The organism is uncultured Mobiluncus sp. (assembly GCF_947087965.1).
GTDB lineage: Bacteria > Actinomycetota > Actinomycetes > Actinomycetales > Actinomycetaceae > Mobiluncus.
On sequence record NZ_CAMUES010000006.1, the window covers coordinates 1 to 164471 of the forward strand.

Consider the following 164471-nt stretch of genomic DNA (forward strand, 5'->3'; position numbering starts at 1 on the left):
ATCTGGACCGAGCCCGGAAGAACGCCGGGCTCGGGCAATCTGGACTGCTATCGCCCAGCCAGGAGAGCCCGTCGTAGGCCAGGTCATCGGGCATTTCGGGGTTATGGAAGCCTTGGAACGGGTGAAATTTTTGGCGGGCAGGCTGCCGGAAATCGATGACATGATGATTCGCACCGTGTTTCAACCCGTGAAACTTCCGGCATCAGTGGCGCAAATTGAGGGCTGGGCTTTGCGGCAGCGGGAACTCAACTTAGAGATGGAATATCAGCTGCTGAGCCGAGACGGCGGGACGCTGGTGGTGCCCGGTGACGCGGCTTGGCCGACGATGGCAGACGACCTGGGAATGGTGGCGCCGTTGGCGCTGTGGGTGCGGGGCAATCCGCGGGCTTTGCAGGCGCTGGCGTCAGAGGGGGCAGTAGCCCTGGTGGGGGCGCGCTGTGCGACCCACTACGGAACGGATATAGCCCAGGAAATCGCTTATGAACTGGGGGAGCGTGGTATCTGGGTCGTCAGTGGTGGAGCCTATGGGATCGACGCGGCCGCTCATCAAGGGGCGCTTGCCTCACGAGGCAAAACTATCAGTGTCCAGGCTGGTGGGTTGGGCGAGCTGTACCCGGCCATGAATGCGCGGCTGTTTTCCCAGATTCAGAAAACCGGGGCGATTGTCAGTGAAACCCCGCCCTCGCAGCGTCCCGCTAAACACCTGTTTTTGACCAGGAACCGCATCATTTCGGCTCTGTCCCAAGTTGTAGTAGTCGTTGAAGCCGGTGAGCGTTCCGGGGCGATGTCTACCGCCAATCATGGCGCAGAGCAGGGACGTCAGGTCGCCGCGATGCCCGGACCGGTCACCTCCACCGCTTCGGCAGGATGCCATCGACTGATTCGTGAAGGCGCTGCCCTGGTGACGAACGCGGAGGAAATCATGGAACTCATGTTTCCGCTGAACGCTCAGGAGCAAAAGGTGTTCGGTGCCGGGGTGGCCGCAAACAAAGCCGGTGCCGGAGCGGCAGCGTCTGCACCCCAGCGCAACTCTGCCGGACAAATCCCGGCGCCCTCGCTCTTTGCCGGATTGACCAGTGACGGCGTGAAAGTCATTGATTCCCTGTCGAAAACGGCGTGGAAATCCCTGGAGCAGGTCGCTCGTGCTGCTGGTTTGGGCACTCGCACGGTGCAAAGTGAGCTGGGGTTGATGGAGCTGGACGGCAAAGTTGAAACCCGCAACGGACGGTATCGCCTGGGGACGACAGCTATGGCCAGATAGAATCATGGGGTGAGTGAAAATCATCCAGCCGCGGACTTCGCCTCAGAAATCACCGCTGATTTTGGGCAATGGCTGAGCGTAAACCGGGGGCTTTCTCCGCAAACCGTGAGGGCCTATCTCACGGATTTGCGGGAGTTGATGACTTTCCTGGTCGACTCCGATTCCGAGGATGACCCCCGAGTGTCGCGGCTGCGTGCGGATTTGGCTAATCCTGCCCGGATTCGGGCGTGGCTTGGTTCGATGAGCCGCGCGGGGATGAGCCGCGCTACTCTGGCTCGCCGAGTCGCGTCCTTCCGCACTTTTGCATCATGGGCGCAGGTCCGCGGCATTGTCCGGGGCGATGCGGGGGAAAATTTGCGGGCAACGCGGCCGGATAATGCCCTGCCCACGGTTCTGTCGGCCGCGGATGCGGCGCACCTCTTGGAAACGGCTCGAGCCGCCGCTTATCGGGAAGACTCCGCTACCCCCGATTCGGTCAAACTGCGAGACTGGGCCGCATTGGAGCTACTTTATGCTACCGGCATTCGGGTCAGTGAGTTGACCGGGCTGGAACTAGCCAACATCAACAAAAGCCAGCGCACTATCCGGGTGACGGGAAAAGGCGACAAACAGCGGGTCGTCCCCTACGGCATTCCCGCGGGTCTGGCGCTGGAAGAGTACCTGGAAAAGGGCCGCCCCGCCCTGGTGAATCCAGAAAAACCGGCGCTGAACCGGGTATTTCTGGGAGCAAAAGGTGGGGCGTTGGATACGCGGATAGTCCGCGGCATGCTGCATCGCCTGACCGTGCAGGCGGGAGTACCGGACTTGGGACCACACGGGCTGCGTCACACCGCCGCTACCCACCTGTTGGACGGCGGCGCGGATTTGCGCAGCGTCCAGGAAATCCTGGGACACGCCAGCCTGGCCACAACCCAGCGCTATACGCACCTGTCGATGGATAAGCTCCGTGCGGTGTATTTGCAGGCGCATCCGCGGGCCTAAAGTCCCAATTTAAAAAAATCCCCAAAGATTTTCTAAAATATTGAAAAATCATGCCTTTGAGCTGGATGTATAGTTCCTGGGAATGTCTTGACAAAACTGGGAAAAAGCTGGATTGATTCTATGAATTTCCTACGATAACTCATACAATGTTTTATGGACTGTAGAGTATGGTGCCTCGAAAGGAGCGTCATGGTCGGGAAACTGCGGATTTTACAAGCATCGCTGGTGATGCTGTGCTCTGCTGCGGTCTTGACGGGATGCGGTACTGCGGTTGGTGCTTCTGGCACTGAGAGAACCGCCCGGGAAATGATGACCGCGGATATTCCTCTGGTCGAACCCGCCGCCCCTGAAACGACCCAAGACCCGATTCCCGGAGCACCGGCGCCGCGCTATACTGCGGCCACCGAAGGTAAACCTTCCCCCGCTGACCTACAGACCATTCCCGCTGATCAGTTGATGAAAGTGGCACCGTTTGACAAGCCGAAGTTTTTCCACGAGTTTTCCGTGGACGGCGCGGCCACAGTGGTGAAGTACTTTACCTACTCCATGTACTACAGCTTTGTGGCGAGCGATACCCATTTCGCCAACCAGGTTTACACCAATGCCTGCACGAAGTGCCAGGAGATGGCCCAGTGGTCCAATGCCTTCACAAAGAAGTACTCCCACGTGGAAACCGGGGTGCCGCGCACGGAAATCCTCGATGTTTCTGTCGGAAAGACCAAACAGAACCAGTCGGTTTTTTGGGTCGTGGCTCGCAATGAAGAACCCCCGATTATCGCTCGCTCCGAGAATGGCGAGACTCTGAAATACGATGCTCCTTCGAACACCGTATCCCAGTACCGGGTGGAGTACGTTCACGGCAGCAACCTGATTACCGGCATCTATAAAGCCCCGGCTCAATATTCATCGTCCCCCGCTGATAAGTAAGCGCTCGGCTTCGCTGGTTGTCGGCAACCCGTCTAGTGAACCGGGAACAGGCGAATCCTTCCCCCTAACAGACGCAAGGGGTCTACATAACCGTCCGGGCCGTCCTTGACCCCGAAATGCAGGCAGTCCCCACCGGAACAGTGTCCACCCAGCGCTGTCCCGATAGCTTGGCCCCGAGTCACGTCATCCCCGACCGCGACCGAAGGTTCTACCGGTTCGTAGGTGTAGCGCCGTCCGGTGGTGTCCTCGAGGGAAATCACCGGACGACCCGCTAAGTTACCGGCATAGAGCACCGTCGCGTCAGTCGCGGCAAAAACGGTTTGACCGGGGCTCACCCTGAGGTCGATACCGCGGTGTCCGGCCAGCCATTTTTGGGCCGGTGGGTCGAATTTGCGGGGAACTGCCGTCGGGTGACCTGTAGGCCAGTACAGGAAGTCGCGCAGACCTGACGTTTTTCCTGGTGAAAGGGCTGTTGGGGTCGCTGAACTGGCAACGGCGGGTAAGCCTCGGTCGGCGGTGATGCCGGCGGCTGGTGAAGCGGACACCCCGGTCAGGCTCAAGGTCAGGCAACAGCAAAGCGTGATGATAACTTTTCTCATGACTGCAGTGTGTCGCGAAAGGGAACACCCACACCAGAGAATAATTTTTTCCCTGTGGAAAACCCCTATTTGGCCCTGCTTGTGGATAAACCACAAAACCGCACCAGGTCGCGCCGAATTGGCTTTTTCAGAGGAAGTTTTGGTAAAGTTAACCCTTGCAGCTGCCCATGCAGCTGACTTCGCGTGTTCGCAATCGCGGCGCTGCCGGTTTTTCGTCAGCTTAGCCGTGATGAGCGCAATCCTCCAGGTCCCTGCGGGGTGGGGAAAGCGAGCGAACACCAGGCATTAACCGAAATTGGACGTAGACGTCCCCGGAGAGCTACGCGCGCCGGGGTAGCTGTGTCCCATAACTGAAAGAAGGACGCCACATGGCAGTCGTTACCATGCGCCAGCTTTTGGAAAGCGGCGTACATTTCGGGCATCAGACCCGTCGCTGGAACCCCAAGATGAAGCGGTTTATTTTGACCGACCGTTCCGGCATCTACATCCTCGACTTGCAGCAAACCATCGCTGACATCGATATTGCTTACGAATTCGTTAAGGAAACCGTGGCCCACGGTGGCACCATGCTGTTCGTTGGCACCAAGAAACAGGCTCAGGAGTCTATTCAGGAACAGGCCACCCGCGTGGGGATGCCTTACGTGAACGAACGTTGGCTGGGTGGCATGCTGACCAACTTCTCTACGGTACACAAGCGTTTGCAGCGTTTGAAGGAACTGGAACAGTATGACTTTGAGGACACTTCCGCTTCGGGGTTGACGAAGAAGGAACTGTTGATGATGCGCCGTGAAAAGGACAAGCTGGCCAAGACCTTGGGCGGCATCCGCGACATGGCAAAGACCCCTTCGGCTATCTGGGTCGTTGACACCAAGAAAGAACACCTGGCCATTGCCGAAGCCCAAAAGCTCGGGATTCCGGTCGTGGCCATCCTGGACACGAACTGCGACCCTGACGAAGTCGATTACGGCATTCCCGGCAACGACGACGCGATTCGCGCGGTCGATTTGCTGACCAAGGTAATCGCTGACGCTTGCGCGGAGGGCCTGGTGGCTCGCTCCAAGAAGCAACTGGGCGAGAACCCGGAAAGCGCCGAACCGATGGCTGAGTGGGAACGGGAACTGCTGGCCGGCGATAACGCGAACACGCCGGCGGAGGAAAAGCCTGCTGAACCCGCCGCCGAGGGCGAGAAAGCCGACGAAAAGGCCGAGTAATCGGCTGCACTGGAGCGGGAAACAATAGGTTCCGCGCTCTGCCCTAAAAAGATTCGGGAATATGAGATTCCCGGTGCATGAAACTTGCTCTGAAACTGGAGGAAAAATTGGCTAAATACAGTATGCAAGACCTGAAGGATCTGCGCGAAGAAACCGGCGCGGGTCTGGCTGACGTTAAGAAAGCCCTGGAAGAAGCGAACGGCGACCGCGAGGAAGCCTTGAAGATTATTCGGGTCAAGGGCCTGAAGTCCCTTTCGAAGCGGGAAGGCCGCTCCGCGGGCGCCGGCTTGATTGCCGCGAAAGTTACCGACACCAAGGCTGGCCAGCGCGGCACCATGGTTGAGGTCAACGCGGAAACCGACTTCGTGGTCAAGACCGACAAATTCATCGCGATGGCGGACAAGATTCTGGACGCCGCCGCTTTATCCGGTGCGGCTAACGTAGAGGAACTTTTGGCTGCCAAGTCTGCTGACGGCACCGTCAAGGATACCTTGGACGCGGTCGCGGCAATCATCGGCGAGAAACTGGAAGTCGGCAACGTGCGTCAGGTCGAGGGCGAAGCCGTCGATGTCTACCTGCATCGTTCTTCCCAGGACCTGCCTCCGACCGTTGGCGTGCTGGTGGCTACCGACAAGGCGGGTGCCGAAGTTGCTCACGATGTCGCGATGCACATCGCGGCCTACAGCCCGGAGTACCTCAGCTGCGAGGATGTTCCTGCCGAGGAAGTCGAAAAGGAACGCGCCACGCTGACCGAAACCACCAAGGCTGAAGGCAAGCCGGAAGCTGCTGTCGCCAAGATTGTGGAAGGCCGGATGAAGGGCTTTTACAAGGACTGCGTGCTGCTCGAACAGCCCTTTGCCAAGGATCCCAAGACCACGGTCGGCAAGATTGTGGAAGCCTCCAAGGGCAAGGTCACCGCTTTTGCGCGTTTGCAGGCTGGCGAGTAAACCCGGAAAGGGTTTAGCAACCATTTGAACTAAGCAAATGCCCCAGGGTCGATGAAGGCTTTGGGGCATTTGCGTATAATGTCTAAGGATGTAGGTCTTTCAAGGGAGAAGATAAATGAGCGACGACGGCTCAGTAGCCACCGGTAAACGCCGGGTTTTGATGAAACTGTCCGGTGAAGTCTTTGGCGGCGGTCAAGTGGGGCTCGACCCCGATGTGGTTTCCGATATTGCTCAGCAGGTCGCCGCGGCGGTGACGCAGGGAGTACAGGTTGCCATCGTGGTTGGCGGCGGGAACTTCTTTCGCGGTGCGGAGCTGAGCCAGCGTGGCTTGGACCGCGCTCGGGCAGACTATATGGGGATGTTGGGTACCGTCATGAACGCCCTGGCCCTGCAGGATTTCTTGGAACAGGCCGGAGTACGCACCCGGGTACAGTCCGCCATCACGATGACCCAGGTCGCCGAGCCGTATGTGCCCTTGCGAGCCATTCGTCACCTCGAAAAAGGGCGTGTGGTCGTGTTCGGGGCGGGTGCAGGGATGCCGTACTTCTCGACCGACACCGTTAGCGCACAGCGCGCCCTAGAAACTCACTGCCAGGAACTGCTGGTGGGCAAGAACGGGGTGGACGGGGTGTACACCGACGATCCGCGCCAGAACCCTCAGGCTGTAAAACTCGATGAGGTCAGCTATGAGAAAGCGCTGCACGATGGGCTGAAAGTCGTGGATGCGGCCGCTTTCTCCTTGTGTTCGGAAAACAAGCTGAAGATGCGCGTATTCGGCATGACCCAGCCGGGCAACGTCACCAGAGCGTTGCTGGGCGAAAACATCGGTACCGTGCTGTACAACGAAAAGTGATTGAAACGAAGAAAACCCACCGGGGAACCTGTGGAGAAAGCTAAGGAACAAAGGAGAAACCCTTGATTGAAGACACCCTCAAATCCGCCAAGAGCATGATGGCAAAAGCCTTGAGCGCCACCCAAGATGAATTCGCCGCCATCCGTACCGGTCGAGCCAACACCGCCATGTTTGACGGCATTATGGTCGACTACTATGGCGCCCCGACCCCGCTAAAGCAGCTCGCTTCCTTTAACATTCCCGAAGCGCGCACCGTCATCGTCCAGCCTTTTGACAAGTCCGCTTCACAAGACATCATTCGCGCTATTGCGGAAGCCGACTTGGGCGTGAACCCCACTGACGACGGCAAAACGATACGCATCGTCCTGCCCGCCCTGACGGAGGAACGCCGCAAGGAATACGTTAAGATGGCGAAAACCAAAGCCGAGGAGGGCCGCCAATCCGTGCGTTCGCTGCGCCGCAAAGCCAAGGACGAATTCGAAACCATGCTAAAGAACAAGGAACTCGGCGAGGACGAAATCAAACGCGGTGAAAAGGAACTCGATTCCATTACGAAGAAGTTCACCGATGAGATTGACCAGCTGCTGGCTGCCAAAGAATCAGAGTTGATGACTATCTAGGCCTTGCCAGCCCGTTATTACCCGTTTATTACCTGGGTTTTAGAGCATGGTTGATACTGAAGATTTCCAGCAGCCGCAATCTGTTGAGCCTGCGGCATCTCCGGCGACTGAGGACACCGGAGTGCATCCGGTGACCCGGCCCAGCCGCAGGGAAAACCGCGCCGCACAGCAGCGCCGGAGACCGCGCTTGGGCATGCCTTCCGCGAAATCCGCGAAAAAGGAGCCTAAACCCGGGCAATCCGCGCCCGACAAACCTCAGAAGGCCGGCCGCAACCTGGTAGCGGCCACCGGGGTCGGGGCGGGACTGCTGGCGGCGTATGGACTGACCCTATTCCTGGTGAAGCCCCTGTTCGCGGCCTTGTGCGTGGTGACGATTGTGGCTTGCCTCATCGAGTTTCGCCACGCCATCCGGTTTACGGATCGGCATTTGGGCATGCCGATTGTCGTCATCGGGGGAATCGGGATTTTCATCTGTGCTTGGCAGGTCGGATTGGAGGCCATGCTGACCGCAACTTTCCTGACGGTGGCGGCCGCCCTGTTGTGGCAGTTGGCGGGTCCTTACCGCGGTGAAGATGCGCTCAAGAACGTGACTGTCAGCACTCTGACCGTGGCTTATATTCCGTTCTTGGGGTCTTTCCTGGCTTTGTTGGCGGTGGAGTGCGGAGCCCCCGCCACCGCGGTTTTCGTTTTATCCGTCACGTTGGGTTCGGATACCGGGGGCTATTTCTGCGGGCGATTCCTGGGACGCCACCACATGACACCGTCCATTTCCCCGCGCAAGACCTGGGAAGGGTTTGCAGGTTCGGTCCTGTTTGCTGTTATCGTGTCCGTGGCAGGCACGTTCTGGATTGGGATTCCGTGGTTTTACGGGATTATTTTGGGTGTTTTCATGGCGGTAGTGGGGACTCTGGGCGATTTGAGCGAATCGTTGTTGAAACGGGAACTCGGCATTAAAGATATGGGTCACCTGTTGCCGGGGCACGGCGGGCTGCTGGATCGGATGGATTCTATCCTGATGACAGCGCCGGTGGCCTATATCGTGTTGAAGTTCGCTATCTTTTCCCAACAAGCCCCGGTGATGTCCTAGACCCCGCTCGGGAAGTTCCGGGAAAACCGTTAAACTTAAACCTATGGAGAGACAGGTTCTGCCCCACGAACAACCGCCGTTGGGGGCCACACACGCGGAGGCTACGGCAGAACTCAACTTTCGAGCGCAGGCTCGCGGCAAACCGCCGCAGCATTTCGCCGACTTCGACCCGCAGCAGCGCCGTGAGGCGGTAGCCGCGGCGGGAATGCGCCCGTTTCGGGCTGACCAGGTGGCGCGCCACTATTTTGGGCGCTTCGAAGCCGAGCCCTCCCAGATGACAGACCTGGGCCAGACCGACCAGGAACGGGCTCGCGGTCTGCTGCCTGAGCTGATTACCCCGGTCGTGACCCAAGTTGCTGATAAGGGCTGGACTCGCAAAACTCTGTGGCGGCTATTCGATGGCGCCCAAGTGGAATCCGTCCTGATGCGCTACCCGAAACGCGTCACCTTGTGCGTATCCTCACAGGTCGGCTGCGGGATGGGCTGCCCGTTTTGCGCGACCGGCCAGCTTGGCTTGACCCGAAATCTCTCGGCGGCGGAAATCTTGGAACAGGTCCGGCTCGCCGCTAAGGCCGCCCAAGACGGGGAACTCGGCAGTCCGGCGCGGCTGTCTAACCTGGTGTTTATGGGGATGGGTGAGCCGCTGGCCAACTACAAGTCCCTGCTGCACACGATTCGAACCCTCACCGCCGAAGTCCCGCAAGGTTTTGGGATTTCGGCCCGCAACCTGGTCGTTTCCACCGTCGGGCTGGTGCCGGGAATTCGCAAGCTGACTCAGGAAGGGCTGCCGGTCACTCTGGCCGTGTCCCTGCACGCACCTGACGACGAATTGCGCAACGAACTGATACCCATGAACCGGCGCTACCAGGTCGACGAACTGTTGGACACCGCTTATGCGTATTTCCAAGCGACCGGGCGGCGTGTTTCTATCGAATACGCCCTGATTAGAGACATGAACGACCATCCGTGGCGAGCCCGGCTGTTAGCGGATAAACTCAATGAACGGGGTAAAACTTGGGCGCATGTGAACCCGATTCCGCTCAATCCCACGCCGGGGAGTATCTGGGATGCGTCCCTGCCGCGTGTCATGGACGAATTCATAGAGATTTTGCGGCAAGCTGGAATCAGCACTACGTTGCGGGATACGCGCGGCTCGGATATTGACGGGGCCTGCGGGCAGCTTGCGGCGAAAGCGAAACAGCCTCCCGCGGCTTAGAGGAAACTCAGGAAGCGTGCGGAAAACTGTTGAGAGTACAGAGAAACAAGGAAAGGGCCGGGACGTGAGCGACACGACGTTTCGCACCGCTAAACTCCTGGGCAAGGGCTACGACCGCAACCAGGTCGACAAGTTCTTGGCCAAGGCACGTTCGGCATACGAAGGCAACGGTGGACCAGCAAATTTCGGGGCGGCGCAGGTGCGGGCCCAGGGATTCAACGTGGTGCGCGGGGGATATAACTTTGTGGAAGTCGACGCGGCGATGGATCGGCTGGAATCGGCTTTTGTGGCGCGGGCGCGGGCTGACCATATCGCGGTGAACGGGCAAAAGGCCTGGATGTCGCTGGTGGCGGAACAGGCCACGACTCTCTATCCGCGGCTGTTGCGTCCGGCAGGAAAACGATTTGCCCACCCCCAAGGGCGCCAGCGCGGCTACCGGATTGAGGACGTGGACGCGCTGCTGGACCGATTAGTGGCGTATTTTGACGAAAACAAGCCTCTGACCAGCAAAGAGATTCGTGACACGGTGTTTGCCGAGGCAAAGGGAGCCCGAGCCTACCTGGAAGGCCCGGTGGACGCATACCTGGCTCGCGCGGTCGAAGTGCTGCTAGCAGTCGAGTGATTGTCCCTTTCACAAGGGAGTTGGGGCGGCTTTCTCCATCCCCTGGTGGGGGTTGTTGGTCGCTGTAAATGAGCGAAACCTAAACTTGCCGTTAGAATGAACGGGTGCAAGATATTGTAATTTTGGGTTCTACCGGCTCGATTGGAACCCAGGCTTTGGACATCGTTCGCGCCCATCCCGGACACTTCCGGGTGCAGGGCTTGGCTGCCTCCGGGCGGCATCTGGATGTGTTGGCGCGTCAAGCCGTTGAATTTGAAGTCCCCATGGTGGCCGTGGCGAACAGCTCCGTGGCGGAGCTGGACGAGGCAATCCGCGAGGCAGAGATACACTTGGGCCAACCGCGAGCCAGCCATAACCTGTTGACCGGTCCGGCCGGAGTCGAGGCGGCTGCCGGATTTGTGCCCCAGGGCATAGTTTTGAACGCCATCGCGGGGATTTCCGGCCTGCACGCGACACTGCGGGCGTTAGACTCCGGGGCGCGCCTGGCCCTGGCAAACAAAGAATCCCTGGTCATTGGCGGCTCCTTGGTGCGGGACGCTTTGCGGTGGCCGGGCCAAATCGTGCCGGTTGACTCCGAACACAGCGCTATTTGGCAGGCGTTGCGCTCGGGCAAACACGAACGCGGCTTGTGCTCTCCGACCGTCACCGGCTACAGCGAGGTGGAACGCCTCATTCTGACCGCTAGCGGTGGTCCGTTCCGTTCGAAAACCCGCGCGGAACAGGAAAACGTTACGGTAGAACAAGCCTTGAACCACCCGACTTGGGACATGGGTCCGCTGGTGACCGTCAACTCAGCCACCATGTTTAACAAGGGGCTGGAAGTCATCGAGGCTTCGCTGCTGTTCGACATTGAACCGAAAGACATCGACGTCGTGGTGCACCCCGGATCGATTGTGCATTCCATGGTGCAGTTCCGGGACGGCGCGACCCTGCTCCAGGCCTCCCCGCCCGATATGCGCATTCCGATTGCCCTGGGACTGTCCGCCCCCAACCGGCTGCGCGAGGTAGCCCCCGCTTGTGACTGGAGCAGTGCCGCAACCTGGCAGTTCGAGCCGCTCAACGAGTCAATCTTCCCGGCGGTCAGCCTGGCTCGGCACGCCATTTCCGCCTCCGACACCCACCCCGCGGTCCTGGCCAGCGCGGACGAAATCGCCGTCAACGCCTTCTTGGACGGCCGTCTGCCCTTCCTGGGTATCTATGACGTGGTGCAACAGGTCGTCAGCGAACACCACGGGGTGTCCAACCCGGACCTGTCCGTGCTGGAAGGCATCCTGGAATGGGCCAAACAGCGAGCCGCCGAGCTCATCGAGAACCGCTAAACGCCGCACCGGAACCGCCCTGTCATGGATTATTTCACTGGAATCATTGCCCTCGTGCTGGGTTTGCTGGTGTCGATTGCCCTGCACGAGCTGGGCCACCTGATACCTGCAAAACGCTTCGACATCCTCTGTACCCAGTATTTCATTGGGTTCGGACCAAAGATATTTTCGCGCCAAATCGGGGAAACCGAAGTCGGAATGAAGTGGGTGCTGCTGGGCGGCTACGTGAGAATGGTCGGCATGTACGCTCCGGGGCATCCGGGGCGGCGCACGAAAAACCGCAAAGGCGAACTGACCGCGGCCGAGGAGGCCCGGATTGCCTCGAACGAAGAGATTCCGCCCGGCCAGGAACACCGGGCGTTTTACGCTAAACCCATTTGGCAGCGCCTCATAGTGATGGTCAGCGGCACTTTGGTGAATCTGGCCTTGAGCTTCCTGTGCGTGCTGGTGGCGTTGAGCGCGATTGGTTACGAGTTGCCGACCCGTGAAGTCGCCACGGTCTCGCCGGACTCTCCCGCGGCCGCGGCGGGGGTGACACCTGGCGATGTTATCACCGCCTGGAACGGTAAAGCCGTTGCGACCTGGGACGAAGTCATCAGCCAAGTGGCGGTGAGCCCTGCTGGGAAACCTGCCTCTCTTACGGTTCGGCGTGACGGCAATACCCAGACTATCCAGGTGACCCCGCAAACTATGGAAGGGGGGAAACGCTCGGTTATCGGCGTTATTGCCGTCACCGAACGCCACCACGCCAGCCTGGGGGAAGTCGCCAAATATGAATGGGAAATCGGGAAAGGCACCGCGAAAATCCTGCTGGCCCTGCCCGTGAAACTGTGGCAAACCACCATCGGGTTGTTCCAGCCGGATCAGCCGCGGGACCCGAACTCGGTGATGGGAATCGTGGGAATGGGGCAGGTCGCGGGTTCTATCGCTGCCAGTGATTCTGTCGGCTACGGTATCCTGGAAAAGTTGCGGTCTTTCCTGCTGTTGTTCGGCTCGTTGAACATGACCCTGTTCATGTTCAACCTGATTCCGCTGATGCCCCTCGATGGCGGGCAAGCCGCGGGCGCGATTTATGAGGGCATCCGCAAGCGGGTGCGCCGCGCGCGGGGCCTCGACGACGGTGGGCCGGTCGATTTGGCGGCAATGTTGCCGGTGACAGCCACGGTGGTTATCGCTTTCATCGCCATGACGGTGCTGCTGATTGTGGCCGATATTTTGAAGCCGGTACTGTGAACATGAAACCGGGGGACACCATGCCGGCTGAAAATCGACCTTCTGAATCGGGGAACCGACCTTCTGAATCGGAGGCACAACGCGTTGAACCGGAAAACCAACCCCTGAATCGGCGGATTTTGTCGCTCGCCGTGCCTTCCCTGGGGTCGCTGCTGGCTGAACCGCTCATGGTGATAGCGGATTCTGCCATGATTGGGCACGTGGGAACGACCGAGCTGGCCGGCTTAACCGTCGGTTCGTCGGTCAACGTGTTCTTGGTGGGGATTTGTATTTTCCTGGTCTACACCACGACCGCAGTGGCCTCACGCCAGTTGGGTGCGGGGGACCGGCACGGTGCGGTCAAGACCGGGGTGGACGGAGCTTGGCTGGGGCTGCTGGTGGGAGTGGTGCTGGCAGTAGTCCTGTGGGTCGGGGCGCTGCCGATTGTTTCGCTATTTGGGGCCTCCGCGGCGGTTAATGTCCAAGGAGCGGCGTATCTGCGGGCGGCGGCACCCTCGATGTTGGGAATGATGCTGGTACTGGCGGGAACCGGGGCCATGCGCGGGGTGTTGGACGCCAAGACTCCACTGGTGATTTCGGTCACCGGAGCCATCGCGAACGTGGCTTTCAACGCCGCGTTTATCTATGGTTTCAACCTGGGAGTCACCGGGGCGGGCATCGGCACTTCCATCGCCGGTATCGGCATGGGGGCGGCATTTGCGCTGAAAATTATGGCCGGAGCTCGGCGCGCCAAAGTCGCGCTGTATCCCGAGTTCCGAGCGATTTTCGCGGCTCTGGCCGGGGGCGTGCCCCTAATGATTCGCACCCTCACCATGCAGATTGTCATCCTCGGCACCCTGTGGGTGGCGGCCTCCCAAGGAGAAGTCGCCATTGCCGGGCGTCAGATTGCGGCCAACACCTGGACTCTCGGGGCAAACCTGCACGATTCTCTGGCTATCGCGGTGCAGGCACTCATTGGTTTCGAGTTGGGGCGAGCTGACCGCCAGGCGGTGCGCGACCTGATTCGCCGAGTGACACTGTGGGGACTGGGGCTGGGAGTCGTGCTGGGATTGAGCATCGCGGTACTGGCTTCGCTGTGGCCGCGGATATTTTCCAGCGACCCCGAAGTGCTGGCTGCGGCTGCTTTGGCACTGCTGGTGTCGGCGTTCTTTCAACCGCTGGCCGGGGTGGTGTTCGTGTTTGACGGGGTCTTGATTGGTGCCAACGACACGTGGTATTTGGCTCTGGCGGGCCTGATTAACCTAGGTGTTTATATCCCGGCTCTGGTGCTGGTGTGGCGTTTCGCGCCTGGCGGAATCCTGGGACTGGCCTGGCTGTGGGGGTGTTATTGCGGGGTGTTTTTCCTGGCGCGCCTGGCCACGTTGAGCTGGCGTATCCGCCAAGACCGGTGGATGAAACTTGATTTTGCAAAAACAGGTGAAATCCGGTAATTTAGAACTTCGGTGCTTCTTGCGGTTCGTGAGGGCACAGTTGGACGAAAGACATTCAGAAAAGCGAGTTTCGACGTGGTATATGCAATCGTTAAGGCCGGCGGTCGACAGGAGAAAGTCTCTGTCGGTGAAGAGCTGCTGGTGGAAAAGGTAGACAAGGCAGTGGGAGAGACGATTGAGCTGCCTGCGATTCTGTTGGTGGACGGCGCCAAGGTAACGTCCCAGGCTGCTGACGTGGCAAAGGTTAAGGTCAGCGCGGAGGTACTGGGCGCGGCCAAGGGTCCCAAGATTTCCATTGTCAAGTACAAGAACAAGACTGGTTATCGGAAGCGTCAAGGTCACCGTCAGCCGCTGACCCGCATTAAGATAACTTCCATTAAGTAAGGGGTGTAACAATGGCACATAAGAAAGGTCTCGGTTCTTCCCACAACGGTCGTGATTCGAACGCGCAACGCCTGGGCGTCAAGCGTTTCGGCGGTCAGCTGGTTAACGCTGGTGAAATTTTGGTACGCCAGCGCGGCACCCACTACCACCCCGGCTTTAACGTGGGCATCGGCAAGGACGATACTCTGTTCGCACTTAAGACCGGCGAAGTAGAGTTCGGTCGTCATCGCGATCGCCGTATCGTGAGCATTAAGGAAGTCGCCAACGCCTAAATGTTGGCAGTGACTACTTTCGTGAGGGGGCTCGTTCGAGCCCTCTTGCTGTTTAACGTAACGATGGCTCTGTGAGGGAGCTAGGGGAGGCAGTAGCTCAAATGGTCAGCTTCGTGGATTATGTGAAAATTTTTGCCCAAGCCGGGGCTGGCGGCAACGGCTGCGCCTCCATTCGCCGCGAAAAATACAAGCCGTTAGCGGGCCCGGACGGCGGGGCTGGCGGCCACGGCGGGTCGGTCATTCTGCGCGTCAACCCGCAAGAAACGACCCTGTTGCCCTTCCATCATCGCCCGCACGTGAAAGCGGAGAGCGGTCAAGCGGGGATGGGCGACTATCGCGATGGACGTCGCGGTGAGGATCTGTTCCTCGATGTTCCTCAAGGTACGGTCGTCACCAGTGAGGATGGCGAGTTTCTGGCGGACTTAGACGCCCCGGATGCCCAGTTGGTCATCGCGCGCGGCGGGGTGGGAGGCATGGGCAACTACGGCCTGGCCTCCGCGAAACGCAAGGCACCGGGCTTTGCCCTGTTGGGAGAACCTGGTGAAGAACGTACCGTCATTCTGGAACTGAAGTCGATGGCTGACGTGGCGCTGGTGGGATACCCTTCGGCGGGCAAATCTTCGCTGATAGCGGCCATGAGCGCGGCGCGCCCCAAGATTGCCGACTACCCTTTCACGACCCTGGTGCCGAACCTGGCGGTGGTGGATAATCCGGTGGCGCGCTACACCGTGGCGGACGTGCCCGGATTGATTCCCGGTGCTGCCTCGGGCAAAGGTCTGGGGCTGGATTTCTTGCGTCATATCGAACGTTGCTGCGTGATTGCCCACGTGGTGGACTTGGCGGCGTGGGATCCGGAACGTGAACCGCTGGCCGACATTAAGACTTTGGAACGTGAACTCGCTCACTACGCGAAATCCCTGGACCGCTACCGTCCCGGGAGGGACTTCTTGCCACCCCTGATGGAACGCCAACGCGCCATTATTCTCAACAAAATCGATGTCCCGGACGGGCGAGACATGGCCGCCCTGATGGAAACCGAGATTGCGAAACTCGGCTGGCCGGTCTTTACAGTTTCCGCGACTACTCACGAAGGGTTGAAAGAACTCGCTTTTGGGCTGGCCGAAATGGTCCAAGAATACCGTTCCCAACTGCCCGAGGACGACAGCGAGCGACCCGTGTTGCGCCCGCAGCCGAAATCAGCGCGCCCCGCCAAGACCTACACCATTGAGACGACCACGATTGAGGGCGAGCCGGGATTCTCTATCCGTGGCGAACAGGTGGAGCGCTGGGTGAAACAGACTGACTTCACTAACGATGAAGCGGTCGGTTACCTGGCCGACCGCCTGGCAAACGTGGGAGTTGAGGACGACCTGCTGAAAGCCGGGGCTCACGCGGGGGATACCGTCGTGATTGGCGACCCCGAAACGGGTGTTGTTTTTGACTGGGAGCCGACCCTGCAAGCCGGAGCGGAACTGCTGGGCGCGCGCGGCACGGACTCGCGACTCTACGAAAACACCCGCCGCACCAACCAGCAGCGCCGTATCGACTACCACGCCTGGATGGATGCCAAGAAACGTGCTCGGGAAGAACTGGACGCAGAGCGCGAGTCTGGCCTGTGGAATGACCCCGGGGAAACCGAATAGAACCGGGATGCGGGTCGCTGTCCGACTACAGAATTCCTTGCCATTTTCAGAAATCACTCAGGTCCGGGCGGGTATAATTTCATAAAAGGAAGTTTTGTGTGCTCATAATGGGCGGCAAAGGGATAGGAAAGGCTGTCATGGAGTCTCGCTCGCACAGATGCGTTTGGGCGTTGGATTCCGACAATTCGGCAAAGCCCTATCAGCGTCGGCGCCGTATTGGCGTGATGGGCGGCACTTTTGACCCGATTCACCACGGTCACCTGGTGGCAGCTTCGGAAGTTCAGGCGGTCTTCGGCCTTGACGAAGTTATTTTTGTGCCCACTTTCATGCAGCCGTTTAAGCTGGGACGCCCGGTCACCGAGGCTGAACACCGCTACCTGATGGCGGTTATCGCAACCGCTTCTAATCCGCGGTTTTCGGTGTCTCGCGTGGATATCGACCGAGCCAAAACGACCTATACGATTGACACTCTGACTGACCTGAAAGCCGCTTTAGGCGACGTGCAACTATTCTTTATCACCGGGGCTGACGCGATTTCTGACATTATGCGCTGGAAAGACATCGACCAGCTGTTTGAACTGGCGCACTTCGTGGGGGTAACTCGGCCAGGACATTCCTTTAATCCCGCTAACCTCCCGGCACAGCACGTCTCTCTGGTCGAGGTTCCGGCCATGGCAATCAGTTCAACTGACTGTCGGAATCGGGTAAAATCACACCAGCCGGTATGGTATTTGGTACCCGAAGGCGTTGTTCAATATATTGCTAAATACGGACTCTATACTGACGACACGCGATTGCAGTCGGATCCGCGAGAGACGTCATATGCCGTTCCCAAGGCGGCTTTGACGGCGGCCGCGGTGAATGACGCGGCTCAGCCAGAAGGTTCAGTGATGAATTTGTCGAGAGGGGGACTGTGAGCGAGGGCAAGCCGAGGCCGCGACCCGTGCCGGTACAGGCGGTCAATCTTCCGGGCTTGGGAGCTAGCGCCCCCCGGCCGGGACAAGTGTTGCCCGGTGCCGGTTCGACCGGTCCCGCTCTGCAGGTTCCCAATACTGCCCAGGCCGTGCGTGCTGTTGACAAGGACGGGGCTTTGACCGGCATGATTCCGGTAGTTGGCAAGGCTCAGGCCGTCAGTGCTGCCGGGCCGCAAGTCGCCGGTGTCCAGCGTCCCCTCGTGCGCGGCACTACTCCGGTGGTGCCCGAAAAGCCCGCAGTTCCGGTCGGGAATCGTCCCGCGGATACGGCGGTTCGCCAATTGCCGACACCGGGAACTCCGGTGCCCCCTTCCACGACGGGCATGATTCCAACCATAGCGCCGAACTCGACAGGCTCCGCGCAGATTCCCCCGCCCCGAGCGAACCCACCTGTTCCCGGTAGCGTGTCCCGGCCTCTGCCGTCTTCCCCGGCGAGTTCCGCCCCGGCAGGTTCTGCCGCGGCGAGGCCGGCGGTACCTGGAGGCAGCTCAAATCCGCCAGTTCCGGGATTTTCACGACCCGGCGGCTTGCCAAAACCGGCCCAATCGTCAGCCACGTTACCGACCTCACGACCGAATCCGCCGGTGCCGCGTCCCGGCCAGATGGAAGCCGCACCGACACGCCAGCCGACTCCACCGGAAACTACACCGGCACAGCCCGGAATGCCCGGTTCACGCCCCGCGAGCCCCGCGGCTCCCGGATTGGCGCCGGATGCCAAGGTTCCGGGAATGATGCCGGACTTCGCGGCGCGCCCGCCCCTGTCAGCTGGACGACCCGGACAACCGACACCGCCGCTTGCTCAGGCGGGAGAACCTGGACAACCGGCACAGTCGCCAACCCAGCCATTACAGTCGCCAACCCAGCCGGGACAACCCGGACAATTGCCTGGGCAGAGGCCAGGCCAAACCAGTCAACCCAATCAAATCAGCCAACCTAATCATCCGGGGCAACCGGCACAGATGCCAGGCCAACCAGGGCAACCTGGGCAATCGCCTGCCCAGCCGGGACAACCTGGGCAACCGGTCCCGGGTCAGCCCGGTCAGCAGCCTGGTCAGCCCCATCAATCACCACAACCTGGGCAAATGCTGGTCCAGACTCCGGGAGCTCCCTCAGGCGATCCCCGTATGGCAGGCCTGCCGGGACAGATTCCCGGCCAGCCCGGAATGCCGGGACGTCCGGGAATGCCTGGTCAACCCGGTCAGATGCCGGGACAACCGGGCGCTCCCTACGGAATGTGGGGACGTCCGAATCCTTACGGCCGCCCGGGGATGCCTGGCCAGCCGGGGATGCCAGGTATGCCAGGAATGCCGGGCTATGGGATGCCCGGAATGCCATATGGTCGCCCTGGAATGCCGGGTATGCCGGGTATGCCGGGTATGCCAGGTATGCCGGGTATGCCGGGCTATGGGATGCCCGGAATGCCTTACGGCCGCCCCGGAATGCCGGGAATGCCCGGCCGACCAGGAATGCCTACCTTGTGGAATCCACAAGAATCCCGCTCGTCACGCCGTGAAAGCCTGGAACAGGCCGAGGCTCGACAGCTCCAAGAGCTCAAAGAAGCCGAACAAAAGTTTCACGAGGCCGATGTTGAGGTTTTGCGTAAGCAACTCGGCGAGGACATCACCGATGAAGAACTGGAGAACATCGACTGGGAAGAGTTCGAATTCGAGGAGTCCCTCACCGAACGTTTGATTCGCAAGTCCGGGCGTTGGGGCGAAACTTTGCTGATGCTGGGTCAGGCGGCTCGCTGGGCGTTGGTCGTGCTGGTGACTGTCTTGGTCGTGGGCATGCTCATCTTCGCTCTGGACAAGAACGCCGCGGTGACGTCTGCCTCGGGAACTACGCTAGAGACGGAAGCCACGCTGAGCGCAGCTACGTCAGACCCTCCAGCCGCCACGCCAGGAGATGCTCTCCTGTCTGATTCCACGACCGAAATGGGGATTTTTTCTGTATGAGTGCTGACGCTAAGTCCATCGAACTCGCCATAGCAGCAGGTCAAGCAGCAAAATCGAAGAAGGCCACGGAGGTTATCGCCCTGGACGTTTCCGAACGCCTGGTGCTGACCGACATGTTTGTGCTGGCTACGGGCAATAACGACCGTCAGGTGCGGGCCATTGTCGACGCTGTTGACGAGGCGATGACGAAAGCTGGTTTAAAGTTGCTGCGTCGTGAGGGCCTGGAGCAGGCTCATTGGGTTTTGCTCGATTACGGGATGATTGTGGTGCATGTCCAGCAAGAGGACGACCGGCAGTTTTACGCGTTGGAACGTTTGTGGGCCGATGCGCCCCTGATTGAGGTGCCCGATCCGGAGGAACCGGCCGCTCAGACTGACAGTCCCGCTCCGTCCAGCCCCGCGCTGACGCCCGAACCCGTCTCTCCGCTGGACCTCATCGGCGAGGACTTTTCATAACGCTGGCCGGCAGGGACAACAGTAACGGGTCGACCGAACAGGAGGACAGGGCAATGACGAAAACCTTGGTGATGTGGCGGCATGGACAAACCGATTACAACAAGCAGCACCGGATTCAGGGACAGATTGACATCCCCCTCAATGAAACGGGAATAGCACAGGCCCAAGACGCCGCAGTCGGGTTGGCTCGTTTGCCCTTCACAAGGGTGGTCTCCTCACCTTTGGGCCGCGCTCTCGATACCGCCCACGCGCTGGCCGACCGGCTCGGCTTGTCTGTGGAAGTCGACGAACGTCTGATGGAACGGGCTTTTGGGGCTTGGGAAGGGCTCAACGCCACGGAAATTAAAACGGGCTGGCCCGATGATTTCACCTCGTGGCGCGATTTTGGCGACCCTGACCCAGCGACTACCAACGTGGAGCCGCGCCGCGAGGTCGGCCAGCGAGTGTCTCAGGCTTACCGCGATTGGGCTGACAAAATTGCTGATGGCGAAACGATTTTGTTTGTTTCCCACGGGTCTGCCACCTCGCAGGGAATCGTGACTTTGCTGGGACACGACCCGGCCCAGTGGCATGGGCTGCGCGGTTTGGACAACTGCCATTGGGCGGTGATTCAGTCCGAGCATCGCGAGCCTTACTGGCGGATTGATTCCTATAACGTGGGTGTGTCCGACACCGCGATTAATGGGTAGTCGTTCGGTCGGCTAGCGCATCTAGCATGTCTTGGTAGTATTCCTCGTCGAAAAAGGGTTTAAGAGCAAGGATTTCATCCAACATGTCAGCAGGAATGTCTCTTGACGAGTTCTCTACCACGGCACTTATTCCTGCATGTGCAGCGAACGTTCCATCATTGTCGATGAAACTGTTCATGTCCTCTAGTTCTTTTTTGGTAATCACATTTCTTTCATACATGTGTTGGAGGACAGCTCTTGTTTCCGCTTCGCCTTCATCCATGTGCAGCCCTCCTTTCTTCAGAAACCGGTCACCCTTATTTTACTGCGTTCCGGAAGCGTCCCAGGTTTTACGCAGCTTTGTTTAGTGGCTTTACTAGGTGTGGTTCATGCGACCGTGCCGAATCACCCTGGGAAAGACATACCGCCAGGAACCATACGAAACATCAAAAAATAGTTAGCCGGCACTGGGGAAAGGATAGCTCTCACCCACTTATGGGATAATCAGTGAAAACGCTTCCAGGGGGAGAGGACTCTTATGGAAAAGAAAAATGTGCGAACGCGTAACTGGCTGCTGTTGGCAGCAGTTGGACTGTTGCTTGCGGCTATCTGTTTTGCTGTTCTCGGTGTCACGCATGTGGTTTCGCCGGTTACCGCTATCGGAAATGTCGCCGGTTTCCTGATTACCAGCCTGGTTGTAGGGGTTCTCGCGGTGCGTAAATGAGTGATATTCCCAAAGTCGTATTCTTGCACGGGTTGGGTGAGACCTGTGAGGTGTGGGATTCCGTAGTCAAGCAGCTGGCGCAAACCGAGTGCGCAGCTCTCGAGGTTTTAAAATTAAAATCGTCGATGGCTGACTGGTCACTAGAGGGCATAAGTAACGAGATTGCTGATACGCTCACGGAACCTGTTCACTTGGTCGGGCTCTCACTAGGTGCAGTGATAGCTTTACAAATCGCCATCACTCACCCTGACAAGGTCGTTTCGTTGTTTATTTCGGCTCCACAAGCCAAGTTGCCCCAACTGTTGATGAGCCTGCAGCGCGTGCTGATGCGACTGTTGCCCGCAAAATGGGTCTGCCCACCGCAGCTGAGTAAAGCTGAGCTTTTCGGGGTGCTCGATAGCTTGAAATATTTAGACCTCACTTCGCAGCTATTAGCTTTGCGGATGCCGGTAACTGTGGTTTGCGGTAGTAAAGATAAAGCGAACATGCCGGCGTCGCGTAAAATCGCTGGGCTTATTCCTGGAGCTCGCTTCGCGGTCGTTCCGGATGTGGGGCATCAGTGGCACGTTACGCATCCTCAACTATTTGCTGAATATCTGCAGCGTGCCGGGACTGCTCAAGAACCAGCTCGACAGCACGATTCCTAAACTCCTGCGAATACTTCCTAGGCGTAAAACAATCCTTTCAACAAACTAAAAAACCTAGGAACAAAACCCGGGACGCTTCACTTTCGCGCTCAAACTATGTGAGGCACCACATCACCCTCGCGCTCAAAATACGTTAGGTATGCCGAGCCCTCGGCAGAACAGGGTCTAGTAGATTATGTGAAGAGTAGGTCTCGGGTGTTGCGTGGCGCGGTTACAGTCGCGTCAGTGCCAATGGTGACATGAGCCAGGTAGCTGTTTAGCGTGGGCTGTAGCTTAGCAAACTCGTCGGCTACATCGGAATGTACATGATGTTTCTTCAGTAAGTCGGCGGGTACCTTTTCATCAAAATCCAACAATTCCAAACCAACAACTATGCCCATCGCGTCAATGTCGAGAAGCATAGTCTCGGAGAGTTGAATGGTACGGGCTACCGGATTCGATGAAAGCCTCATGTAAGCGACACCAAGGGTCATATCAATTTCAAGTTTTACCTTATTTTCCATGATTCACCCCTCATCTTCGAAAAACGCCGTAATGACAGTATAAGGCCCCTGTTCATCAAGTGGTGGCCGTATGACAACGGATAAAACCCTCTCGTCTTCCAGAACCCCAGTGTAACGCATTCGGTCCGGTGAGTCACCAGGAGCCGAGAAATAATGATTGCTAAGCACCTGCTTGATTTCAGCTATTGTGACACCACGAGACTTCATGCGCTCGCGCGCGTGAGAAATAAAGATTAAATCGACGTCCATACTGTTCAGGACTCCAGCACTAGGTTGAACTTAAGCACGCGCGATTTCTCACCATCCACTAACACATGAATAACATAAAGTCCCTCATTCACAACGGGCAGATTGAATCTGAAAGAAAACAATACACCGGTCTTACCGTCATAATGTGCCGCATTTTTCGTAGGCAAGTCAACATCTGCAGCAGCTATAGCATGCCCTCCAGGAAGTGCAACTTCTATGCGCAGGGGTATGGTCTGAGCTTTTGCATCTGCACGAATACGGCCAGCCAGTGAAAACTCAATCTGCCGCTGCTGTTTTGGAACTCTCATCGAGGTAAAACTGGCATCCAAAGCGGTCAAGGAACCACCACGAATTGCCGCATAGCTGGCGAGGAAAGCGTAATCAAGTTCGGGTTTGCGCATAAAGCGATTATGCCACACCGTGAGAGGAAGAACAGGCAAGCAAAGACCTGCTTTCTACCGTCAACCTGAAGCAGACCCGAACTCCTACTTGTCAAGATTGGGCAGGGCTTGCAGCTGCCTGGGGCTGCTCAGCGTTGGTGTTTGTTTCGGGCATAGTTAGGCCTCCCTTTCGGAGTAGTTATTGGCCACCAGAAAAACCCCAAACCTTCGTGTCGCCTGGTGTAACAACACACCCCTCCTAAAGGGGGCTGGTTGGGTAGTCGAGGTATGCCCCGGATAAGCGGGCATAAGAAAACCGCCCTGACGCTATGTCAAGACGGTTGCTGATGAGGTTTGTTTGGTTAGACGCGCTCCTGCAACGCATCTAGCATTTCTTCATAATATCCCTCTTCAAACACTGGTTCGAGGGCGAGGATTTCGTCAAGCAGTTCTGAGGGAATGCCATTTGGGTCATTCTGTACCACAGCGCTTATGCCTGCAATTGCGCCAAGAGTCCCATCCTCATCGATGAATGAATTCATGTCCTTGAACTCTTGATCAGTAATGACCTTTTGCTGGTGCATATGCTGGAGAACCAAACGTATTTCCGCTTCGCCCTCATCCATGTCCAGCCCTCCTTTCTTCAGAAACCGGTCACCCTTATTTTACCGCGGGAATGCTGTATTCCAACGTCTTAGCTCCGCCGGAATTCGCCACGGCGATACTTGTGGTGTGTTCTACTGTTCCCAAGGGCGTTGGGGGAGAACCTCACGTAACACGGCGCGAAACGTGGGGGTTAGTAGTTGCGTGGAACCCCTGTCGTCGGATCGATATTATGGTTCAATTATCTTGGAAGGCGGTGGGGAATATGTCTGAGATGCGTTTACGACTGGAAGGCGAGCCGGGTACTATACCGGCAAGTGAAGTCGGAAAAATGCTCGAGCGTGCCAGCGATTTGGTGAAATCGGTCGAGGGGGGCGAGCGCAGCGAACCCGTGGTAACGAACTTGTGCATTGGCTCAGCTGAAGCCGTCCTAGAGATTCCTGACCTGGCGGGAACCACCATTGATTCTGGGCTGGATATGTTGGTACACGGTGGGAAGGCTCCGACCGGCTGGACGAATCGTAGTCTTAGGGCTGTGGATGACTTATCAAAACTCCGTGGAGGTAAGGGCGCGAAAACCGGGGTTATTTTTAACATCGGGGACTTGCCGGAACGGGTAATTACACCAGAGATAGGAAGGATAGCGTCGCAAGTCAAGATTGAACCTGATACTGCGCTCACCCAAGTGAACGGGGTAATTTATTCGTACACGCACCGCACACCTGATGCACCTTGCCAGATTAAGCTACGCCTTGAGGGGTCGCCGACTGTCACGGTGACTTTACCGGAATCATTGGCAAACTCTGCGCGTGGTCTTATAGAGCAGCCTGTCGAGGTTACGGGAGTTGGTGTTCGCAGCGATGACGGCATGAGCATTGTTTCCCTGGAAGCCACCTCTATTGAGCCTGATGACTACTATTGGGATGGTGAACCCATTGATGCGCGTGAACTTGTAGGGATTTGGAAGCGCGCTGCTAACGACAGCGATTCCGTTTCCTTGGTCAGGGCGATGCGCGATGCCTGGTAAATACTTAGCAGTAATCGACACCAGCATACTTGTCTCACTATTCCTCAATGAGACCGCAGACAATCACGCCAATCGAGCCGAACAAATCGTCAACGAAAACAGAGAGACACTGGTGTTACCGTCCCTTGTCGTTCTTGAAATTATTGCTAACAGCGACTTGAAACTTGCACAATCATTGGATGCTCAGGCAAGGAATGAAGCCGTGCGGGAAACTCTCCGCAAGCTCGCCAAGCTAAAACTTCGCACGGTCGACTTGACACCTAAAGTTTCAAGAATAGCCGCGAGACTGATTCCCGATTGCAATATTAAAGCCCCCGATGCAGTCGTGGTCGCAACCGCCCAAGCATTCGGAATCCCTACTGTCTATACATGGGACCAGAAACTCATTAACGCCACCTCGAAACTTGGCGAAATTACTAAGGTCACGGAACCGCCAATCATTGCCCAACCCACCTTGGGCATCTGAACATCTCTCTCATTTCGCATCAGAACCAGTAGCTGCGGGCGCGGGTCTGGGCGTTGTTGTCGGCCGTGGGTAGGCACTGAATCGCGGAACGATTCGGGGCTAAAGGAATGTGAACTGGGTTTTATGCGGGTGAAATGGGTGGTTTTTGGGGTGGTTTTTGCTTGATTTTCTGGCTCGCAAAAGGTCGTTAGCTGCGATTTTGGGTTTGTGGTGGAGCATAGGGAATTCCACGATTTTCTGCGAAAATCGTGTCACGCTCGGAATCTTCGGTTCCTCGCGCTGGCACCTGAAAACGCAGTCGCGTTTTCGGGCGGTGCCAGCCCTCTCGGGTTCGAATCCCCTATAGAGTCTTTAAATGTTTGAAAATCCGGGGACTTGCTGTCCTCGGATTTTCAAAATGTGGAGCATAGGGGATTCGAACCCCTGACCTCTTCCATGCCATGGAAGCGCGCTACCAACTGCGCCAATGCCCCGAAGTGCCTAAACAGTATATATAAACCGGGCGGTGACAGCAAATTAACGGCGTGCCTGACCTATATCGGCCGCGCAAGGGGTGTGGGTGGGGGCAAGGTGGTGTGTGGCCGGGGGCATTGCGGTAGCACGAAGGATCGCACGAGGCCGGGGGCGCGGGGTTGGGGCGCTTAGAGCATAGTCCTAGGCCCGGGAGCCCTTGGCACGCTTCCTGCTGATTCGTAGGATCAAGCCACCGGTGGCGGTAAACAATACTGCCGCGTATAGGTAGAGCAGCGAATTGGCTCCGGTCACCGTTGTATCAAAAGCGTTCAGATTGTCCTGCGGATTAGGCTGATTGGGCACGCCCGGGGAAGCCGGTGCAGACGGCGTACCAGGGGTGCCAGGCGAAGCCGGTGTGCTGGGCTGACTGGGTGTACTCGGCGAGGCCGGTGTATCGGGCTGGTTTGGCGTGCTGGGCGTAGCCGGAGAAGCCGGAGTACTTGGCGAGGTGGGGGAGGGAGTGGGTGAAACTGGGCCCGTGGGATTTCCTCCCGGGGTGCCTGGAGTTCCCGGGGTGCCTGGTGTGCCAGGTGTGCCAGGTGTCCCTGGAGTTCCCGGAGTTCCCGGTGTTCCCGGAGTCCCCGGAGTGCCGGGGTTTCCACCTGGGGCTGCGCCAGAGAATTGCGCAGTAAAGACATAAGAAGCCTCGGTGAGCGGAGTGTCAGTAAGTGGATCCTTATCCCACTTGTCGAAACTCTTTTCGGAATCCGGAGTCACATAGTGTTTATTCGGATCACGCGTTCCTGCCAACTGTTGGGGGATGGGAAGCTGCTTCGATTTAATACCGTTGAGGACATCGTAATGTAATTCTTTGATGGGGTTCCCAGCGCCGTCCTGGCCAAAGGAGCCGCCTTCATCGGCCTTGAAGGTGACTCGGACATATCCGCTGGGAGTTGCACCACCCTGTGGCACTTCGAGGACTCTGACATCCTGATAAAAGAAGGTGATTTCATCGGAACCGGTGCCGTTAATACCGATTAGCTTATTGGTGTTTTCATCTACATCGTAAAAGAGCTGTTGCTGCGGCGCGGAGGTGAGTTTCCACCCGCTAATCGGCTTGTAGTTCCGTGCATCATAATGTCTTGCCTTACTGACAACATTATCAGACGCAAGGATGCTGTATTTTTTAATAACTTCCTGTTTCGCAGCTGGGGTAGTGGCTTGTTTCCATTCAGCCTGGCCTCTGTCGTCCAAGTAGTTAACCTTGTAGTTGCGGGTCCGGAAAGGAATATAGAAATAGTGGAAGACATTGTTAGCGTAGTTGGGATTATCTACAAGGTTTCCAGTGTTGTCCATAATTTGTTTCGGCTCAACTTTGAGCATTTGGAAACCGGTGTTATCGTAATGCATACGGTTGTTGTATTCGGTGTAGAGTTTCTTAAGCTGCGAATCTTTAGTTTTCTGCAGTTCCTCATCTTGGGCCAGGAGCCAAGTCTCGCTTAGTTGAGAAGCGTATGACACCGCATAGTGGCCGGCTCGTTCTTTTAAGGGTATGATTTTAGCAGGAATATTCGGGTCGATGCAGTATTGGCTATCCAAGAAGTGGTGATACACCAGTACCTTTTCGAAATTTCTTTTCACCCAAACTGCCCGCAGATAAATGGGATCCACCACATCATTTCCAAAAGAATACAGCTCGGGGACGATATATCGCTTACGATAAGAATTATCAAAATCGTTGGTGTAGTTGCCCTGGGGGTCTTTTTTGTAGTGTAACACTTCCCATCCCAGGAAAGAATAATCGCCCCGCGTGGGTTTTTTAGGCGCTACCAGTTTTTGCCGATGCAACACGGTGAATACCTGTGGGTCACTTGGAGCAGCGCCCGGAGTAACGGTCTTCTGAGGGTAGTTAACTTTACTGGTAGGGTCGCCGGGTGTCTCCTGGATAGTTTTTTGCTCTGTCGCGAGGTATTTGGCGTCAATTGAATCTAAAGTGCCACCTGCCGGGTCAAAAGTGACCTTCCACTTATAGTCAGGTTCTTCCCACTTGGCGTAGAGGACCAGGTTGTGAGCGGGCATGGTTTCCTCGCTGTTAAAAACCATTTTCTGTCCGGCAGGGTCCAGGGCCCAGCCTTTGAATACCATATTGGGCGCGAGTCCGGCGGGTCGTTTAACTTGATAGTTTCCCTCGCTATCCTGTTCTAAAAGATCCGTTAGACCCATTTCTACCAAAGTGCGAACGTCATCCAGATTCAAATCCTGTAAAGGCTTTTTATAAAAGATATCTGTCTAATTGCTTGCATTATATTCGCTGTCAGCTTTGATGGTGGCGGGGTCATTATTGAAACGCAATTTATACTTATTACGTTTATAATAGAAACGAATATAACCATTTTCCCTGAATTCGTCGACTCCGTCAGCGTCACCCCACTCATCGGTATCATTGTAAAAGTATTTTATAAAATTCAAACTACCCTTGGTGACCTCATTTCCGTAAGGGTCTATTACCTTTTCCTTGGGGAGAGGTGTTATGTCATCCCGCTCGTCGTTCTTGTCTTGAAGCGCCTCTTCGTCCAGCCGTATCGATTGCACACGATTCTCGTAAGGGGTAAAGCCTTGGACTACCGGAGCCGGATGTGTATAGGTATAACTACCCGTATCAGCCTTGCTTCTATAAAGGTCGTAGTCTATAATTTTATTGTATTTTTCTTTCGGATCCATGCCAGCATGCCAGTTTGGATTTTCTTCGAAGCCATCCATCCAAAAATCCATGTGGTGCGGAATAGCCTGCCAGCTTGGGTCACTTGAACCCGATTGCCAGATACCAAAGGAAAGCGTCGTGAAAGTTGGTGGTGTAGCCTTCCAGTTAGCATTTATAATGACACCGGCGCCTGCGTCAATGTCACTGGTGTAGCCGCTCTTTTTGGTGTAATTATCATTGTCTAAGAACTCTTCAGCCGTTAGCCGGTAAGGAGGAGTGTCGCGGTAATCTTGGGTTGGTGTAGTGTAGTTCAGGTCCCACCCAAAACTTTGTTTGTCATCAGTAAATCCCTTGGTTTCTAAGGCGTCATTCGGCCAGTCTAACAGTCGCTGGTTAAATCGGGCCGTGAAGTGGTAGGGGTGTCCTGGCTCCCCTAGTTTTTCGCCATGTCGCCAAATTTCAGGATAGAAAGTAGAATCATTACCTCTAGCGTTGGATTTCGTAAAGTACAGGTCATAGACCTGTCGGTCGAAATAGATGTTATAGACGGTCTTGCCGGTAGCGGAAACAGGCTTTACCAGGTTTGCAGCATTTGGATCAGCGTTTTCGCTATTCGTTAAATCCTTATTGTACTTGTAGAACTTATTGAGATATAGGAAGGAATATCGACCACCGAATTTATCCCCACGCCAAATTTTAGCTAAACGATCTTTATCCAAGTCGGGGAATTCCACCCCTTCGATGGACTCTTTCTCCAGATTCGGACGGTAACCTGTGGCCTTGTTCCGGTACACGTGAGTGCCCACGAATTCATACTTTTGTAAGAGCGAAGCGTTATCAGCATGATCAGCTTTTTCCGTCCAAAATTGAATCGCATAATCAGCCTGCGGATTATCATCCCAAACCGCGGTGAACTTTATATGTTGGGCCGGCATAATTAGTTTGGCGTTTAGATCTTTGAGAGGGGCTCCGGAGCTGCCGTTAATGATTTCATTAGCCCTAAATGTAGTTTCTCTCCCATTCAAAGTGCCTTGCAAATCGACAGATGGCTTCCAGCCTTTTAACTTAGCTCCAATTTTGGTGGGGATATCAGTGCTCTTGATGGCGGGAATTTCTTGTCCATAATACAGGGTACGACTGGGCACCGCAGTCCCATCCTGGGTGTCATATGTCACAGCAAAGTAGGCGCGATTGTAACGCATTTCCACGCTGCGATTTTGCTGCGTAATTAAAACCTTCATATGTATGTCTTCGGGCACAAAACCAGCTATCTCATCATCAGGTAAGATCTCGATTTCAGGCTGGGAACCAATTGGTCCGCTTTGTTTTTTGATAATGTCGACGTTCGTTCCCGGCTTTCTACCATATTCATTAATTTTTCGTAATTCCTGAAACACGTGCTTTACCGTAACGGTTCCAGGATGGCCTTTATATATATACGGTTTTTCCGCCTGGTGAACTTTTCCATATTCATTGTCACCCGTAGTGCTCCCGGAGGTTTTGGCGGCATTCACGACACCTTGGTAGTCGATGTGGTATTGATTTATTGGCTGATTCGTACTATCAGTAGGCATACCATAGCCGGGGAAAAACGGTAGCTTGATGGTCTTATCGACTTTGCCCTGTTCTTCTGGGGTAGCGTCTGCTCCCACGGTGGCTACGTAGGGTTGGTAGTTGACGATATTTTCTGTACCTTTTGGAATCATATAGTCGCTACGCAGGGTGTAAATCTCTGGCTGCGCCGGATTCGCAATGGCATCCGCCGCGGATTTACCCGTCGGCACCTGTACCGGTTCCGCGCTCAGAGACTCCGGAGGTGTGCCGGTTTCAGCGGCACCAGCCTCCCAGGGCGGGGAAAGAATTATCGCCCCCGGTAGTACCAGTGCCAGCGCCAGTATCCAAGACACGGTTTGCTTAATGGAAATTCGCATGGGGACTCCCTACCCTCAACAGCAACATTTCGCCTGCTTTCCGGAAATCTGTGAAAACACTACCGTGTTCATTCTATCTGTCCCTACCCTGAAAAACCAGCTTACCCTAACCTTCAACTATGACACGCGCCCACAGGCAGTCCCAGGCCGCGCCCCGAATCAGCGACGCGGTTCCTCCCGCCCACCGCCGCCAAACTCAGGCCGCGTCCGGGAAAGTCACTTCGATGCGCGTGCCCTTCCCGGGGGTCGAGTTCACGGTAATCTCCGCCGAATGCAAGATAGCGGCGTGTTTGACGATAGAGAGCCCCAAACCGGTACCCCCGGTCTGTCGCGAATGGGACTTATCTACCCGATAAAAGCGTTCAAACACGCGCTCCTGATCCTCGTAAGGAATCCCGATACCCGTGTCGGTCACAATCAGCTGAGGCCTGCCCAGATGCGTACCCGCCCAAACATCCACCTCACCGCCCTCGCGATTGTACTTAATCGCGTTGTCTACCAGGTTATACACCATCTCACCCAAGAGCGGCTCCACCCCGGTCAGCGTCGTGTGCGAACCGGACAGTGTCAGCTTCACATCGAAAGACGCGGCGCGAGGCTGCAGCCGCTCCACCACCGTGCGGCACAAATCAAACAACTCGACCTCCCCCGCTTCTGCCGGCAGACCGCCCTCGTCCAGCCGGGACAGCTCCATAATGTCGCCAATCAGGTCCAGCAGGCGGGAGGACTCCTGGTGAATGCGCTCGGCAAAACCCGGAATGTCCTCGTCCTTCACCAAACCGTTACGGATAATCTCGGCATATCCCGAGATAGAGGTCAGCGGGGTCTTCAACTCGTGAGACACATTAGCGGAAAACTCGCGGCGAGAACGCGCGGCCGCTTCCTTATCCCGATTTTGATGTTCCAGACGTTGCAGCAGCGGCAAAAACTCGGGGTAAATCGGGACCGTTTTGTGGTCCTTACCGTAAGCCTGGAGCATATCGTGGGGGAGGGGAGGCTCCGCCGACTCAGAATGGTTCGGCTCGTCGTCCGGTTTCGTGTCGGTGTAGGCGCCCGAGCCGAAAACCCCTCCGCCGCCGAAAACGCTGGAGTTTCCGAACACCCCGGTGTGCCGCCCAATCTCGGGCAGCCGGTCGCGGTCATAAGGGGTGCCCGAGAGCGGGTGGTTCAGGTCAATCTGTTCCAGCGGCTCGACAATGAGGCGAGCCTGACGCCGTGCAATCAGGAAAGACAGCCCGAACACACCTAGGGCCATGCCGCCCAAAATCGGCAACCCGGACAGGGCCGTGGCATAGAACGTGCGGACGGGGCGCGCCACCCGGACGATTTTGCCCGACGGGATAGCCCGCGCGTAATAGCACATATCCTCGCTGAGAGTGTCAGAATCACGCACCACGATATCGGAGCCCAACCCGTGTGCTTTGCGTTTATTGGCAGAGACAATCTCAGGCCGGCTCGCGTGGTTGGACATCTGGGCGGCGGGTACTTCGGAATCATAGAGAACCTCGCCGTCACCGGCTACCAACGTCAGGCGAACCCCGGGGGTCTGGCGATGGAATTCGGTGAGCATCTGGATCTGAATGTCGTCGGTATGGTGTTCCAGGCTCAGCGCCAACAGGTTGCCTTCCTCGGTCAGGGCATCCAAAATGTTGGTGCGATTGACCCCATAAAAGAACACGACAGAGCCGACATAAGCAAGCACCAGAGCTAGGGCAGAAATACTTGAGATAGCCCCCAGAATCTTGCGTCGCATATAATCTCCCTTGATTCGATGGCGATTACGCTAACAGCGCCCTCATTCGGAAATCTTGTAGCCGACGCCGCGCACGGTTTCAATGTGTTTTGCGGCCGGGCCGAGTTTCTTGCGCAGCGTGCGAATATGCACATCGACCGTGCGCGTCTCGCCGTGGAAACTGTATCCCCAGATGGAATCCAGCAGTTTGTCGCGGGAAAACAAAATCCCCGGCTGGCTCATGAGTTCCTCTAACAGTTGGTACTCCTTTAGAGTCAGCTTCACCTCCCGGCCCTCAACCGCGACCGTGTGGCGGGGAAGGTTCAGGTCAATAGTGCCGATGGTGAGGATTTCCTCGTCCTCAGCAGTGGGGTCGGCAGGACGAGCCACGCGGCGCAGCACCGCCCGGACTCGTGACACCAGCTCCATCATGCCAAACGGTTTGGTGATGTAGTCGTCAGCCCCCAAGTCCAAGGACTTGACCTTGTCGAACTCGGCGCCTTTCGCTGTAACCATGATGACCGGAATGCCCTCGGTTTCAGGATTAGCCCGAATCCGGCGCAAAATCTGGATACCATCAACGCCAGGCAGCATAATGTCCAGCAAGATCATTTCCGGGAGCAGCTGCGCCATCGCTTCGCGAAATTCCCGATAATCAGCGAAGCCCCGTGCGGTAAAACCGGTGGAACCGAGGGTGTAAACGACCAAATCCCGAATGTTCAGGTCGTCCTCGACAAAATAAATCACACTTCCATTATTCCAGGGAGCGCCCGATTCAGGCGGATTTTGTGTCGAAGCTGACATCGTGTACCCCCGTAATCGAGAAATCCACCCACTCGGCGATGTTCGTGGCGTGGTCACCGATACGTTCCAGATATTTGGCAATCATGATGACGTCGATAGCTTTTTGAGCGTCCGCGGCATCAGCATGCACGATGAAATCAATCATCTCGGTGTTGACCTCAGCAAACATCCGGTCTACCGCGTCGTCCGCCGCCTGGGTGGCGGTTGCCAAAGCCAGGTCGCGGTCGACAAAAGACCGGACCGCATCGTGGACCATCTCGGCAGTTTTCGCCGCCATCTGAGGAATTTTGGGGAATCCTCGCACCAGAGACATATCCGTAGACTTCACGATTTCCGCAATATCCGCGGCCTGATCGCCGATACGTTCCATGTCGGTAATCATTTTCAGAGCGGCGGAAACCTGGCGTAAATCCCCCGCCACCGGTTGCTGTTGCAACAGCAATTTCAGGCACAGGTGCTCAATGTCTCGCTCCATCTGGTCGATGTGGGCATCAGCCCGGATCACTTCACGGGCGATTTCATCGCTGGAACTGGACAGGGCTACCATAGTCTGACTGATGGCCTGTTCACAGAGCTCTCCGGTCTGAACCAGCATTTCGTTGAGCTGCATGAGTTGTTGATCGAATCGGGATCGCATTACCTCTCTACTTTCTGTTCATAACTCAGAACTGTATTTCCCTGGCGCGTACCAGCGGGGTTCGCTGGGGCAAGCGAAAACAGTGTTAGCTGAACCGACCCGTGATGTAGTCCTCGGTGCGCTGGTCCGAAGGTACGCTGAACAGGGTTTCCGTGTCGTTGTACTCCACCAGTTCGCCCAGCAGGAAGAACGCCGTGTTGTCGGCGATGCGCGAAGCCTGCTGCATATTGTGGGTCACAATCACGATGGTGTAATCCCGAGCCAGATCCACGACCAGTTCCTCAATCTTGGAGGTAGAAATCGGGTCGAGTGCGGAGGTCGGTTCGTCCATCAAGATGACGTCCGGTTCGGTAGCCAAAGCGCGGGCGATGCACAGGCGCTGCTGCTGACCCCCGGAAAGCCCCACGGCGGACTTGTTTAAGCGATCCTTTAACTCGTCCCAAATCGCGGCTTGATGCAGGGAACGCTCCACGATTTCGCTCAGTTCCCGGTGATTGCGAATCCCGTTGATGCGCGGCCCGTAGGCGATGTTGTCAAAGACCGACTTGGGGAACGGGTTGGGCTGCTGGAACACCATGCCCACCCGCTTACGCAGGGCGATGGCGTCCATATCCTTGAAAATATCCGCGCCGTCCAGCAGTACCTGACCGGTGATGCTAACGCCCTTGACCAGGTCATTCATTCGGTTCAAGGTTTTCAGGAAGGTCGACTTGCCGCATCCGGAGGGGCCGATCAAAGCCGTGATTTTGCGGGGCTGAATGTCGATGTTGACTCCCTTGAGAGCCTCAAAATCGCCGTAATGCAGGTGCAGGTCACGCGCGGAAAACTTGGCGGTGGTGGAAATTTTGGGCGCAGTGGGGGACTCCAGGACGTTGGTTTGCGCAGTCATGAGTGATTATTCCTTTCCTTTATCAGTGTGGAAACGGTCGGTGAAGTTCGTAGCGTCAATAGTCGGTTCGGCGCGATTCACCGTGTCAGTAGCGGGGACGGGAGTGTCGGAGTTGGCCTTACGCCACTTGCCTTTGCCGCCCTTGGGGGCCTGGTCAGACAGGCCCGCCAGGCTGGCGTGAACCCGTTTCGTGATGGTGCGAGCCAAAATCGAGAACAGGAGGGCAATCAGCACCAACACCGCGGCAGAGAAGTTAGCGATGTCCACCGCGTTGGGTTCCACCGCTTCGGTACGCATGGCCCACACGTGCAGCGACAAGGTCTCGCCGGGACGCATGGGGTTGAACGCGTTGGTGGGGGAGGTGATGTCCGTGGAGGACCAGTTGATGTTGGTGGACATACCGGCGGTGTAGAGCAGGGCGGCAGCCTCTCCGAAACCGCGTTCGGCCGCCAGCACCACCCCTGTCATCAGGTGGGGGAGAGCCGCCGGGAGCTGCACCCGCACAATGGTGGTCCAGTGGGTCGCACCCAAGGCCGCCGAACCGTACTTCAGGTCCGAGGGCAGCGCCCGGAGAGCCGACTCGGTAGACGTGGTGACCAGGGGCAGATTCAGAATCGAAACCGCCAAAGCACCGGCCAGCAGGTTCCACTGTTGGCCCACCATCAGGATAAAGACCAGGTAACCGAACAGGCCGACCACGATGGAGGGTAGGGAGGACAGGGACTCGATAGAGATGCGGATGAACCCGGTCCAGCGGTTCTCTGGCGCGTATTCAGCCATGTAGATTCCGGCGGGAACGCCGAGGGCGACGGACACAATCAGGGACAAAAACACCAGGTAAACGGTGTTGAACACCTGGTTCATGATGCCGTCGCGGGTGAAACTGAGGAATATGGGGTCAAAACTCAACAGGCCGCGAATTACGATGTAGGCTGCCAGCGCCACAATCAACATCAGGAAGAAACCCCCGATAGCGCCAAAGACGCCGGTCATCAGGTTGTTGACGCTCTTGGCACGGCGAATGCGGTGTTCCATCTGGGTGGAAAGACCCGAAGCGGTAGTCGTAGCGGTACTCATTGATTCTGCTTCCTTTCCGCGCCGATGATGTGAATCACAAAAATAAAGAACATCGAGATGAGGAATAGCAGCAAAGCCATGGTCCACAATGCCGAATTATGTTCACCGCCGTTGGTGGTGTTGCCCATGTCGGCGGTAATCGCCGTGGTCAGCGAACTGGTCGGAGAGAGAATATCGGCCGGCAGGGCGCGAGTCTTGCCGATAACCATCGCCACCGCCAGAGCCTCGCCAAAAGCCCTGGCCAGACCCAGAATAATGCCGGTCAGAATGCCTTTCCGTGCTGCGGGCAGGACGATGTGGTAAATCGACTGCCAGCGGGTAGAACCCAGGCCGTAGGCGGCTTCCCGATAATCGTAAGGAACCGCGGTGATGGCATCCGCCGAAACAGTTGTGATAGTCGGAAAAATCATGACCGCCAGGACGATGCCCGCCGCCAGGACCGAATAGCCACCCAGGGGGGCGTGAAAATAGTCACGAATAAATGGCACCAGGACGGTCAAGCCAACCCAGCCGTAAACCACGGAAGGGATACCGAGGAACAGTTCCACCGCGGGACGGAACAGGCGCTCGCCCGCGCGCGGAGCGATTTCCGTGATGAATACGGCGGCTCCCACCGCGAAAGGCGTAGCGATGGCCAGACCCAGGAAACAGGTCATCAGCGAGCCCAGAATAAAGATCAGTGCGCCGACACTGCCGCGCAGAGTCAAATCCGGGCTGTCCTGCGGATTCCAGTCTGGGGAAAACAGGAATTCCTCCACGGTGTGCTGGAACGCAGTAAAGGTGAAAGAACCCTTGTACAGCAGGAACAGGCCAATAACGACCGTGAGCATGATGAGGGAAACACCCGCAATCGCAACGCAGGTACCGCCGATTTTGTTTGCCAAACGGAAACGTTTATCCGCCCCGTTCGAGTCGAGCCGCGGTCGAGCGGGGGATAAACCCGCCCCAGCCGCGGAGTTGCATGTTTGCGGGAGCGCTGAATCTGTGGAGTTGAGACGAGTAGACACATCAGGTTCAGTCATCTCAATTTCCATCGATTCAGGCTCCCGCACCGAAGAAGCCGTGGTAGCCATTAGTTCAGTTGCGCCTGAGCCTCTTTAGGCCGCGGGGTCAGGGTGAGAAGCGGTGGCTTCCGCGGACATCTTGGAGGACACACCGTAGCCCATCTGTTCCAGGTCGCCAGCGAACTTGTCGCCCATCATGTAGTCAAGGAACGCCTTGGTTACTTCATCAGGCTCACCCTTGGTGTACATGTGCTCGAAGCCCCACACCTGGTATTTGCCGTTGTAGGTATTTTCCAAGGTCGGTTCCACGCCGTCGATAGCGACGGGCTGAACTTCGTCCTTGCCAGCCAGGTAGGACAGCGCCACGTAGCCGATAGCGCCCTTGTTCTGGGTCACGGTCTGGAGCAGAGTTCCGGAGTCGTCGGTCTCGAGGGACTGGTTGGAGGCTTCCTCGGCACCACCCAGCGCCCAGGTCTTAAACAGGGCGCGAGTACCGGAGGAGGACGGGCGGGTGACCAATACAATCTTTTCGTCCGGGCCACCAACTTCCTTCCAGTTCGTGGTCTTGCCGGTAAAGATGTCGGTCAACTGGGCGGTGGTGAGGTCCGTGACCCCCAAATCCTTGTTGACCACCGGAGCCATCGTGATGGTGCAGACCTTGTGGTCGACCAAGTCGGCGGCTTGGGTCGCATCGAGCTTCTCGGAAGCGAAGACGTCAGAGTTACCGATGTTTACGGAACCAGCCGCAACCTGCTTGAGACCCTCACCGGAACCGCCGCCGTTCATCGTGACGGTCACATCGGGGTTTTCCTGCATGAAAGCATCGGCCGCGGCTTTTGCCAGGGGCAGCAGCGCGGAGGAGCCGGAACCGGTGACGGTACCGCTTAGGGTCGAGGTCGGTTCACTGGACTCGGTGTCAGTACCGGAGGCGGCCTGATCGCCACCGCCCCCACAGCCGGTCAACAAAGACATGGAAAGCAAGCCAGCGCCAAAAATCGCGCCAATACGAGAGATTTTCATGGTGTTCCTTTCATACATCGAACTTTTACTCCCAAGTCAGATAGTAAGAAAGGATTGTTAAGGCTAGCGCGGGGCCAATGTTAAGATTGTGTAAAACAATTTTACTTTACGGAAGTTGCCCTTTTCTTTTACGATTACATGGATTTTTTGTTAATCTTGGCGGGTGACTTTGGAGATAATCCGGGTCGGAGCCACCACCATGACCCGGTCGTCAGGGGACAGGATTGTTTTGGCGTGAGCGGTCTCCCAAGTGCCGGAAGCCGATTCAATCGCCACGATAGAGAATCCATCGCGGCGGCGCACATCAAGCTCACCGAGGGTTTTCCCGCAGTAGCGCGGCCCCAAACTGGTGATGACCAGGGCAAACCCGTGCCCCAGGTCGATGTAGTTCTCGAAAGATTGCGCGACCTGGTGGGCAGCGCGCAAACCCATCTCGGATTCCGGATAGAACACGCGAGTGATGCCCATCTGGTTGAGGATTTCGCCCTGTTCCGCGCTGGAGGCTTTCGCCCACACTTGGGGACAGTGCAGGGTTAGCAGGGCGGAGGCACTCAGGATGGAGGCGGCGAGATCGGCGCCAATCGTGACCACCCCGCAGGCGTACTCCTCGACAGCCAACTGGGTCAGCGCCTCCTTGTCGGTGGCGTCAGCTCGCACCGCGTGCCGCAGGAGCGCCGAAGCACGTTGCACGACTTCCGGGTTACAGTCGATACCGAGCACTTCCACGCCGCTGGCCTCCAACTCGGTCGCCATGCTCAGGCCGAAGCGTCCCAAGCCGATGACGACGGCGCTTTGCGGGTTGCCGACCGGATGGGCCGGGGAGTTTGGGGTGGAATTGTGATTAAACATATTCATTTGCTTGTCCTAACCGATAAGGGGATGGTCACGAGGAAGTTCGTAGGCTACCGGCCGTTTCCGGGTCGCGAGAGCCGCAGCCAAAGTCAGCGGCCCGACACGTCCCAGAATCATAAAAATTACGACCATGAACTGCGCCGCAACAGGCAACATGGGAGTGATTCCGGTACTCAGACCCACGGTCCCCAGGGCGGAACAGATTTCAAACAGGCACTGGTTGAGGTTGAAAGGGGTAAAGAGCGCCAGCAGGAAAGTTCCCACCGCGACCAGGCCGGAAAACAGTGAAAACACCGCCAAAGCTTGACGCTGAGCCGAACGGGCCAAGCGCCAACCCAGGATATTGATGGCGTGAGCCCCCCGGATTTCACCCCAGAGGGTTGCCATCACCACGGTCACCGTAGTGATTTTCATACCTCCCGCGGTGCCGGCCGGACCCCCACCAATCAGCATCAGCCCATCGGTGATGAGCCAGGTCTCCGGGTACTGTTGGGAAATGTCAAGGGAGTTGAAACCCGCGGTGCGTGGGGAAACGGAGGAAAACAGCCCGTTGAGGAAACGCTGCGGGACCGGCATCGCCCCTAAAGTATCGGGATTGCGCCATTCCAGAGCCGTGATGGCGACCCAGCCGAACACAATCGCCACCGCGGTTCCCAGCAGCATGATGCGGGTGGTCATGCCCCATTTCCACCAGTGCAGGCCGTTGTGGTAGAGCATCAGCCAGACGGGAAAGCCCAAGCCTCCTATCACGATGAGCGCGGCCAAACTCAACAGCAGGAAGGGGTCGGCGCTGAAACTCATCAAGGAATCTACGTAAGGGGCGAAACCGGCGTTGTTGAAAGCGGAACCCGTGAGGAAAACCCCGTGCGCCACCGCCTGCAGCGGTGAGGTGGCGTGCCCGGAAAACCACAGATAGAGGCTGTTGAAGACAGAAAACACCAGTTGCAGCAGGAACGAGGCGACCACGATCTGCCCCACGGAATGACGGACTTCACGCGGAGTCAAGCCGAACCACACTTTGGCGATGGCACGATCCTCGAAAGTGGCGCGTTTGCGCAAGGCCGAGGCGAGCAGGGTGACCATGGTCATGGTGCCGATACCGCCCAACTCAATGAGGGCAAAGATGACAGCTTGACCGAAAGCGGACCAGTAGCTGCCCGTGTCCACCACGATTAGCCCCGTCACGCTGGTGGCCGAGGCAGCGGTGAACAGCGCAATCGACAGGGGAGCACCGCCCGCTAACGCTGGCCCACAGACGGGGACACCGGCGGGGATAGTTCGGGGCGTGACGATGTCAAAAGTCATGGCAACCGCAGTGCCGCTCCGGGACACCGGAAGCATCAGCAATGCCGTTCCCACCAGGATAGTTATCAGGAATGCCGCCGAGATTTTGCGGCCGGGATTAAACTCGGAGATGCGAGCCACCGGATAAGTATAGACCCAGCGCCGCGCCACGCAACTTATTTGGGAACCGCCCCGGATTACCAGTAAGGTAAAAAGGTGATTTCCCCCGATGATTTTCAGCCCCTGATTGAGAAACTGCGCGCGTCTTTCGCGACGATTTCAGCGGTGATGGATCCCGAACTGCTGGCGCAAAAGATTGCTGACTTGACGAAACAAGCCGCCGCCCCGGACTTGTGGGACGACCAAGAAAACGCCCAGACAGTCACGCAATCGCTGTCGATGGCGCAGGCCGATTTGCAGCGTTTACGAGCGATGCAGGCGCGGATTGACGATTTGGAGGCCCTGGTCGAGCTGGGGGCGGAAGAAAGCGGGGAGGACCGCGACGCGATTCTTACCGATGCGGAACAAACCTATGAAACCTTGAAACGGGACCTGGACGCGATGGAGGTGAAAACCCTGCTGAACGGGGAATATGACGAACGTTTCGCGGTCGTCACGATTCGTTCCGGAGCGGGCGGGGTGGACGCTGCCGACTTCGCCCAGATGCTGCTGCGGATGTACCTGCGGTATTGCGAACGACACAACTATGCCACGAAGGTGCTGGATACGTCCTATGCGGAAGAAGCGGGGATTAAGTCGGTAACGTTCCAGGTCGATGCCCCTTATGCGTACGGGATGCTGTCAGTAGAAGCCGGGACGCACCGGCTGGCGCGAGTCAGCCCGTTTAATGCGGCGGGCAAACGCCAGACCTCCTTTGCGGCAGTGGAAGTCATTCCCCTGATTGAGACGACCGACCACATCGAAGTGCCCGAGAGCGACATCAAGATTGACGTGTTCCGTTCCTCCGGGCCGGGCGGCCAGTCCGTGAACACGACAGATTCGGCGGTGCGCCTGACCCACCTGCCCACCGGTATCGTCATCTCGATGCAGGACGAAAAATCCCAGATTCAAAACCGGGCCGCCGCGATGCGCGTGCTGCAGTCACGCCTGTTGATGCTGCGCCACCAGCAAGAACACGATAAGAAAAAGGAGCTGGCAGGGGACGTCAAAGCCTCCTGGGGCGACCAGATGCGCTCCTACTTCCTCTATGGCCAGCAATTGGTCAAAGACCTCAGAACCGGCTACGAATCGGGCAACCCGGACAGTGTATTTGACGGCGACCTGGACGGATTCATCGACGCGGCGATTCGCTGGCGCAAACATCAAGAAAAGCACGACCAGTAGCGGACCCACCGAGAAACAGGCCGACAGGATTCACCCCACGAACGACCTTTGGCGCGGTATTAATCGCGGATTTCCCCTGCGATTGCACTTCTGCGGGTGTCACTCCGTTTTTATCGTTTTGTTATAAATAGACTTAGAAGCGTACCTGAAACTGAACTGGGGAGCGGAAAAGGTTGATTACCTTCGACAACGTCACCAAAATTTACAAGCGGGGAGCGCGCCCGGCACTGAACCACGTGAGTCTCACGATTGACCGGGGAGAGTTCGTGTTCCTGGTCGGGACTTCCGGATCGGGAAAGTCCACGTTTCTCTCGCTGGTTCTGGGCGAAGAAAGCGCCACGGAGGGAAAGATTCTGGTCCTAGGCAAGGACCTGGGGCGATTGTCCCGGTGGAAAGTGCCGGGGTTGCGCCGCCAAGTCGGTGTGGTGTTCCAAGACTTTCGCCTGTTGGAAAACAAGAACGTCTATGACAACGTGGCGATTGCCCTGCAGGTCATCGGCAAGCCGCGCCGGGTCATTCGTCGGGTCGTCCCCGAAGTACTCCAGATGGTCGGTTTGGGCGGCAAAGACAAGCGTTTTCCCCACGAGCTCAGCGGCGGCGAGCAGCAGCGCGTGGCGATTGCCCGCGCTATGGTGAACCGCCCGCCCATTCTGCTCGCGGACGAGCCAACCGGAAACCTGGACCCCTCTACGTCCTTGGGCATTATGCGTCTGCTGGACCGGATCAACCGGGCCGGCACCACCGTGGTGATGGCGACCCACGACGAAGAAATCGTGAACCAGATGCGCAAACGCGTCATCGAACTGGACGAAGGTCGGGTCGTGCGCGACCAGGCTCGTGGCATCTACGGAGCGTCAGCCCCGAAAGGATCCGCCGACGGTACCGACCGCCCTGCTGACGGCACAAGGGCGTTAGCGAAACCGAAAGGTGTCGGGGCGGCGCGGAGAGGAGGCCGTAAATAATGCGACTAACTTTCGTATTATCCCAGGTAGGCCAGGGTTTGCGGCGCAATCTGGCGATGACGGTCGCGGTTATTATCGTGACCTGTGTCTCCCTGCTGTTTGTCGGCTCGGCGGTACTGGCGGAAATGCAGATTAATAACCTGCGCGATACCTGGTACGGCAAAATCGAGATTTCCGTGTCGATGTGTACCAAAGACGACGTGTCTCCCAACTGCAACGGTCAGGAAGCCACCGAGGCTCAGATTGCGGCAATTGACGAACAGCTAAAGTCCGAGCGGCTCAGCAAGTACATCGACGATGTGTATTTTGAAACCAAGGAAGAAGCCTTCGAGAGTTTCAAAAAGCTGGCTGGAACCGAACAGTATTATCAATATGTCCAAGCGGATATGATGCCCGCTTCGTTTAGAATCAAGCTAAAGAACCCGGAACAATACCGGGTGGTCGTTGAGGAACTGCAGGGACGTGACGGGGTCGCCCAAGTCATTGACCAAAAGCAGATTTTAGAGAAGCTGCTGACCGGGTTGCATCAGGCGACCTACCTGGCCATCGGGCTGGCCGTGGCCATGATTATTGCCGCGGTCCTGTTGATTACCACCACTATCCGACTGTCTGCGATGAGCCGGGAACGCGAAACATCCATTATGCGCCTGGTCGGAGCCTCGAACCTGTTTGTGCAGCTGCCGTTCATGGTGGAGGGCGCTATCGCGGCGACGATTGGCGCCCTAGGTTCGGTGGCGATTCTGTGGGCCAGCGTAAAGTTCCTGGTCGGATCCTGGTTGTCGGGACTTTCCGGGGTCGTCGAGCTCATTTCGACCAACGATGTGCTGCTCATTGCGCCGTTCCTGGTGTTGGCGGCCATTTTGCTGGCAATCGTGGCTTCGGCGGCCTCCCTGAACCGCTACACCAGAGTTTAGGGTTCTGTTGGCTATGTTTCGGACCGGGAAAATCGCGGCATTTCGCTAAACTTTTAAGCACGGCGTGTTGTTGGGGAAAGCTGGAAAAGGAGGTGAGCACGTGCGAAGCAAATTGACCGCCCTGGTGGGGGCGCTGGCGGCACTCGGGATTGCCTCGATGTCCACAGTTTCGCTCAGTTATGCCAACGCGGCGTTCACCCCCGCAAACGCTACGGCCGCGAGAGCGACCGCGACCGGCCTGGTGCGGGCTGATAAGAATTCGGACGAACGCAAGAAACTCGAGGCGCAACAGGCCGCCTCGAAAAAGAAACAAGCGGAACTCGCGGCCCAGCTAGAAGGGGTGAATGCGAATCTGGTCCAGCTGGCGGTAGCTCTGGAACAAACGAAAGCGGCCATTCCCGTGGCGCAAACTGAAGTCGCCAATGCCCAGGCAAAACTGGCTGATGCGCAGGCTAAACACCAACAGATTCAAAGCCGCCTGGCAATTGCGAATCGTCAGAAACAGGAACTGCGCGAACAGATTGCCCAGGGCGAGCAAACCATTGAAAAGACGCAAGTTGCCATCGGTCAGATGGCACGTATGGCTTACCGCGGGGCGATGCTGGAAACTTCGCCGCTTTCCCTGCTGCTGGATTCCCAGTCCCTAGATGAACTCACGCTGCGGGCGCAGGTGGCAGCCACGGCGACCAAGTCGCAAAATCGTGCCATTGTGGAAGCTCAAGAGGCCAACGCGGCTAACAACAATGCCCGGGCTCGCCAGGAAGCCGTGACCGTCCGCATTGGGGAACTGGAGACCCAGGCTCAGCAGGCGGTGCAAGCCGCTGATGAAGCCCGCGTCGAACAGCAACGAAAACTGGGCGAATTTCAAGAGTTGCAACAAAAACAGGTCGCCCAGCAGGGTCAACTGAACAATCAGCGGGCGGCATTTGAGAAACAGATCGCGGACGAAAAGGCCACACAGGCGGCCGCGGCGGCACGAATTGCCGCGCTCAACCAACAGCCGGACGCTATGCCGGCGCGATCCATCTCGGGGGGAATTTTTGGCGCGCCCCTCTCATCACTGACAGTGACCTCGCCTTACGGATACCGGGTTCACCCCATCACGAAAACGCGGCGGCTCCATGCCGGCACGGACTTCGGGATAGGTTGCGGAACTCCGATTTATGCCTCACAGTCCGGAACCGTGACCTTCGCCGGCTGGGAGGGGACCGGCGGCAAATCGACTTATATCAACCACGGCACCATCAACGGTTCCAAGTGGCAGACGACCTACCGCCACCAGTCCCAGTTCAAAGTTTCGGTCGGCGCTTCCGTGCAAAAGGGCCAGGTCATCGGCTTGGTCGGTTCGACCGGCGGTTCTACCGGGTGTCACCTGCACTTTGAAGTGTGGCAAAACGGGAAAACTATCAACCCGCTGGGAGTGCTGTAGGCGCGCCCCTCACGCGGGCGGCGTCACCAGAGCGGGTCGGCGAGCGGACGGCCTTGTGCAGTGTCAGTGACGAGTCCGTCACAGACTGGCGGCCACCCGGCCTTGTGAAGACCGAGGGGCGCCGCGGAAAAAGTTGGCAGGCCGCGCTTTTGCGCTAAAATTGCACTCTATGGGTAAAAAAGCTGCTAAGGGGGCGGGTCAGCCAGGGAAGTTGACCCCTTCTCAGCGTGCCAAAGCGGAGTCGGATGCCAAGAAAGTCATCGCCCGGAACAAGAAAGCCGCGCACGATTATTTCTTGGAGGACCGCTACGAGGCGGGATTGTCGCTGACCGGCACCGAGGTTAAGGCTTTGCGAATGGGACGGGCTTCGCTCTCGGAAGCCTGGGTTGAGGTCGACCGCGGGGAAGCGTGGCTGCAAGGGGCCAATATCCCGGAATATTTTTACGGATCCTGGACGAATCACGCTCCGAAACGCAAGCGCAAGCTGCTGTTGCATAAGCGCGAAATCATAAAACTGGAAGGGGCTGTGGCGGCGAAGGGCTACACGATTGTGCCGGTAGAGCTGTATTTCGTGGGCGGACGCGCGAAAGTGGAGATTGCGGTGGCAAAAGGCAAGCAAGAGTGGGATAAGCGTCAAACTATCCGCCAGCGCGAGGACGACCGTGAGGCGCAGCGGGCCTTGCGGGAGGCAAACCGGCGCTCTCGGTAATCGCTGTGGGAGGCCGGGGCTGGCGCAGCCTGGCGCAGACTGGCGTGGACGACCTGGCCGGAGCGACGCGAGCGCAGCGCCATGCCGAATCAGGTTCGGCAGGCTGGCGAGGCTCGGTAAAAGCGGTTGCGTCGCCGCTTTGTGCGGGAGCGCGAGGTTAGTCTGTCGGAGCTGACTTGAGGTACTGATGCTCGGCGCGTATGGCTTTGACCAGTTCAGCGTGGGCATTGGCGCCATATTTCGCCGTGAATTCCTGCCATTCCTGGACCGCTTGGGGATCCAAGTGCATCATGGCCTGGAGGTTGCCCGCGCTGTCGCTGGCGGTAATTGCCTCACCGTCCTCCGAGCCGGCCCATTCGCGAAACACCCGGTAGCCCTCGGCGCGGAACGCCTCTGTGTAGGCCGCGGCCGCCGCGTTGCGATCGGCACGATACGAGGCGACTTCCGTATCAGGAATCCAATAGGCATCGACCAAGGTCATGCCGTTGCGGTGGGTTTTCGTGTCTCCTGGCGCTAACTCGAAGTCATCAGGAGGCCAGGAATCGTCCTCCGGTTCGGTGCGGGCGATTTCGGCTTGAAACAGCTCCAGGGCTTCGGGGGAAAACAGGACGAAATACACGTTATCAATCGGGGTTTCTGCGTTTTTGGTCTGGTCTGGAGCTGCGGAATCGCCAGTGTGATCGGTGTCACGAGAGAGGTGGGTTCCGGCGGCCCACTCGCGCACGGCTGCCACGCCGATGCGCGCTACCTCGGCCATGTCCCAGCCGTAGACTCCGCCGGATATGGCGGGAAACGCCACGTCGTGGGCGCCCACCCGCGCGGCTTCACTCAAGGAGTTCGCAAAAGCGTTGTACAACAGCTGCGGGTCGGTTTGTCCGGCGTGACGGTTGGGCCCGACGGTGTGAATGACCCACCGCGCTTCCAGGTTGAACCCCCTGGTGGCGACCGCTTCGCCCACCGGCAGACCGTCGGGAAAACGCGTCGCACGTAGCTCGCGACAGGCCGCGAGCAGCTGGGGGCCGGCCGCTCGGTGAATCGCCCCGTCGACACCGCCGCCCCCCAATAGTGAGGAGTTCGCGGCGTTGACAATCGCGTCCACATTCATCTCGGTGAGGTCTCCGCCAATCGCGTGTATCTGCATTTTTGTTCCCTTTCGGCTAGGTTTTCAGTCTAGCGTGAAGCGAGATAAACGTCGCGAGGAGATGTGGCGGGGGCTGGCAGGTTCATTGTCGTTTTCCTTCCGGTTATTGGGTGGGTTGGAACACCATTAAGACACGCCGAAACTTTTTCGCTTACCCCACGTAGACCCCACGAAGAGGTTTTACTCGACACCTTGACGGGCGTTTTTATTGCTATTGCAATGTTTTGAGCGGTGCCCTGTGTGGGGCTTGAACCCACGACCAACGGATTATGAGTCCGCTGCTCTGACCGACTGAGCTAACAGGGCGTAAACATCCTAACAAGTTACCGAGCTCAGGTGGTATTTCTGGACGCCGCGAATTTGAACTTTCGGCGTTACTGCCGGGAAGTGTGGAAATGCCCGCGAGGGAAGGTAGCGAGCTGAGATACAGTGGAGCTCATGAGCCTGAGGAAAAGTAAAATCCCCGCGGAGCTGAAACCTCTGTTGCCCCGCGGCGGGCGCAACTGTGTACCGCTGTACTTTGCGTACCAAAACTTGTGGCTGTTCGCCGACCCCAGCGGCTTAATCAGGCGAGACAGCGAGATAACCCGCTGGGAGTGGCACGAGGTGCAGCAAATTGGGTGGGACCGCGATACCGATACTCTGAGTGTGACCTGGCCCGACCCGGGCAAAGCACCGCTACTACTAAAGAACCCGGATTCGGCCATGCTTAAGGCCTTCGGGGACTACGCGCGGATTTACCTGCAAAAGTCCCAAATCTATACCCAGTTTTCGACGCTGCCCTCCGGGACGAAAGTGCGGATTGCGGTGCGGGCCAAGGCAGACGGGAGACGCTTTTCTGAAGTCGTGGCTTTCGGGGCGCTAACGCCGGGCGACCTATCCGCACTGTCCAGCTTGGAATCTCAGGTGCGCGATATGGCGGGTTTACCGGCCTGATACCGGTAACCTCGCAGCGAGTGGACATTCGCGAAAAGGTTCTGTTAGAATCTTATCCGCAATCCCGCGTAGCTCAACGGCAGAGCGTCCGACTGTTAATCGGCAGGTTGCTGGTTCGAATCCAGCCGCGGGAGCTTTTTTGTATCCGGGGCTTCGGGGTTTTTCGAGCCGTTTTTCGCTGATTTTCTGTTGGGTCTTGGGGTCTTTTTTAGGTCGGTACGCGCCCCGCGTCCCGGGCGATTAGCCAGCCAATGGTCGATAGTGTCGGTGGACCAGCCGTTGGCTGTGACCTTTTCGCCCGTGCCTATCTCAACATCGGGCGCTGGCATATAGCCGCGCTGGGAGTACGCCTTTAGCGTATTTTCGGAAAGACCGGTGTAAGCAGCAACGCCGCGCAATGAAAGAAACATGGTGGCCCCCTTTTTTTCAGCGGAACCCCGCCCCCGCGAGGGGACGGGGCGGTTTCCTTATTCTTCCTTGCCTTTCTGTTGCATCTTCTCAAGAATGAGAATCAGCGCTAGAATGGAGTTAGGAAGGGAAACCAGGATACTGATGAGTGCAATCATCGTTATCCCCTTTCCGCTGAGCCCCGGATTGTCCCCGGGGCTTTACCTTTGTTAGAGCGGATGCCCTAACACCTCTAACTATACGCATATATAGGCGTAGCGCCAAGCGTGAGCGTGAGAAATCGGGGATTAAATCGGGGTAGGTGGTTATATAAACCAGCAACCCCGATTTAATCGCGAATTTGCAACAGGGGACGCGGCCGGTCACTCAGAAAAACCCCTCTGCGCTTTAAAATAAGGCTGTGAAAGGAATCCCGGTGCCGCCGAACGGATCAGGCCAGACCCCGCCTAAAACCAGCAAAACCAAGAAGCTGCTGGTGGGAGCTGGGATACTGTGCGCCGTAGTGGCATGCGGCAACGGGCTGGGGAGCAAAGCCAGCGATTCTGAATCTGAGCCTACTGTCTCTGCTAGCCCAACCGTTTCCACCAAGGCGCCGCGTGTCACCGCGGAACCCACCCCCACGCCTTCTGACCCTTCCCCCACGCAGACCCCAGAAATCACTGTTGAACCCAGTCCCACCGTCACGCTGGAAGCTTCCGGGGACGCCGCGACTGTGCTGGCAACCTTGCCTGTGAGAGGGCGGGCGCCGAAAACCGGGTATCGGCGCGGGGAATTCGGCCAGAGGTGGCGTGACATCGACCGGAACGGCTGCGATACCCGCAACGATATCTTGAACCGCGATTTGACCGATAAAACCTGGCGCGCGAACACACGTGGATGCGTGGTGTTGAGCGGAGTTTTGGCGGAGCCCTATTCCGGTGAAACCAGGTATTTTGATAAGTCACAAGCCTCGGCTATCCAGATTGACCACGTGGTCGCCCTGTCCGATGCGTGGCAGAAAGGCGCCCAAGCCTTGACCGCCGCGCAGCGCGAAACCCTGGCGAACGATCCGTTGAACCTGCTGGCGGTAGACGGCCGGCTCAACCAGCAAAAGTCGGATGGTGATGCGGCGACGTGGCTGCCGCCGCATAAGGGCTTCCGGTGCGCCTACGTTTCGCGCCAGATTGCGGTCAAAGCGAAGTATCGGCTGTGGGTGACTCCGGCTGAACGTGACGCGATGATACGTATCCTGAGCAATTGTCCCGGCCAGGCGCTGCCTGCCGACAGCGGGGTGGTCGTCCCCTCCGGGACCGTGCCGGAATCCGTCCCGCCAGACCAGCCGGTCCCGCCGCAGGACGCGGCTCCTCCCGCGGCGGACCCCGCGCCACAGCCCAATCAGCCGGCGAATTCCGGAGCCAGCTACGCCAACTGCCGGGAAGTCTGGGCAATCCTGGGCCGTCCCATCACTCCGCAGGATCCGGGATTCCGAGACAAATTTGACGGGGATCACGACGGGGTGGGCTGCGAATCCCGTCCCCGCTAGGGTTCGCGGTTTTTGCCGGATTACCCCTGTTTTCAGCCGAAAATCCCGGCTGCGGGTAGACTGGGGGAATGGAAAAAATGCGTGTTGACGTGTGGTTGTGGGCGGTGCGACAGGTGAAGTCGCGCTCCTTGGCAACCGCGGCGGCGCGCGCTGGGCACGTGAAAATCAACGGGGTGAGCGCGAAGGCCTCCAGCGCGGTACGAGTGGGGGATGAAGTACGGCTGCGGGTCGCGGGTTTCGACCGCGTCCTGAAGGTAAAAGCCCTGATTCCCAAGCGCGTGGGGGCGCCCGAAGCTATGAAATGTTACGAGGACGTCACCCCACAACGCTTGACGAATCCCGCTAATGCGGCCGTCATCTATCGACCTCGCGGCACCGGGCGGCCGACCAAAAAGGAACGCCGCCAGCTTGACGCCTTGCGCGGGCGGACGTCCTTTTGAAGTCAGTCACAGCGCCTTTTGAAGCCAGTCGCAGCGCCCGGCAACGCCCTGATACGCCCGATGCGGGTTTCAAGCCCGCGCGTGTTTCCCGCTGGGTTTAGCGCACCAGGGTCTTGGCCGCATCAATCGCCTGGTCAGGAACGACCGCGGTCCCGCCAACTGCCAGGATACGCAGGCCGGCACCGTGGGAGGCATAAAGGTCGCGCAGCGCCAAAGTCGTGGCTTCCGGCAAGTTCCCCCCGCTAACCAGCAGGACCACCCCGTTCTTGAGCGACCCGGCGACGGCAGCATCGGCCAGGGCCGTGCCATTGACCAGGTAGATGTGTTGAATCGGGGACTTGTTGTAGCCCAAGGTTTTCTTGGAACGGGCTTGGGCCAGCAGGCGAGCCGTCTCGAAGCGGTCCGCTCCGCCAATCCGCTTGATATTGGTCGGGTCGCTCTGAGCAGGCGTGGCTGCGGGAACCCCCGCCGAGTTCAACCAGGCTTGAATCTTTGGAATCGCGGCGCGGTATTGGGGCAGGCGCTCTTGCCAGAACGTCTGGTAGCGCTCAAACACCAGCGGAGCCAAGCCCAGCGGCCACTTTTGATAGTCATAAGTCCCGTTGATGACCGAACCGGCCATGGTCCACGACCCGGGAGTGACGCCGCGATGCAGGTAAGTGTCGAATTCCAACTTGAAAGATTCCCGCATACTGGACAGGAACGTATCATCTAGCCAGGAGTAATTGACCCCGAAGTAGTCGCCGTACTTTGTGACAACTTCCTCAAAAGTCGCCAGGTTGTGCGGCAAGGAGATGTCGGCTCCGTAGTAGCCGGACCTCGCCAGGGAGGACAGGAACTGGTCGGCGCTGTCTTTGTTGGCTTTATAGAGTTTGGCAACTGAATCGTAGTTGGAATAATTGGCATCAAACAAGAATTTCGACCAATTATCCTCAATGGTTTCGCGGGTATATTTCTCAGCTTCCGCACCAAACTTAATCCACTGCGAAGAGGCCGAAATCTTTTGAGCAATCTCTCCGTTTGGTTTGGACAGTTCCGTGTAATTTTGCAGGGTCTTTTGCCAGCGGGCGATGTTGTCCGCGGTCTTGGGGGTGTCGGCCGAGGGGACTTCCACCGGTCCAGAGTTGCCTTCAGAAGTCTTGGTGGTCGGCGGGGTCGGGGTGCCTCCCGAAACGAATTTGCTCAGCTGCTGGGTGGTGGCCACGGGTATGGCGCCCGTTCCGCCCAGCACGGTGATCTGAGTAATTCCGCCTTGTTGCAAACGTTTCAGAGTCGGGGCGGGGATGGTTCCGTCAGGTTGCACCAGCAGGATGGGGGTGTCCAAAGCCCCGGCCGCCAACGCGTCTACCATAGAGCCGCCGTTAGCGATCAATACCGAAATGTTGCGCGGATGGTGATTGAGTTCAACCCAGCGGTCATAGAGCAGAGCCGCGGTTTCGTAGCGATCCGTGCCTTGAATCTGGGCCGCTTCGACACGGTAATCGGGCGGGTAAGCAGCATTGAGTCCCGCTGGGGTGCCACCCCACAGACCGGGGCCGCCGAGATAAGCCAGCCGATGAGTATCCATCTGGCGCAGAAAGTTGACTCGGCCAAACGTATCACCACCCCAGGGGTCGCCATAGACGATACGTCCCGGCAAAGCTCCGGCGGTGATAGCATCGGGAATCCCGTTCGGTGCCGCCAAGTACACCGTGTTGGCCTCACCATAGGCGGACGCCGCCAGAGAAGTGGCCACCCGGTCGGGACCGGCCAGACGATCCTCGGGATTCGCCCCGTTGGCTGCCGGAACACCTATTCCGGCGAGGAGCGCCGCTCCGGCCAGACCACATAGGAACTTTCGCTGGGAACTAACAGTCATTTTCGCACCGCACTTTCCGTAAAATAACCTGCTTACGAGGGAATTTTACCAAGATTAGGGTCCCGAGAAGGCCGTTTTTGCGGCCAAAACTCGCGGCTTTAGCCCCTTTAGTGCGTTTTAGTCCCAGTCGCCCAGGAAATGGCTGCGTTTGGGGAACTGGGCGTGGTAGTCGTCAGCACGCCGACCCAGGAAGTATCCCGGCACGCATAGCACCAGGAACGCCACGCCGAACACAAAGCCGGGCGCGGCCTGCATACCCGCTACAACGAAAGCCACCACCGACAGCACCACACCCAGACCAGCCCCGATGGCCCACAACACTTTTGCGGACACAGAAAACGCCAGGTGAACCAGGCCCAAGGTGGCAGCCAGCACACAAGACCCGGCAATCATCAGCGTGACGGTCGCCCCGGTGGTCAGCGAGTTCGGCTGTTCATAGGCCGAGCCGGCGTAGGTCAAAAAGTACGCTGCCAGCGCGCACCCGAAAGATCCCACTACGAACGGCCACACGTCAGCGGTGGAGCGCCACAGGGATTGTTTCGATGCCGGGGCTTTTCCGGATTTGTCGCGAGGATTGTTGCCCGCACGAGATTCTCCCTCCGGTTTTGCGTTCGCGGGGGACTGATCGGGGCCGCCGGGTTTTTCTTGTTTGCCAAGGTTGTGCGAGGACATGACTCCTAGTCTAGTAAAATTGGGTAACTATGACTGATTTGAAACCTGTTGCGTGTCCACTTCCGGCGCTGCCCGCAGGTGCTCCCGGGGCGGATGTGACCTTGGAGGACGGGGCCATTCGCCGCACGATTTTGCCCGGAGGAACGCGGGTTATCACCGAGCATATGCTGGGCACCCGCGCCGCTACCGTGGCACTGTGGGTCGCGCGCGGCTCTCGTGACGAGGTCGAGGGGGCGCGGGGCTCCACACACTTCTTGGAACACCTCTTATTTAAAGGAACCCCGCGTCGCACCGCCCATCAGATAGCGATGGAATTTGACGCGGTCGGAGGCGATTCCAACGCCGCTACCGGCCGGGAATGCACCCACTACTATGCCGAAGTTTTGGGCGAGGACGTGCCCATGGCCATTGATGTTTTGATGGATATGCTGTGTGCGCCCTTGCTCAATGCCGCCGATTTTGAGATGGAACGCGGCATTATCCTCGACGAGCTGACGATGGCGCTGGATAACCCCAGCGAACAGGCTTTTGACGAGTTTACCCGCCGGGTTTTTCCGGCGCATCCGCTGGGGCGTCCCATTGGCGGCACGATTGAATCGGTAAAAGCCGACACTCTGGAGGCCATAGTGGCTCACTACCAGGCCGGATATGCCCCGGATCGCCTGGTGGTGGCGGCCGCAGGAGACATCAGTCACGACCAGGTGTGTGAACTGGTGGCGCGGGCTCTGCACCGTTCCGATTCCCCGTGGCCGCAATGGCAATCCGCGCCCGACCCGGCCCAGCCCGCCCTAGACTTCAACACCGTGGCAGCCGTTCCGCTGGGCAGCCCCGCCGACCGTTGCGGAAACAGTCTCAACGCGGCTGGTCAGGGCGCATGGAAACCCGAATCCGGGGTGTTCCAAATCGCAGGAAAGTTTGAACAAAGCCGCATCATTATTGGCGGACCAGGACCGGGGGTAGCGAATGCGAATATGCCCGTCATGAATGTGCTGAACACCGTGCTGGGCGGGGGAATGAGCTCGCGTCTGTTCCAAAATATCCGGGAAAAGCGCGGTCTGGCCTACACCACTTACGCGTTCAACTCATCGCACCGGGACGCGGGCAGTTTCGGGGTGACTGCGACCTGCAATCCGGCGAATGTGGACGAGGTAGCGGCGCTGCTGCGTGCCGAGCTGGAGGAAATCGCCACCAACCCAATCCCCGCGGACGAGCTAGCCCGAGCCAAAGGGCAACTGCGCGGAGCCACCCTGCTGAGCTTGGAGGATAACACCGTGCGCGCCAATCGCCTGGCTCATGCCGAAATCCTGCGCGGGGCCTATATCCCGCTGGCCACGAAGCTGGACCAGATGCAGGCCGTTACCGCCGCACAAGTGCGGGATTGGGCGGCTGAACTGGCGAAACGTGCCACCATCGAGGTGTGGTTGGGGCCGGGGGAATAAAACTGTCCCCGGCAGTTCCGGCCAAACCCCGCGTCCACATGGCGGACGTAGCTTCCATCATGTGAACAAAGCGCTTAAGATGACTGCATGAGTACTTTTGGGCGTTTTTCAGTAGCAATGGTGACTCCTTTCCATGCGGATGGTTCGGTGGATTACGAATCCGCCGCTCGCTTGGCGAAGCACCTGGTGGACACCGGCTGCGACGCCATCTTGGTTTCCGGCACCACGGGGGAAGCCCCCGCCACGCACTTGGACGAAAAAGCCCAGCTGCTGCACACTGTGCGTCACGCGGTAGGCCCCGACATCAAGGTCATCGCCGGGGTCAGTTCCAACGATACGGCTCACACGGTCGCGATGGTGCGCTCGGCGGCTCAGAACGGTGCCGATGGCTTGCTGGTGACCGCCCCCTACTACAATCGGCCTTCCCAAGACGGCATTGTCACTCACTTCCAGGCGGTTCACGAAGAAAGTGACCTGCCCATTCTGGTCTATGACATTCCGGGTCGCACCGGGGTACGCATCGCCCCCGAAACGATGGACCGGCTGGCCCGGCTGGAGCGCGTGCGGGGCGTTAAAGACGCTACCGGCAACGTGAGCGCGGGTATCCAGGCCATGCGGCGCACCGGACTGGAATGGTACAGCGGCGACGACGCGTTGAACTTTTTCTTTATGGCAGGCGGCGCTTCCGGGGTCATTTCAGTAGTGGGACACCTGGAGGGCAAGCGGATTTCAGCCCTGCTGGATGCCGTTGCCGCCGGCGACCTGGCCCGCGCACGGGATTTGGACGCACAGCTGGAACCCTCGAATCGCGCCATTATGGGTGCCGGTCAGGGAGCAACTTACGCGAAACAGGCCGTTTACGCCCTGGGGTTAATCGAGTCTCCACGCCCCCGCCTGCCGCTGGTCGAACCCAGCGAGACCGAAATCGCCGAGATACGCCGGGCTCTGGTGAGCCAAGGCTTGCTTTAGAAACAGCTGGCGCGGCCTGACGCCACGCCACGAAAGGGAGGATGCGGAAATGTTGAAAGTCGCGGTAATCGGGGCCAAAGGTCGCATGGGCAGCCAAGTTTGCGCTGCGGTCAGCGCCGCGCCGGATATGGAACTGGTCGCCCAACTGGACCGTGACGATGACATCACCGCTGGTTTGCGCCGTGCCCATGCCACCCACGCGGTCGACTTCACCATTCCGGCCAGCGCGGAAGCCAACGTGATGGCGGCCCTGCAAGCAGAAACGCACGTGGTGGTGGGCACGACCGGCTGGAGCGAGGACGCCTACCAGCGGGTTCGCCAAGCCGCCCAGGCCGCCGGGCGTTCCGTGCTGATTGCCCCCAATTTTGCCATTTCCGCCGTGTTGGCCATGAAGTTCGCGGCCGCGGCAGCCCCGTACTTTGAATCCGTGGAAATCCTCGAAATGCACCATCCTGACAAACTCGACGCCCCCTCCGGCACCGCCATCGCCACCGCGAAAGGCATCGCCGCGGCGCGCGAGGCTGCCGGCGCCCCCGACTTCCCGGATCACACCGAATCGGATCCGCACGGGACGCGCGGCGGAAAAATCGCGGGCGTGCCGGTCCACGCCGTGCGTTTGCGCGGCTTGTACGCCCACGAGGAGATTCTTTTCGGTAACCCAGGCGAGCAGCTGGTGGTGCGCACCGATTGCTTTGACCGCGTGTCCTTTATGCCCGGAGTGTTGCTGGGGCTGCGCAAAGTCGCCGCGTTCCCCGGACTCACTATCGGCTTGGAGCCGCTGCTGGGGCTCTAGGCGCGGCGTTCCTCTTTCCCGTTCCTATTCCCGTTTCTCTATCCCGTTCACAAGGGCCGAGCCGGATTTTTGTTCCTGCGGCGTGCGTTCCCGGGCGGGTGCGTCAGCCCGGGGGAGGGGCAAACCGCTAAGATAGGGGGGTGAGTGAAGATATTTTTCAGCTGCCACAGCCCGGCCCGGCCCAACCCGATGTCTTGCGAGTGGTGCCCTTGGGCGGCCTGGGCGAAGTCGGCCGCAACATGACCGTTTTGGAAACCGAAGGCAAAATCCTGATTGTGGATTGCGGGGTGCTGTTTCCCGAAGAGATTCAGCCCGGGGTGGACCTGATTCTGCCGGATTTCACCTATATTCAAGACCGGATGGACGACGTGGTGGGCGTGGTGCTGACCCACGGACATGAGGATCACATCGGAGCGGTGCCCTACCTGTTGAAACTGCGCGAGGATATTCCCGTCTACGGTTCGCACCTGACGATAGCGCTCGTAGAACCGAAACTTTTGGAACACCGCTTGTCAACCACGAACCTGCGGGTCAAAGCAGAGGGCGAGCGGCTCGACTTGGGACCGTTCCACCTGGAGTTTTGCGCTGTAAACCACTCGATTCCCGACGCCTTGGCGGTCATGGTGCGTACAAAAGCCGGCTCCGCGCTGATTACCGGGGACTTTAAGATGGACCAGCTGCCCCTGGATGGGCGCATTACCGACCTGCGTGCTTTCGCGCGCTGGGGGGAAGCCGGGGTCGACCTGTTCTGTGTAGACTCCACGAATGCTGAGGTCCCGGGATTTATTGCCTCCGAACGGGAAATCGGACCCGTCCTCGAGGACGTATTCCACCACGCTACCGGCCAGATTGTCGTGGCTTCGTTTGCCTCCCACGTCCACCGGGTGCAGCAGGTGTTGAACGCCGCCGCGAAGTCTAACCGCAAAGTCGCCCTGGTAGGGCGGTCTATGGAACGCAATATGACTATCGCCGCGGAGGCCGGCTACATGACCGTGCCGGACGGGGTGCTGATTGACCTCAAAGACGTCAATTCCCTGCCCCCCGAACGCCGCGTGTACATGGCTACCGGATCGCAGGGCGAACCGATGGCCGCCCTGTCGCGAATTGCCAACCGCAATCATCGGACGATTTCTATCGGCCAGGGCGACACGGTGGTGCTGGCGTCCTCCCTGATTCCCGGCAACGAAAACTCGGTGGGGCGCGTCATCAACCAGCTCATTCGTCTGGGCGCGCAGGTCGTGCACAAGGGTAATTCGAAGGTTCACGTTTCCGGTCACGCCGCCACGGGCGAGCTGCTCTATGCCTACAACATTGTGAAGCCAAAGAACGTGATGCCCATTCACGGCGAGATTCGCCACTTGGTCGCCAACGGGAAACACGCCGTGAAAACCGGGGTCGACCCGCGCCACGTCATGCTTGCCGAGGACGGGGTGTGCGTGGAAGTCAAGAACGGTGAGGCCCAGATTGTGGGCCAGGTGCCGTGTGACTTCATCTATGTGGACGGTACCTCTATCGGGGAGATTGGGGAGTCCGAACTTTATGACCGCCGCGTGCTGGCCCAAGAGGGGTTTGTGGCGGTTTACGTGGTGATGGAGATGAGTACGGGGACTATCCTCGCTGGTCCGACCGTCATCGCCCGCGGGGTGGCGGAAAACGACGACGTGTTTCGGGATATTGAGCCGGCCATTGCTGACGCGTTGAGCGCGGCGGCGGCCGACGGACAAGCCAGCGTGCGGGACATGGAGCGGGTCGCCCGCCGCACCTTGGGCCGTTGGGTGTCCAAGCGGTTGAAGCGCGCACCCATGATTGTGCCCCTAGTGCTGGAAGCTGACTAGCTCAGGGAGAATCGCCGTGGCTCGTTTCATTTCCACTCAATCAATCAACCTGGAACTACCCTTGCGGGTTGACCACCTGCCCAATCAAGGTGCCGAAGTCCGTGCCTCCATCATGGAAGGGGCGGTCGTGGCCGGAGGATTCTTTGTGGTCGCCACCGTGGCGCGGCAAGGCATCGCCGCCTGCGTGACGGCTCCCCTGGGAACTGGCCCGAACTCGATTCAGGCCCGACACTCCTTGGGCAGAGAAGGGATTTCCGTGCTTTCCCACGAAATTGTGGGGGATATCGGGTTGCGGATAGCGGCCATAGATTCCGAAGGGGTGCGTAGCGTCATTACGTCCCCCGGCGTAGAAATTGAGCCCGACCCGCGCGACCTGGCGGGGATAATTCTGCGGGACAATGATTATGTTTTTGCCAGCCTCAACGATCTGGCTTACCCACAGCTGGCCGAAATTCTCACGAACTGGATTGAACAGCTGCCGAACAATCTGTTCCTGGCGGTGGCGGGGGGCCCGCTGGTCGGGGAAGTCGACCTGGACGTGATGGTAAAAATCCTGGCCAGGGCGGATTTGTTGACGTTGAATAAGCACCAGACCGAGACGGTGCGGATGCGCTTGGGGCGCGGTCCCATTGCTGAGGTGCTGCGCCGTTACGTAAAACCGGAGACGATTTTGGTGCTGCGTGACGGGCCAAACGGGGCAGCGATTCAGGAATTTGCGGGGCAGATGCCGCGAGGAGTGCCCGCTTATCCCACTGACTTGGTGGACACAACCGGAGCCGGAGAGGCCCATACCGGGGTCCTGCTGGCCTCACTGATGATGGGGCTACCGCTAGACCAGGCTTGTGAGCGGGCGAACGCGGCCGCCTCGCTGGCGATGGGGCGACGGGGTTACTACCTAATTCCCACGGCTTCCCAAATCGATAACTTCCTGGCTGCGAACTCTCGGCTATAATCCCACCTTTTCGGCGTGGGAGTGCCAAAAAAGGTCCCCGAGCGGATAGCCTAAAAACGCTATGAGTGCGACCAAAACACAAGCTAAAACCAACCCGTCGAAACGCGGGGCTGCTGGCGGCAATCGAAAAACAGCTCGACCGGGCAATCGCCCCGAGCCGACTCGCTCCACTTTGGACCCCCAGGTCAAACGCGACATTTTGGGGCTGTGCCTCATCGCTCTGGGGATTTTGGTAGCTCTGCGGGAATGGTTCGGCCTTTCCGGTACAGCCGGGAACGTAATTCATGTGACTTTCGCGGGAATTTTCGGTGTGTTTGCGGTCATTTTGCCCATTGGTCTAGGGTTTCTCGCCGTGCGTTTGTTCCTGCGGGGTCGTTTCCTTCCCGACCCGGACAATGACGGTGTCACCGAGGCAGAAGCTACGGAAGTCGCCGCGCTTCGCGGCGCGCAGGAAACCCGGATTCTGGTGGGACTTTTGGTTATCTTGGGAGCGCTGGCGGGAATGGTGCATGTGGGGAAGGGTTTGCCCTGGCCCTCCACCGGTTTTCCCGAGATCATGGCGGCCGGAGGTCTGCTGGGCTGGTTCTTCGGTCATCCTATCGGCGTGCTGTTTTCGCCGTGGGGAGCATTCCCGCTGCTGATTATCATGATGCTGATTGGAGTCCTCATCACCGGGGGAATTCCGGCGGCTACCCTGGTGACGCTGATTCGGCAGCGTTTTGCCCGACTGACTCCCAGTCACGACCTCAGCGATGCAGAGTCGGAGGTTGTGGACCTCAGCGGTGCGACTGAAGTCATGGCACCTTCGCGGATGCCCTGGAAACGCCGTCGCCCCCAGTCCGATGCGGAAGAAACCAAGGTCATGGAGTCGGACTCGACCTTGACCGCTCAGTCCACAGACCCCATCGCGACACAGACCCTCCCGGAGCCGCCCGCGACCGGAGCCACCGAACTGCTGCCTTCTCGGAAACGCGGGGGACGGCATAAGGCCGAAACCAAACCGGCCGAGGCGACACCACAGCCCGAACCGTCTGCCAAAACTCAGGACACTCTGCCGGAGCGGGTCCACACCGGCTTGGGACACGACATCGACTACCACCTGCCCTCGCTCGACCTGTTGAAAGTCGGGCCTGAACACGTGAAACGTTCCCCGGCTAATGACCGCGTCATCGAGTCCCTGACCAACGTCTTTCAGCAATTTGGGGTCGCGGCTGAGGTTACCGGCTTTTCACGCGGGCCGACGGTGACCCAGTACGAAGTCACACTCGGTCCGGGAGAAAAAGTCTCGAAGGTAGAAGGGTTGTCCAAGGACATCGCCTACGCGGTAGCGTCCCCGGAAGTGCGGATTTTGTCACCCATTCCAGGAAAATCCGCGATTGGGATTGAAATCCCCAACGCGGACCGCGAAAACGTTTACCTCGGTGACGTGCTGCGTTCCGAAGCGGCCGCGCGCCTCACGCATCCGTTGGTCACCGGGGTCGGCAAGGACGTGGAGGGCGATTACGTCCTGACTAACATTGCCAAGACCCCACACCTGCTGGTCGCCGGGGCGACCGGGTCGGGTAAATCTTCGTTCATTAACTCGATGATTACCTCCATCATGATGCGAGCCACCCCGGAACAGGTCCGGCTGATTCTGGTCGATCCGAAACGGGTGGAACTCACCGCCTACGCCGGGATTCCCCACCTGGTCACGCCCATTATTACCTCGGCAAAGAAAGCCGCGGCGGCGCTGGAATGGTGCGTCAACGAGATGGATATGCGCTACGACACCCTGTCGAACTACGGGTACCGTCACGTTGATGATTTCAATCAGGCGCTGCGCGCCGGCAAGGTACAAAAGTTACCCGAGTCGCGTTTCGAGCCCGAATGGATGCCTTACCTGCTGGTCGTGGTGGACGAGCTGGCTGATTTGATGATGATTGCGCCGCGGGACGTGGAAGCCTCCATTCAACGCATCACCCAACTGGGTCGCGCGGCGGGAATCCATCTGGTGTTGGCGACGCAGCGTCCCTCCGTGGACGTGGTCACGGGCATTATCAAAGCTAACGTGCCTTCCCGGCTGGCTTTCGCGACTTCCTCGAACCAGGATTCCCGCGTGATTTTGGACCAGTCCGGGGCGGAAAAACTCATCGGTCAGGGCGATGCCCTCTACCTGCCCAGCGGCGAATCCAAGCCCCAGCGGGTGCAGGGAGCCTGGGTCTCGGAGGAAGAGATCACGCGGGTCGTCGCCCACGTCAAGGCGCAGATGGAGCCCGTGTATCGCGAAGGCGTCACCAGCGAACAGAACAGTGAAGAAGCCAAGGTTCCCGAAGAAATCGGGGATGACCTAGACGATGTGCTGGCTGCCGCCGAACTGGTGGTTTCCACCCAGTTCGGTTCCACTTCGATGATTCAACGCAAACTGCGCAAAGGATTTGCCAAAGCTGGTCGGCTGATGGACATTCTCGAAACTTACGGGGTTGTGGGACCTTCAGAAGGCTCCAAACCGCGCGAAGTCCTGGTCACGAACGAAGATTTGCCCGGCGTCCTGGCCATGCTGCGCGGAGAAACCGCACCTGAGCCGGACCTCTCGCCGGACGGGGAGGAACCGGAATACGACACCGGGGAACCTTTTGACGACTCTGCAGACAGAGAGCCTCCGGCACCGGCCCCGGAACCCGACGATGCTGCTACCCGCCCGCTCGACCCCACGGTGGCATTTTCCGACGGGCCCGACTCGGCGACCCCGCCGACCCCGGCGAAGCCCGTGGGCCGCCAGGAATTATACGATTCGGACGACACTGAGCCTTTGCCGTTCTGACTAGGATAGATTCATGACCGCAAACCCGCAGGAAGCGCCGCAGCCACCCGCGCCCCCGAACTTTAACATCGCCAACGTGCTGACGGTTATCCGCCTGATTTTGGTGCCGGTATTTATTTGGTTGATGCTGGTGCCGGGGGTGAAAGCACAAGTGTGGGCTTTTGTGGTGTTCGCCGTGGCCTCCGCGACAGACAAATTGGACGGGACCCTGGCTCGTCGGCTGAACCTGGTCACCGATTTTGGCAAACTTGCCGATCCTATCGCCGATAAAGCCCTGGTGCTCAGCGCGTTTGGGTTGCTCAGCCTGCACTGGCCGGTGTTTTGGGCGGTCACTGTCCCAGTTTTGGTGCGGGAATTGGGGATTACCCTGATGCGTCTGGTTTTGGCACGCCGGGGGCGGGTCATGCCCGCCAGCCGCGGCGGAAAACTAAAGACCGTGACCCAGATGGCGTTGATTTTACTGCTGTTGATTCCGTGGGAGGCCCTGGTCCCCGCGGCGTGGCCGGTGGTGCGCATCGTGGCGATAGTCCTGTCGGTCCTGGTCGTAGTCATTACAGTGTTCACCGGGATTGACTATGTGCGCCAGGCCATGCGCCCGACTGAGCAACACTAGCCACGAGGGCGGAGCTCCTTTCCCGCCACCTTCCGTAGTGGACTTCAAGCTGCCAGAGGCGTTCGCCTGGGGCAGGTCTGTCGGATTTTCGGTGAACGGCGTTATCGAAGCCAGGGCAGTCACCGACAACGCCCCCGCAGCAATAACCGCCAAAAGTTTATTTCTGATGGTTCCCATTTCTATCTCCTCGCTTCCAAAACCAGGGTCAATCGAGCCTTTGTACCCCTAATATCGTTCAAAGCGGGTTTTTCGGGGCACCCAAGGTGCTGCCCCCCGCCAACACATGCAACGATTTCTTGACGGTTGTGGTATTTTCGGGGATTTGCCGGGCTTTTTTCATTCCCCTTTTTCGTTGTAAAATAGCGGAAAAGGATTGAAATTCCAACGAAAACTGGACACGACTCCTTTATTTTTCGTGGAACCAATCGTAGAATTTTTATCAGGAGGTCGGAAAAGCCGACCGGGCAAGGAAAGGAGACGAAAATGAAGCCAGTAAGTAAGAGAGCAGCTGCTTTTTTCGTTGGATTAACTTTAGCAGCAATGGGGGTGCCTACTGTAGCTTTTAGCGTCGGAAACAATCCGCAGTGGGGGCAAGACATATCGATGGTGCAAATAAACTTCAATGGGGTGTCATGTTCCGGTACTAAAATCTCTCCTTACCATGTGTTAACAGCAGCACATTGCTATTATGTAGGTAATCCTAATGTAGGTGTCGTGATTACATCAGATTCCGGAATGCGTATATGGGATTCTAATTCGACCAAGTTGTATCACAATGGCGGGAACATAGCTTCTTGGTCAGTCTTCCCGGACGGAAGAGACCTTGCTTTAATCACCACAAAGACACCTTTGTCTGGGGCCATTGCTAATGTCGTGAATGTAGACACTATTAAAGACCAATTATCATCTATGCAAATTAAGGCGTGCGGGGAACGTTTAATCGACAGCAATGGAAACGCAGTCGATGGCGGAAAAGACAATGCCTCCTGTGCTGTATTTGGTGGAGCAACTACAATTAATTCTAATTCTGTTTACTCCGAGTCTGTATGGACTACGGCTGGTAATCCTGTAGAACATGGAGATTCGGGTGGCGGAATTTTCGCAAATGGCAACTTGTTTGCTGTGCTCGCTCATAATCCTACTGAAACCAGCAGCAAGAGCAATTCAGTAAAATATTCCGTTCTCGGTGCCCTCATTGACTCCGCCGTTTACTCTTGGCTGCAAGCACATGGGGTGCCGTTGAGCAACCAGCAACCCCAGCAGCCCAAGCCCCAGGGCATCCAGGTAGGCAAGTCGCGTATTGGTGGTATCACTCGTGTTTCTACTTCCACAATGCTGCTAGATAACGCCGCGAACAAGTCCGAGGTGGTGTTGGCTACGGGTCGCAACTTCCCGGATGGTCTGGTGGCGGGTGCCCTGGCCGGAGCCTCCAAATCCGGCGTGGTCCTGACTATGGGAACCACTGCTATTGAGCCGGAGACTCTAAGCAAGTTGAAGTCCGTGGGAACCAGCAAGGTCACTATTGTCGGCGGAACCGGTGCCGTCAGCCAAGGTGTGGAGGATTCTCTGAAATCGGCGGGAATCCAGGTTGTGCGTATTGCGGGAACCGACAGGTACGATACGGCTTTCAAGGTGTACGACTACATGAAGAACACCGGGAAACTAAAGACCAGCAGCGTGTTCGTCGCCACTGGCAAAAACTTTCCTGACGCCCTGGCGGCTTCCGCAGTAGCGGCGAAAATCGGTGCGGCGGTTATCCTGGCGGACACCCCGGAGCAGGTGAATCGCGTGGCGGGAACCTATCCGTACGCAGTAGGAGCACAAACCAAGGCTCTTATGTCGGAGACTGTCTCCATGTCAGGATGGTTCGACGGCAAAGACCGGTATGACACCGCGAACAAGCTGGTGAATTGGTCGCGATGGAAGGGCGGCGACACCGTGATGGTGGCTATCGGCACGAATTTTGCTGATGCTCTTGCGGCTGGTCCGCTGGCGGCTTCCACGGGACAGTTGCTGGTTTTGGCGAACCCTTCGTCTGCGGTTCTCAAGGTGCCAGCGGGCGTGAAGAACCTGGTCTTCATCGGCGGAGAGGGAGCGAATCCCGACAAGTACGCGGTCATTAACTGACCTCGTGAACCAAGCAAACCCCCCATCCTTTGCCGGGTGGGGGGGTTTTGCTATGCATTGATTTTAGAAATAATGTTAGCTTATTGCGAGCTTAAGAGTTATAATGTTACATACAGCTAACATTAAGGAGGTCGTATGCAGGTTCTTACGCCATCAACCAGCCGCAACGCCAAGCAGCTCGGCGAGCATGTCAGAAACTGGCGGAAAATCCACAAATTTACTCAAAAGAATCTTGCGGGAAGGGCTAAAATCACCAGGCAAGCCTTGGCGAAAATCGAACGGGGAAACCCTCATGCCCGCTTGGATGACATCTTGTCAATCCTGGAGATTCTCGGGCAAGAGAAGAAAATGCTCGACTCTCTAGACCCCCTGAATGACTCCGTGGCCCGGCTTCGATGGGGGCTGACCGAGAAAGAGAGGGTCCGGTGAACGGCATTCTGGAAATCTATGCGGATGAAATCCACGCCGGGACTTTATTTGGTCAGGGGAATTCTATTTCCGGCAGTTCGACTTTCGCCTACGCCGGAGAGTGGCTGAGTCGCCCGGACGCCTACCCGCTCAGCCCGGACATCCCGTTGAATGAGAAAAGCACACATTTTTACGGCGACCCGCAAATGCCCGGTGCCATTGCGGACGCAGGCCCCGACTCTTGGGGCAAAAGGCTTATACATGCCACGCACCGTGGGAAGGAAATGTCCGAGTTTGACATTATCGCAGCGGTTGACGACCGGTTGCGGATGGGGAACCTCAGAATATATTCCGATGGTCAGCCTGTCGCACTCAAAGTTGACCCGCTGCCCTCCCTGGATGCGGCATTGCAAGCGGCTGAGTATGCGGGAAACCTTGATGCCATGACGGATGACCAGCTCAAGCTGGTGGCCGATGCGGGGTCTTCACTCGGGGGTGCCAGGCCGAAAGTAAACGTCAACGACCAGGATTTCGGGCTGTCCATACTGAAGTTTCCCTGGCGGCATGAAGACGACGATACGGAAGCATGGGAGTTCGTGGCCTTGTCGTGTGCGAACCAGGCTGGCATCCCCACCCCGGAGCACAGACATTTGAGAGTGGATGACTTCAATTCTGCCCTGTTGGTGAAAAGGTTTGACCGCGAAAACAACCGGAGAATCGGCTACATCTCTGCCCGTTCCGCACTCTCACTTAGAGCTAATGACAGCTACTCCTACGAGGAGCTGGCAAACAAAATCGACATATTGTGTGTAGACCCGGAAAAAAACAAACGTTCTTTGTTTGACCGTATCGCCTTGTCAATCATTTTTGACAATGTGGACGACCACATGCGAAACCATGGTTTTCTCCGCGAAAAAGACGGATGGGCATTATCCCCGGCTTTCGACATAACGCCACAATGGCAGGGATGGAGAACGGATGCAACCCCCATCGTCTACGGGCAAAGCGGCTTCAACAGGACGCTGGAGCAACTGGAAAAATCTTCGGAGAAGCTCGGAATCCCCAGGCAAGAAGCAAAACAACGGATAGCCGCCGTTGCGGATGCCTGCTCGAACTTCATGCAGATAGCAAAAGACCTTGGAATCGCCTACATTGACGAATCGAACATGGCAAAGAACATCTCCAAGAAAATCGAGGAAGCCGCCCCCCTCGCCGTTTCAGTCCCAAAACGCAAGGAAACACCCCCGCCAGGCAAAATCTGGGTAAAAGAGCACTATCGGGGCGGAAAACTGGTGCCCGGATACTGGCGTACAGCTCCAAATAGGTGAGCCGAGTCACCGCCACCATACTTGTACACGGCCGTGCCCTGGCAGCCTCCACCGGACAGTTGCTGGTTTTGGCGAACCCCAACTCCAATACCTTAAAGGTTCCGGCTGGTACCAAGATTCTGGTCTTCATTGGCGGGGAAGCCGCGAACCCCGACAAGTACGCGGTAATCAACTAAGCCGACAGTGCAAAACCCCGGTCACCGTAAAAAGTGACCGGGGTTTTGCCGCGTTCCCGAGGCGTCGTGCTGGGGCGGCAATCAGTCCTGGGGATGAGATTTGCGGGAATAAAAGCCTGACAAAGTCGGTTAAACTGAGTGTGATGAACCAAAAAGATACCTTTGCCAACATGAAGTTGCCTTACGCGCTGCGTCCGGGGATTAGCCCGGAGCGTTCGGTCAGGCCGGCGAATCGTGCGGGGGTGCGAAGCCTACCTAAAAAGCGGTATTCTGATTCCATGATGCAGATTTCTCCAGTTGCTAAAGCCTCCACGCCAGTATTGCGGCGCGAGCTCGGGGAGGTTTTGCGTCAACTGCGCCAAACTCGCGGCCTGACTTTGCGCGATGTTTCGGCGAAGGCGCGCGTGTCGTTGGGTTACCTTTCCGAGGTGGAACGCGGTCAAAAGGAAGCCTCCAGCGAGTTGCTGGCCTCCATCTGTTACGCGTTGGACGCGCCGGTTTCTTTCGTACTCCATGAAGTTGCCGATCGGATAGCTGTGGTCGAGGGCGTGGTGGTCCCCGAGCTGGTGCCCGATGAGCTGCTGGACAGCATCGACTGTGCCCCGATTTCCTGATGGCTCAAATCCAGGGCGGTCCGGTGCAGCGCGGCATGACGCGCTCTCAGTTTAAGCAAGCGCTCTCCGAGGTGTTTCCGCACGGTTTGGGCGAAACTCTGGCCAGCGACCAAGTATTGACCGAATGGGGCATGACCGCGCTCCAGGCGCTAGAACGTGGCGCGGATCCCCTCGCGGTGTGGCAAGCCCTGCTGCGCGCCACCGATCGGGACACGGAGGAAAACCTGTTCTGGCATCGCCGGGATTTACACGCGTCGCGTCACTAGCCCCTGCCTGCGGCCCAAATGCTACTATCTGGCGGGCAAATCCCGAGGTCGGGTTGGTTTTAATCTTTGGGCTGGTTTCGCGGTAAAGTTGAGGAATGCTTACAAAAATGTCCTCTTTCTTTGTCCGCACCCTGCGTGAAGACCCGGTAGAAGCCGAAGTGGAGTCCCACAAGTTACTGGTGCGGGCGGGCTATATTCGCCGCGCCGCGCCAGGGATTTACACCTGGCTGCCGCTGGGGTTGAAAACTTTGCGGCGCGTGGAAAACATTGTGCGTGAAGAAATGGACCGTATCGGGGGACAAGAACTGCAGTTCCCGATGCTGCTGTCCAGCGAACCTTACGTGGCGACGAACCGCTGGGAAGAGTTCGGCCCTTCGCTGTTCAAACTCAAAGACCGCAAAGACGGGGATTACCTGCTGGCCCCCACCCACGAAGAAATGTTTACCCTCGCGGTAAAGGACCTGTACACCTCGTACAAAGACCTGCCGGTCATTCTGTACCAGATGAAAGAAAAGTACCGCGATGAAGCTCGTCCGCGCGCGGGAATCATTCGGGGTCGCGAGTTCGTGATGAAAGACTCCTATTCCTTTGACCTCACGGATCAGGGGCTGGAGCATTCTTACGCCCTGCACCGCGGAGCTTACCGGCGGGTCTTTACCCGTATCGGACTGGATTACGTCATTTGTCACGCCCTGAGCGGCCCGATGGGCGGTTCCGCCTCCGAAGAATTCCTGTTCCCCTGCGCAGTTGGCGAGGACACCTTCGTGAAGTCCCCCGGAGGCTACGCCGCCAACGCGGAGGCCGTCACCACCATCGCTCCGCAGCCCCTCCCTTATGACGACGCCCCCGCCGCGGAAGTACGGCCGACCCCGGACTCCACCACGATTGAAACGTTGGTGGACCAAGCGAACAAACTCTATCCGCGCGCGGACCGGCCTTGGGAAGCTAGCGACACGCTGAAAAACGTGGTGGTGGTCGCCGATTATCCTGACGGGCACAAAGAAGTCCTGGTTATCGGGGTCCCCGGCAACCGCGAGGTTGACATGAAACGCCTGGAGGCGAGCCTGTCTCCCGCTGACGTGCGCATGGCGGAGGCCAAAGACCTGGAGGCCTACCCGGATTTGGTGCCGGGCTACATCGGCCCGCAGGTCATCGGCCCGAACTCACCGAAACGCACTACGGACGCGGACGGTAATCCTGTCGGTTCCCCGCGCTACCTGATTGATCCGCGAATTGTTCCGGGCACGCGCTGGGTGACGGGAGCCAACCAGGCCGGAATGCACGTGTTCAACCTGGTGTGCGGGCGCGATTTTACGGCCGATGGCACTATTGAGGCCGCGGAAGTCTTGGAGGGCGACCCGGCTCCGGATGGTTCGGGGCCGTTGACGTTGGAGCGCGGCATCGAAATCGGCCACATTTTCGCGCTGGGACGCAAGTACGCCAAGGCTCTGGGGCTGAGCGTGCTGGACGAAAACGGTAAGGCACAAGTCGTGACGATGGGCTCTTACGGTATTGGCGTGTCGCGTCTGGTGGCGGCCATTGCCGAAGCAAACCACGATGATAAGGGACTGATGTGGCCGCTCAATATCGCCCCGTTCCAGGTTCACGTGCTGGCCACCGGCAAAGACCCAGAAATTTTTGCCACTGCCGAAAAGCTCGCGTGCCAGCTCGATGCGGCTGGTATCCAAGTGCTGTACGATGACCGCCCGAAGGCTTCCGCCGGGGTGAAATTCAAGGACGCAGAGCTGTTGGGAATGCCTTTTGCACTGGTCGTGGGCAAGGGCTTGGCTGAGGGCAAGGTCGAGATTCGTCAGCGCCGCGAGGGCACAACTGTGGAAACCTCCCCGGAGAACTGCGTGGAGGAACTGCTGCAGGCCATCGCGGATGAGGGAGCAAAAACGGCTTTCTCCCTCAGCTCCACTGAGCTGATTGGCGAGCCTGATCAGTGGGAAAAGGATCAAAACTAGGCGCCCGGGCGGTGGCAAAGAGAGGTCAACATGGCATTTCGTGAGATACGCGTGGTGGGGGATCCCGTGCTGCGCACCCCTTGTGACTGGATCACAGACCCGCGCGACCCCGGCGTGAAACAGCTGGTCGAGGACCTGTTAGAGAACGTGGACGAGGACGGTCGCGCCGGGTTGGCGGCGAACCAAATCGGGGTCAGCCTGCGGGCGTTTTCCTGGAACATTGACGGGGAAGTCGGCTACGTTTTGAACCCCAAACTGGTCGCCACCAGCGAAGATGAATTCCAGGATGGCGACGAGGGCTGCCTGAGTGTGCCGGGGCTGTTTTACCCGACGAAACGCGCTTGGTATGCCCGCGTGGAAGGCATCGACCTGGACGGAAAACCGCTGGTGGTTGAGGGTGAAGAACTGATGGGGCGCTGCCTGCAGCACGAATGCGACCATCTGGAGGGACAGTTGTACCTGGACAGATTGGAACGCAAATACCGCAAGGAAGCGCTGCAGCAAATTCGGAAAATGGGTTGGTAGACCCCGGATAGGCGTGCAACTGCCACCGGTTTAGCGCATAATAGAAACATAAGTTACCTCGTTGTGATTCGGTGTTCGGAGGGGAAGCCGCAATACCGGCCCGTTGAGCTGTGGCTCAACTCAAGCACAACAGGAGGTAACCATGAACCAATACACGCGAGGTGTCCTGTTTATTCACACGGCGCCCAGGGCGTTGTGTCCCCATATTGAGTGGGCGGCGGGGACGGTTTTGAACACCGAAGTCAGTTTGGATTGGACCGTCCAAGAGGCCGACCCGACGTTTTTTCGCGCCGAATTTTCTTGGGTAGGCATGGTCGGAACCGGTGCCAAGTTGGCTTCAGCTCTGCGCGGGTGGGAACACTTACGCTATGAAGTGACCGAGGACGCGGCTCCTGGCACGGACGGCGGACGCTGGTCCCACACTCCTGAATTGGGAATTTTCTATGCTCAAACCGATAGCGTGGGCAACGTGGTGGTGCCGGAAGGCCGAATCTTGGCGGCGTTGGAACACGCGGATAATCCCTTGCAAATGCGCCGTGAGCTGGACTTAGCCTTGGGGCGCGCGTGGGATGAGGAGCTGGAACCGTACCGTTGGGCGGGTGTCGGTGCTCCGGTGAAGTACCTGCACAAGGTCGTGTGAGCCCTTTCTCAGGGTTGCCAACGTTGCCATTACGGGGAAAATTCGGTGTAAATTCCCCACGGAGGCTCGGTTTCATATATCCTGAAACTATGACGAACAATGCTTCCGCCCACGCGGAACAATCTCAAAAGGATCGCGCAAACAAATCTCAGCCTGGTCTTGGTTTCGAAAAGGGATCGATTGTCCAAGAATTTTATTATGACGATGACGTCGATGAGACACTGCGTCGCGCCATTGAGGACTTCCTCGGAAACGAACTGGTCGACGAAGATTACGGGGATGTCTCTGATGGGGCGCTGATTTGGTGGCGCGCCGAAGATGGCGAAGTCGATGATTTGGCGGATTTATTAGTTGACGCATCTGGAAACCTCGACGATGGCGGGCTGATTTGGGTCATGACCCCCGTGTCGGGCAAGGCGAATTCGGTGGATACCCAGTTCGTCGAGGAGGCCGCGAAAACCGCTGGTCTGCGGGTTATGTCCTCCTCTCACGTGAGTCCCGATTGGCTGGGAATCAGCCTCATGGCGCGCGGCACGAACCGCTGAAATCCACCTCTATTGAATCCCCACTCGCCCCGACCCTAAGTTTCAGAAAAAGGGGCTAATGTCGTAAGATTTAGGGGCTTATGAAAACCAAGCGGACCGGACTGGCCGGCAGACCGCAAGAACAAACGATTTTGGAGACAAAGTGAAGAGCACTGTTGAAAACCTCAACCCCACAAAGGTCAAGTTGGCAATCGAGGTTCCCTACGAGGAATTCAAGCCCGAGATGGACAAGGTTTTCAAGGAATACGCCAAACAGGTCAACATTCCCGGTTTCCGCCGCGGACACGTCCCGGCTCGCGTGCTGGAATCCTACATCGGCCGCGGCGCGGTCATTGAGGACGCGGTCAATCACGCGCTGCCGGAATACTACGGCCAAGCTGTGCAGGAACATAAGATTGCGCCGATGGGTCAGCCTAACGTGGACGTGACCGATACCCCCAATATTGAGGGCGAAGCCGGCGGCGATTTGAAGTTTACGGTGGAAGTGGAGGTACGTCCCGAGGTCAAGCTGCCCGATTTCTCAAAGCTCAGCTTGGAAGTCGACGCGATTAAAGACGACCCGAAAGCCCTGGACACCGAGCTGGATAACCTGCGTCGTCGTTTCGCGACTCTGAAAACCGTGGAGCGCGCCGTCAAGCAGGACGACTTCGTCACCCTGGACCTCAAGAGCGAGATTGACGGCAAAGAGGTCGATTCCCTAAACCAGACCTCCTATCACGTTGGTGCCGGTGGTTTAGTCGAGGGCCTGGATGAGGCTTTGAAGGGTTTGAAAGCCGGAGCAACTAAGACGTTTGAAACCCAGCTGAAGTCTGGCCCGCACGGGGGAGAGACCGCTCAGGTTACCGTCACCGTGGATTCTGTGAAGGAACAGGTCTTGCCGGAAGCCGACGATGAGTTCGCCATGATGGTTTCCGAACACGACACCATCGATGAGCTGAAGCAGGAACTTGCGGAAAACGTGGATCGTCAGGCTCGCGCTGGACAGGCTATGTCGGCACGAGACAAGCTGGTCGAAAAGCTGCGCGATGAGCTGGAATTCCCGCTACCGCAAGGGGTGTTGGATGAGGCTGTCGCGGCGCAGATTGGCGAGGACGCCAGCGACGATGATAAACAGAAAGCTCAGGAAGCTGTCGAGCAGGATTTGAAAGTTCAGATTATCCTGGACGCTCTGGCCGAAGAACGCCAGATGAGCGTGTCTCAGCAGGAACTGTTGGAGTTTGTGCTTCAGACCGCGCAGGCTTACGGCATGGACCCCTCCTTGCTGCTGCAAAACGCGGAACAGAACAACCGGATTCCGGCATTTATCCAAGAAATCGCTCGCAACAAGTCCATCGCGTCCGCCCTTGGGGAGGTCGAGGTCAAGGACACGAACGGCAAGGTTGTGGACCTGAAGGAATTCATCGGCGAGGAGTCGGCGGAAGACGAGGACGCTGAGGAAAAGCCGGCAAAAAAAGCTCCCGCAAAGAAGGCGGCGGCAAAGAAAGCCCCGGCTAAGAAAGCTCCGGCAAAGAAGGACGCCGCGGACGAGTAACTCTTGAGCACAAGGCGGGTTTCGGTACTGACCGGAACCCGCCTTTTGCTATCAACTGACACCCCCGCACTGGCGAGATGAGGGAAAAACCGCCCGGCGAGACTTGTGAATAAATCAGAAAGAAACCGACCGACACCGCGAGGGGACGCCTCCGACCAAAGTCGGGATTAGCCCATAGCGAAACCGGGGGAATGAAGCGCGAAGGACGCGCGGTTTTCCGTTAGGGTTAAGTGAACCAAGCGAGGAGGAAACGTGACCGTAGTTAATCGCGACGAAGAAACGCCCGATGTACCCACGGGTGGGTTTATTTACAAGCGCTTGCTGAAAGAGCGCATCATTTGGCTGGGCGATGAGGTCAGCCAGGAAAATGCCAATGCGATTTGCGCCCAGATGCTGCTGTTGGCGGCCGAGGACCCGGATTCCGACATTTATCTCTACATCAATTCTCCCGGCGGCTCCGTCACCGCGGGCATGGCTATCTATGACACGATGCAGTATGTGAAACCCGACGTGGTGACCGTGGCGATGGGAATGGCGGCCTCGATGGGGCAGTTCCTGTTGACAGCCGGAACGAAAGGCAAGCGTTTCGCGACTCCGCACGCCCGCATCCTCATGCACCAGCCTCTCGGCGGTGTCCAGGGAACGGCCTCCGAAGTGCGGATTAATGCTGATTTGATTCTGGCGATGAAGCGGGAACTCGCTCAGATTACTGCCGAGCGCACCGGTCACACGCTGGAAGAAATCACCAGGGACGCGGACCGTGACCACTGGTTTACCGCTCAGGAAGCCTTGGAATACGGCTTTATTGACGCGGTGGTAGAGAACGCGGCCGCGGTACAGAGCTCGAAGAAGGGGGAGTAATGAGGCATTATCAAGGTGATTTAGGAGTGTCCGCAGGGGTTGCTGCGGTTTCGCCCGCGAGTGCGTCTGTCCCCGCGGGGGCGGCTCCGGCGTTGCCTAGCGCGCGCTACATTCTGCCGACTTTCGAGGAACGCACGGCTTACGGCTACAAACGCCAGGACCCTTATGCGAAACTGTTTGAGGATCGGATTGTGTTCCTGGGTAACCAGGTGGACGATGCTTCCGCAGATGACGTGATGGCGCAGTTGCTGGTGCTGGAAAGCCAGGATCCCGATTCGCTCATTACCATGTACATCAACTCTCCGGGCGGGTCTTTTACCGCGATGACGGCGATTTATGACACGATGCAATACATCAAGCCCGAGATTCAGACGGTTTGTTTGGGTCAGGCGGCCTCCGCGGCGGCGGTGCTGCTGGCGGGGGGTGCTCCGGGCAAGCGTCTGGCGTTGCCCAATGCACGGGTACTGATTCATCAGCCGGCCATTCAGGGCGCTCAGGGTCAGGCCACCGATTTGGCGATTATTGCTGAGGAAATCGACCGGATGCGGGCCTGGCTGGAGGAAACACTGTCGAAGCATTCCAACCGCAACGTGGAGCAAATGCACGAGGACATTGACCGGGACAAGATTCTCACGGCTCCCCAGGCACTGGAATATGGTCTGATTGACCAGGTGCTGGAGCCGCGCAAAGGCAGCTCGAGCTAATTGTGACTTGCCATCAACGTGGCTTCACGCTTTGATAGCGTGGAGCCACGTGGTTATTTGGCTGTGTTTAGCCTTGGTTGGCTTTGGTTGTACTGATGTGCCCTGAGGTGCCCACCGTTCAGAAGCGCGGGGGCGGGCGTTGCTAATCGGTCGCTCGACTCGCCACTAGGTCGGGTTCGCCGCCGCGCGACGGGTCTCTCAGTTTGATGATTTCCTAGAGAAGACACTGACTATGGCCCCAAGGCTGATACAGATTATGGCCACGTTGCTGATAGGAGCCAGAACTTGCAGGAGATTCAAGACCGCCAAGGCAATGATTATTGCCAGAGCTAGCAGAACCGTCCAAATCTGGGCGGTACCGTTGGTTTTGTTGCGAAAAACAATCATAGACAGGCCGGACAACACTCCCAGACCAATGAACAGGTAAGCTATTACGTCAGGCATCGCGCCCCCCTTATATTTATGACTTTTCTGATGTCCTCGGTTAATCCCGGAAACTGCTTAATACTAATATGTCAGCCGGAACAAATATACCTACAAATGTGGGTATTGACTCACCGCCAATAATAGGTGCGGGGCTACCCGTCCGGCACCAGAAGCCTCGCGCGACACCGACGCCAAATCCTTGCCCGAAACCCCTATAGAACACCAAAACCCGTCGAGCTGCACCCCAGAGTCGGCGGATTGGCCCTCAAAGGCGTGTTAACAAGAATAAAAACCTCTAAAACCGTAGAATCGTAATCAGCCCGAACTCGTCTATGAGAGGAACTCATGTCACGCACTGCCGAATCGGTCGACCTGCTGAAGTGTTCTTTCTGTGGAAAGTCCCAGCGCCAGGTTCGCAAGCTCATCGCCGGTCCCGGCGTATATATCTGTGATGAGTGCATCGAGCTGTGCAATGACATTATTGCCGAGGAACTCGACGGTAGCCCCGCGGGCGGGTTGGACGTCCTGCCGACTCCCCATGAAATCTTTGATTTCCTGCAGGAATACGTGATTGGTCAGGAAAAAGCGAAACGTGCCCTGTCCGTGGCGGTCTATAACCACTACAAGCGGGTGCGCGCCCAACGCCACGGCGAAGACACCGGTATGGAGCTGACGAAGTCGAATATCCTGCTGCTCGGCCCCACTGGAACCGGAAAGACGCACCTGGCGAGGTCCTTGGCGCGATTGTTGAAAGTCCCGTTCTGCATCGTGGACGCCACCGCCCTGACCGAAGCCGGCTACGTGGGCGAGGACGTGGAAAACATCTTGCTGCGCTTGATTCAAGCCGCCGATGGGGACGTGAAAAAGGCCGAACGCGGCATTATCTATATCGATGAAATCGACAAGATTTCCCGCAAGGGTGAAAACGCCTCCATCACTCGGGACGTGTCCGGCGAGGGCGTGCAGCAGGCTCTGCTAAAGATTATCGAGGGCACCACCGCTTCCGTGCCGCCCCAGGGCGGGCGCAAACATCCGCATCAGGAATTTATCGAGATTGATACCTCCTCGATTCTGTTCATTGCCGCCGGGGCGTTTGCCGGTCTCGACGAAATTGTGAAAGCTCGGTTGGGACAGCGCTCCACCGGGTTTGGCTCGGACCTCAAGTCCGTAAAGGAACACGGCGACCTGTTCGCCAAAGTGACCCCCGACGACCTGCACAAGTTCGGTTTGATTCCGGAGTTCATCGGCCGTCTGCCGGTCATTACCAATGTGTCGGCCCTGGACGTTGACGATTTGTCCCGGGTTTTGACCGAGCCCAAGAACGCCATCTTAAAGCAATACCAGCATCTGTTTGAGCTCGACGGGGTGAAACTGACTTTCACCGATGCGGCGATTCACGCGGTGGCCGAGCTGGCTGAGAAGCGCGGCACCGGGGCGCGTTCGCTGTCGACCCTGATGGAAAACACCCTCTCTCAAATCATGTTTGACCTGCCCTCACGTGAGGACGTGGCGGAAGTTATCATCGAGGCGGAGTGCGTTTTTGAGGGTGCCGAGCCCACCTACGTGCTGCAGGACATTCATGGCGGTTCGGTCGCGAAGACCGCCTAACGTTTACGTCACAAGGTTCCCCGGCGGGTTCACGCCGAGCTTGCGGCTCCTCGGGGGCGGGCGATTGTGTGCAACGGTTGAGATATGTTCCTCTGTGTAGGAAGGCAGCATTACTAACTCATGATGCCAGATTGTGGCAACACCTTAAAACGGCTCTCCAAGCTCCATCGCGCTGTATTAATCCAAATCGTTCACTAACCCTCAGATTGATGGTAGGCTCAAACTGGGATTTGGGAGGGATATCATGAGAAAACTTTTTTCAGGATTGGTTTGTTTTTCCATCCTCATGATTGGTTTATCAGGATGTTCTCAAGACGACTCGGAGACGCCTTCCTCGCAGAATAAGCCCAGTAATACTGCTAGTTCTGTTGACGCAGCTAATCCTCTCATGCTTGAAGCTGGTCCGGGATATGCGGGATCACTTTCCTCCCGTGAAGTGCTTAATTGCAGTCTTTCGATACCCAGTATCGATGCTAATCCTCAGCCGGATACGCTCGCTCCTCTAAACTATAACCGTATTTGGGATCCGAGTGTACCAGCGGTAAATGGCAGTTCTTGGTATAAACAAATCCAGAAAAACATTAAATCAGGCGACCTGGATGCTATGGGGGAAGTTTCTCTGACTTTGTTGCGTCTGGTACAGACCTATCATCCTGACCAGGTTGGTATGGGACTGTACTTTGATACAACGAACAACCAAAGTGGAATTTCGCTCGTGGGTAATGGTAAAAGTACCGAGATGACTTGGCGTCAAGTTATCGAACAGCTCGATATTCCACAGGACAAAGGAGCTCTCGAGTTGGCAGAGCTTTTGCCGGAAACGACCCCAAAAGTCCAAGTCACCTATGTTGAGAACAGTACTGAAAAGCTCTGTAATGCGGCACGGGGATTATCCGAATACCTGTTTAGAACCAGTTACCTTTTGACGGGAAACTATAGCCTGACTTACGACACTTCTAAAGGTATGCTCAACTTCAGTCAACGTAAAGGAACCACAAATCCAGACGGCGGTCTGTTGAATCAGGATAATCTGCCACCAAAACTACTGGCGGAAATAGATGAAACCATTGATGTTTCCAGGCTCATCGAAACGAAATATTCAGGGCTCATTTATTACTCTGAGTTTTAACCTGACTCCCATCCTTTTGTTCGACGCTGTCAGATGTAGCTTTCTGTGTGACTGGTGTGGCTTCACTGTGCTTTCGGGCAGCCCATTTGATTATCTCAGACCACTTCCGCTATGGCGCGGCGACCCGGTAAAGTGAGAGGGGAACCTAGTGAAGGGGCAACAATGAACACTACGCAAGCCGAAGCTATCGCCGCGAACCCGCCGCAAACCCCTGCTGAACTCAAGGAATACCGCGCCACCATCGACAACATCGACGCCGCGCTAGTGCATCTGCTGGCGGAGCGGTTTCGTTGCACCCAAAAAGTCGGTCAGCTAAAGGCGCGACTGGATTTGCCGCCGGCTGACCCCGAGCGTGAGGCGCAGCAGGTGGCGCGCCTCCAGGCTTTGGCTGTCTCATCAGGGCTCGACCCCGAGTTCGCCAAGAAGTTCCTGCGTTTCATTGTTGACGAGGTTATCCGTCACCACGAAGCGGTGCGCGAAACGCCATCTGAATAGCACATCCGAGCCATTTTGCGCTGGTGGAACGCGTTATTTCTCTATTTAGGTAAGGCAAGCCTTGCCAATTGTTTTGCGCTATGTCATGATTGTCTGCGTCGTTAAATATTAAGGAGAAATTCGCATGAAAGATAAAATCATCGGTTCGCTGCCTACCATCGTGTTGGGACTGCTCATTGCCATCGCGCCCCGGACTTTTGCGCCGGTTTGCGAGTTCGCCGCCAAACACAGCTCCGGCATGGAACATATGTCCGGGATGAAAGATTCCGGCGGTATGGACCACATGGACCACATGGATCACATGGGGCAGGCTGGCAAAGCGATGGGTGAGGCGCATCAGCATATGGCGTGCTACTGGACCGCTCAAGCCAGTCTGGGGATTGGAATTCTCCTCGTAATTATCGGGCTGCTGGCGTTGTTTGTGAACTCTCAAATTCGCACCGGTTTGAACCTGAGCGCGGCACTCATCTACGTGCTGGAAATTTCGATTGTCACCGTGCTCATCGGAATGTGCAAAGGCGAGGAAATGTCTTGCAACGTGTATGCCATGCCTACGCTATCGGCACTGAGCTGCGTGGGAATTCTGGCAGCTGGCGCGGCGATATTCCTGGATCAAAAGAATCGCTCGGAACTTCAGAAGGTCTCGGCATAATTCGCAATGCAAAGCAGCCAGATAACCTGGGGCAAACTCCCTTTTCGTAATCTCAAATATTACCGTTACCGCAGTTTAGGACTGTTTCTGGTGGCATTCCTGCTCAGCGCGATAACGTTCGGTGCAGGAATGGTTTCGCTGAACCTCAGCCAAGGCTTGTCATCGGTCAAGGAACGTCTGGGGGCGGACATAATGATTGTGCCTTCCCAGTTTGAGCAGTCCGCAAAGGATATTTACCTCTGCGGAGGAAAGCCGAGCGGGTTCCTGTTGCAAGATGATGTGGCTGATTTGGTTGCCAGTGTTCCCGGAGTGGAACGGGTCACCACACAAACCTATATTGCCTCCCTAATGGCGAGCTGTTGCGAGGTGCGGCTGCAGATTATCGGCATTGACCCAGACACTGACTTTGTCATTAAACCCTGGATTCAAGCCACTTATTCCCGCGGTCTGCAGGATGGCGAGTTGGTCGCGGGTTCCAAAGTCCAGATTAATGCCCAGGGCAAGATTCGCCTGTTCAACTATGAATTCCCGGTAAGCGCGCGGCTGGCTCCGACAGGCACCAATCTGGATTCGTCTGTATTTGCCAATCTGGCGACCACGAAAATCTTGGCGCGCCAAGCGGAAAAGGTGGGGCATCCGGTCTTGCCCGCAGATCAGATTGGACACCGGGTCTCCGCAGTGATGGTAAAGGTCAAGCCCGATTACACCCCGGAGGACGTGGCGCAGTATATTTCCAAATCCCCGCAGCTAAAGGGCTTGGGCTTTGTGTCCGCTAACGGGATTAGTTCCCGGCTCAAAGAAGGCGTGGGGCATATCGTGGGTGCTTTGCAGGTCTTTCTGATTATCTTTTGGGCAGTATCACTGGCGGTGTTGGTGACGGTCAACTGGGTTAGCGTCATGTCTCGGAGCAAAGAATTGGGCTCGCTGCGGATAATGGGCGCAACCAGGACGATGCTCACCGGCATGCTGCTGAAAGAGAATCTGCTGGTCAGCCTGGCGGGCGGCGTGCTGGGGCTGGGGCTCAGCGCGGTGCTGTTGCGGCCCTTTGGTAATGCCATTCAAAGGGCTTTGAAACAGCCCTATCTGCAAAGTGATGTTTGGAGCCAGTGTTCTCTGGGCGTCCTCATCCTGGTGACAGTGTGTCTCAGTGCCGTGCTGGCCAGTGCTATTTCGGCGATTCGCCTGCTACAAAAGGAAACGTACCAGGTCGTGCGGGAGGGGCAATAGATGCTGCTGGAACTATGTGAGGTGACCAAGAAGTTTTCGCGGCGGGGTCGCGAATTCAACGCGGTAGACAGCGTCAGCCTGGAGATAGATGCCAATCAGTTTGTGGTCATTTCAGGCAAATCGGGTAACGGAAAGACGACCCTGCTGAACCTGATGATGGGCCTGCTTCGGCCCAGTTCAGGAACGGTTCGGGTGACAGGAGAGGACTTGTCTGGTCTCTCGGACCGGGAACTGTCTCAGCTGCGCCGGTTTCGTGTGGGAATGATTACGCAGCAGCAAACCCTGGTCAGTTCCCTCAACGTTTTGGATAACGTGGTGTTGCCCGCGACTTTGCCGGCACAAGGGCGTTCTCCGGGGTCATCGACCCCGGTGGCGGTCGAGTCTTTGCCCGTCAATCGCGCGCTTGATTTGCTGGAAAAGCTCGATATCGCGGACCTAACACACGCCTGGCCCGCGGAACTGTCCGGGGGAGAGATGCGCCGAGTTGCCATCGCCCGCGCACTCATGACCCAACCGGAGATTTTGTTGGCGGATGAACCGACCGGCGACTTGGACGATGACTCCACCGCGGCGGTACTGGGGCTATTCCGCGAGCTCGCACAAGGGGGCAGCGCGGTCGTGATGGTCACTCACGACGCGGCCGCTTATGAATACTGCAACCGCAGGTTCAATATGTTAGACGGTCACCTGGAGGAGTTGCGGTAGGGCGAGGGTACTTTGTTAAAAAACAGCCCTGAACAGCTAAATTTGCTATAAGGCAAGGCTTGCCTTATTTATTATTTTTCTGTAGCCTTATCATGTTTCGATTTAGAAAGAAGTTGAGGAAATCGTGGACGCAACCAGAAACCAGCCTTCTCTGTGGGCACGTGGACTGCGGTTTATCGTAGGTTTTTCCGCTTTGGTGGTGGCGCTAGCCTTCGGCGGAGTGGTCTGGCCCAGCGCGGCCACACCCCAAGATTCCGATCTGGGTGAATGGTCTGAGGTTGTGGCGGTAATGCAGGAAAAGCTCTCCGCGGTTCCGGAAGCTGGCGATCCGAGCGCGGTCCAGACTCTGATTCGTCAAGCCTACTATGAGAACTACCAGACCAGCGGACTGGAGGACCAGGTCAAACACGCTTTGGGGCGTGACGTCGACGATAAGTTCGTCGCCGAACTATTGAACTTACGCAATCTCAGCCGTGACGGCGCGAGCCCGGAGGCGCTGCGAGAAGCCAGCGACAAAGTCATAGACCTGCTTACAGAAACGGTAACTAAGCTGGTCAAAGCCCCGAAGGTGGCGGATCAGTGGAGTAGGGTCGCCGACACGATTGCGCAAACTATCACCGATGCCCAAAGTGCCTACGTCAAGGGACAAGCCGACCGGGCATTCACCTTGGCTACCGAAGCGTACCTGGGACATTACGAAGCTGACGGGTTTGAAAACAACACCATTGTGCACAAAGGTTTCAGCCGCGTGACTGAGATTGAGGGCATGTTCAGTGACTTGCGACAGGGTTACAAAGACGGTCGTGACCAGGCTCAGCAGGAGAAACTTGGCAAGGACCTGATTGCGAAGCTGACTGAGGACGCGCAATTTTTAGACTCGAAAACGCAGGACACGGGACCGCTGGGGATTTCCGGTTTCTTTGCCGCTTTTCTGATTCTGCTGCGTGAAGGCGCGGAGGCACTGCTGGTCGTGGCGGCGTTGGTCACCTACGCGTTGAAAGCGGGACGGCGCGACCAGCTGCGGGGAATCCTCGCTGGCGTGGTTATCGCCGTGGTCATTTCCATCGGTCTGGCTATTCTGTTTGGACAGCTCAGCGCCAGTGTGCAGAGCGGAATGGGTCAGGAACTGCTGGAGGGGATTACCGGCCTAGCGGCAGCCCTGATGCTGATTTATGTGTCTAACTGGATACTGAGCAAGTCCAGTGGCAAACGCTGGGAAGAATACATAAAGGCGACCGCGGGCGAAAAAACCGCGTCGGGAGGCGTTTTTGCCCTGGCATTTGTGTCCTTCCTCACCGTCGCCCGGGAGGGCGCCGAAACCATCCTGTTCTTTTACCCGATTGTCGCCGGGGCGAAAACGCACAGCGATTATTGGTTTATCGTTGGGGGTGGCGTAACGGCGGTAGTCATCCTCGCGATTCTATTCGTGCTGGTCTGGCAGTTCGGGGTACGCCTGCCGCTCAAGCCGTTCTTTAAGTGGACTTCGATATTGCTGGCGTTGCTGGCGATAGCCATCGTGGGTGGGGCAATCAAAGAGCTGCAAGAGGCCGCTTTGGTCGGGGCGCATATGGTGCCTTCCGTTCCTACCGTGGTGTTCCTAGGAATCTATCCCACCGCGGAAACCCTCGGTGCACAGCTTATTACCGCCGCAGTATTGGTCGGCCTTGCTCTGTTGCAACGCCGCCAGGCAAAAGCCGACCACCCCGAGGCGGGCGGCTCCGAGACTCGTTCCGACACCCATATCTCGGAAAGTAATGATAAAGCTCCCGAAGGACACTCTTCGAGGGAAAACACACAAGACGCTGTCGAAGCACACAGCGGAAAGGAAGAATAATGAAGAAGAAGCTACTGGCTCTGGCAGCCGTCCTGGCGTTGGGCACGAGCCTCAGCGGCTGTGGCGGAACCTCGGCGGACAACCAGGCGAAGCCGCAGGAATCCAAGCCGGCGACCGAGCAGGAACAGCCGGAAACCCCCAGCGATCCCAACGTTGTGGGTATCAAGGAGATTCCGGTTGGGGATTCTGGCGAACAAACCAACGGGCCGCTGAATGTAAACGTTGTCTATTTCCAGGCTGTCGATATGGAACATGGCTCGATGAAGATGCCTCCGGCCTCCGAGTCCGATATGCACTTTGAGATTGACGTTTCCACTAATGAAAAGGCCGAAGAATTCGGATACCCGGCCGATTCATACCTGCCCTACCTGGACGATTTGAAGGCCACAGTTAAGGATCAAAAGACCGGTGAGGAAACTGACCTGGGCACCATGATGCCGATGATCGCCGTTGACGGTCCTCACTATGGTAACAACATCAAGCTCAAGCCCGGTCTGTACGATGTGACCATCACCATCCCCTCTCCGGAGGACAAGTTCATGCTGCACACGGGTAAGGATTCCTCCGCGGTCAAGGGACGCTTCTGGAAAGAACCGCTGAAGTTCGAGTTTAAGAACTGGCAGTGGGATGGGCAGATTCTCTAAGTAGATTTCATTGCTCAAGTTATTTGTTGTCGCCCTCCGCTATGGGCTGCCGCTGTTCGTGCCGCTGGCAATCTTGCTGGCAACACGGCCACACGCCCCGATGGAACGCCGAGTTGTCGCTCGGATTACCACCGTGGTGTTGGTAGTGGCAGCCCTAGTGGCGGCGACGCTGGCATGGTTTCGACTGAATACGAACCTGATAGATGTTCCCACCATGAACTTCTATCTGGTTCCAGTAATGCTGATTTGCTCTCTGGGCTTCCTGGGGATGTCCTGGTGGTTTGGTGCGGCCGACCTCTATGACATTAAACAAAGCGCTAAGCATCGGGCGCTGCTGGTGGTCTCGCTGTTGACTGCCGTCAGCATCATCATTAATTTCGGCTTTGAATACGCATTTTCGACCGATGAAATTGTGCTGATGGGGTCCTCCCCATTAGAAACTGAATCGCTGGCACGATTTGCCGGCTTTGTGTTTGGTTCTTTGCTGGTGGTCATCGCTGGATGGGCGTATGTACACGCGACCAAGCTGGTTCCCGCGATGGTGCGTTTGGCAATTACTACCGCGGTGTTTTTGGTAGTCATCGGTCCGCGCTCTATCCTGCTCTATCAGCAGCTCGCTGCCCGTGGTTTCCTGCCCCGCTCGCGGACCATTTTTGAACTCGTGTTGTGGATTCAAAATGCCAACACCGTCATGTTGCTGACTCTGGTGGTACTCACCGCCATTCCCGGCATCATCGCCATTTGGTTCAGCTCCAAACCCGTCAATGTTTCCGGACCGGAAGCACGTTTAGCAAAAGCGGATCGAATTTCTCGCCGTCACTTTTTGGAGCTGGCTTTGGGGGGTACGGTCGTCTTCGTTTCGGCTTTGACTGTCGGCAAACGTGTGGCAGAAGCTGTGCCAGAGTTATCCCCGATAGAGCCTTCCACCGTGAAAGGCAATGTGGTTTCGGTGAGTCGGGAGCTGGTGTCTGATGGACACCTGCATCGGTTCGCCTACGTGACCGAGGACGGGACGCAAGTCCGTTTCATCGTCATTCAAAAGAACGCGGTGGCTTACGGTTGCGGGCTCGACGCGTGTGAGATTTGCGGGGAATCCGGTTATTACGAAGACGGCGGGAAAGTCATCTGCCGGCGCTGCGGGGTCATGATGAACATTCAAACTATTGGTTTCCCCGGTGGCTGTAACCCCATTCCGATTAAGTATGAAGTTGGCCCGAAAGAATTGCGGTTTTTTGCTGACGAGCTGAGTGGGCACGCCAGAATCTTTAAAACCAAAATAATCTAAGGCTCTAAGGTATAAGTTTCCATGTTCTTTTTCAGGATGATTTTCAAGGCATTGCGCCGGCAGGTCGGCAAGCGCCTCATGATTGCGGTAACGATTTTCCTCGGGGTGGGGCTCACGACTTCTATGCTCGCGGTCATGCTGGACGTGGGGGACAAAATCAAGCAGGAACTTGGTTCTTACGGTGCCAACATTCAAGTGCTACCGCAAGGAAAATCCGTAGTTTCCCAACTCTATGACTTTGAGGATACGGATAGCTCAGCGAATACCCAGTCCGGAGCGCTACAGGAATCCGAACTGGCAAAGCTGAAAACCATTTTTTGGGCCTACAACATCGAAAACTTTGCGCCGTTCCTAGAGACCAAGGCCGAGTATTCCGGTCATGATGTCGATGTAGTCGGTACTTGGTTCCGCAAAAAACTGGCTATTCCCACGGGAGAAAAAGTTGATACCGGCATGGCAGACATGCGCGACTGGTGGGAAGTCCAAGGCAGTTGGCCGAAAGCCCCCGACGAAGTCATGGTCGGAACGAAACTGGCCCAGCAAAACGGTTGGCACCTGGGGGATTCTCTCACGTTGCAACCGCCACCCGGAATATCCGGCTCCGCGCCCATTCCCACCCTGACTATCAGCGGCATTTTTACTTCCGGTTCCAATGAAGACCGGCAACTTTTCGCTGATTTGAGCATAGCCCAGACACTGTCCAATCGTCCGGGGCAGGTCGATAGGGTTGAGGTCCGGGCTATCACCACGCCGGAAAATGACCTGTCACGTAGGGCTGCTCGCGATCCCAGCTCACTGTCGCTGGAGGACTGGGAGACCTGGTACTGCACTGCTTACACGTCCTCGATCGCCTATCAGATTGAGGAAGTCATGAGCAACGCCGTGGCTACTCCCGTCCACCAAATCGCCGACAGTGAGGGTACGATTCTGGAAAAAACCCAGCTCATCATGACTTTGGTGGCGATTTTGGCCATGGCTGGTTCCGCTCTGGGCATCGCTAACCTGGTGACCGCTTCGGTGATGGAACGTTCCGCAGAAATCGGGCTGATGAAAGCCTTGGGGGCGCGCAATCTGTTCGTGGTGCTGATGATTCTGACGGAAACCTTCATCGTGAGCCTGGTCGGGGCCGCGTTCGGGTGCCTGGGTGGCATCGGGCTGGCACAACTGGTCGGCCACTTGGTATTTGGGGTCAGTATCAATATCCGCCCGGTCGTGTTCCCCCTGATGGCGGTCATCGTAGGCATGACTGTTTTGCTGGGCTGTTTACCTTCCATCCGGGCGCTGGTGACTTTGCAGCCGGCACGAGTCCTGCACAGAAAGTAGGCGGGAATGAATTCACACAAACGAATGTTCGTGCGCATCATCTGGAAAGCCTTTGCGCACCGCTTCTCTCGAGTTTTGATTGCTTCCCTAGCAATCGCGATGGGTGCCTCCACCCTCTCCGGCCTGGGGCTGGTGGCGGTGACAGTTCCCGACTATATCGCCAAGGAACTGCGTTCTTTTGGGGCAAACCTGGTGGTGCTGCCGCAAGGTTCCAACGTAATTACTCCGGAAACGGTGTCTGCCATAGACCAGCAGTGCGGCGAAAGCCTGTTGGGGCGGGCCGGCTACAGCTACGGTAACCTGCTCTATGGGCAACAGCCCGTTCCCCTCATGGTGACGAAATTTGCCGACGCCCGGTCAGTTCGACCCTACTGGTCAATCGAGGGGAAAGTGCCGCAGGGTAGCGAACAGATCCTGTTAGGCGTGAACCTCGCAGAAAAATTCCGTCTGCACGTCGGTGACTTGATTGGCCTCAAGGTGGCGCAGCTGCGGGAAAACAACGATGAGCAGAACTCCGGAGATGTTAACCATTCCGGCAAACAGTTGGAAATCTCCGGGCTGCTGCGCACCGGCGGTCCCGAGGATGACCTGGCGGTGTTGAGCCCAGACAGTTACACCGCTATGGGCGGGGTTGCCGACCGCTATAGTTTGGTGGAATATTCCCTGAAAGGTGATACTGCCCAGCTCAGCGCCTTAGCGAAAACTATCGAAAAAAAGGTCAACGGAATTGACGCTGAGGTGGTGCGTCGGACTACGCAAAACGAGACGCGCATCGCCCATACTCTAAGCAACCTAATTTGGGTGGTCAGTATTATTATTTCCGCCCTGATGCTCATTGCGGTATCCGCGACACTGAGTTCGATTGTTTCGGAACGTGCCCGCGAGATTGGATTGAAAAAGGCCTTAGGGGCTTTGAGCAAGGACGTATTCACGGAGCTCATCGGAGAGTCGATACTGTTAGGGCTGTTCGGAGGCTTCTTAGGGGTGCTGCTGGGAATTGGGCTGGCGGATTACATATTGCAAAAAGTTTTCCTGGCACGAGTAGAAATCAACTGGATAATTATAGTCCTCACAATTGTGTTTTCGGTAGCGGTAGCGGTTATCGGCTCTTTATGGCCGGCTAAACGCATCGCCCGGATTAATCCTATAAACGTTCTTGGTGGAGAGTGAGAATGCTATGGCAGATAATAATGATGAACAATTGATTTATCGAGTCGAGAATGTATCTCGGAAATACGGCGAGTTAGCGGCGCTGGATAATGTCAGCTTGGACGTGACTCGAGGCGAGTGGCTCTCGGTAGTGGGACCTTCCGGTTCGGGCAAGTCGACTTTGATGAACATTTTGGGCTGCCTGGATTCTCCCACCGAAGGACTGGTTTACCTGGAGGGGGAGCGTCTGGACAAAATGGGCGAGCTGGAATTGGCTGCGGTGCGCCGCCGCAAGATTGGCCTCATCTTTCAACAGTTCCACTTGGTCAAGCACCTTTCCGCGGTAGAAAACGTGATGATGGCTCAGTATTACCACTCCCTACCCGATGAAGCCGAGGCAATGGAGGCCCTGGATCGCGTGGGCATGTCCGCTCGCGCCACCCACCTCCCTCATGAACTATCCGGAGGGGAGCAGCAGCGCGTGTGCGTGGCTCGTGCCCTCATCAACCACCCCTCCGTCATCCTCGCCGACGAACCGACCGGAAACCTGGACGAGGCAAACGAAAACATCGTAATCGACTTTTTTTCGCAGCTGCACCGGGAGGGCACCACGCTATTGGTCGTCACCCACGATGCCAACGTCGCTCGGCAAGGGCAGCGACAAATCATCTTGGAACACGGAAAAATCGTCAGCGAAGTAAAAAATCAGCCGCAAACTTCCGCGGCAGGCGCGCCGGAAACATCGGAAACAGGAGGGAAAGATGCATAAAGCGACCGCGGGAGCATTGCTTGCTATCGGCATGGTCGCCCTGAGCGGCTGTGCGACTTACCCAGCGGCCTCAACGTTGCCCGATGGGCAATATGCGGGTAGCTCACAGCCCGAAGAGGACGGTACGGTCGGCAAAGTTCGCTTCACGATTAAGGGCGGTCAGGTGGTTGACGCCGAGTTCCGTCTCTACGACAAAGACGGGACGGTACATGACGAAAATTATGGCAAGACCGCCAGCGGTGCGATAGATACGGAGTTCTATCAGCGCGCCCAAGACGCCATCAGCGCCGAACAGCGCTATGTACAGCAGTTCCTGCGGACCGGGGACCAGAATAAGGTCGATAGAGTGGCCGGTGCGTCCTTATCACATCGGTTGTTCCTCGACGCGGTACAGGCGGCTATGGACACCGCGCAAAAGTAGGCGTTGTGCACCTCGCGCAGACTTTGCACGGAGAAACCACGATTACTTTTGCCGCGATGGGAACGCTGGTGACGGTCTCGTGGCGTAGCGCTCCCCAGGTCGCTGAGGTCCTGCGGGTGAGCCTGCCGCAAAGGGTGGCGCAGTTGGAGGACGACTTGTCGCGGTTTCGGGCGGATTCACCCGTGAGCCGCCTGAACACCGAGTGGAGGGATGTCGGACCGTACTGTACCGCGGTGTTTCGGGCTGCTCAGGATTGGTCGCAGCGTACCGGAGGGTTCTTTAAACTATTCCCGCGCTTGGGCGTGGGCGCTGAAACGCTCCAGCTCCGGGGCGAACAGGCTCGTCTCACCGATGGAGCGGGGGCTGGGGGCCTGGATTTGGGAGGTATCGCGAAAGGTTACGCGGCCGCGCACCTGGCTTCCCTCATTGCACAATCGGGCGGCAGCGACATCTTGGTGTCCTTCGGGGGTTCGTCAATTGTGGCACCGGATCGCCGGGCTACCATCAGGGTGCAATCACCCTGGACAAGTCGGGAATTCCTGGGAAATCTGCAGATAGAAAACGAGGCCCTCTCCTTTTCCGCGCTACCACAAACGGATATTGTCCCCAGTCTGGTGCGCAGCCATATTCGCGGTCTGGACGGGCAGCTCGCGTTTACCGATATTTGCGCGGCGCTCGTGGTGGGACCTGACGCGATGGATTGCGAGGCCCTCTCTACCGCGCTGATTGCGGGAGGCACCCCCCTGCTGCATGAACTGACTCAAAAGGGCGTTTTGGGTGCGGCATATCGCGCCCTCGCCATGACTTCCAACGGGAGGGTGTTTTCCGACCCCGCGCTACAGTTGAGTATCACGATAGATTTACCCGAACCGTTGCCGCTGCGCCGCGCGCCGGGGGACTGACAACGCTACGGGATGGTCGCGACCCACCGGCTTTTGCCCGGTCGGTAGCCAAACCAAAGCTCGGCACAGAGCCTACAATTTACCTAAACGCTCCCGAGGGCGAGCGTGAAACCCAGGAGGCGGACTGAACGTTAATGCGTGACTGTGCAGGAAACCCGGCGGCCGTGCCGGACGCGGCGTTGATTTTGGCAGGAGGGACCGCGAAACGTTTAGGCGGGGTGTCCAAACCCGATTATCGGGTGGGGGGCACCAGGCTTATTGACTGGGTTTTTGCTGAAATCGAGCGCACCAGGTGCTCCGGTCGCCGTGTCGTGGTCGCTCCCGCGCGCCTGTCGGTTCCCTCCGGGGTAGTGCTGACGTTGGAAGATCCCCCTCTGGGCGGACCTCTGGCGGGCCTCAATGCCGGGGTGTCTCAGTTGGGGGACCTGCCGGATTCCGCGGTCGTGGCGGTGATGCCTTGTGATGCCCCACTGACCCCAAGATTGTGGGGGAACCTGTGTGCGCAGCTAGAGGACTGCGCTGGGGCGGCGCCGCTAGCGGACGATGGTGAAACGCGACTCCAGTACCTGCACGGTTGCTACCGGCTGGGCGCTTTGCGGGGACTGCCCCAAGTTCGGAACCGGTCAATCCGCAGCGGTTTTTCCCGCCTGGAGGTGGCCGCGGTAGCGGACCCGCAACATTATTGCATGGACGTCGACACGCCCGAAGACGCGCGTAAAATGGCGGCGCGCCTAGAAATTCCCCACGCTGTTGAGGTTTGATTCTCAGAAACCGCTTTCTATTTTTGAAGTACGGTTCATTTTTTATCTAATTTCGATGGATTTACGAACTATAGTTCATTTTTCTGATGGTGACCCCCGCCACGGCACGCTCCCGGGCGGTCCTCTCTCAGCTGACTCTTATGCCTGGGTCTGGTCAAGCTGTTCAATGATGTAATGCAGCAGGGGGAGCACCACCTGCAAGGCATCAGCGACCCCGCCCGAGGAACTGGGGCAGTTCACGATGACCGCCCCACGAGAAGTCCGGGAGGTCACCCCAACTACAGCACGAGACAACACCGATTGCGGCGTGTTTTTCAGACCTACGGCACGAATCTGTTCAGCAATCCCCGGCAACTCCACATCGCACACCGCCAGAGTCGTCTCGGGCGCGATGTTTCGGGCGGAAACCCCGGTAGAACCTACAGTCACGATGAGGCGCGCTCCGGCCTGTTGCGCACGCTCAAACTCAGCACGCAGGGGAGCCGCGAGGTCATCGATAACTTCCTCGCGAATTACCTCAATCCCAAAGTCGCTCAGCAGTTCACGAGCTTTGGCGGCACCTTTCGGAGGTTTGTCGCCGCTAACCACTCGTGAATCAACAGTGATGATGGCCGCGGTTACCTGAGAATGCTCAGCCATAATGACCTCCTGAACGAAATCTCCATTTACGCATCTGTTACGTAACTAAATTACCATCAGTTTATAGCTGCTCACGCCACGTTTCTGGCCCTTTTTACCGTTACGCTGAGGTTGATTACCTGGTTAAACGCGGTTCCATGACCTGAATTTCAAAATCTGCCTAAGAATCGTTTAACTCTGTTAGCTTTTAGACAGGTGTTCAATAATTGCCGGAGTGGCTTAATAAATAAGGAGAGACATGACCGCAGAGACTCAGAAACTAGATGCCTCCGGAAAACTGTTGAAAAACTGGAATCCCGAAGATTCCCAGCAGTGGAGCTCAAAAATAGCCTGGACGACCCTGGTGGTTTCCACCTACTCGATGATTATGGCGTTCTGCGTGTGGTTCTTAGTGTCGGCATTGGCGCCGAAACTCAATGAAATCGGCTTCGGACTCAGCAAAGCGCAGCTGTACTGGCTGGCAGCGATGCCAGGCCTGTCTGGGGGCTTGATTCGTTTCATCTACACTTTCCTCCCTCCGGTAATCGGAACGCGCAAGTTGGTGGGAATTTCTTCAATCCTGTTCACCATTCCCATGTTTGGCTGGTTTTTCGCGGTGCAAAATGCGGACACTCCGTACTGGTGGCTGCTGACTTTGGCGTTCATGTGCGGTATTGGCGGAGGTTCTTTCTCGGGATATATGCCGTCAACCGGCTACTTTTTCCCCAAGCGTCTGTCTGGCACAGCACTGAATCTCCAGGCTGGTATCGGAAACTTGGGTATGTCTATCATTCAAATCGTCGGGCCTATCCTCATGGGATTCTCCCTGTTCGGTTTGTCCTGGATAGCTCCGCAAAGCGGCCCCAACGGCGATATCTGGGTTCACAACCCCGCTATCTTCTTTGTTCCGTGGTCCCTCGTGGCAGCCGTACTCGCGTTCACGCTACTCAAAGATGTTCCGGTGAAAGCCAACATTCGGGAACAGATGGACATCTTTTCAAACAAAAATACCTGGTTCATGACTCTGCTCTATGTGATGACCTTCGGGATTTTCTCGGGCGCCTCGGCTCAATTCGGTTTGCTCATCAACAACAACTATGGACCAGATTCAACCTTGCACCTAGCTGTGCAAGGTGCCACCTATGCTTTCCTCGGTCCGCTCATTGGCTCCTTAGTGCGGGTTTTGTGGGGGCCGCTGTGCGATAAGTTCGGCGGGGGGCTGTGGACATTCGTTTCCGGTGTCGGCATGGCCGTCACGCTGGGAGTTTCCGGATTCTTCCTGATGAATCCCCAGTCCGCAGCGGACTTTAGCGGGTTCCTCTGGGCGATGCTGATTATGTTCTTCTTTGCGGGAATTGGCAACGCCGGCACCTTTAAACAGATGCCGATGATTATGCCCAAACGCCAAGCCGGTGGGGCTATCGGCTTCACGGCTTCTGTAGCCGCGCTCGGACCGTTCCTGGTCGGGGCGGGCCTTGCCGTTATTCCGGCGGCACAGTTCTTTTTCGGTGCCACCGTGTACTGCATCTTCTGTTCCGTTCTGTGCTGGGTACTTTACGCCCGCAAGAACGCTCCGTTCCCCGGTTAGACCGCGCCAAGTGGAGGTAATAAACAATGAGTGAATCGAAAAACCAAGGCGGGGGATACAAAGACGTTCCCTCGGGAGTATTTGCGCTGGGCTCAAAACTGCGCCGCGGTGAAATGTCTGGCGATTCCCGCCAGCTGTTTATTGAAGGTGGTCGCGACGCAGACGCCTTCTATCGGCAACGCTGGTCCTACGACAAGGTCGTGCGTTCGACTCACGGGGTGAACTGCACCGGATCTTGTTCGTGGAAAGTGTATGTAAAAGACGGCATCATCACCTGGGAATCCCAAGCCGTTGATTATCCCTCCACCGGGTCGGAACTGCCTGACTATGAACCGCGTGGTTGCCCCCGGGGAGCTGCCTACTCTTGGTACGAGTACTCTCCGACCCGGATTCGTTACCCCCATATTCGAGGGGTCCTGCTGGATTTGTACCGAGAGGAACGAAAATCGGGCAAGGACCCGGTAGAGTCTTGGGGAGCTATTGTCGAGGATCCGCAAAAAGCCAAAGCCTACAAGTCCCAGCGGGGTAAAGGCGGCATGGTGCGAATCGGTTGGGATGAGGCCAATGAGATTATCGCCGCAGCCCACGTCTATACCATCAAGGAATACGGTCCGGACCGGCTGGCCGGGTTCTCGGTGATTCCCGCTATGTCGATGATTTCTTACGCCGCCGGATCGCGGTTTTATGAATTGCTGGGCGGGGTCATGCTGTCCTTCTATGACTGGTACGCTGACCTTCCTCCCGCCTCGCCGCAAGTTTTCGGCGATCAAACCGATGTTCCCGAGTCTGGTGACTGGTTCAACTCGCAATACCTCATCATGTGGGGTTCGAACATTCCCCTGACCCGTACTCCAGACGCTCACTTCATGACCGAAGCCCGCTATCACGGGCAAAAAGTCGTAGCCATTTCGCCTGATTATGCCGATAACACCAAGTTTGGCGATGAGTGGCTGCGGGTGAACCCCGGCACGGACGGGGCCTTGGCGCAAGCTATGGGTCATGTAATCCTCAGTGAGTTCCACGTTAAACGCCGGGAGCCATTTTTCCTGGATTATATGTCGCGCTATACGGATGCGCCTTTCTTGGTCAAACTGCAGGAAACCGAACACGGAGTGGTGCCCGGTAAGTTCCTGACAGCCGCTGATTTGCCTGCTGAACTAGCGGGAGACTTGAAAGATCGGCCCAATCCGGAGCATCGCGGACTGGTACTCGACGTGGACGGAACCATCAAAGATCCCGGCGGGACCCTGGCAGACAGGTGGGGTGAATCCAATGGTAAAGGTCACTGGAACTTAGCTCTGGACGGGGTCCAACCAGCAATTTCGGCGCTCGACCGGCCTGATGCCGCTGGGATTGAAATTGTTTTACCGCGCTTTGACCTGCCGAGTTCCCAATCCGAAACGGTAGCGCTCGGTGCCGGCCTTGTGAAACGGGGAGTTCCCGCTTTCAAAGTCGGAACGGACTATGTCACGACCGTCTACGATTTGCTGCTGGCTGAATATGGGGTGAAACGCGGTGACCTGCCCGGCCAATGGCCCAGCGGTTACGATGACGGCTCCACTCCCGGGACTCCCGCCTGGCAGGAAGAACATACCGGCGTGCCCATGCACGCAGCCATTCGGATTGCCCGCGAATTTGCTCAAAATGCCCTCGATTCAAAAGGGCGGTCCATGATTGTGATGGGTGCGGGCACGAACCACTTTTTCCACTCCGACACGATATATCGCACTTTCCTGGCGCTGACCACCATGTGTGCCACCCAAGGGGTGAACGGCGGCGGCTGGGCGCACTATGTCGGTCAAGAAAAGGTCCGCCCGATTGCGGGGTGGCAACAGTACGCGATGGGTCTGGACTGGTCCCGCCCACCTCGGCAAATGATTTCTACGGGGTTCTGGTATCTTTTGACCGACCAGTGGCGTTATGACGGTTCTCTGGCTGGACAGGTGGGGTCCCCACTGGCTGACTGGAAAGGCTTGACGAATGCGGACACTTTGATTGAAGCCTCCCAACGCGGCTGGATGCCCTCCTACCCGCAGTTCGACCGTTCCGCTCTGGAAATTGGCCAAGCGGCCCAAGAAGCCGGCATGAAACCCGGTGAATACGTGGTGCAGGAGCTCCAGGACGACCGTCTACACTTTGCCTGCACCGACCCTGACAACCCGCGAAACTTTACCCGTGTCCTCGCTAACTGGCGCACGAACCTGATGGGTTCCTCCGCCAAAGGCGCGGAGTACTTCGCGCGTCACATGATTGGAGCCGACAACGCAGTTTCAGCTGACGAACTTGCGCCGGAACGCCGCCCGAAGCTGATGAAGTGGCGTGACGACCCGGGTATCGGCAAACTCGACCTTATGTTCACGGCTGACTTCCGGAACACCTCTACCACGCTGTTTTCAGACATTGTGCTGCCGGCAGCCACTTGGTATGAGAAATACGATATTTCGTCAACTGATATGCATCCCTTCCTGCATTCATTCAATCAAGCGGTAGTGCCGCCGTGGCAGGCTCGCTCTGACTTCGAGGTGTTTCGGGATTTGGCATACTTGGTGTCGGAAATGGCGCAACGTCACCTGGGCACCAGGCAAGACGTGGTCATGGCACCGATTGCTCATGACACCCCCGATGAGATGGCTTTGCCGCATGGAATCGTGGAGCCCTTGCAGACACGTGAACTCATTCCCGGCAAAACTTTGCCAAAGTTTATTCCGGTGGAGCGTGACTACACCAAGATTTATGAAAAGTTCACCACGCTCGGCCCCAACGTGGAAAAACTCGGCTTGCCCATCAAGGGTCTTACGTTGAAACCCGACCGGGAAGTCGAAGTGCTGCGGGGAATGAACGGGGTAGCCACCAGCGGGGTGGGGCAAGGGCGTCCGCTGTTGGATACCCCGATTAAGGCGGCCGACGCGGTGATGCAGATGTCAGGCACCACGAACGGACGTATCGCGGTACAGGGCTTTTGCCAATACGAAGCCCAAACCGGCCAAAAGCTGGCGCAACTGGCCCTCGGGGACGAAGAAAAACGACTGACGTTTAGAGAAATTACCATTCAGCCCCGCTCGGTCATCACCTCGCCGGAATGGTCCGGTTCGGAACACGGCGGGCGGCGCTACTCCTCGTTCGTCATCAACATTGAACATCTCAAGCCTTTCCACACCTTTACGGGACGAATGCATTACTACCTGGATCACGACTGGATGATTGACATCGGTGAATCCTTGCCGGTGTATCGACCCCCGCTGGACTTGGCGCGGATCTACGGTGACGCCGTAGTGGGTGAACTTTCCAAAGACGACGGCGTAGCCCAAGTTGCGGTGCGTTACCTGACCCCTCACAACAAATGGGCTATCCACTCCCAGTACTACGACAACCTGTATATGTTGACTCTGGGACGGGGTGGACAGACTATCTGGATGTCTCCCGAAGATGCCGCCAAGATTGGGGTCAAGGACAATGACTGGGTCGAGGCCTATAACCGTAACGGTGCCGTGGCGGCGCGTGCGGTGGTGTCTCACCGGATGCCGCCAGGGACGGTCTATATGTATCACGCACAAGAGCGGGTCAGCGGCACACCTATTTCACAAAAGTCGGGTCTGCGCGGCGGTATCCACAACTCACTGACCCGGATTTTGTTGAAACCAACCCACATGGCCGGAGGTCACGCCCAGCTGACCTACGGGTTTAACTACATTGGTCCCACCGGCAATCAACGTGACGAAGTGACGTTGATTCGTCGCCGTACCACGGAGGTGAAGTTCTGATGAAGGTACTTGCCCAAATCGCAATGGTGATGAATCTCGATAAATGTATCGGGTGTCATACCTGTTCAGTTACCTGCAAACAAGCGTGGACGAACCGGGAAGGCACGGAATACGTGTGGTTCAACAACGTAGAGACCAAGCCCGGTGTGGGATACCCGAAAGAATGGGAGAACCAAGGAAAATATCGCGGCGGCTGGAGGCTCACGCCTTCCGGTAAGCTCCGCCTTCGCACCGGCGGCCGGGTACACGAATTGACCAAGATTTTCGCCAACCCGCAGATGCCCACCCTCGACGATTATTACGAACCTTGGACCTACGAGTATGAGAAACTGCTCGCGGCCCCGAAAGACTCAAAATATTTGCCGAGTGCACGTCCGGTGAAACAAATCACGGGTGAGCATATCAATCAGCCGACTTGGGGCCCGAACTGGGACGACGATTTAGCCGGCTCACTGGAAACTTTGCCCCAGGACCCCATCTTGGAACAAATGACAGTGCAGGTTAAGGCCCAGATTCAAGATGCTTTCATGTTTTATCTGCCCCGGATTTGCGAACATTGCCTGAATCCGGCCTGTGTCTCGGCTTGTCCTGGAACCGCGATGTACAAGCGTACCGAGGACGGTATCGTGCTGGTTGACCAAGATAAGTGCCGTGGCTGGCGAATGTGCGTGTCGGCTTGCCCGTACAAGAAAGTCTATTTCAACCACCTCACAGGTAAAGCCGAAAAATGCACCCTTTGCTACCCTCGCTTGGAGGCGGGGGAGCCCACGGTTTGTTCCGAAACCTGTGTCGGGCGGCTGCGCTACTTGGGTGTCTTGCTCTACGATGCGGATCGGGTTGGCGAGGCCGCTGCGGTCCAAGACCCCCAGGACCTGTACCATTCCCAGCGTGACCTGCTGCTGGATCCTTTTGACCCAAAGGTGCGGGCCGCTGCGGAGGCAAACGGGGTGCCGCATTCCTGGATTCAGGCAGCTCAAGAATCGCCGGTGTACAAGCTCATTTCAGAATATGAGGTGGCTCTGCCGCTCCACCCGGAATATCGCACTTTACCGATGGTTTGGTACATTCCCCCGCTGTCCCCGGTGATCGATGCGGTGACGGCTGCGGGTGCCGACGGTGAGGACGCCAAAGTCCTGCTGACCTCTATCGCGACCATGCGGATTCCCCTGGAGTATCTCGCTGGACTATTTACGGCGGGGGACACCGTGCCGGTTGAAAAGTCCCTGCGCCGCCTGGCGGCCATGCGCAGCTATATGCGTGGGCGCCACCTCGGGGAAGAACCCGATGCCACGGGAGCAAACGCCGTGGGCATGACCGGGGAACAACTGGAGGAAATGTACCGGCTCCTGGCTATCGCCAAGTACGATGACCGTTTTGTGGTGCCCACCGCCGGAGCGGAAACCCCACGAGGCTTGCGCGAATTGGGCTGCTCCCTGGACGTACTGGGCGGGCCTGGTCGGGGCGGTGAGGGTATCCCTGCCTTCAGCAATACCGGCTCCACCAGGACTTTCGTTCCGCTGGAGGTTCATCAATGAGTCAGGTGCTGACGGGCCTGCCACCTCGGGAGGCTCTGAATTCAACGGAGGCGGGACGGTCGCGGACCGCCCAGATGATTGCCTCTGTCCTGTTGGACTATCCGAGTGAGGACTACCATAATCAGCTGTCCATCATTCGGTTGGAGCTGGACAACGTGGAGCCGGAAGTTGCCGACGAGTTCCAAACCTTTCTGGATTGGGCAGATTCGCACAATTTGCGCGAAATCGAGGATTTGTATGTGCGAACGTTTGACCAGAAACGCAAATGCAATCTGTACCTTTCCTACTACTCCACCGGAGACACTCGGATGCGCGGTTCCGCTATTTTGGCTTTTCAACAGGCCTTTGAGGCGATGGGCTGGAAAGTCTGTGGGGGAGAACTGCCGGATTATTTGCCCGCTGTGCTGGAGCTAGCCGCCCGCAGTGGCGATGAGCTCGCGGAGCATCTGATCAATATCCACCGTGACGGTCTGGAAGTGCTCCGGGCAGCCTTGGAATCCTTGCAAAGCCCCTGGTCTTCTGTCGTTGCGGGACTGATTTTGACGCTAGACCCGCTGGACGAAAAGGCAAAAGCAGCGTTCCGTAAACTTATCTTGCAAGGACCGCCCGCCGAGATGGTCGGCGTGCAGTCACAACCGTTCTTTTTGACACCAAAACAGGAGGCACGCTGATGAATCCCATTGAGCTTTTCTTGTGGGCAGGGTTCCCTTATCTAGCACTGGGCTTGCTAATCGTAGGCCTGATTTGGCGTTACCGCTATGACAAGTTTGGGTGGACCTCACGTTCCTCCCAGATTTACGAGTCGGCTTTGTTGCGTTGGGCATCGCCGTTGTTCCACTTCGGAATTTTGTTCGTGGGGGTGGGGCACGTGATGGGGTTGCTTATCCCCAAGTCTTGGACCACTGCCTTGGGAGTTTCCGAGCACGGATATCACCTGATGGCAACCATTGGCGGCATGGTAGCGGGGGTAGCTGCGGTCGTTGGCCTGCTGGGTTTGCTCTATCGGCGTATCGTCAATAAATCAGTACGTTTCGCCACCACGAAGAACGACATTTTCATGTACATTCTGCTGTGCCTCCCGATTGGCTTGGGCTTCTGGGCCACTTTGCAAAATCAGGTGCTGGGCGGGGCGAATGGCTACGACTACCGGGAAACCATCAGCCCCTGGTTGCGGTCAATCCTGACTTTCCAACCCCAGCCGGAGCTGCTTGCGGGGGTACCCAGCTCTTTCAAAATGCACATTATCGCCGGACTTCTGCTGTTTGCGATTTGGCCGTTCACCAGGCTGGTTCACGTAGTTTCCGCTCCGGTTATGTACCCAACCCGTCCCTACGTGGTCTATCGTTCCCGCACGGAAGGTATACGCGGAGCCAAGACTCCGCGTGGCTGGAAACCCGTGACGACTCGCCCGCAACCGCGAGATTCACACTCTTACGGGGCTTGACTATTGCAATCTTGAATCACCGCTGTTGAGGGCAGCCGGGAGGCGCAATCGCGCCTGAGCGCTGTGACTTTATCAGCGGGGCGGGTCTCAGTTACTTTGCTGGTTTCGCCGGTTTTGCCGGGGGCTCGCCCAGCTCGGCAGCGCTGACCTGCGGGGATTCGACCTCGCCGGCGACGAACTCCAGTTTGCCCTCCACGTGGTTGGCGGCCACCAAGTCGGCGCGAGCCGCCTCGGCACACGCCACATCGGGCTCGGGGAAAGTCACGGTGGCGTGCAAGAACGGGGTGCGCTGAGACACTTTGGCATCCGACTTAACCTTACGGAGAGCCGACAGCGCCCCACCGGCCGCCCGCAACACTTGGGGATTGCCGCTCACGCTATCCAAACCATCGGTGCTGGGCCAAGCCGCCCGATGCACCGACCCGGTGCGATACCAGGACCACACTTCCTCAGCGGTGAAAGGCAAGAACGGCGCCAGCAGACGCACCACGTTATCAATCGCCAGCGCCAGGGTCGTGCGCGCGGAGGCGACCGCGGCGCTATCGGCCGCCGAATCCTTGCCGTAAGCGCGGTCCTTGACCAGCTCCAAGTAATCATCACACAGCGTCCAGAAGAAGCTCTCGGTCACTTCCAGGGCACGAGCATGGTTCATTTCCTCGAAAGCCTTGGTCGCGGAGGTGATGACTTCCGCGAGGGTGGCAATCAAAGACCGGTCTACCTCGACCGTTACCAGCGCCGGATCCAAGACTAGGTCGGCGTCCCCGCCCATCGAGAGGGCGAACTTCGACGCGTTCAACAGTTTGATAGCCAAACGCCGCCCGACCTTCATTTCGCCTTCGTCAAAGGCCGCGTCCGTTCCCAGCCGGGCCGAAGCCGCCCAGTAGCGCACCGCGTCGGAAGAGTGCTTTTCCAGCAGTCCCATCGGGGTCACCACGTTGCCTTTGGACTTCGACATCTTTTTGTGGTCAGGATCCAAAATCCAGCCCGAAATCGCGGCTTGGCGCCACGGCAGAGTGCCAAACTCCAGGTGGGACCGCACCACGGTCGAGAACAGCCAAGTACGAATAATGTCTTGACCCTGGGGACGCAAGTCCATCGGGAAAGTCGCGGCAAACAGCTTTTCATCCCGCCCAAAACCCGAATAAATTTCGGGAGTCAGGCTGGAGGTCGCCCACGTGTCCATAATGTCGACTTCCGCCACGAAACCGCCCGGCACGCCACGCTGAGATTCATCGAATCCGGCGGGCGTATCCGTGGTTGGATCGATAGGCAGCACGTCCTCACTGGGCAAAATCGGGTGGTCAAAGTCCGTTTCGCCAGAGTCCTTGACTGGATACCACAGGGGCAGCGGCACCCCAAAGAAACGCTGGCGGGAAATGAGCCAGTCGGTATTCAAACCGTTGACCCAGTTCTCGTAGCGAACCCGCATAAAGTCAGGCACAAAGTCCAGTTCGCGCCCGCGCGCCAAGAGTTCCTCACGCAAATCCGTGCCTCCCGCGGTGCGGGCATAAGGCTGGCCGCCGTTGCGGATATACCACTGGCGCGAAGTCACGATTTCCAGAGGCTTGTCGCCCTTTTCGTAAAAGTTCGTCATACGCTGGGTCGGTTTCGGATCCCCCAGCATCTCCCCGGATTCCCGCAACGCCTCGACGATAGCCTTCCGGGCAGAGAACGTCGTTTTCCCAGCGGTTTCCTGATACAGCGCCCGGCCGCGCTCGGAAGTAATCCAATCCGGCACGTCAGGAATAATCCGACCGTCCTTGCGTAGGATAACCCGGGTCGGCAGCTGCAAATCTCGCCACCAATCCACGTCCACCAGGTCGCCGAAAGTACAGCACATAGCGATACCCGAACCCTTTTCCATCTCGGCCTCGGGATGAGCCAACACGGGAACCCGCACGTCAAACCCTGGTGACGTGACATAGGTGCCGAACATATCGGCGTAACGCTCATCGTCGGGGTGGGCAATCAGTGCGCAGCACGCCCCCAGCAGTTCCGGACGAGTCGTTTCGATAACGATGTCGCCCTTGCCGTCCTCGCGATGGAACGCAAAAGAATGGTAGGAGCCAGGATAGTCACGCGCCTCCAACTCGGCTTGTGCCACCGCAGTCTGGAACGTGACGTCCCACAGGCCCGGAGCCTCGGCCGCGTACACCTCGCCACGAGCAAAGTTACGCAGGAAAAACGTCTGCGCCACCTTTTGCGCCCGCTTGCCGATGGTTTGCATCGTGTAGGACCAGTCGATAGACAGTCCCAGCGTCCGCCAGAGTTCCTCGAACTGTTTTTCGTCCTCAGCGGTCAAACGTTCGCACAGTTCCACGAAGTTTTTGCGGCTAATCGGCACCTGGTCGGCGTTCTTAATGGACTTGCCCTCCCCGCCCTCATACGGCGGAGTGAAATCAGGCACGTAGGGCAGGGACGGGTCGCAGCGCACCCCGAAATAGTTTTGCACCCGGCGTTCGGTGGGCAGACCGTTGTCGTCCCAGCCCATCGGGTAAAACACGTTCTTGCCGCGCATCCGCTGGTAGCGCGCCACCAAATCCGTGTGGGTGTAGGAAAACACGTGACCAACATGCAGCGAACCAGACACGGTGGGTGGCGGGGTATCGATAGAGTAAACGGCTTCCCGGGTAGTATCCGGGTCAAAAGCGTAGGTCTGCGTCTGGGTCCACACCTCGCGCCATTTGTCCTCAATCCCGTCCAGGGTCGTCTTTGCCGGTACGCTCGGAGCTTTCAGTCTCTCGGTCATCGTTTTCCTTTTATCGTTGTGATTTACCTGCAATAGTCTACCCGCTCGCGTTCCCGCTACCCTAACGCGTTCGGCGTGGTGGGGTTATTTCTGGGTCGCTTTGGCATCCCCGGCAATGGCGCCTTCAACCATGTGTACTACGGCCCGTGAGAATCCCGCGTCCTCGCCAGCCAGCAAACCGGCAATGGTGGAGCCGCCGGGGGAACACACTCTATCGACCAGCTGGCCGGGGTGAGCGCCCTTTTCCAAACCGTCTTGCAGCATGAGGGCGGACCCCAGCAGCATCTGGGTCGCGGACTCGATGGCTGCCGCTTTTGTCAGCCCCGCCGCCACACCGGCTTTTGCCAAGGCTTCCACGTAGGTATAGGTCCAGGCGGGGGCGCACCCGGCAATGGCGGTAAACGCGGGGAACAGGGATTCCTCCAGCTCGACTGTGCGGCCCACCGCGTTGAACAGGCCTCGGGCGTACTGCTTTTGTTCCGGGGTTACCGCCGCGTTCGCGCACAAGGCCGACATGGCGGCGTTGACTTGTGCGTTCAGGTTTGGCATGACCCGCACTATGGGGGTGTCCGGGGACAACCAGCCCTCCAGATGGTCCAGTCCGACCCCTCCGGCGATGGAAATGACCAGCTTTCCTCCCAGCTCTGGGGCGATTTCGGTGAGAACTGCGCCGATATGTTTCGGTTTCACCGCAATGACCACCGCGTCAACCGACCCGACCAGTTCCCGGTTAGAAGCCACCTGCTGGGCTCCGAACTCTTTGGTCAGCGGGTGTTCACCCGGGGTTACGCCGAAATCAGAAAAACTCAGGTCGCAGGCCTTGACGAAGTCATGTTTGAGAGCTCCCGCCGCAATCGCCGAACCCATGGCACCCATTCCAATAAAACCGAGTTTCATGTTGCCTCTTTTCCTGATTTGCGCAGTTTTCCCTGACGTTCAGAGCAAACCGCCGGAGTCGTTTTCCTATAGGCTAAGTCTATAGCGTGGCTCTGTAGCCAAAAATTCTGGAAAGGTGACCGAAAGATGAGCATCACACCCGGACCCGTAAAGCCGTCCCAAGAGACTCTTGACCCCCAAAGTTTCGGAATTACAGTTCCCGAAACGCGCCCGGCCCGCCAGCCGGGACGAGTGCTGGTGACCGGGGCTTCTACCGGAATCGGGTGGGAAACCGTGAAACAGCTGTGTTCCTGCGGGTGGGAGGTGTTGGCGACCGCCCGGCGCGCCGAAAGGCTGGCCGCACTGGCTTATGAGACGGGCTGCGCGGCTTTTGCCGCTGACCTGACCATTCCTGAGCACGTCCAGGCGCTGTTCGAGTGGGCGACCGCCGAGGGCCAGGTCGTGGACGCGGTGGTCAACAATGCCGGGGGCGCGCGCGGCACCGACACCGTAATGGAGGCAAAGCTGGAGCGGTGGAAAACCATGTACAGCATCAACGTTTTGTCCTCCCTGCAGGTCACCCAGGCTTTCCTGCCGCAAATGTTGGCTCACGGGGGTGGGGATTTGGTGTTCGTCACCTCGACTGCCGGTCACGAGACGTACCCAGGCGGGGCGGGCTATACCGCCGCCAAACACGCCGAGGCGATGTTGCCCGAGACGCTGCGCCTGGAGCTGGTGGGCCAGCCGATTCGGATTATCGAGATTATGCCGGGATTGGTGCAAACCCCGGAGTTTTCCTTGTCGCGCTTGGAGGACAAGGCTGCGGCGGAGGGCGTTTATGCCGGGGTGGATTATCCGCTGGTGGGGGCCGATATTGCCCAAGCTATTGTGTGGACCTTGAACTTGCCGGCGCACGTGAATATCGACCAGCTGAAAATCAAGCCTGTGGAACAAGCCACCAGCACGATCAAAGTCCGCCTGGAAAAACCGGCTAGGTGAACCATGGCGCGGATAGTTGTTATAGGCGCCGGTTGGCGTGCCGACAGGGAGCGTAGCGAGTGTGTGTCGGCGCGTGGTGGTGTGGAGCCGGTGAAAAAACGTTGCGGGGCAACGTTTTCGGCGGAACTCCTGAAAAGAAAAGGATATTAGGATGGCCCGGATTGTTGTCATAGGAGCCGGAATGGCCGGCCACTCCACAGCCCTCGGCTTAAAACATCGTCTAAAAGACGACCACGATGTCATCGTCATCAGCCCCGGCTCGGCTTGGACGAATCCTGATGTCATGGCCCAGATTGCCTCCGGCCTGCAGCCGGTGCATCGGCAAGCTGTCCCGCTCGGTCCGCTTTACCGGCGCAAAGGTATTATTTTTCATCAAGGCATGGCTACCGCGGTTTACCCCAAAGGCTACCGGAACGACCCGCGTCCCCAGGTCCAACTAACTTTTACCGGCTCGCACTTGGAGGGTCAAGTCGCGCGGGTGCCTTACGATTACCTGGTCATTGCCACCGGACACGATATCGATCGAGTAGCGGGCATCCCCGCGGAAGCGACCACGGTGCCGACCTGTGTCTTGGACCGCCTGGACAGTGCCATCGCAGGGGAAGCGGAACTGCGCAGACTGCTGTTTGAAATGCAGGATTCCCCGGTGGGAGGCAAACCGAAAGTCATTGCTATCGGTCGTTCCGCTCGCGGCATGGGCGGTTTTTACGGCGCGCTGGAATATGCCCTGTGTGTGGACGAGGTACTGCGGGCTGCTTTCCTGCGCTCCCGGGTGGAACTGCACTTTTTCGACGCGGGACGACCGTGGATGTACGGCCACACCGATAACCCGAAGATGGAAGAAGACATGCAGACCGCCCTGGTGCATCTCATCGATACACACCGCCTGATTTTGCATAAAGATATGCGTCTGGCCTCGATCAATGGGCGGAGAGTCAGGTTTATTCCGGTACACGGCGAGGGCCAGCCCGGAGAGATGGAATGTGATTTGGTGGCGGTGGAAGCGGCGCGGGTCCTCACGCCCTTGGCGGTGCATGACGCGAACGGAGCTGATTTGCGCCAGGATCTGTATGACGGCTGGGGGCGGCTGCGGGTGGATGCAAAGACCCAGCAAAACGCTTCCGGTCAGGTAGTGACGGTGCTGCCGCGAACTTTCCGCAATCCCACGTATCGCAATATTTTCGGGATTGGTTCGGCTATCGCGATGGACACCCGCGAACTCAACGCGGATAGTGATTCTGTCCCGGCACCTGTCCCGATGCAGACTCGTGACATGGCTCACTTGATGAGCCGCCAGGTTACGGATTTGATTATTGAGGAACTGACCGGCCAGAGAAACAAAGTGTTGCCCGAAACCTTGGAAGAAATCGAATCAGTGTTGAGTTTGTGTTGGGATTACGGGTTGATTTCCTCGCGGGGTTTCTATGCGGAGCTGACCTACCCAAAGAAAGGCAAAGATGCTACGCAGCAGGTGCTGCGGGTGCGCCACGGTTTAGGTCCCTATTGGTCGGTGCGGATGGAGCGTTTCTTGGAACGTTACCGTGCCAAAGGCTGCGTCTTGTGGTGGTTGCTGCCCACGTAAGAGCCTATTCGGAATCTTCGTCCGGTTCCGGCATCGCGTTGGGGAGCTGCTCGGCCAGATGCTCAAAGAAATCCTCGCTGGATTCCAAGGCGCAGCGTACCTGTTCGTCCAGCTGTGCGTCTGTTAAGCCGGTACGCCAGCTGATGGGCAGTTCCGTATGCACGTAGACTTCGCGATCCTCGGTCACTCGCGCGTAGGCTTTCGGCCAGTAATAATCCGTGTTCCAGCGGTTACAAATGGAGTTAATCAGGATGAAATCGTCCAGTTCCGGTTCTCCGCGCCAAGTGCCGCGCACGCAGAGAATAGTGTCTTTTTCCCCGGTTACTTGAAAGTAATAGATACCGTTTTGCCAAGCCCCGCCCACGTCGCCATCGTGGTTGACCTGGTAACTCCAGTTGTGTCCTTCCAAGACTTTCTTAACCCGGTCACGGGTCAGGTTGGGCAACCTATTGACGGAAGAAGGCACGTTGTCGAACGGTGATTCAAAGGGGTTATCGAACAGATCCCCGCTGCCCTCACTCATGACCCGTTTCCTCCCGCTTGGCTGTGAATTCCATTTTAGCCGATTGCGCCATACCCTGCCGTGGAATTTCTCTGGGGGTGAAAGCGCGGCTTTCCCTCCGGAAGTGGCGGGTTATTGCCGGCTGAGCCGCCCACAGTAGGATGGGATGGTGCAGGAAAAACCCCCGGAACTGGCTTTGACGTGGCGCGGAAAACACGAAGTAACACTGGCCACGCCCCGGCTCTACGTCCGAGCCGAGCACTATCATGAAACGCACGGGGGCGAAGTTGTGACTTCGCAGAGCGAAAACCGCCTCTATGCCGGGGAAAACCTGCAGGTCATGAGCGGATTGTTGCCCCAATATGAGGGCAGCGTCGACTGCATCTATATCGATCCACCGTTTAACTCCGGGGTGGATTATGTACAACAGATTCGGACGCACCACCGGGGTGGCCCGAAACACACCATCGCTGTGAAACAGTACGGCGACCGCTGGCAAACTGCGGACTACCTGCAAAATTTGTACGAGAGGCTGACCGTACTACGGCGATTTTTGTCGCCAACAGGAACGATCTTTGTCCACTGTGATTGGCATTCCTCCGCCGCTCTGCGCCTGGTCCTAGATGAGGTGTTTGGGGCAAGTAACCTGGTCAACGAGATTGTGTGGGCTTACGCTTCGGGCGGAGGGTCGCGGCGGGCTTTCGGCCACAAACACGACACCATCCTGTTTTACGCCCGCGACCGGCGCAGCTACTTTTTCGACCCCGACGCGGTGCGGGTGGCGTATAACGCGACTATAGCTCCGAAACGCCGCGAACTGTTCAACCCGCACGGTATGGTCGCCCCCGATGTTTGGCAGATCTCCCGGCCGCCGAATCATTCCGAGACTTGGGTGGGGTATCCGACCCAAAAGCCGGTGGAAGTCATGCAACGCGCCATAGCCGCGGCGTGCCCGCCGGGGGGACTGGTGATGGACTGTTTCGCCGGATCCGGCTCTACTCTGGTGGCGGCAGCCCAGCTGGGACGGCGTTTCCTGGGGATAGAGCGCAATAGTTTGGGGGTGCATTTGGCTCGGCGGCGCCTGGCGCGAGACGGAGTCAGCTTTGAGGTGTGGCGAGATTCCGCGTCCTGGAGTGCCAACCGAATCGTGCCGAGCTTGGAGTCATTGGGCCGAGAAATCGAAACCCGCCTCGCGGAGCTGAGTGCCGCCGTGGAAAAGAGTACTGTCGAGGACGAAACGACCGTCCAATCCGACAAACCGGACTGGACGGAGCTGGTAGATTGGGTGGCCCTAGACCCGGATTTTGCCGGTTTTCCCGCCGGCGTTTTCACGCCTCAGTCCGTGGTGGCACCGTCACGAGACACTGTCGTTGATTTTGCCGCCCTCGGTGAGAACCCTCGTGGGGTGGGGCTGGTGGCAGATGTGACCGGGCAAGATTACTTCGTTAGGCTGGACGCATGAGCAATAAGGACAAAACTGGTCAGGGCGCCACACCGGAGGAAAACCGCGGTCTGGAACCGGAAACTCCGCAGGTAGCACCGTGGGACGGGTGGTTTGGCAAGAGTTCAAACCGTAACCAGCGGGGACGCAATTTGGCTCTAGCGGCGTTCGCTGTGGTGGCCGTGACCGGTTTGGGCACCCAGTTCGTTGGGGACGACGGCTGGTTCTTCGGGCTCATCGGCGGTGACCAGACCCATTCCGTCAGTCAATCCGGGAACGCCGGGGCACAGACTCCTGACGCCGCCGCCGGAAAAACTGCAGGAGCCCTCGCCAGGGACGTGTTGGACACTTTGGCAGTGCGCGACAAAGATCCTTTCCGGGGCTTTGACCGTGAGCAGCTGTTCGGCAAAGGGTGGCTGGACCTCGATGGCGACGATTGCAATACGCGCAACGAAGTGTTGGCTCGCGACCTAGAGAACGTCCAATATCGGGCGGCTACGAACACCACTCCCGCTCGCTGCGTGGTACAAAGTGGGGTCTTGCACGATAAATACACCGGGGAAACCATTGATTTCAAGCGGTCTCAGGAGACCTCCGACGCGGTCCAGATTGACCACGTGGTGGCGTTGGGTAACGTGTGGCGTACCGGCGGACAGCAGCTCAGCCAACCGGAACGCGAAGCCATCGCCAACGACCCGCTGAACTTGGAAGCAGTAAAAGGTCAGGTCAATCAGGATAAACAATCCCAGGATGCGTCCGAATGGCTGCCGCCCGCGCGCGATTATCGCTGCGCATACGTGGCACGTCAGATTGCGGTGAAAGCGAAATACGGGCTGTGGGTGACCCCGGCAGAGAAACAGGCCATGACGGGGGTGCTGAAGGGGTGTCCCCGGGAGCCAATTCCATAGGTATCAAATTGGAATCGGTGATTATAGGGGGAGAATAGCCGGGTAGCTGCCAATAATGGCAGCTACCCGGCTATTCTCCCCTTATATTTACGGTTTATAAAAACCTAGCGCGGATACACCGTAATCTGAGTGGCTTTGACCTCGGCGAAAATGGGCGAACCGGGAGCCAGCTGCAGGGCGCTGACGGCTTGCGGAGTCAGGACGGCTTGAATGCTTTGCCCCCCGTCCAGCTCCAAACTGATCCACTGCACCGCGCCGCGCGGCGTGATGTCCGTGACGCGCGCCTGCCAGGTGTTGCGCGGAGAGCCGGAAACAGCAGTCTGGAACAGAGCCACAGATTGCGGAGCAAAAGCGGTGAGAGCTGGGGTTTGGGGGCCGGGATGATTCTTGCCTTGCCACAGTCCCGTCAGTTTCACTACGCCGACATCAATGGTGGCGACTTCGCCGGATTCCTCGATGACCCCGGAAAGCAGGTTCATGCCGGACAGGTTTTCCAGGAACTTCGTGGCAGGCTGGCCCAGCATTTCTACCACCGTGCCTTCCCCAATCAAATGGCCGTTTTCGATGGCGACCACATGGTCGGCCAACATCCATACGTCGAGCGGGTCGTGGGTCACAAAAATCACGGTCGGCCGCGGCTCTTGACGCAACCGTTTCGACAGTACTTCCCGCAGTTTGGCGGCAGTCTCAACGTCAAGGGCGGAAAACGGTTCATCCAACAGTACGACTTGCGGGTGTGTCGCCAGGGCTCGCGCAATCGCCACGCGCTGCGACTGCCCGCCGGACAGAGCCGTGGCGGGACGATCCGCCAGTTCCAAAGCGCCCACCGCCGCTAACTCCTGGCGCGCGATGCGCCGGGCTTCCTCCCGTGACCGATGCCGGGCTCGCGGTCCAAACGCCACGTTTTCCAACACGCTCAAGTGTGGAAACAGCAGGGGTTTTTGGGTCAGCATCGCAACAGGACGCTGATGTGGTGGCAGAGAACGGGAGGCATCGGCAAACACCGTATCCCCACTGCGGATCTCTCCTGAATCGGGGGCCAACAGCCCGGAAATCATCCCCAGAATTGTAGACTTCCCGGCCCCGTTCGGTCCGACGATGGCGGTAATGAGTCCCGCCGGAAAAGCACACTTCACCGTAACGTTGCGTTCCTTGATGCCTGCTTTCACCAGGACTTCACTTCCGGCCGTGGTGGTAGCGGTGGGGAATTCCGCGGGATTTGCCGCCGTATCGGGGCGAGTTTTCACTGGTCATCACCACTTTCCGGTTGTGTCGTGAGCTGTTTAGTGCGGCGGGTGGTAAAGATAGCCGACAATCCCATCATGGTGGCCGCCAACAGCACCAGCACTACGGACAGTGCCAAAGCCAGGTCGGAGTCGTCCTCGCGCAACAGGTAGATAGCCTGGGGGAGGGTCCGGGTCACCCCTTGCAGAGAGCCCGCGAAAGTCAGGGTGGCCCCGAATTCGCCCAAAGCGCGGGCAAAAGCCATGGTGGCACCCCCGACTATGGCAGGGCTCAGCAAAGGTAGCGTGACGCGGCGCAACACATAGGTCGGAGATGCCCCCAAAGTCGCCGCAATCCGCTCGTAACCGGAATCAAAAGTGCGCAACGCTGACTCCAGGGACACCACGTAGTAAGGCATGGCCACGAACGTTTGCCCCAGTACCACGGCTATGGTGGTGAACCCAATCTCGATACCGGCCAAGGACAGGTACTGTCCCACTACGCCGCGGCGCCCCAGCGTCACCAAGAGCGCTAAACCGGCTACGACCGGGGGTAACACCATAGGCAGGACCGCGAAAGTGCGCCACACGTAAGCCCAAAATCCCTCGGTGCGCGAAATCAGCAGCGCCAGGGGCGTCCCCAGAATCAACACCAGCACCAGCGACACCAGGCAGGTGCGCAGGCTCAACAGCAGGGCGTCGCGGGATTCGTCGCGGGTCAGGATTTCCACCAGACGGGTCCACGGCACTCGCACCATGAGCCCGACAATAGGCAAAACGACCAACAGCAAGGCTATCCCCGCCGGCAGATACAGCCAGCGGGGAAAGCCGTGGTTATTAGCGTTCAACGCGAACCCTTACTCAGTGGGTCTCATGAACCCGTACTTGGCAAAGACCTTTTGTGCCGCGTCGGACAACACGTAGTCCACGAAGGCTTTCGCGGCCGCATCGTTGCCGTTGTCGGCAGCCATCTTGGTGACCACAATCGGGTAGGCATTGACCACGGTGTCAGAGCCGGGAATATCGATGGTGTCCACCGCGTCCTTTTCCGCCAGCGCATCGGTCTGGTACACCACGCCCGCGTCAGCTTCGCCGCTGACGACCTTACCCATCACATCCTTGACCGAAGTCTCCTCGGACACAGCCTGACCGGTGAAACCGACCTTTTGCGCCAACTCACGGTAGGCGTTGCCGCAGGGAACCCCCTCGGCACAAATGACCAGTTTCTTGCCGGTGAGGGAGTCGTCCAGCCCGGTGACCCCAGCCGGGTTACCTTTCGGTACCGCCAAGGTCAGGGTATTGTTCACAAAAATGCTCGGTTCGCCGGCATTCAGACCCGCGTCGGTGGCTTTCTTCATATTCTTTTCGTCAGCGGAGGCGAACACGTCAGCTTTGGCACCGCCTTGCATCTGATCAAACAGGGAGGAGGAGCCGTCAAAGTTGAACTTTACAGTAATGTCGGGGTTATCCTTCTGGAAAGATGCGCCCAGCTCAGAGAAACTAGCCTTGAGGGAGGCGGCGGCGAATACCTGAATCATCTTGGCCTCGGCCGTTTCGCTCGGTTCTGAGTTCGCGGTGTTGGCGTTGTCCGGTGCACAAGCGGTGAGGCCGGTGGCGGCCAGGGCCAGGACGGCCAAGCCTGCTCCGAGACGCGCGAGTGTTTTCATGAGTTTTCCTTTCGCATAAGCCGGGTCGGCGGTTTTCCGTTGTCGACCGTTTCATTGTGGCGGCACAAGGGTGTCGTCAGGTTTTCCCTAAGATGCATCAATTACGACATTCGTGGCTTTGACCCGGGCGGTAGCGACCGCGCCGGGCACCAGTCCGAGTTCTTTCACCGACTCGGTGGAGATGAGGGACACCACGCGGAAAGGGCCGCATTGCAGTTCGACCTGGCTCATGACTGTGTCGGAAACGACTTTGGTGACCAGACCGCGGAAATGGTTGCGGGCTGAAATGAAACCCGTGGAATCCGCGTCACCAAAATCTTTGGCTTTGTCTTGAGCTAGTTTCGCCAGTTCAGCTCCGTCTACGACTTTGCGTCCCGCATTATCGGTTCCGGCGCTGAGATGACCGGCGTCTATCCACCGGCGTAGCGTATCATCGCTAACACCCAGTAAATTTGCTGCGTCCTTAATCCGTAACTGATACATATTTGCCACCCTATCTTAAATTTTGCGGACATTTTCTGATGTTAGACCAGTTTTTGCGGAAAACACCCACGCGTTGCTCAGGACATCAGCGAAAGTCTTAGTTTGCGGGGTACTTTGCTACTAAGGCACGAAGTTTTGCCACATTTTCGCCCGCTTGCGCAATGTCTCCACCCGCGGCAAACCCGACCAGGAAAGCCGTCAGCGGTGCTCCCGGACGGGACGGCCCGTGCGCGACATCGCTGATGAGGTTCAATAGTTCCTCTTGGACGGGGGCAATAGTCCATTCCGGTAGCTTGAGTTCCTGGCTAGCGGCTTGCAGCCATGCCGCCATTTTTGCCATTTTTTCCGGATCGTCTTTGCGTTTTTCTTCTGCCATGTCTGCTCCTCAATGAGTATGGTCAAAAATTAAGTGAGCCGATGGGCTCACTCCTTCAGCATAACGGATAGGCTCCATCAGGCGAGGACAAACCATAAATGCCTAGTGAACTGGAATAATATTTGAGACGCGATAGAATGGCGAGATATACCGAGGGCTGAGGAAGTAGGTAGGTTTGACTGAGACGCTGACACGAGTCAATCGTGTGGGGCAGGCAGCTGGGCTCGCGTCTCCCTGGGCTTTGTCGCTGCGAGACAGCTGGGGACGAACCGCGAGAGACTTGCGCTTGTCGGTGACCGATCGTTGTGATTTACGCTGTTCGTATTGCCTGCCGCGTGAGGGCGTCAAGTGGGTGTCGCGTCAGGAGCTGTTGGATTCCTCAGAAATTTTGCGTTTGGTGGGAATCGCGATTCACCGCCTAGGGATTACTCAGGTTCGCCTGACCGGCGGGGAGCCGCTGTTGCGCCCGGATTTGCTAGAGATTGCAGCGGGGATTACCCACACGTTTGCGGCCGCGGGGCGTGACCCCCAGGTGGCTCTCACCACCAACGCCCGCAGTTTGGCACCGCTGGCTCCGGCACTGCGGGCGGCGGGAGTTCGGCGCATCAACATTTCCCTCGATACCCTCAACCCTGCCCGTTTTGCAGAAATCACCGGGCGCGATGAACTCGCCTCGGCTTTGGAGGGTATTGACGCCGCGCTCTCCGCAGGTTTCCAGCCAATGAAAATGAATACGGTCATGTTGGACCAGGTCAGTTTGCGCGAGGCTCCGGATTTGCTGCGGTTTTGCCTGGAGCGGGGTATCGAGTGGCGCGCTATTGAATATATGCCCTTCGGCCCGCACACGGTCCGGGTTGGTTCCGCTGAGCAACTGGATTTTTCTAAACTGCGCCCGGCTTTAGAACGCGAATTTCGTTTGTCCCCGGTGCGCGAAAATATTGATATTCATGCCCCGGCAACCCGTTTTCAGGTGTTCGACTTAGCGGGCACAAAGCGCCTGGGGACGATGGGGTTGATTTCTTCGGTATCCGCGCCTTTCTGTGCAGACTGTAACCGAACCCGGCTTTCCCCGACCGGACTGGTGCGTCCCTGCCTGTTCTCTAACTTGAGCTGTGACCTGGGGGCGATGTTGCGCCGCGGTGCTAGCGATGACGAACTGGCGCAGGCTTGGGCGGCGGTAACCTGGGAAAAACCTTCCGGGCACGGCTTGGGTCAGCAGGACTTTCAATCTCCAACGATTCCAATGGCTCAGATTGGGGGGTAAAGATGCGGGATAGTGGCGATAACACGGTAGGTGTACAAGTGCGTTTTTTCGCGGCGGCCGCGGATGCGGCGGGCACCGATACGGCGACGGCACAAGTAGCGCGGGACGTGAGCGTGGCTGATGCGGCGGCTCAGGCGGGAGGAGATGGCCGCGAATTAAATCAGGTGCTTTCCATTTCGTCATACCTGGTGGGGGGTCTGCGCGAATCGGGCCAGAAACGCCTCGCGGACCTCGACGACCTCACCGACCTCACCATCGATGTATTACCTCCATTTGCCGGTGGCTAGTTAACATCCTCGCGTAGTTTTGGAATTAATTTAGGAGCATCTTTGGCAACCATACTGCAAGCGGATCTGACCGATGAGCCTTTGGACCCGACTCGGTTTGAAGCGAGCTTTACCGTGCCCGAAGCCGGGTGCCAGCTCGTGTTCATCGGCCGCGTGCGCAACCACGACCAGGGGCGTGGAGTGGAGGCTATCACCTACAGCGCTCACCCGGACGCCGCCCGTGAACTGCAACAGATTGCCGGTGAGGCCAGTACGGTTCCCGGCGTGCAGGAAATTGCGTTGCGCCATCGGGTGGGGCATCTGTCGGTCGGCGAGGTAGCTATTTTGGTCGGAGTTTCCGCCGCTCATCGGCAAGCTGCGTTTTCTACAGTGTCTTGGCTGGTCGATGCGGTCAAGGACCGGGTTCCCATCTGGAAGAAACAGGTTTTTTCCGAGGGAGACGCCGCCTGGTCAAACCTTGACGCAGACCTCCAAACCCGCAGCCGCTATGCCGCACATTGCGCGATTCCAGGTTTTGGAGCAACCGGTCAGGAGCGCGTCACGAGTGCAAAAGTCCTGGTGGTAGGTGCTGGCGGGTTGGGCTCGCCCATCATTGCGTACCTCGCTGCCGCCGGGGTCGGCCTGTCCACGGCGGGGGGAACCCTGGGGATTGCCGATGGCGACACGGTGAGTCTGAGCAACTTGGGACGCCAAGTCATTCACCCGTTTAACCACCAAGGTGAGCCGAAAACCGCTTCTGCTGCCGCCACTGTCCGAGCGCTGAATCCCGAGGTCAACGTCTGCGAGGAACCGGCGCTGGATGCTCAGAACGCCGCCGCGGTTATCGCCCAATACGACCTGGTGGTGGACGCCACCGACACGTTTGCCTCGAAATACCTGATTTCAGACACCTGCGCAAAGTTGGCGCGACCCCTGGTTTGGGGCTCCGCGGTCGGAGCAAACTTCGAGGTCAGCGTGTTTTCCCCGGAGGTTGGGACGTGTTTACGCACGCTCTATCCGACTCCGCCTCCGCCCGCAAGTACCCCGGACTCCACCACCGCGGGAATCCTCGGCCCCGTCTGTGGGCAAGCCGGGTCCCTGATGGCTACCGAGGTCCTGAAAATGGTCTCAGGTTGGGGCGAGCCCCTCATCGGACGCCTGGTCATTGGAGACGCCCGCATGGGCAAATGGAACGTGGTGGATTATTCGGCGCGTGCCGCCTCATCCCAAAACCCAAACTGTTACGAAACACTGTCCGGCAAGACTGGTGAACTCAAAGGAGAACAATCGTGAGTGAGACAGAAACACTGCTTGATTACCAGGAATTTTTGGCCCAGCTCCTGGAGGAAATAACTCCGCTGACACCGCGGGAACTGCCGGTGGGCGACACTTTGGGATTGACCCTGGCTGAGCCGGTCATTTCGCGTCTGTCGGTGCCGCCCTTTACGAACTCGGCGATGGACGGATTTGCTTTCAATAGTGCGGGGCTACCGGTTGACGGTTCCGTAACGTTGCCGGTGGCGGGCGACATTCCGGCGGGCACAGAACCGAGCGCCGAATGCCAACCGGGTCAGGCGTGGCGGATTATGACCGGCGCGAAAATGCCCTCGGGGGCGGACACCGTGGTGAAAGTGGAGGATACGAATCAACAGCCGGGTCCCGTTGAGCTGCCGGAAACGGTCACTATTCATCGTGTTCCCCGGGCCGGGGCGAATGTGCGCCAGGCCGGAGAGGACCTGCCGGCCGGCACCGAAGTTCTGGCTGCCGGCGAAGTCATGAGTCCGGGGGCGATTGCTTCGGCAATTTCAGGGGGCTACGCGACAGTTACGGCCTTCCCGCGGGTCCGGGTGGGAATTATCGCCACCGGTTCCGAGCTGGCAGGGGCGGGGGCTTTGCTGGAAGGGTCGATGATTCCAGATTCAAACTCGTCTCTGGCGGCGGCTTTGGCACGAGTGGCCCAAGCGGAGGTCAGTTTTGCGGGCCAATGCGGGGACGACGTGGCACAGTTCCGAGAAACCTTGCGCCGGGTGGCGGACATGAGCGACCTGGTCATCACTTCGGGCGGGGTTTCGGCCGGCGCTTATGAGGTGGTGAAACAGGGCGTTAGCGATTGGGGATTCCATTTCGCACGAGTTGCCCTGCAGCCGGGTAAACCTCAAGGTTACGGTTTCGTGGAGGCGAGCGGGGGGCGCCGAGTACCGGTACTGACCCTGCCGGGAAACCCGGTTTCGGTTTTCGTCTCGTGGCACCTGTTTGCACTGCCGGTACTGGCGAAGCTCGGTGGGCGTGATCCACAGCGGGTGCACGAGTGCCAGGAAGCGACCGTGGTGGAGGCATGGACCTCGCCGCGAGGCAAAGTCCAGGTAGTGCCGGTGCTCTTGACGCCGGGACAGCCAGGGCAAACCCCCACGGTGCAGCGCACCCACCCCTTGGGATCGAAGTCACACCTGGTGGCCTCGCTGCATAAAGCGAATGCCTTGATGCTGATAGACCGAGATGTCGAATCCGTGGCGCCGTGGTCGATTGTGAAAGTCCTCGAAATCTGACATCAGCGCGGCTTTGAGAGTTGCCGTGGTTACGGCTGCTTCCGGTTTCGGCGCCAATCGTGGAGCGCCGCGATGCCGACCGCCAGGAAATACAGTGCCAGCAGGGCTGAGGCCTGCAAAATGACGGGCCACGGGGTTGGTAGCGGGTTGGCGATAGCTGAGAAGATAAACGCCACCATTGTCGCCCAGCGCCAGCCTTTTAACATGGTGCAGGCGCCGAGTACCCCCAGGAAGTTCAGCATGACCAAAATTTCGGGAATCAGGAAAGAAATCCCGAACGCCAATACCAGGCGAATATAGAACTTGATATAGGCATCGGCCTGCAGCAGCATCGCTGAATCTGGGGGAGTGAATGAGGACAGAATCGACACGGCTCGCGGTGCGGTCCAGTCGCCGAATACCGCACCAGCGGCGAATAAAATGACTCCGGCCACGCCAAAAATCAGCATCCAGAACCGTTCCCGGCGGCGCAGACCGGGCCAGATGAAAGCCAAAATCTGAAAAATCCACCACGGCGAAGCAATCAGCACCCCCAACCACAGGGACACGCGGATTTTCAGGTCAAAGGCCGCGCCGATGGTCTGGAAGTTTAGGTTAGCCCCGGCGACGTCTTTCATGGGGGCGGTGATGTGTTCCAGTGCGATTTCATAGAGGAACCAGCCGCCAATCGTCGCCAAGGTGATGCCCACAAATGACCAGATGATACGTTTTCGCAGCTCAGCTAGGTGAGCAGTCACCGTCATGACGCCTTCTGAGTTGGCATCACGATTCCGGTCAGAGGGTTTCTCAGTGGGCACTTGAACTGTTACTTAGCGGCATCATTGCCTGGGGCCGGGTCAGTTTTAGAGGAATCGTTGGCGGAGTCATTCTTGCTCTCAATGGCTTTGCCGTCAGCCTTGGTGTCCTCGGTCAAATCGTTGAGCTCTTCTTTCAGGACTTTCGCGGATTTGCCCACGTTGCGAGCAATCTCCGGCAGTTTCGAGGCACCGAAAACCACGACCAAAATAATGATGACAGTAATCCACACCACAGGGCTTACGCTGAACAACATCACATGTGCCGGAACCATTAATCTCTCCTCTGTATAGGGCTAAATCAACACAAGTTTATCAGTTTACGCGGGCTTTTCTTGACGGGGTGCGGTGGGTGGCTCGGCCGGAGGTTCGTCAGGTTTGGGCTCGGTCGAGGGGTTGGGGTTATCCGGGGTTTTTTCCGGCACCAGGCCCGGGGTGGCGGCTTTCTCGATGCTGGTGGCCTGTTCCATCCACAACTGCATTTCTTCGGCCACCGCGTCTTTAATCATCTTGCGCGGGTCGTATTCGCGCGGATCAAAGTTTTTTAAATCTACGTTGAGGCCGGACTTGGTGAAATTCGCTTCTTCGCGCAGACGGGCGGACCACGCCCGCAGCCACTCGATCACTCCTTTGAACCACAGCAGAGCTTGGGCGGCGTGCTTCGGGCCGATGACGATGACGCCCACGACCAAAATGAGCAGCAGCTCCGAACCGCTGATCCCAAAAAATTCCACCTGACAATTCTAGTAAGGGAAACGATTTCCTGCATATATTAAAAGGGTCAGTTCAGAAAACTTGCCCCGAAATGGGGACGTTCCCAGAAAGACTTGTGATGGAAAATACCCTGCCCATGAACCACCTGAATGAACGCGGCGAGGCCCGAATGGTGGACGTCTCGGCGAAAAGTGAGACGTTGCGCGAAGCGCGGGCGCAAGCCACAGTCAGTGTATCGCCTCAGGTAGCCGCCGCTTTGCGGGATAATCGTGTCCCGAAAGGAGACGCCTTGGCGGTGGCGCGCATCGCCGGGATACAGGCCGTAAAACGCACCCCGGAACTGCTCCCGCTGGCCCACCCCTTGGGAATCGACTACGTAGCCCTGGACATCACCCAGGAGGGCGATGAGGTCATTTTGCGCTCCACGGTGAAATGCGTGGAGCGTACCGGGGTAGAGATGGAGGCCTTGACCGCGGTGACGGTGGGGGCGTTGGCGCTGGTAGACATGCTGAAAGGGGTGGACCGCCAGATTACCTTGCGCGAGGCCTTCGTGACCTACAAATCCGGAGGTCGTTCGGGGACGTGGGAGCGGGAATCATGAGCCACGCCGAACAGTCTTTGCCGCCACAGACACCGGCTTGTGTCATTACGGTTTCCGATTCCGTTTCTGCGGGCGTGAACTCGGATCGGTCCGGTCCGCTGGCGGTGGAATTACTGGCGGGCCTCGGATTTGCGGTGAGTGGACCGGTGGTTGTTCCGGACGGAGTTGACTCCGTTCACGAGGCCGTGTCGGCGGCGTGTCGTAGCGGGGCGCGGTTGGTCTTTACCACGGGAGGGACGGGGATTAGCCCGCGTGACCTCACTCCCGAAGCTGTTGAGGGCCTGGTGGAAGCCCGTTTGAGCGGAGTGGAGGCCGCGTTGCTGGAACGTAACCGACAGGCTACCCCCCTGGGTATGCTGTCTCGTCCCGTAGTGGGGATATCCACGCGGGCAGCGGGGGCCGCGCTAGTGGTGTGTGCCCCCGGTTCTCCGGGCGCGGTGCGTGACACAGTAGAGGTCCTCACTCCGGTGCTGGGTCATGTCCTGGCAATTTTGGACCGGGATGCTTTCACGTCAGCAGAGTGAATTTTTCAGCGAACATTCAGCCAGGTAGGAGTACAATTCTGGGTGCTTTGGTTAGTACAACCCTGGTTAAATATCGTAGATTCGTCCTAGAGCAGGAGGCAGTTGGCTGACATGAAAACCACGATGAGGTTGGTTGGGGCAGCGTGTGTAGCAATGACGGCAGTGGCGCTTTCGTCATGTGCGTTAGCAGGAAAATCGGAGGCGATGCAGTCTTACGATTTTAATTCCATCAAACCCGATCCGGTTATCGCGGCGATGGTGCCGCAGGAAAATCGGGAAACGTTGCGGGTTGCTATGGAACTGCATTATTCCCCGGCGGAATTTCTCGATGACGCCAATCAGCCGGTGGGCTATGAGGTCGACGTCTTAAAAGCTCTCGCTAAGGTAATGGGCATCAAAGAAGTGCAATTCATCGACGAAGATTTTGACTCCATCATTCCCAAGGTAAACGAGGGCACCGATGATTTGGGCATGGCCGCTTTGACGTTGAATAAAGAGCGGCTCCGCCAGGGAAATATGGTGTCCTATGTTGAGGCAGGTTACAGCTATGCAACCCAGCGAGATAACCCGAAGGAATTTGACCCGGTCTCGCCTTGTGGATTTAGCGTGGCGGCACAGTCGGACACCACGCAGGCCGACACCTTGCAGGCGGCCAGCGATCAGTGCGTGTCAATCGGTAAGCCGTCGGTCACTATCATTACTGAGCCAGATCAGGACAAATTGATTTCCCAGGTCGACCAGGGAAGCATTGATGCCATCATCGGGGAAACACCCATTTTGGCCTATAACCAGGCAAAATACCAGAATTTTGAGATGTTCGGGGAGTCCTTCGAGAATGCTCCGCAGGGTCCTTTCATCGCGAAAGACAATCCTGAGCTGGCCAAAGCCATTCAAGCCGGTCTGCAAAAGATGATGGATACGGGAATGCTTGCGGATGTGCTGTCTCCCTGGGGTGAAGAGACTATAGCGTTGCACTATGCCACGCTAAACCCGCCGATTGCCTGAAATCCCCTTCGATTTTTTCTCTCTGGGTTACCATAGAACAGTAGAGTTATCGGCGATGCCCCTTTTCAGGGGAGGAAAGCAATGACAATGAAGCTCATAGTGAGGGTATTCTCGGCGGCAGCGGGTGCCGCTTTGTTGGGAGCAACACTTGCTTCCTGTTCCGGCTCGACTAGCTCAGCGGAAGTGAAATCTTATAACTTCAATTCCATCAAACCGGATGCTGAAATCGTGGCGATGGTACCGCAGGCGAACCGGGATACGCTGCGGGTCGCGATGGATATTCCCTATTCTCCCGCCGAGTTCTTCGATGACAACAATCAGCCGGTCGGCTACGAAGTCGATGTCTTAAAAGCCTTGTCGAAGCTGATGGGCGTGTCGGAACTGAAAATTGCCGATGAAGAATTTGACGCAATTATTCCCAAGGTTAACGATGGCACCTATGACATCGTCATGGCATCCATGACTCTCAACAAGACCCGGATGGACCAGACCAATATGGTTGCCTACATTAAGGCGGGTTACATCTATGGCACCCAGGCGGGCAACCCCAATAATTTCGATCCCGCCAACTCTTGCGGATTGAAAGTCGCCACCCAGGCAGACACCACGCAGGCCGAAATTTTGCAGGCGGCCAGCGATTCTTGTGTGAAAGCTGGAAAACCGGCGATACAGATTGTTTCTGATGCCGACCAAGATAAGTTGGTGCAACAGGTTGCGGAAGGAACCTTGGATGCCGTCATCGGGGAGAGCCCGATTATGGCTTACGCCGAGTCGAGGAATCCGAAGTTCGCCACTATCGGTGAGGCTTTCCAGGTGGCGCCGCAGGGCCCGGTCACTGCGAAAGACAATCCTGAGCTGGCCAAAGCCATTCAAGCCGGTCTCCAAAAGATGATGGATACGGGAATGCTAAAAGATGTACTTGCGCCCTGGGGCGAGGAATTCATCGCGCTCAACTACGCAACCTTAAATCCGCCGATTGCTTAATTTTCTTCAGGGAGGAAATGAAAATGCGTTTTTCAACAATGATTAAATTCACCATGAGCGTGGTGCTGGCGCTGGCAGTTTTGGGCGTAGTCGCCCAAATTGGCACTATCGCCACGACAGGTCAGGTCAATCGGGCTCAAGACGAATCCAACCGGCGTAATAACGGGATTGCCTACATAGAGAATGCCCGAACGAATATGGCGGATAATGCGCGAGTCTTTGTAATTTCCGGCCTGGAAGAAGCCATGATGGATTACTTCAACCAGGTCTATGTGAATCGCGATATAGAGTACGGGGCTAGCCTCATCGCCGACAACGGCGGCACGGAAGATGAAAACAAGCTGGTGCAGCAGTCCTCGGAAGCGGGAAAAATCACCCAAGAAACGGAGATTCACGCCATGGCTTTGGCTGCTTTGAGTCGCGAAGCTGACTTTAGCGCTCTGCCCAGCGATTTGGAAAACTTCCAATTCTCGCCTGAGGAATTGGCTATGGATGCGGAGGCACAGCTGCAAACAGCCTCGGACCTGGTGTTTGGAGAAACCTACTCCAACTCGTACAAGTCCGTGATGTCTCCTTTGAATATGTTGAATCAGCTGGAAACCGGGGCTGCCAATGCGGCCGATACGCAAATGGGTCGAGCCGCCTCCTTGCAAAAGGTCACCATCTATATTTTGATTGCGATATTCATTGTTTTGGCAGTGACGGTGTTGCTGTTCTTGCTCGCCGCGTTACGCACTGTCCGTCTGCCTTTGTCTCGGCATACTGAGGCTTTGCAGAATCATGATCAGTATGATTTGAGTTTCCGGTTGCGTGATGATACGGGTGTGCCGGAGATTCGGGATTTGGCTAAGGCTTTCAATGGGCAAAATGACCAGGTTAACGAGCTGATTGGGGAAGTTAGCGGAACGTCCAAGGGCTTGCATGAACATGCGGGTAATTTGGCGAACACGGCTGCTGAGTTGGATGAGACCGCTCAGGATACGCGGGCTCGGGCAGCGGGGGCTGCTGACCAGGCGCAGTTGTTGGCTACGAATATGGATACTTTGAGTGCGGCGATGGAAGAAATGCAGGCGGCGATTCGTCAGATTTCTGAGTCGGCTACTTCGGCTTCGCAGATTTCCGAGGAGGCGGTTGAGTCTGTGGGTTCGGCGACGAAGGTTATTGATACGTTGGGTGAGTCTTCGCAGTCTATTGGGGAGATTACGAATTCGATTACTTCGATTGCGGAACAGACAAATCTCTTGGCGCTCAATGCGACTATTGAGGCGGCTCGTGCGGGTGATGCCGGGAAGGGCTTCGCGGTGGTTGCTGGTGAGGTTAAGGATTTGGCTGCGCAGACGGCGGTGGCTACGGCGGATATTTCTGAGCGGGTCAGTTCTATTCAGGAAGACTCCACTAAGGCGGCTGAGGCTATTACTCAGATTAGTGAGATTATTGCGCGGATTAATGATTCTCAGCAGACGATTGCTTCGGCGGTTGAGGAACAGACGGCGACGACGAATGAGATGTTTGGGGTGGTTCGTGGGGCTGCGCAGACGACTCAGGATATTGTGGGTTCGATTGAGACGGTTTCGGCTACGGCCGAGAAGTCTGCGGAGGGGGCTCGTACCACTTTGGAGGCTGGTCAGGCAGTTGCTGATTCTTCCAGCCAACTAAGCAAACTCGTCTCCCGCTACCACTAGCGCAACCCGAGTGTTCTCCCGGATTAGCTACTGAAAATTTACCTGGAATTAACTTTCAATTCCGCTATATTCAGGTCGGATAGCTGTTATTGTTTGTATATTCAGACAATTTGGTGTTCGAAATCAAGGGAGATGCGTATGCCAGCCCGCTGGAAGATTTTGTCCGTTTGTGCTCTAGCTTGTTTGAGTCTTTCAGTCGCGGGTTGCAGTAGCGGTCCGGCGTCTGATTCTGGCGGGGTCGAATCCTACGACATCTCCAAGATTAAAGCTGATCCGAAACTTCACGAGATGTTGCCGCCGGATAAGCGCGATTCCTGGACCGCCGGCGCATTCATGCCGTATTCCCCGGCTGAGTTCTTTGATGACAGCAATCAACCCATCGGCTACGAGATAGATACCTTGAAAGCTCTAGGCAAGCTGATGGGCGTGAATGATGTCCAGTTCAAAAGTGAGGAGTTTAACTCGCTGCTGGACCGGGTCAACGATGGCACCTTCGACCTGGTTATGTCCACTCTCACCCTTAAGAAATCACGGATGCGCCAAGTCAACATGGTTTCTTTTGTAAACGTGGGAGTTATTTATGCCGTAGGACCAAACTCAGAGTTCGACTACACCAATCCTTGCGGCTTCAAAGTGGGTGCGCGTACTGACACCACCATGATGGAGGCCTTGAAAGCCGCCTCGGATACCTGCGTTGCCGAAGGTAAGGAACCCATCAAGATCGCTGAGGACCAGGACCAGGAGGTGCTTAATTCTCAAGCGGCCGAGGGGACTTTGGATGCGGTGTTGGGTGAAGAGCCCAGTATGCTCTACGGACAGATTAAGTTCGACGGTTTCACCACGGTGGGGCAAAACTCGGATGTGGCACCGCAGGGCCCAGTGTTCGCCAAGGATGACGAAGCCTTTGCAAAGGCCGTACAGGCGGGGCTGCAAGAGATGATGGACACGGGTCTGTTGGTTGATGTGTTAAAACCCTGGGGTGTGGAGTCACTGGCTTTGAACTACGCCACCTTGAACCCCCCGCTGATGTAAGGAATTGATGATGAATTTTCGATTTTCGTCAATGGTAAAAGTTGCCTCCATACTGGTGGTTCTATTCTGCGTCCTGGGTTTGGTGGGAGACATCCTGGCTGTAATCTCTACCCGGGAGGTGCAAAGCGCGCAGCGAGAAGCCTCGTCTCGCTCCGCGGGCGTCAACCTGCTGACCTCGGCGAACAGCGACTTGACGAACTTGTCGCGAGCCTACGTGGTGGGCGGACTTTCAGCGGATCTAGCTGATTACACCAATCAGCTCTATATCAAGCGTGATCGTGAGTATGGGGTACGGTTGCTGAACGAGAACGGCGGCACCAAGGAGCAGCTTGACCTGCTGAAAGAGGCTTTGGAGGCCAGCAAGATACGAGATGACATTGAGCTGCACGCCATTGCTTTAGCCGCGCTGGCTCGCGGCGAGGACATGGCGGCTATGCCCGCCACGGTGGAGAACTATTCCATTCCGGCCGAGGAGGAGTCCCTACCCGCCGAACAACAGCTCGCTCTAGCTTCCGAACTGGTTTTTGGCCGTGACTATTCGTTGGCGTCGGCTTCCGTAATCGAACCGGTACGAAAGATTGGACATCTGGAGGCCGGTTCTCTGGAAGCGGCAGGTTCCGCGATGCAACGTGCTAACGTTGGTCAGACCATCTCTCTGTTCGCGCTGATGGTGGTGTTTTTCCTACTCGGCGCGGTCGTGTTGACCTTCCTGATTCTCCTGGCTCGCCGGGTACGTCGGCCTTTGTCTCGGCATACTGTGGCTTTGCAGAATCATGATCAGTATGATTTGGGTTTTCGGTTGCGTGATGATACGGGTGTGCCGGAGATTCGGGATTTGGCGAGGGCTTTTAATGGTCAGAATGATCAGGTTAATGAGTTGATTGGTGAGGTTAGTGGTACTTCTGTGGGGTTGCAGGAGCATGCTGGTAATTTGGCTGATACGGCTGCCCAGTTGGATGAGACTGCTCAGGATACGCGGGTTCGGGCGGCGGGGGCTGCTGAGCAGGCGCAGTTGTTGGCTACGAATATGGATACTTTGAGTGCGGCTATGGAGGAGATGCAAGCGGCGATTCGTCAGATTTCTGAGTCGGCTACTTCGGCTTCGCAGATTTCTGAGGAGGCGGTTGAGTCTGTGGGTTCGGCGACGAAGGTTATTGATACGTTGGGTGAGTCTTCGCAGTCTATTGGGGAGATTACGAATTCGATTACTTCGATTGCGGAACAGACAAATCTCTTGGCGCTCAATGCGACTATTGAGGCGGCTCGTGCGGGTGATGCCGGGAAGGGCTTCGCGGTGGTTGCTGGTGAGGTTAAGGATTTGGCTGCGCAGACGGCGGTGGCTACGGCGGATATTTCTGAGCGGGTCAGTTCTATTCAGGAAGACTCCACTAAGGCGGCTGAGGCTATTACTCAGATTAGTGAGATTATTGCGCGGATTAATGATTCTCAGCAGACGATTGCTTCGGCGGTTGAGGAACAGACGGCGACGACGAATGAGATGTTTGGGGTGGTTCGTGGGGCTGCGCAGACGACTCAGGATATTGTGGGTTCGATTGAGACGGTTTCGGCTACGGCCGAGAAGTCTGCGGAGGGGGCTCGTACCACTTTGGAGGCTGGTCAGGCAGTTGCTGATTCTTCCAGCCAACTAAGCAAACTCGTCTCCCGCTACCACCAGTAAGGGCGGGTCTGCAGCGGTCTAAAGCATCCCGACAAACGTTCCGCACAGAATCTTGGTAATCATTGCTACGGGATAAGCCATGGCGTAGCCCAGGGAAACCCGAGGGTCGGTGTTGGTTTGGTCGTTAGCGAATCCCAACACCGCCGGCTGGGTTTGGGCGCCGCCCATGAAGCCGGAGAGCTTCGTGCCTCCCATTTTGGCTACCAGACGCATCAGGATGAACAAGGTGAGTCCAAACACATTGGTGACAATGAAGCCGAGAAGCAAAATTCTCCACCAATCCCCGCCGGTGAAAGCGGTTTGAATGGAGCCTCCGGCATTCGTTCCGGCCTGGGCCAGGAACAGCAGCAGACCGATTTCACCCAAGACCTGACCCGTGGTGTAGGGCAGAGTCGTGACAAATGGGCCGATGCGCCCCACGCGGCCCATAATCAATCCCATAATGATAATTCCGGCGGCATACCCGATGTTGAAGTATCCGCCTCCGGGGTTGGGAATGGGAATCTCACCAATGAGGAAACCTAAGGTCATCCCGATGCCCAGCGCTACCGGGTTGAGTGAGGTGAGTCCGCGGGTGGAATCACCCAGGTATTTGGTGATGACCGAGATGCTTGATTTCGGCGCCACCACGCGCAGTCGGTCGCCCAGCTGCAACGTAAAGTCCGGGTAAGCCACCATGTCTACGTCTCCGCGTCGAACTCGTGACACCGTGGCACCAAAGCGGTCACCCATGTTCAATTCCGCGATGGTTTTGCCAGCCTTGGAGGCATCGGAAAGAGTAATGCGTCGGTAGTCGAGGTAGCTGCGGTCGGTCTGTAGTGAATGGGAGGACGAATGACCCAATTCTTCGATAATGGTGTGTACGGAGGAGGCCTCGCCCACAATCGTAATCAAATCGCCGGGGTTGAGCGTATCAGACATATTGGGGCGGGTGATTGGCCCCTGTTCGCCACGGCGCAGACGTGAAAAAGCTAATTTTTCGTTGAATCTCTCAAAAATTTCGCCTAAGCGGGGGTGGGTGTCGATTTCCACTCGAATCGTTTTGGACACGACAGGACTGGGCGCGTCTCGGTCATTTTTGCCCTTTTTCAGTGCTAACGACGCGAAAAAGAGCATCCCTAGAACACCGTAAAGATAAGCAATAGAATAACCGACCGTGGCGGTGGCGATGTCCCCGGACGTTTCCCCTCCTGCCTCGAGCATTGGAGTGTTAGTCAGTGCCCCAGAGAGGGTCCCCACTATTTGGCTGATTGGCATCCCCAGTAAGGTGCCGATTCCTACCGCGACAGCGCTGACTCCCACATAGGCTCCGACCAGCAGGAGGATTGATTTCCAGGCCGTTTGTAGGGTCGCAAAAAAGTTCGGACCAGAGTTTGAACCAATACAAAATGCGAACAAAGAGAGTCCCAGTACGGCGATTTCTTTCGGAATCATGAGCTTTATGCCCGAAGCACTGGCCCAGGCGGAGACGCCGATAGCGAGGAACAACACCGCGGCTGCGCCCAGAGAAACACCTTTGACTTTGATGTGCCCAAAGGCCATGCCTATTCCCAATAAAGCAGCTAAAAGGACAATTGGGTGGGCTGCGAAAAATTCGAACAAAATGTCCTCCAGAGACGTAGTGATAAATCAACCTTGTGGTCGGGAAAACCAACAAAGTCAGTCTATCAGCGCATACTGAAAGAATCGTCAGCGTCGGCATTAAGAACGGGGTGGGTGTCGACAATTTCCCTGTCTTGCAGCCAATTTCGATCCGTGAGCATCCGGGCTGTGGAAAGGCCGATGCCAATGGCCAAAATGACCACGGACACTTCGCTAAGGGAGGCGATAGCTCCTATCGTATTTCCTTCGTTGAGGTGTACTAAGGCTGAATAGAGAGGAACGCCGGGAACCATCAGCACTGCTGCCGGAACGGACAACGAGACTCGTGAATAGTTAAAGTTCGACAGACGGGAAATAACGTCAGCAAGCAGACCGATTGCCAGCGCCTCCAGCCCTACCGAAAATTGCCAATTGAATCCCGATTCCACAACGAAAAAACGCAACGGATTAACCAGAGCGCATATCAACCCGGCATAGACGCACAGTCGCCGGGTCGAATTGAACAGCATGGCAAACCCGGCAGAGGCCACAAATGAACAGAATGTTCGGGCGAAGTACAGCCAATGCCCCTCCAGAGGCGGGTTCACCGCGGGGTCTACCGCCCAGTGGAAGGTTAGGGACACAATCCACACGCTCGCTCCGGCTGAAATAATCAACATCAAGGTATAAACCAGGCGCGGTATCCCAGCGGAAAGATCCAGGCGTACCAAATCGAGCATCGAGGTAATGAGCGGGAAACCGGGAACCAAAAACAGTACCGCGGAGACAATTCCCACCCGGAATCCGAGAGGATCAGCTGTTATCCAAGGCGGTATAGTCGCCAGAACCGCTGGTGAATAGGCGCGCTGCAGCATCGTTTCCAGTAGCACGGCGCAACCGATGTAGACCAGTGAGGCAGCAAAACCGGCGGTCATCCAGACCGCAAAATGATTAGTTTTCTTTGCCATCATTATCCGGCGCACGCTTTGCCCGAATCCCGCCGCTACACCAGCCAGAACGCACTCGATGAGCCCGCCGCGGTTCAGGAAACAGAAACAGGCACAGGCAAATCCTGCTGCCAAAGTGTTAGCAATCTTATTGAATTCAGGTTTGTAGGACTCAATGCGATCCATGAGCCGGTTTGCCTCGCTGACGGGCGTGTCCGGTTTAATGTTTTGGATAAACAGGCGCAGTCGATCAAGTTTGGCCGCGTTGGTGCCAAAGTCCCTCTGTTCCGAGATCTCGGTCCGGGAAAAAGGGCGCAGATAGACGGTAGAACTGATTTCGCCAAAGGTGACTTGGACGTGGTGCTCATCGGCTCCCAACGCGGTAGCCAGGCGTGCCATAGAAATCTTAATCCGGTACGCAGAAGCCCCGCAGGACTGCAGCATATGGCCTAAACGCATAGTTGTGCGGGAGACTTCCGTGAGCTGGATACGAATCTTTTCGTACTCAACCATGCTCTGGGTATTGACTTCAATAGGCTCGTCAGCAGCTTTTTTCTTGGGGGTAAAGGCGTGGTCGCGCTCGCCACGCAGTCGTTCCAAGTGCTTTGACAGAAACATTGCGGTCTGCTCTTTCACGCGTCGGGGAAAATTTAGATTCAATGACACAAACAGATTTAACCATCTGGTGGACGCCATTAATCAGGACTAAGGGCACAGCCAGCGGAAATGATGAGGCTACCCTAAGTTTGAGAGCGCCAGCTACCACTGCTTCCGGCTTTCTGGCGGGGGTATAGCCCTGTAAGGAAGTGTCTCATTATTCGGTTCGGAATCCACATAGTGAGATTTTCCCCTTGCGGGTTTCCATCCTTTTAGCCCCAGAGCTACAGTTGGGTGCATGAGCGAACCAGAAACGAAATCCATGGGAGCCTATGGCCCCGAGGAGACCCCCAATGAAATTGATCCCGCCGCTCGCGGCGAAGTCATGACCGGTGCGAAAGCTGTCATTCGTACCTTGGAGGAACTGGGAGTGACCGATATTTTCGGGATTCCCGGCGGGGCGATTCTCTCCACTTTTGATCCGCTGTATGACTCCCAGAAACTCAACTTCGTGCTGACCCGCCACGAACAGGGCGCCGCCCACGCTGCTGAGGGCTACGCGAAATCCACCGGGAAAACCGGGGTAGCGCTGGTGACTTCGGGACCGGCCGCCACAAACCTTCTGACCGGTCTGGCTGACGCCATGATGGATTCGGTCCCGGTGGTCGCGATAACCGGCCAGGTCGGAGCGGAGTCTATCGGTACTGATGCCTTCCAGGAATCCGACATTGTCGGTGCCTCAATGCCCCTGACGAAACACAGTTTCCTGGTCACTCGTCCCGAGGACATTCCTTCCCGCCTAGCGGAGGCCTTCTTCATCGCTTCCTCCGGGCGTCCCGGACCTGTTTTAGTGGACATCACGAAAACGGCCCAGAACAAAAAAATGGCCTTTACCTGGCCTCCGCCGATGGAGCTACCCGGATATAAACTGCCTGGCAAGCCTTCCAAACAGCAAATTGCGGCGGCGGCCACCGAAATCGCGGGAGCACATCGACCGGTGCTATATATCGGTGGCGGAATTATTGGTGCCGATGCGACCTCTGAGTTGAAAGAGTTAGCTGACGCTACCGGGGCTCCCGTAGTCACCACCCTGACCGCGCGCGGAGCTTTCCCGGATGACTCTCCGCAGCATATGGGAATGCCGGGGATGCACGGTTGCGTGTCCGCGGTGCTGTCGATGCAACAGGCAGACCTGCTGATTGCGCTCGGTACGCGTTTCGATGACCGGGTCACCGGAGACGTGAAATCCTTCGCTCCTCACGCCAAGGTCATCCACGTTGATATCGATGCGGCCGAAATCTCAAAAATCCGTCACGCCGATGTCCCTATTGTGGGAGATCTAAAACCAGTCATCGCGGCGTTGCTGCGGGCACTGCCCCAAGCCTACAAACAGTATGGCCGGCCGGACTTAACCCCGTGGATGAAGTCTTTGACCAAACTGAAAGACAAGTACCCCGCGTACTTTGATGATACGTTGGACGGCCTGGTCAGCCCGCAAAAGGCGATTAAAGTGCTCGACGAGGTCAGCGACGATGACGCAATCGTGGTCACCGGGGTCGGCCAGCATCAGATGTGGGCGTCACAGTTCATGACCTACCGTTATCCGCGCACCTACATTTCGTCTTGTGGTCTGGGAACGATGGGATTCGGCGTCCCCGCCGCGATGGGCGCAAAAGTCGCCAATCCGGATCGGGAAGTCTGGCTCATTGACGGAGATGGCTCGTTCCAGATGACGAATCAGGAACTGGCCACCTGCACCCAATCGCATATCCCGATAAAGGTGCTGCTCATCAACAACTCCTCGCTGGGGATGGTGCGCCAATGGCAGACCCTGTTCTATAACGAACGCTATTCTCAGACCGACCTGCATGACGGAGCCCGTAACCTCGATGAGGCAAACCGGTTGGGAATCCCCGATTTTATGCTTCTGGCGAAAGCCTACGGAGCTGAGGGAATTCGGGTTACCGACCCGAAAGACCTGCGCCAAGCCCTGGAGAAAGCTCACCAGATTGACGACCGTCCGGTCGTAGTCGAGGTGCTGGTCAGCCCCGATGCCATGGTGTTCCCGATGGTTCCCGCGGGTCAGACCAACGACAAAGTCATTTATGCCCCTGACAAGACTGTGACCTGGGAGGACTAAACATGAGTATGACACATACCCTGTCGGTGCTTGTCGAAAACAAGCCTGGCGTTTTGACCCGCGTGGCGGCGCTGTTTGCCCGCCGTGCTTTTAACATTCAATCCCTCGCGGTGGGAGAAACTGAGAAACCCGAGATTTCGCGCATCACCATCGTGGTCGATGTTTCTGAAGTGTCCCTGGAACAGGTCACGAAACAGCTGAACAAGCTGGTGAACGTGCTGAAAATCGTGGAGTTGGAACCCGAACGAGCCGTTGAGAGGGAACTCGTGCTCATTAAAGTTTCGGCTGACGACACGAATCGAACCGCAGTACTCCAGATTGTGGAACTGTTCCGGGCTCATGTCGTGGACGTGTCACGGGGCACCTTGGTCATCGAATCCATCGGTTCCCCGGCGAAACACGCGGCTCTGTTGCGCGAGTTGGAGCCTTACGGAGTTCGTGAAATCGTCCAATCGGGCAACGTCGCGATTGGACGCGGATCGAAGTCCATCACCGATCAAATTTAGGGGCAAATTAGCCGGACTTTGCCTAGTTTTTGCACGGAAAAACGCCCTATATCTTTTTCAATGAAACACCTCTACAATTAATAAGGAGAAAAAATCATGGCGGAAATTTATTACGAAGACGACGCTGACCTGTCGCTCATTCAGTCTCAGAAGGTGGCCGTAATTGGTTACGGCTCGCAGGGTCATGCCCACGCGCTGAACCTGCGCGATTCCGGGGTCGACGTGGTCGTGGGCTTGCGCGAAAGCTCCTCCTCCCGGGCGAAGGCCGAAGAACAGGGCTTGACGGTGAAAACCGTGGCGGATGCCGTGAAAGAAGCCGACGTGGTCATGATTCTGTTGCCCGACCAGGTGCAGAGCAAGGTCTATGCCTCCGAAATCGAGCCGAACCTAAAGCCGCATGCCGCCCTGTTCTTTGCGCACGGGTTCAACATCCGTTTCGGCTACATCAAGCCCGGTCCCGGCCACGACGTGTGCATGGTGGCGCCCAAGGGCCCGGGGCACGTGGTGCGCCGTACTTTCGTTGCCGGTCAGGGCGTCCCCGACGTTATCGCCGTGGAATGCGACGCCTCCGGACGCGCTTGGGAACTGACAAAGTCCTACGCGAAAGGCATCGGCGGGACCCGCGCGGGCGTCATCAAGACGACCTTTACCGAGGAAACAGAAACCGACCTGTTCGGTGAACAGAACGTGCTGTGCGGCGGCGTATCCAAGCTCATCGAGTACGGTTTTGAGACCCTGGTCGAGGCCGGCTACCAGCCTGAAATCGCCTACTTCGAGGTGTGCCACGAGATGAAATTGATTGTGGACCTCATCAACGAGGGCGGCCTGTCCAAGATGCGCTGGTCTATCTCCGATACGGCCGAATACGGCGACTACATCTCCGGTCCGCGCGTCATCACCCCCGACGTGAAAGCCCACATGAAAGACGTCTTGGCGGATATTCAAAACGGCAGCTTCGCCAAGCGTTTCATGGACGATCAAGCTGCCGGAGCCCCCGATTTTAAGCGTCTGCGCGCTGCGGGCGAAGGTCACCAGATTGAAAAAGTCGGTGCCGAGCTGCGCCAGATGTTTACCTGGAATACCAACAAAGACACCGATTATGTGGAGGGCCACGCCGCTCGCTAATCGCCGAGTACAGATAAGGACATCGTGATGAAAAAGTTAATCCCCATATTAGCGTTGGCTTCAGTTTGCGCTGCGTGGGGGTCAACTTTTTTTATGATAAAGGATCATGTTCTGGATGATATTCCGGCTTCTGATTTCCTGACCGTGCGCTTTATTCTCGCAGCCATGATTGCTTGCGCGTTGTGGTTTCGGGAATTGCGCACGGCAGGCTGGAAGACGCTGGCTCTCGGCTTCGGAGCGGGGATTCTCTACGGTTTGGGTCAACTGGCGCAAACGTGGGGATTGAACCTGACCTCTCCTGCCACCTCGGGATTCATCACTGCCATGTCCATCGTCTTCGTGCCTTTCGTGGCGTTGATTTTGTTCCGGGAACGTTTCAAGCCGATTACTTGGCTGTGGATGCTGCTGGCAACTCTCGGCTTGGCGGCACTGTCCCTGCAAGGGTGGTCCTTCGGTCTTGGCGAGCTGACAACCCTGTTGGGGGCGTTATTCTTTGCTATCCAGGTGGCCTCTCTCGGTGTAATCTCGCCGGGACGTCCCGCGGGAGCGCTGGCTGCCATGCAGATGGTGGGGACCGCGGCGGTGAACGCCGTTCCGGCGCTTTCGGATGGAGAACTCATCCTGCCGTCTAACGGTGCCGTCTGGGCCAGCCTCATCTATATGGTTCTGGTTTGTGCGGTGGGGGCTCTGTTCATCCAGACCTGGGCACAAGCACGGATGTCCTCTACCGAGGCGGCCTTGATTATGGCTTGCGAACCGCTTTTTGCCACCCTTTTTTCGGTATTGTTTAGCGGGGAAGCCCTGACGTGGCGGCTCTTGGTGGGCGGTACTCTCATCATGGTGGCGATTGTGGCGGCGCAGTTGGTCGGGGTTCATCCCGAAGACAACAAGCCGGACCGGGTCGAAAGCCGCGAAGCAGCTCCTTTAACTGAGAACCGCACTCGGAAAACCGCCGATTTTAGACATCAAAAGAAAGTTGGAGTTACGTTATGACGAGTATTGATTTGGCCTTGATTCCAGGGGACGGCATCGGTCACGAGGTCGTGCCCGAGGCCGTGAAGGTCCTCAATAAGGTCTTGGAGGGTGCGGGAGTTGGTTTGAAAACCACCCTCTACGATTTGGGGGCGGCTCGTTACCATCGTGATGGGGTGGTTTTGGATGATGCCACGGAACAAGCCCTGCGTGGCCACGACGCGATTTTGCTGGGGGCGGTAGGCGATCCTTCCGTGCAGTCCGGGGTGTTGGAGCGCGGGCTGCTGTTGAAGCTGCGTTTCGACTTTGACCACTACGTGAATCTGCGCCCTTCCAAGTACTATCCGGGGGTGCCGACCCCGCTGGCGAATCCGGGCAACATTGATTTTGTGGTGGTGCGCGAAGGTACGGAAGGACTGTACTGCGGTAACGGTGGGGTGTTGCGTCAAGGCACACCACAAGAGATTGCCACCGAAGTGTCCGTGAACACACGTCACGGTGTGGAGCGGGTCGTGCGTTACGCTTTTGCGCAGGCTCAGGCGCGCCGCCGGCATCTGACTTACGTACACAAACACAATGTGCTGGTTAATGCCGGACACCTGTGGCGCCGCTGCGTGGAGGAAGTAGGAAAGGAATTTCCGGAAGTGGAAGTCGACTACCTACACGTTGATGCGGCCACGATTTTTCTGGTCACAAACCCCGCCCGGTTTGATGTGATTGTGACCGATAACCTGTTCGGCGACATCTTGACCGATGAAGCCGGGGCAATCACCGGCGGTATCGGCTTGGCGGCATCGGGAAACATCAATCCGGAAAAAACCTTCCCGTCTATGTTTGAACCCGTCCACGGTTCCGCCCCGGACATCGCTGGACAGGGCAAAGCCGACCCGACCGCCACTATTGCGAGTCTGGTCCTGATGCTTAACCACTTGGGCTATCCTCAACTGGCGGCGAGCATTCAACGTGCTATCGATGCGGATATGGCTCACCGCGCCGCCGCATCTGCGGCCGGGACCCCCCTGGTACGCACCACCAGCGAAATCGGCGACGCGATAGCCGCCTCTCTCTAAGGCTGGTGACCACGAATCCCCGAAAACTCTAAGATTCTGGGCACGGCGTGCCTCGAAACACTTTTCCTATCAATAACCCAATGAAAGAAGAAGAACAACATGAGCAATCTCGAAGAACTCGCGAAACAGCCGCTGCCTAACGCCAATGAACTGGCGGGGCGATTCCCGCTCCAGCCTCATGACCATAGGGCCGACGAAGCTACCTACCGGGAAGTAATGCAAAAACTCGCTTTCGGTCAATCCTTTAGCGATTACATGGCACACGCGTTGTGGACCAAGGACGGAGGTTGGCAGGAAAAGGATTTGCGTCCCTATGGGCCGCTGCCGGTGTATCCGGGAACCTCGGTGTTGCATTACGGTCAGGCGATTTTTGAAGGATTAAAGGCGTACCGCCGGGCCGACAACACGATTTGGCTGTTCCGTCCCGCTTTCAACGCGAATCGGTTTAATCAGTCTGCGCGCCGTTTGGCGCTGCCGGAAATTCCGGTTGAGGACTTCGTGGGGTCTTGTGTGGATTTGGTGCGTGCCGATGCCCGCTGGGTGCCCGTCAAAGATGGCTCCACTCTGTACTTGCGTCCCTTTATGTACGCCTCGGAGTCTTTCCTGGGGGTGCATCCGGCGCACGAGGTGACCTACCTCAATATCGGTTCGCCGTCAGGGCCTTACTTCGACAACGGCTTTTCGCCCGTTTCTATCTATGTGTCTGAGGATTACCACCGCGCTGGACCGGGCGGTACCGGCGAAGCTAAGACTTCCGGTAACTACGCGGCGTCTTTGCAGCCCCAAGAGATTGCGGCGGAAAAAGGTTACGCGCAGGTGTGCTTCCTGGACGGGGAAACGAACACCTATATCGACGAGCTGGGCGGCATGAACGTCTTTGTGGTGTACCGCGACGGCAAAGTGGCGACCCCGCAGCTCACGGGGTGCATCTTGGAGGGCGGTACCCGCGGTGCGATTATTCAGGTTCTGGCTGATGAAGGTATTACCGTCAGCGAGGAACGCATCGCCCTGCACCAGCTGTTGGACGACATTCGCGCCGGTAAGGTTGCCGAGTTCCTGGCTTGCGGGACGGCCGCGGTCGTGACCCCGATTGGCAAACTCGGCGGGAAAGACTTTGAGCTGGACGTTCCCACTGGCCCGATGACCAAGCACATCCACGACATCATCACCGGCATTCAGTGGGGACGCCGCGAGGATTCCCACGGCTGGTGCTACCGGGTGCTGTAGTTTGGCAAGCTGAACGATTTATTAACTGCCTTATGAGATTGTCGCTAAGACAATCCCATAAGTTGTTACAGTCACGAGAATAGTGTTTTCTAAATCCGAGAAATAGTGCCTAGTAATCCGGCACCTTAGGTATGGTTGTTCGGGGTTTCCTGAAAGAGCGAGAGCTAACGCAATACCGCAAAGGTAGCAATCAATTAAGAATGGGCAGCTGGAAGGGGTAGACGTAGACCTGCTGGTTAGAGGCGGCGATGGCTCCGCGGATGCTGTGCCACAGGGTTAGAGCGAACACTGCCAGCCACAGAACCAGAGCCAGCGGAATTAACAGGATAGTAAAGAAAGCAATCCACCCGGCGATACCAGCGATCCACATGGCGACGTTAAAATTAAACGCTCCAGCCGCAGCGACGCGCACTGCCGGGGAACTGTCCTTTTTCACCAACCAGACGATGAGTGGCCCCAGGAATGACAGCCAGCCGGCGGAAACAGCCATAGCGATGAGGACTGAAAGATGAGCGAACATCGCCCACAAACGTTCATTATTATTCACCCGAGTATTTTTTCATCCCGTAGACATAGCCGCAACTGGAAACACGATTCCCAATTTGGAACTTTTCCCTTTCCCGCCGACACCTGAAAATAATTCAGAGGCTGTACCTATTGGGGAGGCGTCCCCGTCACGACACGCTGTTTCGGGGTGAGCCGTTTCTTGGGTAGCAGCGGGGCTTTGTCCCCTTCCAAGGTTAGCGGCCAAGCGTTGACCACAGCTTGCGCGAACCGTCGGGAACGTTCGGAGTTTCCGACGGTGTTGCAGTGCACTCCGTCGCCGGTGATGAACCATTCCGGACGCATATCCCGATCCCACGGATAGACCCACATATTCGGGTAACGTTTCTGCTGGTGGTAGAGTTCTGCGTTCCAAGCGTCCATAACATCTTTGGTGTACCACCTGGGTGATCCGTTCGGGTTCACCACGGTCGTAATCCACAGCACCGGGTATTTCGGACCGATAATGTCCATAGTGGTTCGAATATGGGTGTCATAGTCGGTGCCGCCATAGACATTCATGTTCGCGGCATCGTTCGTTCCTAAGGCAATCACAAAGCACGAGTCCCTATCAATCCCGCCGGCGAGGATTTCGCGGATGGAATCGTTTCCGGACGGGAAGTCCTGGAAGCCTTGATTGGTGGCACGCGCCCCGAAGCTCGAGTTGGTAACTTTCGTGGCGCCGGTGGCCGTGTAGGTCTTGGTGGCATTGTCTGCCGGGTTGAGCACCCCGGCATCGGTAAACATTGCCAGGGAAGTGGAATCTCCCACATGGATGATTTGGTGGCATCGGGTGCGGGTCGCCGCGAGAGCTCGTGCCTGAGCCGCTTTGCGTTCCCGTTCCGCTTGAGCCTTCGCCAAGGCTGCCTTTTTTGCCTCGAGTTGGTCGTGATAGCTCGTGGCAGCTTCCGTTGGTACTCCGACCAGGGCAAAGATGAGGAAGAAAGCAAGGGGGAAAGACAACAGGGCGTGAGGTAGGGAGCCTCTGCGAGTCAACCACCGCCACAGGGGGACAAAGAATCCGTTGCGGCGAATGGGATCTTCGACCAAGATCCAAGACAATGTGGCTAGGCCAGTGGTGGCTCCAATGATAATCAAGGCCCTGACAATAACCGGCACCACCTGCAGAGGAGTGTAAAGGAAAGCGATAAGTGGCATATGCCACAGATACATGGCGTAAGACCTCTCCCCAATCCACGCGAGGGGACGCAGCGCAAAGAGCTTATATATCCGCGTGTAGCGGTTCGAAATGGCAAAGAGCAACGCCGCGGTAGCCAGCGAGAGGATTACCAGTAAACCGTTGAACAAGGCTGGTGAAGAATCAGGAATAAAGACATAAATGGCCAGCACAGCGCCCAGACCAAGCCATCCCAATACTTCAGCTAGGTAGCGATCCTTACGAAAGATGACCCTGCCAATGAGGGGGCGTGTTGTATTCGGATTGGTGGGCTTAATCATGATGATGGCGAGAATGGCACCCACCAGCAGGCCGCCCGCGCGAGTATCGGTGCCTTCATAAAGGCGGGTGGCATCCATGCCGAGAGAACACCCGTAGGCTAGCCATGCAAAAGAACCCACGGCGAGTATAGAGGTGAGGATTACGAGCAGCGAGCGGCGGCCGCGGCTGATGACCAGGAGTAATAACAGTACCAGCGGCCAGAACAGATAGAACTGCTCCTCGACAGACAATGACCACATATGTTCAAAGGGGCTCTGGGAGAACTGGTCAAAATAGGAATCACCCCAAAAGATGGTGGCCCAGTTATTGACGTAGAAAATGGCGGTGAGTCCGCCGAGACGATAGTCCGGCCAGCTGTCGGCTTTAAAGAACGGCGTGAGGGCCCAGATGACCAGGACCGTGAGAATGACTGCGGGCATTAAGCGGCGCAGGCGGCGCAGCCAAAAGGTCTTTAGCCCCAGGTTTCCGCGGCGATACCAGGAACGCATGAGGTTACCGGTGATGAGGAAACCCGAGATGGTAAAGAACACGCCCACACCGGCCAAACCGCCGGGCATCCATCTGAAGCCAAGGTGATAGCAAATCACACCGAGGACTGCGAGGGTTCTCAAGCCATCGATGCCCGGGTTATAGCGCGATTCGTTACCTATCGGTTTTGGCATAGCGGTTGCTATAGTACCCTTTCCGGGGCGCACAAATTAAATCAAGGAGATATTAAATCAATGAGGTATATGGCAGTGAAATTAGAACTCAATTAATCTCTCGCGAGGGACTTTTGTAACATGGGGGCATGAAAACGACTCAGCCGATAGAGATATACGACACCACTTTACGTGACGGCGCCCAGATGGAGGGCATCTCGCTATCCGTTGCGGACAAGCTGAATATTGCGCAAGCCCTTGATGACCTGGGGGTTAGCTTTATCGAAGGCGGCTGGCCCGGCGCGATTCCGAAAGATACCGAGTTCTTTGCGCTGGCGTTGTCGAAACTGCAACTGCGCCATGCGACCCTGGCCGCTTTTGGCGCCACCCGCAAGGTGGGTACCAAAGCTAGCGAAGATCCGCAGGTGCTGGCACTGTTGGATTCCGGGGCGCCGGTCATTACCCTGGTGGCAAAATCAGATTTGCGCCACGTCACGGATGCCTTGAAAACTACCGGTCAAGAAAACCTGGCGATGGTGCGCGACACGGTGCAGTTTCTGGTCAAGGCTGGTCGGCGGGTGTTCGTGGATGCCGAACATTATTTTGACGGCTTGACTCACGATGCCCAATATGGGCTGAAAGTGCTGGAAGCCGCCGGACAAGCAGGGGCGGAAGCTGTCGTGCTGTGTGACACCAACGGGGGTAACCTGCCCTCAACCATCGGCGTAAAAGTCGCTGAAGCCCGCGACTATCTGGACAAACACGGCCTGGAGCAGGTCAAAATCGGGATTCATACCCACAATGACACGGGGTGTGCCGTGGCGAACGCTATGGCCGCCGTTGAGGCCGGGGCGGTACAGGTCCAGGGCTGCGTAAACGGCTACGGGGAGCGCACCGGCAACGCCGACATCCTCACCCTTATCGGCAACATTGAAATCAAAATGGGCCGACCCGCCCTTTTGAATGAAAACGGTCTGACCGAGCTGACGCGCACCTCACACCGGGTGGCGGAAATCACGAATCTGCGGCCTTCCAAGCGCCTACCTTACGTGGGCGATTCCTCGTTTGCACACAAAGCGGGTCTGCACGCCTCGGCTATCCGCGTGAATCCGGACTTGTATCAGCACATTGATCCCGCGACAGTCGGCAACGATATGCGGATGCTGGTTTCCGAGATGGCGGGACGAGCTTCGGTCCAGCTGAAAGCCAAAGAGATGGGCATTGACCTGTCCGGGACGCCCTACCTGACCGGCCGGGTGGTGGAAGCGGTGAAGGAAAAAGAGTCCCACGGTTACGTTTTCGATGCGGCTGACGCGTCCTTCGAGTTGCTGGTGCGGGCACAAGGCGGGGACTTGCCGACCTATTTTGAGGTTGAGACGTGGCGAACTTTGGTGCAAGCCGGTCGGGCTTCGCTGAGCGATAACGGAGAGGCGGAAGCCGAAGCCACCGTCAAGCTGCGGACTCGTGACGGTCGAAAAATCGTCACCGGGGAAGGCAACGGCCCCGTAAACGCGCTGGACCACGCGCTGCGCCAGGCATTATCCCAAACCTACCCGGACATCACGAATTTTGAACTCATCGACTACAAGGTGCGGATTCTGGACACGACCTTTGGGACGGACGCGACCGTGCGGGTGCTGATTACGACCACTAACGGTGACATTCAGTGGACCACAGTCGGGGTGGGCGAGGACGTGATTGAAGCCTCCTGGGAAGCCCTCGTCGAGTCTTTGACCTGGGGTTTGATGCATCTCGGGGTACGTCCTAAAGTCTAGTTTGCTCGGTTTATGCCGTATTTGTCTCAAGTTTCCCCGACTGAATTTCCGGTCGGGGAAACACTATTTGAGGGAAAACCGTTGCATTGTCATAAAAAAGGCCGGAAAAAGCCTAAACTGATAGCGGTGAACAGCGATTATGTACTATATCAGGATGATAATCCGGTTTATCAGACACGGATACTTTTATGGAAGGCGGCGTTCTTAGATGTCTAAGAAAAAGGCGGCACCAGCACAGACTGATGCCACCGTACAGGTTGGTGAAAGCCCAACTACTGACGGTAAAAAATTCCCTTTGGGGAAAAAGATGTTCTTGGTCAATATGACTGCAGCCATAGCGGCTCTTTTGCTGTTAGCAGTGGAATGGATTGGACTTGGCATTGCAAACTCAGATGTATCCCAAAAGTCCGCCAGCTCGGTAACTTCGCAGGAAATTACCAAGCTGGCGGAGGAATGGCGCTCCGCGGAATTTCTCTGGTCGCAGGGCATCTACACTGCTCTGCGCGGTGACCCGAACGCGTTGCAGACTTTTGGGGAATATCTCCAGAATCTCGATGCCTTCAACCAACACGTGTCGAATTTCCCCACGGAAGAGCTCAGAGCCCAAAATCAGGTCACTTTTGAGAACATAAAATCAGATGCCGCATCACTCAATTCCATGTTGACTAAGGTCAGTGGGTCCGTGACTTCTCTGGATGGTCTGCGTGGTGCGGTGGTAGCCGAAGCGGAAAATATCCGTAACGTGTCGAGCTCAATCAGCGATAACATCGGGAAGCTGAGCGAGGATTTGAATGTCCAAAACCAGGCTGCCAATGCTCGGATTGAATTTATTCAGCCCTTGACGATTGCGGCAATCATCGTTACCGGTGTGGTGACGCTGTTTATCATGCTGTTACTGAACCTTAAGATGTCGCGAGGCTTCATGAGGTCAGCTAAGGAAAGTTCCGCTGCCTTGAATCAACTTTCCCACAAAGACCTGACCATTCATCCCGTCAAACACACGAATGACGAGATTGGACGCTTGGCGGAAAAACTTGTGGTGGCAGCCGAAAAACTACGTAACATTTTTGGTCAAACCGTGTCGACAGCTGAGGAAGTACACGCCACCACGCAAAAGATGGTGGGTGATGGTCATGACCTCATCGGCACTATTGAACAGGCCAGTAACGTGATTACTTCCGTTGCGGCTGCGGCTGAGCAGGTTTCGACGAGTATCGCAACGGTGGCAGCAGCTGCGGAGGAAATGGGTGCCTCGATTCGGGAGATCTCATCGAATGCCAATGAGGCTGCCAAAGTTGCCACGGAAGCTACCGAAGTCGCGGCGCAGACGAACGAAACCGTGACCAAGCTAGGTGAATCCAGCCAAGAAATTGGTGAGGTCATCGAAACGATTACAGCGGTGGCGGAACAGACCAACCTGTTGGCACTCAACGCTACTATTGAGGCGGCTCGAGCCGGTGACGCTGGCCTCGGGTTTGCGGTTGTGGCGAGTGAGGTAAAGGATTTGGCTGCGGAAACCACGACGGCCACCGCTGATGTAGCCTCACGGATTGAACAGATTCAGGTCGACACCGGTCAAGCGGTCGAGGCCATTAACCAGATTAGTGACATCATCGCTCAAATCAACGACTTCCAGGCCACTATTGCGGCGGCAGTGGAAGAACAAACTGCCACCACCAATGAGATGACCAAGTCCATTTCGGAAGCATCTTCCGGGTCGACCGAGATTGCGGCCAATATCAACGAGATAGCCCAAACGACTAACAACAGCGCTGATAACCTGCGTGATTCTGTTGACAGAGCGGAGGTCGTGGCGAACCAGACCCAAGATTTGAACCAGCAACTTAGCGAATTTACCTACCGGGAAGGACAGTGAGAATCATGACTCAGACTAATCCGGTCAACCAGCTAGGGGAGCAGGGAATGAATAATCAACCGAATGATACGAAGAAACCGCAAAAAGCCTACAAGCGCACTACCCTGTTGAAGCGGCTGTTCAGTGGGGCTTTGCCGGGGTTCGTGGGAATGCTCATCTTGGGTCTAGCCTGCGTAATTACTATGACTCAGACCAACCACAGCACGAAAGAGTACCTGGAGGCATCAACCAACGCGGAAACTCTATCTTTGATGGAAGCCGAGATCTATGAGATTGGCCAGCATCAATACGCTTATGCGCGTTCCATTTTGGAAGGCCAGCCCGACGAGGAACAGGCCGAACAGCTGCAGGCCACCCAAGATGCTTTGGAAGATAACATGCAAACGATTATCGACACCACGAACTCTGAACAGGTGCGTACGGCGGCTCAACAAATCATGAAGTCTTCCGCTAACCTGCGTGAGGTTGTGGCGCAATCGACTACGGAATTACAAGCCACGCAAGGACAAGATTCAGCGGTCTTGAGCACGGTTCTCCCACAGGCCGTCAATGATATGGTCGCGCAGCAGGATCAGCTGACACCGCTGCTAAAGCAAGTGCTAAATCAGTCAAAGAAGGACATGGAGGGCCAACGCGTCCGGGGACTGATTTTCCAGACCATTGTCCTAGTTCTCGTGGTGGTCTTAGCGGTATTAATTATGGGTAAAGTGCGCCGCTCTATCACTCATTCCGTGCAATCTGTGGAAACTGTGGTGAAAGGTCTGACTCAAGGTGACTTGACGCGCAGTGCGGTTATCAATTCCAATGATGAATTGGCGGACATGTCGCGGGCGGTGAATCTATCCAATACGACCTTGCGAGAGGCCTTTGGGTCTGCGGCTCGCACTTCCGAGACTGTTCGTTCCGAGTCCGAGACTGTGGCTAATCTGACCTCCAAGACCGCTCAGGCTGCCGCAGATTCAGCCGCACAGGCCACCGCTGTGGCAGGTGCAGCGGAACAGGTTTCCTTCAACGTTCAGACCGTTGCTGCGGGCGCAGAAGAGATGGGGTCGGCTATCCGGGAGATTTCGTCTAATGCCAATGAGGCGGCGCGAGTTGCCCAGGAGGCTACCCAAGCAGCCGCGGTGACCACTGAAACTGTTGAAAAACTGGGCAAATCGTCAAAGGAAATTGACGAAGTCATCCACACTATTACCGCGATTGCGGAGCAAACCAACCTGTTGGCCCTGAACGCCACTATCGAGGCCGCGCGTGCCGGTGAAGCGGGCAAGGGCTTTGCGGTAGTAGCTGGAGAAGTCAAGGATTTGGCTGCGGAAACAGCTAAAGCCACGGATGACATCACCGGACGGATTGCCAAGATTCAAGACGACACGGATTCTGCTGTCACGGCTATTCGGCGTATTTCTGAGATTATTGCTCAAATCAACGATTTCCAAACCACTATTGCCGCCGCGGTAGAGGAACAGACCGCTACCACCAATGAGATGGCGCGTTCCGTGACTGAGGCAGCTTCCGGCTCTTCCACGATTGCCACGAATATCGGCCAGTTTGCCGGGGCTGCCAGCCAGGCGGTGGAACCGTTGAACGCCCTGGCTACAACTGCTTCCGATTTGCAGTCCAAGGCCGCGGATTTGCGTGCGGAGCTGGGCAAATTCAAGTATGAATAAGCGCAGTTGGGCGTCCCGTCCGACTCGCGAAACAACTCAATAATGGGGTGAAACCTCACGCTGGTGCCCTCCTATGGCTTAAACTTGATTTATAATCACCATGCAGCCAGAGGAGGGCATCAACGTGATTGGTTCGGTCCAGGAGTTCGCTCGCCTGTGTACTTCGGATAACGAAGAGGACTTCATGCGGGCAATGACTGACGTGGCGCCGACTTTTATCTGGGAGGAAATCATCCGCAAACGCCCGGAGCTGGCTGAATATGTGGCGCAGGCACAGAATTTGCCCGACACCGTATTTGAAACTATCGCGCTTTTTGCCCCGTGGCGAGCTCGCTACCTGGTCGCGATGCAGGAGCGCACTCCTGCTTATGTACTCGCTAAACTTGCCAAAGACGGCGATAGTCGGGTGCAAAAGGCAGCGGTGGCCAATGAATTGACACCGTTGAAAGTTATTGCGGAGCTGCGTGAGGACACGAACGAGGAAATCTCCCAGCTGGCTCGTTTGGCGTGGACTGAGCGGGCAGAGAAACGCGCCGGTAAACATTCCGGGCGTCCCGAAGCGACGTGGGATGTACCGCAGCCACCGGGAAATGCCGAACCTGAGGCGGACGAAGCTGCTCGCTACAAGTCGTATTTTGACGAGCTGTGTGCTCAGCGTGGCCTGACTGAGGATGATGTGGTACGGGGGTTCGACCCTCGTGATCCTCAACTGCCGCTGTCTCCCGAAGGCCCGTGGGTGGTCGCTCCCTGGGGTGATGAAGGATACGTCGTTGGTTCACAGCGCGGTGCCGAGTTTGCTGCCTACGAAGTGTTGCCTGATTTGGAAGCGGCGGTGTCCCTCGTCGCCCGGTTGGTGCGAGAAAAACCGGAAACTGGTGAACTGACGACCAACGCAGCTGAGCGCGGTCACCGTACCGCCATTGGAATTGACGCCCGCACGATCTCCCGCGGCGGGAAACCCGGCTCCAACGAACTGCGTCCCGGCGACATGCTGGACTGTTTTGACGATGATAAAGCCCAGTTTTTGTTTGCTATGGGGACTCCTTTGGCGCAGCGGGGGATTCGCCTGAACAATGAGAAACCCTACCGAGTCTTTGAGGTCATGGCGCCCCTACCACTGGCGGTTTTGGAGGGTCTCACCGCAAAGACTTCGAGTAATCCAGGCGGCGGCGCGATAGTGGTTTTGGATAAACCTCTGCGGTGGTATCTGGACCACAACTTCCTACGTGAGCTGCGTTAATTTCTCATATTGAGACAGTAATTTCGTAAAGTGAAACCCGTGTTACTATGGGGCTGTGTCGCACACCATGCTGCTGTTGCCTAACCGCGTAGGGCTCTGAATCAGCCAGGCCCCCTGCGCGGAGTTCTTGCTTGCCTGGTAACTAAGATTAAAGCAACAGCAGTAAAGGAATTTCACCATGCGTACCTCTGGATTCACCAATCGTCAGCAAACCTCCGGAATGCCTTACGGTAAATACCGCCCGTTCCTAGAGACGAACCCCATCTCACTACCTGAACGAACCTGGCCTAACAACCGGATTACGAAGGCGCCGCGCTGGTTGTCTACCGACCTGCGGGACGGCAACCAAGCCCTCATCGAACCGATGGACTCCGCGCGCAAGCGCGAAATGTTTGACCTCCTGGTGCGCCTAGGATTCAAAGAAATCGAAATCGGTTTCCCGGCCGCTTCCCAAACCGACTTTGACTTCGTGCGTTCCCTGGTAGAGGATGACGCCATACCCGAGGATGTGACCTGCTCAGTACTCTCGCAATCCCGCCCGGAACTTTTGGAACGTACCCTGCAAGCCATTAAGGGATACCATCGCGCTACCGTACATCTCTACAATGCGACCGCCCCGGTCTTTCGCCAAGTCGTGTTTCACAACGATAAAGCGCAAACCATCGAGATGGCGGTGTCCGGCACTCGTGAAGTCATCGCCGGAGCCGAAAAGATCCTCGGGGACGACACAATCTTTGGCTACGAATACTCCCCGGAGATTTTCGTAGACACCGAAATCGACTTTGCCCTGGAAGTTTGCGAAGCAGTGATGGAAGTCTGGCAGCCCGACAGCGAACGGGAAATCATTTTGAACCTGCCTACTACGGTGGAACGCTGCACACCCAACGTTTACGCCGACCAAATCGAGTACTTCTGCCGCCACATCTCACACCGTGAACATGTCTGCATTTCGGCCCACAACCACAACGACCGCGGCACCGGCATCGCGACCGCCGAACTGGCCCAGATGGCTGGCGCTGACCGGGTTGAAGGCTGCTTGCTGGGTCAGGGCGAACGAACCGGCAACGTTGACCTAGTCACCTTGGCGATGAACCTCTTTAGCCAAGGTATCGACCCCCAACTGAACCTGTCCAACCTCGATGAAGTCCGCGAAATTGTCGAGGGCTGCACCCGTATGTCCACCCCGCCGCGGCTGCCCTACGTGGGGGACCTGGTCTATACGTCCTTCTCCGGCTCCCACCAGGACGCCATTAAGAAAGGCTTTGCTGCGCGCGAACAGAAGGTTCGGGACGCGGGCGGAGACGAAAACCAAGTCATTTGGGAACTGCCCTACCTGCCTATTGACCCTCACGATGTGGGGCGCAACTACGAAGCTATCGTCCGAGTGAATTCGCAATCCGGCAAGGGCGGTATCGCTTACATAATGAAGGAAAAGCATCACCTCGACTTGCCGCGCCGCCTGCAAATCGAGTTCTCGAAAATCGTGCAGCGCACAACCGATCGTTTCGGCGGTGAACTGGGGGCGAACGACCTGTGGCAGATTTTTGCCGATGAATACTTGCCGGCTTCAGAAGCGGGGATTGACTCGCGTCACTGGGGTCGTTTCTTGCTCGACGGGGTGCATGTTTCTTCCGTTCCCTCGGCTTCTGGCGGGGACACGGAAGTCTCCATTACGCTGAACGACCGCGGCGCGAAGCTCCAGCTGGAATCGTTCGGCAACGGTCCTATTGATGCCTTCGTCCATGCCTTTGAACAGATGGGCATGGAAGTGCGGATTCTGGATTACGTGGAGCACGCGTTGAGCGCCGGGCGTGACGCCACCGCCGCGGCCTATGTCGAGGCCGTAGTGGACGGCGAGGTGCTGTGGGGGGTCGGCATCGATTCTTCGACCATTCGTGCCGCTTATAAGGCCGTAATCTCGGCGATTAACCGGGCGCAGCGCCAATCCCAAGTCGTGGATAGCTCCGTTCCGTTTCCCTGAAGATTGAACCGCTAGAGTTTACCGGGGAAAGCTCTGACCCGGTAGGTTCGCGTTCGAGAATCCAACCCGCAAGTTCAGGGTATCGGGTGGCGATTGATAGGGTAGGCCAGGACGAAGGAGTAAATCATGTTCGTGCCCAATGTCACCGCGGTCGGAGGGCTGCTGTGGCTCAGTGCCATTGTGGCTCTGCTCCCGGTAGCGGTGTTCTTTGTGCTGGTCGGAGCCGTGCGGATGCGTTCTCACTGGGCGGGAGCTATCGCCCTGGGGGTCGGATTGCTCGTGGCAATAGCGGGGTTCCGGATGCCGGTCGACATGGCTGTCGCGGCCGCCCTGCTCGGGGCGGAAAACGGCTTAATCCCCATCGTGATTATCGTTATCGCGGCCGTGTGGCTACACCGTTTGATGGAGGCGACCGGGCGGGAAGCTGATTTGCGCAAGGTTTTTTCGGCTGTCGGTCAAGAGGATTTGCGTATCCAGGCCATGCTGATTGCGCTGTGTTTCGGGGGTCTGCTAGAGGGCTTATCCGGTTTCGGGGTTCCCGTGGCGGTGGTGACCGCGCTGCTGCTGGGGCTGGGATTCAAACCGATGAAAGCGGCCGTGATTGCTCTGGTGGCGAATACTTCCCCGGTGGCCTACGCGGCGTTCGGGGTACCGATAACGACCGCGGCGGCCCTTCTGAGCGGGCATGACCCCATTCAAAACGCCGCTGACATCACGTATTATGTGTCCTGTACTGAACCGGCGATTGCTTTCGTGATGCCGTTCGCGCTGAGCTTGTTGATTGATAAGGATCACTTCCGCCACATGTTCCCCCTGGCTTTCGTGATGGGCCTGGTGGAAGGTATCGGACAGTTCCTGACCTTGCGCTTTGTGTCCTTTGAGTTGGGTGGGGTATTGCCGCCCATAGTGACATTCCTGGTAGTGGCGTTGATGGTGCTGGTTTATCGGCCCCCGGTTCCTCCCGAGTTTGTCACGGAAAAGCCCACTGACCTGCGCGTGGGGCGGGTGGCGCTGGCTGTGATGCCCTATGGCTTAGTTATCGTGATTCTATCTGTAGGGCGAATGGTGCCCCAGGTCGCCAAGGTTTTGACCGCGACGGATTTGCACGTTGCCTGGCCCGCTTTGGCAGGGCGGGTGGCCAGCCCGGACAAACCGAGCGTAGCGGGAAACATCGGCAACATCACCATTCCGATACTGTCCCAGCCGGGAGTGTTGATTGCGGTGGCGGCGCTGGTAACCGGGGTGGTGTTTACCCTGGTTACCGAAGGCGGGAAATATCCGCTTGGCTTTAAACAGGTCGGTGCCAAGCTGTGGTCGGCGATTTATTCCATGCGGTATTCCGCGGCCACCATCCTGGAAGTGATGGCGTTGGCTTACTTGATGAACATTTCCGGTATGGTTTTGACCATCGGGACCCTGCTGGCGGCAACCGGAACGTTCTTCCTGTTGCTTTCCCCCATGATTGGCTACCTCGGCACAGCGATTTCCGGCTCGACTACCTCGGCAAACGCCCTGTTTGCCTCCCTCCAAGAGACGACTGCTCTCCAGATTGGTCTGCCTGGGGCTTTCTCCGTGGCGGCCAATACCGCGGGCGGGGTCATCGGCAAGCTCATCGCCCCCCAGTCCCTGGCGATTGCCGCCGCCGCGATGGGCGAACCCGAGAAAGAGACCGATCTGCTCCACGAAGTGCTCGGCTGGTCTTTCTACCTGCTGCTTTTCGCAGTGTTCATCTGTTTTGTCTGGGGCCTGATTTTCCTGGGCTAGCCCGCTAGCTTTCGGATTCCTGCCAATTCTAGAATCCAGTACTGCTAGCATTTACCGCAAAGGATTCGCAAAACCCGGGGGTGTACAGATGAATAAATGGCAAATCTTCTTCTATCTAGTGTTGTCTGTTTATGCTTTCTATGTCCTGTTTTTTCGAGGAGGGACTTTAGTCATTGCTTTCGCAATCCTGTTGATTTATTCACTGGTTCGGGACCTTCCGAAAAAAGACCCTCGGAACGATTCACGACCCCCGTTCTTCCGCAAGGACAACAATGACAGGCTCTAATCTGTCCTCTACGAAGGAATGGTGGAGCGGAACCAGACTCGGAGGACGGAATGAGTCAGGGGAATCGGGTTACGAAAGAGTGGGAACGGGATTCTTCCGCTTGCCCGTGGGATAATAATCCGTGATGAGAACTTTTCGAGATGCGGCCGTTATTCTGCGCACCCAAGACCTGGGGGAGGCTGACCGCATCGTGACCCTGCTGACCGAAAACCACGGGCTTTTGCGCTGCGTGGGGCGGGGAGTACGAAAGACCATGTCGCGCCTGGGAGCGCGACTGGAACCTTTTGGAGCGGTCGACATTCAGATACGCTGGGGCAAGTCCGGCCTGCACCATATTGAACAAGTGGAAATCCTGGCTCCTTATGGCCGCAGCCTCGCTAACGATTACGCCCGCTACACCGCCGCCAATCTGATGGTAGAAACCTTGGAGCGTCTAACCGAGGACTCTTGGACTAATGAGCGGTACTATCACTTGACCGTTGGGGCTTTACACGCTTTGGCGACGGGGCGTCACGAGCCGTCTTTGATTCTGGATTCATACCTGTTGCGTCTCATGTCGTTGGCGGGCTGGGCGGCAAGCTGCTGGGATTGTGCGTCTTGCGGGGCCAGGGGGCCACACGTTTACTTTAATCCCAGCGGCGGCGGGGCGATGTGCGTAAACTGCAAGCCTACCGGGGCGCGACCGGTTGATTCTGAGACGATGCGCCTGTTGGCGGCTTTGGCTGTCGGAGATTGGCAAACTGCTCAAGACAGCGGATGGATGGCGCGGGCTGACGCCCACGCCTTAGTGTCGGCTTTCGTGCAGTGGCACGTGGAGCGCCGTCTAAAATCCTTGTCCTTGCTGGAACTCGCCTAGGTTATTACGTGGAAAAATCCTGGATTCGTCGTATCACCCCGCCGCGGGAGAATCCTGAGTTGCCGGCGGGATTGACGCGCGCGGCTGCTACGCACGTGGCAATCATCATGGATGGGAATGGACGCTGGGCGAACGCGCGGGGTTTGAATCGTACCGCCGGTCACGAGGCGGGGGAATACGCCCTGATGGACACCATTGCGGGAGCAGTCGAGGCCGGGGTGAAATATCTCAGTGTGTATGCGTTCTCTACCGAAAACTGGAAACGTAGCCCGGCAGAAGTGAAGTTCCTGATGGGATATTCACGCCGGGTGCTGCGGAATCGACGCGATGAACTGAACGCCTGGGGAGTCCGCGTACGATGGAGCGGGCGGGAGGGTCGCTTGTGGAAATCGGTCCTCACCGAACTGCGGACGGCAGAGGTATTGACCAGGGAAAACACCGGCACTCAGCTGATTATGTGCCTCAATTACGGGGGGCGAGCGGAACTCGCTGACGTGGCTCGGAAACTGGCCCAGCGAGTGGCGGCCGGAACATTAAAACCCGAGCGCATTACCGAGGCCGTTTTCGCTCGGGAACTGTATCTGCCAGATGTGCCGGACGTTGACCTGCTCATTCGCACTTCCGGGGAGCAGCGCACCTCGAACTTCTTGCCGTGGCAGGCGGCTTATTCGGAGCTAGTTTTCGCCACCGAGCCGTGGCCCGAGTACGGTCGTGAGGCCCTGTGGCGGGATTTGCTGGCCTACCAACACCGGGATCGCCGCTTCGGCGGGGCGATTGATAGGCCGCAGTGACGTTTAATTCCGAGCGCTACGGGTGAGTCCTGCACGAACGACCGTTTTCAACGCGAAATTTAAGCACGAACCATTCTCAAAAGCCTTCAACCTGCGGTAATAAATTCCCACCGAACCCCGAATCCAGGAAACCGGGTCCGAAATCGGTCGTTCGTGTACAACTTGGCTCAGCGGCTGTCCCGATTCCCCAAATTAACAGCGGCCCCACATCGCCAGCGAGCGGTAAGGTGAAAGTATGAACAACGACGTTTTACCTTTTGAAACTGACGGCGTCATAGACCCGACGAAGCTCCTGGAATGGCTACCCAAAGACCTTTATATCGGCGGTAACTGGCAGCCCGGCGTGGCGGGCGAGCGCTTCGAGGTACTGAACCCCGCAACCGGCGCCGCCTTAACGCAGGTCGCCAGCGGCAACGCCGCGGACGCCCAAGCCGCCTTGGACAAAGCCTGCGCAATCCAGCCAGAATGGTCCGCGACCCCGCCTCGTGAACGCGGCGAAATCCTCCGGCGAGCCTTTACACTGATGGACGGCAAATACCGCCGCGCCCTGGCGGTAACGATGACCCTGGAGATGGGCAAACCGCTGGCCCAAGCCAACGGGGAAGTCACCTACGGAGCGGAGTTTTTCCGTTGGTTTTCCGAAGAAGCCTGCCGGGTTCGCGGGGATTACTACCGATTGCCGGAAGGTAGCCTGCAGGCAATGGTCATCAAACGCCCGGTGGGACCCTGCGTGTTTATCACCCCGTGCAATTTCCCGCTCGCGATGGGAACGCGCAAGATTGGTCCTGCCGTAGCAGCCGGATGCGTCTGCGTGTTGAAACCGGCGCGAGATACCCCGCTGACCGCGCTGTTCCTGGCGCGAATTTTGGAAGAAGCGGGCTTGCCCGCCGGGGTGCTTTCCGTGGTTCCCACCCTTCACTCCGGGGAAGTCAGCGACACTTGGCTGCATGACCAGCGGGTGCGGAAACTTTCGTTTACCGGTTCGACCGAAGTCGGTAAGGCTTTGCTCAAGACCGGCGCGGACAGCGTATTGCGCACCTCTATGGAGCTCGGGGGCAATGCGCCGTTTGTCGTCTTTGATGACGCGGATGTGGATCGAGCGGTGGACGCCGCCCTCATCACCAAGATGCGCAACATGGGGGAGGCCTGCAACGCGGCGGATCATTTCTTTATTCAAGAGGGAGTTTATGACGAGTTCGTCACGAAGTTCGCCGCCGCGATGCGGGCGCAAAAGGTTGGCGACGGGATGAGCGAGGGGGTGGATGTCGGCCCGCTCATCAACCGCAGCCAGCTCGAAAGAGTCCGCATCATGGTTGACAAGGCCCTGTCCCAAGGGGCGGAAAAAGTCGGTGGAACCGGCAACTTGGACCCCCAAACCGTTGACCCAGGGGGGTACTATTACCCGCCCACGGTCCTCACGAACGTTAGCCCCGACAGTGAAATCGTCACCGAGGAAATCTTCGGGCCGGTCGCACCCGTGGTGCCTTTCCGCACGGAAGAGGAACTGGTGCGGATGGTCAACGCCGACCGGATGGGCTTGGGCGGATACGTACATACTTCCTCGTGGGAGCGCATTTTGCGCCTGGCGCAGCGCATCGAAATCGGGATGATTGGATTCAACTCCGCTACAATTTCCAACGCCGGGGCTCCTTTCGGTGGGGTCAAGCAGTCCGGGCTGGGGCGCGAGGGTTCCACCGAGGGGATTGCAGAATACCTCGAGACGATTTATATCGGTTTGCCAGCGCCCAAACTCGAGTAAACTCGCAGAGCCTAGATAAACAGCGAGGGATCGATGTTCATATCGGGACTGACCGGCTTCTTGGGATTGCGCAGTTTTGCCGGCACTCCCAGGGCGATACGCCCGGCGGGAACGTCCTTGACGACCACGGCGTTGGCGCCGATTTTGGCACCGTCTCCGATGTTGATGGCGCCCAGAATTTTCGCTCCGGCACCCACCATGACCTCATTGCCCAAGGTCGGGTGGCGTTTACCCTTATTCATGGACTGCCCGCCCAGGGTCACCCCGTGAAAAATCAAGCAGTCCTCGCCAACTACCGCGGTTTCCCCAATGACCACCCCGGTCGCGTGGTCGATAAAGAGCCGGCGTCCGATGGTCGCGGCCGGGTGGATGTCCACTCCCGTGATGAGGCGCGCGAATTCCTGAATCAGGCGCGCCATCATTTTAAAACCATTGACCCAGAACCGATTGGACAGCCGGTGTGCCCACAGGGCGTGAACCCCCGGATAGGTGAGCGCGACTTCCAAGCGTCCGCGCGCGGCGGGGTCGCGTTTCAAGGCCGTGTCCAAGTCCTCCAACAGCAAATCTCTCACGCCGAGTTTGTAGGCGGGCAGGTGCCGTGGCGGGGCGGTGTGTTTCACAAAAGTCATCAGGACGGGTACTTCCTCTGGTTGGTTGAACGACCGGGCGCTAACTATTCTAGGCTATCGTTTCCGGGGTTCGTTTCGGGCGTATCGTTTTGAGCCAGTTCTAGCGGCTCTCTTCGAGCCAGTCCGGGCCAGCCTGGGCCAGTTTTGGCGGGTCGGGTCGTTCCGTTTATCTCGTCAAAAATGCACAAGGGTGGTGGGTTCAATCTGCCTGACTACCGCGGTTCCTCAGTCGCCCAAGTGCGCAAACAGTACGGTGGACAGGTAGCGTTCGCCGGTGTCGGGAAGCAGCGTCACCACGGTTTTGCCGGCAAACTCAGGTCGCGCGGCCAGTTCGGCGGCGGCCGCCAAGTTCGCCCCGGAGGATATCCCAACTAAAAGTCCCTCCTGGGTAGCAGCTTTCCGCGCCGTCTCGATGGCATCGTCCGAGTTCACCGTCATGACTTCATCAACGGTTGCACGGTCATAGTTATCCGGCACAAAGTTGGCGCCAATCCCCTGAATCTTGTGGGCGCCAGCCTGACCGGTGGACAGCAATGCCGATTCTGCCGGTTCTACTGCCACGACCCGCACGTTAGGGTTCTGTTCCTTGAGGAACTTTCCGACCCCGGAAACCGTGCCACCGGAACCGACTCCAGCCACGAACGCGTCGACGTGTCCCTCGGTCTGTTCCCAAATTTCGGGACCGGTGGTGCGATAGTGAATCTCAGGATTGGCCGGATTATCGAACTGTCCAGCGAACACTGCTTCGGGGTGGTTCGCCAAGTAGTCCTCGGCAGCTGCAACCGCAGCCGCCATACCCCCCGCCGGGTCCGTCAGCAGCAGCTCCGCCCCGTAAGCCTTCATCAGCTGGCGACGTTCCACACTCATGGAGGACGGCATCGAGATGACGACTCGATACCCCAGCGCAGCCCCCACCATGCACAGGGCGACCCCGGTGTTACCGCTGGTAGCCTCCACAATAGTGCCGCCGGGTTGGAGGGCTCCCGAGGCTTCGGCAGCGCGAATAATCGCCAAGCCGGGCCGGTCTTTTACTGAACCACCGGGGTTCATGAACTCCATTTTTGCCAGCACAGTTGTGCCGATCCCTGCGGGCAGCATCCGATTAATTTTCACCAGAGGAGTGTGGCCGATTGCTGCTGTGACGTCGTTCGCATAAGTCATAGTTAATCCCTTAGATTCCTTTTCTCAGTTTTCTGTTCGTTTCCCCGACGGGAGCCGTATATTACAACCGTGAGCGCACCACTTTTATTCCCGATTCGCCAAAAGTTACCGGCGCGCCGAGCTGGGCGGCGAGAGCGGCGGCGAGTTCGTCCTGGGTGCCTCCTTCCACCGCCAGTTCAAACGTGACCCGGTTTGACCAGGTCACGCTTAGGGGCTTGCAGCTTCGCGAGTGCAGCCAAGATTCCAGGGCAGCAGCCCGGTTTGCGGCAACATCGAAGGACACCACGGGAACGGACTTGACTTCCTCCCTTCCCGCAGCCGCGATAGCCCCCTGCGCCGCCTCACTGTAGGCTCGCACCAAACCGCCTGTTCCCAGCTTTATCCCACCGAAATACCGTGTCACCACCACACAAACATTTTGCAATCCGCTGCCCAGCAGCACATCGAGCAGAGGACGCCCGGCAGTACCGCTGGGCTCGCCGTCGTCGCTGGAATGTTGGACTGGCTGGACCCCGTTTTCCCAGCCTGTGGGTAAATAGGTAAAAGCGGAGCAATGATGGCGCGCGTCGGGATACTGTTTCCGCTCAGCTTCTATCATTTCACGGGCTGCGACTTCATCCGCGGCATCTCGTGCCACCCCCAGGAAACGCGACCGTTTGATTTCCAGCTCGAAATATCCCGGTGCGTCCTCAGCTATGGTCACGTAGCGTTGCGTCATACTTTCGCCTCACGATGGTCAGTTTGATAAAATCATCGAATTGTTGCTAACATTGTATGTCTTGTGAACAATCACTAATTGAAAGGAGCGCAGGGCAATGGCAGTACCCAAGCGCAAAATGTCCCGCGCCAACACTCGTACACGTCGTTCTGCTTGGACGGCTAAGTTGACGCAGCTTGATAACGTTAAAGTTCAGGGTCAGGAAGTCGCGGTTCCGCGTCGCCTGGTTAAGGCATACCAGACTGGCCGTTTGACCGTCGAAGACTAACGAGGTCGATATTCGCGACGCCCGGCCCTGGTGCTGGGCGTTACGTATTTAATTATTTCATAAGTCTTTTCGGGCAGTTTTCCGGGTACGCTCGGGGATGGAGGCAATATCGTGGTGGACTTGAGCAGGGTCGAAGTCGTTTTGCTGGATATGGACGGCACCCTGACCGATTCTGTATCGCGTATTACCGAGTATTTTGCGGCTTTGGATCTGGAGCTGCACGGCCGGATGCTGCCGCCTGACGCTTACAAGAAATACGTGGGTCCGCCTCTCGCCGTGGCTATGCAGGATATGGAACCGGATGCTGATGAACAGCGGGTGGCTTTCATGGTCGAGCGATACCGCGAAATGTATTGGCCCAACGCCATTGACGTGCCGCTTTATCCTGGTATTCGGGAAATGTTGGAAAAGCTGCGGGCGAGGGGATACCGTCTGGGAGTAGCGACTACTAAGAACCAACAGATGTCATTGGAGATTCTCCAGCACCTGGGGATTGAAAATTTTTTTGAAGTCGTTTCGGGGGTGATACCGGGTACTTCCCGAGTGGACAAACCCGCGGTCATTGCTGCGGCTTTGGAGCAGTTCGGGTTGAGTGAGCCGCAGGATAAGCGGCGTATCGTGATGGTGGGGGACCGGTTCTATGACATCGAGGGCGCTCAGATTAATGGGATTCCGGCAATCCTGACTACCTGGGGCGATACGGCTCAGCCCGGTGAGGAACGCGGGGCTGTACAGGTTGTCTCGACGCCTGCCGAACTGCTGAGCGCTTTGGGTGTCCATCCGGGAAAGAAATAGGCAGCCTTGAAAGCTACGCAGATGTCTACGATCTCCTGGAATGCCGAGGGGCCGAACCTGGTGGTAGCGGGGGATAACCTGCCGATATTGCGGAGATTGCCGGACCGGTCGTTTCAACTCATTTATATAGATCCTCCGTTCAACACGGGGAAAGTGCAGTCGCGTCAGTCCCTGAAAACGGTGCGTACCGATGCTCCGGTTGCCGGTTCACGAGTGGGGTTTCAAGGCCAGACTTATGAAACCGTGCGTGGGAAAGTCACCGCCTACAACGATAGTTTTTCGGATTATTGGGGTTTCTTAGAGCCGCGCTTAGAGGAGGCATGGCGTTTGCTAGCCCCCAGCGGTACTTTATACCTCCATTTGGATTATCGTGAAGTTCACTACGCAAAAGTGTTGTTGGATGCGCTATTCGGGCGGGACTGTTTCCTGAATGAGATTATTTGGGCGTATGACTACGGCGGGCGTTCCAAACGGAAATGGCCCGCCAAGCACGACAATATCCTCGTCTACGTTAAAGACCCAAAAAGGTATTATTTTGATTCTGAGTCTGTGGACCGCGAGCCGTATATGGCTCCTGGCTTGGTGACCCCAGAGAAGGCCGCGCGGGGTAAGCTCCCGACTGACGTGTGGTGGCACACTATTGTTTCCCCCACCGGAAAGGAAAAGACGGGATACGCTACGCAAAAGCCCGAAGGGATTTTGCGGCGTATCGTCCAGGCTTCGAGTCGTCCGGGGGAGTGGGTATTAGATTTTTTCGCAGGTTCCGGCACGACCGGGGCGGTCGCGGGCCAGCTGGAGCGTCGCTTCGTGCTGATAGATGAAAATCCGGAAGCGATTGCGGTCATGCGCCACCGTTTCAGCCGGGCGAACATTTCAGTTGAGTTTCTATCGGAGTAAAGGCTCGGCTCGTGAACTTGGAACTACCGAAAATTATCCGGCGGCGCAGTCCCGAAGTGTTGGCGCCGGCAGGAAACCTGCGGGTGCTGAAAACCGCGGTGAATTTCGGAGCTGACGCGGTGTACTGCGGTGGGGCAGAGTTTGGGATGCGAGCCGCTCCGAAAAACTTTACGTTAGAGGATTTTGAACAAGGCGTTCGCTATGCTCATGCCCGCGATACTCGCGTGTATGCTACCGTGAATATCATTCCTGGAAACTCTGAGGTGGCGGGAATGAACGCTTACCTGGGGGCGCTGGCGGAAATCGGGGTGGATGCGCTCATTGTTACGGATATCGGTATTCTCATGGCAGCGCGACAGATTGCTCCGCACACTGAACTGCATATTTCCACGCAAGCCGGGGTAATGAATTATCAGGCCGCCGCCGCTTTGCATGAGCTGGGGGCAAAACGGGTTGTTTTGGCTCGCGAGATGAGCCTGCCGGAAATTCGAGAAATGCGCGCCAAGATCCCCGCTGACCTTGAGATTGAGGCTTTCGTGCACGGTTCCATGTGCATGGCATTTTCGGGGCGCTGTCTCATTTCCAAATACACCACGGGACGGGATGCCAATCACGGGGACTGCGCCCAAAGCTGTCGATGGAAATACCATGTAGTCGAGGAAAAACGCCCCGGCGAGTTTTTCCCCGTTGAAGTGACCGAGGGTGGCACCTACCTGTTTAATTCTCAGGATTTGAACATGCTGGCACACGTTGATGAGGTCATTGCCGCCGGGGTCACCAGTCTGAAAATCGAAGGTCGTGCTAAGGGCGAGTATTACGTCGCGGCTCTCACCAATGCTTATAAAACCGCGGTCACTACCTACCTGAACGGGAGGGAAAACGTGACCGAACTGGCTTGTGACGGCGCTTTTGCCCTGCCCGAATGGGTCTTGCAGGAACCGTACAAAGTCACCCACCGAGAATACGGCACCGGCTTTTTTTACCCCGAAAAACCTGCGACAGAAAGTGTTACCAGAGGAGGGTATATTAGTGATTGGCTTTGGCTGGGAACCGCGGTGGATTACGATGCCACAGCGCAGCGCCTGACGGTGCTGTCTCGCAACAAGATTGTGCCCGGACAGCAGGTAGAGTTCCTGATTCCGGGAACCGAGCCGATTTTGTTCGAGATTCCCTCCGCGGGGATACGCGACGAAGCAGGGGAAACAGTGAGTGAAATCAATCACCCGGCCCACGAGTTTTCCTTCCCTTGCGAGAGGGTGATTTCTCCCGGTGCCATGCTGCGCGGAAAAGCTCGTTAATGCGGCAACCCCGAGTGCCCGGGCGGTATGTAAAATCGGGCGGCCTTTTTGGAAATAGAGTTCAATCTGGGCTTGGGCTAGGGTGTAAGGGTGCATATTGAGTATCAAAATGATTTGAAACCCGGTCAAGCCGAACTCTTGGTCCACGACTTGCTGGAAGTCTCTTTCGGACCCGAAGAACTGGGGGATCCCGGTGATGTGATTCAGCAGCTAACGGGTGGGGAACTTCAGGTATTCTCCGCGTGGGACGGTTCGCGGCCTTTGGGTGCGGCTATCGGTTGGCTCGCCACCGCAGAAATCACGATGCTCAGTTGGCTGGCGGTCAGCCCTCTGACTCGTGGACGCGGCGTAGGCTCTGAGCTGTTTCACCAGGCTATTTCGCAGTGGGAATCGCGCCACAACCCTCTCTTGATTCTGGGAGAAGTGGAAAATCCTCACCAGCACGTAGCCTCTGAACAGTACGGCGACCCGCGTCGGCGGTGGGCGTTTTATCAACGATTGGGCGCTAAACACCTGAACTTTCCTCTTGAGATGCCCCGACTCAGCCCGGACGTACCGGTGGGCGAGGATATGTGGCTGGTGAGTTTTGCCGGCCGGGCGCACGGCGCTATTGACCCGCAAACCGGCGAGCTCTCCGGTTTGGGGGTGGGTAGTGCTCTGCGGGAATTCCTGGATATTTACCTGAAAGACAGCGCCGAGACACGTGATGCGAACGGCAACTACCGTCCGCTGGTGGAGCGGATGTTGGAAGCAGCCGCGCAACTCGACTAGTTTCAGGTCTGCGGAAACTACTATAGCTGCGAGGATTTTCCGTGCGTGATGCGGTCTAAAGCGTGGGGTCTGCGGTGAGAATTTCCGCGACTTCGGAACATGTGGGGGAGTAGGCTCCGACCTTGCTGACCGTGAGTCCCGAAGTAATGGTGGCGCGGTGCAAAGCCGCCTGTACGTCACTCAATCGGGCTTGCCGCAGGCGCTGTTTGGCTGGTGCCGAGCCGAGCAGTCCGTCGTCCAGTAAACCGGAAATCAGCCCCGCCATGAAAGAATCCCCGGCACCCACGGTGTCGGCGACCTCGATATTGAGCGGATCAACCACCAACATATCCCGGTCATTGGCGCAAAGTGCATAGGAACCCCACGGTCCGCGGGTAGCAACAATCAGACCCGGCCCCATCTCTTTCCATTTGTGCAGTACAGACTCGAGGGGTACGTCATCGCCGTAGAGCCAGGCAATGTCCTCATCGCTGGCTTTCACCACATCGGCCAGGCTGATGATTTCCTCGATTTGAGAGCGGACTTCCTCGGGGCTGCCCATCAGTGAAGGTCGAATATTCGGGTCGTAGCTGACGGTTCCCCGGATTGCCATCGATTTGACCGCGCTCATCACTGCAGAAGCGCCGGGCGCGAGCGTAGCTGCGAAACTGCCGGTATGCAGGTGGCTAAGCTGAGTTGCGTCCGGCAGCGGCGGCACTTGCCAATCCAGCTCGAAGTCGTAGGTCGCCCGACCGGCGGAGTCAATATGGGCGTTAGCAATCGGCGTTTTCTCGGCGTTAGCGCTGCCCGCGACAATGTCTACCCCGGCGGAGTGCAGATGCTTTTCGAGGCTGTGACCGCGGGCGTCATTTCCCCACCAGGAAGCGAGTGTGGTGGAGTGTCCCAAGCTGGCTAAACCGCACGCCACATTGAAGGGGCTACCGCCCACCTTTTCTTCAACCTCGCCGGCACGCTCAATGACGTCAATAAGCGCTTCACCCAAGCACAGTATCGGCAAACACGTTGAGTTCGTTTCTGTCATGATTATCACTCCACACCTAGTAAATCGAACATCCCTGCCAGCAGAATCCCCTTCGTTTCCGGCATAACTTTCAGTACTCTCAGCTTTTGAGCGCACATACCAATCAAGGATACTAGGAATGACCAGCCGCCGCCCGGAAATGTAATCCCGGAAACAATCCGCCTGAAGTTATGGTGACTTTTCGGATTTTGTCATTAATGCTGCTGTCGAGAACTAATTTGCCAGCTTGAAACGGCGTTCGAAGCTGTGAGGAAATCACGGAATGGACCTTCCTCAGCAGTTAGCTCGGCTACCGAACCAGCTTGTATGACATGTGCCCCCGAAGCATCGTCGGGCTGCAAAAATACGACCTTATCAGCATCTCGAATGGTCGAAAGTCGATGCGCGACAACAATTACAGTTCGACCCACAGCCAGGTCACTAATTACTTTCGTGATGGCTGATTCATTCTCGCTATCCAATGCAGAAGTAATCTCGTCTAGCAACAAAATCGGGGCGTCTTTTAAGAAAGCGCGAGCAATCGCCACTCGCTGACGCTCCCCACCGGAAAGGCTTTGACCAGCTGGTCCGACATTTGTCTGCCAACCATGGGGCAAAGCCTCGATGACTTTATCCAGTTGCGCACGTTTGGCAGCCGATTCAAGTTCGGCGTCACTCGCATCGGGTTTAGCTATCCTGAGGTTTTCCGCAATAGTCATATCGAACAGATATACATCCTGGAATACAAACGAAATCATTTCCATGAGTTCTTTGGTGGGAATATCTCGCACGTCTGCGCCACCAATTTTCACGGAACCGGAATTGGCATCCCAGAACCTGCCCACCAGACGCAAAATGGTTGATTTACCAGCTCCCGAGGGGCCCACCAGAGCCGTAATCTGTCCCTGTTCCGCCACCAGACTGATGTCATTCAAGACCTGGCAATCATCCACGTAGCGGAAAGAAACTCCCTTGAACTCGATGTCTTCGCCCTGAGGCAGCTTCTGTTGAGTTGCGCTCGGCTCGGGAAGTGGTCTGGCATCTACTATCTCGGTTACGGAGTCGAGGGCTACCTTTACGTTATTCAGCTCAGAGGCAATCAAAGCAGCTTTCGTCAAGGGGTATAGCATCCGAGCGGTAATCGCCATAATCGCTAAAAACGTGATGGGGGTAAGGGCAGCTTGGTTCACCAGGCACACTCCCACGCACACTATGGCAGCAAAAGCGGTGTGTACCACAAAGGTAAAAGCCTGCCCCGGTCGGCTTTTGATTCTCAGCCCGTCGAGAGTTGCTTTCGAATCTGCCTTCAGTGCGATAGTAACCGGATCCCAAGAACTGGACCTGCCCGTCGCTCGTAGGACGGTCTGGAGCCGGGCAAATTCAATCAGTCGACCAGCGGCTTGTTGCGCAGAACGATCTTCTAGCTCATTTGCCCTGGTGAGAGCAGCTTGCATACCTCGCCAGATGAGATAGAGCGGGATGATTACCGCGGTCATGATTAATGCCAGAGGCCAAGAAATGAATGCGGTGGTAATAATCATCACCAACGGCACGATGAATGAGTTACAAAGCGTTGGAATCACGATTGAGGCAAAGTGTGACAGCGTGTTCACCTCTCGGGAAGTCGCATTGGCGACTGCCGCCTCTCGCTTTGCGTTGAACCAACCGAGCGGAAGTCCCAGTACGTGCTCAGCGAGACGAGAAATCATTGTGTCGCAAACTACAAAGACACTAACTCGATACGATGAAAACATGGCAACCGCGTCGACGATAAACGTTGCCAGACCCAGAACTGTCAGCACAATCAGCCAAAACACAGTCTGGTCTGAACCGGAATAGAAACTCTGCATGAACCAGATTGTGACCGAAAGCGTCAACCCCTGCAGCACTGCTGAGGCTACGAACCACGAAATTATGGTGCGAAGCTGTGCACCGTCAGCGATTTTAGTCATTGACTTCCACATATCCTGACCTACCTAACCATCTGAGTCCGCCACATCGTGGCATAGCGCCCGTCTTTTTCCATTAATTCGTCGTGGCAACCACGCTCAACAATCCGACCGTCTTCGATTACCAAGATTTGATCTGCATTGCGGATTGTCGCCAGACGATGCGCAATAACAATTACCGTTTTACCCGTGGTTAACTTCGCGAGAGCTTCATGTATTTGCTGCTCGGAGCGGGGATCAGCTTGGGCTGTCGCCTCGTCAAGAATCAGAATCGAAGCATCCTGCAGATATGCCCGAGCCAGTGCCACACGCTGTTTTTCACCACCGGAGAGGAACCCACCCTCGTCACCCAAAATCGTGTCATAGCCATTTGGTAGCTGCATGATGCGCTCGTGAATGCAGGCGGCTTTCGCGGCTGCTTCTACTTCCGAGAGACTGGCGTCAGGTTTGGCTAGCGCAATGTTATTAAATACGCTGTCATGAGCGAGCGCCACCTCTTGCAGCATTATTGCCACGGAACCGAGCAACAAAGTATTACTGGCATCGCGCACGTCAACCCCATTGACCAAAACTGTCCCGCTGTCCGCTTCATAGAACCGGGCAATCAGTTTTGCCAACGTTGACTTGCCGCCACCTGAGGGACCTACCAGGGCGGTAACCGTGCCCGGCTGGGCGGTAAAGGAAACCTCTTTGACAGCTGGCGTGTCTGGTTCATACGAGAAAGTGACGTCGCGCATCTCCACTCTGCCCACGTCAGAGGCATCACCCGTAGTTTGGCTACCGAATTTCATTGGTTCCAGAGAAAGTAATTGGACAGTACTCTGTGCCGCGAGTCTCGCTTCGTAGAGATGCTGTAACAGACTGATTAGCGTGGCTAAGCCATCGGGAACACCCGGTGCAATCAAAAAGAATGGCAGAGTATCGGCAATCTGCATCCAACCGTTCTTTACGAAAACAACTGTCAACAGTGCCACAGTCACAAAAATCACTGCGGGACGAAGCAGCGCACCGATACTAGAAACGGCTTTACCTGATTGTGAAACCCAGCTGTACGAGATGCTGGAAAATTTTTCTCTGGCCTCATTGAACTTAGTTTTTGTGGCGTCTACGGCTTGAAAGTTTTTAATCTCTTTGATGCCTTCCAGCATTTCCACGGTGGCATTAGCCAGACCGGTTTGCGCCTCCCCAAAACGCGCGGTTAAGTCGCCGTACCCGCGCATATTGAGTACGTAAATTAACGAAATTACGGCAATCCAGAGACCAAACAGCACCAGGCACAATCTCCAATCCACCCACAGCAGGTAGCCGAACCCCGCGACCAGAGACATAACCGCATTCGTGGCATCCCCGGGTAGGTGCGCCACCATGGTGTGTACGGCCGCAGTATCGTCACAAACCATCTTTCTGATTTGCCCGCGCGAGTAGGCGTTTACCTGACCCAGGGGCAAATTGGCTAAAGCATCAACGACTTGTTGACGCATCTTGTGACGTAGTTTCGCCTCGGAGAGGTGCGTAACGCCCAGACCTGCTACATAGAGTGACTGTCCGATAAAAAGTGAGATGACAGCAACAGCAGCCCAGAACCAGATGTTTCCGGTCAGACCGTCCCTAGTAACACTGTGTAGCCAGATTAGAGCCATTTGGTGCAGCGAGATGTACGGCATTATGCCTAGTATTGCCCCACATGCGGTGAGTAAACCGGAGATAATCATCGATGTTCTTGCGGGTTTAATTAAGTCTGCAACAGACATTTTTTTCATGTAGAGCCTTTCAGAAAAATAGACATAATATGGTGGTCAGAATCCAGAACGTGGCTACCAGCACCCAGTCGCGTCCTCGCCAAGGGGCGGAAATCAACTCGGTACGTTTAGGGAAAGCGCCGAAGCCCCGAGAATCCATCGACAACGCCACTCTTTCACCGTGTTGAATGGCGAGAATCGCCAACGGAACCAGCGAGCCTGCCCAACGTGCTACTGGTGCAAAGATTCCGTAGCGCTGCCCGACTCCACGCAGAGCTTTTGCGGTTCGCAATACTTTGAAGTCGTTCTGGAAGCGAATAATAAAACTCACCGCCGCGATACCGGCGGAAGTGATTCGGTAGGGCACTTTAAAAGTCTGGTTTAAGCACACCAGCATCTTTGTCGGGTCGCTATAGATGCCCGAAAGCAGAACTAAAGCTACCAGGGCTCCAATTCCGCTGCCGGCGGCATAGTTCGTGCCAACATCATTTAGCCTTGACGCCATAGAGAGAAGGTCGTTGTGAGAGAACATCCAAATCATAAAGACAGCAACCAGCCACGAACCGAGAATGCTTCCCAGGGTACGTGTCCGGTTTGCTCCTGCCAGCAGCATCGCCAGGCTGGACACGGAGAGCAGCGAAAAATTAACCACCGGATTTTTGAGGACGAATATCGTCACCATGAGTGGCACGAGTGCGATAAACAAAGTCAGGGGATTGAAGCTGTCGAAAAGACCGCGAGTTTTGCGCTGCGGGATGGCAGCCGGAGCCTCCACCTGCGGGGAAAACGGCAGTGCGATTATGTGTGAGCAGTATTTTTGGGCGAGCTCCAGATCATGCGTAGCCATAATGACTAGGTGCCCTGCAGAGCACAGTTGTTGGATGAACTCCATCAACTCGCAAGTGTTTGCCCAGTCTTGTCCGTAAGTCGGCTCATCGAGAACGATTACTTTGCGTTGCTCCGCCACCATCGTGGCGACGGAAAGCCGGCGTTGCTGACCGCCAGAAAGCGTTAGTGGATGTTGCTCGCTGACTGCTTGCAGATGGAAACGATTCAAAAGGTCGTCGATTTGGGAATCCGTTACCTTTCCGACGCTCAGTTCTTTGCGCACGGTGGCTGCTACCATCTGGTGTTCAGGATTCTGGAACACATAACCCACCTGGTGACTGCCCTTTTTTAGGGGGATGCCTGCAACCGAAGCGTCGCCCTCGAAACGCAGCAGACCGGCAAGGGCAGATAGCATTGATGATTTTCCGGCACCATTTTGTCCGATTAATGCGACGAAATCGCCAGCAGCAAACTCTGCGCTGATACTTGGACAGCGGCGCGGTATCGAAAAGTCATTTAGCTTCAGCAGTGCCTCCGGTCGCGCGGATACCGGCTGTCCGGTCTCGTGCCATTCCGTGTTGTCCCTCATCCAGTACTTAACTTGATTGCCACAAAACTCGTTTAGATTAGGTAATTCAATGCCGGCTTCGGGGCAAGTCAGTGCTTCCTTGTGTCCCGAACGAATTGCTCGCGGCAACCAGATTCCGCAACGAGCTAATTCCTGAGTGTGGTTTAAGAACACTTCTCGAGGTGTCCCCGCCGCGATGATTTTACCTTTTTCGTTCAACGCAAGCACGGAGTCACAGATTGGCAGCAACGGATCTAAATCATGGTCAATCACGATGACACCGATGCCCTGGTGAACCAGCTGTTCAATTAGGTCATAAAAGTCTCTACGTCCAAGGCTGTCAATCGTAGATGTGGGTTCATCTAGAACCAACAACTTCGGGCGCATTGCCAGCACCACAGCTATTGCCAGACGCTGACGTTGTCCACCAGACAAGGTCCAAGGACTATCATGTAGCTTTTCGCTCAAGCCGACCTGCGCAGCAGCCTGTGCCACCCGCGATTCAATCGTATCTGGATCCAGACAGAGATTTTGTAGTGCAAACGCGATGTCATCATGCACGCTACGCGTGATTACGGCAGCATCGGGGTTCTGCCCCACATAGGCAACCTGTCGGGCGATAAACTCTACGCTGGCATCGGCGATTTGTGTCCCATACAACTCGACACAGCCTGAATACTCACTCGGTAAGCAATGCGGTATTAATCCACAGATGGTCCTGACCAAAGTGGTTTTACCGCAGCCCGAGGGGCCAATGACAGCACAAACTTGTCCCTCCAGATAGCTCAAATCGACATCAGACAGAACCCACTTTTCTTGACCGTAATAGTGAACACTAAGCCCCCGAACATTCAGGCTCTCTTTAACCTGATTGCATGTCTGATTAAGCACGGTTAGCCACGCCCACGCCTGCCTTGTTCAACAGGCGAGTAATGCCTACAGTTACCAGCCCGCCCAGCAGGGCTGAAACGACAGAAGTAACCACATATGCCGTGCCAAACGGTATCCCTACAGTTTCCTTGAGAAAAGTCAAGTAGAGGAGTCCATTCAACAGACCAAAAACCCCTGCAGAAATCATGAATGCCCAAGTCTTCCACTGGCGGTAAAGCATTACTGCGAGTGGAACTTCGATGTACAGTCCCCCTATCAGATTTCCGATTATAGCCATGGGACCGGTAGGCGTGACGAAGATACAAATTACGCCGATAATGAGGGAGGCTAGCATGGTGGCACCAGGACGGCGAACAATCGTCGAAGGTAACAGATAGGGGATAACCCAAAACCCCATGATGGAACAGCCAATCAAAACGCCCCGCGGGGAAGTAGCAAGCAGTGGTGCAATGTAGTTCAGTGGAAGCAAAATAATTAGCCCAACCACTGCCAATGCAGCTACGGTCATCAAATTCCGTGTTCCGAGTACGGAGTTTGCCAATCCTGTTCTGGATGAAGTGTGTACAGTTGGCGTTGTTTGCTCAATAATTTCAGTCATAGCTCTTACCAAAGCCCTCTCAGACAATGTTTAACAAAAAATCATTAATTAGGTTAGCCTAACCTCGCCAAATTTGAAAGTACAGGTTTAACTGGGGTTTAGGTGTAAAAATTTGGTATCAGCACTGTTTTACTCAGCGGCTCATGCGACTGCGTCGCTGCCGTTTTTCTGTTTGGTGTTTCGGTGGCGCAATGCCCACTGGGCATTGCTTTTATGCCGCCTTCACCGTTTTCGCGACGGCTCACTCTCGGGTTAAAGGACAAATTGTGTGTCTGTTTTGAAGTGTCCCAGGTTTTGTTCCGCTTCTTATACGGG

The 164471-nt window shown here is 57.0% G+C and carries 153 protein-coding genes, 3 tRNA genes and 1 pseudogene; 109 read left to right on the forward strand and 48 right to left on the reverse strand.

Going from position 1 to position 164471, the window contains the following annotated elements:
- The 3 genes from dprA to Q0V70_RS06915 all read left to right on the forward strand — a co-directional run.
- A partial coding sequence (gene dprA / locus Q0V70_RS06905; RefSeq protein WP_297590031.1) for a DNA-processing protein DprA occupies positions 1-1261 on the forward strand: 1261 nt, incomplete at its 5' end.
- Positions 1262-1270: 9 nt separating this feature from the next.
- A complete protein-coding gene (locus Q0V70_RS06910) occupies positions 1271-2242 on the forward strand; it encodes a tyrosine recombinase XerC (protein ID WP_297590033.1) in 972 nt (323 codons plus the stop codon).
- Between the two features lie 189 nt (positions 2243-2431).
- The gene (locus Q0V70_RS06915; protein WP_297590036.1) at positions 2432-3169 is read left to right on the forward strand and encodes a DUF6318 family protein; all 738 of its coding nucleotides are present in this window, start codon (positions 2432-2434) and stop codon (positions 3167-3169) included.
- A 32-nt stretch (positions 3170-3201) separates the two neighbouring features.
- On the opposite strand, the gene Q0V70_RS06920 is transcribed toward Q0V70_RS06915, so the two are convergent.
- On the reverse strand, positions 3202-3768 hold the full coding sequence (locus Q0V70_RS06920) for a M23 family metallopeptidase (RefSeq protein ID WP_297590039.1): 567 nt from the start codon (positions 3766-3768) through the stop codon (positions 3202-3204).
- A 368-nt stretch (positions 3769-4136) separates the two neighbouring features.
- On the opposite strand from Q0V70_RS06920, the gene rpsB reads away from it, so the two are divergent.
- The 17 genes from rpsB to Q0V70_RS07005 all read left to right on the forward strand — a co-directional run bounded on the left by rpsB (position 4137) and on the right by Q0V70_RS07005 (position 20678).
- Complete coding sequence (gene rpsB / locus Q0V70_RS06925; RefSeq protein ID WP_297590041.1) at positions 4137-4979, forward strand: 30S ribosomal protein S2; 843 nt, start codon at positions 4137-4139, stop codon at positions 4977-4979.
- 77 nt (positions 4980-5056) lie between these two features.
- A complete protein-coding gene (tsf, locus tag Q0V70_RS06930) occupies positions 5057-5926 on the forward strand; it encodes a translation elongation factor Ts (RefSeq protein ID WP_297590043.1) in 870 nt (289 codons plus the stop codon).
- A 115-nt stretch (positions 5927-6041) separates the two neighbouring features.
- A complete protein-coding gene (gene pyrH / locus Q0V70_RS06935; RefSeq protein WP_297590046.1) occupies positions 6042-6779 on the forward strand; it encodes a UMP kinase in 738 nt (245 codons plus the stop codon).
- A gap of 62 nt (positions 6780-6841) precedes the next feature.
- The gene (frr, locus tag Q0V70_RS06940; protein WP_282921290.1) at positions 6842-7399 is read left to right on the forward strand and encodes a ribosome recycling factor; all 558 of its coding nucleotides are present in this window, start codon (positions 6842-6844) and stop codon (positions 7397-7399) included.
- Between the two features lie 46 nt (positions 7400-7445).
- Complete coding sequence (locus Q0V70_RS06945; RefSeq protein ID WP_297590049.1) at positions 7446-8486, forward strand: phosphatidate cytidylyltransferase; 1041 nt, start codon at positions 7446-7448, stop codon at positions 8484-8486.
- A 43-nt stretch (positions 8487-8529) separates the two neighbouring features.
- Positions 8530-9702, forward strand: coding sequence for a 23S rRNA (adenine(2503)-C(2))-methyltransferase RlmN (rlmN, locus tag Q0V70_RS06950; protein WP_297590054.1), 1173 nt, complete (start codon positions 8530-8532; stop codon positions 9700-9702).
- 64 nt (positions 9703-9766) lie between these two features.
- Positions 9767-10324 carry a DivIVA domain-containing protein gene (locus tag Q0V70_RS06955; protein WP_297590057.1) on the forward strand — a complete coding sequence of 186 codons (558 nt, stop codon included), beginning with the start codon at positions 9767-9769 and terminating at the stop codon, positions 10322-10324.
- 104 nt (positions 10325-10428) lie between these two features.
- Positions 10429-11643, forward strand: coding sequence for a 1-deoxy-D-xylulose-5-phosphate reductoisomerase (dxr, locus tag Q0V70_RS06960; protein ID WP_297590060.1), 1215 nt, complete (start codon positions 10429-10431; stop codon positions 11641-11643).
- 24 nt (positions 11644-11667) lie between these two features.
- Positions 11668-12876 carry an RIP metalloprotease gene (locus tag Q0V70_RS06965; protein WP_297590063.1) on the forward strand — a complete coding sequence of 403 codons (1209 nt, stop codon included), beginning with the start codon at positions 11668-11670 and terminating at the stop codon, positions 12874-12876.
- Between the two features lie 2 nt (positions 12877-12878).
- Positions 12879-14306 (forward strand): MATE family efflux transporter, encoded by a 1428-nt coding sequence (locus tag Q0V70_RS06970; RefSeq protein WP_297590361.1) that lies wholly within the window; start codon positions 12879-12881, stop codon positions 14304-14306.
- A 75-nt stretch (positions 14307-14381) separates the two neighbouring features.
- Positions 14382-14690, forward strand: a complete 309-nt coding sequence (rplU, locus tag Q0V70_RS06975; RefSeq protein WP_295027688.1) for a 50S ribosomal protein L21 — start codon at positions 14382-14384, stop codon at positions 14688-14690.
- Positions 14691-14701: 11 nt separating this feature from the next.
- A complete protein-coding gene (gene rpmA / locus Q0V70_RS06980; RefSeq protein ID WP_004007117.1) occupies positions 14702-14962 on the forward strand; it encodes a 50S ribosomal protein L27 in 261 nt (86 codons plus the stop codon).
- 101 nt (positions 14963-15063) lie between these two features.
- Positions 15064-16605: a GTPase ObgE gene (gene obgE / locus Q0V70_RS06985; RefSeq protein WP_282922638.1), complete on the forward strand. Its 1542-nt coding sequence runs from the start codon at positions 15064-15066 to the stop codon at positions 16603-16605.
- A 170-nt stretch (positions 16606-16775) separates the two neighbouring features.
- On the forward strand, positions 16776-17522 hold the full coding sequence (gene nadD, locus Q0V70_RS06990; protein ID WP_311497536.1) for a nicotinate-nucleotide adenylyltransferase: 747 nt from the start codon (positions 16776-16778) through the stop codon (positions 17520-17522).
- On the forward strand, positions 17519-19534 hold the full coding sequence (locus tag Q0V70_RS06995; protein ID WP_297590066.1) for a hypothetical protein: 2016 nt from the start codon (positions 17519-17521) through the stop codon (positions 19532-19534). Before nadD ends, Q0V70_RS06995 begins: the two co-directional genes overlap by 4 nt.
- A complete protein-coding gene (gene rsfS / locus Q0V70_RS07000; protein ID WP_297590068.1) occupies positions 19531-19989 on the forward strand; it encodes a ribosome silencing factor in 459 nt (152 codons plus the stop codon). Before Q0V70_RS06995 ends, rsfS begins: the two co-directional genes overlap by 4 nt.
- 53 nt (positions 19990-20042) lie before the next feature.
- Entirely contained in the window at positions 20043-20678 is a 636-nt protein-coding gene (locus Q0V70_RS07005; protein WP_297590070.1) for a histidine phosphatase family protein, read from the forward strand.
- Here the strand turns inward: Q0V70_RS07005 and Q0V70_RS07010 are convergent.
- Complete coding sequence (locus Q0V70_RS07010; RefSeq protein WP_297590072.1) at positions 20668-20940, reverse strand: hypothetical protein; 273 nt, start codon at positions 20938-20940, stop codon at positions 20668-20670. The genes Q0V70_RS07005 and Q0V70_RS07010 overlap by 11 nt on opposite strands.
- A gap of 255 nt (positions 20941-21195) precedes the next feature.
- Between Q0V70_RS07010 and Q0V70_RS07015 the strand changes: the two genes are divergently transcribed.
- Both Q0V70_RS07015 and Q0V70_RS07020 read left to right on the forward strand, forming a co-directional pair.
- Complete coding sequence (locus tag Q0V70_RS07015; protein WP_295027682.1) at positions 21196-21381, forward strand: sodium:proton antiporter; 186 nt, start codon at positions 21196-21198, stop codon at positions 21379-21381.
- Positions 21378-22028, forward strand: a complete 651-nt coding sequence (locus Q0V70_RS07020) for an alpha/beta fold hydrolase (RefSeq protein WP_297590075.1) — start codon at positions 21378-21380, stop codon at positions 22026-22028. The genes Q0V70_RS07015 and Q0V70_RS07020 overlap by 4 nt, the downstream gene beginning before the upstream one ends.
- 173 nt (positions 22029-22201) lie before the next feature.
- On the opposite strand, the gene Q0V70_RS07025 is transcribed toward Q0V70_RS07020, so the two are convergent.
- The 4 genes from Q0V70_RS07025 to Q0V70_RS07040 all read right to left on the reverse strand — a co-directional run bounded on the left by Q0V70_RS07025 (position 22202) and on the right by Q0V70_RS07040 (position 23786).
- Positions 22202-22480 carry a DUF2283 domain-containing protein gene (locus Q0V70_RS07025; RefSeq protein WP_297590077.1) on the reverse strand — a complete coding sequence of 93 codons (279 nt, stop codon included), beginning with the start codon at positions 22478-22480 and terminating at the stop codon, positions 22202-22204.
- Between the two features lie 54 nt (positions 22481-22534).
- Positions 22535-22780 carry a DUF4258 domain-containing protein gene (locus Q0V70_RS07030; RefSeq protein ID WP_297590079.1) on the reverse strand — a complete coding sequence of 82 codons (246 nt, stop codon included), beginning with the start codon at positions 22778-22780 and terminating at the stop codon, positions 22535-22537.
- Between the two features lie 5 nt (positions 22781-22785).
- Positions 22786-23181 carry a DUF6941 family protein gene (locus tag Q0V70_RS07035; protein ID WP_297590081.1) on the reverse strand — a complete coding sequence of 132 codons (396 nt, stop codon included), beginning with the start codon at positions 23179-23181 and terminating at the stop codon, positions 22786-22788.
- Between the two features lie 341 nt (positions 23182-23522).
- On the reverse strand, positions 23523-23786 hold the full coding sequence (locus tag Q0V70_RS07040; RefSeq protein ID WP_297590084.1) for a hypothetical protein: 264 nt from the start codon (positions 23784-23786) through the stop codon (positions 23523-23525).
- A 242-nt stretch (positions 23787-24028) separates the two neighbouring features.
- On the opposite strand from Q0V70_RS07040, the gene Q0V70_RS07045 reads away from it, so the two are divergent.
- Together Q0V70_RS07045 and Q0V70_RS07050 are read left to right on the forward strand one after the other, a co-directional pair.
- Complete coding sequence (locus tag Q0V70_RS07045) at positions 24029-24790, forward strand: hypothetical protein (RefSeq protein ID WP_297590086.1); 762 nt, start codon at positions 24029-24031, stop codon at positions 24788-24790.
- Positions 24780-25256: a type II toxin-antitoxin system VapC family toxin gene (locus Q0V70_RS07050; RefSeq protein ID WP_297590088.1), complete on the forward strand. Its 477-nt coding sequence runs from the start codon at positions 24780-24782 to the stop codon at positions 25254-25256. The genes Q0V70_RS07045 and Q0V70_RS07050 overlap by 11 nt, the downstream gene beginning before the upstream one ends.
- 400 nt (positions 25257-25656) lie before the next feature.
- Here the strand turns inward: Q0V70_RS07050 and Q0V70_RS07055 are convergent.
- The 12 genes from Q0V70_RS07055 to Q0V70_RS07110 form a co-directional block, all read right to left on the reverse strand.
- A tRNA-Ala gene (locus Q0V70_RS07055) sits at positions 25657-25729 on the reverse strand.
- Positions 25730-25910: 181 nt separating this feature from the next.
- Positions 25911-27932 carry an InlB B-repeat-containing protein gene (locus tag Q0V70_RS07060; protein WP_366126862.1) on the reverse strand — a complete coding sequence of 674 codons (2022 nt, stop codon included), beginning with the start codon at positions 27930-27932 and terminating at the stop codon, positions 25911-25913.
- A 66-nt stretch (positions 27933-27998) separates the two neighbouring features.
- Positions 27999-30341, reverse strand: a complete 2343-nt coding sequence (locus Q0V70_RS07065) for a hypothetical protein (RefSeq protein ID WP_297590091.1) — start codon at positions 30339-30341, stop codon at positions 27999-28001.
- Positions 30342-30537: 196 nt separating this feature from the next.
- The gene (locus Q0V70_RS07070; protein WP_297590093.1) at positions 30538-32094 is read right to left on the reverse strand and encodes an ATP-binding protein; all 1557 of its coding nucleotides are present in this window, start codon (positions 32092-32094) and stop codon (positions 30538-30540) included.
- Between the two features lie 42 nt (positions 32095-32136).
- Positions 32137-32820 carry a winged helix-turn-helix domain-containing protein gene (locus Q0V70_RS07075; RefSeq protein ID WP_297590095.1) on the reverse strand — a complete coding sequence of 228 codons (684 nt, stop codon included), beginning with the start codon at positions 32818-32820 and terminating at the stop codon, positions 32137-32139.
- 28 nt (positions 32821-32848) lie between these two features.
- Positions 32849-33514 carry a phosphate signaling complex protein PhoU gene (phoU, locus tag Q0V70_RS07080; RefSeq protein ID WP_297590098.1) on the reverse strand — a complete coding sequence of 222 codons (666 nt, stop codon included), beginning with the start codon at positions 33512-33514 and terminating at the stop codon, positions 32849-32851.
- Between the two features lie 85 nt (positions 33515-33599).
- Positions 33600-34403: a phosphate ABC transporter ATP-binding protein PstB gene (pstB, locus tag Q0V70_RS07085; protein ID WP_297590100.1), complete on the reverse strand. Its 804-nt coding sequence runs from the start codon at positions 34401-34403 to the stop codon at positions 33600-33602.
- Positions 34404-34409: 6 nt separating this feature from the next.
- The gene (gene pstA, locus Q0V70_RS07090) at positions 34410-35480 is read right to left on the reverse strand and encodes a phosphate ABC transporter permease PstA (protein ID WP_297590103.1); all 1071 of its coding nucleotides are present in this window, start codon (positions 35478-35480) and stop codon (positions 34410-34412) included.
- Positions 35477-36553 carry a phosphate ABC transporter permease subunit PstC gene (gene pstC, locus Q0V70_RS07095; RefSeq protein ID WP_297590105.1) on the reverse strand — a complete coding sequence of 359 codons (1077 nt, stop codon included), beginning with the start codon at positions 36551-36553 and terminating at the stop codon, positions 35477-35479. Before pstC ends, pstA begins: the two co-directional genes overlap by 4 nt.
- Positions 36554-36577: 24 nt before the next feature.
- Positions 36578-37504 (reverse strand): phosphate ABC transporter substrate-binding protein, encoded by a 927-nt coding sequence (locus Q0V70_RS07100; RefSeq protein ID WP_297590108.1) that lies wholly within the window; start codon positions 37502-37504, stop codon positions 36578-36580.
- A gap of 150 nt (positions 37505-37654) precedes the next feature.
- On the reverse strand, positions 37655-38359 hold the full coding sequence (locus Q0V70_RS07105) for a TrkA family potassium uptake protein (protein ID WP_297590111.1): 705 nt from the start codon (positions 38357-38359) through the stop codon (positions 37655-37657).
- 9 nt (positions 38360-38368) lie between these two features.
- Complete coding sequence (locus Q0V70_RS07110) at positions 38369-39781, reverse strand: TrkH family potassium uptake protein (protein WP_297590114.1); 1413 nt, start codon at positions 39779-39781, stop codon at positions 38369-38371.
- A 75-nt stretch (positions 39782-39856) separates the two neighbouring features.
- Here Q0V70_RS07110 and prfB point away from each other — a divergent pair, with 75 nt between their 5' ends.
- The 5 genes from prfB to smpB all read left to right on the forward strand — a co-directional run bounded on the left by prfB (position 39857) and on the right by smpB (position 44998).
- Positions 39857-40984 (forward strand): peptide chain release factor 2, encoded by a 1128-nt coding sequence (prfB, locus tag Q0V70_RS07115; protein WP_297590117.1) that lies wholly within the window; start codon positions 39857-39859, stop codon positions 40982-40984.
- 173 nt (positions 40985-41157) lie between these two features.
- Positions 41158-41946 carry a cell division ATP-binding protein FtsE gene (gene ftsE, locus Q0V70_RS07120; protein ID WP_297590119.1) on the forward strand — a complete coding sequence of 263 codons (789 nt, stop codon included), beginning with the start codon at positions 41158-41160 and terminating at the stop codon, positions 41944-41946.
- Positions 41946-42860: a permease-like cell division protein FtsX gene (gene ftsX, locus Q0V70_RS07125; protein ID WP_297590121.1), complete on the forward strand. Its 915-nt coding sequence runs from the start codon at positions 41946-41948 to the stop codon at positions 42858-42860. The genes ftsE and ftsX overlap by 1 nt, the downstream gene beginning before the upstream one ends.
- Positions 42861-42960: 100 nt before the next feature.
- Positions 42961-44289: a M23 family metallopeptidase gene (locus Q0V70_RS07130; RefSeq protein ID WP_297590124.1), complete on the forward strand. Its 1329-nt coding sequence runs from the start codon at positions 42961-42963 to the stop codon at positions 44287-44289.
- Positions 44290-44458: 169 nt separating this feature from the next.
- On the forward strand, positions 44459-44998 hold the full coding sequence (smpB, locus tag Q0V70_RS07135; RefSeq protein ID WP_297590127.1) for an SsrA-binding protein SmpB: 540 nt from the start codon (positions 44459-44461) through the stop codon (positions 44996-44998).
- 157 nt (positions 44999-45155) lie between these two features.
- On the opposite strand, the gene Q0V70_RS07140 is transcribed toward smpB, so the two are convergent.
- Complete coding sequence (locus tag Q0V70_RS07140) at positions 45156-46139, reverse strand: O-acetyl-ADP-ribose deacetylase (RefSeq protein ID WP_297590130.1); 984 nt, start codon at positions 46137-46139, stop codon at positions 45156-45158.
- Positions 46140-46371: 232 nt separating this feature from the next.
- A tRNA-Ile gene (locus Q0V70_RS07145) sits at positions 46372-46445 on the reverse strand.
- A 132-nt stretch (positions 46446-46577) separates the two neighbouring features.
- On the opposite strand from Q0V70_RS07145, the gene Q0V70_RS07150 reads away from it, so the two are divergent.
- From Q0V70_RS07150 to Q0V70_RS07165, 4 genes are all read left to right on the forward strand, one after another.
- Positions 46578-47075: a hypothetical protein gene (locus Q0V70_RS07150; RefSeq protein WP_297590132.1), complete on the forward strand. Its 498-nt coding sequence runs from the start codon at positions 46578-46580 to the stop codon at positions 47073-47075.
- A gap of 62 nt (positions 47076-47137) precedes the next feature.
- A tRNA-Asn gene (locus tag Q0V70_RS07155) sits at positions 47138-47209 on the forward strand.
- 674 nt (positions 47210-47883) lie between these two features.
- Positions 47884-49005 carry a DUF1524 domain-containing protein gene (locus Q0V70_RS07160; protein ID WP_297590134.1) on the forward strand — a complete coding sequence of 374 codons (1122 nt, stop codon included), beginning with the start codon at positions 47884-47886 and terminating at the stop codon, positions 49003-49005.
- Positions 49006-49073: 68 nt separating this feature from the next.
- The gene (locus Q0V70_RS07165; RefSeq protein WP_297590136.1) at positions 49074-49445 is read left to right on the forward strand and encodes an RNA-binding S4 domain-containing protein; all 372 of its coding nucleotides are present in this window, start codon (positions 49074-49076) and stop codon (positions 49443-49445) included.
- Positions 49446-49542: 97 nt separating this feature from the next.
- Here the strand turns inward: Q0V70_RS07165 and Q0V70_RS07170 are convergent, their stop codons facing one another.
- On the reverse strand, positions 49543-51303 hold the full coding sequence (locus Q0V70_RS07170; protein ID WP_297590139.1) for a cell wall-binding repeat-containing protein: 1761 nt from the start codon (positions 51301-51303) through the stop codon (positions 49543-49545).
- 117 nt (positions 51304-51420) lie between these two features.
- Complete coding sequence (locus Q0V70_RS07175; RefSeq protein WP_297590141.1) at positions 51421-51975, reverse strand: hypothetical protein; 555 nt, start codon at positions 51973-51975, stop codon at positions 51421-51423.
- 29 nt (positions 51976-52004) lie between these two features.
- Between Q0V70_RS07175 and Q0V70_RS07180 the strand changes: the two genes are divergently transcribed.
- From Q0V70_RS07180 to Q0V70_RS07280, 21 genes and pseudogenes are all read left to right on the forward strand, one after another.
- A complete protein-coding gene (locus Q0V70_RS07180; protein WP_297590144.1) occupies positions 52005-53414 on the forward strand; it encodes a pitrilysin family protein in 1410 nt (469 codons plus the stop codon).
- Between the two features lie 87 nt (positions 53415-53501).
- Positions 53502-54383, forward strand: a complete 882-nt coding sequence (gene dapA, locus Q0V70_RS07185) for a 4-hydroxy-tetrahydrodipicolinate synthase (RefSeq protein WP_297590147.1) — start codon at positions 53502-53504, stop codon at positions 54381-54383.
- Between the two features lie 49 nt (positions 54384-54432).
- Positions 54433-55176, forward strand: coding sequence for a 4-hydroxy-tetrahydrodipicolinate reductase (dapB, locus tag Q0V70_RS07190; RefSeq protein ID WP_297590150.1), 744 nt, complete (start codon positions 54433-54435; stop codon positions 55174-55176).
- 140 nt (positions 55177-55316) lie between these two features.
- Entirely contained in the window at positions 55317-57011 is a 1695-nt protein-coding gene (locus Q0V70_RS07195) for a ribonuclease J (protein WP_297590153.1), read from the forward strand.
- Between the two features lie 16 nt (positions 57012-57027).
- Positions 57028-57963 carry a PfkB family carbohydrate kinase gene (locus Q0V70_RS07200; protein ID WP_282921333.1) on the forward strand — a complete coding sequence of 312 codons (936 nt, stop codon included), beginning with the start codon at positions 57028-57030 and terminating at the stop codon, positions 57961-57963.
- Positions 57964-58024: 61 nt separating this feature from the next.
- The gene (locus Q0V70_RS07205) at positions 58025-60766 is read left to right on the forward strand and encodes a DNA translocase FtsK (RefSeq protein ID WP_297590156.1); all 2742 of its coding nucleotides are present in this window, start codon (positions 58025-58027) and stop codon (positions 60764-60766) included.
- Between the two features lie 13 nt (positions 60767-60779).
- Positions 60780-61379 (forward strand): CDP-diacylglycerol--glycerol-3-phosphate 3-phosphatidyltransferase, encoded by a 600-nt coding sequence (gene pgsA, locus Q0V70_RS07210; RefSeq protein ID WP_297590159.1) that lies wholly within the window; start codon positions 60780-60782, stop codon positions 61377-61379.
- A gap of 603 nt (positions 61380-61982) precedes the next feature.
- Positions 61983-62504 (forward strand): annotated as a pseudogene (locus Q0V70_RS07215) (trypsin-like serine protease); the annotation flags it as partial.
- Positions 62505-62618: 114 nt separating this feature from the next.
- Positions 62619-63506, forward strand: coding sequence for a cell wall-binding repeat-containing protein (locus Q0V70_RS07220; RefSeq protein ID WP_297590367.1), 888 nt, complete (start codon positions 62619-62621; stop codon positions 63504-63506).
- A 135-nt stretch (positions 63507-63641) separates the two neighbouring features.
- Complete coding sequence (locus Q0V70_RS07225) at positions 63642-63935, forward strand: helix-turn-helix domain-containing protein (RefSeq protein ID WP_169773890.1); 294 nt, start codon at positions 63642-63644, stop codon at positions 63933-63935.
- Positions 63932-65242: a type II toxin-antitoxin system HipA family toxin gene (locus tag Q0V70_RS07230; protein ID WP_297590164.1), complete on the forward strand. Its 1311-nt coding sequence runs from the start codon at positions 63932-63934 to the stop codon at positions 65240-65242. Before Q0V70_RS07225 ends, Q0V70_RS07230 begins: the two co-directional genes overlap by 4 nt.
- Positions 65239-65418 carry a hypothetical protein gene (locus Q0V70_RS07235; protein WP_297590166.1) on the forward strand — a complete coding sequence of 60 codons (180 nt, stop codon included), beginning with the start codon at positions 65239-65241 and terminating at the stop codon, positions 65416-65418. Before Q0V70_RS07230 ends, Q0V70_RS07235 begins: the two co-directional genes overlap by 4 nt.
- A gap of 278 nt (positions 65419-65696) precedes the next feature.
- Positions 65697-66032: a helix-turn-helix domain-containing protein gene (locus Q0V70_RS07240; protein ID WP_282922641.1), complete on the forward strand. Its 336-nt coding sequence runs from the start codon at positions 65697-65699 to the stop codon at positions 66030-66032.
- Positions 66032-66298 (forward strand): DUF3046 domain-containing protein, encoded by a 267-nt coding sequence (locus Q0V70_RS07245; RefSeq protein ID WP_282921339.1) that lies wholly within the window; start codon positions 66032-66034, stop codon positions 66296-66298. Before Q0V70_RS07240 ends, Q0V70_RS07245 begins: the two co-directional genes overlap by 1 nt.
- Before the next feature lie 95 nt (positions 66299-66393).
- A complete protein-coding gene (locus tag Q0V70_RS07250; protein ID WP_297590169.1) occupies positions 66394-68265 on the forward strand; it encodes a proline--tRNA ligase in 1872 nt (623 codons plus the stop codon).
- A 30-nt stretch (positions 68266-68295) separates the two neighbouring features.
- Positions 68296-68790 carry a peptide deformylase gene (def, locus tag Q0V70_RS07255; RefSeq protein ID WP_282921341.1) on the forward strand — a complete coding sequence of 165 codons (495 nt, stop codon included), beginning with the start codon at positions 68296-68298 and terminating at the stop codon, positions 68788-68790.
- Between the two features lie 142 nt (positions 68791-68932).
- Positions 68933-69430: a DUF3145 domain-containing protein gene (locus tag Q0V70_RS07260; protein WP_282921342.1), complete on the forward strand. Its 498-nt coding sequence runs from the start codon at positions 68933-68935 to the stop codon at positions 69428-69430.
- Between the two features lie 89 nt (positions 69431-69519).
- Positions 69520-69975 carry a DUF3052 domain-containing protein gene (locus tag Q0V70_RS07265; RefSeq protein ID WP_282921343.1) on the forward strand — a complete coding sequence of 152 codons (456 nt, stop codon included), beginning with the start codon at positions 69520-69522 and terminating at the stop codon, positions 69973-69975.
- 142 nt (positions 69976-70117) lie between these two features.
- On the forward strand, positions 70118-71506 hold the full coding sequence (gene tig / locus Q0V70_RS07270) for a trigger factor (protein ID WP_297590171.1): 1389 nt from the start codon (positions 70118-70120) through the stop codon (positions 71504-71506).
- A gap of 252 nt (positions 71507-71758) precedes the next feature.
- On the forward strand, positions 71759-72367 hold the full coding sequence (locus Q0V70_RS07275; RefSeq protein ID WP_295028013.1) for an ATP-dependent Clp protease proteolytic subunit: 609 nt from the start codon (positions 71759-71761) through the stop codon (positions 72365-72367).
- Positions 72367-73071, forward strand: coding sequence for an ATP-dependent Clp protease proteolytic subunit (locus tag Q0V70_RS07280; protein ID WP_297590174.1), 705 nt, complete (start codon positions 72367-72369; stop codon positions 73069-73071). The genes Q0V70_RS07275 and Q0V70_RS07280 overlap by 1 nt, the downstream gene beginning before the upstream one ends.
- Before the next feature lie 198 nt (positions 73072-73269).
- Here the strand turns inward: Q0V70_RS07280 and Q0V70_RS07285 are convergent, their stop codons facing one another.
- Positions 73270-73515: a hypothetical protein gene (locus tag Q0V70_RS07285; RefSeq protein ID WP_297590176.1), complete on the reverse strand. Its 246-nt coding sequence runs from the start codon at positions 73513-73515 to the stop codon at positions 73270-73272.
- 327 nt (positions 73516-73842) lie between these two features.
- Here Q0V70_RS07285 and clpX point away from each other — a divergent pair, with 327 nt between their 5' ends.
- The 15 genes from clpX (at position 73843) to Q0V70_RS07360 (ending at position 88401) form a co-directional block, all read left to right on the forward strand.
- Positions 73843-75105, forward strand: a complete 1263-nt coding sequence (gene clpX, locus Q0V70_RS07290) for an ATP-dependent Clp protease ATP-binding subunit ClpX (protein WP_282921348.1) — start codon at positions 73843-73845, stop codon at positions 75103-75105.
- A gap of 244 nt (positions 75106-75349) precedes the next feature.
- Entirely contained in the window at positions 75350-76234 is an 885-nt protein-coding gene (locus Q0V70_RS07295) for a hypothetical protein (protein ID WP_297590178.1), read from the forward strand.
- Between the two features lie 162 nt (positions 76235-76396).
- Positions 76397-76729: a chorismate mutase gene (locus tag Q0V70_RS07300; protein ID WP_282921349.1), complete on the forward strand. Its 333-nt coding sequence runs from the start codon at positions 76397-76399 to the stop codon at positions 76727-76729.
- A 124-nt stretch (positions 76730-76853) separates the two neighbouring features.
- Entirely contained in the window at positions 76854-77381 is a 528-nt protein-coding gene (locus Q0V70_RS07305; protein ID WP_282921350.1) for a DUF4418 family protein, read from the forward strand.
- Between the two features lie 90 nt (positions 77382-77471).
- Positions 77472-78608 carry an FtsX-like permease family protein gene (locus tag Q0V70_RS07310; RefSeq protein WP_297590181.1) on the forward strand — a complete coding sequence of 379 codons (1137 nt, stop codon included), beginning with the start codon at positions 77472-77474 and terminating at the stop codon, positions 78606-78608.
- Positions 78609-79313 carry an ABC transporter ATP-binding protein gene (locus Q0V70_RS07315; protein WP_297590184.1) on the forward strand — a complete coding sequence of 235 codons (705 nt, stop codon included), beginning with the start codon at positions 78609-78611 and terminating at the stop codon, positions 79311-79313.
- Between the two features lie 124 nt (positions 79314-79437).
- Positions 79438-81147 carry an FTR1 family protein gene (locus Q0V70_RS07320; protein WP_297590187.1) on the forward strand — a complete coding sequence of 570 codons (1710 nt, stop codon included), beginning with the start codon at positions 79438-79440 and terminating at the stop codon, positions 81145-81147.
- Complete coding sequence (locus Q0V70_RS07325; protein WP_297590190.1) at positions 81147-81791, forward strand: iron transporter; 645 nt, start codon at positions 81147-81149, stop codon at positions 81789-81791. The genes Q0V70_RS07320 and Q0V70_RS07325 overlap by 1 nt, the downstream gene beginning before the upstream one ends.
- 10 nt (positions 81792-81801) lie before the next feature.
- Positions 81802-83076, forward strand: a complete 1275-nt coding sequence (locus tag Q0V70_RS07330; protein WP_297590193.1) for a DUF2318 domain-containing protein — start codon at positions 81802-81804, stop codon at positions 83074-83076.
- Positions 83077-83097: 21 nt separating this feature from the next.
- Positions 83098-84399 (forward strand): ABC transporter permease, encoded by a 1302-nt coding sequence (locus tag Q0V70_RS07335; protein WP_297590197.1) that lies wholly within the window; start codon positions 83098-83100, stop codon positions 84397-84399.
- 6 nt (positions 84400-84405) lie between these two features.
- Positions 84406-85569 carry an ABC transporter permease gene (locus tag Q0V70_RS07340; RefSeq protein ID WP_297590200.1) on the forward strand — a complete coding sequence of 388 codons (1164 nt, stop codon included), beginning with the start codon at positions 84406-84408 and terminating at the stop codon, positions 85567-85569.
- Between the two features lie 7 nt (positions 85570-85576).
- The gene (locus Q0V70_RS07345) at positions 85577-86317 is read left to right on the forward strand and encodes an ABC transporter ATP-binding protein (RefSeq protein WP_282921358.1); all 741 of its coding nucleotides are present in this window, start codon (positions 85577-85579) and stop codon (positions 86315-86317) included.
- Positions 86310-86738, forward strand: a complete 429-nt coding sequence (locus tag Q0V70_RS07350; protein WP_297590203.1) for an FMN-binding protein — start codon at positions 86310-86312, stop codon at positions 86736-86738. Before Q0V70_RS07345 ends, Q0V70_RS07350 begins: the two co-directional genes overlap by 8 nt.
- 5 nt (positions 86739-86743) lie before the next feature.
- On the forward strand, positions 86744-87640 hold the full coding sequence (locus Q0V70_RS07355; protein WP_297590205.1) for an FAD:protein FMN transferase: 897 nt from the start codon (positions 86744-86746) through the stop codon (positions 87638-87640).
- Positions 87641-87774: 134 nt separating this feature from the next.
- Positions 87775-88401, forward strand: coding sequence for a molybdenum cofactor guanylyltransferase (locus Q0V70_RS07360; protein WP_297590207.1), 627 nt, complete (start codon positions 87775-87777; stop codon positions 88399-88401).
- Between the two features lie 138 nt (positions 88402-88539).
- Here the strand turns inward: Q0V70_RS07360 and Q0V70_RS07365 are convergent, their stop codons facing one another.
- Positions 88540-89040, reverse strand: a complete 501-nt coding sequence (locus Q0V70_RS07365; protein ID WP_297590209.1) for a molybdenum cofactor biosynthesis protein B — start codon at positions 89038-89040, stop codon at positions 88540-88542.
- Positions 89041-89278: 238 nt separating this feature from the next.
- Here Q0V70_RS07365 and Q0V70_RS07370 point away from each other — a divergent pair, with 238 nt between their 5' ends.
- The 5 genes from Q0V70_RS07370 to narI are packed head-to-tail and all read left to right on the forward strand — an operon-like array spanning position 89279 to position 97347.
- Positions 89279-90607 carry a NarK/NasA family nitrate transporter gene (locus Q0V70_RS07370; RefSeq protein ID WP_297590211.1) on the forward strand — a complete coding sequence of 443 codons (1329 nt, stop codon included), beginning with the start codon at positions 89279-89281 and terminating at the stop codon, positions 90605-90607.
- Between the two features lie 26 nt (positions 90608-90633).
- Complete coding sequence (locus Q0V70_RS07375; RefSeq protein ID WP_297590213.1) at positions 90634-94368, forward strand: nitrate reductase subunit alpha; 3735 nt, start codon at positions 90634-90636, stop codon at positions 94366-94368.
- Positions 94368-95903: a nitrate reductase subunit beta gene (narH, locus tag Q0V70_RS07380; RefSeq protein WP_297590215.1), complete on the forward strand. Its 1536-nt coding sequence runs from the start codon at positions 94368-94370 to the stop codon at positions 95901-95903. Before Q0V70_RS07375 ends, narH begins: the two co-directional genes overlap by 1 nt.
- The gene (narJ, locus tag Q0V70_RS07385; RefSeq protein WP_297590217.1) at positions 95900-96574 is read left to right on the forward strand and encodes a nitrate reductase molybdenum cofactor assembly chaperone; all 675 of its coding nucleotides are present in this window, start codon (positions 95900-95902) and stop codon (positions 96572-96574) included. Before narH ends, narJ begins: the two co-directional genes overlap by 4 nt.
- Positions 96574-97347, forward strand: a complete 774-nt coding sequence (gene narI / locus Q0V70_RS07390; protein ID WP_297590219.1) for a respiratory nitrate reductase subunit gamma — start codon at positions 96574-96576, stop codon at positions 97345-97347. The genes narJ and narI overlap by 1 nt, the downstream gene beginning before the upstream one ends.
- A gap of 91 nt (positions 97348-97438) precedes the next feature.
- On the opposite strand, the gene valS is transcribed toward narI, so the two are convergent.
- Positions 97439-100096 (reverse strand): valine--tRNA ligase, encoded by a 2658-nt coding sequence (gene valS / locus Q0V70_RS07395; RefSeq protein ID WP_297590222.1) that lies wholly within the window; start codon positions 100094-100096, stop codon positions 97439-97441.
- Between the two features lie 84 nt (positions 100097-100180).
- On the reverse strand, positions 100181-100993 hold the full coding sequence (gene proC / locus Q0V70_RS07400; RefSeq protein WP_297590224.1) for a pyrroline-5-carboxylate reductase: 813 nt from the start codon (positions 100991-100993) through the stop codon (positions 100181-100183).
- A gap of 126 nt (positions 100994-101119) precedes the next feature.
- On the opposite strand from proC, the gene Q0V70_RS07405 reads away from it, so the two are divergent.
- Positions 101120-101971, forward strand: a complete 852-nt coding sequence (locus Q0V70_RS07405) for an SDR family oxidoreductase (RefSeq protein WP_295027532.1) — start codon at positions 101120-101122, stop codon at positions 101969-101971.
- A 151-nt stretch (positions 101972-102122) separates the two neighbouring features.
- Positions 102123-103553, forward strand: coding sequence for an FAD-dependent oxidoreductase (locus tag Q0V70_RS07410; protein WP_297590227.1), 1431 nt, complete (start codon positions 102123-102125; stop codon positions 103551-103553).
- Between the two features lie 4 nt (positions 103554-103557).
- On the opposite strand, the gene Q0V70_RS07415 is transcribed toward Q0V70_RS07410, so the two are convergent.
- On the reverse strand, positions 103558-104076 hold the full coding sequence (locus Q0V70_RS07415) for a YbjN domain-containing protein (protein ID WP_297590230.1): 519 nt from the start codon (positions 104074-104076) through the stop codon (positions 103558-103560).
- A gap of 145 nt (positions 104077-104221) precedes the next feature.
- Here Q0V70_RS07415 and Q0V70_RS07420 point away from each other — a divergent pair, with 145 nt between their 5' ends.
- Together Q0V70_RS07420 and Q0V70_RS07425 are read left to right on the forward strand one after the other, a co-directional pair.
- Positions 104222-105517 (forward strand): site-specific DNA-methyltransferase, encoded by a 1296-nt coding sequence (locus Q0V70_RS07420; protein ID WP_297590233.1) that lies wholly within the window; start codon positions 104222-104224, stop codon positions 105515-105517.
- Entirely contained in the window at positions 105514-106404 is an 891-nt protein-coding gene (locus Q0V70_RS07425; protein WP_297590236.1) for an HNH endonuclease family protein, read from the forward strand. Before Q0V70_RS07420 ends, Q0V70_RS07425 begins: the two co-directional genes overlap by 4 nt.
- Positions 106405-106508: 104 nt before the next feature.
- On the opposite strand, the gene Q0V70_RS07430 is transcribed toward Q0V70_RS07425, so the two are convergent.
- The 5 genes from Q0V70_RS07430 to Q0V70_RS07450 all read right to left on the reverse strand — a co-directional run bounded on the left by Q0V70_RS07430 (position 106509) and on the right by Q0V70_RS07450 (position 110153).
- On the reverse strand, positions 106509-107651 hold the full coding sequence (locus Q0V70_RS07430) for an ABC transporter ATP-binding protein (protein WP_297590239.1): 1143 nt from the start codon (positions 107649-107651) through the stop codon (positions 106509-106511).
- On the reverse strand, positions 107648-108475 hold the full coding sequence (locus tag Q0V70_RS07435) for an ABC transporter permease (RefSeq protein ID WP_297590242.1): 828 nt from the start codon (positions 108473-108475) through the stop codon (positions 107648-107650). Before Q0V70_RS07435 ends, Q0V70_RS07430 begins: the two co-directional genes overlap by 4 nt.
- A 9-nt stretch (positions 108476-108484) precedes the next feature.
- Complete coding sequence (gene modA, locus Q0V70_RS07440) at positions 108485-109294, reverse strand: molybdate ABC transporter substrate-binding protein (protein ID WP_297590245.1); 810 nt, start codon at positions 109292-109294, stop codon at positions 108485-108487.
- An 87-nt stretch (positions 109295-109381) separates the two neighbouring features.
- A complete protein-coding gene (locus tag Q0V70_RS07445) occupies positions 109382-109777 on the reverse strand; it encodes a molybdopterin-binding protein (RefSeq protein WP_297590249.1) in 396 nt (131 codons plus the stop codon).
- Between the two features lie 97 nt (positions 109778-109874).
- Positions 109875-110153, reverse strand: coding sequence for a DUF6457 domain-containing protein (locus tag Q0V70_RS07450; protein WP_297590251.1), 279 nt, complete (start codon positions 110151-110153; stop codon positions 109875-109877).
- A gap of 175 nt (positions 110154-110328) precedes the next feature.
- Here Q0V70_RS07450 and moaA point away from each other — a divergent pair, with 175 nt between their 5' ends.
- The 4 genes from moaA to glp are packed head-to-tail and all read left to right on the forward strand — an operon-like array spanning position 110329 to position 114229.
- Positions 110329-111417 (forward strand): GTP 3',8-cyclase MoaA, encoded by a 1089-nt coding sequence (gene moaA / locus Q0V70_RS07455; protein WP_297590254.1) that lies wholly within the window; start codon positions 110329-110331, stop codon positions 111415-111417.
- Positions 111418-111455: 38 nt separating this feature from the next.
- Entirely contained in the window at positions 111456-111704 is a 249-nt protein-coding gene (locus tag Q0V70_RS07460) for a MoaD/ThiS family protein (RefSeq protein WP_282921376.1), read from the forward strand.
- A 42-nt stretch (positions 111705-111746) separates the two neighbouring features.
- Positions 111747-112976, forward strand: coding sequence for a ThiF family adenylyltransferase (locus tag Q0V70_RS07465; RefSeq protein WP_297590257.1), 1230 nt, complete (start codon positions 111747-111749; stop codon positions 112974-112976).
- On the forward strand, positions 112973-114229 hold the full coding sequence (gene glp / locus Q0V70_RS07470; RefSeq protein ID WP_297590261.1) for a gephyrin-like molybdotransferase Glp: 1257 nt from the start codon (positions 112973-112975) through the stop codon (positions 114227-114229). Before Q0V70_RS07465 ends, glp begins: the two co-directional genes overlap by 4 nt.
- Before the next feature lie 29 nt (positions 114230-114258).
- Here the strand turns inward: glp and tatC are convergent, their stop codons facing one another.
- The 3 genes from tatC to Q0V70_RS07485 are packed head-to-tail and all read right to left on the reverse strand — an operon-like array spanning position 114259 to position 115757.
- Positions 114259-115026, reverse strand: a complete 768-nt coding sequence (gene tatC, locus Q0V70_RS07475) for a twin-arginine translocase subunit TatC (protein WP_297590263.1) — start codon at positions 115024-115026, stop codon at positions 114259-114261.
- An 8-nt stretch (positions 115027-115034) separates the two neighbouring features.
- Positions 115035-115298 carry a twin-arginine translocase TatA/TatE family subunit gene (locus tag Q0V70_RS07480; RefSeq protein WP_297590264.1) on the reverse strand — a complete coding sequence of 88 codons (264 nt, stop codon included), beginning with the start codon at positions 115296-115298 and terminating at the stop codon, positions 115035-115037.
- A 45-nt stretch (positions 115299-115343) separates the two neighbouring features.
- Positions 115344-115757, reverse strand: a complete 414-nt coding sequence (locus tag Q0V70_RS07485; RefSeq protein ID WP_297590266.1) for a translocase — start codon at positions 115755-115757, stop codon at positions 115344-115346.
- Positions 115758-115855: 98 nt separating this feature from the next.
- Between Q0V70_RS07485 and moaC the strand changes: the two genes are divergently transcribed.
- From moaC to Q0V70_RS07520, 7 genes are all read left to right on the forward strand, one after another.
- Positions 115856-116338 carry a cyclic pyranopterin monophosphate synthase MoaC gene (gene moaC, locus Q0V70_RS07490; protein WP_297590268.1) on the forward strand — a complete coding sequence of 161 codons (483 nt, stop codon included), beginning with the start codon at positions 115856-115858 and terminating at the stop codon, positions 116336-116338.
- Positions 116335-116862 (forward strand): MogA/MoaB family molybdenum cofactor biosynthesis protein, encoded by a 528-nt coding sequence (locus Q0V70_RS07495; RefSeq protein ID WP_297590270.1) that lies wholly within the window; start codon positions 116335-116337, stop codon positions 116860-116862. The genes moaC and Q0V70_RS07495 overlap by 4 nt, the downstream gene beginning before the upstream one ends.
- 111 nt (positions 116863-116973) lie before the next feature.
- Positions 116974-117867, forward strand: coding sequence for a transporter substrate-binding domain-containing protein (locus Q0V70_RS07500; protein ID WP_297590370.1), 894 nt, complete (start codon positions 116974-116976; stop codon positions 117865-117867).
- A gap of 87 nt (positions 117868-117954) precedes the next feature.
- Positions 117955-118851 (forward strand): transporter substrate-binding domain-containing protein, encoded by an 897-nt coding sequence (locus tag Q0V70_RS07505; RefSeq protein WP_366126865.1) that lies wholly within the window; start codon positions 117955-117957, stop codon positions 118849-118851.
- A 38-nt stretch (positions 118852-118889) separates the two neighbouring features.
- On the forward strand, positions 118890-120533 hold the full coding sequence (locus Q0V70_RS07510) for a methyl-accepting chemotaxis protein (RefSeq protein WP_366126867.1): 1644 nt from the start codon (positions 118890-118892) through the stop codon (positions 120531-120533).
- A 138-nt stretch (positions 120534-120671) separates the two neighbouring features.
- On the forward strand, positions 120672-121565 hold the full coding sequence (locus Q0V70_RS07515; protein WP_297590277.1) for a transporter substrate-binding domain-containing protein: 894 nt from the start codon (positions 120672-120674) through the stop codon (positions 121563-121565).
- A gap of 10 nt (positions 121566-121575) precedes the next feature.
- Positions 121576-123243, forward strand: a complete 1668-nt coding sequence (locus tag Q0V70_RS07520) for a methyl-accepting chemotaxis protein (protein WP_297590280.1) — start codon at positions 121576-121578, stop codon at positions 123241-123243.
- 18 nt (positions 123244-123261) lie between these two features.
- Here the strand turns inward: Q0V70_RS07520 and Q0V70_RS07525 are convergent, their stop codons facing one another.
- Together Q0V70_RS07525 and Q0V70_RS07530 are read right to left on the reverse strand one after the other, a co-directional pair.
- Positions 123262-124845, reverse strand: a complete 1584-nt coding sequence (locus tag Q0V70_RS07525; protein ID WP_297590283.1) for an aspartate:alanine exchanger family transporter — start codon at positions 124843-124845, stop codon at positions 123262-123264.
- A gap of 65 nt (positions 124846-124910) precedes the next feature.
- Positions 124911-126389, reverse strand: coding sequence for a threonine/serine exporter ThrE family protein (locus Q0V70_RS07530; RefSeq protein WP_297590286.1), 1479 nt, complete (start codon positions 126387-126389; stop codon positions 124911-124913).
- Positions 126390-126666: 277 nt separating this feature from the next.
- On the opposite strand from Q0V70_RS07530, the gene Q0V70_RS07535 reads away from it, so the two are divergent.
- The 6 genes from Q0V70_RS07535 to Q0V70_RS07560 all read left to right on the forward strand — a co-directional run bounded on the left by Q0V70_RS07535 (position 126667) and on the right by Q0V70_RS07560 (position 133408).
- Entirely contained in the window at positions 126667-128508 is a 1842-nt protein-coding gene (locus Q0V70_RS07535; RefSeq protein WP_297590289.1) for an acetolactate synthase large subunit, read from the forward strand.
- Positions 128509-128510: 2 nt separating this feature from the next.
- Entirely contained in the window at positions 128511-129014 is a 504-nt protein-coding gene (gene ilvN, locus Q0V70_RS07540; protein ID WP_296182361.1) for an acetolactate synthase small subunit, read from the forward strand.
- Positions 129015-129110: 96 nt separating this feature from the next.
- Entirely contained in the window at positions 129111-130139 is a 1029-nt protein-coding gene (ilvC, locus tag Q0V70_RS07545) for a ketol-acid reductoisomerase (RefSeq protein ID WP_297590293.1), read from the forward strand.
- A 27-nt stretch (positions 130140-130166) separates the two neighbouring features.
- Entirely contained in the window at positions 130167-131132 is a 966-nt protein-coding gene (locus tag Q0V70_RS07550; RefSeq protein ID WP_297590295.1) for a DMT family transporter, read from the forward strand.
- Positions 131129-132181, forward strand: coding sequence for a 3-isopropylmalate dehydrogenase (locus Q0V70_RS07555; RefSeq protein ID WP_297590297.1), 1053 nt, complete (start codon positions 131129-131131; stop codon positions 132179-132181). Before Q0V70_RS07550 ends, Q0V70_RS07555 begins: the two co-directional genes overlap by 4 nt.
- Before the next feature lie 99 nt (positions 132182-132280).
- Positions 132281-133408, forward strand: a complete 1128-nt coding sequence (locus Q0V70_RS07560; protein ID WP_297590300.1) for a branched-chain amino acid aminotransferase — start codon at positions 132281-132283, stop codon at positions 133406-133408.
- A 190-nt stretch (positions 133409-133598) separates the two neighbouring features.
- Here the strand turns inward: Q0V70_RS07560 and Q0V70_RS07565 are convergent, their stop codons facing one another.
- Both Q0V70_RS07565 and Q0V70_RS07570 read right to left on the reverse strand, forming a co-directional pair.
- Entirely contained in the window at positions 133599-133955 is a 357-nt protein-coding gene (locus Q0V70_RS07565) for a DUF4870 domain-containing protein (RefSeq protein WP_297590303.1), read from the reverse strand.
- Between the two features lie 107 nt (positions 133956-134062).
- The gene (locus Q0V70_RS07570) at positions 134063-136072 is read right to left on the reverse strand and encodes an acyltransferase family protein (protein ID WP_297590305.1); all 2010 of its coding nucleotides are present in this window, start codon (positions 136070-136072) and stop codon (positions 134063-134065) included.
- Between the two features lie 128 nt (positions 136073-136200).
- Between Q0V70_RS07570 and cimA the strand changes: the two genes are divergently transcribed.
- The 9 genes from cimA to Q0V70_RS07615 all read left to right on the forward strand — a co-directional run bounded on the left by cimA (position 136201) and on the right by Q0V70_RS07615 (position 150046).
- A complete protein-coding gene (gene cimA, locus Q0V70_RS07575) occupies positions 136201-137826 on the forward strand; it encodes a citramalate synthase (RefSeq protein ID WP_297590309.1) in 1626 nt (541 codons plus the stop codon).
- A 208-nt stretch (positions 137827-138034) separates the two neighbouring features.
- Positions 138035-139702 carry a methyl-accepting chemotaxis protein gene (locus tag Q0V70_RS07580; protein ID WP_297590312.1) on the forward strand — a complete coding sequence of 556 codons (1668 nt, stop codon included), beginning with the start codon at positions 138035-138037 and terminating at the stop codon, positions 139700-139702.
- Positions 139703-139707: 5 nt separating this feature from the next.
- Positions 139708-141369, forward strand: coding sequence for a methyl-accepting chemotaxis protein (locus tag Q0V70_RS07585; RefSeq protein ID WP_297590314.1), 1662 nt, complete (start codon positions 139708-139710; stop codon positions 141367-141369).
- A 100-nt stretch (positions 141370-141469) separates the two neighbouring features.
- On the forward strand, positions 141470-142609 hold the full coding sequence (locus tag Q0V70_RS07590) for a TNT domain-containing protein (RefSeq protein WP_297590316.1): 1140 nt from the start codon (positions 141470-141472) through the stop codon (positions 142607-142609).
- Between the two features lie 178 nt (positions 142610-142787).
- The gene (leuA, locus tag Q0V70_RS07595) at positions 142788-144590 is read left to right on the forward strand and encodes a 2-isopropylmalate synthase (RefSeq protein WP_297590318.1); all 1803 of its coding nucleotides are present in this window, start codon (positions 142788-142790) and stop codon (positions 144588-144590) included.
- A 126-nt stretch (positions 144591-144716) separates the two neighbouring features.
- Positions 144717-146354: an L-lactate permease gene (locus Q0V70_RS07600; protein ID WP_297590320.1), complete on the forward strand. Its 1638-nt coding sequence runs from the start codon at positions 144717-144719 to the stop codon at positions 146352-146354.
- Between the two features lie 410 nt (positions 146355-146764).
- On the forward strand, positions 146765-147496 hold the full coding sequence (recO, locus tag Q0V70_RS07605; RefSeq protein ID WP_297590323.1) for a DNA repair protein RecO: 732 nt from the start codon (positions 146765-146767) through the stop codon (positions 147494-147496).
- Positions 147497-147504: 8 nt separating this feature from the next.
- Positions 147505-148287, forward strand: coding sequence for a polyprenyl diphosphate synthase (gene uppS / locus Q0V70_RS07610; RefSeq protein ID WP_297590326.1), 783 nt, complete (start codon positions 147505-147507; stop codon positions 148285-148287).
- Positions 148288-148522: 235 nt separating this feature from the next.
- On the forward strand, positions 148523-150046 hold the full coding sequence (locus Q0V70_RS07615; protein ID WP_297590328.1) for an NAD-dependent succinate-semialdehyde dehydrogenase: 1524 nt from the start codon (positions 148523-148525) through the stop codon (positions 150044-150046).
- Positions 150047-150057: 11 nt separating this feature from the next.
- Here the strand turns inward: Q0V70_RS07615 and cysE are convergent, their stop codons facing one another.
- The 3 genes from cysE to Q0V70_RS07630 form a co-directional block, all read right to left on the reverse strand.
- On the reverse strand, positions 150058-150675 hold the full coding sequence (gene cysE, locus Q0V70_RS07620) for a serine O-acetyltransferase (RefSeq protein WP_282921412.1): 618 nt from the start codon (positions 150673-150675) through the stop codon (positions 150058-150060).
- A 225-nt stretch (positions 150676-150900) separates the two neighbouring features.
- On the reverse strand, positions 150901-151836 hold the full coding sequence (gene cysK, locus Q0V70_RS07625) for a cysteine synthase A (protein ID WP_297590332.1): 936 nt from the start codon (positions 151834-151836) through the stop codon (positions 150901-150903).
- 61 nt (positions 151837-151897) lie between these two features.
- Positions 151898-152554 (reverse strand): YigZ family protein, encoded by a 657-nt coding sequence (locus Q0V70_RS07630; protein WP_297590335.1) that lies wholly within the window; start codon positions 152552-152554, stop codon positions 151898-151900.
- 97 nt (positions 152555-152651) lie between these two features.
- On the opposite strand from Q0V70_RS07630, the gene rpmF reads away from it, so the two are divergent.
- The 5 genes from rpmF (at position 152652) to Q0V70_RS07655 (ending at position 156583) form a co-directional block, all read left to right on the forward strand.
- Positions 152652-152822 carry a 50S ribosomal protein L32 gene (gene rpmF / locus Q0V70_RS07635; protein WP_282921415.1) on the forward strand — a complete coding sequence of 57 codons (171 nt, stop codon included), beginning with the start codon at positions 152652-152654 and terminating at the stop codon, positions 152820-152822.
- Between the two features lie 111 nt (positions 152823-152933).
- Entirely contained in the window at positions 152934-153617 is a 684-nt protein-coding gene (locus tag Q0V70_RS07640) for an HAD family hydrolase (protein WP_297590337.1), read from the forward strand.
- 21 nt (positions 153618-153638) lie between these two features.
- Complete coding sequence (locus Q0V70_RS07645) at positions 153639-154514, forward strand: site-specific DNA-methyltransferase (RefSeq protein WP_297590340.1); 876 nt, start codon at positions 153639-153641, stop codon at positions 154512-154514.
- An 11-nt stretch (positions 154515-154525) separates the two neighbouring features.
- Positions 154526-155812, forward strand: a complete 1287-nt coding sequence (locus tag Q0V70_RS07650) for a U32 family peptidase (protein WP_297590343.1) — start codon at positions 154526-154528, stop codon at positions 155810-155812.
- 90 nt (positions 155813-155902) lie between these two features.
- Positions 155903-156583: a GNAT family N-acetyltransferase gene (locus Q0V70_RS07655; protein ID WP_297590345.1), complete on the forward strand. Its 681-nt coding sequence runs from the start codon at positions 155903-155905 to the stop codon at positions 156581-156583.
- Between the two features lie 55 nt (positions 156584-156638).
- On the opposite strand, the gene Q0V70_RS07660 is transcribed toward Q0V70_RS07655, so the two are convergent.
- From Q0V70_RS07660 to Q0V70_RS07685, 6 genes are all read right to left on the reverse strand, one after another.
- The gene (locus Q0V70_RS07660) at positions 156639-157604 is read right to left on the reverse strand and encodes a carbohydrate kinase (protein WP_297590348.1); all 966 of its coding nucleotides are present in this window, start codon (positions 157602-157604) and stop codon (positions 156639-156641) included.
- A gap of 194 nt (positions 157605-157798) precedes the next feature.
- Positions 157799-159547 carry an ABC transporter ATP-binding protein gene (locus tag Q0V70_RS07665; protein ID WP_297590350.1) on the reverse strand — a complete coding sequence of 583 codons (1749 nt, stop codon included), beginning with the start codon at positions 159545-159547 and terminating at the stop codon, positions 157799-157801.
- A gap of 8 nt (positions 159548-159555) precedes the next feature.
- Positions 159556-161292: an ABC transporter ATP-binding protein gene (locus Q0V70_RS07670; RefSeq protein ID WP_297590352.1), complete on the reverse strand. Its 1737-nt coding sequence runs from the start codon at positions 161290-161292 to the stop codon at positions 159556-159558.
- A gap of 10 nt (positions 161293-161302) precedes the next feature.
- Entirely contained in the window at positions 161303-163558 is a 2256-nt protein-coding gene (locus tag Q0V70_RS07675; RefSeq protein ID WP_297590354.1) for an ATP-binding cassette domain-containing protein, read from the reverse strand.
- Positions 163551-164156 carry an ECF transporter S component gene (locus Q0V70_RS07680; RefSeq protein ID WP_297590357.1) on the reverse strand — a complete coding sequence of 202 codons (606 nt, stop codon included), beginning with the start codon at positions 164154-164156 and terminating at the stop codon, positions 163551-163553. The genes Q0V70_RS07675 and Q0V70_RS07680 overlap by 8 nt, the downstream gene beginning before the upstream one ends.
- Positions 164157-164254: 98 nt before the next feature.
- On the reverse strand, positions 164255-164471 hold a 217-nt coding region (locus Q0V70_RS07685), incomplete at its 5' end, for a hypothetical protein (protein WP_297590359.1).

Bases quoted from the DNA above. Each gene is read 5' to 3' on its own strand.
- Q0V70_RS07615 (WP_297590328.1), top strand. From the start codon at position 148,523: ATGAACAACGACGTTTTACCTTTTGAAACTGACGGCGTCATAGACCCG.
- Q0V70_RS07445 (WP_297590249.1), bottom strand. From the start codon at position 109,777: ATGTATCAGTTACGGATTAAGGACGCAGCAAATTTACTGGGTGTTAGC.
- Q0V70_RS07020 (WP_297590075.1), top strand. From the start codon at position 21,378: ATGAGTGATATTCCCAAAGTCGTATTCTTGCACGGGTTGGGTGAGACC.
- Q0V70_RS07370 (WP_297590211.1), top strand. From the start codon at position 89,279: ATGACCGCAGAGACTCAGAAACTAGATGCCTCCGGAAAACTGTTGAAA.
- Q0V70_RS07580 (WP_297590312.1), top strand. From the start codon at position 138,035: ATGTCTAAGAAAAAGGCGGCACCAGCACAGACTGATGCCACCGTACAG.
- recO (WP_297590323.1), top strand. From the start codon at position 146,765: ATGAGAACTTTTCGAGATGCGGCCGTTATTCTGCGCACCCAAGACCTG.
- Q0V70_RS07280 (WP_297590174.1), top strand. From the start codon at position 72,367: ATGAGGCATTATCAAGGTGATTTAGGAGTGTCCGCAGGGGTTGCTGCG.
- Q0V70_RS07265 (WP_282921343.1), top strand. From the start codon at position 69,520: ATGACGAACAATGCTTCCGCCCACGCGGAACAATCTCAAAAGGATCGC.
- Q0V70_RS07660 (WP_297590348.1), bottom strand. From the start codon at position 157,604: ATGACAGAAACGAACTCAACGTGTTTGCCGATACTGTGCTTGGGTGAA.
- rsfS (WP_297590068.1), top strand. From the start codon at position 19,531: ATGAGTGCTGACGCTAAGTCCATCGAACTCGCCATAGCAGCAGGTCAA.
- Q0V70_RS07050 (WP_297590088.1), top strand. From the start codon at position 24,780: ATGCCTGGTAAATACTTAGCAGTAATCGACACCAGCATACTTGTCTCA.
- Q0V70_RS07325 (WP_297590190.1), top strand. From the start codon at position 81,147: ATGAAGAAGAAGCTACTGGCTCTGGCAGCCGTCCTGGCGTTGGGCACG.
- Q0V70_RS07345 (WP_282921358.1), top strand. From the start codon at position 85,577: ATGGCAGATAATAATGATGAACAATTGATTTATCGAGTCGAGAATGTA.
- ftsX (WP_297590121.1), top strand. From the start codon at position 41,946: ATGCGACTAACTTTCGTATTATCCCAGGTAGGCCAGGGTTTGCGGCGC.
- Q0V70_RS07285 (WP_297590176.1), bottom strand. From the start codon at position 73,515: ATGCCTGACGTAATAGCTTACCTGTTCATTGGTCTGGGAGTGTTGTCC.
- Q0V70_RS07060 (WP_366126862.1), bottom strand. From the start codon at position 27,932: ATGGGTCTAACGGATCTTTTAGAACAGGATAGCGAGGGAAACTATCAA.
- narJ (WP_297590217.1), top strand. From the start codon at position 95,900: ATGAGTCAGGTGCTGACGGGCCTGCCACCTCGGGAGGCTCTGAATTCA.
- pstA (WP_297590103.1), bottom strand. From the start codon at position 35,480: ATGAGTACCGCTACGACTACCGCTTCGGGTCTTTCCACCCAGATGGAA.
- Q0V70_RS07480 (WP_297590264.1), bottom strand. From the start codon at position 115,298: ATGGTTCCGGCACATGTGATGTTGTTCAGCGTAAGCCCTGTGGTGTGG.
- Q0V70_RS07300 (WP_282921349.1), top strand. From the start codon at position 76,397: ATGAACACTACGCAAGCCGAAGCTATCGCCGCGAACCCGCCGCAAACC.
- pstC (WP_297590105.1), bottom strand. From the start codon at position 36,553: ATGGCTACCACGGCTTCTTCGGTGCGGGAGCCTGAATCGATGGAAATT.
- Q0V70_RS07500 (WP_297590370.1), top strand. From the start codon at position 116,974: ATGAAAACCACGATGAGGTTGGTTGGGGCAGCGTGTGTAGCAATGACG.
- Q0V70_RS07680 (WP_297590357.1), bottom strand. From the start codon at position 164,156: ATGACTGAAATTATTGAGCAAACAACGCCAACTGTACACACTTCATCC.
- Q0V70_RS06915 (WP_297590036.1), top strand. From the start codon at position 2,432: ATGGTCGGGAAACTGCGGATTTTACAAGCATCGCTGGTGATGCTGTGC.
- Q0V70_RS07040 (WP_297590084.1), bottom strand. From the start codon at position 23,786: ATGGATGAGGGCGAAGCGGAAATACGTTTGGTTCTCCAGCATATGCAC.
- Q0V70_RS07165 (WP_297590136.1), top strand. From the start codon at position 49,074: ATGGAAAAAATGCGTGTTGACGTGTGGTTGTGGGCGGTGCGACAGGTG.
- Q0V70_RS07365 (WP_297590209.1), bottom strand. From the start codon at position 89,040: ATGGCTGAGCATTCTCAGGTAACCGCGGCCATCATCACTGTTGATTCA.
- clpX (WP_282921348.1), top strand. From the start codon at position 73,843: ATGTCACGCACTGCCGAATCGGTCGACCTGCTGAAGTGTTCTTTCTGT.
- cysE (WP_282921412.1), bottom strand. From the start codon at position 150,675: ATGACTTTTGTGAAACACACCGCCCCGCCACGGCACCTGCCCGCCTAC.
- Q0V70_RS07105 (WP_297590111.1), bottom strand. From the start codon at position 38,359: ATGAATATGTTTAATCACAATTCCACCCCAAACTCCCCGGCCCATCCG.
- ilvC (WP_297590293.1), top strand. From the start codon at position 129,111: ATGGCGGAAATTTATTACGAAGACGACGCTGACCTGTCGCTCATTCAG.
- Q0V70_RS07025 (WP_297590077.1), bottom strand. From the start codon at position 22,480: ATGAGGCTTTCATCGAATCCGGTAGCCCGTACCATTCAACTCTCCGAG.
- Q0V70_RS07315 (WP_297590184.1), top strand. From the start codon at position 78,609: ATGCTGCTGGAACTATGTGAGGTGACCAAGAAGTTTTCGCGGCGGGGT.
- Q0V70_RS07555 (WP_297590297.1), top strand. From the start codon at position 131,129: ATGACGAGTATTGATTTGGCCTTGATTCCAGGGGACGGCATCGGTCAC.
- Q0V70_RS07065 (WP_297590091.1), bottom strand. From the start codon at position 30,341: ATGCGAATTTCCATTAAGCAAACCGTGTCTTGGATACTGGCGCTGGCA.
- Q0V70_RS07245 (WP_282921339.1), top strand. From the start codon at position 66,032: ATGGCTCAAATCCAGGGCGGTCCGGTGCAGCGCGGCATGACGCGCTCT.
- phoU (WP_297590098.1), bottom strand. From the start codon at position 33,514: ATGCGATCCCGATTCGATCAACAACTCATGCAGCTCAACGAAATGCTG.
- moaC (WP_297590268.1), top strand. From the start codon at position 115,856: ATGGAAAATACCCTGCCCATGAACCACCTGAATGAACGCGGCGAGGCC.
- rpmA (WP_004007117.1), top strand. From the start codon at position 14,702: ATGGCACATAAGAAAGGTCTCGGTTCTTCCCACAACGGTCGTGATTCG.
- Q0V70_RS07530 (WP_297590286.1), bottom strand. From the start codon at position 126,389: ATGTTTCTGTCAAAGCACTTGGAACGACTGCGTGGCGAGCGCGACCAC.
- tsf (WP_297590043.1), top strand. From the start codon at position 5,057: ATGAAACTTGCTCTGAAACTGGAGGAAAAATTGGCTAAATACAGTATG.
- Q0V70_RS07450 (WP_297590251.1), bottom strand. From the start codon at position 110,153: ATGGCAGAAGAAAAACGCAAAGACGATCCGGAAAAAATGGCAAAAATG.
- Q0V70_RS07240 (WP_282922641.1), top strand. From the start codon at position 65,697: ATGATGCAGATTTCTCCAGTTGCTAAAGCCTCCACGCCAGTATTGCGG.
- Q0V70_RS07030 (WP_297590079.1), bottom strand. From the start codon at position 22,780: ATGGACGTCGATTTAATCTTTATTTCTCACGCGCGCGAGCGCATGAAG.
- rlmN (WP_297590054.1), top strand. From the start codon at position 8,530: ATGGAGAGACAGGTTCTGCCCCACGAACAACCGCCGTTGGGGGCCACA.
- leuA (WP_297590318.1), top strand. From the start codon at position 142,788: ATGCGTACCTCTGGATTCACCAATCGTCAGCAAACCTCCGGAATGCCT.
- Q0V70_RS06970 (WP_297590361.1), top strand. From the start codon at position 12,879: ATGAAACCGGGGGACACCATGCCGGCTGAAAATCGACCTTCTGAATCG.
- obgE (WP_282922638.1), top strand. From the start codon at position 15,064: ATGGTCAGCTTCGTGGATTATGTGAAAATTTTTGCCCAAGCCGGGGCT.
- Q0V70_RS07505 (WP_366126865.1), top strand. From the start codon at position 117,955: ATGAAGCTCATAGTGAGGGTATTCTCGGCGGCAGCGGGTGCCGCTTTG.
- Q0V70_RS07250 (WP_297590169.1), top strand. From the start codon at position 66,394: ATGCTTACAAAAATGTCCTCTTTCTTTGTCCGCACCCTGCGTGAAGAC.
- ilvN (WP_296182361.1), top strand. From the start codon at position 128,511: ATGAGTATGACACATACCCTGTCGGTGCTTGTCGAAAACAAGCCTGGC.
- Q0V70_RS07405 (WP_295027532.1), top strand. From the start codon at position 101,120: ATGAGCATCACACCCGGACCCGTAAAGCCGTCCCAAGAGACTCTTGAC.
- narI (WP_297590219.1), top strand. From the start codon at position 96,574: ATGAATCCCATTGAGCTTTTCTTGTGGGCAGGGTTCCCTTATCTAGCA.
- rpsB (WP_297590041.1), top strand. From the start codon at position 4,137: ATGGCAGTCGTTACCATGCGCCAGCTTTTGGAAAGCGGCGTACATTTC.
- cysK (WP_297590332.1), bottom strand. From the start codon at position 151,836: ATGACTTATGCGAACGACGTCACAGCAGCAATCGGCCACACTCCTCTG.
- Q0V70_RS07260 (WP_282921342.1), top strand. From the start codon at position 68,933: ATGAACCAATACACGCGAGGTGTCCTGTTTATTCACACGGCGCCCAGG.
- Q0V70_RS07170 (WP_297590139.1), bottom strand. From the start codon at position 51,303: ATGACTGTTAGTTCCCAGCGAAAGTTCCTATGTGGTCTGGCCGGAGCG.
- Q0V70_RS06945 (WP_297590049.1), top strand. From the start codon at position 7,446: ATGGTTGATACTGAAGATTTCCAGCAGCCGCAATCTGTTGAGCCTGCG.
- Q0V70_RS07005 (WP_297590070.1), top strand. From the start codon at position 20,043: ATGACGAAAACCTTGGTGATGTGGCGGCATGGACAAACCGATTACAAC.
- Q0V70_RS07010 (WP_297590072.1), bottom strand. From the start codon at position 20,940: ATGGATGAAGGCGAAGCGGAAACAAGAGCTGTCCTCCAACACATGTAT.
- Q0V70_RS07550 (WP_297590295.1), top strand. From the start codon at position 130,167: ATGAAAAAGTTAATCCCCATATTAGCGTTGGCTTCAGTTTGCGCTGCG.
- Q0V70_RS07070 (WP_297590093.1), bottom strand. From the start codon at position 32,094: ATGCGACGCAAGATTCTGGGGGCTATCTCAAGTATTTCTGCCCTAGCT.
- Q0V70_RS07630 (WP_297590335.1), bottom strand. From the start codon at position 152,554: ATGACGCAACGCTACGTGACCATAGCTGAGGACGCACCGGGATATTTC.
- Q0V70_RS06920 (WP_297590039.1), bottom strand. From the start codon at position 3,768: ATGAGAAAAGTTATCATCACGCTTTGCTGTTGCCTGACCTTGAGCCTG.
- Q0V70_RS07180 (WP_297590144.1), top strand. From the start codon at position 52,005: ATGACTGATTTGAAACCTGTTGCGTGTCCACTTCCGGCGCTGCCCGCA.
- modA (WP_297590245.1), bottom strand. From the start codon at position 109,294: ATGAAAACACTCGCGCGTCTCGGAGCAGGCTTGGCCGTCCTGGCCCTG.
- Q0V70_RS07645 (WP_297590340.1), top strand. From the start codon at position 153,639: ATGTCTACGATCTCCTGGAATGCCGAGGGGCCGAACCTGGTGGTAGCG.
- Q0V70_RS07420 (WP_297590233.1), top strand. From the start codon at position 104,222: ATGGTGCAGGAAAAACCCCCGGAACTGGCTTTGACGTGGCGCGGAAAA.
- Q0V70_RS07515 (WP_297590277.1), top strand. From the start codon at position 120,672: ATGCCAGCCCGCTGGAAGATTTTGTCCGTTTGTGCTCTAGCTTGTTTG.
- Q0V70_RS07670 (WP_297590352.1), bottom strand. From the start codon at position 161,292: ATGAAAAAAATGTCTGTTGCAGACTTAATTAAACCCGCAAGAACATCG.
- Q0V70_RS07175 (WP_297590141.1), bottom strand. From the start codon at position 51,975: ATGTCCTCGCACAACCTTGGCAAACAAGAAAAACCCGGCGGCCCCGAT.
- narH (WP_297590215.1), top strand. From the start codon at position 94,368: ATGAAGGTACTTGCCCAAATCGCAATGGTGATGAATCTCGATAAATGT.
- dapB (WP_297590150.1), top strand. From the start codon at position 54,433: ATGTTGAAAGTCGCGGTAATCGGGGCCAAAGGTCGCATGGGCAGCCAA.
- rpmF (WP_282921415.1), top strand. From the start codon at position 152,652: ATGGCAGTACCCAAGCGCAAAATGTCCCGCGCCAACACTCGTACACGT.
- Q0V70_RS07410 (WP_297590227.1), top strand. From the start codon at position 102,123: ATGGCCCGGATTGTTGTCATAGGAGCCGGAATGGCCGGCCACTCCACA.
- Q0V70_RS07305 (WP_282921350.1), top strand. From the start codon at position 76,854: ATGAAAGATAAAATCATCGGTTCGCTGCCTACCATCGTGTTGGGACTG.
- Q0V70_RS07585 (WP_297590314.1), top strand. From the start codon at position 139,708: ATGACTCAGACTAATCCGGTCAACCAGCTAGGGGAGCAGGGAATGAAT.
- Q0V70_RS07570 (WP_297590305.1), bottom strand. From the start codon at position 136,072: ATGCCAAAACCGATAGGTAACGAATCGCGCTATAACCCGGGCATCGAT.
- valS (WP_297590222.1), bottom strand. From the start codon at position 100,096: ATGACCGAGAGACTGAAAGCTCCGAGCGTACCGGCAAAGACGACCCTG.
- smpB (WP_297590127.1), top strand. From the start codon at position 44,459: ATGGGTAAAAAAGCTGCTAAGGGGGCGGGTCAGCCAGGGAAGTTGACC.
- Q0V70_RS07035 (WP_297590081.1), bottom strand. From the start codon at position 23,181: ATGCGCAAACCCGAACTTGATTACGCTTTCCTCGCCAGCTATGCGGCA.
- Q0V70_RS07520 (WP_297590280.1), top strand. From the start codon at position 121,576: ATGAATTTTCGATTTTCGTCAATGGTAAAAGTTGCCTCCATACTGGTG.
- Q0V70_RS07150 (WP_297590132.1), top strand. From the start codon at position 46,578: ATGAGCCTGAGGAAAAGTAAAATCCCCGCGGAGCTGAAACCTCTGTTG.
- Q0V70_RS07015 (WP_295027682.1), top strand. From the start codon at position 21,196: ATGGAAAAGAAAAATGTGCGAACGCGTAACTGGCTGCTGTTGGCAGCA.
- Q0V70_RS07360 (WP_297590207.1), top strand. From the start codon at position 87,775: ATGCGTGACTGTGCAGGAAACCCGGCGGCCGTGCCGGACGCGGCGTTG.
- Q0V70_RS07600 (WP_297590320.1), top strand. From the start codon at position 144,717: ATGTTCGTGCCCAATGTCACCGCGGTCGGAGGGCTGCTGTGGCTCAGT.
- Q0V70_RS07340 (WP_297590200.1), top strand. From the start codon at position 84,406: ATGAATTCACACAAACGAATGTTCGTGCGCATCATCTGGAAAGCCTTT.
- Q0V70_RS07335 (WP_297590197.1), top strand. From the start codon at position 83,098: ATGTTCTTTTTCAGGATGATTTTCAAGGCATTGCGCCGGCAGGTCGGC.
- Q0V70_RS07590 (WP_297590316.1), top strand. From the start codon at position 141,470: ATGCAGCCAGAGGAGGGCATCAACGTGATTGGTTCGGTCCAGGAGTTC.
- Q0V70_RS07140 (WP_297590130.1), bottom strand. From the start codon at position 46,139: ATGCAGATACACGCGATTGGCGGAGACCTCACCGAGATGAATGTGGAC.
- Q0V70_RS07560 (WP_297590300.1), top strand. From the start codon at position 132,281: ATGAGCAATCTCGAAGAACTCGCGAAACAGCCGCTGCCTAACGCCAAT.
- pstB (WP_297590100.1), bottom strand. From the start codon at position 34,403: ATGACTGCGCAAACCAACGTCCTGGAGTCCCCCACTGCGCCCAAAATT.
- proC (WP_297590224.1), bottom strand. From the start codon at position 100,993: ATGAAACTCGGTTTTATTGGAATGGGTGCCATGGGTTCGGCGATTGCG.
- def (WP_282921341.1), top strand. From the start codon at position 68,296: ATGGCATTTCGTGAGATACGCGTGGTGGGGGATCCCGTGCTGCGCACC.
- Q0V70_RS06965 (WP_297590063.1), top strand. From the start codon at position 11,668: ATGGATTATTTCACTGGAATCATTGCCCTCGTGCTGGGTTTGCTGGTG.
- cimA (WP_297590309.1), top strand. From the start codon at position 136,201: ATGAAAACGACTCAGCCGATAGAGATATACGACACCACTTTACGTGAC.
- Q0V70_RS07225 (WP_169773890.1), top strand. From the start codon at position 63,642: ATGCAGGTTCTTACGCCATCAACCAGCCGCAACGCCAAGCAGCTCGGC.
- Q0V70_RS07100 (WP_297590108.1), bottom strand. From the start codon at position 37,504: ATGAAAATCTCTCGTATTGGCGCGATTTTTGGCGCTGGCTTGCTTTCC.
- Q0V70_RS07415 (WP_297590230.1), bottom strand. From the start codon at position 104,076: ATGAGTGAGGGCAGCGGGGATCTGTTCGATAACCCCTTTGAATCACCG.
- Q0V70_RS07295 (WP_297590178.1), top strand. From the start codon at position 75,350: ATGAGAAAACTTTTTTCAGGATTGGTTTGTTTTTCCATCCTCATGATT.
- Q0V70_RS07495 (WP_297590270.1), top strand. From the start codon at position 116,335: ATGAGCCACGCCGAACAGTCTTTGCCGCCACAGACACCGGCTTGTGTC.
- Q0V70_RS07425 (WP_297590236.1), top strand. From the start codon at position 105,514: ATGAGCAATAAGGACAAAACTGGTCAGGGCGCCACACCGGAGGAAAAC.
- Q0V70_RS07205 (WP_297590156.1), top strand. From the start codon at position 58,025: ATGAGTGCGACCAAAACACAAGCTAAAACCAACCCGTCGAAACGCGGG.
- Q0V70_RS07045 (WP_297590086.1), top strand. From the start codon at position 24,029: ATGTCTGAGATGCGTTTACGACTGGAAGGCGAGCCGGGTACTATACCG.
- Q0V70_RS07510 (WP_366126867.1), top strand. From the start codon at position 118,890: ATGATTAAATTCACCATGAGCGTGGTGCTGGCGCTGGCAGTTTTGGGC.
- Q0V70_RS07535 (WP_297590289.1), top strand. From the start codon at position 126,667: ATGAGCGAACCAGAAACGAAATCCATGGGAGCCTATGGCCCCGAGGAG.
- pyrH (WP_297590046.1), top strand. From the start codon at position 6,042: ATGAGCGACGACGGCTCAGTAGCCACCGGTAAACGCCGGGTTTTGATG.
- dapA (WP_297590147.1), top strand. From the start codon at position 53,502: ATGAGTACTTTTGGGCGTTTTTCAGTAGCAATGGTGACTCCTTTCCAT.
- Q0V70_RS07350 (WP_297590203.1), top strand. From the start codon at position 86,310: ATGCATAAAGCGACCGCGGGAGCATTGCTTGCTATCGGCATGGTCGCC.
- pgsA (WP_297590159.1), top strand. From the start codon at position 60,780: ATGACCGCAAACCCGCAGGAAGCGCCGCAGCCACCCGCGCCCCCGAAC.
- Q0V70_RS07375 (WP_297590213.1), top strand. From the start codon at position 90,634: ATGAGTGAATCGAAAAACCAAGGCGGGGGATACAAAGACGTTCCCTCG.
- Q0V70_RS07665 (WP_297590350.1), bottom strand. From the start codon at position 159,547: ATGTGGAAGTCAATGACTAAAATCGCTGACGGTGCACAGCTTCGCACC.